Genomic DNA, 230,686 nt, shown 5'->3' on the forward strand with positions numbered 1-230,686 from the left:
GCTCCAGCGCATCAGAGCCTTCCCGCGTATCGTACGCGCCGCCCAGTTTATTTTTATTACCGCTGTGCATCAGCTGCCCGTTTACATAAGGCTCTTCATACGGCAGCCCGTAAAATGCGGCGGCAACGGGATTGCCTACATTGGTCAGGTTTTCGCTTTCTATGTAATCATTATTGGAATACCCGATGGCCGTGTTAATGGCCGCAGAAAAATTCTTTGCGTTAAAATCAAGGTTGGTGCGGAAGCTGTACCGTTCAAGACCTGAGCGCAAGGCAATGCCGGCTTGTTTCAGGTAGTTGCCGGAAGAATAGAAGCGCACGTTTTCCGTACCGCCGGAGGCGTTCAGCTCATATTCATGAAAGGGTGCGGAGGAGCGTAAAAATTTATCCCGCCAGTTGGTGTTAATGCCACGCAAGCTGTCAAGAATGGCGGCATATCTCTCCTTTACCTCCGGCGCCAGGTTGGCATTAGCCGGATTTTCAGGGGAAAAGCGCCAGCCGGGCCCCAGCGTGCGGCCGCCGGTTTCGAGGCCCACTTCCTCTTCAAACTGCAGGCGTTCTGTAGTATTCATCATGTCAAAGCGGCCGCGGGTAGGCATAGACACGCCGTGGCGGGTGTTGAAAGAAAGGCGTACGGGGCCGGTTTTCCCTCGTTTGGTGGTGATGAGTATTACGCCATTGGCGCCGCGGGCGCCGTACAGCGCGGTAGCGTTTGCATCTCTCAACACGCTTACGGAAGCAAAGTCTGCCGGGTTCATGCTCATAAATACACCGCTTTCCACGGCAATACCGTCTACTACATATAGTGGGGCTGTTACCCCTCCAATGTTAGCCTGCCCCCTGATGAGCACTTTGGCAGGCGCACCCGGCTGGCCGGTAGAGGAAGTTACCAGCAGCCCCGGCGCCAGGCCTTGCAAGGTCTGGTCAAAGGAAGCCATGGGCATGCGGTTTAGCTGGTTGCCTGAAATAATGGTGGCGGCACCGGTATATTGTTTACGGGTAGCCGTGTTGTAGCCGGTAATCACTACCTCATCCAGCAGCCTGGCGGTTGTACCCGCCGTGTCTGCCGGCGCAGTTTGTTGTGCAGTTGCGGGAATACTTATGGAGGCTGATAACCATAAGATTAGCGCATGTTTCATAGCGTAATTCATTTATGCCTCGTGTACAGAATTTGTGGCGTGACGGGATCAAGCGTACAAGGTACTGATTGTCAAGCGCTAAAGGTACTACACAAACATGTGATATACAAAGAAAGGCCGCCCTTTAACAAGAGCGGCCTTTCTACAGGATAAGATCAATTTTTTATTCAGCCCACCAAACCGGAACGTCCAGGTCAACCAGGTCAGGAGATTTGGCGTTGGTTGTAGCTTCAGAGTTCGGATAAGGAAAACGCTGGGGGAAATTCCCGCTCAGTTCTCCTACAGCAGACGGTACAAAGAAATCCGGATAGCCGGTCCTTCTCCATTCCGTCCATGCCTCAAACGTCTGGTTGCCGGTCATGGCGAAATATTTCTGCGTGATGATAGCCTTTATCTGTGCTTCAGCGCCTGCGGGCCATTGGGCAGCGGGAGCGCTGGCAATATAGCCGGCTGCTTCGGCAGACAGTCCATAAGCGGCAAAGCTGGCCTCAATACCTTTGATGAACAGATCACGGGCATTCCCTGTTAACCAGCCGCGCACGACCGCTTCTGCCTGCAGGAAGTAACTTTCTGCCGCAGAAATGAAACGTACGGGAGCGGCAGCAGAATTGTTATCAGCGCCAAGCCCGCCTACAGCCGCACTGGGGAAGGAAATGGAATAGTCAGGAATATCATCGTAAGTACCTTGCGGGATACCTACTATGGTATCTATGTCAACCCCTCCGTATGTATTGGTCACAACGGTATAGAACGCGCTGCGGCGGGGGTCCAGGTTGGCGGTGAGCGCATCTATAGCAGTTGAGCTGGCCACCAGGTTCTGGGTCCTGCCCAGGCCCAGTATTTCAGAGAACATAGGGTTCTCGTTGCCACCGTTGGTAGTGTAGTTGATCCTGGCATCTTTTTGCAGGAAAGGTTTGCCCTGCAATGCCTGAATGCCGGCCTGCGCCTTGGAGGTAGCCGCCTTGAAAAGGCGAAGGTACGCTCTCAGCTTCAGGGTATTGCCAAATCTTGTCCACTGGTCCATATCCCCGCCGAAAATCAGGTCTTCGGAAGTGGGTTTGTAAGGGTTGGCAGGGTCTATCATGCCAATGCCTTTGTCAAGCCATACAAAAATGCTGTCGTACACAGCAGCCTGCGGGTCGTAACCTACGTTCAGGCTATCGCCGCCTTTTAACGCCTCACTCAAAGGAATATCTCCAAATGCATCGGTCAGCATCTGGAAGGTGTACGCCTTCAGAATATAGGCAATGGCTGCCTGCTGGGTGTACTGGCCGGCGTTGTTGATCACGCTCTGGTAATCCTGCAGGCCGCCAGACCAGAGGATGGCCCAGGGACGGTCCATAGAAGAGGCGGACGTAAGGTACCGGTCTGTTGACTTATACTGCGAAGAGAACGGGCTCTGCGTCCAGTACTGGCCCCAGATGCCGGCCTGAATGCCGTATTGGTTGCTTAGTACGTGAGAGGTGGCGGCCTGTGCGGAAGGAAGCAGTAACCTTACGTCAGCCTCCGTGGGCTGGTTGGGGTTGTCGTTCACATCCAGGAACTTGCTGCACCCCGTGCCTAATGCCGCTATGGTAAGCGCCAGTATTGCTATTTTTAAATTCACTTTCTTCATTGTCAAATAATTTGCTTTGAACGATTAAAACGAAACCCTCAGGTTAAAGCCATAGTTTCTCAGGGAAGGCTGAGCGGTAAAGTCCAGGCCTTGCTCATTGGTAGCGCCGCCGGAGTTTACTTCAGGATCTGAGTACTGGTTTTCTTTCGGCGTCCAGATAAACAGGTTGTTACCATACAGACCGATCTGCACTTCACCGAACGGTGTTCTGCTCAGTACAGATTTAGGCAGGTGGTAAGACAAGCTGGTTTCCCTCAGCTTAACAAAAGAGCCGTCTATTACGTGTTCACCTGAAGGGATCAGGTCCGTCCAATAGCTGATCATGTTGTAGTTCCTTGTATTGGGAATGTACTTGCCGGGATTGTTAGGATCAGCCACCACCGAGTTCGGGAACGGATGAGGCTGACGGCCGTTGGCTGCAGATTCTGTAGAGATACCGGTAAAGTCCATATTGTCCTTGTTGCGGGACCAGAATTTGGAACCTTGTTTGGTATCGAACAGGGCGCTGAAGCTCCAGCCTTTGTAACTGATGTTGGTACCCAGTGAAGCCTGGTAATCAGGGTTATAAGAGCCAAGATATATAGGGCTCGGTGTCAGCAGCGGTAAGCCGTTGGTAGCCCGCACAATGGGGTTGCCCTCTGGTGTTCTCTGAATGGCAGTGGAATAGAAAGTACCGTAAGGTTTGCCTACTGCGGCAACTACGGCCATACCGCCAAAACCACCTATCACTACCTGTTCTACGCCGGGCAGGAGAGACAGCACTTCGCTGCGGTTGCGCGCATAGGTACCGAACAGCTCAACGGTAAGGCCGTAAGAAGTTCTTACAGGCGTGCCGCGGAGCGCCAGCTCAATACCTTTGTTCTGGATAGAACCTGCGTTGATCACTTTGCTGGTGAAACCGGTTACGGTGGGAATCGGGATGTTCAGGATCTGGTCTTTAGACTTGTTCTGATAGTAGGAAAAGTCTATCGTGAACCTGTTGTCAAAGAAACCCAATTCCGTACCTACTTCAAACGCCGTAGTGATCTCGGGTTTCAGGTCAGGATTGCCGATGCGGTTAGACTGGCTCAGGCCGGGAACGCCGTTGAGCGGGAAAAGGGTTTGGCCAAAGCTGCCCAAAATCTCGGTGCGGTCAAAGTAGGTGTTGAGCAGGTAAGGATCAGCGTCGTTACCTACCTGTGCCCAGCTACCGCGCAGTTTACCGTAACTCAGTACATTGGACACTTTGGAATCTTTCATCAGTTCAGTGAACACGAAAGAAGCGTTCAGGCTGGGATAGAAGAAAGAATTGTTGGCCTTGGGAAGCGTGGAAGACCAGTCGTTACGGGCAGTAGCGCCGAAGAACAGCATATTCTTGTAAGCCAGGTTCAGGTCTGCATAGATACCTACCAGGCGGCGGATGGAATAATTGTTCTTGGCCTGCACCGGACCGTTGCTGTTGCCCATGTTGTACCAACCGGGTACTACCAGGCCACCGGAGGGGTTGGTTTGTACCTCGGAAGTAGTGAAGGTGCGCTGACGGATGTTATTACCCACCATCAGGCTTGCATTGAAGTCTTTGCTGAACTCTTTGCGGCCGGTGATCATGAGGTCATGCACCACTTCGCTCAGGTTGTACTGGTCTTCTTCATACTTGCCGTTGGCGGTATGAGTGTTATCCGCCACAGTATACTCGCCTGAAGTATTGTCTGCCGGTACAAAAGAATACTTGGGATACTTGAAGTTGCGGCGGTCTGAGTAAATATCTGCCCCTACTCTTTCCACTACGTCCAGCCAGGAGGTGGGTTTATAAGTGATGGCAAAGTTACCGGTAACGCGGTCTACATCGTTCTGGTTCCTGTACTCGCGCAATTGCCAGTAAGGGTTCACGGTGTATGCGCCGTAGTAGCCATATACGGGCTGGCCGGCGGCGTTGGTATAGGTGCCCATGGCGTAGTAGGGATTGCTGAGGTCACCCATGTCCTGCAGGGGAATATCTCTGGGCGTCTGCAGCACGTTGTTGTAAACAGAACCGTCTCCCTGGCCACCCTGGATCATATCAGCCTTGATCTTGTTGTAGTTGATATTGATGCTGGTGGTGAATTTGTTGCTCAGCTCCGCAGTACCGTTAAAACGGATGCCGTACTTGTTGTACTTGTCATAGTCCCCGGGGAAAATACCGTTGGAGTTGAGGGAGTTGAGAGACAGGAAGTAGGTGGTTTTATCACCTGCGCCTGCAAGGGAGAGGTTGTTGTTGGCGGCTACCCCTGTTTCAAAGAAGTCGCGAACGTTGTTCTTGACGGCAGAGTAGGGTTTGGACAACCTTTTGCCATCAATTTCCTGGCCCCATTCCTGCATTTCACCGGTAAAAGGCGCGCCCCAGCTCCAGTTCTCTTTCGGGTCTGTGTGGTAGCCGCCGGGGCTGTTGTCAGGGTAACCCTGGCCAAATTCGTTCTGGTAAGTGGGAAGTTTCAGAATGTTTGAAAAGGTGGTAGACGAGTTGAGCGTCATTTCCATTCCTTTTTTACCTTTTTTACCGCTCTTGGTGGTGATGATGAGGGCGCCGTTAGATGCGCGGGAACCGTAAATGGCCGCAGCGTTGGGGCCTTTCATGATAGAGATGGACTCAATGTCTTCCGGGTTGATATCGTTACCCCTGTTACCAAAGTCAACAGAAGAACGGCTGTCCCCGCCGCCCATAATGTTGCTGTTGTCAATGGGTACACCGTCTACCACCAGCAGTGCCTGGTTGTTGCCGGTAATGGAAGAACCGCCGCGCAATACAATGCGGGAGGAACTACCGGGTGCAGAAGCGGTGGTGGAAATGTTCACACCGGCCACTTTACCTACCAGTCCGTTGATAGGGCTCGGGCTCTGGCCCTTGGTAAGCTCGTCATTCTTCACAGTAGGCGCCGCATAACCCAGAGAACGTTTGTCCCTGCGGATGGCATTAGCGGTTACTACTGTTTCGGTAAGGGTGGTGACATCGGCACTCAGTACCACGTTTACAGTGGCGCCGGTGATCTTTGCTTCCGTGTCTTTCATGCCAATGAATTTCACTACCAGCGCGTCTACGCCTTCCGGTACGTTCAGCGTGTAGTCACCTTCTGCATTGGTAACGGTACCTACGTTTGTTCCTTTTGCGATAATGGTAGCGCCAATAATGGGCGTACCGTCTTCAGATGCCGTAACCTTTCCTTTAACGGTTCGGCTTTGCGCCATTACCTGTCCTGAGAGGCAAATCAGGAGCAGGAAAAGCGCGGTTAGACCTTTCCTCATAAGCATGATTTAGTAGTTTAACGAAATTTTAACAGTCAAATATAGTTCACTTAAAGATTTCTTAACACATCGGGTGTTAATTTTTTTTGGAGGTGCCATAGATTTTTTTTTGTTTAATGAATAAAAAGAGATCAGATAACGTATATGGAATACGCCTGCTTTTCAGTACCGCAGCGGATGGGAAGGGTTACAAAAAGAAAAAGCAGGCGACAAGATTATCACCCGCTTATCATCAACCAAAATCTAAATCGAGACTCTTTAGAATATTTTGGACGTTGAACTGATCGTCAACAGAATATGTTTTGTTTGCTGAAACGCCCGCAGGCCGTGAGTTTATGCGGGGTGCTCCATTGCTCAATGATATAGAAATTTTGCTCCATATCATAGCATTTGTTAATGTCTTTTTCATAAGCGGCAGATTTTGGTAACTCAATCTACCTTAACGGCGTCAAATTACAATTGTCGCTTATGCTTGTTTTAACCCGGTCAGGATAAGTTTAAGGGAAATGTTTTCAAGAGATTGATCAACGTGGTATATAAATCCTCATTCCTGTAGTTATACCGGAACTCGCATTCTTTCAGGTGCAGGTAAGCTGTATTCCTGTTCAGCCCCTTGAACTTGGCCAGCCGGTGCTTGGTAAGGCCCCAGAAACCGTCTACATCATCCAGCGTGCCTTTTCCGGCGTCTGCATCATGATGCCCGTTGCCAAGATGGTAGAGGCGGTATTGCCCAAGGTCTACCACCCCGCTGAAACGGCGTATCCTTTCGGCATTGCTCACCGTTTCCAGCACGGAACGGCCCCTGGCAATAGCCTGGATCATGGAACGGCTTACGTCCGGCAGAATTTCCGTGAATACTTTTTGCTCCAGCTTGTAGATGCCGAATATTACGGGCCTTACAATACGGTCAACGTCTGTTTTGACCGCAACGGCCGTATCCTGGTCATGGGAGTGAGAAGGCTCGCGGCTCACCCAGGAGGCTGCGTTTGCAGTAGCAGGTTCAGGCTGCAATGACTCGCAGTACCTGACTATCTGCATCCTTATTTTCTTCAGGTAACTGTTGATGGTTACCCGGCTTACACCGCTGATATTAGCTATCTGCGTAGCTGTTAGATCTTCGGAGAAGAGCTTTAGTATCTCCTTAAACTTGCGCTCAGACAAATGAGCGCCCTTTAGGAACTTATTTTTCATGGACTAAAGAGGTTAGAAATGGCATGCTAAACCTCTTACTTTTTCTCCGCTATATATAGTGCTTTATTATAAGCGGCGATATGCTAATGATGAACGAGCCCCACTAGATTATTTTAGCAAAACGGCTAAAAAAAATCCGTGGCGAAAAGCCACGGACGCAAGGTTTTGCGGGGAGCATGTTTAAAAAAGTTATCATGCTCCAGTTATATTAATTTTTTTGAGCGGCAAATTTCCGGGATGAGCGAATTACTCTTCTTTATCATTCAGGCCTATCTGGTCCATTTCCAGGTCAGGCTCCTCATCCAGGGTTTTCCACAATTCTTTCTTGCGGGCTTTCTTCTGCAGGGCCTTTTCCATCCACAGCAGCATGGCGGGCAGAATAGTGAGATTGGTTACCATGGCCATTACCAGCGTAAGGGACGTGAGCCAGCCCAGCGCTTTGGTACCCTGGAACTCTGAAAAGGCAAATATCATGAAGCCGGCAAACAGGATGAGCGAGGTGTAAATAATGCTCAGGCCTGTTTCGTTGATAGTTTGCCTAACGGTGGCGGATATGTCATAATTATTCAACGGCAGCTCCTGCTTGAAATTCACGAGGAAGCGGATGGTAACGTCTATGGCTATACCCAGCGCTATGCTGAACACCAGCACGGTGGAGGGTTTGATGGCAATGTCCAGCCAGCCCATTACCCCGGCGGTTACCAGCAGGGGAATGATATTGGGCACCAGCGAAATAATGAGCATGCGCCAGGAGCGGAACAGGTACAGCATACAGAACACGATCAGCACAAAGGCCAGCAGGATGCTTTCCAGCAAACCATTGATAATGAAGCGGCTGCCTTCCAGGAAAATGATGCTGGTACCGGTGAAGGTTACTTTATACTGCGCGGTGTCAAATATTTCGTTTACATGCGGGCGCAGGGAGTCTATGAGCCGCGGCAGCTCTACAGAGCCTACATCCGCCATGTTCACGCTCATACGGGCTATCTGGCGGGTGCTGTCCATAAAGGAAGATACCAGCTTGGTGAAAGTGGAGGCGCTGTTGCCGTCTCCCCGCATGCGCAGGTAAGGCGCCAGGAAGCCGATGTCAAACTGGTTAGGCACGGCATAGTTGAGGCTGTCTCCCCCATAATAGGCCTGTTTGGCAAACTTGATGCCTTCGGCCACGGAAAGCGGCCGCGCAAAGGCGGGGCGGCTGGCAATAATGCCGCTCAGCTCATCCAGCCTGGTAAGGGTTTGCAGGTTCACTACGCCGTTCTTCTTTTTGGTGTCTATAGCAATTTCAAGCGGCATCACGCCTTTGAAATGGCGTTCAAAGAACTTCAGGTCTGTATACAGCTTGTCCTTTTTAGGGATATCGTCTACAATATACCCCACCGGCCGCAGGCGCAGCATACCTATAATGGCGGCCAGCACCATCAGCACGGTAAACAGGTATACCATGGGGCGGTATTTGAACACCAGGTTGTTGAGCATGTTCAGCACGGCGCGGAACATCTTGTTGTCAAGGTAGCTGGTATGTTTGGTTTTGGGCGGCGGCAGGTAGCTGAGCACAGCGGGCAGGAAAATGAAGGAGATCAGGAAGATGAGCATGATGTTCACGCCTGCTACCACGCCGAAGTGTTTCAGCAGCTCACTGCGGGTAAAATAGAACACCCCGAAGCCGATGGCGGCGGTCAGGTTGGTGAAAAGGGTCACAATGCCCATGCGTTGCACCATGCGCACCAGCGCTTCCATCTTTTTCCCGTGTACCGCGTACTCCGTATGATACTTGTTGAGGAAATACACACAGTTGGGAATGCCTATCACCACTATCAGCGGTGGAATAAGGCCGGTGAGCAGCGTTATTTTGTACCCGCATATCACAATAGTGCCCACAGACCATATTACCCCGATAGCCACCACTATCATGCTCATGAGCACGGCACTGAAGGAGCGGAAGAACAGGAGCAATATAAGGGCGGTGAGCACAAAGGAAATACCCAGGAACATCTTCAGCTCATCTGCCACCTTGGTGGCCATAATGGTGCGTATCATGGGCAGGCCGCTCAGCTTCACGTCAAGGTTGTGTTGCCGGCCGAAGGCTTCAGCTCTTTCGCGGATGGCCCCTACTACCTTTATTCTTCCCTTGGAGTTGAGCACGTCTTTGTTGATATGCACTGCCAGCAGGAAGGAAGAACTGTTGGTGCTGTATAATAACCCTTTGTAAAAAGGCAGGGAATAAAACACACCGGCCAGGCTGTCCAGCTCGGCCTGCGTTTGCGGCACAGGCTGGAAAAGCTGCATGGCTTTGAGCTTGCGGGTGCTGTCGTCTTTTATAAGATTAACGGCAACAGGGATGCTCAGGGTATTTTCAACGGCAGGTATCTTGCGCAGGTCATCATTCAGCCGGGCATAGTCCCTGAAAAATTCAAGCTGGAACATGCGGTCGGTTTCAATACCGATCACCATCATATTCCCGTCTTCCCCGAATTGCTGCTTGAACTGCTGGTACTCCTGCCACTTGGGATTATCCCGCGGAATAGCGCCGGTAAATTCATAAGACAGTTCTACTTTGCTGGCATACCAGGCCATTACGGCGGTGCCTGCCATCAACAAAACCAGAAGCCATAATCGGAATTTCAGAACAAAACCTGCCAGGCGCTGCCACATACGCATTATATGATTTGGTAAAGGCCATAAAGGTAACTATTCATTACGATTTATGCATAATAGATAATCGTAATTGTTACTTTTGGGAAGTATGTTTTTCCGCCTGCTCCTTTTGAGTATTTGCCTGCTGCCGGCCAGGGCCTTTTGCCAGCTTGCGCCCATCGGGCACTGGCGGGAGCATTTGCCCTGGCGGCAGGCGGTGGCCCTGGCCCCAGCGCCTGACCGGCTGTATTGCGCCACGCCCCACGGCGTGTTTGCCGTTGCTTTTTCAGACAATGCGCTTACCCGCTACAGCAAGGTGAACGGGCTGCATGACGCGGGCGTTGCCGCCATTGGCTGCCACCCGGGCAGCCAAACCCTGGTAATTGCCTACAACAACGGCAACCTTGACCTGCTGCGCAACGAGAACATTATCAACATCCCTGACTTCAAACTGTCTTCCGCGGGAAGCGATAAACGCACCCGTCACATCAGCTTTGACGGCGCTTACGCTTACCTCTGCACTCCTGTGGGCATACTGGTACTGAACCTTGACAAACAGGAAATTTCGGATACCTGGCGCATTGGCGCCATCACTGCCCTGGCGCAGAACGGCGCCTATTTTTATGCCGCCACCACAGCCGGCGTATTGCGGGCGCCGAAGCAAGGCCGCAACCTGGCAGACCCGGCCAGCTGGGAGGCAGTACCGGCCTGGGGCCACCCGCGTACCCTGCTTGCGCTCAACAACCAGCTGCTGGCCCTGCAGGGAGACACGGTGTACGCCCTGGCAGATGCCGCCCGCTCAACCTGGTTTGCAAATGGCACTCCTGTCCGGGATATCAACACATCAGGCGCTTCGCTGTTTGTACACCAGCCGGGCCGGGTATTGCAGCTTTCCGGCAGCGGCGTTTTGGAGAACACATTGCAAAGCCCTTCCCCCTCAGCGGCTGCAGTGGCCGCGCAAGCCACCTGGGTGGCAGATGCGGAAAACGGCCTGTTGCGCTTCGGGAACGGCGGCATGGTCAATTTTACGCCTAACTCACCGCACGGCATTGTAAGCGGCGAAATGGTGGTGCATAACGGCGCCCTGTGGGCAGCGGCAGGCGGCGTAACAGCGGGCTGGCAGGCCACAGGCAATACAGACGGCCTGTTCAGATTTGACAATGAGGAGTGGCAGCGGGTAACCGCCCGGCGTGATATTATCACCCTCAGCCCCGCGGGTGCAGACATGTACGCAGGCTCCTTCGGTGAAGGGCTGCTGACCGTACAGACCAATACGGTGATCAAACCAGGCGGAGACTCCCTGGTGAGCGGGCTGGCCACAGACCCGGAAGGCCGCCTCTGGGTAACTACCTTCGGCGCAGCCAATAACCTGCATATGCGCCAGCCTGATAACAACTGGCTGCATTTTTCCATTCCCATTTTTCATACAGCCAACGCCGTTAGCCAGGTGCTGGTAGATGACGGGGGGCAGAAATGGATAGTGTCTCCCCGCAACAACGGCGTGTTTGTATTCAACCACGGCGCCAGCCCGGAAGGCACGGCAGATGATACCTGGAAACTTTACCAGCCCGGAGCGGGCCGGGGTAACCTGCCCTCCCCTGATGTACGCTGCATTGCGAAAGACAGGAACGGCTACATCTGGATAGGCACGGCCAAAGGCATAGCCGTGGTGCAATGCCCCGCCACTTTCTGTGATGCCTTCTGGCCCATATTGAAGGAAGATAATTTTGCGGGTTACCTTTTCCAGAATGAACAGGTGAACACCATTGCCGTAGACGGCGCCAACCGCAAATGGGTAGGCACGCAAAATGGCGCCTGGCTGGTAGCGCCTGACGGGGATAAGATGCTGATGCATGTCAATACCGGCAACAGCCCGCTGCCTTCAGACGTGGTACACCGCATAACCGTACACCCCGCCACCGGCGAAGTATTTTTTGCCACCGCAGCCGGTTTGCTTTCCTGGCGGGGCACCGCTACAGAAGGCACTGCCACGCAGCAAAATGAAGTGCTGGTATTCCCTAACCCGGTGCCGCAAGGGTATGAAGGCACCATTGCCATCCGCGGGCTGGTGCAGAACGCCGTGGTCAAGATTACAGACACAGCGGGAAGACTGGTGTTCCAGACCCGTGCTCATGGCGGGCAGGCGGTGTGGAACGGACGGGACTATACCGGCCACCGGCCGCAAAGCGGCGTATATCTCGTATTTGCGTCTGATGACAGCGGGCGGGAAAAGATCGTTACAAAGCTGGTATTCATTCACTAGGAAATTACCCGCAAAGCGTGCATTTCTGCAACCGATAACCGACTTTTGCAGCATGCTCCACAAAACACCCGGCATAGTACTGCGTACCGTGAAGTATGGGGATACCAGCCTCATCCTGAGCATCTTCACGGAACTGTTCGGTATACAATCGTATATCGTAAACGGCGTGCGCTCTTCCAAACCCAAAGCGGCAAAAGGGAACCTGCTGCAACCCGGCAACATCCTTGACCTGGTGGTATACCATCACGAGCAAAAGAACCTGCAGCGCATTTCAGAGTTCAAGCTGGGGCATGTGTACACCTCCATGCATGTGAACATTGTAAAAAATACCGTGGCCCTCTACCTGATAGAACTATTACAGAAAACGCTCAAACAGCCTGAGCAGCAACCAGACCTGTACTACTTTACGGCAGGCGTATTCAAAGCGCTGGATGCGGAGAATACCGCCGTGGCCGCCAACCTGCCACTGTACTTTACGCTCAAACTGGCGGCCCACCTGGGTTTCCACTTCGCCGGCCACTACTCTTCCTACACACCGTACCTTGACTTGCAGCAAGGTATTTTCACTGACCTGCCGCCCCATCACACCCAATACCTCGATGAAGTTTCCAGCCAGGTTACAGACCGGCTGCAGCAAATTCAGCACCCGGCCGATCTTGAAAAAATTGAATTGAATAAAGAGAGAAGAAGAAACCTGCTATACGCTTACCTCGACTTTTACAAACTGCATATTCCCGATTTTACGGAGCTGCATTCCCCGCCCATATTGAACGAGATACTGAGTTAACTGCGCAGATAAATGTGTTATTTCCCGTAATACTTCAACGTAACAGTATTGCCGTCAAAGTCTGCATAGGAGTTGTAGTTCAGCCAGTCACCCAGGTTAATGTAGCGGCTGTTTTCACCTACTTTAAGGTCAAGCGGCAGGTGGCGGTGGCCGAAAATAAAATAATCGAAATGTTCTTTCTGTAATATCTCCCGGCAGTAAATAGCCAGCCATTCCTCTTCTTCGCCCAGGAATTTTTCCAGCTCACCGCCGGTAGCCGCGCGACTTTTACGGCTCCAGTAATTGGCCATACCAATACCCCAGCTGGGGTGGATCAGGGAAAAGAGAGAGCGGCAAACAGGGTTGCGGAATACTTTTTTCAGGAACTTGTACCCATGGTCACCGGGCCCAAGGCCGTCACCATGGCCAATATAGAATCGTTTGCCGGCAATGGTATAGACCTGCGGTTCAAAATACACGGGAATGTCCAGCTCCTCTTCAAAATACCCGTTCATCCACATATCGTGATTGCCGATGAACACCGAGATGCCGATGCCGCGGTCTCTCAGTTCCGCCAGCTTGCCCAGCAGGCGGGTATAGCCTTTCGGGATGGTATGTTTGTACTCGAACCAGAAATCAAAGAGATCACCCACCAGGAAGATGTGCTGCGCATCCTGCGCCACCTCATCCAGCCAGCGCACCACCAGCCGCTCCCGCTCCCGGCTTTTCTCCATGTTGGGAGCGCCCAGGTGGAAGTCTGATGCAAAATAAATGCGCTTGCCGGCCGGTAATAACAGTTCCATGGTATTGCTTAAATGTAAAATGCAAAAGTGATGATTTCCTTTTGCATTTTACATGTATATAGATCAATAATCTTTGCGCTTATTCGTCCAGCAGGAAAACGTATACCTCCCGCGGGCCGTGTACGCCTACCACCAGCGTTTTTTCGATGTCTGCCGTGCGGCTGGGGCCGGTAGCAAAAGAGATCATGGAAGGCAGCTGGCCCTGGTATTTTTCTTTCACCATTGCAATGGCATCTTTCAGGTCAAACACCAGCTGATGGGCATACGCTATCACGATGTGTACCGGTGCAAACACAGGCAGGGCGCGGCCGGAAGGCTGTGCGGCAGACAGTACCATGGTACCGGTGCGGGCAATAAGGCACTCGCAGTCCGTAATGGCCGCATCCAGCGTATACATGTCACCTACATTCAGGTAAGCCGGGTTGTAAGGTTCCAGTATTTTTTCCAGGGATGGCGTTTTGCAGTGTACATGCGTCCACTCCTTGTTCTCCACCAGGGCTTGCAGGTTTTCCGCCAGCTCGTCACGGCTGGAGCAGAAAATGAATTTGCCCTGCAGTTTGGAAAACTCTTCGGCAAACTTTAGCTCCAGGCCGTCATGTTTGGTCTCGAATACCGGGTTGTTGCCTTCCGCGTGCGGAAAAGGCAGCTGCACCGGCTGGCTGAGCGCGTTCCTGACTCTTTTCAGGATATTTTCTTTAGCGGGCGATACTTTCATCCTTATTCTGAAATTGCATTGGCCGGAGAAGGATTGATGATGTCTGAGGGATGTACGCCGTCAGTGGTCATGCCTTCTTTATTCAGGTGATGTTCTTTATGCGTGTCAAACGGGCGTTTGCCGATGAGGCGCTCCAGGTCGTCTTTATACAGTACTTCTTTTTTCAGCAGCTCCTGCGCCAGCAGCTTCACATGGTCCATTTTATCCGCCAGCAGGGCTTTGGTACGGTCATACGCTTTTTCTATGAGCAGGCGCACTTCCTGGTCTATCAGCTTGGAGGTTTCTTCCGAATAAGGTTTGGTGAAAGCCTGATCGCTGTTAGGATCGTAGAAAGATACGTTGCCTATTTTATCGTTCATGCCGTACACGGTTACCATGGCGTAGGCCATGCGGGTAATCACCTGCAGGTCATTTTGCGCGCCGGTAGATACTTTGCCGAACACCAGGTCTTCTACCGCACGGCCGCCAAGGGTCATGCAGATATCGTCCATCAGTTGCTCTGTGTTGTAGAGGTACTGCTCTTTGGGCAGGTATTGCGCATAGCCGAGGGCTGCCACGCCGCGCGGTACAATGGTTACTTTTACCAGCGGGTTGGCGTGCTCCAGGTACCAGCCGCAAATGGCGTGGCCGGCTTCGTGGTAGGCTATCACTTCTTTTTCTTCCGGGGAAATGATCTTGTTCTTTTTCTCCAGGCCGCCAATTACGCGGTCAATGGCGTCATTGAAGTCTTCCATTTCCACTTCCGTTTTACCCTTGCGGGCAGCGATCAGGGCCGCTTCGTTACAAACGTTGGCAATGTCTGCGCCGGCAAAACCGGGCGTCATGGAAGCCAGCTTTTTGATATCGAGGTTGGGGGATGTTTTGATGGGTTTCAGGTGTACGTCAAAGATGTGTTCCCGGCCGGCCAGGTCTGGCTTGTCAATAGAGATCTGGCGGTCAAAGCGGCCGGGGCGCAACAGGGCGCTGTCCAGCACGTCCGGCCGGTTGGTGGCGGCCAGGATGATGATACCACTGTCTGTACCGAAGCCGTCCATTTCCACCAGCAGCTGGTTGAGCGTGTTCTCCCGCTCGTCGTTGCTCATCATCACGTTCTTGCCACGGGCACGGCCAATGGCGTCAATTTCGTCAATGAAAATGATACACGGCGCTTTTTCACGGGCCTGTTTGAACAGGTCTCTCACACGGCTGGCACCCACGCCCACAAACAGTTCCACAAAGTCTGAACCGCTCATGGAGAAGAAGGGTACCTGCGCTTCGCCGGCCATGGCTTTGGCCAGCAAGGTTTTACCGGTGCCCGGAGGGCCTACCAGCAATGCGCCTTTGGGTATTTTACCACCTAATGAGGTGTATTTTTTCGGGTTCTTGAGGAAGTCTACGATTTCCATTACTTCCACCTTGGCTTCGTCCAGGCCGGCCACATCGTTGAAGGTGATGTTTACACGGGTGCCTTTGTCAAACAGGGTGGCTTTAGACTTGCCGATGTTGAAGATGCCGCCGGGCCCGCCGCTTCCGCCGGAAGGGCCGCCCATTTTACGCATCAGCAGTATCCACATACCGATCAGCAGCAGAATGGGCAGCAATATCTGCATCAGCGGGTCAAACCAGTTCTGACGGTCCTGGTAAGACACGTTCATCTGGTCTGCCAGCGGCATATCTGCCTGCGCCTTGTCAAGCTCCTTCTGGAAACTTTCTACGCTGCCAATGGTGAACTGGAAGTGGGGACCGGGGTTGGGTTGCCCGAACCTGCTTTTGGCCACAGATTCGTACTTGGGATCGTTCAACCGGTCTTTTTTGATGTAAACCTCCACCAGTCTTTTATTCACTACCACCAGTTTGTCTACGTCCCCTGTGCGCAGGTATTCCTGCTGGAATTGTTTAAAACCGGTCAGTTCTTTGGGTTTGGTGCCCAGCTCAACAAAGTTCATTGCCAGCAAGGCAATGCCTATGAAGGCATAAACCCAGTATATATTAAACTTTGGCCCTTTTTTCGGAGATTTTTCTGATCCCTTACTATAGTTGTTGCCTCCTTTTTCCATGATCGTTCGCTCCTTTACGTGAGTGTTGTCTGTTTATACAAATAATTAATACAAAACCGGGGGTTTTGTTCAGTTTTCAAGGTGTTCCATCTGCTCCGCGTCGCTCCACATTTCCTCCAGTTTGTAAAATTTGCGGGTTTCGGGGATGAAAATATGCACTACAATGTTCACATAATCAACCAATATCCACTGCTGCGCAGTAAACCCCTCATGCTTGTAGGGAGTTTCCTCCGTATGCAGTTTCACTTCCTCTTCCACAAAGTCTGCAATCGCTTTAACCTGAGTGTTGGAATTGGCCTCACAAATGATAAAGAAGTCTGCTACCGCTTCAGGGATCTTGCGCAGATCAAGGGAAACGATATTCTCCCCTTTTTTTTCCTGTATGGCCTTTATGATGGTAGTAAATATCTTGCTGTTCCTGGTGATGCGCGCCGCCGCTTTCTTCCTGCTATTAAGAATGGTCAAGGGTGCCAATAAATGCTGTTTTTGTTAAAAATAATCTTTAATCTTCAAAATTACTAAACCAGCGCCAAAATATCATCGTTGCTGTATATGTGAAGGACGAATGAAGCGGTAAAAAATTGTTAAAATGCTTTACTTTGTTCCTCAACAGATAAAACAGGCTGCGTGATAGGTAACCCATTTGAGGTGCTGGACCGTGTAGACAGCACCAATAACTATGCCATGGCCCGGGTGAATGAAGGCCCCGTGGCAGACGGTTCCACCTGGTTTGCCATGGAACAAACTGCAGGAAAAGGGCAGCGGGGCCGGCAATGGCATTCCGCTCCCGGTGAGAACATTATGTTAACAACCGTGCTACAACCCGCCCTGGCCCTCCCTCAGCAGTTTATGCTCAGCGTGGCCGTGGCCCTTGGGGCATGTGACTTCTTCTCGAAATATGCCGGGGATGAGGCGCGCATCAAGTGGAGCAATGATATTTACTGGCGTGACAGAAAGGCAGGCGGCATCCTGATAGAGAACGTTTTACGCGGTACCGTATGGCAATATGCCATAGCCGGCATCGGCATTAACATCAATACCCCCCGTTTTCCTGAAAACCTGGCCAACCCCGTATCTCTCCGGCAAATTACCGGTAAAACGTGGGACAGTGTGGCCCTGGCGCATGAGCTATGCGCCTGCCTGCAACGGCGGTACGGCCAGCTGCAGGACGGTTCTTACCAGCCCCTGCTGCAGGAATATAAAAACTGCATGATCCGCTTTAACGAACCTGCCTTGTACCGGAAAAACGGTGAAATATTCACAGGCGTGATCCGCGACGTGCTGCCGGACGGGCGGCTTTGCCTTGAGAAAGGGAACGAAATGCTGCAGCTGGGATTTGGGGAGGTGGAGTTTGTGTTTGTAAAGTAGAGCTGACAACCAGGTTTTGCGGAACCGGCAGCTGCGGGTGTATGCAAATAGTTTGGCAAAAAAGGAGGCGCTGTCAGTGAAGCAAAAACAAAAAAGCCAGTTTTGGCAACTGGCTTTTGGAGAAGTGGAACTTGTAAAGACAACCGGCTTCTCCAAAAACGCCAGTCATAGGAAACGAGTCCCTGATTTTGGTCAATAAATGGAGGTGTACAAGATGGATATTCTTTTGAAACTAACCAAATTAAAAAGTGCAACAAATGTTGCATTTCCCCGCAAACCCGCTGCAGCACTGGTGCATTGAATTTTGCAATTTCTTGTTTGAATCACGTAATGCCCGCCATCACAGCGCCCCGTAAATTTGTATGCATAAAAATCCTGTTTTATGATGCAATACAGAACATTAGGAAAATCCGGAGAAAAAGTATCGGCCATAGGCCTGGGCTGTATGGGAATGGCGTTTGCATACGGGCAGCGCAACGACGAAGAATCACAAGCTACACTGGAGCTCTCGCTCGACCTCGGTATTAATTTCTGGGATACGGCAGACATGTACGGCCAGGGCCTGAATGAAGAGCAGCTGTCTAAAGTGCTGGCCACACGGCGGAAAGACGTTTTCCTGGCCACCAAGTTCGGTTTCCGTTACCGCGAAGATAACAGCACCTATTTTGACGGCTCGCCCGCATACCTGAAAAAAGCCTGTGAAGCAAGCCTCAAGCGGCTGGGCACAGACGTGATAGACCTGTATTACGCCCACCGCGTAGATGCGGAAGTGCCCATTGAAGAAACAGTAGGCGCTATGGCAGACCTGGTAAAAGAAGGCAAAGTGCGCTACCTGGGCCTTTCAGAAGCCTCTGCCGCTTCCATCCGCAAAGCCGATGCCGTACACCCCATTGCCGCGCTGCAAAGCGAATACTCCCTGTTTGTGCGGGACATAGAAAAGGAGATACTGGGTACCTGCAGAGAGCTGAACATAGCGGTTGTACCGTACAGCCCGCTGGGAAGAGGCGCTTTAACGGGTGCGCTGAAAGATGTGAAAAACCTTGATGAAAACGACTTCCGCCGCAACCTGCCGCGGTTCCAGGAAGAAGCCTTTGCACGCAACCTCAGCATTGTGGAAGCGCTGGAGGGCAAGGCAGCCGCGCTTAACTGCACGCCGGGGCAACTGGCGCTGGCTTGGCTGCTGGCCCAGGGAGAAGACATCATTCCCATACCCGGCACCAAACGCCGGAAGTACCTGCAGGAAAATGCGGCCGCGGTAGACGTGCGGCTCAGCGCGGAAGACGTAGCCTCCATCAATGAACTGATGGCCGGGTACACCATTAGCGGAGAACGGTATTCAGAAGGCAGTATGAAGCTGGTGAACAGGTAGGCCGGCAGGCCCAATGCCACGGCAATGCTGATGAAGTGTTGCATGTTTTTTCCAGCAAAGTTGACGCAAAGCCCGCAGCTGCATTTGACATAAACGGAGATTTATTTAGCCCAAGTGCAGAATCTCCGCTTGCCGCCCCTCAAACAGACCGCTTGCAACGAACAAGTAACGAACCTTCATAGGGAGACGAACGAACAAGCAAACTTTTTTTACTCGTTCGTTACTCCTTCGTTACTTGTTCGTTACTTCTTCGTTGAAACCCCTGTAAAATAAGGGCTTTTCGGGCAAAAAAGCCCCGAAAGCCCAATGGGGCAAGGGTTTGAGTAGTTTTTATTTCGCTTTATACCCCCAATCCTGCAGCCACTTCAGCACCTTTTCCCGGTAATCTCCCTGTATCAGCACCAGCCCGTCTTTCACGCTGCCGCCGGTGCCGCATTTGGTTTTCAGCTCCTTTCCGAGTTTTTCAAGGTCATCGTTCCTGCCAATGAACCCCTCCACCACGGTAACGGTTTTACCGGCGCGTTGTTTGGTGTCCAGCTTTACTTTTAACTGCTGCTGCGCGGGAGGCAGGGTATTTTGTTCTTCGGGGGCATCATTTTCGTAGGAGAAATCGGGATTGGTAGAATACACAATGCCGCCTGACCTTTTCTTGCTCATAATTACTGGTTTTTTATTGCGCGGGAACAATTACCTGCAGGGCGCCCTGCGCTATGCGAAAATACACCGTTTTGCCGTTGGTGAGCGGCACCGCGTCTCCATCTACCTGCAGGCTGCTCAGCTCAGGGCTGCTCACTTCAATTTCCCGGCCGGTAAAATGCTCCATGTACCGGCTTTTGTGAATGCTGCCACGCAGCGAGCGGATGCTCAGGGGCAACAGGTCAAAAAAGCCCAGCGGGGGCACCAGGCATACGTCCAGCATGCCGTCAAACACGCTGGCCTGGGGCGCCAGCTTGAATTCATAGCCAAACTGGTTGCCGTTGGCCACCGTCATCAGGAAGGCCTGGCGGCCCTGCTCCTGCCCGTCTACCTTTACGCTGTAGGTGGCGGGGCGGTAACTGTAAAAGCCGCCTATTACCAGGCGGGCATAATTGATGAGGCCGCGTTTTTTGCTGTGGCGGAAACGGTCTGCTATCACGGCGTCAAAGCCTACGCCGGCGTTGCTGAGAAAAAGATGTTCATTGGCAAAACCCGCGTCCATGGGCCGTTTTTCGCCAGCGGCTACCAGCTGCAGGGCTAAACCCGCGTCTAGCGGTATTTTAAGGGCGCGCGCCAGGCCGTTGCCACTGCCCAATGGCACTATGGCCAGCGCTGTTTTGGTACCCAGCAGGCCCTGCGCCACTTCATTGATAGAGCCGTCCCCTCCTACCGCCACCACCGTGTCTACTCCGCGCCGCACCGCGTCCCGCGCCAGGTCTGCGCCATGGCCCAGGTACTGTAGGTAGGTGGTTTCCACGGAAAACCGGTCTGCCGGCAAATGGCGGCGGATGGCTTCTCCCAGCCGCTTTTCCCGGTCTGTGCCCGCTTTCCGGTTAATGATGATCAGTATTTTTCTCAAAACAGCTATTTGTGCGGGTTGATAACAGCTTTCAAACTAAGGTCCAGGCTCACGGCGTGGTGAATAATGGCGCCTACGGATACAAAGTCAACGCCGGTTTTTGCGTAGTCTTCCACGTTGGCCAGCGTAATGCCGCCGGAGGCCTCTGTTTCATAGCGGCCGTTGATCAGCGCCAGGGCGGCAGGTATTTCGTCAGGGCTGAAATTGTCCAGCATGATACGGTGTACCTGGCCCACGGCCAGTATTTCTTTGACATCTTCCAGGCTACGGGCTTCCACTTCTATCTGGAGCGGCAGGCCTTTTTCCCGGAGATAGGCCACCACGTTGTTCACGGCCGGGGTGATGCCGCCGCAGAAATCAATGTGGTTGTCTTTGAGCATGACCATATCGTACAGGCCCATGCGATGGTTTACCCCCCCGCCTATGCGCACGGCCTCTTTTTCCAGCATCCGGAAGTTGGGCGTGGTTTTGCGCGTGTCCAGCACGCGCGTATGGTAGCCTTTCAGCTTGTCTGTATACTGCCGGGTAAGCGTGGCAATGCCGCTCATGCGCTGCATGCAGTTCAGCACCAGGCGTTCCGCCATCAGCAGGGTATGCACAGCGGCTTCCACCTCAAAGGCCTGTTCCCCCGCTTTCATCAGGTCCCCATCCTTCTTTTGGGGCCTGAACTGCGTAAACATGTCAAGGTACCGGAAAATGGCCTCTGCCACCTCCATACCGGCCAAAACGCCGTCTTCCTTGATTTTCAACCGGGCGGTGCCGCGGGCAGTGGGGGGAATGGAAGCCAGGGTACTGTGGTCCCCGTTACCGATGTCTTCCGCCAGGGCGCTGCTGATAAAGGCAGTGAGTGTTGCTTGCTCTAACATGTCTTGTCTGAAAAGTTGAACGGCAAGTTACAAACAAAAAAGGCTTCCGCGATGGCGGAAGCCTTTAAGAGTACGTTGTGCTTAAGCTGAATTTCCGTTACTTATTTTCGAACCGTAATTCGTTCAGTACAAAAGTGCCTCCCTTTTTCTGCAGGAAAAAAGAAGTGCGGAAGTTGCCACCGGAGGTGGCCAGGTTACCGATGCCAAACCGGGAGCCGCCGCCGGCCTCACCCTGGTGGATCAGCTCGAAAGACTTTACCTGGTTCTTCCCGAAGAAATCCTTCAGAATGATCTCTGCCTGTGCCTTGCTGTAGGAACTGTTTTTGCCGGCGATGTTGATCTCCACGGTATTATCCAGGAATTTGCTCAAGTTACCGGCATCCCCCTGCTTGATGGCGCTCACCACGTCCTCAAACGGGCCTGCCATCAGGGTAAAAGCAGTGAACATACCACATGCCGCCAGTACCCCCAGCAAAAAGACTAGTTTTTTCATTATCCGTTTTTTAAGTCGTATTATACTTTTATCAACAATAAAAGGTGCTAAAACTGTGCCAACTTGCCGATCAGCGGGCAATATAGCATGATTGTGCTATTGGGCGGGGCCAAAGCTATTACAAATGAGTAATATATAAAAACAGGTGCCGGAGAATGATAAAAAGAAAATTTTAAATGCGGAAAGGGATGTTATTATTAATTTCACGACCCGATTCATTCTTAACGCACAACGGATTATTGTATGGAAAATAAAAGAGCGATCCTGATCATCATGGATGGCTGGGGTCAGGGCCGGGTGCCCGCCGCAGATGCCATAGCGCATGCCAATACCCCTTTTGTAGATAGCTTGTACGAACAATACCCTCATAGCTCCCTGATCACCTGTGGTGAAGATGTAGGCCTCCCGGAAGGCCAGATGGGCAATTCTGAAGTGGGCCACCTCAACATCGGCGCGGGGCGCATTGTATACCAGGAGCTGCAGCGCATCAATGTAGCCATCCGTACCGGCGAGCTGGCCGCTAACAAAGCGCTCACCGCTGCCATGGACTACGCCATACAGAACAACAAACCGCTGCACCTCATCGGCCTGGTGAGCGACGGCGGGGTACACTCCCATATTAACCACCTGAAAGCGCTCACCACCATTGCCCAGCAGCGCGGCCTGAAAAAAGTGTTCGTGCATGCGTTTACAGACGGCCGGGATACAGACCCCAAAAGCGGGCTGGCCTACCTGGAAGACCTGGAGCAGCACCTGCAGCAAACCACCGGGCAAATTGCTTCCGTTACCGGCCGCTATTACGCTATGGACCGTGACAAACGCTGGGAAAGGGTCAAACTGGCTTATGACGCCCTGGTACATGGTGTTGGCACGCCCACACAGAACCTGCTTACCGCCATCAAGGCATCTTACGCCGAGGGCATTACAGACGAGTTCATTAAACCGGTTATTGTAACAGACGCCGCGCAAAAACCCCTGGCCACCATACAGGAAGGAGACGCAGTGCTTTGCTTCAACTTCAGAACAGACCGTTGCCGGGAAATTACGGAAGTGCTGACGCAACAAGCCTTCCCTGATTACGGCATGCAGCCGCTGGCGCTGAACTATACCACTATGACGGAGTACGACAAGTCTTTCCATGGCGTACACGTCATTTTCGATAATGACAACCTGGTGATGACGCTGGGTGAAGTGCTGGAGCAGCATGGTAAAACACAGATCCGCATTGCGGAAACGGAAAAGTACCCGCACGTGTCTTTCTTTTTCTCCGGCGGCCGGGAAACACCGTTCCAGGGAGAAAAGCGCCTGCTGGTGCCTTCTCCCAAGGTAGCCACCTACGATCTGCAGCCGGAAATGAGCGCCAACGAGCTGACCGCGGCCATTATTCCCGAACTGGAACAGAGGACGGCGGACTTTATAGTGCTCAACTTTGCCAATGCAGACATGGTGGGCCACACCGGCGTATGGCCCGCGGCCATCAAAGCCGTGGAAACGGTAGACGCCTGCGTGGCAAAAGTAGTGACCACCGCCCTGCTGAACGATTACGTGATATTCCTCACGGCAGACCATGGTAACTCCGATTATATGATCAACGAGGACGGCACGCCCAACACGGCGCACACGCTCAATCCCGTGCCCTTCTTCATTATCAGCCAGGATTTCAAGGGCGCCGTGAAGAACGGGAAACTGGGAGATATAGCCCCCACCATCCTGCATTTTATGGGCCTGCCTGTTCCAAAAGAAATGACGGGCAACCTGCTGGTGTAAACGAAATCACATAACTCACTCATAATGAAGGGGATGCCGCGTGCATCCCCTTTTACATTATTTTCCCCGCACTGTAACTTTTCCCATATCCCTCCCGTTTAACGATCAAATCCGTACCCCTATGAGCAAAGCATTTTACATATTCCCGTTAATGTTATCAGCGCTGCTGATGGCAGGTGGTTGTGCAAAGGAAAAGTGCCAGCGGATTGTTACCACTAAAATCTATACCCCCATTTTCAAATCCCAGGCCGAAGTGAGGACTACCGCCGTACAGGTGCAGGCCCCGCAGGAGATCGGGAGCACCGGGAAGATCTATATCAGCGGCCGGTACATCTTTGTGAATGAGCCGGGCAAAGGCGTTCATATCATTGATAACCAGAACCCCGCTTCGCCGGCAAAAGTGTCTTTCATCAAAGTGGAAGGCAACCGTGACATGGCGGTGAAAGGGAATATTCTGTACGTAGACAGCTTCCGCGATCTCATAGCCATTGATATCACAGACCCTGCCCAGGTAAGGAGAGTGAAAACAATGGAAGACGTGCTGGGTTACTCCTGGGACGAGAACGGATATATTATCGGTTATAAATATTCCAGTCAAAGCGATACCATGGTGGTAGGCTACACCAGCAGAGACACCGCCTACACCTGCGATTGCCAGGTCGGCGGCAACCCGGTGATGTTTGCCAACGCATCCTTTTCGAGCCTGGCAGGTGAAAAGGCCAGCGCGGCATCAAACAGCAAAGGCGGCTCCATGGCCCGGTTCACCATCGCTAAAAATTACCTGTATACGGTTGATATCAGTTCATTGAAATCTTTCAACATACAAAACCCGGCAGACCCGGTGTTTAACGAACAGACAACAATAGGCTGGGGAGGGATAGAAACCGTCTTTCCTTACGGAGACAACCTCTTCATAGGCAGCCGCAATGCCATGTACATCTACAGCCTGGCCAACCCTGCCAAACCGGAGCAGAAATCTGCCGTTACCCACTTTACGGCCTGTGACCCGGTAGTGGTGGAAGGTACTACCGCCTACGTAACCATCCGCAGCGGCAACGTCTGCACAGGCACGTTGAATCAGTTACTGGTGTATGATGTAAAGGATGTAGAAAAACCCGTCAAGCTGGCTACGTATGACCTGAAGAACCCGCACGGGCTGGGAATAGACAAAGGGAAGCTCTTTGTATGTGAAGGCATATACGGCCTGCGGTTCATGAATGCGTCCAATCCCGCTAAAATATCCACCTACAAGCTGGTGGAAGGGCTGAACGCTTATGACGTAATACCGTACGACACAGAGAACCGCCTGCTGGTAAGCGCCGCAGACGGCATCTACCAGTTCAGCTACAGCTCTATGAGCCAGCCTGTACTGGTCAGCAAGATCAAGGTAACAAAACCGGGCGCCTGACGCCGTCAGCGCCCACCACATATCATTCACGGAATTTGGCCCTCAAAGCCATCAATTTTAGTGCTCTCGACAGATTTGCTCATGCATCAGATGCGCCGTTTTCACGGCGCATTATTTTTTTAGGGTTAAATTTGCGGATATGAACATACAACTCATTGCGTACGGGTGCCTGTTGCTGGTGGCGGGCTGCGGCCTGCCCCGACAAGAGCGGGCCATTGCGGAAAAAGATAACAGCTACCGGGCGCTGGGTACTTACTGCTGGGACGAAATAGCCCGGCTGAAAAGCCAGCAGCTGCGCGTAACCAAAGTAGTGCGCATGAACGGCCGGGCAGACTCGGCGGCCGTGCGTGACAGTGCCGGCCTGGAAGCCCTTTTCCGCCCCCTGATGGATGCGGACGTGAGCAAACCTTCCCTGGCAGACGCCTACGATACCGACACCATTGTAAACCAGTTTGCCGGCAACGATACCACCTTCATACTGCAATCCAGGGGGAAACAGACCAACCCCTACCAGCTTATCCTGGACGTAGACGGGCAGGGCCGTATCAAAACGGCACGGGTCACCTCCTACACCACCAACCTGGTATATGAATACCGGCAGGAGGTGTTGTATGAACGCAGCAAACAGCTGCGGGTAAACACCTATCAGAAGATCATTTTCATGAAACCGGAACACCTGGAAGTACAGGCATGGTTTCACCCGGCAAAAGAGCAAATATGACAGCAGCGGAGTTTCAGCAAATAGCACATACCCTTCCCACGCACGCCGGTATTTACAAATACTTTGGTCAGGACGGCGAGCTGCTTTACATCGGCAAAGCCAAAAGCCTGCGCAAACGGGTCAGCTCCTATTTTGTAAAGAACCACGACAGTTATAAAACACGCAAGCTGGTGGAAACCATCCACCATATCGAGTTTACCATTGTAGATTCCGAGCAGGACGCCTTTCTGCTGGAAAACTCGCTCATCAAACAGTTTCAGCCCAGGTTCAACATCAACCTGAAAGATGACAAGACCTACCCTTACATCGTCATCAAACACGAGCCCTTTCCCCGCGTGTTCCTCACCCGCCGGGTAATACGTGACGGCTCTGAATACCTGGGGCCTTTTACTTCCGTTGGGCGCGTGCGCGAAGTGCTGGAAGATGTGATCCGCTACAACATTCCGCTGCGCACCTGCAGCCTCAACCTTACAGAACAGAACATAAAAAAAGGCAAGTTCAAGGTATGCCTGGAATACCACCTGGGCAACTGCAAAGGCCCCTGCGAAGGGCTGCAAACAGAAGAAGACTACCGGGAAGGGCTGCAGCAGGTGAAAGAGATACTGCGCGGCAACCTTTCGCCCGTATTGAACATCTTCAAAGCGCGCATGCAGGAACATGCGGCCAATATGGAGTTTGAGAAGGCGGAAATTGAAAGGAAAAAAATAGAAAGCCTGCAGGCTTACCAGGCGCGTTCTACCATTGTCAGCTCACGAGTGGGCAATGTAGACGTGTTCTCCATCATCACAGACGGTAATTTTGCCTACGTAAACTACCTGCGCGTGCTCAACGGCACTATTGCAGATACCAAAACCGTTACGCTTGAAAAAAAGCTGGAAGAAAGTGACGAAGAAGTGATGAGCTATGCCATTGCCTACCTGCGTGACGCTTTCCATAGCGCAGCAAGGGAAATTGTAGTGCCGTTTGACGTGGAATACCCGGCGGAAGGCATCACGCTCACCGTACCCAAAGGCGGGGATAAAAAGAAGCTGCTTGATCTTTCCACCAAAAACGTAGAGTACTTCCGCGAAGAATTGCGCAAGAAAAAAATGCTGCTGCTGGAAGGCAAAAGCGACATGGAAAAGAAAAAAGTACTGTACCAGCTGCAGGCAGACCTGGAGCTGCAGGAACTGCCCGTGCACATCGAATGTTTTGACAACTCCAACTTCCAGGGCAGCTACCCCGTATCTGCCTGCGTGGTGTTCAAAGACGGGGTGGCTTCCAAAAAAGATTACCGTCACTTTAACATCAAAACCGTAGAAGGTATCAACGACTTTGCCTCAATGAGCGAAGTAGTGTACCGCCGCTACAACCGCCTGCTGGCGGAACAGCAGCCGCTGCCCCAGCTGGTGATCATAGACGGCGGCAAGGGGCAGCTGGGCGCTGCCATGGACAGTATTTACAAGCTGGGCCTTACCGGCAGCATGACGGTAGTGGGCCTGGCCAAAAATGAAGAAGAAATATTCTTTCCGGGAGATAAGGAAAGCATCAAACTGCCCTTCAACAGCGAAAGCCTGAAGCTCATCCGCCGTATCAGGGATGAGGTACACCGCTTCGGCATCACCTTTCACCGGCAAAAACGCAGCAAGGGCACTTTCAAGAACGAGCTGGAATCTATCAAAGGCATTGGGGAAAGTACGGCCACACAATTGCTGCAGCAATTCCGTTCGGTGAACAAGGTGAAACAACTGAGCATGGAAGAGCTGGTGAAGGAAGTAGGGCAAAGCAAGGCACAGTTGATCTGGCAGCATTTTCACCGCGGAGAAGCGGGTGCATAAACTAAAACAAGGAAGCCCGGTTTGAGAACCAGGCTCTTTTCCCCAAGTTAACCATTAAAAGACACAGATTTATTTTGAATGCCGCTGCCGGCGTATTCTTCTCGTTTATTATTACTAAAGTAATATGCAACAGGTATTTCAGTTGTTAAGTGTTTGTTATCACTAAAAAATGCCCGGTGGGCTGAAATCCTTTACCACCGGGCATTTGAAAGCATTTGTAAAATAATGTGAACGTTACTTGCACTGCACTGCGTTAACATTGCAGTAAGATTTGCCAACACACAAACTTGTTGGTATCAAACCTCCGCAAGGTGCTGCATAGACACCGCAGTATTGTTATTGCCTGTTGCTACCAGCAGGGCGCGCAGTGCCTGCAGCATGTGCCGCTGCTCATGCGCGATCAGGAAACGGAAGGTATCTCCGGCGGAGAGTTTGATCAGTTTGGTCAATGATATAGGTACGCGCAGGCGGCCGATGTCTGTTTGCCGGGCGCGCTGCAGCAGTTGCTGCAGGCGTTGTTGCTGCGCGGCAAATTCATGCAGCACCTCCTCGGCGTCTGGCTGTGGCACGGGCCGGTGGCCTTTGGGGGCGTTCATTTTCGATTTCAATGCACCATCTGGATTGGGCTGCATAAGATTGGTAAAGTAGTTGCCCAGCCAGCCGCTTTTAAACGCGGGCTTTGCGGGCAGCTTCAATTGCTCCCCTTTTTTGAGCGCCGCTTCCAGCTGCGGAAGGTAATACAGCCCGTAGCTGTTAAGATGATCGAGACATTGAACAACGCTCCAGCTGCCGGGAGCGGGTTGCCTGAGCAAGGCGGCACGGGGCTGGGGCATGATGCGGGTATGCAGTACATTGAGCAGGCTGTTTACATCTCCCTGGAGCTGCTCCAATAATGTCTGGCTGTTAAAGGTAGGCATGTGTCTGTTTTTATATCCTGTACAAAATTACACCCCGTACCGGAGGTAAATCTTTGCCTGCGCAAAGATTTGGGACGGGTGGAGGGAGTAGATTGCGAATGCATGTCAACCGGTTGCCGCATGCCCTGGCAAGAGCAGGGGCGGGCGCCTCTTAGCTATAGCCTGATGCCGCCCAGCAGCTTGCTGAAAGTAGCAGGGTCAAGGCCCAGGTAGGAGGCGAGATATTTGTGCGGGATGAGCTGCAGCACGTGCGGGCTGCGGGCCAGCAAACGCCTGAATTTCTGCTCGGCATTCAGGGTCAGCATTTCAATATGCCGTTCCATCACACCGGCCAGCGTGAGCATGGTGCTGCGCTGCACCCAGGCCAGTATCTGCGGGTATTGCTGCATCAGCCGCTGCATGTCTGCAAATGAAATACGCAGCAGGGAGCTTTGCGTCAGCGTTTCGAGGTAATAGCGGGAAGGCTGCTGCAGGAAAAAAGAATCTATGATACCGGAAAAGGAACCGGTGTAGGAAAACACCAGTGTGGCCTCCCGCTGGTTATCTGCAATGCAGAAAGCGCGCTGTACGCCGTCGAGCACAAAGTACACGTACCGCTCTGTTTCGCCGGCCGCCGTGATCACTGTTTTGCGTTTATAGCTCACGGGCTGCCAGCAGGCGGCGAGGGCTTCCCATTCTTCCCCGGGAAGGGGCATTACGGCTTCTATGGCGCGGCGAAGTGCTTCCATGCCTGCAATATATCATAAAAAAAGCTGCCCCCATACGGAGGCAGCTTTCATTATTGTTTGCAGAATTTGACTGCTTGTTGTCAGATCAATACTCCCAGAGGTCCTGTTCCTTGTTAAAGATCTTGTCTTTAATGGCCTGGCCTTCCAGCAGGCGCATTACGCCGTCTTTAATGTAGCTGTTGATCTCCCTGTTGAACGCGTTCTTTTCTTTCACCACAAAGCTGGTGAAGAAGCGCATTTCAAAAAGATCTTCCCAGGTCATGGTAGCCGCGTCATTGTTCTGGTTGTACACATCGTACTTGGCCAGCACGGGGCGCAGGTCAGGATAGTAAAGCCAGAAGAGGGGCAGCGCACCGCGGAAGGTACCGTCGTCATTCATACGGGATACCATGGGCGCTATGCCCAGTATGCGTACTTTGAGGGCGGAAGCTTCCTGGTCAAATACCCATACTTCCTTGATCTTGTATTGTTTGATAGACTCAGGGTTGAACTCGTCCCTGGTTTCCACCATTTTTTCTTCTCCGGTTACGGGGTCTACGCTACGCACGGTACGCACTTCGCCGGAAAGGCGGGTCATGATCTCGTCGTAAGAAATGAGGGTGGAAAAACGGTCGTCTACCGCGCTGAAGGCTTCCACTTCCTTGTTCTTGATAGCGTTGAGCAGAATATTGATCAGCAGCTGGTTTACCCCGCTCTCGTCTTCCACGTTGTACTGGAAGGGAAGGTTCATTTTTTCGCGCACGTCTATCACCTGCCAGATCTGTTTTTCCCAGAACTTGTCATCTTCCCGGATGTGATCATATGCAATAGGCACACGGTCACGGTTGGGCGCTCTTTCGGAAACACCATCTACACGGAGAGACGGGCGCGGGGTATCTACCGGGGAGCCTACACCATCTTGCCGCAGGGAAGGCGGCACGGAAGCAGGCGTTTGCGGCATGGCCGGAGGCGGCGTTACCGGGTTGCCGGTAGCGGGGTTGGTAACAGGCTCCTGCTGTTGTGCCGGCTGTTGCTGCGCCGGCGGATTGCTGGCGGGCGCGTTGTTTCTGCGGCGAGACTGTGCGTCTGCCACCGTGGCCGTCATCATCAGCATTAAAAATGCACCCCAACTGATTCTTTTCAATATTACTGCTCGCATAGCCCAGTAATTTTTACATTAATTGATCTTGAAATTGATGTTCTGCATAGAACGCACCCTGCCATCCGGACCTTTTACCTTGATGTTGTCAAAGTATACCTGGTCACCAGGCTTCAGGGCCCGCAAAGCGCTCTGAACACCTGCGTCTTTCGGCCAGTATTCGGAGTTGGCTTCGCCTTCTACATATTCGCGACCTCTGGGTTCAATACCCATGCGGTAACTTACTACTGCATACCGTACGCCGTCAAACAGGAAGTCTTCCAGGTCTGCACGCAAGCCGCCCTGTGCCTTGAAGTCTGCGGCTTTCATAGCAGGGCCCTTGCTGAAACCTACCTTCATTACCGGGTCAGGAATGTTCTTTACGCGGAACTCCTTGGAGTCAAGCGTTTTTACTTTCCCGTCTACTTCAGCAGATACGGATATTACCGCTTTACCGGCACTACCCACGGTTACAGCAAACTCGCCCGGCCCTCTTTTGGAGATAGACCCGCCGCCACCGCTGATGGAAGCCTGTATTTTTTCTGCCGGTACGCCCGCCGCCGTAATGGAGATGGGATTAGACAGGCCGATGTACAGCACGTTCATTTTATCAGCAGAGATGGAGGTAGCGGAAGCGCCTACTTTATAGGTTTCCGTGAAGGGGCTCTGCACCTTCTCGCCGTTCGGTTTCACCAGTTCCACAATACCTGAGATGGTATGTTCCCCGATGGCGCCTACCGGCATACGGTACGTAGCCTTGCCTGCTTCTGCCTGCACCTGCTGGCCGTTGATGATGATGGTAGGGTTTACAGTGCTGCTGTATGCTCCCATCACCACTTTGGCTTCCAGCTCCTGGCCGGCGGTAAAGTTTTTAGAGTTCAGAGATACGAACGCCTCCAGCTTGTCAAACGTAAAATCGTCTTCAGATACTTCTTTCAACAATTTATCGATGATCATAGCCTCGGAGTTCTTGATATCGTTCTGGAATTTACCCAGTATGGTAATAGCCGCAATGGAGGGTACCATGTTAAAGTGGTAAGCCGTCCAGTCTTTCTTCACCGGCCCTTTTTGCGCGGGCGTTTCAATTTTCAGGGGCAGGTTGGCCTCAAAAGCCTTCCTGTCTTTCGGATTGATCACGTCCAGCAGTTGCTGGCGCAGCTGGGTCAGCTGCTGTTCCAGCTGCGGGCCTTTTTTCTGGTTTTCCATTATACGGGTGGCCGCGTCCAGGTTATCTTTTCCTTTCAGGTCACCTTTCTCGTCCAAGCCTCCGCTTGCTTTCACAATTTCATCCTTCAATGAGTTAATATAGGTATGGGCGGCTGCAGACAAGGATTTTACCTTGTTGGCCTTATCGTTGAGGGGGCCTACCTTGGCCGCGTCTGTTGTCATCAGCTTGGCAAACTGCCGGTAGGTCACCTCATTTTTGTTATCAATGGAGGTGTTGGAGGTATTGATGGAATTATTTACGATATCAAATGCGTTCAAAATTTCGGCGGACACGTTCAATGCCAACATGGCCGTAAGCACCAGGTACATGAAGTTGATCATCTTCTGCCTGGGATCTTTTGGTAAAGCCATAGTTAATTACAAGTTTTTAATGAATGTCTCTTGTTTAGTCACTATTGCGTTACCTATCTGCCCTGCATGGCGGTCAGCATATTGCCGTACACCGTGTTCAGGTTACCAAGGTTTCTTGCCAGCAGGCTGATCTGCTCCTGTGTTTTCTTGGCATCGTCCACACTGCCGCTCATTGCCTGAGATGCGGAGAGGAGGTTGCTGTAGAAGCTGTTCATAGCCTTGAGGTGATTATTGGTATCCTGCAGCTCCAGTTCGTAGATGGCATTCAGAGAGGCCAGATTTTTGGTCATTGATTGCACCTGGTCATGGAACTGACGGGTAGATTCGGATGCGTTATTGAAAGATGATACGGCGGCGGCAGCGCTGGTGTAGGCCTGTGTTACAGAGCCGATGGCGCTGGCTGCTTCACGCGTTTTCTGCGTATAGTCTCCGGTAGCTGCCACCACATCACTGATGTCCCGCATTTTATCAACTGTTTGGCCCAGTTTTGAGAAATTGTCGCTCAAACGGGTGAGGCTGGTGGGCGTAATGTCTGCTTCCTGCAGCATTTTGTCCATGTTGGCCAGGGCCGGCGTGCCGGCAACGCCTGCTACGGGCGCGGGCGCGTGGCTGGTATCAGGTACAAAAGCGTACACGAAGAAGATCAGTGCTTCCACACTCAGACCTAGAATAAGCGCTACGTCAGCGCCAGGCCAGTGTTGCAGTTTAAACAAGGCTCCTACTATCACGACAGACGCGCCGATACATACAAAGAAGTTGAGCCATTTCGCTGTGTTAGGATTCATAGCCATAGGTTAAAATTGTTTATGGGTGATTAAAAGGTAAAAAGCTCGTTTCAGGTTTGCCATAGTAAAGTGTTTTTTCAGCTATTAATTCCTATATAATGGTTACTTACGGTTAAAATCATTTTTAGACCTGCTCAGGAACGCAATGGTACAGCGGAACCCGATGTAGGATTTTGCACTGTCCTGGTACTCATAAGAGCGCGTACCGTTCTGCAGGAAGTGGCCGATATCTTTCCAGCTGCCGCCCCTGACTGTTTTGCGCTTCATCCTGGGCGGTGCGTTGTCTGCCACGTCCATGCGCAGGTAGGGGTTCATATCGGAAGTGAAAGAATAGGCATTTTGATAGAAGATGTCTTGCGTCCATTCAGCTACGTTACCGGCCATGTTGTACAAGCCGTAGTCATTAGGCCAGTAAGCATCGGCGCGCACGGTGTAGAAACCGCCGTCTTCCGGGTAGTTACCGCGGCCGGGCTTGAAGTTGGCGAGCAGACAGCCTTTCTTGTTGCGGATGTAATAACCGCCCCAGGGGTAGGGCGCCTGTTCACGGCCGCCGCGGGCTGCGTATTCCCACTGTGCCTCAGAAGGGAGCTGGAACTTGTCTTCCGTGAATTGTTTTTTGGAGGTGCGGTAGTCTTCCCAGAACTTGCTGCGCCACTCGCAGAAAGAGCTGGCCTGGTGCCAGGTAACGCCTACCACGGGGTAGTTGTCAAACGCCGGGTGCCAGAAGTACATACGCGTCATGGGCTCGTTATAGGCGTAAGAGAAATCCCTTATCCAGCAAAGTGTATCAGGGTAAATAGCCACGTCTTTCTTTTCAATGAAAGTAGAACGCGGCTTGTCTTTATTTTCACGAAGCTTGGCTTTGTCGAAGTTGAAGGTTTCCTGGTGGTAGAGCAGCTTGCGCACGTCCACTTCCTTGCGGCCGTACAGGCGGTCTTCCGCAGAATAGATCATGGCGTCTACTTTTTCGTAGGTAGCCTTGTCTTTCCAGTTGATCTTCTGCTTCCAGTCAACATAATCCTGCCCGTCTTCATTCTTCACATGGCCCATGAGCACGTGCGCAATGGAGTCCATCACCCAGTATACGAACTGGCGATACTCATTGTTCGTGATCTCTGTAGCGTCCATGTAAAAGCCTGAAATGGAAATAGCCTTGTTCCTGGCGGTATAGGCATAGTTCACATCCTCATCACTGGGGCCCATGTGAAAGGTACCGGATGGCACGTACACCATTCCGTAAGGTACGGGAGGGGAGTATTTTGGCCGGGGACTAACGCCAATCAGCTGTCCCTGCGCATTTTTCGGGGTTTTACCACCACCGCAACTGGCCAGCAGTATCGGTAGCAGTACAACCATCAGCCCACTGCAATAATTAAGCTTCATAAGGGTGACTTTCATTAGAATACGATTTTTCTTTAACCTGCCAGATGCGTCTGCCCACGCGCAATATCCGTTTTTAGTCACACTTTTCACCTGGTTGTTTATCAGAAAGATAGCAAATGTAATAATTATTTTTAATCCGTAGTAAGTTTTCCCACAACTTTTTCAATTCCTCTCGTCAGGGCTACGTAACACATTTAAACGCTGCTTTTAACATTTTATTATGCAGTTTGGCGTAGCTTTCAAGATTTAACCATGGCTGCAAACCTTCGGGGGGCTTCTCTAAAGGCTTGCCTGTCAAGGATATAATCGTATTTAATATAAATATAATATTTATTTAGAAATATTCAATGTTAATTTTTCGCTTTAAAACCAAATATATCAAAGGGAATGCAATTTACAACAAAAATCAGATTAAATTAACTATTTCTGATATGTATTCCACAGGTTTCATACAATGATAATCTTTACAGAGATAGATCAAAGTTTTCCCCGTCTGATACCGGTTTTGCAGCAGCGGCATGCCCTCCCGGTCTCCCTCAGCCCCCAGCAGCACCTTGCCGGGCATATACAGCTTGTTCAGCTCCTGCATAATTTGCCTGTACGCGGCGCCGGAAACGGCCAGCTCTGTAGTGCCCTGTACCAGCCGCAGCATCATGGCCGCCCACACGCCAAAAGAAGTGGGATAGCGCACCACTGAACCGGAGAGGCTGGCCGTCATGCCCAGGGCCCGCTCCGCCCAGTCTTTACGGTCAAAAACAACAGACAGGTGCCAAAGGTTATGCGCCATTACCGCGTTACCGCTGGGTACCGCCCCGTCATACACCTCTTTTTTGCGTACAATAACATCTGCCTGGCCGGATGCTGTGTAATAGAAATAACGCGCAGTTTCGTCTCCAAATTGTTCCGTTACCCAATCTGTGATGGCGGCGGCTTTTTGCAGCCAGTCCAGCTCGCCGGTAACTTCCTGCAGCGCTATCAGCGCGCGGATGAGATAGGCGTAGTCATCCAGGAATGCCGGGTAGCGGGCCGTTCCCTCTTTGTACGTATGCCAGAAGGCCGGGGCTGCCCCGGGCTGCTTCATTTTTTCCCAGATGCAGGCCATGGCCTTTTCTGCCATACCAAGCCAGGCTTCTTCTCCAAAGGCGGCGTAGGCCTTGCAGCAGGCGTGTATCATCAGTGCGTTCCAGCCCAGCAGCACTTTATCATCCAGCCCTGGCCGCACGCGCCGGTTACGTGCCTCCATCAGCAGGGCGCGACATTTTTCCAGGAGAGTTTCCAGCTCTCCGGGGCCCATGCCCAGCTCCGCGGCCACCTGTTCCGGGGCTTTGGGCACCCAGAGAATGTTATGGTCTTCCCAGTTGCCATGGCGGCTCACATCGTAATATGCGCAAAAGGCGGGCGCATCATTGCCCAGCAGGTTTTCAATTTCTTCCAGCGACCATACGTAGAATTTGCCCTCCTCCCCTTCGGAGTCCGCATCCAGCGCTGCATAGAAGCCGCCTTCCGGGGAGGTCATTTCACGTTGTATAAAGGCCAGCGTTTGCACTACCGTGCGTTTGTACAACGGGTTGGCGGTCAGTTGCCAGGCTTCGCAAAGCGTATCTACCAGCAGGGCGTTATCATACAGCATTTTCTCGAAGTGAGGGGCCAGCCACTTTTCATCTGTGGAATAGCGGGCAAAACCGCCGCCCAGCTGGTCATAAATGCCGCCGTACACCATCTTGTCCAGCGAAAGCAGGGCCTGCTGCAGCGCGGCCTCATCTTTCTCCGTGCGGTAATAACGCAGCAGGTATTGTATGGTGAAAGTGGCCGGGAACTTGGGCGCACGGCCAAAACCGCCCCATTCCTTATCTGCCTGGCCCATAATGGCCAGGGTAATATCCTTGCATTGGGCAGGTGTGAACAGCTCTTCCTTCGGCAACTGCATATTTACCAGCTCCATACCAAACTGGTTGCTCTGGTGCAGGTGTTGTGTGAGGTTGGACGCCTGGCTTTCCAGTTCATCGCGCTTTGTGTTGAACGCATCTGCCACGGCCAGCAGCACGTCTTTCCACGAAGGCCGGTTAAAAGCCTTGCGGGGCGGGAAGTAAGTACCGCCGTAAAAAGGCTGCCGGTTGGGCAGCAGAAATACGTTTAGCGGCCACCCGCCGGAGCCGGCCATGGCCTGCAACGCATCCATGTAAATATGGTCTATGTCAGGCCGTTCTTCCCGGTCTATTTTGATATTGATGAAGTGTTCGTTCATGATGGCCGCCACGCTTTCATCCTCAAAGCTTTCCCTTTCCATCACATGGCACCAGTGGCAAGCGGCATAGCCGATGCTTACCAGGATGGGCTTGTCTTCCCGCAGGGCGCGCTCCAGGGCTTCTTCTCCCCAGGGGTACCAGTTTACCGGGTTATGGGCATGCTGTAAAAGGTAAGGGCTGGTTTCCTTTGCCAAATGGTTCATGGGAATGAATTACAGATTACGAATTAAAGCGTTTTCCGGCTACAGTTGTTTACCGGCGGAGACTCCGGCTCAAAAGTAAAACGAAAAAAGGGAGCATCTGACGATGCTCCCCAAAAAAGTTATAAGAGATTGAAATTATTTTTTCAGGTTCTGCAGGAACTGTTCCAACGCGGCCACCATGGAGGGGGCTTGAGGCGCCGGGGCTTTCACATCCAGCCGGAGACCGGCCTCTTCTACCGCAGCAGAAGTAGTGGGGCCAAAGGCGCCGATGTGGGTGCCGTTCTGCTTGAACTTAGGCATGTTCTCAAAAAGTGACTTAACACCGGAGGGACTGAAGAACACGATCATATCGTACTCCGTTTTTGTCAGCAGCTCTTTCACATCGTTTGAAACGGTTTTGTAGAGAGAGGCTGTGGCATACTCACACTTGTTAGCTTTCATCCACTCCTCGATGTCTTTCTTCTGGCTGTCTGAACTGGGGAAAAGGAACTTCTCGTTTTCCCGGTGTTTGTTCATTACTTCCAGCAGGCTTTTAGTGGTGCCGTCTGCCCCATAAAAAACCTTACGTTTACGATAGAGGATGAATTTCTGCAGGTACAACGCAACGGCTTCTGTAATACAGAAATACTTACAATCCTGAGACACCTTTACTTTCAGCTCTTCGCAGATGCGGAAGAAGTGGTCTACCGCGTTCCTGCTGGTAAAGATCACTGCCGTATAGGTAATGATATCTACCTTCTGTTTCCGGAAATCCTTACCCGGCACTCCCTCTACCCTGATAAAGGGACAAAAATCCAACCGCACGTTGAATTTCTTAGCCAAGTCATAATAAGGCGATTTCTCTGTCTCTGGCTTAGGTTGGGAAATTAGGATCGTTAGTTGTTTCTCCTGCAAATCTTTTTTTGGCCCGCCTTTTATCATACGTAATTTGCTCTTGTTTTAACAATAGCAGTAATCTTACGGATTACCAGTTAACCAAAGTAAAAGTACCTTTGTAATTATTAAAACCGGCACTACTTCGAATGCGCAAAGGTAAAGAAAAAAATGCAATTTGCTGAAAGAGAGATACTGGCGGATCAAAGAATATGATCTTACGTACCGGTACACAACCAGTAACACTATAAAAAATATCGAAATATAGAGGCTGGTACCGGCTATTTCAGGCGTACAGAAGGCCAGTATCACCAGGAACGGCGCCAGCATAATACCCAGCACCTTGTTGATCAGGTACAGGATAAATACATAGGCATCTATCAGCTCCTCGTTGCCGAATAGCCAGCCGCAGAAGCGCAGCACCACAAACTTTACCAGGTAAATAATGCCTACCAGCAGCATCAGGCCGGGTATCAGCATCCAGGCAATGGCGTTGGTGGGGTAATTGAGCCGGTACATGAGCAGGTACAGGTACAGCCCCATGCTGATGGCAAAAAAGAAATTGAGCAAAAAGTTGGGAAAGGGGGATTGGGACAGCTGGTCTTTCAGCTGGCGCTGGCTGAGCGTGGGATTGAAAAAGGCCCGGAAGAGGTCTGAAAAGTACTTGAGATAAGCCGTCCGGATCACACCCAGCAACAGCAATACGCCGCCCACCAGGTACACCAGCCAGTCCTGGCCGGGGTCTGCTCGTAAGGGGTTGATATCATACTCCGGCGTTTTTCCTTCTGTTTGCAGGTAGCGATTGGTTTTAGCCAGCCGCTGCAGCACGGTATCATACGGGTTCACCTTGGGCAGGGCGGCGGCAGCCAGCGAATCTGCCACGCGGCGGAGCGAATCTGCCACATGCAAAGAATCTACCGTAACTTTGTGCGTTTGCGGCCGTGGGGCAACGGTACGGGCGCGGCGGGCACTATCTGCCTGGCTGAATGCCGGCAGCGCGCTCCATATCATTAACATGAACAACAACCAGGTACGCAACGATCCAAATTTTTATATGCTGTTAACTATTCTTGTTCCAAAAATATCAACAAAACTGACATGTATTTTCGAGGTTTGCAAATTATCCCGATAATTCTTTCTTAAAACAGATCATGGCCGGCATTTATCTTCATATTCCTTTTTGCAAAAAAGCATGCCACTACTGCAACTTTCACTTCTCCACTTCCCTGCAGAACCGGGAAGAGCTGGTGGAGTGCCTGCACATAGAGGCGGAAATGCAAAAAAATTACCTGGAAGGCCTGCCTGTGCAAACCATCTATTTCGGCGGAGGCACGCCCAGCCTGCTGCCCCCGGTGGCCATCAGTTCCCTGCTGGATACGCTGCGGCGCCACTATAACGTACAACCGGATGCGGAAATTACACTGGAGGCTAACCCAGACGATCTGCAGCCGGCAACGCTGGAAGGTCTGAAAACAGCAGGCATTAACCGCCTCAGCATCGGCATCCAGTCTTTTTTTGAAGAAGACCTGCGCTGGATGAACCGGGCACATAATGCGCAGCAGGCGGAAGGTTGCATTACACAGGCACGCGCCGCAGGCTTCGACAATTTCAGCATAGACCTGATTTACGGCGGGCCTACTCTCAGTAACGAACACTGGCGGCAAAATGTGGCCAAGGCCGTGGCACTGGGCGTGCCCCACCTCTCCTGCTATGCGCTGACAGTAGAGCCGGGCACTGCGCTGGACCATTTCATACAGCACCACAAAGTACCGCCCATTGACCCTGACCGGGCGGCGCAGCATTTTGAAATGTTGATGCAGTGGCTGGAAGAAGCGGGTTACGAGCACTATGAAATATCCAATTTTGCCCTGCCTGGCAAACGCTCCAGGCACAACAGCAGCTACTGGCAGGGCAAGCCTTACCTGGGCCTGGGGCCTTCCGCCCACTCATTCAATATCAGCTCCCGGCAATGGAATGTGGCCAACAATGCGCTGTACATACAGGGCGTGCGCAAGGGCAGCCTTGCTTTCGAGAAGGAAATACTGAGCCCGCAAATGGCGCTGAATGAATATATCATGATCTCCCTGCGTACCGAAGCGGGTTGCAACCTGGAAAGGGTGGCAGAGCGGTTCGGGCCCGAAAAGAGCCGCCAGCTCCATTCCGCGGGCAAAGAGTTTATTGAGAAAGGCTGGATGAAGGAAGAAGCTGCTACACTCCGGCTTACGCGTGCGGGCAAGTTTTTTGCGGACGGCATTGCCGCCGCCATGTTCTTTTAGATCAACCCTTTTTCCACTTCCAGGAATGCCTCTTCTGTATGCAGATGCTCCCAGAGTATGGCGTATACCTTTTGCGCAATAGGCATGTAAGCGCCTATTTCTGCATTGATCTCATGTATGCACCGGCTGGCGTAGTACCCTTCTGCCACCATGTTCAATTCCAGCTGAGTGGCCTTTACGCTATACCCCTTGCCTATCATGTTGCCGAACATGCGGTTGCGGCTGTGCAAAGAGTAGCAGGTTACCAGCAGGTCTCCCAGGTATGCGCTGGCATTGTAGTTATGTGCGGTAGGTTGTTTGCCGGCGCCGGCCTGGTATTGTTCATACTTTTCCAGGAACTCCTGCATTTCGCGGAAGCAGTTGGTGATGAACACGCTCAGGAAATTGTCTCCGTATTCCAGGCCGTGCGCAATGCCCGCGCCCATGGCGTAAATGTTTTTGAGCACGGAAGCAAACTGTACGCCCATCACGTCTTTATTCACAATGGTTTGCAGGTAGCTGTTGTTGAACAGGGCGGCAATAGCTTCTGTTTCCGCAGCGTCTGTACCGGAAAAGGTGAGATAAGATAATTTTTCACTGGCCACTTCTTCTGCGTGGCAGGGGCCGGTAATGGTGAAGTACCGCTCCAGTGGCAGATTAAATACATCTGCCAGGTAATCGTTGATCAGCTGGTTGGTACCGGCTACCAGGCCTTTGATGGCAGACACCACTTTTTTTCCTTCCAGCGCGTTGGGCGGCAGCGCGTCCAGCACAGTGCGCAGGAAGGCGGAGGGTACGGCCAGTATAATGGTATCGCTGGCTTTTATTACTTCTTCCACCCGGTGGTCCATCTGCAACAGGCGGGTATCAAAATATACGGAAGTGAGGTAATGTTTGTTATGATGACGCAGCTGCATGTGGCGGATGGTCTCTTCATTCCTTATCCACCAGTGAATATGCTGGTTATTGTCTGTCAGTATTTTGGCGAGGGCCGTGGCCCAGCTGCCGCTTCCAATAATGCCGATATGATTTCCCATGCTCAACGTTTCCTTAATTTCCTGCAATGTAACAAAAAAGCAAAAGCCGGGAAAACTCCCGGCTTTTGCTTTGCTTTATTTGACAGCGGTTATTTACCGCCTTCAAAAAGTTGTGACTTGGGTACCACCTTCACTTTTTTGCCGTTCTCCAGGGTGCGGGAAACCGCAGTGTACGGGCCGCTCACCACTTCATCTCCTTCTTTCAGGCCTTTGGTGATGCGGATGTTATTATCATCCTGGATGCCGGTGCTTACTTCCACCATTTTTACCGTATTATCTTTTTGCAATACAAACACTACTTCTGTGAAATCTTTCTTTTCGTTGTCTGCAGTTGCAGATGACGGCGCGGCAGGAGTAGCGGCATTTGCTTTCTTGTCTTTAGCCCCGCCCTGCCTGGCAGTATCTGCGGGGTTGCGGGTAGTTACAGCGTTGATGGGAATGGCCAGCACCTGTTTCTCTGTACGGGTCTGTATATCCACATTGGCGCTCATACCGGGGCGGAAAGGAAAGCGGCGCCTGTTCTCCGGGTCTATGAGATCTTTATAGGATTCAGGAAGGATGCGGATGTGCACCACATAGTTGGTTACCTGCTCCGCGGAAGAGGTAGCAGCAGTAGCGGTGGCAGCGCCTTTGCTGGAGCTGGCTATCTGCGTAACCACGCCTTTGAACTTGCGGTTATTGTAAGCGTCTACTTCAATAATGGCAGAATCTCCGTATTTCACTTTGGGAATATCGTTCTCTCCCACGTCTACCTGCACTTCCATGGTATTCATATCTGCGATGCGCAGCATTTCCGTACCGGTCATTTGCGCAGTTCCCACCACGCGTTCCCCTTTTTTCACAGAGAGCAGGGACACGGTGCCGCTCATGGGCGCCGCAATAGTGGTACGGCCCAGGTTCTTGTTGGCCTCGGTAAGGTTGGCCTGCGCGCTGGCCACGGCATAGCGGCTGCTGTTGATACGTTGAACGGCGGCGTTATAATCTGCCAGGGCAGACTTGTAAGCAGCCTCTGTAGTTTCAAATTCTGAGCGGGAAATCACTTTCTGACGCAGCAGCTCGTTATTACGGTCAAATGCGGCCTTGGACTGGTCCAGCTTGGCCTTGAAGGCGTTGAGCGCTGCAGAGCTGTTGGCCAGCTCCGCTTCCTGCTGGCTAACTGAAGCGGCGGCACGGTCTCTCATGGAGCCATAAATGTCTGCGTATATCCGCGCCACTACGTCTCCCTTTTTCACAGAATCCCCTTCTTCCACAAGCAGGTCGGTAATTTCGCCAGATACGTCGGAGCTTACTTTCACCTCTATTTCAGGGAAAATTTTACCACTGGCGGAAACCACTTCAATGATGTCTTTTTTGGCAACCTTGTCTGTAGCCACTTTGGTGCCTTCATCCTGGCCGGACATTTTAGTGATTACCAGCAGCACAATAATGGCCGCAAAGCCGCCGATGATCCAGTAAAGCAGTTTCTTCTTCTTCATATACGCTAGGTATTTCTGTGTCCGGCAATCGCTACAGCGATATTTTCTGGTCGCGGTAGAACTCCAGCAATTTTACTTTAAATATATAATCATACAGGGCAGATACTCTGTCAATCTGCGCCTTGAAAAGATTTGTTTGTGTGGTGATGTACTCTACGGAATTCATGAGGCCTACTTCAAAGCGTTTGGTAGCAAAGTCGTACGCCTTCTGCGAAGCCATTTCCGTGGTGATAGCGGCGTTGTATTTCTGCAGGGCGCCTACGGCGTCTGCATGTGCGGTATACACATCCTGCCGGAGCTGCAGGCGGTTCACGTCCATGGTGAGCTTGCGGTTCTCCACTTCAATTTTGGCCCTCTCCACTTCCGAGCGCTGCCGCCAGCCGTTGAGGATGGGGATGCTGAGGCTGAGGCCGAAATTCTGACCGAAGTTATTGCTCAGCTGGTCACCAAAAGGTGTAAGCCGTGTGCCGGGCCTTTCAAAGCCGGGCTGCACCACATTATAAACGGTGCCGCCTACTTCTACGAGGCCTATCGTATCTATTTTGGGCCTTGGCGAGCCAACGGCTTCGCGGTTGGTGTTGGCATAGTTGGTACCGGCGCCGGCGTACATGCGCAGGCTGGGGTACAGGGCGCCGCGGGCGGAGGCCAGGGAGCGGTCTGCCGCTTTCACCAGCATTTCATCTGCCTTGTATTGCGGCTGGTTGGCCAGCGCGGCGCTGAACACCATTTCCGGAGAAGTTTCAAAGAGGTTGAGCATGGGTGCTTTCAGCACGTCTTCCGGAAGCTCTGTTGAAAAAGGTACGGTAAAATCCAGGTTCAGCAGGGCCTTCATTTGCAGCACGGTGGTAATGGCGCTGTTTTGCGCGGTGATGAGCGTTGAGCTGTCCCGCGCCAGTTGCGCCTCCATGTCTGCCTGGTTGCTTTCCGGCACTGAGCCCGCAGCCACCAGTTTTTTGGTATTGTCAAGCTGGGCCTGGCTGAGCGCCACCTGAGACTTCCCTATTTTCACCTGCTCATTGGCCAGTAATATTTGCAGGAACGCGTTGGCAATATTCACGCCCATATCATTGCGCGCCTTTTCCAGCTGGAAGTTCTGTGCATACAACTGGTATTTGGAAGCCTTGATGGCGTTCTGTTTGGTGAACCAGCCGAAGATGTCTGCAGAAGCGTCTATGCTGAAGCCGGAGTTGAAGAGGGATTGTGTTACGAAGGTGTTCTGCGTAGGGTCAATGGAGCGGCCGAAGCGGTAACCTCCGTTTACGCCCGCATTGACGGTGGGCAGCTGGGAGAGGCGGTTCTGCTTCAGCGTAAGCGCTGCCAGCCTTTGCTGCAGCTCGCTTTGCTTGAGGGTCAGGTTATGGGCCAGCGCATAGTCCAGGCAGCGCTGGTAGCTCCAACTGTCCTGGGCGGCTACGGGGCGCGGGTTCACACACAGCAACATTACTGAAATGGATGCAAGGGCAACGGACTTTACTTTCATATCCTGACAAAAATATATTAATTGAAATAACACCTTTCGCGCCTTCTTGATAAATGGCAAATTGTTATTAGGTGTGGCGCCGGGCCACACGAATTTAAGGCAAAACATCATATGATGAGTTTTTAACTTACGGAATTTCAAAAAAGCGCCTATTGCACTTTCCCGTCCTTGATCTGGATAATGCGGTTACCATAGGCGGCATTGGTCTCTGAATGGGTTACCTGTACAATGGTTATCCGTTCGTTCCGGTTCAGGTCTGCGAACAGCTCCATGATGGATTTGGCCTGATCTGAATGCAGGTTACCCGTAGGCTCGTCTGCAAAAATAACGGCCGGTTCTGCCACTATGGCCCTGGCAATGCCTACCAGCTGCTGCTGCCCCCCTGAAAGCTGGTTGGGGAACAGGTCTTTTTTGGCTACAATGTTAAACCTGTCAAGTATGTCAGCCACGCGGCTCTTGCGTTCCGAGCCGGGCATGTTTTTATAGAGGAGGGGTGTTTCTATATTTTCATACACGGTAAGTTCATCTATAAGATGGTATGCCTGGAACACGAAGCCGATGGCCCCCCGGTGCAACTGGGTGCGTTTCTTGTCGTTCATTTTCTGCACCAGTTCACCCTGAAAATAATAATCCCCTTCAGAGGGTTCCTCCAGCAAACCAAGTATATGCAACAGGGTAGACTTTCCTGAACCGGAAGGCCCCATAATAGACACAAACTCTCCTTCGTGGATGTGCAGGTTCACGTCTTTCAGAATTTCCTGTTTCCCGAAGCCTACCGGGTAATGTTTGGTGATGTTGCGTAACTGGATCATGATGTTATTTGAATATGTTGAAATTTACTCTGTACGTAATGATTTTACCGGGTTTGCCAGCGCCGCCCTGATGGTCTGGAAGCTGATGGTAATGGCCGCTACCAGTATGGCAATGAGGCCGGCGGCCAGGAAGGTCCAGATGTTCAGGTTGATGCTGTAAGCATAGTTGTGCAACCAGTTGCCCATTACCAGCCAGGCTATGGGCGTGGCAATGAGGATAGACAGCAGCACCAGCTTCAGGAAGTCTTTTGACACCAGCATGGTAATGCTGCCGATGCTGGCCCCCAGCACCTTGCGCACGCCTATTTCCCTGGTGCGCTGGTTAATGGCCATCATGGCAATGGCAAACAGCCCCATACAGGAAATGGCAATGGTGAGCAATGCGCCGCTTACAAATATCCGGGAAAGTTTCTTTTCGTCGTTATAGAGACGGTTGGTATTTTCATCCAGGAAGGATGCGTTGAACGCAGCGCCCGGCACGGATGCTTTCCAGGCCGCTTCTATTTTCTGCATAGAGCCTTGCAGGTTGGCAGGGTTCACCTTTACAAAAATATAAGACGGCGAGGCTTCCGGGCCGGACAGAAACAGCGTAAGGGGCGCTATTTCTTCATGCAGGGATTTGAAGTGGTAGTTTTTTACTACACCCAGCACGGTGTATTCTTCCTTGTCGCCTTCATCAAACCGGATGCGGTGGCCCACCACCTCTTTTACGCCCAGCTCCCTGGCCATGTTCTCATTGATGAGCAGCCCCAAGGAATCTGCCGCCATGGCGGGATTCATGTCTCTGCCGGCCAGCAGCTGGAGATCCAGCGTTTTCACAAAATCATAATCTATGTTCATCACGTGGGTCTGCACTTCCCGCTCGTTGTGGTCAAAGCTGAGGATGGAGGTAGACATGCTGCCGTCTTTGCCCCGGCCAACATTATTGGAAGAGGCGGTAATGGCGAGTACATCCGGATACTGTTTCAATGCAGTGCGCAGGCGCTGCAGCACCTGGTGCCCGTCATGCCCGTTACCGACAGGTATGCTCACTACTTCGTGCGTATTAATGCCCAGCGGCTTGCTGTTCAGGTAGTTCATTTGCTGCCAGGCCACAATGGTGCAGCAGATCATGATGCAGGAGATGGCAAACTGCACCACGATGAGGGAATTGCGGAGATAGTGTTTTCTGCCAGTGTTGATCTTGCCTTTCAGCACCTGCAAGGTTTTTGAGCTGGCCAGCACCAGTGCGGGATAGCCGCCGGCCAGCAAAGAAATGAGCACAAAACAGCCCACAATGCCGGCCAGTATCTCCGGCTTGAGCAGCAGGGAAAATGGCAGCTTGTTATTGAGGAAAGCGGTGAAACCGGGCATCAGAATATAAGCAAGGGCCATGCCCAACACCAGTGAAATAAAGAACAGGATCATGGCTTCCCCGCATAGCTGCATCACCAGTTGCAGCTTGGCCGCACCCAGCATTTTGCGCATGCCTACTTCTTTAGCGCGGGTAAAAGCACGCGCCATGGTGAGGTTCATAAAGTTAATGCTGGCGATGAACAGCAGGAACATGGCTATGAACAGCAGCATGTACAGCACGGGGCGCTTCATTTTACTGAGGGAAGAACGGGGGTCGAAATGCACATCGTTCATGGGTATCAGCCCCAGGCGCATATAGTCTCCCTCCAGGCCGGGTTGGGCGCCCATTTTTTTCAGCTCACCGATCCTTTTGGCGTAGTGGGCCGCCATAAAATTTTTACCTCGTTTTTCAAAGGCCAGCGGGTTGCCGCCAGGTTGCAGCTGTACAAACGTGTGCAGGCTGAAGTTCTCCCACTGGTCCTGGTCATTTTTATAAGACGGGTTGTTTTCAATGCGGAGCAGCACGTCAAAGCGGATGCTTGACTCATCAGGCACATCTTTCAGCACCGCGGCCACCCTGAAGCTTTCCCAGCTGCTACCCAGCCGCAGCAGCACGGTTTGCCCTACAACGTCTGCGTTTTTGAAGTATCTTTTGGCGGTAGTCTCCGAAATCACGGCATCGTTCAGCCCCATGGCGGTGCTGCCTGTTATGGCAGGAAAGCTGAACATTTGCAGGAAAGCGCTGTCTACGCAAAGCAGGGTAACCTCCTGCGGCAGGTCATTATTGGTGCGCATGCTGGCGCCGCCGTTCGAAAAGCGGGTTACCGCCTTCAGGCCGGGCATTTCCGCAGCCAGGGCGGGGCCCATAGGGTAAGGCATGTTGGAGCGGCCCTTCACCTTATCGTGATAAGACTCTTCCAGGTACACCTGGTACAGGTCTTTTTTGTTTTCCTGGAACTGGTCAAATGTGAACTCCCGGTATACGGTGAGGCACAGCAGCAGGGCCACTGCTATGGCTATGCTCAGCCCTGCAATATTGATGGCAGAAACCTGTCTGGACTTCCAGATGCTTCTCCAGGCTATTTTCAGATAGTTCTTTATCATGGCAAATCATTCAGATCTTAAAGATTTCACCGGGTTCATCCGGGCTGTTTTGATAGATTGATAACTGACGGTGAGCATGGCCAACGCCAGCGCCAATACGGCGGTAGCTAACAATACCCACCAGGCCACATCTACGTGATAGGCAAACCTGTTCAGCCAGCCATGCATGAAGTAGGCGGCCAGGGGCAGCGCTATGGCAATGGCAATAAGCACCAGCCGCAAAAATTCCTTGCTGAGCAAAGCCAGTATCTGCATCACCGTGGCGCCCAGCACCTTGCGGATACCTATTTCTTTGGTGCGCTGCTGGGCAGTGAAAGTGGCCAGCCCAAACAGGCCCAGGCAGGCAATGAAGATAGCCAGCAACGTAAACGCGGCGGCCAGCCTGCTGATCACCTGCTCGCTGGCGTACATGCGGGCAAAAGACTCATCCATATACTTGATGGTGAAAGGATAGTCCGGGTTGAACTGTTTGTATACCTTTTCAATGCTGGCTATAGCTTTTTCTGTTTGGCCAGGCTGTATGCGCACCATCACCAGCCAGTTGCCGGACGGTTGATAGCGGATCAGCAGCGGGCCTGTTTTCAGCTGCGCATGGTTGCTGGCAAAATCTTCCGTTACGCCCAATACCGGGCGCGGCACTTCATCTACCGTAATCAACCTGCCAACGTACGGTTTTTTGAGCTTCATCAGCTTGGCGGCGGTTTCATTGAGCACCACTCCATTTGCATCCGAAGGATGTTCAGGAGAGAACATCCTGCCTTCCAGCATCCTTATCTGCATGGTTTTTTCAAGGTCGTAACCCGTCCACAAATTATCTATCAGTATGTTCTCATCTTCATTTTTGCCGGGCCAGGAAATATTGCTGCTGTTATTGCCTACCTGGATGGGTATCTGGTCTGCCTCCGTTACAGACACAATGCCCGGCATGCCCAGCAAGGCATTTCGGAAGGCCGCATTGTTCTGCGCTATACTGCCTTCGTTCTGGAAGTATACCACCTGGTCTTTGTTCAGGCCAAGGTTCCTGTTTTTGATAAAATGGATCTGCTGGTATACAAGAATGGCGCCCACAATGAGCACGGTAGACACTGCAAACTGGAAAACCACCAGCCCCTTCCGCAGCCAAAGCGCGCTGGTACGCAGGCGCAGCATACCGCCTTTGAGCGTGGCCACAGGGTGCAGGGAAGAAAGGTAAAACGCGGGGTAACTGCCTGCCACAAAGCCGGTGAACAACGCGAGCAGCAGCAGCCCGGTTATATTGTACCAGGTAAACAAGCGCACGGTGAGCGTAACGTTCACCATTCTTTCAAAAGCGGGCGTCAGTATCCACACCAGCAGCAGTGACAGCGCTGTGGAAATAAATACCATGGCGTAAGACTCTCCCAGAAACTGCCCTATGAGAGCGCCTTTGCCGGCGCCTATGCTTTTGCGCACCCCCACCTCCCTGCTGCGCTGGGTAGCGCGGGCGGTGGAAAGGTTCATAAAATTGATGCAGGCTATGAGCAATACGAAAATGGCCACAATAATGAACAGGCGTACATATTCAATGCGCCCGCCACTTTCTTTGCCTTTCTCAAACTGGCCCTGGAGATAAATATCCTGGAAGGGGTAGAGGAATACGTCCGTTTTGGCATCTTGCTTATTGCGTTTAATGATGTCTTTTATGCGGGCATTCATTTTCCGGAGATCGGCCCTGGTGTCTGCCAGCACATATGTACGGGGGGCATTGGCGCCCCACTCCTTCAGCCACTGGTTTTCCGCTACCAGCCTTTCCATGGGCAGCAGCCATTCAAATTTAAAAGTAGAGTTGACCGGATGATCTTTGATAACGGCGCTAACCTGGTAATCTTCCTTATTGTCCAGCCTCACCACCTGCCCCAGTGCGCTGGCTTCTCCAAACAGGCTGCGTGCCAGCTTTTCCGTGAGCACAATATCATTGGGCCGTTTTAACGCGGTAGCCGAGTCTCCCGCTATGAAAGGAAAGGAAAACACCTGCAGCATATCATTGTTGGCGTACTGCCCTGTCATTTTCACATTCCTGTCTTGCACACGCAGCAGCTTGTCTGAGCTCCAGGAAAGTATGCCGGCTTTGAGAACGCCCGGTATCTCTGCCTTCAGGCGGTCTGCCAGCGGGCCGGGAGTGGCCGTTACGGTAAAAATATCATTCTCCGCCAGGTACTGATGCTCGTACACCTGGTAGATGTTTGCCAGCTTTTCATGATGACGGTTGAAGCTCCATTCATTGGCCACCCAAAGCAGAATAAACATGCAGCAGGTAAGCCCGAAGGTGAGCCCCGCAATGTTGATCACCCCGAACACCTTGTTATTCCACAAATTCCTCCATGCTATTTTTACATAGTTCTTCCACATGTTTATTCTGTTTTAAGTGATTGAACGGGGTTAGACAGCGTGGCTTTTACCGATTGGAAACATACCGTGGCCAGTGCAATGGCCACCGCAATGCCGCCCGCGGCCAGGAACATCCACCATTGCATGTCTATGCGGTACTCATGATCCTGCAGCCAGCGCCGCATCAGGTACCAGGCCAGCGGTATGGCCAGCAAAATGCCTACCAGCACCAGTCGTATAAAATCCTTGCTGAGAAGGGTTACCACACTGCCTGCAGAGGCGCCCAGCACTTTTCGGATGCCTATTTCCCTGGTACGCTGTTCCACAACATAAGCCACCAGGCCAAACAGCCCCAGGCAGGCCACAAAAATGGCTTTAACGGGGAACACGTCAAAAAAGGTGGAATCTGCGTAATATACCGTATGCTCCACAAACTGTCGGTCCCTGCTTTTCACCACCCAGTTGCCGGTTTTACGTAAACGTACAAATTGTTCCACTGCGGGATAGTCTCTCACAATGGCGGCGCCCATGGGCGGGGAAGAAGTGGCCAGCGTCATATCGCTGCCACCGTAGCGGATGTCTGAATTAATGCGGTAGGTCCTGTCTGCGAGCGGGTTCCAGCTTTCATAGCTCAGCTCGTCAAACACGTAAAGGGCAATCAGCAGGCAGCAGGCCAGGCCTACAGCCAGCCCTCCTACGTTGATGAAGGTGTACCCTTTGTTTTTCCAAAGGCTGCGCCAGGCTATTTTCAGATAGTTCTGCAGCATAGGTTACATTTTACTGATAACGATGGTCCCTTTATTGCGCATGAGGTGGCGCATGGCCACTTCGAAGTAATTTCCGAGCATAACCGGCAATTATATGGTTAGCGATACAACCCCTTTTTCCTGTAAAGGTTGATGCAGTAAAGCCCAACAATCAACACCAGCAAAGCGGGAACGGCTACGTATGGCAGCACCTGGAACAGGTCTCCGGCAGCAGGCCCTCCTTGCTCCCCGGAAATATAACCGGGGCTGAGCTGGGCGCTCACCAGTTTGTTGAGAAAGCAGGTCAATGACTTTTCCATGTTACTCTGTTTTTAGGCTGCGCACGGGGTTTACCAGCGCAGCTTTTATAGACTGGAAGCTGACAGTGAACACAGCTATCAGAATGGCCAGCAAACCGGCTGCGGCAAAGGCCCAAACCGGCAGTGGTATGCTGTAGGCAAAGTTGTCCAGCCACTGGCTCATGGCGTACCAGGCAACGGGCGTGGCAATGAGTATGGCTATCAGCACCAGCTTCAGAAAATCTATAGAAATGAGTTGTACAATATTGGTGACGGAGGCGCCCAGCACTTTGCGGATGCCTATTTCTTTTGTGCGTTGTGAAATAGAGAAGGTGGCCAGGCCGAAGAGGCCGAGGCAGGAGAGAAAAACGGCTACTCCTGCAAAGCTGATAAAGAGTTTACCGGTGCGCGCTTCGCCGGCGTACATTTTGCTGTAGCCCATTTCGAGGAACAGCGGCTCAAACGGGTAATCAGGGTTGTAGCGGGCCCACACGCGGCTGATAGCGTCTACCACATCAGCTGTGCGCACACCATCTGTTTTGATGTACAATTGGCGGCTTTCCGGCCAGGAATACATGACCAGCGGTTTGATCTTATTGTGCATAGAACCGCTGTGAAAATCTTTCACCACGCCAACGATCACGCCTTTGGTGTCATACAGTCTGAACGATTTGCCGACCGGGTTTTTCAACCCGGTGAGTTTCACCGCTGTTTCGTTCAGTATGTAGGACGCTGAATCTCCCTTGCCGGGCCGGAAATTACGGCCTTCTTTCAGGGTGAGTTTCATGATGGGTATAAAGTCAGCGTCTATGCCTATGGAATTCACATTCAGGCTCTGACCGGCTTCCTTGCCTTCCCAATCGGTATCGCTGGTGGCATTGTCTACCGATATTACATTGGCAGTACCAAACGTAACGGCGGTAACACCCGGAATACCTTTCAGCTCTTCCTTCACTGCGGCCGCATGCTCACGCATGTTGCGGAGCTGGAACAGGAAAACATTCTTTTTGTCGAAGCCGAGGGGTTTATTGTGGATGTAGCGAAGCTGGAGGCCGATTACCAGTGTGCTGCCTATCAGCACCACGGAGATCATGAACTGCACCACCACCAGCGATTTCCGGAAGTAACCGGACCTGCCGGAGGTGCTGACTTTTCCTTTCAGCGCTTTCAGGGGACTAAATGAGGTAAGCAGCAGCGCGGGATAAATGCCGGCCAGCAGCAGCATGAACAGCATGCCTGCGCCCAGGATGCCGAGCATACGGCCATCGAGCAGGTCCAGCGTCATCTGTTTGCCGGTAAGATCGTTGTAGAGCGGCAGCAGTATATACACCAGCCCTAAAGCCAATATCAGGGCAATGGTGAAAACCAGGATGGATTCGCTGAGGAACTGGCGGAACAGCTGCGGACGGTTGGCGCCCACTACCTTGCGCACGCCGATCTCCACCGCGCGCTGGCTGGCACGGGCAGTGGAAAGGTTGACGTAGTTGATGCAGGCGATCAGTAATATCACAACGGCCACCAGGAAAAATATGCGGATCACTTTGATCAGCCCTTCCCTGCCGTCTGCTTCATAAAAATGCACATCGGGCAGCGCTTGCAGCAGGTACCCCCTTCTTTCAATGCCTTCGTTGGGGCTTTTGGTCACCCAGATCTGACTCAGTTGCTTCTCAGTGGCGGCCAGGTTGGTGCCCGGCTGCAGCTGCAGGTAAGTGCGTACGTAAAAGCTGCCCCAGTCGTCGTCGGCCGACTTCCAGTAGGCATTGGCCTGGTATCTTTTAACAACCCGGTCGAATGGAAAGATGATATCGTACCGGATGCTTGAATTTTCCGGCATGTCCTGCATCACACCCGAAACGGTGAACTGGTGCTCTTTATCGAGCGTGAGCACTTTACCGACAGGCTCATCGTTCCCGAAATATTTTTTGGCAACGGATGCGGAAATAACGATGGAATTGATGCCGGTAAATGGCCTGTTACGGTCACCTTTCAGCAACGGGAAATTAAAAATAGTGAAGAGAGAAGGATCGGCATAGGCTGTCTTTTTTTCATAAAACACCTTGTCCCCGTATTGGTATCGGGAAAAATCCCAGTTGGTGGAGATACGGACGGTATGCAGAATAGCCGGTATCTCTCGGCGGGCGTGCGGAGCCACGGCGGCCTGGGTGGTTTGCCAGAACTGCATGGCGCCGCCCGATTCGAAAGTGCTGTGAACTTCGTAAATATTTTCGGCGTTGGGATGAAAAGTGTCATAGCTCAATTCATCCTGCCGCCACATGAGCAGCAGGGTGGTAACTGCCAGACCAATGGCCAGCCCGCCAATATTGATAGCAGCATACAGCTTCTGTTGTCTGAGCGTTCTCCAGGCTATTTTGATGTTACGAAGCATAAGCAGGACCGGGTTTTACACGTGAAACTGTTCCTTGATATTTTCTGTTACAACTTTACCGTCAAAGAGGTTAATGATGCGGTGGGCAAAACCGGCATCGTAGGGAGAGTGGGTCACCATGATGAGGGTGGTACCGGCATCGTTCAGTTCCTGCAGCAGCTTCATCACTTCTTCACCATTGGTAGAATCCAGGTTACCGGTAGGTTCGTCCGCCAGTATCAGCTTGGGTTTGGCCACAACGGCGCGGGCAATGGCCACACGTTGCTGCTGGCCGCCGGAAAGCTGCTGGGGGAAGTGGTTGCGGCGGTGCATGATGTTCATTCTCTCCAGCACCTCTTCCACTCTTTTTTTCCTTTCACTGGCCGGCACTTTCAGGTACAGCAGCGGCAGCTCCACGTTCTCGAACACGGTCAGCTCGTCAATGAGGTTAAAGCTCTGGAACACAAAACCAATAGCTCCTTTACGCAGCTGGGCGCGCTGGCGCTCGCTCATACGCGCTACCTCCTGGCCCCAGAAGTGGTACTCCCCGTCTGAAGGATTGTCAAGCAAGCCAAGGATGTTAAGCAGGGTAGACTTGCCGCAGCCGGAGGGGCCCATGATGGCTACAAACTCGCCATCCTGCACTTCCATATAAATACCGTTCAGCGCAGTGGTTTCCACCTCTTCGGTAGTAAAAAGCTTCTGTAAATTGACTGTTCTGATCATTGTGCTTTTTGTTTGTTGGTGATTGGATTGGTTGTTAGTTAAAATTCCAGTACTTCCTTATTACCGAAATTTTCATAGGGTGAGGTGATCACCTGCTCGCCGGCCTGCAGGCCTTCCAGCACTTCAAAATATACAGGGTTTTTGCGGCCCAGGGAAATGTTGCGTTTCACGGCCCTTGTACCGCTCTTGTCTACAACATACACCCAGTTGCCGCCGGTATCTGAAAAGAACCCGCCCACGGGCAGCAATAATGCTGACGAAGACTTCCCTAATTCTAGGCGGATAGGAGAGGATTGCCCGCGCCGGATCCCTTCAGGTGCCGCGGCTGAAAAATTCATATCTACTTCAAAGCGCCCGTTCTTTACCTCCGGGTATACTTTGGATATTACCATTTCATTGTTTTTGCCATTGAACTCAAAGTTGGCCTTCAGCCCTGCAAACACTCTTGAAATATAGTGCTCGTCTACTTCCGCCCGCATCTTGAACCCGTCAAGGTCATCTATCTGGCCAATGTTCTGGCCGGCGGAAATGCTGGTGCCCACTTCTACATTGATGGAAGACAGCTGCCCGTCTACCGGGGCGCGCACCACCAGGTTGTTGAGGTTTTCTTTCATCAGGGCCAGGTTGCGCTGCGTTCTGGCAATGGTGCCCTCCAGCTGGGAGATCTGCGTCTGGGAATTGTCTATCTGGTAGGCCTGCGATTTTACTTCTATTTCCCGCTGCCGCACCAGCTTCTCATAGTCACGCTTGGTTTTCAGGTACTCCTGTTCGGCTACCACCTTGTCTTTGAACAGCTTTGCATTACGTTCGTAAATGTCTTTGGCCTGGTCTACCTGGTAATCCAGGTCGCTCAGGGTCTTTTCCAGCGCAAACCGGTCTTGCCGCAACCGCAACCGCGTATTCTGCAGCTCGTTGATGAGGCGGTACATTTCCGTTTCGCGGTTCACAAAGTCCATCATCAGGCGCTGGTTCTCCAGCCGGAGAATGGAATCGCCCTGTTTTACCATGCTGCCGCCTTCCAGGAACTTGTTGGCCACATAGCCGCCTTCAATGGCATCCAGCCGGATGGTCTTCAGCGGGTGCACCACCGCCGTTACTACAATATATTCGTCAAAAGACCCCTGCGTTACCGTAGAGATCGTGATCTTGTCTTTTTCTACATTCAGTTTGCTCCTTTTGTCCGCAAAAATGAAGCTCCACAGGATGAGCAGTACCAGTATACCCCCTCCGCCAACGAGAAAAATGCGTTGTTTGGTCCAATATTTCTTTTTGAGTTGTCTGTCCATGATCTTAATTGCTGCCTGAGATTAACCAATCCATGTGCCAAGCCGTGCCAAAGCGCCAAATCATTCACCATGGCTCGTTTGGGGAGCATGGTCACCTGCGGCCCTGTTCCAAAGCGGACAGGCGGTGTCCGTTTCCGGACACGGCAGGCAGGTGGCGGACACCCGCTAAAATAACCGCGCAACGAAAAAAATCTTTCTTTAATATTGCTTCCGGGGCCGTTTTGGCCGTTTTTTCCCACCCCGGCAGTTAAAATGGCAGGGCAGAACGGAACAGGTTTTGCGTATTGGCTAACACAAGGAAATTAAAATACCGATGAGTACACAGCAAGGAAAAATCCTGATCGTTGATGATGATGTGGACGTATTAAGGGCGGCACGCCTGTTGTTGAAACGGCACTTTGCCCAGGTAGACTTTGAAAAGAACCCGCAAAAGATCCCTTACCTGGTCAGCAATTTTGACTATGACGTTATTCTGCTTGACATGAACTTCACCCGCGACCTCAGCAGCGGGAAGGAGGGCTTTGAGTGGCTTGACCGCATCCTGGACATTAACCCCAAAGCCACCGTGGTATTGTTTACCGCCTATGGCGATGTGGAAATGGCCGTGCGGGCTATCAAGGCCGGTGCGGTAGACTTTGTGCTGAAGCCCTGGGAAAACGACAAGCTGCTGGCCACCATGCAAACCGCCGTGCAAACCCACCAGGCCAAACAGGAGAAAAAAGCCGGCGGCGCCACCCTGCATACAGATAATGTGCTCATAGGAGACAGCCCTGCCATGCAGGAGGTGATGGAAACCGTATCTCGCGTGGCCGGAACGGACGCCAACATACTCATACTGGGAGAGAACGGTACCGGCAAAGACCTGCTGGCCCACCATATACACGCCCTCAGCCAGCGGAAAGACAAACCATTTGTGAGCGTAGACCTGGGCGCACTCAGCGAAACCCTCTTTGAAAGCGAACTGTTCGGCCATGTAAAAGGCGCATTTACCGATGCGCGTGACGACCGTGCCGGCCGCTTTGAAGAGGCCAACGGGGGCAGCATTTTCCTGGACGAGATCGGCAATATTTCCATCCCCTTCCAGGCCAAGCTCCTCACCGTACTGCAAAACCGCTCCGTTACCCGCGTGGGCTCCAACAAGGCCGTGCCGGTAGATGTGCGCCTCATTTGCGCCACCAACCGCAACATCCAGCAAATGGCGGCCCAGCAGCTCTTCCGTCAAGACCTGCTGTACCGCATCAACACCATAGAGATACAATTGCCGCCCCTGCGCAACCGCGTGGAAGACATTGTGCCCCTGGCAGAATACTTCCTGGGCATGTACCGCAAAAAATACAACCGCCCCGTGGCCTTCCTCCACGAAAGCCTCATTACCCAGCTGGAGAAATATGAGTGGCCCGGCAACATCCGCGAGCTGCAGCATGCCATTGAGCGCGCAGTAATACTCTGTCAGGGCAAAACGCTGATGCCCAAAGACGTGTTCGTAAAAACCAATAACGCCACAGAACAGATGGACACCGGCTTTAACCTGGAAGACATGGAACGGAACATGATAGCGCAGGCGCTTAAAAAATGCAACGGCAACATTACAGATGCGGCCAGGGAACTGGGCCTGAGCCGTGCTGCGCTCTACCGCCGCATGGAAAAATACAATCTCTAAGACATGAACCGCTTCAGCCTTAACATTCTACTGCGCATAGTGGTGCTGATTGCCACCATTATGGCCGGCTGCTGGCTGTGGTGGAACGGGTACCAGCTGGTAATACTGCTGATGGTGCCTTTCATAATAGTACAAGTGGTGGGCCTCTACTATTACCTGAACCGGGTGAACCGCAAGCTTACCCTGTTCCTGGAGGCCATCCGGTATGAAGACTTCTCAATCCGTTTCAGTGCAGACAACAAGCTGGGAAAGAGCTTCAGCGCGCTCAACCACCAGTTTAATGAAGTGCTGGAGGCCTTCCGCCAAACACGGGCGGAAAGGGAGGCCAACCTCAAATACATCGACACCATTATTCAGCATATCACCATTGGCGTATTATCTTTTGACGCAGACGGGAAAATTGAGCTGATCAACCCTGCTGCCTTCCGCCTGATGGGCATTTACAGGCTGCGCTACCTTGACGAGCTGAAGCATGCGCACCCTGACCTGGCGCAAACCCTGCTGCAGCTGCCTGCAGGCAGCAAATCGCTCTACGCCACGCAGAACGGGCAGCAGCTCTCCATACAGGCCACCACCGTGCGTTTACAGGGCAGGCTCATCAAGCTTATTTCCCTGCAGAACATCCATGCGGAGCTGCAGCAAAAAGAGCTGGAAGCCTGGCAAAACCTCACCAAAATACTGCGGCACGAGATCATGAACTCCGTGACGCCCATTGTGAGCCTGATAGGCACCATGCAGGATATTGTGGAGCATGACATGGCGCCCACCAGTGAACAGTCTGAAGCGGTGGGAGACCTGAAAGAAGCGCTGGAAACCATTGAGAGCCGCAGCAAGGGCATCATGAACTTTGTGAATGCCTACCGTGACTATACCACATTGCCCAAACCGCAATTCACCAACCTCAACCTCAAACAGCTGATCAATTCCGTCAGCAACCTGCTGCAGTCAGACATGCGGGCCGCCGGCATCACCTACACGGCCCACGTTTCTCCAGACAACATAGCCGTACATGCAGATGAAACACAGCTGGAGATGGTGCTGATCAACCTCATCAAAAATGCCATGGACGCGCTGGAGCACACCGAGCGGCCGCGCATACAGGTAAAAGGCTCCATGGGCAACGCACAGCAGATCATTATAGAAATTACAGACAACGGCCCCGGCATTGAGCCGGAAGCGCAGGAAAGAATATTCATCCCCTTTTTTACCACCAAGAAGAAAGGTTCCGGCATCGGGCTGAGCCTTTCCCAGCAGATCATCCAGATGCACGGCGGGCAGCTCAAGCTGGTGAGCACGCCCGAAAAGGGTACAACTTTTTACGTATTGCTTACCAGCTAAAATGGGAGTAAGTTGCTGAAACAATTCCGCGATATGCAACCAAAATACTGGGCAGTGCTGTACTTCCTGGTGCTGCTGGCAGATCTGGCTGTAATAGCTGCAGACGTTCCCTACGCCCGCTTTGCCACCAAACCCTTGCTTATGATAATGCTGGGCTTCTTTTGCTGGGCCCGCACGGGCGGCTTACACCTTCGTGCCAGGAACCTCATTTTTGCCGCCATTATTTTTTCCTGGGGCGGGGACGTATTGCTGCTTTTCCCTGAAAACTTTGTGCCCGGCCTCCTCAGCTTCCTCACGGCCCACTTGCTGTACACCGCCTTTTTCCTGCAGGCAAGGCCCCGGCCGCATATGGGCCTGCCGGAAATAGTTACCGCCGCCGGCGTGGCCGTATATGCCGTGCTGTTAGTCAGCTTCCTGGCGCCGCACCTGGGGGCGTTGAAGCCTGCGGTAATGGTATACGCCGTAGTGATCTCCCTCATGCTGCTCTCCGCCCTGCGGGCCTTTGGCTGGCAAAAGGGCGTAACGGGCCGGCTTTGCGTGGCCGGCGCCGGGTTGTTTGTACTGTCAGATTCCCTGCTGGCCATAGAAAAATTCCATACTGCCTTTGCCGGCAGCGGCATGCTGGTAATGCTCACCTACGGCCTCGCCCAGTGGATGATAGTGGAAGGCAGCGCCCGGCATATGAAAAGCGGGCGGCGCGTATAAAGAGGCGGGCGAAATAAGCCATAATTGACTAATTTTGATGTTCTATGCATCAAACAGATTTCCTGGTAGTAGGATCAGGGATTGCAGGGCTCACTTATGCATTAAAAGTGGCGGAGCAATGCCCGGATAAAAAGGTGACCATTATCACTAAAACACGCGAAGACGAAACAAATACCAAATATGCGCAGGGCGGCGTTGCCGTGGTGAATGACCTGGAAAACGACAGCTTTGAAAAGCATATTGAAGACACGCTCATTTCCGGAGACGGCCTCTGCAATGAAAAAATAGTGGAGATAGTGGTCAAGGAAGGGCCTGAAAGGGTCAGTGAACTTATTTCCTGGGGCGCCAACTTTGACAAGGCGCCGGATGGCGATTTTGCGCTGGGCAGGGAAGGCGGCCACTCCGAGTTCAGGGTGATACACCACAAAGACGTAACCGGCCGGGAAATTGAACGCGCCCTGCTGGAGGCCATCCGCCGGAAAAGCAATATAGAGCTGGTTACCCACTGCTTTGTAATAGACCTGATCACCCAGCACCACCTGGGCTACCTGGTTACCAAATCCACGCTGGACATTGAGTGTTATGGCATCTACGTGCTTAACCTCAAAACCAATAAAATTGAAAAGATACTCTCCCGCGTTACCCTGCTGGCCACCGGCGGCAACGGGCAGGTATACCGTACCACCACCAACCCGGTGATAGCCACGGGAGACGGGGTGGCCATGGTGTACCGCGCCAAGGGCCGCATCGAGAACATGGAGTTCATCCAGTTCCACCCCACCGCCCTGTACCAGCCGGGAGAAAGCCCTTCCTTCCTGATCACCGAAGCGGTGCGTGGAGACGGGGGCATTCTCCGCAACAAGAACGGGGAAGACTTCATGCACCGGTATGACGAACGCCTCTCCCTGGCCCCGCGTGATATTGTGGCCCGCGCCATAGACAGCGAAATGAAAATTACCGGTACGGAGCATGTGTACCTGGACTGCCGGCATATGGACCTCGAAAAGTTCATTCATCACTTCCCCAACATCTACGAAAAATGCCGCTCGCTGGGCATAGATGTTACAAAAGATATGATACCCGTAGCCCCGGCGGCGCACTACAGCTGCGGCGGCATTAAAACGGACGAATGGGGCCGCACTTCCATCCGCAACCTGTACGCGGCGGGAGAATGCGCCAGCACAGGCCTGCACGGCGCCAACCGCCTGGCCTCCAACTCCCTGCTGGAAGCCATGGTGTTTGCCCACCGCTGCTACCTGGATGCCGTGAAGGTGATAGAGAATACCAGCTTCAAAACCAGCATTCCTGACTGGGATACGCTGGGTACCACAGCCCCCAAGGAAATGATCCTTATTACGCAAAGCCTCAAGGAGCTGAAGCAGATCATGAGTGACTATGTGGGCATTGTACGCACCAATACAAGGCTGGAAAGGGCCATGCGCCGGCTTGACATCCTGCACCTGGAAACAGAGGCCCTTTACCGGGAAACCGCCGTTTCTCCCCAGCTGTGCGAGCTGCGCAACCTCATTACCGCCGGTTACCTGGTAGTAAAAGGCGCCACGTTCCGCAAGGAAAGCAGGGGCCTGCATTACAATACGGATTATCCATACAAATCAGAACTGGTTCAGAACATCATCCTGTAACGGTCAAAAGCGCGCGTGGTACATGTATTACATTATTCTGGCATTCTGTTACGGCATTTCCATACTCCCCCTGTGGCTGCTCTACCTCATCAGTGACGGGCTCTGCTTCCTGGTGTACAACGTGCTGGGCTACCGCCGCAAGGTGGTGCTGGACAACCTGCGGCAGGCCTTCCCCGGCAAGCCGGAGGCGGAGATCAGGCAACTGGCCAAAAAGTTCTACCGCAACCTGACGGATATGATGGTAGAAACCATCAAGCTGCTGACCATGAGCCGCCGCAGCCTGGTGAAGCGCTTTGACTGCGACCTGTCTGTGCTGCACCAGCTCTACGCACAGGGCAAAAGCTGCCAGCTGCACCTGGGCCACAACTTCAACTGGGAATGGGCCAACCTTTTCTGCATGCAGGGCGTACCCTACCCCTTCCTGGTGGTGTTTATGCCCATCACCAACAAGGCCGTGAACCGCATGTTCATTCACTTCCGCGAGAAGTTCGGCACCAAACTCATACCCGCCAACGATATGCGCAATGGTATGGCGCCATGGGTAGGAAAGCAGTACCTGCTGGCGTTGGTGGCAGACCAGAACCCCGGCAACCCGCGCCGCAGCTACTGGTTCCCTTTCCTGAACCGGATGACCGCCTTTTACAAGGGCCCCGAAATGAACGCCCGCCGCTTCAATATTCCCGTGGTATTTGCCCATATCAAAAAAGTAAAACGCGGGTATTACAAGGCAACGCTCACCCTGGCCTTTGAAGAGCCCCGCCGCGAGCCCGAAGGCAGGATCACTGAAGCGTTTGTACAATACCTCGAAAAACGTATCCTGGAGCAGCCTGAAACCTGGGTGTGGAGCCACCGGCGGTGGAAACATGAATATCATCCGCAGGAGGATGATCTGAGGCCGGGAGAGGAAGAAGTTTCATAAAAACACCAAGGGCGTACCAGATCGGTACGCCCTTGGTGCTTATACCAGCCGCGGGTTTCAAGCAGAAGGTATCTTCAGCTTCTGCCCGGGATGAATGATGTCTGGATTCTTGATCTGGTCTTTATTGGCTTCATAGATCTTCTGCCAGGTAAGGCCAGGATAGTTTTTAGCTATTTTGCTCAGGTTGTCTCCTGCTTTTACCTCATACTCCTGCTCAGCGCCTTCGGCCACTGAAATATTCAACACCAGGTCACCGGCGCGCATTTCAGGGTCCAGCTTTTCATATGTGCTCCAGAGCTGGTCTTTTACCGCGCTGGAGGGGGCCGTGCCGGTTACATACAGTACACCGTTCTGTTCCGCCACCTGCAAACCGGTAACACCGGCGCTATTAGCCTGGTTAACGAGTTCTGCGTATTTATCTTGTAATGCCATGATTTTACTTTTTTAAGGTTAATAGTGTGGAATGAAAAGCCGGGGCTATTGAAGGGTCAGTTTGTTCACCACCTTCTTCGGCTTTGATTCGTTAGCTGCCTGCATTACTTTTCTCAGGTCTGCTTTTTTGATAGTGCCGGTAAGGGTCACTTCGCCATTGGCTACGGTGGCGGTTACGCCTGAAATGCCTGCAGCCTTGAGGGAAGAGTCTACGCTGTTGCGCACCTGGTCATCAGGATTGATCACTACGGGTGCGGGCGGCGGCGGCGGAGGGGTTACCATTACATTGTTGGTTACGGACTTGATGCCTTTCACGCCTTTGGCCGCGTCTTCAGCTCCGGTTTTGGCAGCCTCATCCATCACTTCCCCGCTCAACGTGGCTACGCCGCCCTTTACTTCAGCAATGACCCCCGGTGCGGCGGTCGCCAGCTTGTCGTTCACCTCTTTCTGGAGTTTGGCATCGCTTGGTTTACAAGCATACAATAGAACACCCATCATCATAGCGAGACAGGCGAGTAAAAAGGATTGACGCTGTTTCATACGATTAAAATTTTATAGGAATTTAGCCAATTCCGGGGGAAATAGCAATAATTTTTTTGTTTAAATAATTGTTACGCAACCAGATACGGCACTTCAATAGTTTCAAAAAAACATATGTGTATAATGCACAAGATATATCTGTATTGAAGATATAGCGTTGGGGAACGCAGGCGGTGTTCAAGAGGAGAATTGTGTTTAAACACACTTTTTTAGAGGGACAGCTATAACGGGAAGGGGGGTACGATGTGAGAAAACAAAACCGCCGGAAGCATGCCTCCGGCGGTCCCCGATAGTTCTATTTCTGCAATGTTAATTCAGCACATTCTTTTCTTTCACCACTTCAATTCCTTCCTGGTCTTTCATTTTGTTGAACCCGCCATTAATATTCCGGAGGTTGTGAATGCCTTCCTGCTTCATGACAGAGCAGGCAATTACGCTGCGGTAACCGCCCTGGCAATGCACGTACAGGTTATGATGATCATCAAAGTCAGACAGCACGCCGGCGCGGTCCGTAAGGTCTCCCAGGCTCAGGTTGATGGCGTTTTTCACATGCCCGTCTGCATATTCCGCCGGTTTGCGCACGTCCACTATCACCAGGTTTTCATCATGCGGGATGTCCATGGCCAGCTCGTCAGGGTCTACGGAAATGATCATGTCTATTTTTTCACCGGCCTTTTTCCAGCCTTCAAAACCACCCTGCAGGTACCCTTCCACTTTATCAAACCCTACGCGGGCCAGCCTCACAATAGTTTCCTCCTCCTGCCCTTCCGCAGTTACCAGCACCAGCGGCCTGTCAAAATTAAGCAGGCTGCCGGCCCATTCTGCAAAACGGCCTTCCAGGCCAATGCTCATGGAACCGGGCACAAAACCTTCCGTGAAGGTGTTGGCGTTGCGGGTGTCCAGTATCATGGCGCCTTCTTTTACTTTTTCCTTGAACCCGGCTATAGACAAGGGCTTCAGGCTTCTGGCCATAACGGTTTGCATGGCGTCGTAACCTTCCTTGTTGATCTGCGCGTTAATGGGAAAATATTGCGGGGGCGCGCTGAGGCCTTCGGTTACCTGGCTGATGAACTCTTCTTTATTTTCCGCCTGCAGCGCATAGTTGGTGCTTTTTTCCTCACCAATGGTGCTGAAAGTGTTAGGCCCAAGATTTTTGCCGCAGGCAGAACCGGGGCCGTGGGCAGGGTATACGATCACATTGTCAGGCAGTGTTTTTATTTTTTCCTGCAAAGAGTCGAACAGGAGGCCTGCCAGCTCTTCTTTGCCGAGGTTGCCGCTGAAAAGGTCAGGGCGGCCCACATCTCCTACAAACAGCGTGTCTCCCGTGAAAATGGCATGCTGCCGTTTGTTTTCATCAAACAGGAGGTAACAGGTGGATTCCAGCGTATGGCCCGGCGTATGCAATGCACGCAGGGTCAGCTTACCGATCTGGAAGTCTTCCCCGTCTTTTGCAATATGCACAGGGAAAGCGGTGCTGGTTTCAGGCCCGTACACAATAGGCGCTTTTGTAGCCGCGGCAAGGTCCAGGTGGCCGGAAACAAAGTCTGCATGAAAATGGGTCTCGAAAATGTATTTAATGGTGGCATTCCGTTCCCTGGCAAGCTCCAGGTAGGGTTCAATATCGCGCAGAGGGTCTATTACTGCGGCCACACCTTCAGATTCTATGAAATATGCGGCTTCCGATAAGCATCCCGTATACAACTGCTTAATGAACATATGGTTTTTGATTTCAGACAAAAATACGAAGAAGTTGAGAAGTGACCGCTAGCGGTTGTCAGGAGGGGGTAAAAACGGCCGTTGTTACCAACCCGCCCTGGTTTCACCCTGCCTTGACCCTGTTTTGACCCTGCTTACAACTCTGTAAACAGGGTCAAGGCAGGGTGAGAACAGGGTGTAAACAGGGTCAAAACCCGGTCAAGGGGCAAAAAAAACCGCCTTCAATTGAAGGCGGTTGTCAGTATGGTGCAGGCACATGCAGTGCCTCGGATTTGAAAAAGATTTGGAGATAAATTACCCTTTATCCCACCAGCTCTTCGACGAATTTTGCTACTTCTGCAATACGCTGCTTGTTGATGGTATAATGGATGAATTTACCGTCCCGCTCGGTGATTACGATGCCGGCCCTTCTGAGGATGGCCAGGTGCTGGGATGCTACTGATTGTTCCAGACGCAATTTGACATAAATTTCCGTTACGGTCATGCGCTTATGGTCTTCCAGCAGCTTGATCATCTGCTGGCGCAACTTGTGGTTGATAGCTCTCAACACCATCGCTGCCTTCTTAACGGCAATGTAATCCAATTTGATCTGATCTTTTTCATTGTTACCTCTAGAAATAATAAGAGTATTAGAAGAGGTGGTTAATAATTGTTTTTCCATCGCAAAATAGTTTTAAAAATAAACGAAATGACAGGGATCAACGGACAGTAAAACGCGATTATTAGACAACAATCACGGATATTGATTACACAAAATTATAATATCTGTCACAATAAAAAAAATTTCTATACCTTCTTTTTTAATATATAAACCGGAATATCCCGCATTTTCCCGTAATTTGACAATTTCATGACACTCCGGCAGGCTTTTTACTGTCTTGATCAGCCGTCTCAGATTATAACGCGTTTTGATGCGTAATATGATGCAGGGAAATGCTAAAAATCTGCTAAAAAAATAAAGGATGTTAGGGCTTTCCGGGGTGGAAAAAGGCTTTGAGGTAATAAGGCGAGAAGTAGGCAACATCCTTGAAATCCTTATCAGCAAAGGCTTTTTCGGCAAGTGGGATCATGTGTTCGGCAGAGATCTGGTATGATGGAAATTCTGAATTGGTATGCTCTCCTAACAATCCCTGCCATTTCGGGGCCCCGTCACCAAAGAAGAGGGTGTTTTTTTCCGCCATCAGGCCGGCAAACAAACCGGGTTGCAGTACCATAGCCTGTGGCTCAACTATGGCCTCCAGCCTGGTGTTATACGCGGCGGTAAACACCTCCATTCGCCGGGCGTCTATCATGGGCACATAATACACCTCTTCTGCCGGGCGCAACTGCTGCATGCCGGCAGCCATCATCTGCAGGGTTGAAACGGCCAGCAGGGGCTTTTGCCAGGTGTAACAAAGGCCTTTGGCGGTGGCCACGCCTACCCGCAGGCCTGTGTAAGAGCCAGGGCCGGCGCTCACCGCCACGGCATCCAGCTGCTCGTGATGCAAGCCATGATTACGCAATAATTGCTGAATAAAAAGAGTGATGGTGGCGGCATGGTCACGCTGCTCATTATTCTGCAATGTTTCCAGCGCTTTGCCGTTTTGTGAAAGAGATACGGAGCCAATAGCGGTAGCTGTGTCTATATGTAATATCAGTGCCAATGTATGCGGTTTTTATAATTGCGCTTCATACTCCTGCTGCAGCAGCGGGCTGATGCCATAACGCTCGTTGCCGTTTTCCCTGGCTACGGCCTGCAGCACTTCGTATACGTTGCGGAGACCTATCTTTTCACTCCATTCAAAAGGGCCGTAAGGGTAGTTGGTGCCCAGCTTCATGGAGGTATCAATATCTTCACGGGATGCGGTGCCCTCTTCCGCGGTAAAGTATGCTTCGTTGATGATCATGCACACCACCCGTGGTGTTACCATGCCGGTGGCAGGTTGTATTACATCGTACTCCCAGCCCAGCTCCTGCATGATGTTTTCCAGCTGCTTGCCGGGGGCGGCGTGGGCTATTTCCAGCCGCGGCATGCTGATAAAGCCGGGCAACAGGTTGCAGCCGTAAATGTGGGGATAATGGGCCCAGGCGGCGGGCGCGGTTTTGACCAGGCAGGCCAGCACGGGCACTTCCGGTTTCATGGCATACAGCATCAGGTTCTCCGGCTGCTCGTCCAGGCTGAGATCTATGACCAGGTCTGCCGGCGAACGTTGGGGCTGCAGCTCCTGTTCCCAGTGTACTGCATGCCCGTCAAAACTGCGGCTATTGCGCAGTTCTTCCCAGCGTTGCGGATGGCCCGTTACCAGTATTTCCATAAGTTATTTGATGGCGATCATAGATATCTCCACATTCACGCCGCGCGGCAAACCGGCCACCTGCACGGTTTCGCGGGCTGGGAAATACCCGGAAAAATACTTGCCGTACACCTCGTTGATCTGCGAGAAATCATTCATGTCCGTTATGAAAATGGTGCTTTTCACCACGTCGGAAAAATCCATGCCCGCCTCCGTCAGAATGTTGCGGAGGTTTTGCATAACGCGGTGCGTTTCCACAATTACGTCATCCTGCTCCAGCTTGCCTGTTTCAGCGTTCAGGGCTATTTGCCCTGAAATGAACAGCATGCTGCCGGCCTTTACGGCCTGGTTGTACGGGCCTATGGGTTCAGGCGCATTGGTGGTATTAATGATCTGTTTTTCCATATGTGGCAAAAATAAGGTTTTAACAGCGCTCCGTCAATCCAGGATAATATTGCGCCGCATATACAAAATGCTTATATTTAGTAGTCAGTTCAACCAAAGCTCCATATCGCAAACATCATCTTCACGATTATGTATGTCAAAACCCTGAATGGTCTTTCTCTCAATGGCGCCTGGAAAATGCAGCTCATGCTGTATGGCTGCTGGATCCTTGGCTTTGCCCTTGCCTGGCTGCTGGCCGGCAATGACCTGTTACAACATCCTTCCCTGCTCCTGAGCGTTTTCCTGGCATCAGGCGTAGTCATGATCGTGTACGTGCTGGTGCGGCTGAAGGACAATTTCAGGCTGGTGCCCAAAATCAACATTTCCCTGGAAACCTTTCTGCTGGCGTTTTCCATGGCGCTGGCGCTGGTAGTGGTCAAAGACGCGCTGGCCTATCTCCTGCCCCTGCCTGCCTGGCCGGAACTGTCTTTCACATCCATCCACACCGGCTCCTTCTACGCAATCATTGTGTCTGTAATGCTGAGCGCGTTTATGGAGGAGCTGCTTTTCCGCGGCATCGTGATGGAAGCGCTCATGCAGAAATACCCGGGCGGAGTGGCCCTGCTGCAAAGCTCGCTGCTGTTCATGCTGGCCCACCCTGACCCTGCACAGATGCCCGGCGCGCTGCTGCTGGGCCTGCTGGCCGGTTTCTTTTACCTCCGCCTCCGCGACCTTTGCAGCTGCTTTCTCATACACCTGATACATAATACCGCCACGGCCGTTATTGCACTGAGCGGCGGCTCTCTGCAGTTTGCCATTACAGACCCTTACACCTACTCCGGCCTGGTGCTGGGCTGCACGCTGGCGCTGGCCGCGGGTTATTTCATGCTCCGCAGCATTACACCCGGCAGCGCCGTTAAACGCCCGGTGTTATTTGCCAAATAACAGTTTGGAAAGCTTGGCATCGTGCCCGTACACATCATCCCGGAAGTTGAGCTTGCCTTCGCTGTTCACCCAGGCGGTAAAGTAGCCGATGAACACAGGCAGCTTGTTTTTCAGCGTTACATATTTTTCTTTCCCCGCGTTCATGGCGGCGTCTATTTTGGCCTCCGTCCAGGCAGAGTCTTTCCGGAGCACCCACTGCGCCAGGCGTTTGGGCTCAGACACCCGGATACAGCCGTGGCTGAAAGAGCGGCGGGTTTCATTGAAGAGGCCTTTGGAAGGCGTATCGTGCAGGTAAATATTGTACTCGTTCGGGAACAGGAATTTCACGCGGCCCAGGGAGTTGGAACCGCCGGGCTTCTGGCGCACGATGTACGGGAAGTTGCGGCCTGTGTACTTGCTCCAGTTAATGGAACCGGGAGAGATGGCCTTTCCGCTGGCCCCTACCACTTCCATATTATGCCGCGCCAGGTATGAAGCGCCGCTGCGTTTGATGCCGGGTATCACTTCATTGCCAAGGATGCCGGGCGGTACGTTCCAGTAAGGGCTGAACACCACATATTTCATATCCCTGCTGAAAATAACCGTGCTGGCGCCGGGGGTGCCTACCACCACGTTGCAGCTCCAGGCCAGCTTGCCTTCTTCATAGGCATGCATCCTGAATTCCGGGATGTTTACCAGTATATAGTCTGTAGATACCTCCACCGGCACCCAGCGCAGGCGTTCCATGTTCAGCAGCAGCTGGTGCATGTAGTGCTGAAGCGGGCGGTTAAGGGCGGCCAGCGTCTGGGGGCGTATCACCCCGTCTGGCTTGTGGCCCATGCGGGCCTGGTAGCTTCGCAGCGCGGAGTCAAGCGCGGGGGTGTATTGCGTGGAAGAATCCTTGTCAGGCATGTCTCCCAGCAGTTGCAGGCGCTTTTTTACACCGGCTATCACGGCAGAGGAATCTCCTTTCTGGTAGGTTTTCTTCTTATCTTCCATACGCAGGGAATCCCAGGCGGGATGCTCTTTGACGGTCACAGCCATTTTCTGCAGCTCATCACGCAGCAGCTTGTACTGGCGGTTTACGGGCTCATCTTCCGAGATGCCTTTTTTAGGATTGGCAATAACAGCGTTGAGCACGCTTTCCACATCTATTTTTTTACGGGGAATGAACCACTCCAGGTCTTTTGCCGAATCGCTGGTCATACCGCCCCATACCTTGTTAGCATATACGAAAAACTGCCCGGTAAGCGTCAGCTCTGTGATGGGCACAATGGTATCGTTGCGGTTGAGGCTGTCTCCCTGCGTGGCCAGGGAATCATACAGGGCCTGTGCCCTGCTTTTGTCAAGCGAGCCTTCTTTGGTGATACCGCTTTCCTCATCACTGCGCATCATGTTCAGGAACCCGCCTGCCTGCTCCGTTACGCCATGCTCATCTATCCAGGCATAGTGGTAGCCGCGCTTTTGATAAAATTCGCGGATCAGCTCCCCATACGGCGCAAATTCCGCATGTCCGGCCAGGAAGGCGCCTACCTGGTTGCTGTCAAGCGTTTGGGCAATATATTCCTGTTTGGCGTAGTGGGTGGTATCGCGGTTAACAGCGTCAGATACGGGCTTTTTCCCGCCCTGCCGGCAGGCGGCCAGCAATACAACAAGCAATAGCGTCTGGTAGGTTCTTTTGATCATAACAGAGGTATAACAATTTTATGATGAGTATGTTGCAACAAAAGTACGCAACAATTGTGCAGGAATGAAAAAGGGAACAGCGGCCGCTGTTCCCTTCAAATATCGGTGGTGTGGTTTTTTAGAGTTTAATTTCTTCATCGTTGGCATCAAAAAAGCGGTATTCTGTGAGGTGGTAGTTGGAGTCTCCCTTGAGTTTGATCCACTTTTTGTAGGTGAAGTACCACTTCCACTGCCTTGACCGGAGCCAGCCTTTGGTGAGGTACGCGTAGAGAATGGGGTGTACGCGGATGGTGAGGCCTTTGTGCTGGTGGTTGAGCAGGTACTGGAGATTTTTTTCAATGTCTTCCACAATGAGCATGGAAGCGCCGATTTTGCCGGTGCCCTTGCAGGCGGGACAATCTTCAGCCACGGAAATGGTGATCTCCGGTTTCACACGCTGCCGCGTGATCTGCATCAGGCCAAACTTGGAGATGGGCAGTATGGTATGTTTGGCCCGGTCCTGCACCATGAATTTCTCCATGGCTTCGTACACGGTTTTTTTGTTCTCAGGCAGCTTCATATCAATAAAATCGATGATGATGATGCCCCCCAGGTCGCGCAGACGCAGCTGGCGCGCTATTTCTGCCGCCGCTTCGAGGTTGGAGGCCAGGGCGTTCTGCTCCTGGTTGTTGCTGGAGCTTTTGTAGCCGCTGTTCACGTCTATAACGTGCAGGGCTTCCGTAGCTTCAATAATGAGATACACCCCGCTGTCAAGGTTCACGGTTTTACCGAAAGAAGCCTTTACCTGGCGGGTAACGCCAAAGTGATCGAAAATGGGAGCGCCGTTGTGGTAGTAGGTCACAATGTCCTGCTTTTCCGGCGCTATTTTCTGGATATACGTTTTGGTGTCCGTATAAATATTTTTATCGTTGATCACGATGCGGTTGAAGCTCTCGTTGAGCAGGTCCCTCAGTATGCTGGTGGTTTTGGTCTGTTCACTCAGTATCTTCTGGGGGGCCTGGCCGCTGCGCAGGTTCTCCTGGATGGTTTTCCAGGTGTTCACGAGGGTGGTGAGGTCTTCATGCAGCTCCGCCGTTTTTTTCCCTTCCGCCGCTGTTCTCACAATTACGCCGAAGTTGTGAGGTTTGATGGCCTCCACTATCTTTTGCAGCCTTTTTCTTTCCTCTGAAGAATGGATCTTTTTGGAAACGGCTACAATGTTGTTGAACGGGGTGATCACAATGAAGCGGCCCGGGAGGGATATTTCGCAGCTCAGGCGGGGGCCTTTGGAGGAAATAGGTTCCTTCAGGATCTGCACCAGTATATTGGGCTTGCCGCCCAGCACTTCTGTGATCTTGCCGGTTTTAATGATCTCCGGTTCGTTCTTGAACTTGGCGAAATCGAACGTTTCCGATTTATCGCTGATAGCCTGTTGGGTAAATTTAAGAATGGAGCGGATGTAGGGGCTGAGGTCTGTATAGTGCAGAAAGGCGTCTTTCTCGAAGCCTACGTCCACAAAGGCGGCGTTAAGGCCGGGGATGAGTTTCTTCACTTTGCCCAAATAAAGGTCTCCCACTGCAAAGTTAGGGTTACCGCTTTCGTGGTGCAGCTCGACTAACTTCTTATCTTCCAGCAATGCAATTTCAACACCGGAGGGTGCGGCATTTATAATCAATTCCTTATTCAAGCGTCAAAATTTTATCCATAAATACTTCACTTTTATGCCGTCCTTTTTCTACAGGCAAAAGTACAGCATGCCCAAATGATACCGGTCTGGGAACCGGCGTTTCACACGAGAGAGGATTGCAAAGGGTTTAGTGATATATACAGGGTGAAGTCCGGATTCTTTAGGCCGATCTACGAAACAACCTGCATGACCTTAGCAATTTAACAATTAAAGCTAAAATCATGCAGGATTGCTATAAAAAATTTATCGAGTCCGCCTCCGGCTACTTATACCTGTGCAGTATAAATGGCGGGGAAACAGGAGGATTATTTCTTGCCTTTCTTATGACGGTTCTTTCTCAGTCTTTTTTTCCGTTTGTGGGTTGCGATCTTATGTCTTTTTCTTTTCTTTCCGCAAGGCATACGCTTGTATTTTTTTTAATGTTTATAATTTTATTTGACAGCAGGCCGGAGCTTACTGAATGCTTTTAATATATCCGTCTATTTCGGCGGCCAGTGACGGATCCTTGATCAGTTTCCGGCACTGCCTGAGCAGCTCAACTGCTTTGGCGTTGTTGCCCTTGCTCTGGTGGGCCACTGCCAGCAGGAACAGCGCTTTGGGCTCTTCCGGGTGGCGTTCCAACACACTTTCCATACGCTCAATGGCCTTGTCATACTGGCCGGAGGTGATGCTGAAATTGGCCAGCGTGAGCTGTGCGTCCAGGAAGTCAGGGTTCCTTTCGGCCACTTCCCGCAGGATGCCGATACCTTTCATAGGCTCACCGGTATTGCTGACCAGCAAGGCCCCTTTCTTTATCTTCAGCGTGTCATTGTTTGGTTCAAGCGCGATAGCCTTATCCAGCAATTCCAGGGCCGTGTTGGCCTGCCACACCCTAACGCCCGCGTCTTGCGTATGCGAGAGATGCTCTAAAAATAAATTGGCTGCAAAGGTGAGGCTTTTTCCGGAATTTTCCAACTTGGCGGATTCAGCGGCGTAATGGGCGGCTATGGGAAGTTCGTTCAGCCCGTCCCAGATGGTATATAACTGCTGATAGGCAGCAATCTGCTGGCTTTTTACATCACCGCGTACAACGGTATTTTCAAGACTGGTGATCTCCACCAGCTTGTCTGCAGGAACTTTCTCCTTCGCTTTCTTCAAAAGGTCAGAAAAATTGGCCGCTACAGCGCCCTGGCCCTGGGGCATAGCCCCTCCCGGCGCAGCGGCATGCTCATGCCCATGCACCTTTGGCGTAATGCGGCCAAATGCGAACAGTGCCGTTGCTACAACGACAGCCAGGCCAATAACGAGTAGTTGATTTCTTTGCACCCTAAATTATATTAGGATGCAAATCTAAGAACTTTTAAGCTTCTTTACTTCTGCAACGAACTCTTTAGATGGCTTAAACGCAGGAATGTAGTGCTCTGGGATTTCCACAGCAACATTCTTCTTGATGTTACGGCCTATTTTGGCAGCACGTTTCTTGGTGATAAAACTGCCAAACCCGCGGATGTAGATATGTTCGCCATTTGCTAACGCCTCCTTAACTTCCTTGAACATGGCTTCGAGTGTTACTAACACATCTACTTTGGGGATGCCGGTTTTTTCAGCAATGTTGTTAATCAAATCAGCTTTTCTCATAATGAAGCGGAGGATTACTTGTTTTCAAAGTTATTAAAAAAAATTTAATTGCTGAATTTTCAAGCAAATAAAATTTAATATTTTTTGTTATAGATAGCGCATTCTAAAAATACGTTTATTTGTGCTCCCGTCAAAGCCTAAATTGCTGCAATTCAGCGTGAATCAAGACTTCCGGGACACGAATATATAGAAAAACATCGACATATATAAATTATTTTAGGCAAATGACCGATACTAGGAATTTTTTTACTGACTGTATTATGACCTGGAACCGGGTCAAAAACAGCCGGACCATGCCCTGGAAGGGAGAAAAAGACCCCTATCGCATCTGGCTGTCTGAAATAATCTTACAGCAAACACGCGTAGAGCAGGGCTGGCCCTATTACGAACGTTTTATAGCCGCCTACCCCACGGTGAGCCACCTGGCCGCCGCCGCAGACGAAGAAGTGTTCCGCCTATGGCAGGGCCTCGGCTACTACGCCCGCTGCAAAAACATGCTGGCGGCAGCCCGCACCATTGCGGGCGCGCATAAAGGCCGGTTCCCGCAAACATATGAGGGTATTGCCGCACTCAAAGGTGTGGGCGCCTATACCGCCGCCGCTATCGCTTCTTTTGCCTTCAACCTGCCGCATGCGGTGCTGGACGGCAACGTATACCGCGTGCTGGCCAGGTATTTCGGCATAGATACGCCCACAGATACCACCGCCGGCAAAAAACTGTTCACGCAGCTGGCCGGCGAAGTGCTGCACCTCCAGCAGCCGGGCACGTACAACCAGGCCATTATGGACTTTGGCGCAGTAGTATGCAAGCCCCAGCAGCCCCTCTGCCAGAGCTGCCCGCTGGCCGCCCGTTGTGAGGCGTTCCTCAAAGGGCTCACAGACCTGGTACCGGTGAAATCCAAAAAGCTGGTGATCCGGAAACGTTATTTCAACTACCTGCTGTTGCGCAGGAACGGCCAGCTCTTTATCCGCAAACGCACGGAAAAAGACATCTGGGAAAACCTGCACGAGTTTGTGCTGATTGAAACGCCCGCCCCCGCTGCGGATGAAACGGTACTGCAATCTCCTCTCTTTCAACGCCTCATGGGCCGGCATGCGTATAAAATTGCCGCGCCGGCTGTGGAAATAAAGCAGCAGCTTACACACCAGACCATCCACGCCCGCTTTCTCCAGCTATCTGTTCCGGCGGGGTTCAAAACGCCGGAAGGCTACCTGCAGGTAACGGAAGCGCAACTGAAGAATTACGCCTTCCCCAAGATCATCGTGGATTACCTGCAACGTTGACGCCACGCGGAACATGGCTAAAAATTTGATGTGTTGATTGGAAAAAAACATTAACTTTAGTAAGGTTGACCGTGAGCAGAACTATATTATAATAGGACAGATTAAAACCTACAATTATGAGAGGTGTTAATAAAGTAATCCTGATTGGCAATCTTGGCAGAGACCCCGATGTTCAATTCCTGGAAGGCAATATTGCAGTGGCCAAATTCTCCCTGGCTACTACCGAAACTTTTAAAGACCGCGCCGGCAAGCTTATTTCCCAAACAGAATGGCATACCGTAGTCCTCTGGAGAGGGTTGGCTGAGCTGGCTCAAAAATACCTCCACAAAGGCAGCCTGGTATATATAGAAGGGCGCCTGCGTACCCGTAGCTGGGAAGACAAGGAAGGCAATAAAAAATTTGCTACTGAGGTGGTAGGAGATAACCTGGTAATGCTGGACAAACGGATGGACGTGAACAACGGGGACCACCCCGTACCTCACCATCACCATGCCTCCGGTACTTCCGGCGGGCACGCCGGCCAAAGCCATGGCGAAGGCTACCCCGGTATGGAAATACCGCCCATGAGCGAGCCGGCGGACGATCTTCCCTTTTAGCAACCGTTGAAGGTCACAGGTTTTACAAGAATATCCGCCCGTAACGGTACATTCTTTATATTTGCATGCGGGAAAGCGATTCAATCAGCGAACTGAATTTCTTTCCCATTATTTTTGACCAAAGCTTAAATATCTTGGTTCACCTATCGGCTGGTATTTTACCGTTCAAGAGTGTTTTGTTGCAAGAGCTGGCGTCTCCGTCGCCGAATATTGTGGTGTTTCTGCTCGTTATCTTCTTCCTCCTGCTGCTGACCTTCATTGTTTCCGGGGCGGAAGTGGCTTTTTTTTCCCTGAACTACAAAGACCTCAACGTGCTGAAAACCCGGCAGAACAATGCGGGTAAAATGATCACGCGGCTGCTGGAAAACCCCAAATCCCTGCTGGCATCCCTGCAGATCGCCAACATCCTGTTCAATATCGCCTTCATTTTCATCACCAATTACCTCATATACCAGGTGGAAAGCCTCCAGCACCTGGCGCTGGTTTCCTTTGTGGTGCGCATTGCCATCATCACCTTTGTACTGCTGTTCTTCGGACAGATACTCCCCAGGGTATGGGCTACACAGAACAACCTGCGCTTTGCCACCTACTTTGCCTGGTTTGTGCACATTATTCACGCTACCCTGGAACCTGTGAGCAACTTTTTTGTGAACCTGAGCGAAAGCGTGGAGGCCCGTCTTTTTCACCGCAACACCCGGCCCATCAATTACCAGGAAATAGATGAGGTGATTGAAATGAGCGTGGAGCCCGGCGCTTCCCAGGAAGAGAAGAACATTGTACGCGGCATCCTCAAATTCGGCAATATTGCCGTGAAACAGATCATGCGCACCCGGCTTGACGTGAACGGCCTGGAGTATGATGCCCCCTTCAGCGAAGTAGTAAAACAGGTAGCGGAGCTGCATTACTCCCGCCTGCCCGTGTATAAAAACAACCTGGATACTATTGTAGGCGTGGTGCACACCAAAGACCTGCTGCAGCACCTGGGCAAGGGCGATGCCTTTGACTGGCACGAAGTACTGCGCCAGCCCTTTTTTGTGCACGAGCACAAGCTGATAGAAGACCTGCTTAACGAGTTCCAGACGCGGCACATGCACTTTGCCGTGGTGGTAGACGAGTTTGGCGGCACCTCCGGTATTGTTACCCTGGAAGATATCATGGAAGAGGTGATAGGCGATATCAAAGACGAGTTTGACGAAGAAGAGTTCAACTACAACAAGGTAAATGACCATACCTACGTATTTGAAGGCAAAACCATGCTGAACGATGTTTGCCGCATCCTCAACATTGCCCCGGATACCTTTGAGGCCGTTAAGGGCGAAAGCGATTCCATTGGCGGGCTGATACTGGAGCTCTCCGGTAAATTCCCGGAAGAGAACAGCGTTATCACCTACGGGAACTTTGATTTTACCATACTGGAGGTCACCAAAATGCGCATCCAGAAGGTGCAGGTGACCATTAAATCTGGCGTAGAAACGGAATGAGAGCAGTAATTTTTTTAGTAGCGGCGCTGCCCCTGCTACTGGCAGCCTGCGCACAGCAGGGTTCCACCCCCAAGCCCAGGGGCTATTTCAGGATAGACCTGCCGGAAAAGAAGTACCAGACCTTCAATGAACCGGGCTACCCCTACACTTTTGAGTACCCTGTTTACGCCGGCATCGTGAAAGACACGCTTTTTTTTGACGAAAAAGCCGAAAATCCCTGGTGGATCAACATTGACTTCCCCTCCTTCAACGGAAAAATTTACCTGAGCTACAAGGAAATAGGCGCCCGCAACAGCCTTGACAAACTTATAAACGACGCCTTCAAGCTCACCTATAAGCACACCTACAAGGCAGAATCCATAGAGGAACAGGATATTCACACCCATCACCGGGTACACGGGCTGTTTTACGAGGTGGGCGGCAATGCAGCCTCGGCCAAGCAGTTTTACGCCACAGATTCAGGACGCCATTTTTTGCGCGGAGCTTTGTATTTTTACGCACCGCCCAATGCAGACTCCCTGGCGCCGCTGCACCGCTTCCTGGAGGAAGACATGTGGCACCTGGTCAAAACCCTGCAATGGAAGGCTAATTGAGAGCAAGATGATAGTGATCGATGATAAATATATCAGTGACGAAGTGGTAGAGAAAAACTTTGTATGCAACCTTACCGCCTGCAAAGGGGCCTGCTGCGTGGCCGGAGACTGCGGCGCACCGCTGGAGGAAGCAGAGCTGCCCATCCTGAAGAAAATTTACCCGAAAATAAAGCCATACCTGCGCGAAGCCGGTATTGCCGAAATAGAACAGACAGGCTTCCACACCTGGGACGATGAGCATGGGCATGTAACGCCCATTGTAAACGGCGCCATTTGCGCCTATGCTACCATAGATGACAACGGGGTTGTGGGCTGCGGTATTGAAAAGGCGTATAAAGACGGGGTGATAGATTATAAAAAACCTATCTCCTGCCACCTCTACCCCATCCGCGTCACCAAATACGAGAGCTTTGAAGCGGTGAATTACGACAAGTGGAGCATTTGCAAACCTGCCTGTAAACTGGGCAACCAGCTGCAGGTACCGGTGTACCGCTTCCTGGAGGAAGCTATCACCCGCAAGTACGGCGCGGAATTTTATGCCGCGCTGGATAAAATTGCCACCGGGCAGCACCTGGAGGAAGAGGATATTTGATACGATTTTTGTGTTTATTGATACAAAAGCTGCAAACCCGTTGAGGATCAAAACACCCGAACACTTTTTCACTATCTTTACAGGCATATGAACAAGACGGCCAGTACCTTTCTTTCCGAAAGTGAAGCAAAAGCGGCGGACCTTGGGCACCGCAATACCATCAACTTCAATATCAGCAAGTATAACGCTGCCGTGAAGAACGGCAAGCTGCAGTTTGCGGACCTCCCCACAGCCCGCGAGCGCGCCAAAAATGTGAAATGGAAAGCCATTGAGCACCTTGACAAGCACCTGGAAGATTTCGAGATGCATTTCATGAAGCGCGGCGGTAAGGTGATATGGGCGGAAAATGCGGAACAGGCGCGTGAAGAAATACTGGCCATCTGCAAGGCCAAGAACTGCAAAACCGTGGTGAAAAGCAAGTCCATGGCCACGGAAGAGATCCACCTGAATGATTACCTGCATGAGCACGGTATTGAAAGCGTGGAAACGGACCTGGGAGAGTACATTCAGCAACTGGACAATGAGCCGCCCTACCACATTGTAACGCCGGCCATGCATAAAAGCAAGGAGCAGGTGGCGCAGCTTTTTGCAGACAAGCTGGGCTCTGACCCGAAGCTCAGCCCTGAAGAAGTGACACTTGTAGCACGGGAAAAACTGCGTCAGAAATACCTGGAAGCAGAAGTGGGCATCACCGGCGCCAACTTTATTATTGCAGACATTGGCGGCATTGCCGTTACGGAAAACGAGGGGAATGCAAGGCTCAGTACCTCCTTCCCCAAAACCCATATAGCACTGGTAGGCATTGAAAAGGTGCTGCCCTCCATTACAGACCTGGCCCTTTTCTGGCCGCTGCTGGCCACCTACGGCACAGGGCAGCAGATCACCTCCTACAACACCATTTTAAGCGGCCCGCGGCAGGAAGGTGAAACAGACGGCCCTGAAGAGATGTACGTGATCTTTATAGACAACGGCCGCACCAACATCCTGAAAGATGTGGAGGCGCGGGAAAGCCTTTACTGCATCCGCTGCGGCTCCTGCCTCAACGCCTGCCCCGTATACAAGAACATTGGCGGGCATACCTACAAAACCACCTACAGCGGCCCCATTGGCGCGGTAATTACCCCACACCTGCAGGGCATTGAAAAATACATGCACCTCAGCTTTGCCTCTTCCCTCTGCGGCAACTGCACGGAGGTATGCCCCGTGCGCATCAACCTGCACGAGCTGCTGCTTCACAACCGCCACAAAGCGGTAGAAGAACATCACACTTCCGGCGGGGAAAAACTGGGCTGGTTCGGCTGGAAACAGGCCTGCCTTAGCCGGCGTATGATGAACCTGGTAGGCGGGAAAACCAAAAACATGGTTATCGGGAAACTGTTCGGGAAAGCATGGGGAGACGATGAGCGGGGCATGCCTGTTTTTGCGCCCAAGTCTTTCAACCAGCTATGGAAAGAGAGAAATAAATAATCCGTGAATAACAAGCATAAAAACAGGGCGTATCGATATCACTGATACGCCCTGTTTGTTTTCCGTTACTCCTGCTTCAGCAGCAACAGCGGCACTGTTACCTCTGCCGTAGCCCTTTTGCCGTTGGAGGCAGGCGCCCACCTGGGGCCTTCCTTGATGATCCTGATGGCGGCCTTATTGGCCACATCTCCCATAGACTCCAGTACTTTAAAGTGCCGCAGCGTACTGTCTGGCATCACGGTGAAGGTTAAACGTACCTGCCCGCTTTTATTCTCCAACAGGCCGGGTATCACCAGTTTTCTGCGGGACTCAAGGTAGTCACTATAGATTTTAATAGAAACGGCAGGGTGTGGCGCTTTAGCTTTTTCTGCAGAAGGCTGGCTGCTGATTCCCCTGATCTGGATGTTGGCAGCCCCTGTTCTGTCTTGCTTCTTTTGCGTTCCATAACCCACCACCACTACGTCTGCCAGTGCCTGGTTATTAGCCGGCAGTTTCACATTGAGCTTGTCTGCATTGCCGGCAGACACGGCCACGTTGGTTTTCTCATAACCGACGTAGGAAAAGTCCAGCTTCACATCGTTACGGGGGCTTACCCGCATGGCAAAAGTGCCGGAGGTATCTGTTACCACACCCCGGTTGGTGCCGCTCTCTATAACAGAAACACCGGGCAGGCGGCGGCCGGTTTCGGCATCTACCACCACACCGCTGATAAGGCGCTCATCGTGCTGGCTATTATAGTTGGGATAGGGATTGGGCGCGCCGGTTATCTTTCCTTCCACTTTAGATGGAGGCGCGGTCTGCATGGCGTAAGTAGTGGAATCTGCGGCGTATTTGCCTATCCTGATAGTGTCTATTTTTTCGGTGAATGCGAGCGTTGGATGTTTCAGCGCAGCTTTTTCAGGGCTGGCTTTTCCATAAACCAGCTGTTTGCTGGCATTCTTTGGCAGTCCCCGAATAAATTGTTTACGGCTGTCGAAAGCCGCCTGGCCGGGCGTTCCTTCCGTTTCCTGTGCAGGGGCCGCAGCAGGCGGTGGAGCAGGTTTTGCAGCCTGTTCCTGTCTTGTGCGGGCCGTCAGTGGGGCAGGAGCTTCTTTTGCCTGTTTGACGGAAGACGGGTTCGCCCTATCTGCCGTTTCAGGGCCTGCTGTAGCTGGCTTCTGCGCTTCTGCGGCGGCAGGCACTGTATCTGCAGCTGTTGCACCGGCAGCGGCGGTAGAATCTGCGCGCCGGGGCTCTGTTACCTGTGCAATGTCATTTACTGGCTGCAGTGGACGGTTCATGATCAGCAGGGCGCCCACGGCTATTATCAGCAGTACGGCTGCAGCGGCCAGCCATTTGTAATCAAGGCGTCGTACTACGCCGCCGCCGCCCGGTTTTTTATCTTCGCCGCTCACCCTTTTTTCCAGGCGGGATTGCAGATCTTCAAGGGCAGGCTGCTGATCAGCCGGGTGTATGGCAAAACCTTCCAGCGCTTCAGCCAGAAACGGGTCGTCCAGCGCCTGTTTTTCAAGGGCGTGCATGGTCTTATCGTCCAGCGTGCCCTCCAGGTACTGGCGGATCAGCTCCGCGGTAGGTTTAATATGTCCTTGATTATCAGCCATTAATTTTTCTCCATACAGATCTTCAGGTTTCTTTTCCCGTTCTGTATATAACTTTTTACTTTATTCATTTCATAGCCTGTAATGTCTGCCACCTCGCGGTAACTCTTTTCCTGCAGGTAAAACAGGTGTACGCTCCGCTTTTGCTCTTCCGGCAGGCCTTCCAGGCATTTTTCCATGGCCTGGAGGTTGTTTTCCAGGCTGAATCCGTTATCAGGATGATTATTTTCACCCAATTCCATAAACCCGTTCTCCTCAATAGACACCACCCGGCCTTTGGTTGCCCTGATCTTCATGAGGCAGTGGTTGCGGGCCAATACATGCAGCCAGCCGCGGAAGCTTTGCACCTCGTGCTGCTTCACTTTGTCTACCAGTTCCTCAAAGATCTGCATCACGGCATCTTTACTGGCCTCTTCATCGAAATACTTGAGGCATACGCCGTATACCAGGTTCATATATCGCTCATACAACGCGGCCAGATACGTCAGTTCTCCCGTTTCCTTGTATTTCCGGACCAACTGCGCATCATCGGCTTCCTTCATCATATGTTGCTGTAAGAATGGCATCTGCTACGGCAATAGTACAAAATTAATGGTAAAATGGTGTGGTGTTAAAGCCCTACACCGGCGAGCCGGCGATAACTGAAAAATAGCGGGGAAAAGCCCACATGCCAATGAAAAAAGGGCCGACCGGTCTGGTCAGCCCTCTATGAGATAAACGTTCTTTCTGTTAGTGACGAAAATGGCGCATCCCGGTAATCACCATGGCCATGCCGTTCTCTTTGGCATACGTGATAGAATCATTGTCACGGATGGAGCCGCCGGGTTGAATAACAGCGGTGATGCCTTCTGCTTTGGCAATACGTACGCAGTCATCAAAGGGGAAGAACGCATCTGAAGCCATTACAGCGCCCTGCAGGCTGAACTCAAACTGTTTGGCCTTTTCAATAGCATGGCGCAGTGCGTCTATGCGGGAGGTTTGGCCGCAGCCTTTGCCCACCAGCTGGCGCTCTTTCACCAATGCTATGGCGTTAGATTTCAGGTGTTTGCATACAATATTGGCAAACTCCAGGTCTGCCTTCTGGGCCTCAGTGGCAGGTTGTGCGCCAGACTCGTCCCAGGTTTTGAAGCTGCCTTCATCGTTATCCTGCACCAGCACGCCGTTCAGCACGTTCTTGAACATCTGCGGCGTTTTCAGCGGCTGTTTCTGTAACAGCAGGATGCGGTTTTTCCTGGCCTGCAGAATTTCCAGCGCGGCCGGCTCAAAGCCAGGCGCTATCAGTATTTCGAAGAAAATTTCGTTGATAGACTGGGCGGTGGCGGCATCTACGGTTTTATTGCAAACCAGTACCCCGCCAAAGGCGCTTTCTTTGTCTCCCGCCAGCGCTGCTTCCCAGGCGGCGGTCAATGTAACACGACTGGCAATGCCGCATACGTTGGTGTGTTTGATCACGGCAAAAGTGGTATCAGTAAATTCAGCAATAAGCTGTACGGCCGCATCTACGTCTACCAGGTTGTTGTAAGACAGTTCCTTACCATGCAGCTTGTCAAACATATCTTCCAGGTTACCGTAGAAAACGCCTTTCTGGTGGGGGTTTTCGCCATAACGGCAAACCTGGCCCTGCGGTACGGAAAGCTGGAAGTAGTCTTTTTCGCTGTTTTGCAGGAAGTAGCCTGCAATGGCAACATCGTAATGTGCGCACACCTCAAAGGCTTTGGCGGCAAACTGACGGCGCTGCTCCAGGGTGGTGGCTCCCTTTCCTTCTACCAGCGCCTTTTCCAGGTCTGCGTACTGGTTTTTGGAGGCTACTATCACCACATCTTTATAATTTTTACCGGCCGCGCGGATGAGGGAAACGCCGCCGATGTCAATTTTTTCTATAATAGCCTGTTCTTCAGACGTGCTTTTAACGGTTTCTTCAAAAGGGTAAAGATCAACAATCACGAGGTCTATTTCCGGTATTTCGTACTGGGCCAGCTGCTCCAGGTCCTGCTTGTTTTCCCGGCGCGCCAGAATACCGCCAAACACTTTGGGGTGAAGGGTTTTCACACGCCCGCCCAGTATGGAAGGGTATGCTGTCAAGTCTTCTACCGCCACGCATTTTACGCCTTGTTCTTCAATAAACTTTTGCGTACCGCCGGTGGAGTAGATGGTAACACCCTGCTGGCCCAATGTTTTAACGATGTTCTCCAGGTTGTCTTTATAGAAAACGGAGATCAGTGCTGATTTAATTTGCTTTTGCATGCAAGGAAATAATTAGAGATTTACAACAAAGGCTCCTTTATCCGGAACCGAAAAGCAGCGCAAAGGTAGCTTGTTACATTTACTTTTCCATTTCCGGAGCAGGAAAGCTGGACAGGAGGCATCAAAAATTATTTTTTCGTATATAAAAAAATCATCAAACTGCTCAATGTTCTGCGGTGCGTTGGCGGATAGTACCAGGTAATGAACGTTTATTTTGTGCTGTAGTGGGGTGGCGGGCAGATAGCGCCCTTTCCAGAGCAGTATACGTTTGCCGTTGCAGAGGAGTAATGAGGGTGAGAACGTGGAAGTGCTCACCGTATTGATCCCCATCTCCAGATGTGCAGGGGCGGTATACTTCTCCATATCCGCCAGCGTATCACCCCAACGCAGGGCGCGCCTGCCGCTTATGTACTCCACCAGTGTTTTCCGCGGCACATTGTATACCACCAGCTTTTGCTGCGCAGCTATGTCAATATTACGAACAGCCCTCAAGCCAACGTAGGCTAAAAATGCAGCTAATGCATACAGGCAGGCTACGCGCCGTTTGAGCAGCCACCATACGCAAACCGCTATGGTTAAAGCATAGAGGCAATACATCTGCGCAGTACCGATGTAGATACCGGCCGTAACCGCACCTGGCAGACCATCTATCCACTGCACGGCTGCGTTCATCCCGCGGATGCCCCATTGCAGCACAGGCCCGGCAAAGCCGCCCAGCCATGGAAGGGCCACCAGCAATATTTCCCCATACAGCAGAATGGTGGAAAGCGGCACTGCTACCAGGTTAGCCGGTAAAAAATAATTCGGGAACTGCCGGAAGTACAGTAAACACACAGGCCAGGTGAACACCTGCGCGGCCAATGATACGGCGGCCATCTGCCATATCTTGTCCAGCCAGCGGTTGCGCACCATCCAGCTATCATAAACAGGTTTGTAGCAGATCAAAATGCCGGCCACGGCCAGAAATGACAATTGGAAACCTGCATCCAGCAGGAAAAACGGGTTGTAGCACAGCAGCAGGAAGGCAGCTGCGGCCAGTGTGTTAAAAGTACTGGCATGCCGGTTTATCATAAACTGTCCCACGGCAATGGTAGTAAACATCACGGCAGAGCGCAGCACCGATGCCGAAGCCCCGGTAAGCAGCGCAAAAGCCCAGAGCACGGCAATCAATATCAGTGCTTTTGCAATGTTGGTGAGGCGGCGGGCCGGCAGCCAGCGCAGCAGTTGGAGCAGCGTTACATAAATGAGGCCCAGGTGCAGGCCGGAGATGGCAATGATGTGCACCACTCCTGTATTGCTGTAGGCGTGCACTATGTCTTTGTCAAGCTCGCCACGGTAGCCTATGAGCAAGGCCTGCGCCACGCCGTACTCCTCACGGTGCGGGATATGCGTTTTCAGCGTGTTGAGGCAATAGTTGCGCGCGGCAATCAGCCAGGTTTCCAGTAACTGTCCTTTGTTGCCCTCCAGCTTTTGCCAGTTGGCAGGTTGCAGAAACGCCTGGTGAAACAAATTTTGGTAGCGGCAATACCTCGCATAGTCGAAAGCGCCGGGGTTACCCATGCCCTGGATGGGCCTTACGGCGGCACGCAGCAAGAGGCTGTTGCCGTAGTGAAGCGGCGGCGCTTCCCGGAAGTACAGCAGCATGTTGCCGGTAACAGGCTGAGGGCTTTGTTTGTACACGTGTGTAACGCGGGCCTCTGCCTTCCATGAGGCTGTTTTTTTTACGGGATCTTCCAGCAGCGTAACGGCCAGTGTCAAAGTATCTTCTTTCGTATGCCCATACCAACTGGCCTGGTGCCGCACATCCTGCTGATATACCAGCCACATGCCCAGCCAGAACACCATGCCCGCTACAGCAGCTCCCCGGAGGTAACGCAAACGGTACCGCCATGTAATGCTCAACAATGCAGGGACAAGCCAGCCGGCGCAGCAAACGATCAGTAAATGCCATGGTACAATTGCCAAGTAGAGCCCGGTGACGATGCCTGCTATGAGCGGCCATATCAAACGCAGGAAGGGTGCGGATTTCCAGAGATTAACAAACATATTTACAAACAATGGTACGTCCTAAATTTAGGGATTTTCCGGCAGTGAAAAAGCAATTACCCCGCAACAAAAAAGGTGTACCGCTTTTTGCGATACACCTTCCGTTATCTTATCAGCACCGGTTATTTACTCAGGTGCATGCTTCTTTCTTTGTAAAGTGTTCTGAAGTAAGGATCACGCAGGTCTTTGATGAAGCGGATGGCCTCACCGGTAGATTTCATTTCAGGCCCCAGCGCCTTGTTTACATTCGGGAACTTGTTGAAGGAGAACACCGGTTCCTTGATGGCAAAGCCTTTCAGGTTTTTCTCGATCTTGAAGTCTGTCAGTTTGTTAGCGCCCAGCATCACTTTGGTGGCAATGTTGAGGTAAGGTACCTGGTATGCTTTTGCAATGAACGGCGTGGTGCGGGATGCGCGGGGGTTGGCTTCAATTACGAACACCTGCCCGTCTTTGATGGCGAACTGGATGTTGATGAGACCACGGATGTCCAGCGCGCGGGCAATTTTTTCAGCATAGTACTCCATGGTGGTTACTATGAGCTGGCTCAGATTGAAGGCTGGTAACACTGCGTTGCTGTCTCCGCTGTGGATGCCGGCAGGCTCAATGTGTTCCATCACGCCCATTACATGGAAGTTCTCCCCGTCAAAAATGGCGTCTATCTCTGCTTCCTGGCAGCGGTCAAGGAAGTGGTCAATCAATATCTTGTTACCCGGCAGGTGTTTCAGCAGGCTCAGTACGGATTGTTCCAGCTCTTCTTCATTGATAACGATGCGCATCCGCTGGCCACCCAATACGTAAGAGGGGCGCACCAGTACGGGGTAGCCAACTTCTTTGGCCACGTCAATGGCATCATCCGTATTAAAGGCGGTGCCGTATTTCGGGTAAGGTATTTCCAGTTCTTTCAGCAGGTCTGAGAAGCGGCCGCGGTCTTCGGCAATATCCATATTGTCAAAAGAGGTGCCGATGATCTTCACGCCTTTCTCCGTAAGCCGTTTGGCCAGTTTCAGCGCCGTTTGGCCACCCAGCTGTACAATAACGCCTTCCGGTTTTTCCAGCTCAATAATTTCCCAGAGGTGCTCCCAGAATACCGGTTCAAAGTAGAGCTTGTCTGCCATATCAAAGTCTGTAGATACGGTTTCCGGGTTGCAGTTCACCATAATGGCCTCATAGCCGCACTCCTGGATAGCTTGCAGGCCATGGGTACAGCAGTAGTCAAATTCAATGCCCTGGCCAATTCTGTTGGGGCCTGAGCCAAGCACTATTACTTTCTTTTTGCCGGTGGGAATGCTTTCGTTCTGCGTGTCGAAAGCTGAGTAGAAGTACGGGGTTTTGGCTTCGAACTCTGCGCTGCAGGTGTCTACCATTTTGTAGGTGCGGGTAATGCCTGCGGCCTTCCGTTTTTCGTACACTTCCTCTTCTTCGCAGTTACCGAAAATGAGAGACAGCTGTTTGTCTGAGAAACCCATTTCCTTGGCAGTTTTCAACATGTCAAGGGGAACGGAGGCCAGGTCATGCTCGCCCAGTTGTTTCTCCAGCGTTACAATATCATTGATCTGGTGCAGGAACCAGCGGTCTATCTGCGTGGCCTGGTGAATGGACTTAACGGACATGCCTTCCATCAGCGCGTCTTTGATGCGGAAAATACGGTCCCAGGTGGGGCGCTTCAGTTTTTCCACCAGCTGTTCACTCTTCATCAGGGACTTGCCGTAGTAGCCAAGGCCTACCGCATCGTTCTCCAGGCTTTGACAGGCTTTCTGCAGCGCTTCGGGGAAGGTGCGGCCAATGGCCATCACTTCGCCTACAGACTTCATCTGCAGGCCCAGGGTATCATCTGCTCCTTTGAATTTATCGAAGTTCCAGCGCGGCATTTTCACAATTACATAGTCCAGCGCGGGCTCAAAATAGGCGGAGGTGGTTTTGGTGATCTGGTTCTCCAGCTCGTCAAGCGTATAGCCGATGGCGAGTTTGGAAGCTATTTTGGCAATGGGGTAGCCGGTAGCTTTGGAAGCCAGGGCGGAGGAGCGGCTCACGCGGGGGTTGATCTCGATGGCGATCAGTTCTTCGTTTTCCGGGTTCAGGGCAAACTGCACATTACAGCCGCCGGCAAAATTACCCAGCTGGCGCATCATCATGATGGCCTTGTTGCGCATGTCCTGGAAAGCGGTATCGCTCAGGGTCATGGCGGGGGCCACGGTAATGGAATCTCCGGTGTGGATACCCATCGGGTCGAGGTTTTCAACGGTACAGATGATCACAACGTTGTCATTCTTGTCCCGCAGCAATTCCAGTTCATACTCCTTCCAGCCCAGTACCGCTTTTTCTACCAGCACTTCGTGTACGGGTGAAGCGGTAAGGCCACGGTCAAGCGCCTCATCCAGGTCTTCCTTGCTGTGTACAAAACCGCCGCCGGTGCCGCCCAGTGTGAAGGAGGGGCGTATAACCAGCGGGAACCCTATTTCCTGGGCAAACTCCTTACCTTCCAGCAGGGAATTGGCCGTGCGCGCGGGAGCCACCGGCACGCCCAGTTCAATCATCCACTGGCGGAACTGCTCACGGTCTTCAGCCTTGTCTATGGCCTTGATGTCTACCCCTATCAGTTTAACGTTATTCTTTTCCCAAATTCCCAGCTCATCTACTTCTTTACAAAGGTTGAGCGCCGTCTGGCCACCCATGGTAGGCAGTACGGCGTCTATCTGGTTCTCTTCCAGTATCTGCTCAATACTTTCCACTGTTAAAGGCAGCAGGTAAACCTTGTCTGCCATCATAGGGTCCGTCATGATAGTGGCCGGGTTGGAATTGATCAAAATCACTTTGATTCCTTCTTCCCGCAGCGAACGCGCCGCCTGGGAGCCGGAATAGTCAAATTCACAGGCCTGACCAATAATAATAGGACCGGAGCCGATAATGAGAACAGATTTGATGGAGGTGTCTTTGGGCATCTTTTTTTATTAGCTATTGATAATGAAAAACCATGCGATCTCTCAGCCCGCATCGAACTAAAAAATCGTGCAAAGTTACGGGAATAATTGATTTCTGGATAGAGAAATTTGGGGAAAGAAGGGGACTGCTGTATAAATATAATTTATATTCAAAATAATTCGAAAATGAAGCCGGCTATCTGGCCACCGGGAACGTTTAGCCGGCGCCGTTCACAACTTACTCAATTTCCGCAGTAGCATATACGTATACCAGCTTCCAGCCACCATTCACCTTCTGGAACTCAAAATCCTCAACGGAGGCAGAATCGTCTGTTACTAATGCTATGTCATCTTCGTTAAGCGTTTTACGCGCACGCAGCAGCTCGTATTTGTTGCCAAAATCACCGGCAACAGGCAGCTCCAGGTAGTTCTTGAAAAATGCGGGAAATTCTTCGCGACCAACGGTTTGTACGGTTGTATCCGCCAGGCTTTTTTTCACCACCAGCGGAAACTCCGTATACTGGCTCAAAGCCTGGTAGTCTTTTTTGATGATGGCAGTATGGAGTCTTTTCCAGAACGCTTCAAACTCTTTCAACGCCGGTGCAGAAGCGCGCTGAGCCTTGCCACCCAGCAACAAAAAGCACATAAACACAGCCAGTAGACAGCTCTTCATAGACTAATAGGGATAATCGTAAAACAAATATAGAATATGCTAATATATGTAATATGCCTTAAACAGTCAAGACCCTCAAGGGGATATGAGGAAAAAAATTCCCGTATTTATAAATCGTTTTCCCGATAGCGGGCGGGTAAGGGAAGGATTGCGGTTAACTTGCAGGGGATTATAATTGGAATTGCACATATCATCCTTTGACTACTGAGAACCCCCGGGTGCTGTTGCCCTGCAGGCAGCGGCACCTTTTTTTCAGGAGGCCTTGTTCCGCAGCTCCTCCCGCAGGCGGGCCATTTCCACCAGCACTTTGTTGTGGTCTTCCAGCAGTTTGTAGTATTTGTCTTTCCAGCTTTCCACATCAGACAGGTCTATACCTCCGTCTTCCACACCGCTGTGCCCCAGGAACTCTTTCTGGCCAACCTCCAGCACCTGGCATATTTTTTTTAACTGCTCCGTGCTGAACACCGCCTTCTCCAGCAGGTTGTACAGCGCGCGCCGGCTCAAGCCCATACGCTCTGCCAGCTTGGTTTTGTTCAACCCCTTTTCCTCTATCAGCTCATTCAGGCGCTGGCCATAATGAAAATCCGATGCGGGTTGCAGGGCGGGACGGCGGGGATTTGACCAATTGTAAAACTCGTCAAGACTAATGCCCAATAATGTGCAGAACTCCAGAAGAGTAGATCTTTTGATGGCTTCCTTGCGGAAATAATAATGCGCAATCTGGTTTGAGAAGTCCGCCAGCTCAGCAAAATCAAGGATCTTCATGCGCTTGTCCCGCACAATTTGTTTTAACCGTGCGCCCTCATGAATTATATTTTTGGAGACTGATTCCACTGTAAATAAATTTTGTTATACTTGTAATAATTGTCAATGAATTGTATGATGTTCACTATATCAATATAACATTTTCATTGACATTTTGCGCATTTATTCATCAATCTGACAAAATTATTCGCAAATGGAATCAAAAAAACTTTCATCCGTCAACCTCCTGTCTGACATCCACACTGAAATGATACAGTTACCGAAATCTTTCCGGGAGTCTGTATGCCAGGAGTGTGGCTGGAGTGAGGCTACCTTTTACCGGAAAACAAAAACAAAAAAGGCATTCAGCAACGCAGAAAAAGACAAGATACTGGCGGTTGGTGACAACCTGCTGAAAACCCTGCTGGCTCACAGCAACAAGTACAGGCCCCGCTAATGCACAATAGCGTAAAGAAACAGGCTACCCGGGCACATGTACCAAAACATGTTTTTATCACCCAAAAGTCAAACGCCATGCAACAATCTGACACCGCAACCTTGCACGAAGAACAACTACGGGCAGTAATTGCCGGGTTCATCCGTCAGCTACATGAAACCGGCGGCAATTCCATTTCACATGTAACCGTTACCGTACATGGCGAGTTGCAGCATTTTTCCCCTGACCGTGAAATCAACGCCATCCCGGTTACCAAAATAAGAGGCGTCAGCAGCCTCTCCTACCAGGAAATGCCCATTGAGGCGCCGCTGGCCAACCGCGTTACCATCATCACTACGGAAAACGAAGGGTGACCCTCAAAAATCAACCAGGTTAATTTTCTGAAAAGCAAAAGGGAGCCATCTCCTTTTTGCTTTTTTTGTTGACCCTGATTCATTCCCTTAAAGCCTTCCAACTAAATTTTTCTTTTAATAACTAAATTATTAGTTTTATAAGAAGAAAACGCATTCGCATGAAAATAATCGTACTCTTCGCTTTAACATTGCTCTGCGCTACTCCCCTGTATGCACAGGAAAATTTGCGGCAAGACCAGTTTGACAAGAGCCTGGTGATGGACTACATCCAGGAGCAGCAGTTTGACAAGATTATCCGGTACCTTGAGGAAACGGTGAAACCGCAGCATACCAACGGCCTGTCCCTGCTGGCTAATGCATACTTTCAGGCAGGGCAGCCTGCACAGGCGGAAAACAATTATAAACGCGTACTTGAGCTGGATTCCAACCATATTGCCGCCAACCAGCACCTGGGCATACTGGCGCGCAACCAGAAAAACCATGCGCAGTCTGTGGTGTATTTTGAAAGGCTGCTGAAGCTGCGGCCCAATAATGCGGCCTACCTCAAGCAGCTGGGCAACGCCTGTGCCAACGTGGTGGGCATGCAGGACACCGCTTTCTATTACATGAAGCAGGCGTATGCCCTTAACCCACGAGATGTAGGCGTGGTTACCTTCCTCGGCGCCGAGTACCTTGACAGAAAAGATTTTGCCATGGCAGACAGTGTGCTGAAAACCTACTATGCCGCAGACAGTTCTCAACTGACGGTAAGCACGCTGCTCATCCGTTCCGCCTACCTTCAGAAAAATTTCAGGAACGTAACGGTGTATGGAGAACACTTGCTGAGCAGGCGGACGATAGATCCCATGGCCTGCTCATTCCTGGCCGTATCTCACTACGCGCTGAAGCAATATGATAGCTGCATACGGGTACATAATGAAATGATGGCCATCATCCGGGCGGCGCCGGAAACCGTAAAATACTACGCAGCGCTGTCCTATTCGGAAAAGCGGCAGTTTGACAGCAGCAATGCGCTGCTGCAGGAATGTATAGACATGGCTAAGTCCCAAACCCTTGATAGCTATTACACAGCCATGGCGGGCAATTATGAGCAAATGAAGCAGTACAGAACGGCCATTAAACATTACGATACGGCTTATTACCTGTTCCATGACCCCATGCGCCAGTACGGCATTGCACGTATCTACGACCAATACATGCAAGACCCCGTGCGGGCAAAACGGTTTTACCAGCAGTTCGTCAAAGATGCCAAACCGGAAGGCAAAGACGAGGTAAACATTCACAATTACGCCAAGGAACGGCTGAAGAATCTGTAGACCAGGCGCGGAAATAACAAACACAAGCGGCAGCTAAAACAGGCTGCCGCTTGTGTTTTATTATACTATATTCAATTTTCTTGGTAGTAAATTCGATAATCTTCAATCTTTATTCACTAAATTTAAGCCCCGTTTACAAAAACTGTTATAAACTAAAAAAACGTTTTGGGAATCATGTCGTACCCATATCAACTCAAGAATTTTGAAGACTATCAGCAAGCCTGGCAGCACAGTGTAACTGACCCGGAGGGATTCTGGGCCAACGTAGCCGATCATTTTTACTGGCGTCGGAAATGGGACAAAGTGCTGGAGTGGGATTTTAAACAACCGGATGTTAAATGGTTCACCGGCGCAAAGCTCAACATTACAGAAAATTGTCTTGACAGGCACCTGGGCACGCTGGGCAACCAGCCGGCCATCATCTGGGAGCCGAATGATCCGGAAGAAAGACATCGTATTCTCACCTACCGCGAGCTGTACAACAAGGTGTGCCAGTTTGCAAATGTGCTGAAGAACAACGGCGTGAAGAAAGGAGACCGCGTATGTATCTATATGGGCATGATACCGGAGCTGGCTATTGCCGTGCTGGCCTGTGCCCGCATTGGGGCCATCCACTCTGTAGTATTCGGCGGTTTCAGCGCCCAGTCTATTGCAGACCGTATACAGGATGCGCAGGCCTCACTGGTAATTACCTGTGACGGGGCGTACCGCGGCGCAAAAGACATTCCTTTAAAATCCGTAATAGATGATGCGCTGATGGCCTGCCCCAGCGTACAGAAGGTAATTGTATGTACCCGTACCCGTACTCCCGTAAGCATGCTGAAAGGCCGTGACGTATGGTGGGAAGACGAGATCAAGCAGGTAGAGACCATGGGCAACCCGCCGGTACCGGCTGAGGAAATGGACGCGGAAGACATGCTCTTCATTCTTTACACTTCCGGCTCTACCGGCAAACCGAAAGGCGTGGTGCATACATGTGCCGGCTATATGGTGTACGCTAATTACACGTTTATCAATACTTTCCAGTACAAGCCCGGCCAGGTGTATTTCTGTACGGCAGACGTTGGCTGGATAACCGGGCATAGCTACATTGTGTACGGCCCGTTGAGCGCCGGCGCCACCACGCTGATGTTTGAAGGCGTACCCACCTACCCGGACGCAGGCCGGTTCTGGGACATTGTAGACAAATTCAGGGTAAACGTGCTCTACACCGCCCCCACCGCCATTCGCAGCCTTATGGGCTTTGGGCTGGGGCCGGTGAACCATAAAGACCTCAGCTCGCTCACCACTCTGGGTACCGTGGGCGAACCCATTAACGAAGAGGCCTGGCACTGGTATAAAGACCAGATCGGTAAAGGCCGCTGCCCCATTACAGATACCTGGTGGCAGACGGAAACGGGCGGCATCATGATTGCCCCCATTGCCGGCATCACGCCTGAAAAGCCCGGCTACGCCACGCTGCCGCTACCCGGTATTCAACCCGTACTGGTAGATGAGAACGGTAAAGAAATTGAAGGCAACGGCGTAAATGGCAACCTCTGCATCAAGTTTCCATGGCCGGGTATGATACGCACCACGTACGGAGATCATGAGCGCTGCCGTACCACCTACTTTGCCACCTTCGAAAACCTGTACTTCACGGGAGACGGTTGCCTGCGTGATGAAGACGGCTACTACCGCATCACCGGCCGCGTAGACGATGTGCTGAACGTGAGCGGCCACCGTATAGGTACGGCGGAAGTAGAGAACGCCATCAATATGCACGCCGGCGTGGTAGAAAGCGCTGTAGTTGGCTACCCGCATGACATCAAGGGCCAGGGCATTTATGCTTTCGTGATTTCAGAAATGCATGTGAAAGATCCGGACCTCACTAAAAAGGATATTATGCAAACCGTAGCCCGCATTATTGGCCCCATTGCCAAACCAGACAAGATCCAGTTTGTAAGCGGGCTGCCCAAAACACGTTCCGGCAAGATCATGCGCCGCATTCTGCGTAAAATTGCCGAAGGTGAACTGGACAACCTCGGGGATACCTCTACCCTGCTTGACCCGGCTGTTGTAGAAGAGATCAAGCGGGGAAAATTGTAAAATCAATAATTTTTGATACCGGTAAAAGGAACTGCACTACCATGCAGTTCCTTTTTTTGTGCTGAAGGCTGCTGTTTGTCTCGCAAAACCTTCATATGATGTAAATAATTTTCTGCGCCGCCCGGAGCCTCTTTTCTTTACATCATGGCACAAAAACTACTGCTTTGCAGCCTGCTGGCCCTGAACTGCGCTTCTGCGCAGGCACAACAGATAAAGGGCGTTGTATGCAACCACCAGCAACAACCGCTTGCGGCTGCCACAGTAGTGCTTCTGCGTACAGACAGCAGTATTGCCGCCACCGTAAGCAGCAGCTCTTCAGGGCTGTTTGTATTTGATAATATAGCCGCCGGCAATTATTTGCTGCAGACCAGCTACCTTGGCTATGCGCCATTCTGCTGTACGCCGGTAGTATCTCCTTCTGCTCAAAACATCACTATTACCCTCCAACCGCTTGCGCGGCAGCTGGAAGAAGTGAAAGTGCAGTCTCAACGGCCGCCGGCAATTGAGCGGCGCATAGACGGGCTGGTATACAACCCCGCCTCAGACGTAGTGGCGGCCGGCAGCAACGCACAAGATCTGTTGCAGCGGGTGCCTTTTATCAGTGTTAACCAGGATGGTGATGTATTTCTCCATGGTAGCAATGTGCGCGTGTTCATCAACAACAAACCTGCAGAATTTTACTCTACCAATGTTCCTGACCTGCTGCGCCAGCTCACTGCTGCAGATATTGCGCGCATTGAGGTGATCACCCACCCGTCCGCCCGCTATGATGCTGAAGGCGCGGCTGCCGTGCTGCAGATATGGCTGAAACGCAATCGCCTCCGCGGCATCACTGGCACGCTGAATGCCAACGCCCATCAGCTGGAAACAGGCTACACGTTGAAACTAAACTATCGCCTCAGTAAAATATCCGGCTCTGCCGAAGTGCTGCAAGGCTTCTATAATTCATACAACAACGAAACATCTGAACGAAGAGGACTGAATACATTTATGAACCGGCAATACACGGAAAATGCCTTCCGTGGCAGAAACAACTTTTTCACCCTGGAGGGTGGCTGGGAGCCAGACAGCACGCAGTCTCTTGACATTTTGCTGCGCCTGGGTATATTTCCGGTGAAGCGCCGACAGGAACTAGAAGCGCAACAGTTTCAGCAGGGGGATGTAAGGCGCGCCTACAGCCGCACCACCTACCGGGAGGCGCATTACAGCTACCACCTTGCCAGCCTCACATACAGCAAACACTTTAGCAACAACCGGGAATTGTCTGTTGTTGCAGGCCTTAACACCCGCCACAACCGCAGCGGATATACTATGCTGCAGGTGGAAAACACCGAGCAGAATTACCGCGAGAAAAATGAAAACGCAGGCTCCAACGCTGACATGATGCTGCAAACGGACTATACACACCCGTTTTCTACTTCACGGAAGCTTGAAGCAGGCCTCAAATACACCGCCAGCCAGGTAAATTCCGACTATGAACTGTATACGTTTGACAGTGCCGCCGGCTATAAGCATGACACTGCCCGTTCCCGGCTTTTTGATTTCCGGCAGAACGTGGCGGCCGTTTACGCCAGTTATGAACAAACCTTAGGCAAGTGGAAAGTGAGGGCGGGCCTCCGGTATGAATACACACAACTGAAGGCCGGCGGGCAAACGGCGGCTATTGCCCTGCGTCCGTACGGTACGCTGGTACCCAACCTGCTGGTATTCCGTACTATTTCTTCAAAAGTATCTGCCACGCTGGGCTACGCCAGGCGCATCAGGCGGCCCAGCCCATATCATCTTACGCCCGCAACAGATTACAGTGACTCGCTGAATATTACCGAAGGTAACCCCAACCTGGTGCCTGAGTGGCTCAATCATATAGAAGCAGGCATTTCAGCCTCTTTCGACAACAATAGCTCCTTAAACCTGTCTGCCTATTACGACTATGCGAACAACAGCATACAGAGCGTCCGCTTGATGAAAGAGCACGTTATTTACAACAGCTACGCCAATATAGCGGGCCACCGCAAAGCAGGCGCATCACTCAATCTGAACCTTAATATAGGAGCCCATTTCAAACTGAACACCAACCTTGTTTATAGCTATACGGAGTTCCGCGCGTCACATCGCTTTACCTACAACTACATGGAAACATCTGTTAACGCCACACGGCAATTCCCCAAAGGTTTTGGGACAGAAGGTAATATTCGTTACTTCACACCTTACCCGTTCCTGTACGGCTACGTGGGCAGCTGGCTAACTTTTTACCTCGGTGTAAATAAAAAATTTAACGATGGAAAATACGCGGTCAGCCTTCGTTTTCAGGATTTTTTGCACCCCTACAACGTATCTGAGGGTTTCTTTTTTGGCGATACCTACACTGAAAATATTACCCGCAGGTTTCGGAACCCTTCTGTAAGAATGGGTTTCAGCTATCGTTTCGGAAAGGCCTACAATACGGGGCCGCAGCGGAAGCGGCGGAGTGCGGAGGATTTGTGACCATCAAATGCGTATCACCACCGGGGTACCTACCTTCACCACGTCATACAGTTCGTTCACATCCGCGTTCTTCAGGCTTATGCAGCCCAGCGTCCAGTTGATGCGCTGGTCTACATAACTGTCCCGGATGCCGGAAGCGTATTCAACGCCGTGAATGCCAATGCCGCCACCAATGTCTGCCCCTTTTCGGATGAGGCCGCTATTTTGGCGCTGATGGAATTTCTGGTAAGATTCTTCGTTGGGGTAATTGAGGTGCAGGAAACGGCTCCAGCGGTTGTCGAACCGCTTGGACAAAATGCGGAAAGTACCGATGGGGGTACGGCGGTCTCCCTGCACAAACTTGTCTGAAATATCACGATTGCCAAATACCACCTTGTATATCTTGATGAGCGTTACATCCTCATACAGATACAAACGGTAGTCGCTTTTGTCTATGAGCAAAAAAACCTTGTCTGCATCAATCCGGGAAGGGTTCAGCTTTACGGTGTACAGGTCGTTGTAATTGTGCTCAAATGCCAACAGCGGCAATAACAGAATCAAACAGCAATAGCGCCACATGGTAACACAGGTGATTTTCGACTAGATAAACGGCAACGGAAACGTGAATATTGTGTTAAAAAGCAGAAAGGAGCGCAATTTAGCCGCGCTCCTTTCCAGGTATGCTGTTGAATGTTTTTAGTACCCGAATATTTCCTCCAGGCTCACCTTCTGCACATCTCCATATTTCTTCAGATCATCCAGATTTACTTTTTTCTCTGAAGCCAGAATACAGTACGAATAAGGCTTTCCGGCAATATTTTCCGCATGCAGCTTTTTCACATCGTCAAAGCTTAGCTTGTCTATGCTTTCATATACGCTTTTGCGGATGTCTTCATCCAGCCCCAGTTTTTTTGCGCTGAGGTAGCTGAAAATAATACCGTCTTGCGTAATACGTTCGGTCTCTATATCTTTTTTCATGCTGCTGCGCGCTGTCTCAAACCCTTTTTCAGATTCGGGGATAACGGTCAGCAGCTCGTTCATTCCGGCAATGGCCTCATTCATTTTATCTGCCTGGCTGCCCACGTAGGCCAGTATGGCATAGCGGTCCGTTCTTTTATTGGGCGCCGCGTAATAGGCATAGGTGGAATATGCCAGTGCTTTGGATTCCCGTATGGTCTGGAATACGATGGAGCCCATGCCTCCGCCGAAATAATTGTTGAAGAGGTTTACCACCGCCGTGGCAGACGGATCATACACGTTGCCGTTACGCACCCAGTTCACTTCCGCCTGCACCATGTCATAGTCCGCAAAGTAAACCTTATTGGCCGTTTGCTGTACTTTCTCAAACTGCTTCCCATTTGTGAGCGCTATGAACGTAGAGGGCTGACGGTGCAGTTGCCTGATGCGTGCCGTAGCGTTTTCCAGCGTTTCAGGGCCATAGTAGATCACCGTATGCTGGTAACGGGGCAAAGTATGCAGCAAATCCACCAGTTCAGCTGCCGTCAGGGCGTTCAGCTCATCGTTGCTCAACTGGTTATTAAACGGATTTTTGGCCCCGTATGTTGCATAAGAACGAAGGCCGCTCATGATCTGGCCCTTGTTCAGCTTGGCATCTGCACGGGCTTTTTGCAGCCTGTTCTTCATGCCGGCCAGCACTTCTTCATCTGCCTTGCAATTATTGACAAGGTGGTCAAACAGCTCTACCGCCTTGTCAAAGTTTTCCTGCAGGCCGGAAATAGAGATGGTGGTTTCTTCAGCGGCCACAGATACGTTGAAGCTGCAGGCAATATTGTAAAACTGTTTGCTGATCTCCTCGGAAGAATATTTGTCTGTACCCAGGTATTGCAGGTACTGTGCGGCCAGCGGCAGTTTTTTATTACCCCAGTTGCCCATATTGAAACGGTAATAAAGCCGGAACAGGCCATTATCTTTATTCTGCACGTACAGCAGGTCTGCATTGCCTACCTTACCTTTGCGGATGTCTTTATCATAGTTCAGCCACTGGGGTTTTACCGCGGTTTCAGGCATGTCTGCAACGGTTTTCAGGAAGGGAGACTGGGCGTTTCGGTTCACTTCCACGGGCGTAATAGGGGGCTTTTCTACCTTTACGATGTTCTTGTCTTCGCCCTTCCTTTTATAGAGCAGTACATAATTATTAACAAGATATTTATTCGCAAAATCCACAATGTCTTTCTTGCTCACTTTGCTCATATCATCTATGTAAGCTACATCGTACAGCCAGTTATTACCCTTGTGTTTGATGAAACCGTCCATCAGGCTGTTAGCACGGTTGCCGTTGCTTTCCAGGCCCTGCACTTCGTACAGTTTGAAGTTATTGACAATGGCCGTGATCAGGCTTTCGTCGAACTGGCCTTTACGCAGGATGTCCAGCTGCGCCAGCAGCAGGTCTTTCACTTCGTCCAGTGACTGGCCCTGCTTGGCCCTGCCGCTGAGGGCAAACACGGTATAGTCTTTCCAGGGTAACAGGCTGGCGCCGGCGCCCAGTACTTTTTGTTGTTTGTTGAGATTAAGGTCCAGCAAACCCGCCTTGCCATTAGAAAGCACCTGAGACACTACGGTGAGTATCACGGAGTTTCTGGTATCCAGTGCGCCCGGCATACGGAAGGCTATGTTCACATTCTCCGCATCGGGGCCAAATACTTCTTTCACAATGGGCGTGCTGATAGGCGCTTCCACCGGCGCCTTGTATTCTGTTACCGGCTTGGCGGCCATATAGCTGAACTGTTCGTCTATACGTTTGATCACATAATCAGGGTCAAAATCTCCGGCAAATACGATGGCCATGTTGTTGGGCACATAGTACTCGTTATAGAACTGGCGGATGGCTTTCAGCGAAGGGTTTTTCAGGTGCTCCACCGTACCGATGGTGGACTGCTGGCCGTAGTTATGCGTGGGGAAGAGGGTGGCCAGCATGGTTTCGTACATCTTGCGGCCATCATTGTCAAGCCCGCGGTTCTTTTCTTCGTACACCGCCTCCAGCTCTGTATGGAAAATGCGGAACACGGGATTTTTGAAACGCTCCGCCTGCACGGCCAGGAATTTGTCTACCGCCGTGGAGGGAATGTCTTCTTCATACACGGTTTCTTCCACCCAGGTGTGCGCATTGGTACCCTGCGCACCCATGCCGGTCATCATTTTATCGTATTCGTTGGCAATGGCATATTTTGCTGCCAGGCCGGACACGCTGTCTATTTGCCGGTAAATGGCCTTGCGCTTGTCTGCGTCTGCGGTTTGATTGTAGGTGTCATATAGCTGCTCAATATTATCCAGGTAAGGTTTTTCCCTGGCCCAGTCAAGCGAGCCGTATTGCTGCGTGCCTTTGAACAAGAGGTGTTCCAGGTAGTGAGCCAGGCCGGTATGGTCTTTCGGGTCACTGTTACTGCCGGCACGTACGCCAATAAGGGTCTGGATGCGCGGATCTTTTTTATTCACGCTCAGGATAACGGTAAGACCATTCTTGAGGGTGTAAAAGCGGGCCTGCATGGGGTCTCCGGTTACATAGCGGTAAGTATACCCGCCAGAGGTGGCTTCTTTCCAGGCATGTTTATTTTGGGCAGATGCCGGCAGCCACCCTGCCAGCAAAAGGCATAGAAACAGGTTGATTACTCTCATACAGTTGGTTTAAAATTGTGTTTCCAAATATAAATATGTCCCGGCGATATTCCGGTGGAAACCATGAAATTTTGCAACTGGAGAGGATCAGCGGCCTAAATCAGCGATATAGCAGATTGGTGGCAATAATCCGGGTGCTGGCCACGGGTATTTGCGGGGTCAGGAAGGAAGAATCTGTTTTGATATAAAGAACGTGATAATGATTGGTTACGTAAAGGTTATGATCTCCGCGGTAAGACTGGAAAAGGCTGTCTGGCATAAATACCAGGGCTTCCGTGGCCTGGGGGGCAGGCAATTTGGGGCTGCTGCCGGGGATCTCCAGGTCTGCTGCGGGTTCATTTACGCTCAGGGTGCTGGGGCTATCAGGTAATTTGATTCCGCTTGCATGCATCAACACAATTCCACTCACTACAACAAGAAAAGTTAGGATGGATCGCATACTTCTAATGATTTGTGGTACAGTTTAAATAGGATAAGAACAGCATGACTTTATTACCTGGTGTTCTGGAATTATTTACTTTTTGCTATTGTAAATGTCTGTAAATGTACGACTAGAATCCGTTAAACCGAAATCCGATTGAAAAAGGGTACTGCTCCAGCCCGTAATCGTGCAGGGGCGTAAGGGCAAAATTGCTGAACAGTTTAATGGGCCCATACCCCAGCTCGCCTGTAAGGCCAAAGCGCCATTTGTTCAGGTTAAAGTCGTCAGACCGCCGCACCTTGCCCCTTTCTTCACTGATCTGCTTGGTACGCGCTTTCAAAAGGTAACCGCCTGTTACGCCCAGGCTCAGCTCAAAAGAGCGGCCGGGCCGGGCCGGGTTGGAATTGAAGTTCAACATCAGCGGAATGGTGAGATATTGGGCCAGCAACTTGTTTTTGGAGAACTCCACAGAATCACGGATGATAGTGGTGGGGTACCCCGGCACATAAGAAATGCTGCGGGCATAACGGTAGTTATTGATCTCCAGCCCCAGGGCGTAGATCAGGTTCAGCTTATGCTTGTGCAGGTTGAGCCGCTGCATCAGCACCCAGATGTTGAAATTGATAGACTTACCGGTAATGAGCTTGAACTCAGACGGCGTAAGCGGTGCGCTGGCCATGCGGGGCGCCAGTTTGTTGAGCGCCATGCCGGAATAATCGTAGGCGGGATCAAACATATCTCCGTAAAACTGGCTGGCGGGCATGTTGTTGGCATACAGGGAATTTACCATAGCGCCGGAATAGTTGCTCCTGTCACGGAAGTTGTTGAAGCCCACGTCAAACACCAGCCATTTGGTATGGAGGTTCTTTTTGAGTTTTTCCCGTGCGTAAGCGGTATCCTGATAGGCCTTGAACACGCTCTTTCCCTCTGCATTTTTCCCTTTCACGATGATCAGGCCCTTGATCTGGATGGTGTCTATAGCTGCCTGCTGGGCAAAAGCGCCAATAGACAGGAAAACGGCCAGGAAGGTGAGTAAAAGTCTTTGCTTCATATTCTTATATGACTATGCCTGTTATTTATTTCTTTTTCTTGAAAACAGCCGGGCCACGTTGGTCACTTTGTCAAGCACCTTGCTTTCTATGCCGTTGCCGGTTACTGACATAATAAGCTCTCCGGGAGGGTTGGCCGCGGGCGGGGCGGTAGCCAGGGCCTGTTCCGGCTGTTGTTGTACTGAAGACGGGCGGTTTTGGGCCACCAGCGCTTCATTTTCGGATGCTTTTTTCTGGGCCGCGTCAAAGTTCGGGTTTGCTTTTATAGCGGGCGCTTCCTGCCTGGCGGGTTGCTCAGGGGTAATGCTGGCCAGCACCACGCGGTCTGCCTCCGGCTTAACAGGCTGCACGTTGGCGGCTACTGCGGCAGATTGCGGCGGGCGGGCGGCTTCCCGGTCTACCTGCGGCGTTTGCTGCGCCAATGTTTGGGCCGGCTTGCGGGCCGGGGCCACAGTACGGTTGGCGGAACGGGATTGCGGCGCCGCGGGCTGCACTACATCCTGACCCTTGGCAGCATCTGGTTGGTCGGCCTGTGCTATGCGGGTATCAGCGCCCGGAGCAGCGGCGGGAGGCGCTGCAGGCTCATCCCCGGCTTGCGGTGCAGGTGTTACCGCCACTACGGGCGGCTGGTTAACCGGCCCGTCAGTAGCGGGCAGCAGGAAAAAAACGGCGCCGGCTACCACAGCTGCGGCGGCAGCCCACCAATAGGCCGGGCGCATCCGGCGTACAGTGGCGGTATGACGGTACAGGGCGGCCTTGTTCTCAAAACGGACGTTCAGGTCAGGCTGCAGGCGGGTGGCCTTCCATATCTCCAGCTCCTGCTGCACAGCGGGGTGGGTGGCCGCAAATTGCTCTACGGCAGCGGCTTCTTCAACATTCAGCTCCCCGTCAATATAACTCAGCAGGAAAGGCTCGTAATTCTGCAGGTTTACGGTGCTGCTGCGGTAAAGGGAAGACTTGGCGTCAAACACCACCTCCTTTTCCGGCACCAGCCTGGTGGCCATCAGCACCTCCAGCTCTTGCCGGAGATGCGGGTGCGCATCCAGAAAGGCTTCCAATGCTGCTGTTTCAGCGGCATTCAGCTCCCCGTCTACATAACTGTAGAGAAACTCCTCGTAGTTCGATATGTGAATGTCTATTGACATAATTTACTGATTTTGAATACCTTCCGATTAAATCACATTTTCCATCTTTACCAGGTATTCCTTGAGGTGGGCCCGTGCCCTGTGCAGGTAAACCTTCACCTGGGAAGGGTTCAGCTGCATGATCTCTCCTATCTCCTCGTAACTGTACCCTTCGTAGTCTTTCAGCAGTATCAGCGACTTCTGCACGTCACTCAGCCTGTTAAGGGCCCTCTCTATCACACTGCGCGCGTTATGCACTTTTTGCTCCGAAATCCGCGCCTCTTCCTTGAATTCTTCTACCAGGCTCACCCTTTTCACCTTCCGTACATGATCTATCATATTATGGTAAGCTACCGTAAAAAGATAGCTTTTGGCCTTCTCGAAAGGCACATCAGTGCAATGTTTCCATAATATTTCAAACGCATTCTGTACCACATCCCTCGCATCCTCCGTATGTACAAGATTTTTGACAATAAACCGGAAGAGATTATCGCTATACAGATCCACGCATTTGTTGTACTCCTTTTCCGTCATCCGGCGATAGGTGTTTTGAAGTGCTAATTTCCGACATTTTAATGAAAGTCGCTGCTATTGGGCCTGCCTGTACAGGGAAACGGCAGCTGCTATCACCAGCTCATTGACAATATCTTCGAAGCACGCCTGGTACCCGGGGCAGGTCACTAAAGGTTAAACCCGCAACCAGCCGCCGGTATCACCGGAAAACCGGCGTACAGTACTATCCGTCATCATCTACCGTCTATGATAATTGTATGACGCAAACCGGCAGATAAATGTTACATGCCGGTCAAACTTTTTACAAATAGCCGGGTTGCTGACCGGGGCCATCCCAAACAGCGATACTTTTAATACCCTAACTTTGTTATATACAGCAAAATACGCCTGACATGAATCAGAATTTCGTTAAACGATTACAAGTGGAGCTGGAAGAGATCAAAGCCGCCGGCCTGTACAAAAGCGAGCGGATCATCACTTCCGGGCAGGGAGCTGAAATTGAGGTGGGAGGCAAAACCGTGATCAATCTTTGCGCCAACAACTACCTGGGCCTCTCCTCCCACCCCAAAGTGGTGGCAGCCGCCAAGGAAACCATTGATACACATGGGTATGGCATGAGCAGCGTACGCTTTATCTGCGGCACGCAAGACATACACCGGGAACTGGAAGAAAAAATATCGAAATTCCTGGGTACGGAAGATACCATTCTTTACGTAGCCGCGTTTGACGCCAACGGCGGGGTGTTTGAACCCCTCTTCGGCGAGCAGGACGCCATCATTTCCGATGCCCTCAACCATGCCTCCATTATAGACGGGGTGCGCCTTTGCAAGGCCCAGCGCTTCCGTTACGAGCACAATAACATGGCCGACCTGGAAGCGAAACTCAAAGAAGCTGCGGGCGCCCGCAGCCGCATAATTGTAACAGACGGCTCTTTCAGCATGGACGGCACCATTGCCCAACTGGACAAGATCTGCGACCTCGCAGATAAATATGATGCCATTGTGATGAGTGACGAGAGCCACTCTTCCGGCTTCCTGGGCAAAACCGGCCGGGGTACGCATGAGTACCGCGGGGTGATGGGCCGGGTAGACATTATTACCGGCACGCTGGGTAAAGCCCTGGGCGGCGCTTCCGGTGGTTTCACCAGCGGCAGCAAAGCCACAATAGACATGCTCCGCCAGCGCAGCCGCCCCTACCTGTTCTCCAACTCTGTGGCGCCCAGCATTGTAGGGGCTTCCATAGCCGTGCTGGACATGCTCAGCGAAACCACAGAGCTGCGTGACAAACTGGAATTCAACACCCGCTACTTCCGGGAAAAAATGACCGCCGCCGGCTTCGACATCAAGCCCGGAGACCATCCCATTGTACCCGTAATGCTCTATGACGCCAAGCTCAGCCAGCAGTTTGCCGACAAATTGCTGCAGGAAGGCATTTACGTGATAGGGTTCTTCTACCCCGTGGTGCCCAAGGGCCAGGCCCGCATCCGCGTGCAGCTAAGCGCCGCACACAATCAGCAGCACCTTGATAAGGCCATTGCCGCTTTCACCAAAATAGGCAAGGAGCTGGGCGTGCTGAAAACGACCGCTTCCGCATAAACGAAAAATATAATCTAAAAAGGGGCCGCTTTCCGGAGGGCTCCTTTTTTTATTGCTTACTTTTGCACATCAATATAAAATATACGCAGATGAAAACGTTAGGCCTGTTGCTGCTGACAGCCACTATCTGGTTCAGCGCCTGTACTCCCAACAATGTGAAAGAAGCTAAAGAATGGGAAAAATATTTTACCAAACACAAGCTGGAAGGCTGTTTTATGCTGTTCAACAACGGCCAGGGCACCTTCAGGGTGTACAATATAGACAGGGCCAAAGAACGTTTCCTCCCCGCCTCCACCTTCAAGATATTTAATTCACTGGTAGGCCTGCAAACCGGCATCATCAGCGATACCAACATGGTGATCCGCTGGGACAGCGTTACCCGCTCCCGGCCGGAGTGGAACCAGGACCTGGCCATGAACCAGGCTTTCCGCCTTTCTTCCGTACCTTATTTCCAGGAAGTGGCCCGCCGCATTGGCCGCGATACCATGCAGCGCTGGCTGGATTCCGTGCAGTACGGCAATCATAAGATCGGTAAAATAGACAGCTTCTGGCTTGACAACTCCCTGCAAATATCTCCCGATGAGCAACTGGGGCTGGTGAAACAGCTTTATTTCAACCAGCTGCCCTTTCAGCGCCGTGTACAGGAGCTGGTGGCCGGGCTCATGATGCAGGAGAACACCCCTAAATACAAGCTGGCCTATAAAACCGGCTGGGGCGTTGCAGGCAAAAAACAGATTGCCTGGATGGCCGGCTGGATAGAGGAGAACATGCATCCCAGCTTTTTTGTACTCAACTTTGAAACGGAAGATGCCAGCCTTGACATACCCGCCCTGCGGCAGGAGATTATGCGGGCCATTCTGACGGAAGAAGGCTTTTTTAAAGGCGAAAGATAACGCCGCCTGTTAAAAAACTGGTAAAACCTTTTGCCGCCCGCTTGTAATACGTTATAAAAAAATTATTTTTGACTGCTACCCCGGCCTGTACCGGGGTACGCCGTTTTAGCCATGTTAAGATTCCAACACACTGAATACCTCTGGGCCTTTGTGCTGCTGATTGTACTGGTACTGGCCTTTGCCTGGGTTACCTGGTGGAAACGCCGGTCTATCCGCCGTATGGGAGACCCCACTATGGTGGAGAAACTTTTCAGCGGTTACTCCCGCCGCCTGTTCACCCTGAAGTTCCTGCTGCTTTTTGTGGCTTTCTTTTTCGGGGTGATAGGCCTTGCCAACCTGCAAAAAGGCAGCCGGGTGGAAAAGATCACCCGTAAGGGCGTAGACGTGATCATTGCGCTTGACGTGAGCAAGAGCATGCTGGCCACAGACGTGAAGCCGGACCGGCTTACCCGGGCCAAGCAGGTGGTAACCCGGCTGATGGAAAAGCTGGATAATGACCGTGTAGGCCTGGTAGTATTTGCCGGCAACGCTTACCTGCAAATGCCCCTTACGGTAGACTATTCCGCCGCCCGCATGTACCTGGGCAGCATTACGCCAGACCTTATTCCCCGGCAGGGCACAGAGATCAACGAAGCCATCCGCGTGAGCGATGAAGCTTTTAACCGCAAGGAACGCAAGCATAAAGCCCTCATTATTATTTCAGACGGGGAAGACCATAACGAAGGGGCCATCTCCGAAGCCAAAAAAGCCCTGGAGAACGGGGTGGTCCTCAACACCATCGGCATAGGCTCCCCCACCGGCGCCCCGCTGCCAGACCCGGAAAGCGGCGGCATGAAAAAAGATAAAGACGGCAAAGTGGTGATCTCCAAACTCAATGAAGACGCCCTCAAATCCCTGGCCTCTACCGGTAAAGGCATGTACCTGCATCTCATGAACAATACGGACGAGGTAGTGGAGTCACTCTCTGACAAGATCCATAAAATGGAGCAGAAAGAGTTCGGCGAAAACGTATTTACGGACTATAACAGCTATTTTCAGTATTTCCTGGCTATTTGCCTACTGCTGGTATTGCTGGAGTTTTTTGTGCCTGAAGGCAGGAAAAAAACAGCAGACACAGATGCGCTGCCGGGACTTAAAACCGTTAAAGCCTCATGAAGCATCCCATTTTTCATATAGCCGCAGCTTTGCTGCTGTGTTGCACAGCCGGTGCAGCCAGCGCACAGGAAGGCACCAGCAAACTGATACGCCAGGGCAACGCCCAGTATAAAAAACAACAGTACGCCGATGCGGAAGCCAGCTACAAAAAAGCCCTGGAGCGCAATAACCGCTCCGTGGAAGGCAACTATAACCTTGGCAATTCCTTCTACGAACAAAAACGATATGATGCAGCCCGCCAGCAGTATGCCAATACAGCCAAACTGAGCCCGCGGAAAGAGATTCAGGGAGATGCCAGTTATAATATCGGCAATACTTTTATGGAAGATAAAAAGTGGCAGGAAAGCATTCAGAGCTACAAAGCTGCGCTCAAGGCCAACCCGGCAGACGAGCAGGCCCGCTATAACCTGGCCTACGCACAGGCCATGCTGAAAAAACAACAGCAAAACAGCGGCGGCGGGGAAGATAACAAGAAGAATAACAAGGATAAAAAAGACAAAAAGGACAAACAGGACCAGCAGGATAAACAAGATCAGCAAGACAAAAAAGATGGTGATCAGAAGCAGGACCAGCAGCAGAAAGACCAGGATAAACAACAACAACCGCAGCCCAAACCCAGCAAACTGACGCAGGATGAGGCCAAACGCCTGCTGCAGGCCCTGGCACAGCAGGAGAAAAAGCTGCAGGAAGACAAAATGAAAAAAGTGAAGGCTACCCCCGGCATGGTTGAAAAAGACTGGTAATCAATCTTATACAAACATAAAAAGCCGCCTGTTCAGTCATACAGGCGGCCTTTCCTAACTTTTCTTACTTTTTACTTTTTCTTACTTTCCTTCCTAACTCCTAACTAAAAACGCGTCTGTTAAACGCGCTAAAAACATGGTTTCCGTTTAAACGAAGTGTAAAATTAACACCCATTTGCTGACCCCGTTTGGACAAAGGGAAGAATAACTGGTATTATTTGAACATTGTTTCCCTGAACTCCTGCGGGGAGGAAGCTGCGTGGTGACGGAAAAACCGGCTGAAATAGGCCGGGTCTTCAAACCCCAGCTCATAACAGATCTCCTTTACGCTACGGTGGCTGAAAGCCAGTTGCCGCTTGGCCTCCAGCACCAGCCGGTCATGCACCATATCCGTTACTGTTTTGCCGATGGCATCTCTCGTAATTTCATTGAGCCGCTTGGGTGTGAGAGCAAAATGGGCCGCGTAGAACGCCGCCTGATGCTCTTTTCTGAAGTGTATTTCTACCAGGCGCCGCAACTGGATGATCCGCGCATCGTGGTTGAGAAAATCCGGGGAATTGGCCGCGTTGTGCTTCTTTTCCCTTTCTGCCAGCAGTAAAAAAGCATTGAGGTAATGTTTGATAACGCTGCTGCCGCTACTTTCAAACTGGGCGGCCAGCTCCTGCTTCATGAGCCGGATGATGAGCGCAAAACTGTCTGCCGCTGCAAGGCTTACCCGAATGGGGGCGTACTCCTGTGAGTTGTCAAACAGGGTGGTAAAATCGTACAGGGTTTCCCGGTCGTGCTTATTGGTGAAATAGAATTTTTCTGTAAAAGTGATGCTGAAACCGAAAAAGCCTTTTTGGGGCAGCTGGTGTACCTGGCCGGGCCTGAGCAGGAAAATGCAGTTATCCGTCATCTGGTAGGTCACAAAATCTACAATATGCTCCCCTTTAGCCCTGGTAAACCACAGTATCTGGAAGTCGTGGTGACGGTGGGGCAGGCCTGCCAGTTCCGTATCAAAGCTCTCTACTTCGAATACGCTGAACTGTCCTTTCAAGGGTAGTTGCTGGTAGGGTATGGTATCCACGGTTCAGTTATAAAATAAACACATATAGTCCGGTTACAAACAACCTGTTACACATAAAGCTAGGCAATAAAAAGCCAGCTTTGCTTACCGTTCATATAAAATATCAAAATCAGATAAAGAGCGAACGCGGATTTATTTCCTAATTTTGTCTTTACATCTATATAAATTTTTTCATGCAATTCTATTGCCCTTCGCTGACTGAATATAAACGCCTGGCCACTCTGGAGGTAAAAGTGGGAGACCTGACCATTGGTAACTTTAACCCGGTGCGCATTCAAACCATGACCACTACGGACACGATGGACACGGCCGGGACCGTGGCCCAGGCCATCCGGTGCATTGAGGCCGGCGCGGAGCTGGTGCGCATCACCGCGCCCAGCAAAAACGAAGCGGAGAACCTGCTGCCTATCAAGAACGAGCTGCGCCGGAGGGGCTATACCACCCCGCTGGTGGCAGACATCCACTTTACCCCCAACGCCGCGGAAGTGGCTGCCCGTATTGTTGAAAAGGTGAGGATCAATCCCGGCAACTATATTGACAAGAAGAAATTTGAATTACTGGAATATACTGATGCGGAATACAAGGAGGAGATTGACCGCATCCGCGAGCGCTTCACCCCGCTGGTTAAAATCTGCAAGGAATACGGTACCGCCATGCGCATAGGCACCAACCACGGCTCCCTGAGCGACCGTATCATGAGCCGTTATGGAGACACGCCCATGGGCATGGTGGAAAGCGCCATGGAATTTTTGAGGGTGGCGGAAGACCTGCAGTTCCGGAACATTGTGCTGAGCATGAAATCCAGCAACCCCCAGGTGATGGTGCAGGCCTACCGCCTGCTGGTAAACACCATGCAACAGGAACTGGGCCACTGCTACCCCCTGCACTTAGGCGTAACCGAAGCCGGAGACGGGGAAGACGGCCGCATCAAATCTGCCATAGGCATAGGCACCCTGCTGGAAGACGGTGTGGGTGATACCATCCGCGTATCTCTCACGGAAGACCCGGAATTTGAACTACCGGTGTGCCGCGATATTGTAAAACGATACACGCACCGCATTTCCCACCCGCCTATTCCGCCCATGCCGGAAGCAGACAAGCTGCCTTACACGCCCTTTGAATATAAACGCCGCGACACCGCGGCGCTGGACAATATTGGCGGCAAACAGGTGCCCGCTGTGGTGGCAGATTTCAGTCACCTGCCGGTGATAGGGCATCAGGACCTGCAGGCTATCGGGTACAGCTATGATGAGGCTACGGACAAGTGGAACATTGGCGACGCTGCCGCTGACTATATCTTTACCGGCAACCACCTGCTGAACTTTGCCCTTCCGGGCACCCTTAAGGTAATAGTGCAGTACCATACCTGGCTGCATGCAGAAGACAAGGAGAAGTACCATCCTTATTTTGACATAGCGGGCTATCTTGCTGCGGCAGAACAGCGCCGCACCAGCCCTGGCCTCAATTTTGTAGCCGTGAACGCAGATGAGCTGGACACACCCGGCTTTAATGCCTTCCTGGAGGCACTGGCTGCGGGCGGTCCGGTGGTACCGGTGGTGTACTCCAATTCCCCCCATGCCATGGCCGCTGTAAGAAGGACCCTGGCAGAGCTGATGCTGCGCCGCCTCACCCAGCCGGTAATACTCCGTTGCAACAGCAGCACGCAACATACTGCAGATGAAGGCCTGGTGCACTTTGCCATAGAAACCGGCGCCCTGCTGCTGGACGGCTTCGGGGATGGCCTCTGGCTGAGCGGCCCTGAAAACCCCGGCCAGCTGAACAATGTAGCCTTCGGCATTCTGCAGGCCACCCGCACCCGCATTTCCAAAACAGAATATATCTCCTGCCCTTCCTGCGGCCGTACCCTGTTTGACCTACAGGAAACCACAGCCCGCATACGCGCGGTTACCAACCACCTGAAAGGGGTCAAAATTGCCATTATGGGCTGTATTGTGAACGGCCCCGGTGAAATGGCCGACGCCGATTTCGGGTATGTAGGGAGCGGTGTGGGGAAAATTACCCTCTACCGCGGCAAAGAAGTGGTGAAAAGAGGCCTCAGCAGTGAAGTAGCCGTTACCGAGCTCATTAACCTCATCCGTGACAACGGCATGTGGGTAGATGCCAGGTAAGAACCGCCCCGGCACAACAAAGGCGCCATGGAGGCGCCTTTGTCAAAACGTAACTGGGGGGTTAACTTAACAGTGTGTACCTTAACTTTTGTGACTCGAATTGTTTTTTGGGGTTAAATGCATTTCTTAAGCATAACACAAATGTACTACCCACCAGAGGGTATATCAAGCGTAGTTTTACGCAACTTTCCGCGTGGTTTCCCTGTAAAATCAACTACCTCTTTGAACAAATGCTCCTTCTTTGGTATTATGCTTGTGAAGCATCATATAAAAGGACTATCATGAAACACTTAACTGCCGTTCTATATTGCACCCTGCTGATGGCGGCCTGTGGCCCCAATACTTCCCGCACCGGCCTTAACAGGGAAGAACAAAGGGACTCTGCCGAAAATATCACCAATGTTGAAGTAAAGCCCATACAGGGATATTTTGTAAAAAATACAGTGAAGCAGACAGACAGTGTTACTTGCTGGGTAATCAATTCCCCTCTGCAACAAGACAGCATACTGGCCCCGGCCAAAACCATGACCAATACTATAGACACACTGGATTTTGCCAATAACATCATTACGGCCGTGGTGATGCGGCCTTCGGAGCTTACGCAGGATATTCAGCTTTCCTCCAGCCTGGTTACAGAAGATGAGGTACATCTTCACTTTGCCATGCGTGCAGACACACCCAAACGCCCCTTTACCGCCGCCGCCCTCTGGATGGGGGCAGTGCCAAAAAAACCGGGCATCAAAACCGTTAAATTCTACAGCGGCGATCAGCTGATCAGGAGCGTACCGGTAACAGAATGACTTTAGCAATTTCCCCGTGCTGACGCTACTTGCGCAGACATGTAAGCGGCCAGGCGTTACCTTATGCGAAAAAGGCGTACCATGTGTGGTACGCCTTTTTCGTATATTCGATCAGGTTACATATCGTACTCCAGGTTGGGGCGAAGCCATTTTTCAGCTTCTTCCAGCGTCCAGCCTTTTCTTTGTGCATAGTCTTCCGCCTGGTCTTTTTCTATTTTGCCCAGGCCAAAGTATTTGGCCTGCGGGTTGGCAAAGTACCAGCCGCTAACACTGGCCGCCGGGTACATAGCCAGCGATTCCGTCAATGTAATGCCGGTAGATTCTGTTGCGTTCAGCAAGTCAAACAGCTTGTATTTTTCGGTATGTTCGGGGCAGGCAGGGTAGCCCGGTGCGGGGCGGATACCCAGGTATTCTTCCTTGATCAGCTGCTCATTACTAAGGTGCTCATCCGTAGCATATGCCCAAAACTCTTTGCGCACACGTTCATGGAGCAGCTCCGTGAAGGCTTCCGCAAGACGGTCTGCCAGGGCTTTCAGCATAATGCTGCTATAGTCGTCATGGTCTTTTTTGAACTTCTCCAGCCACTTTTCTATGCCTTCACCAGCGGTAACGGCAAAGCCGCCAATATAGTCCTGCTTGCCGGAAGCGGCCGGGGCAATAAAGTCTGACAGGCTGATGTTGGGCTGGCCGGGCGCCTTTTTAACCTGCTGCCGCAAAAACTCCAACGGCACCTCCGCGCCATCAGGAGCAGTAACGGTAACGGTATCAACGCCGTTAGACGAGGCGGGGAACATGCCTATTACAGCACGGGCGCGCAACCATTTTTCATCAATAATGCGCTTCAGCATTGCCTGCGCTTCATTGTAAAGGCGGGTGGCTTCTTTGCCCACCACCTCATCACTCAGTATCTGTGGAAATTTGCCGTGCAGTTCCCAGGCAATGAAGAAGGGCTGCCAGTCTATATATTGGGCAATTTCACCCAGGTCGTAATTGTCAAACACCTGTGTGCCCAGTTGTTTGGGTTTTACGGGTTGAAATTCCTCCCAGTTAACAGGCACCTTGTTTTGCCGGGCATCTGCCAGGCTGAGGTATTGTTTTACCGGCTTTTTATTCCGGAAAGCCTCATTCAGCTTTACATATTCATTTTTTACGTCTGCCAGGAAATTCTTATGCAGGGCTTTATTCAGCAGGTTACCGGTAACAGTTACACTGCGGGAAGCGTCCAGCACGTGTACCACGCCATTTTCATATTCCGGCGCAATTTTAACGGCTGTATGCGTACGGGAAGTGGTGGCGCCGCCTATCAGCAGGGGAATATCGAACTGCTGACGTTTCATTTCGCGGGCAATGTGTACCATTTCGTCAAGGCTTGGAGTAATAAGGCCACTGAGGCCTATTACATCTACTTGATGCTCGCGGGCAGCCTGCAGTATTTTTTCTGCCGGTACCATTACGCCCAGGTCAATAATGTCATAGCCGTTACAGCCCAGTACCACACCTACGATGTTCTTGCCAATATCGTGCACATCTCCCTTTACCGTGGCCAGGAGGATTTTACCGGCAGATTTTATTTCCCCGCCGTTTTGAGCTACCAGCAGTTTCTTTTCTTCCTCAATGTAGGGCGTGAGCACCGCCACGGACTTTTTCATTACCCTGGCGCTCTTAACTACCTGAGGCAGGAACATTTTGCCGCTGCCGAAAAGATCGCCCACTACATTCATCCCGGCCATGAGCGGGCCTTCTATCACCTCCAGCGGCCGCGGGTATTTCTGGCGCGCTTCTTCCGTATCTTCATCAATATAATCTGTAATACCGTTCACCAACGCGTGGCTCAGCCTTTCCTCCACGGTGCCCTTGCGCCAGGCCTCATCCTTTTCTACCGTTTTCCCTTTCGCCTTCACCGTTTCGGCAAAGTTTACCAGGCGCTCTGTGGCATCTGGCCGGCGGTTGAGAATAGCGTCTTCGCAAAGCTCGCGGAGCTGCGGTTCAATTTCGTCATAGATCTGGATCATGCCGGCATTTACAATGCCCATATCCAGCCCGGCATTAATGGCATGCAGCAGGAATACAGAGTGCATGGCCTCTCTCACCACGTCATTACCACGGAAAGAAAAAGACACGTTGCTTACCCCGCCGCTGATCTTTACCAGCGGCATGAGCTGTTTGATCTGGCGGCAGGCCTCAATGAACTCTACCGCGTAGTTGTTGTGCTCTTCTATACCGGTGGCTATGGCAAAGATGTTCGGGTCAAAAATGATATCCTGCGGCTCGTAGCCTACTTTTTCCGTCAGTATTTTATAGGCGCGGTGGCAGAAGCTCACGCGTTTCTCAAGTGTGTCTGCCTGGCCGCTTTCATCAAAGGCCATTACTACTACAGAAGCTCCGTAGCTTTGGCAGATAATGGCTTGTTCTATGAACTTCTCCTCTCCTTCCTTGAGACTGATGGAGTTTACGATACATTTCCCCTGCAGGCATTTTAACCCGGCCTCAATTACACTGAACTTGCTGGAGTCTATCATCACGGGTATGCGGGAAATGTCTGGCTCGGAAGCAAGCAGGTTCAGGAAGGTGGTCATGGCCTTTTCGCCGTCCAGCAGCGCATCGTCCATATTCACGTCAAGTACCTGTGCGCCACTCTCCACCTGCTGGCGGGCTACGGAAAGCGCTTCTTCGTACAGCCCTTCACGTATGAGCCTTGCAAACTTCTTGGACCCTGTAACGTTGGTACGTTCCCCTACGTTGATAAAGTTGGTCTCCGGCCTTACCACCAGCGGCTCAAGACCGCTCAGCCTGAGGTAAGGCTTAATGATGTTGGTAGTGTTCATGCTGTGTAACTCCTGTGGTTCTTATGCCAGTGCGGTTTCCACCACCGGCAAGGGACGCGGGGTGATGGACTTCACATGATCGGCAATGTGGCGGATGTGGTCCGGTGTGGTACCACAGCAGCCGCCAACAATGTTTACAAAACCCTCGCGGGCAAAATCTTCAAGTATGTGCGCTGTCTGGTGGGGTTGCTCATCATATTCTCCGAATGTGTTGGGCAGGCCGGCATTGGGGTAGCAGCTTACATGGCAGTTGGCTATCTGTGACAGCTCTTCAATGTAAGGCCGCATCTGGTTGCCGCCCAGCGCGCAGTTCAGGCCTATAGAGAAAGGCTTGGCGTGCATTACTGAAATATAAAAAGCTTCCAGCGTCTGGCCGCTCAGGGTTCTGCCCGAAGCGTCCGTAATAGTGCCGGATATCATAATGGGCAATTCAGGTTTGCCCGTATCGCGGAAATATTTTTTAATGGCGAAAATGGCGCCTTTGCAATTCAGCGTGTCAAAAATAGTTTCGATCAGCAGAATGTCTGCTCCCGCTTCCGTCAGGGCTTTTACCTGGTCGTAATAAGCGGCCACTACTTCATCAAAGGTAACAGAGCGGAAACCGGGGTTGTTTACATCAGGTGAAATAGACAGCGTTTTGTTGAGCGGGCCAATAGCGCCAGCCACAAACCGGGGCTTTTCAGGGTTGCGGCGGGTATAGTCATCTGCCGCCTTGCGGGCAATTTTTACGGAAGCCGTGTTCATTTCATAGGCCAGATCCTGCATGTCATAATCTGCCTGTGCAATAACCGTGCTGCTGAAAGTGTTGGTTTCAATAATATCGGCGCCGGCCTCCAGGTATTCCCGGTGAATGGCCTCAATAATATCAGGCTGGGTGATAGACAGCAGGTCACTGTTGCCTTTCACGTCTGTGTGATAGTTTTTGAAACGTTCTCCTCTGTAATCGGATTCCTGGAGTTTGTAGCGCTGGATCATGGTGCCCATAGCACCGTCAATTATCAGGATGCGCTCGCTGGCGCACTGTTGTAATGATTTCATGGCAATAACGTTTATTAGTTACGGTTTACAATGAAACCCGGGGCCGAACAATAAACAAATCTACCCGCGGGCATTTGCAAAGATAGAAAAGTCCTTATTAATAAACTAAAAGCCTTTATCTACAGAGAAGCCTGTTATTTATACCTTTGTAATTATCTTATTATCAATCCATTACAATTAATTTCAAAAAAATTCACCGAATTATTTGCGTTTAGTCTATAAATCCTATTATATTTGTAGGGTAATACAACGAGATCAAAACCAAAAACCAACCGTTTAACTTTTTATAACTATGCTTTTAAAGGAGATGCACCCGGACCCGGATAACCAGCAGCCCGCTTTTTCCTACCACCACCGCGCTGCCGCCGGATGTTATTGTATGTGCAGCTGACCTTCTTTCTCCGTCAGACATCACATATTCACTTACCGGAAAAACAAAAGAACATGAACATCAGGGATGACATTGGGCAATTGAGCCTGCGCCTGGCCAAACTGGGACTTCAGGCGGTAAATATTGAAAGTTCGCTGGCAGACGATACGTTCAGGGTGGTTTACATCAACAAGAACGCCGGCAAACGCAGCATCTCCTCAAAGGGAAAGAACAAAAAAACTTCCTCATAGCTGTAGTTGACATAATGCAACAATTGCGTATTCATAACGTGGAATAGTTACCAGAGACAGGTGTTTTCGAACACCTGTATTTTTTTCAGCACTTTCATCCGCATGCTCCCTACTTGTCAGCATAAGCGAGGCTGCATACGCTGACCATCACCCCTTCCTCCTGCTGAACAGCCCTGGCGCAGGCTTCCATGGTGGCTCCCGTGGTCAGTACATCATCTACCAGTAATACATGCTGCCCCTTCACTTCCATCGGCTTTGCCAGCGTAAAGGCATTGGCTACGTTCTCCCATCTTTCCGGGCGCGCCTGCAATGTTTGTGTGGTAACGGCCGCAGCGCGGGAAAGGGCATGCGGCAGTACAGGGCTCCCAAGCACACCTGCAATGCCTGTTGCCAGCAGCGCGGCCTGGTTGTAGCCGCGATGCCGTTGTTTCACCAGGTTAAGAGGCACTGGCACTATACGGCTGATCTGCTGCCACCAGGAGCCTTGTTGCAATTGCATGCCCAGTTGCCGGCCCAGGTAAAGTGCAATGTCTTTCCTGCCATGATACTTGAACTGGTGCACCAGCCGCTGCAGGGGCGCATGCCGGCCAAAGTAATAACCGGCGGTGGCATGCTGCAGGCGTACGCGGCCCCAGAATATTCTTTCAACGGGATTTTGATGCATGTGCTGGAAACCGGTGGCCGGCAAGCGGCTGGCGCAGCGGAGACAGAGCACTTCTTCGCTGCGGGTGAGGTCTTGTCCGCAACACTCGCAGGTGCGCGGGTACAGCAGGTGTAACAATGGATGTAGCATGTATTGTACTTTTCGTTAGAATAGCAGGCGGTACACTTCTTCCACTCTTCCAAGCGGTACCACTTCAATATTGAATTTACTGAAATCGAGCCCTTTCTTATGATATTTGGAGATAAATATTTTTTCGAAGCCCAGCTTCTCCGCCTCCGCTATACGCTGCTCTATCCGGTTCACCGCCCTTATCTCGCCACTAAGGCCCACTTCTCCGGCAAAACAGTTTTTGTGGGAAATACCTACATCTTCATAAGAAGAAAGCAACGCACAGAGCACGGCCAGGTCTATGGATGGGTCTTCCACCTTAATGCCTCCGGCAATATTGAGGAACACGTCTTTTACACCAAAGTGAAAACCACCGCGTTTTTCCAGCACGGCCAGCAGTAGTTGCAGCCGGCGAAGGTCAAAACCGGTGGCGGTACGTTGTGGTGTACCGTACACAGACTGCGTAACCAGGGCCTGCACCTCAACCAGCATAGGCCGCATGCCCTCAATGGTAGCAGCAATGGCTACGCCGCTCAACATATCATCACGCTGTGAGATCAGTATTTCAGACGGGTTGCTTACCTGGCGCAGCCCTTGTCCCGTCATTTCATAAATACCCAGCTCGGCGGTAGAACCAAAGCGGTTCTTGATGGTGCGCAGTATACGGTAGGCATAGTGCTGGTCTCCTTCAAACTGCAGCACTGTGTCTACCATATGCTCCAGCACCTTGGGGCCTGCTATGGAACCGTCTTTGGTGATGTGCCCAATGAGAAAAACCGGCGTATTGCTTTCTTTGGCGAAACGCTGCATTTCCGCAGCTGTTTCCCTGATTTGCGAAACACTCCCCGGGGCTGATTCTATCAGGGGAGATTGCAGGGTTTGAATAGAATCCACTATTACAAGTTGGGGTTCCAGCTTCCGTATTTCCTGGAAGATAGCCTGTGTAGATGTTTCCGTCAGCAAATAAAACTGGTCGTTCCGGATCTTCAGCCGGTCTGCCCGCATCTTGATCTGTTGTTCGCTTTCCTCTCCGCTGATATACAGGGTTTTAATATTCTTCAACATCAATGCGTTCTGCAAAAAAAGTGTGGACTTGCCGATGCCCGGCTCTCCACCTACCAGCACCAGCGAGCCTGCCACTATGCCGCCACCCAGCACGCGGTTCAGCTCACCGTCTGGCGTGAGCCATCGCTTTTCTTCTATGCCTTCTACCGCGTCCAGGTGTACCACTTTGGGTGCACGCGGCTGATCTGCTTTTGTACTTTTCCACTCCTGCCGGTGTAAAGGCAATTCCTTCTGAACCTTTTCTTCTACAAAAGTGTTCCATTGATTACAAGCAGGACATTTACCCGTCCATTTGGCTGATTCATATCCACAATTCTGACAAAAAAAAGCTGTTTTGATTTTACTCATGCAACAAAGTAAGACGAAAAAAAGGAGAACTGATTTTTGTTGCAGAAAAAGATGAATGTCTACTCAAAAGAAGAAAAAATCGCTGTCCGAAATCCTTTAAATGAGAAAAGAGCCAACGGAGGATTCCGCTGACTCTTTCTACTTACTAACCCATTAAATTCAGGACTAAATTACTAAATGGGATGAGAATAAAAAAGTTTATTTAAAGGATGTTAATAACTTTTAAAGTGTTAATTCCGTTGGCAGTCAGTCGGCTGGAACCCCCTATTGTAGCCTGTTTCGCCTGTAGATAATTTCTTATAAAAAGCTGTAAATTATTGATAGCTAAGGGTGGCCGGGAGAGGATTCATATATTAAAATCATATCATATTATATATATAAAGCACGTATAAAAAGAGGTCAAAAAGTGGTCGGTTCCAGTCAAAGTGTCAGTGTTAATTTTTTACTGCTGACAAAAAATATGCGTAACCGGTCGGTTTCGTTCAAAAAATGTTAAATCGGTTAAATGGTAGGGGATTTGATGATGAATAGGGGTAATTTTATGTCAACAATCTAAAACAACAATAACAGATGACTCCAGGAATTATGATCGTATCCCTCATTTTTGTGGGGATCAGTGCGCTGGTCAGCTTCAGACTGCGGAGCAAGTTTAAGGAATACAGCCAGGTGCCGCTTTCTTCCGGGCTTACAGGCAAGGAAGTAGCGGAAAAGATGCTAAAGGATAATGGTATATATGATGTAAAAGTAATATCTGCCCAGGGTTTCCTGAGTGACCACTATAACCCTACGGATAAAACCGTAAACCTGAGCCCGGACGTGTACAACGGCGCCACAGTGGCGGCAGCGGCCGTGGCGGCCCATGAATGCGGGCACGCCGTGCAGCACGCCACCAGCTACGCCTGGCTGAACTTCCGGTCTAAAATGGTGCCGGCCGTACAGATCAGCTCTTCGCTGGTACAGATAGTACTGATAGCGGGCATTTTGCTGATCAATGTGTTCCCGAACCTGTTGCTGGGCGGTATTATACTGTTTGGCGTAACTACCCTTTTTGCGGTGGTGACGCTGCCGGTGGAGTTTGACGCCTCCAAAAGGGCGCTGGCCTGGCTGGACAGTACAGGCATGACATATAAGGCGGAGCATGACAAGGCAAAGGACGCTCTTTGGTGGGCTGCCATGACCTATGTGGTGGCAGCTGTGTCCTCTATTGTTATATTATTACAATACTTAATGATATATCTGGGTGCGCGTGACCGCAACTAAAGCATTGAAAACTACTAAAAAGGCCGGGTTTCCGGCCTTTTTTATGCCCAGAAGCCTTTAAAACCGGCCGTTTAATAACCTGTTGATAACTCTTGGTCAAATTTTTTATTGAAAATCAATCAATTGCAAAGGCGCCTCCCAAAAAAGGCCTCCAAATTGATGGTTTTATTCATTTTCCATCTTAGCTTTGCACTCCCAAACAGGGCGATATTTAATTATCATTTTATTAAAGCGATGAATACTTTAAGTTTTAAAACAAAATCTGCGAACGACGCTTACGTAAAGCGCGACTGGTACATAGTGGATGCCACCAACATGACCGTGGGCAGAATGAGCGCCAGGATAGCAGCCATACTGAGAGGTAAGAACAAACCTTACTATACCCCTCATACTGACTGTGGCGACAATATCATTGTGATCAACGCCGAAAAGGTTGTTTTCACCGGCAACAAACTGAACGACAAGGAATACCTGACTTACTCCGGTTACCCCGGTGGCCAGAAAGGTGAAACCGCCAAAGACCTGCTGAAACGTCGCCCTGAAGTGGTGATTGAAAGGGCTGTTAAAGGCATGCTGCCTAAAAACCGCCTGGGCCGTGCGATGTACAAAAAACTTTTTGTTTACGCTGGTGCGGAACATCCGCATGCTGCTCAGAAACCGCAGTCTTTAACTTTCTAATCACACCTGAATAATGGAAAAACAAAAAAATACTATCGGTCGTCGTAAGGAAGCAGTTGCCCGCGTATACGTGAGCAAGGGTACCGGCACCATTCTGGTGAACGACAAGGATTATAAAACATATTTTTCGCTGATCTACCTGCAGAACCAGGTGGAGGCGCCTTTCAAGACCATTGACGCGCTGGATAAATTCGATGTAAAAGTGAATGCACAGGGTGGTGGTATCAAAGGCCAGGCAGAAGCGGTAAAACTGGGTATTGCGCGCGCACTGTGCGAGATCAACCCTGAATTCCGCCCCGCGCTGAAAGCGGCCGGCCTGCTGAAACGTGATCCCAGGGCTGTTGAACGTAAGAAACCGGGTAAAGCCAAAGCAAGAAGGAGCTTCCAGTTCTCTAAACGTTAATGATTGCAGCATTCAATTCTTGACCATCAATTTGATTAAAACAACATGGAAAATAATACTTCATTACAGCAGCAGTTACTGGAAGCCGGTGTACACTTCGGTCACCTGAAGAAAAAGTGGAACCCGAAGATGCTGCCTTATATTTTCGCAGAAAAGAAAGGTATTCACATCATAGACCTGAACAAAACCGTTGAAGGCCTGCAGGAAACAGCCGCTGCGCTGAAATCCATTGCAAAGAGCGGTAAAAAGATCATGTTCGTGGCTACCAAAAAGCAGGCGAAAGAAATTGTGGCCGATGCTGCAAAACGCGTGAACATGCCTTACGTAACGGAAAGATGGCTGGGTGGTATGCTGACCAACTTTGCCACTATCCGCAAGAGCGTGAAGAAAATGCAGAGCATTGAAAAAATGCTGGCAGACGGCACTTTCGATAACATTACCAAAAAAGAGCGCCTGACGCTCTCCCGTGATAAGGAAAAAATGGAAAAAGTGCTGGGTGGTATTTCCCAGCTGGCACGTGTTCCGGCAGCCCTGTTCATCGTAGACATCAGCCATGAGCACATTGCGCTGGCTGAAGCTAAACGCCTGGGCGTTTCCACCTTCGGTATGGTAGATACCAACTCCGACCCTACCAAAGTTGACTTTGCTATTCCCGCAAATGACGACGCCACCAAATCCATTGCCATCATTGTTAGCTATATAGCCGCAGCTATTGCTGAAGGCCTGGCTGAGAGGGCAGTAGAAAAAACCGATGAGGTGGAAGAAGAAGAAGCAGACAACAAAGTACGCAAGTTTGAACTGGACGGTGGCGATGAGCGTGGTGAAAGAGGCCGCAGGCCCGGTGGTCCCGGCGGCAGAAGCGCGGGCCCCGGCGGTCAGCGCGGTCCTGGTGGTCCCGGTGGCAACCGTGGTGGTGGTAACCGCGGCGGCGGAGCCGGCAGAAGCGGCGGTGGTAACCGTCCCGGCGGCAACCGTCCGGGTGGTGGCAGCCGTCCCGGCGGCGGTGGCGGATTCCGCCCCTCCGGTGCAGGCAAACCTGGCCCTGCCAGATAATCTGATATCATACAGTCAGAATAGTGAATCGTGAATGATACCTGTCGTTCACGATTCACATTATAATTCTTGCGTAATTACATATTAACTCTATAAACTGATTATATATCATGGCAACAATTACAGCCGCGGACGTAAATAAACTCCGTCAGCAAACCGGAGCCGGTATGATGGATTGCAGAAAGGCGCTGGTGGAAACAGATGGTGATTTTGAAAAAGCAGTAGACTACCTGCGCAAAAAAGGCCAGAAAGTAGCAGCCCTGCGTTCAGACCGTGAAACCAAAGAAGGCGTTGTGATCGCCAAAACCACAGCAGACGCAAAAGCCGGCGTAGTAGTGTTACTGAGCTGCGAAACAGACTTTGTGGCAAAAAATGAGGATTTTGTGAAGTTTGCCCAATCTATTGCGGACCTGGCCCTGGCCAACAACATCCAGACCGTTGAAGAACTCAACGCAGCCCCGCTTGACGGCGCTACCGTTGCAGACAAAGTAAACGACCAGGTAGCCAAAATCGGTGAAAAAATCACCCTGAGCAAATTTGAAAGAGTTGAAGCTGCCGCCGTAACCGCTTACATCCACGGTAACTACCGCATGGGCGTGCTGGTTGGCTTCAGCAAACCCGTTGGTGAAGAAACCGGCAAAGACATTGCCATGCAGATTGCGGCCATGAACCCGATTGCAGTAGATGCAGACGGCGTTCCCGCGGAACTGGTAGCCCGCGAGAAAGAAATTGCCATTGAGCAGATCAAAGCTGAAGGCAAACCCGCTGAAATGGCTGAGAAAATTGCCGCGGGTAAAATCAATAAATTCTTCAAAGAAAGCACCCTGCTGCAGCAGGCCTTCGTAAAAGACGGTAACAAGTCTGTTGCGGACCACCTGAAATCTGTAGACGGAGAACTGAAAGTGACTACTTTCAAGCGTGTAGCATTAGGATAAACCCGGTAAACGATACAAAAGGAGAGAACGAAAAATTCTCTCCTTTTTTTTGCATATACATTTCGAGGGGATAATATTGGGAACGGATTTGTATATTTGGCCGTCTATCCCAATAACAAATCTTACAATAATTATAGCTGACATGTTGCCAAAGTACAAAAGAATTCTGCTCAAGCTGAGTGGTGAGTCTCTGATGGGAGATAGTAATTATGGAATTGATCCGAAAGTGATAACGCAGTATGCGCAGGATATTAAAGCCGTAACCGACCTGGGAGTACAGGTGGCCGTTGTAATTGGCGGCGGTAATATTTACCGGGGAATGAATGAGGCGGAAACCGGCATTGAAAGGGCCCAGGGTGACTACATGGGCATGCTGGCCACCGTTATTAACGGTATGGCCATGCAAAGCGGCCTGGAGCGGGCCGGCATGTACACCCGGCTGCAATCAGCCATCAAGATGGAGCAGATCGCAGAACCTTACATCCGGCGCAGGGCCATCAGGCACCTTGAAAAGGGCCGGGTGGTAATATTCGGCGCCGGTACGGGCAATCCCTATTTTACAACGGATACCGCAGCTTCTCTGCGGGCCATTGAGATACAGGCAGATGTTATTCTGAAGGGTACCCGGGTAGATGGCATTTACACTGCAGATCCGGAGAAAGATCCTGCTGCCACCCGGTATGAGACCATAACCTTTGCCGAAGTATACCAGAAATCACTGAATGTGATGGATATGACCGCTTTCACGCTTTGCCAGGAAAACAAGCTGCCCATTATTGTGTTTGACATGAACAAAACGGGTAACCTGCTGCATGTGATCATGGGCAGGAACGTGGGCACGCTGGTTAAAGGTTAGATATAACCAGTAAAACCAACGATACTAAAAAGGCCGGCTATACGGGAGAACCCGTGGGCCGGCCTTTTTTGATTGCTATGCCATATCTATCAAGCATCCCCGGGGAAGACTCCGCGGCCGTGCTGTTATTTTCTATGGAGAATGAGAATAGATGACTGTTGTGCTGTTACGGAGGAAAATACTGCCGGTAATGCGTAAGCAGCCCGGCGAACATGGGTTCAGGAAACAGACTGCCTGAAGCCGCTCCCGGCCGCCCCACCGCAGCCAATGCCTCCGGCCCCCGGCCGGTGTGCGGCTGTATAAACACTCCTTCCCCATATTCGCCGGCGGCGGACTGCTCATAAAATGCCGCCGAAGAGAACCGGTAAGCTTCAGGCTGGTGACAAAGGCCGGCTGCAACGGGCGCGTCATGCATCTGCTGCAGCTTTTCTACGACGGTTTCGGCGGCGGTGACGGGCAGGGCCTCTGCATACCGCTCCCAAAACTGGAATTGCCTGTCCCGGAGAGGACTTCTGTAAGTTTCGAGTTCCCGGCGGTTAACGGCTTTTAGCCGGTGTTTGATCTGATGGGCTGTGAATTTGAGCAGCATTTGCCGGACGTTTCTTTGTTCCCAGGCAGGCTGTTGCTGCCATAGCAAGTGAAATTCACCAGGCAGGATGACAAAGCCGTATAACCAGATACGTTTATTAGCCACCATAAAAGCCAGACTGTCCAGCACAATTTGTTTATGAATGTCTTCTTCAAGGAGCCATCGTCCCTTTACACAGTGAGCAGAAAAAAATTCCATTTGCAGGTATTAAAGAAGTTGTATCTGCTCTCCTCCCTTACAGGAGCGGAACAGCGCAGTTCGTTTATTTCTGATGAAAAGTGAAGAGGCTGCCGGTGGTGGATGGCCGGCGCGCAAGTCTGTTATGCATGGAAGGAATGCCTGCCCCGTTGCCCACATTAAAGTATCCATTGCTCCAGATCAAAATCAATAAAAACCTGCAAGCACATGTAACCCCATAATCTGCAACGGGAACCGGCCACCCTTCACCGGCAAGCCTCTCACAAGTGATCGACTGTCAGTAACGATAAACGTGGTGATGGCTACCTGAAGTGCGAAGTGGTAACACCATCCGTATGTCTAGCCTCCTGAATGAGCCGTCACCCTTTTATGTAGAGCAGAAAGTCTGAGGATAAAAGTGAAGACCGGGGCGCTTCTTCGCATAAACCCAAAATTCGGCGAAAGGAGAAGAGCACCCGTGAATGAGCATCCGCCCCGGTCAAAGAAATCCGCACCTTTCGGCACTTGCGCCAGAGAATAATTCGCTTGTTTTGAGCGTTCCGGCATGTCAGGCAACGATATTGCGCTACATGCCGTACCGCAGGCAATTCCAGGTTGTATAAAGACAATGGTTCAACTGCGCAGACCTGATTAGATTCCCTATTCTCTTTCCAGGCATCAATTTCCAGGCATCAAGGCAAAGCGTTGAACGCCGATTCAACCCGGAAACATCCCACTGCTTCCCACCCCGCTCTCTCGCCCTTATCGAAACAGCTCCTGCCCGGCATTACATTGGAACATAGCAACCCCATTTCTGAAGCGTTCCACTTCAGCTCAACCACTCAAACTCAGTGCGGCTGCTTCTTCCAACGTATCTACACAGACAGCGAATTTCCAGTGAAGTCCGTCAAACCCGATGATGGAACACGGCGCCGCAAAGGGCCTGGCTCTTTGTAAAAATGTGCGGAAAGGCGCATCAATATCCGGCTCAAACCCTTTCTTGGCCTATGATCTGGAGGAAAATCCCCGATGAAGTTGGTTTCTGACAGTTGCCCTTTCAGGCAACCTGTTGATCTTTCTTTTTTCACTGGTCTGGTTTTAGATTAACATACTTTTCCTTGCAGGTAATATCAATGCAATTACCGGCAACTTACTAAAATGAACCCCTGAAATGACGCCGGTACCTTAGGTAGCCTTACCGGTTTGCACCAGCGGAGATATGGTGCGCTTGCTGAAAAAAATCCTATTCATATTCATGTTTGTGGGTTAAACAAATAGTGTTAACAGGTGCAAAATAGCTCAGCATGGTGAATTAACAATCGTTCATTTTGTTCATTCTGAAAGAGGTGTTAACACCTTCCTTAAGACTCCATCTCGTACTCAAAAGTAGCATAGTTCTCCCCATCACTCCGCACCGTAATGGCCCCCTGCATCTTTTCAATAAAATCCTTGCAGATGATCAGCGCTAAACCTGCTCCCCTGCCGGTTTCACGCAGCAGCTTGCCTGGTACCCGGTGGTTGAAAATATACGGCATATCCATAGCATGAATGCCCGTTCCCTCATTGGTAACAGTAACGAGCACACGCTCTTTACGGGTAACGGCGGTGATAGCAACGCGACTGCCCCGCCGTGAATATTTGACCGCGTTGTGAAGCAGGTTCCGGTTCACGAACTGCAGCATCTCTCGGTCCGCCTTCACCGTCAACTCCTCTTCCACTTCCATTTCCAGCAATATCCCTTTATCCCTGATATCTGCCTCCAGCGGCTCCAGCGCCTCATCCAGCAACTCTTTCACATGGTAAGTGGAAGGCACATAATCAAAGCCCGTTAACTGTGATTTGACCCATTGCAGTACCGTTTCAAACAACTGGAGGGTTTCATTGGCGGTAGATGCAATGCTGAAAGCCATGTCCCGAAAGTGCTCAGGGGGAATGTCACTTCTCCTGAAAAGGTCGGTGATGTTAATGATCTGGCTGAGCGGCAGCCGGAAATCATGTGCCAGTATGCTCAGCAGCTTGTTCTTGAAATCATCGTGGTGCTGCAGCTCCCGGTGCTTTTGCAGCAGCAGCTGGTTCACTTCCTTGTACCGTTTGTCTCTCAGCACTGCTTTCCGCTGCACCCGCAAAAAGGCCACCAGCAGACATGCCAGTAACACTACCACCACAATGAAGAACAGTATTAGCAGGTTGCGGTTGGTAATTTCCAGCTGGCCTGCGGCCAATGATTGTTGCTTCAGCGCATTGTTGAGGTGCAGGGCCCTGGTTTCTTTTTCCTGTATAAAAGATTCCATGTAGTCCAGTTCTCCCTTGGCCCGCAATTCCTGCTGCTGTCCGCCAATTTCACACATCAGGTCTGCAAAGTGAAAAGCCCGGGCAGGATCTGCTTTTTTATAGTGCCGGTACAATGAGGTTACCGGCGCCATCACCAGGCGCTTGTAACCGCCGCTGATGGCGGCTTCCAGCATTCTTTCGCGGTATACCACGGAGTCTTTCATCCCGGCGTAGGAAGCATACAGGTCAAGCTGCGCGTTGCCATATACGGCCAGGTAGGTGAGCCCCAGTGGCATGGCCGCCTGTACCAGCCCCTTAATATCTTCCATAGCCTGCTGCAATTGCCCGTTCTGCATTCTTTCATGCGCCAGGAAAAGCCCGGTGTAGGTAATCATCCGGCCGTCGTGGTAACGGGTGGCTATATCATGCGCCTTGTGCAACGCCCACCGGGCAGAGTCTTGCCGGAGGCTGTCACGCGAGAACACCAGGTAATAACTGCTCAACACGGGCACCCACAGGGAGTCCCGCAGCAGCCTGCTGCCTATGGAAACGGCTTCCTGCAGGTAAGGCACGGCGAGCTGGTTTTGGCCCTGGTAATAATAATAGGAACCAATATTGGCGAGGGCGAGGCTGATACCGGCAGAGTCTGCCAGGTTGCGGTACCGTTGCAGGCTTTCCTGGTAAAAGCGGTAGGCAAGATTATTATTGTTCTGAAAGGTAAAACAGGCCCCCAGGTTCATGTATGCATCAGCCAGTCCCTTGGGGTACTTCAGCCTTTCGCACAACAAACGGGCGGCCTCGGCGTAATGGCGGCTGCTGTCAAGGTGCTGCACCAGGTACAGGGAGCTGATGCGGTTCAGCGTATTGGCATACTGCAGGCTGTCTTGCCCGTATGCCGGCAATTCCACCTGCAGGGTGCGGATCACGTTTTGCTGGGCACCGGCCGGGAGCAGGCAGCAAAGCAGGCATATACAAAGAAGGGGACCTGTTGTCCAAAGATGGCGGGGCCGGGAGCTATTTGTCATGTTCGGATGATGTAACCAATGGTCAAAATCAGGGACAATATGCCTGCATTGCCCGTGCCGCTTTCATTCCGGGCGGCATGGCCTCAATTTGAGGGCTATTTCCCGGATATTTTGTTAATCACTTGCAAAAGATCAAAACCGTTCAAAGAATGAACAGCAGGGGTTTTAGCCTCCTCAAAATGAACAAAATGAACAGCAAACGATCAGTTGCGGTGTAGTAATTTACAGCTAATTCGTTGGAAAATGAATGCCCGCCGGTCATTCACCGGCCTGTTTTTCTCCTGTGTGTAATGTTCGTGCAGCGTCAATGACCCGGAGATGACGGTCCCCACAAACATGTTTTTTAACCAAAACCCCCTCATATGGAAAACTTGCAAGCTCAGCACTATGGCTGCCAGGAACTTGACACTACCGTTGCTAAAGACATTAACGGCGGATTCCTCGGCCTTAGTATCTCCAACGTAGATGGAAAAATCACCGTGGCCGGCCAACTGGACACCAACGCCCTGCTTTCCTCCGTACCCGGCTTACCCGGTACCGGCGGCGGCGGCAGCCTGCCCGGCCTTGGCGGCCTGAACAACTTACTGGCGCCCGTTACAAACCTGCTCAACGGGCTGTTGGGCGGTCTGCTCCGCCTGTAACAACCAGGTATTTGAAGGCGTTCCTCGCAGAACGCCTTCGTTCTTACAGCGGCTGTCTGAAAAGACAGGCGCTTTTTTATTGCCCCTGCCCCCCTTATTTTTGCGGCAAACGCTACACATACCATGAGAATTGTCACTTATAACGTCAATGGCCTCCGATCGGCCATGACAAAAGGATTTACAGACTGGCTCAGCACAGACCCCGCAGACGTGATCTGCCTGCAGGAAATAAAGGCCCACCGGGAAAACGTGGATTTCGCACAATTCGACAGGCTGGGCTACCAGCATTTCTGGTATCCCGCCCAGAAAAAAGGGTATAGCGGCGTGGCCATCCTCACCAAAATAAATCCAGACCATGTGCAATATGGCAACGGCTACATGCAAAGTGATGCCGAAGGAAGGGTGATACGGGCCGATTTCGGGGACATCACCCTTATCAATGCCTATTTCCCCTCCGGCACTACCGGAGACGAAAGACAGGCCTATAAATACCAATGGCTGGATGAATTTTACGGCTACCTCCACTTGCTCCGCGAAACAAGGCCCAACCTGGTAGTGATGGGCGATTATAATATTGCCCATAAGCCCATAGACATTCACAACCCGGTCAGCAACAAAGACTCCTCCGGTTTTCTGCCGGAAGAAAGAGCCTGGATGACCAAACTTTTCGAAAGCGGCTTTGTAGACACTTTCCGCCGCTTTCACCCGGAGCCGGACCAGTACAGCTGGTGGAGCTTCCGTGCCAATGCCCGCAATAATAACAAAGGCTGGCGCATAGATTACATCAACGTAACCAGTCCGCTGCAGAACCGCCTTGCGGACGCAAGCATCTGGCAACAGGTGAAACACTCGGACCATTGCCCGGTATACCTTCAACTGAAAGAGATATGATCATTTACAATGTTACTGTAAAAGTATCCGTAGCCATTAAGGACAGCTGGCTGGATTGGATGAAGCAGGTACATGTACCGGCCATCATGGAAACCGGCCTGTTTCACGACTACCGCATCTGCCGCCTCCTGGAGCAGGATGACACAGACGGCCCCACGTATGCCGTGCAGTACTGGACGGACACCCTGGAGAATTATTACACCTATCTGCAGGAGCATGCACCCCGCTTCCGGCAGCAGACTTTTGAAATGTTCGGAGACCAGCTGGTAGCTTTCAGAACTGTTATGCAGGTGGTTTAAACATAGAACTTATCCACAGGAAATTCACTGTTTTCAAGGGCTCGCCGCTTTGGTACAATAGTTGGTGAAGACAGGCGTTTTATGGCGAGATGTATTAAAACTCAATACAGTAGCTGCTTTCAGGAAAAAAATGAGGCGTTCAGGAACAACGGGTTTTTTAGTCCAATCAGCTATAAACGTTACCAGTAGGGTTTTTCAGCCGACAAAAAAAAGTTTTAAAAATTTGGTAATCTTGTAAAACGCGCTATATTTGCTCACATCAAACATTTTCTCACTAGTTAAATCTTAACTAACTATGAACAAAGCCGAATTGATCGACAAACTCGCCAAAGACGCGGGCGTTACCAAAACCCAAGCTAACGATGCTTTGGACTCTTTCACTAAAGCTGTTGCCGATACCCTGAAAAAAGGTGGTAAAGTAACTTTGGTAGGTTTCGGTACCTTCTCTGTTTCTAAACGTGCTGCCCGTAACGGTAGAAACCCCCAGACTGGCCAGATCATCAAGATCAAAGCTAAAAAAGTAGCTAAATTCAAAGCTGGTAAAGCCCTGTCTGACAAGCTCTAAGAGTTGGCGACCCAACTTATTTAAGCAAGGAACATTATTTGTTTCTTGCTTTTTTTATTTTTGCAGCCGGCGGGGCTCCCTTCCAGGGGCGTTTCCCGGCGGTATCATTCATCAATTAAACTATAAAAATCATGGGTAGAGGAGATATCAAAACCAAAAAAGGTAAGATCTCTAACGGATCATTCGGTAAAAGCCGTCCGGCTAAAACCAAGAAAGCTGCTGCTCCCAAGGCAGAAAAAAAGGCTTAACCAACGGCAAGCCTTTATAACGGGGAACCCGGCTGTTTGCATGCAGATAACCGGGTTCCTTTTTTTATGTCCTCAGGGCGCCAGGCGTTCTATTTTCCAGGCATTACCGGCCTGCAGGGTATACCGCAACCTGTCATGCAGCCTGCTGCTGCGGCCCTGCCAGAATTCCATTACCTCCGGCTGTACAACGTACCCGCCCCAATGCCCCGGCCGCTGCGGTGCATGCTCCAGGTGCCCGGCTTCCAGCTCACGCACTCTTGCTTCCAGCACTTCCCTGTCTGCAATCACTTCGCTCTGCGGAGAAGCTATAGCCCCTATTCTGCTGCCCGCCGGTCTTGAATTAAAGTACTCATCACTCACTGACGCAGGGGCTTTTATAACGGTTCCCTCTATACGAACCTGCCGCTCCAGCTCCCGCCAGAAAAACAGCAGGCTGGCCTGCGGGTTCTCCGCCAGCTCTTTCCCTTTCCGGCTTTCATAATTGGTAAAAAAAAGAAAACCCTGCTCATTAAAGCTCTTGAGCAGCACAATGCGGGCGGAGGGTTTACCGTCTGGCGTGCTGGTGGCCAGCGTCATGGCATTGGGCTCCTCTACCTGGCTTTTTATCACTTCCTCCCACCAACGCTCAAACTGCTGCAACGGACTGGCCGCCACCTCCCGCTCGTGAAGGGTGGCCAGCCGGTAGTCTTGCCGCAGATCTGCTATCTTTTGATTGATCATCTGTTACCTTTTTTTGCAAAATTACGTTTTTATACACCCCCGGATGCTGACCTGTATCTCTATAAGTGGTAATTTACACCTGTTTTAAATGTGGCCTCATGAAGTTATATTACGGTTTATCCGCCTTCCTGGCAATCATGCTCTTCGCCTGCCAATTTCCCGGCCAGCGGCAACACGCCGGCGGTCAGCAGGGTGACAGCGCGGCAGTAGCTGCCTCCAGACCCGCTCCTTCTGTATATTACAAGCGGCTGAAAGGCAGCCTGGCAGGTCAACCCGTAACCATGCACCTCATCAGAACGGGGCCGGCCGCATTCGATGCCTGGTATGCCTATGACAAACAAGGCATCCCCATCCAGCTGTTTCACAACGTGGAAGACAGCACACAGCTCAGCTTTACGGAATATGCTACCCCTGACCAAGATAATACCTTCAAAGGCACACTCTCCGCAGACGGCACCTATAAAGGCACCTGGTCTGGCAAAGGCGGCGCTTGTGACTTCGACCTGAGGGAAGATACGACCGGCGCCGTGCTGTTTGAAGTGTTCACCAGTTCAGACTCCGTAATGCTACTGCCCACCCACCCGAAATCTCCCCAGGGACTGGCCATGTGCAGCATGGTGTGGCCCATTGGCGGGGCAGACGAGTCATCCCTGACACTGATCAGGAAAACCCTCACGCCGGGTGGTGCCCCGGCTGAGCCGGAAAAGATCGTAAGACAGCCCATAGATACCTTTCTCCGGGATTATAAAGCCGTACGGGACGATGTAGACACCAACGAGCTGAACAAGGGCATCGGTGCTTCCTGGAACTGGGATGCGCAAACAGAAACACGGGTGGTATGGAACACCTGGCCCCTGCTGGTATTCGAGAATGCAGACTACAGCTTTACCGGCGGCGCCCATGGCAATTACGGCAGCAGCTACACCGTGCTTGACCTGGCACAGAAAAAGGTACTGCAGGTGTCAGACGTATTCAAGCCGGGTAGCCAACCCGCCCTGAGCGCCGCGCTGGAAAAGGCCTTTCGCAAAAAATATGCTGTACCGGCCAAAGAGCCCCTCAACAAACGGTACCTCTTTGAACCGCGTATTCAGCCCAACAATAATTTTTATATCACAGACAAAGGCGCCGTGTTCAACTATATGCCCTATGAAATTGCAGCCTATGCTGTAGGGCAGATCACCTTGTTTGTACCCTTTGAAGAAGTAAAAAATTATGTGAACGAAGCGTACCTGAAATAATATGAGCATTAAAGATTCACAGATACATAACCAGCGGTTCCGGGAAGTATATGACCGGCTCAATGAGCGGCAGCGCGAAGCGGTAGACAATACGGAAGGCCCGGTGATGGTAATTGCCGGCCCGGGTACGGGTAAAACGCAGATACTCGCCTCCCGCATCGGCAAAATTCTGATGGATACGGATTTTCTACCGCATAACATTCTCTGCCTCACCTATACGGACGCAGGCACCGTGGCCATGCGCAGGCGCCTCACAGACTTTATTGGCCCGGATGCCTACCGTGTCAACATCCATACGTTCCACTCCTTCTGCAACGATGTGATACAGGACAACCTTTCCCTTTTCGACAAGAATGTGCTGGACCCCATCTCAGATCTTGAAAAGATAGAACTGCTGAAGAAGCTGATAGACGGGTTTTCGAAAGATAATCCCCTCAAGCGCTACCGCGGCGATGTATACTTTGATATGCGCAACCTGGCCAACCTGTTTTCTACCATGAAACGGGAGGGCTGGACGGTACCCTTCATCCGCGAAAAAGTAGAAGCCTATGTAGCCGGCCTGCCGGAGCATGAAGACTATATCTACAAAAGGGCCAGCGGCCGGTTCAAAAAAGGAGACCTGAAGGAAGAAAAGCTGAACGCCGAACGGGAAAAAATGGCCCGCCTGCTGGCTGCCGTAGAGCAGTTTGATATTTTCCAGCAGATGATGCTCAAAGCCAACCGGTATGATTTTGACGACATGATCAATTGGGTGATCAGGGCGTTTGAAGACACCCCCAACCTGCTGCTTGATTATAAGGAGCGCTTTCAATATATACTGGTAGATGAGTACCAGGATACCAGCGGTACGCAGAACCGGCTGATAGAACTGCTCACCAGCGGGGAAGAGAAGCCGAACGTATTTGTGGTAGGAGATGACGACCAGTCTATTTACCGCTTCCAGGGCGCCAATATTGAGAACATGGAAGAGTTTGCCCGCAAGTTCACTGAAGATCTGCGGGCCGTGGTGCTTACCCAGAACTACCGTTCCGTGCAAAACGTGCTGGACATTTCCATGACGCTCATTGAAAAGAACGCCGGCTCCCGCCTGGTAGACAAGTTGCCGGGCCTCAGCAAACAGCTTACGGCCTCCAATGAAAAACTGGCCCGGCTGGATATTGCGCCGGAAATACGGCGGTTCAACACCCCGCGAGACGAGATGGCCGCCATCACTACGGAAGTGGAAGAAATTCTCCGCAAGGGCGTGCAGCCCGGCAAAGTGGCGGTGATCTATAAAGAGAACAAGTACGGGGAGGAGCTGGCGCAGTACTTCCGCCTGAAAGGCCTGCCCTTTTATTCCAAACGCAATCTTAACCTCTTCGAGATACCTTTTGCCCGCAAGGTGATCCACATTATGCGGTATATTGCCTGCGAGCTGGAAACCCCATACAGCGGAGACGACCTGCTGTTTGAGATACTCCATTACGATTTTTACAAAGTGCCGCCCATAGAGGCCGCGCGCATCAGCATACAGGTAGCGGAAAAAGGCTACAGCGAAAAAACCTCCATCCGCCAGTTTCTCCAGGAATGGAACAAAACCCGCAACCCCACGCTGTTTTCCCTGGCGCCAGACCCGGAGGCCATGCGCCTGGGCAAGCTGCTGGAAAAATGGATAGGGGACGCGCATAACGTAACCCTGCAGCAACTGTTTTCCAATATTGTGAGCGAAGGCGGCATACTCACCTACATCATGGCCTCTCCGGAAAAAATATGGCTGATGCGGGTGCTGCAGGCCCTGTTCGATTTTGTAAAAGATGAAACCCATCGCAATCCCGACCTGAACATCATTACGCTGATGGACACGGTAGACCTGATGGAAGACAACGGTCTTTCCATTCCCCTGGTACAGGTATCCGGCAACGAAAAAGGGGTTAACCTGCTCACCGCCCACGGCGCCAAGGGACTGGAATTCGAGTACGTGTTCATGGCCGGCACCAACCGCCACCTCTGGGAAAACAAAAAGAAAAATAACGCCGGCTTCACTTTCCCGGAAACGGTGTTTACCACAGCTTCCGTGTCTACAGACGAGCAGGAGCTGCGCCGCCTCTTTTATGTGGCCATTACCAGGGCTGAAAAGTACCTCTATATCAGCTACCCGGAGTTCAGGCAGGACGGCAAGCCGCTGGAGCCCAGCATGTTCATCACTGAAATACTGGAATCTCATATACTGCCGCAACAAAAAGTGGAGCTGCCGGATGAAACGCTGTTTGAATTTGAGGCGCTGCAATACGGCAAGGAGCTGGCGCCGGAAATTGAGAAGGTAGACCAGTTGTTTATAGACACCCTGCTGAACGGCTTTACCATGAACGTAACAGCGCTGAACAATTACCTCCGCTGCCCCCTCGCCTTTTATTACCAGAACCTGGTACGCGTGCCCGTTGGCCGTTCGGAAAGCACGGAATTCGGCTCTGCCGTACACTTTGCCCTGGAAAAGCTCTTCCAGAAAATGCAGGAGCGCAATGCCTTCCCTTCCAAGGACGAATTTATCAAGGATTTCAGGTACAGCATGCTCCGTAACCGGGAGTGTTTTACCAAAGAAGCCTTTGCCCGGAGAATGGAATACGGACAAGACATCCTGGACGCCTATTATGACCGGTACATCCATGAATGGAACACCGTGGTGAGCATAGAGCGCAACATCCGTAACGTAGTGGTGAACGGCGTTCCCGTTAAAGGGAAAATAGACAAGCTGGAATTTAATGGCAATGAGGTGAACGTGGTAGACTACAAAACGGGCGATTACGAAAAAACGAAGAAGACCCTCCGCAAGTTTGACGCCCCTGACGCCCGTAATCCGGACGGCGGAGACTACTGGCGGCAGGCCGTATTTTATAAAATTTTGTTAGATAACTACAAACAGAAGAACTGGCAGGTAGTTAGCACGGAATTTGATTTTGTGGAGCCGAACCGGCAGAAGCAATACTTCAAGGAAAAAACTAATATACGGCCGGAAGACATTGCCACTGTTACCCATCAGCTCACAGATACCTGGATGAAGATCCAGAACAAGGAGTTTTATACCGGCTGCGGGAAGGAAGATTGCAAATGGTGCAATTTCGTGAAAGACAACAAGCTGGAAGTGGCGCTGCATTCACTGGTGGAAGAGGGAGAAGAGGAAGAATGATCAACAAAGAGTAAGTTTGCAAATCATATAATTACAGGATAGGAAACATGAATCAGAATTTCCGGGGCTGGCTAGGCTCCCTGTTCGTTTTGGCTTTGTGCAGCGTTTTTACCCAATGTGCAAATATAGTTCCGCCCGGCGGGGGCTCCAGGGATACCCTGCCGCCCAGGCTGCTGCATGTGGCGCCTAAAGACTCATCCCTGAACTTCAATGCGCAGCGCATCGTTTTCCAGTTCAACGAATATGTGGAGCTGGACAATGTGATTGAAAAGCTCATCGTTTCCCCCACCCTGAAACGCACTCCCACCATTACGGCCAAATTGCGCACCATTACCATGGTGGTAAAAGACTCCCTGCAGCCCAATACCACCTATACTTTTAACTTCGGTGATGCCGTAAAGGACGTGAACGAGCGCAATCCTATAGAAGATTTCCAGTACGTGGTATCTACCGGCAACTATCTTGATTCCCTGCAGATCACCGGCAAACTGCTGGTGGCGGAAACCGGCAAGCCTGACAGCAACGTGGCCGTGATGCTGTACTCCAGCATGGAAGATTCTGTGGTATCCAAGGAAAAACCCCTCTACCTGGCCAAAACCCGTGGAGACGGCTCTTACCGCTTCAAGAACCTGAAACCAGGTACCTACCGAATTTTTGCCCTCAAGGAAGAAGACAAAGATTTTCAATATACTCAGCGCACGGAAATGATCGCTTTTGCAGACAGTGCACTGCACCTGGACGGTAATATGGAAGAAGTGAACATGGCCCTTTTCAAGGAGATAGACACGGTACGCCACCAGGAAGACGAAGAGCTCCCCGCAGAACCACCGGCCCCCACACCGGGCAAAAAGGCCCCCAAACCCCGGCTGCAGGTAACGGCCGGGCTCAACGGCGGGCAGCAGGAGCTGGGAGATTCCCTTACCCTCAGCTTCAACTTTCCCATCAGGAGGCTGGACTCAGCCAATATACAGCTGCTGGAAGATACACTGCGCAGACGCGTGCCCTTTACCCTGCATATGGCAGATACCACCGCCAAAACCTTCAAAATGGTGTATAACTGGAAGCCCGGCATGCCTTATGAGCTGATCCTTCCCAAAGGATTTGCAGCAGACACCTCCGGCCTGGAAACCGCCAAGGCAGACACCGTAACCTTCACCGCCAAAAGCCTGGATGATTACGGCACTATTAAAATTGCCCTTTCTGTAGGAGACAGCGCCCACCTGGTGCTGCCCAAAGACACCGGCTACCAGTTTGTAGTGCAGCTGGTGTCAAGTAAAGAGGTCAAATATTCCGGTGTGATCAACAAAGATTGGAAGTGGGAACGTGGCCTCATTCAGCCAGGGGAGTACGAGATCCGTGTGTTGGTAGACGAGAACCGGAATGGCAGGTGGGACACGGGCGTATACTATGGCACCCCCAAAAAACAGCCGGAGAAGGTATTTGCCTACAAGGAATCCATCAACATTAAAAAGAACTGGACGGTGCCCACCACGGTAAAACTATAGCCGGGGTTCCGTAATTTTGCCATATGATCTTTTCCTCCGCATTGATTGAAAATGCTGTAAACGAGTTTGCCAGGCTGCCGGGTGTTGGGAAAAAAACAGCGTTGCGGCTGGTGCTGCACCTGCTCAAGCAGGATACGGCACAGGTGGAACTATTTTCCGAAACCATTGCCCGCATGCGCCGGCAGATCAAGTTTTGCCAGCATTGCCATAACGTGTCTGATGACGATACCTGCACTATTTGCGCCAACCCTGCCCGGCAGGGGGGTATTGTATGCGTGGTGGAAAGCATCCGGGACGTGATTGCCATTGAGAACACCCAGCAGTTCAACGGTGTATACCATGTGCTGGGAGGCATAATTTCCCCCATAGACGGCATCGGGCCAGATCAGCTGAACATCCACTCCCTGGTGGAAAGAGTGCAACAGCAAGGCATTAGCGAGGTAATTATGGCGCTGAGCCCTACCATTGAGGGAGACACCACTATCTATTATCTTTCAAAAAAACTGAAAGACCTGCCGGTAAAGATCACCACCATTGCCCGCGGCATTGCCTTCGGCGGAGAACTGGAATATGCGGACGAAATGACGCTGGCCCGCTCACTTACCAACCGGTTGCCGCTGGAGAATTACCTGCAGCAAGGGAAATAATTTAGATTATCTTTATAGTATAGAGTTAGAGTCTGCTTGTCTGTATCCATGTATCCAAAAAAACCACGGTCATGTTAAAATTAATGCTGCTGTCCCTGATCTTCTCTGTATCATTCGGCAACATCTACGATTTCAAGGTAGATTCGCTGGAAGGCGGAAAGATAGATTTCTCCAAATACAAGGGAAAAAAGATCCTGATCGTCAACACTGCCTCCATGTGCGGCAATACCCCGCAGTATGCGGAACTGGAAAAACTGTACAAAAAGTACAAAAACAAGCTGGTGATAGTTGGTTTCCCCGCCAACAACTTCGGCGGGCAGGAGCCCGGCTCCAATGCTGAAATAAAAGCCTTTTGCACCAAGGAATATGCTGTCACCTTCCCCATGACCACCAAGGTGTCTGTTAAGGGAACTGACATCCACCCCGTTTACCAGTGGCTGATTGCCGAAAGCAAAAACAAACAGCTCTCTCCGGAAGAAGTGACCTGGAACTTCCAGAAATACCTGCTGGATGAAAAAGGCGAGCTGGTTGCCGTATTCAAGCCCAAAACAATGCCTTTTGCACCGGAAGTGATTGCGGCCATTGAAAAATAAAACGACATGAGCAAACATCTACTGAACAGATCCGCGGCTTTTTGCTGCGCACTACTCTTATTGTCCGCCGCCTGCCAGAAGTACAACCCTGCAGAACTGGTGAATTGTGAAAAAGCTGCTATGGACGTGCGTATGAACGGGCAATCTACCTCACTGAAAATAAAAAGCTCCACCTTGCTGCGTACGGAAAGCCGCTCGCAGAGCTTCAAGCTGCTGAGCCTGGAGGCGTACATAGACACTATGAAGGTGGTTATGAATGTTGCAGACGGCCCTTACGCTGACGCCCGGCTGGGTAATGACAGCCTGCAGCTGAAAACTTACTCCTACTCCCGCAAAGCCGGGGCAGATACCACCGGCCGCGTAATACTAGGTATTAAAGACAAATTTTATGTAACAGACAGCGCCTCCGTTACCATTACGGAAATAGATGTAGCCGCGCGCACCATTACCGGCATTTATTATATACAAACCGCCAGCCCCGTGCTGAAAGCCAACGGCGCATTTACCAAGGTGTGTTATCTGTCTATCAAATAATATGAAGTATTTTTACGCCCATGAACTTTTCAGCCATCATTGGGCAGGATGCCGCACGGCAGCAATTGCTGCAGGCCGTGGAGCACAACCGCCTCAGCCATGCCATGATCATGCTGGCGCCGGAGGGCGCCGGAGGGTTGCCCATGGGCCTGGCCTTTGCACAATACCTGGTATGTGAGAACCGCCAGCCGCAAGACTCCTGCGGCCAATGCCCCGCCTGTAAAAAAGCAGCGCAATATATCCATCCTGATATTCATTTTTCTTACCCCGTAATACCCCGCAAGCCGGGAGACAAGCCCGTCAGCACGGATTATGTGGCGGAATGGCGGGAGTTTATTGCCCAGCAGCCGTACGGCAATGCGTACGACTGGCTGCAGTTCATAGGCGCAGAGAACAAACAGGGCAATATTACGGCCCATGAATGCCAGGACATTATTCACAAGCTCAATCTCAAGAGCTTTGAAAGTCAGTATAAAATACTGCTGATGTGGATGCCCGAATACCTGGGCAACGAAGGCAACCGCCTGCTGAAGCTCATTGAAGAGCCGCCGGCCAACACCGTTTTTATACTGGTGGCAGAGAACCAGGAGCAGATACTGGCCACCATTCTTTCCCGCACCCAGCTGATCAAAATACCACCGCTTACCAAAAATGAGGTAATAGCCGCGCTGACAGAGCGCAACCAGGCTACGGAGCAGCGCGCCAGGCAAATTGCTACCATTGCCTCCGGCAACTACCGGGAGGCCCTGCAACTTTTGCAACACAATGACAATGATTATCATGAAATGTTGCGCACCTGGTTGAATTGCATTTTCATGCAAAACCGCAAGGGCCTGCAAGACTGGGTGGAACATATTTCCAGCCCCAAGGTGGGCAGGGAAAACCAGAAACAGTTTCTGCGGTACTTCATTAACGTGCTGGAGCACAGCCTGCGCCTGCAGTATATGGACAAAAGCCAGCTGGCCTTTTCTGATGAGGAAGTGGACTTTGCCGAAAAACTGCAAAAACTGGCCAACCTGGAACAAATGCAACAGCTAACCGGGGAACTGGACAATGCCTATTACCATATTGAACGCAATGCCAACGGCAAAATCCTCTTCCACGCCTTGTCTATCCGGCTGCAGCATATCTTTAAAGGGAAGCCGCTGCCTGTTTAGCTGTCAACTAATTCCCTTACCTTTGTGCCTTATTTCCCTGTACGCTCTTTGAATGCTGGAAGTAAATATGTACTTTTAGTGACCTGTGGATGCAGGGATAAACATTTTTTAATATAATAAACATATAAAATATGGCTTGTGCCGGATGTGGTACGGGTGCGGATGGGAAGCCGGCGGGATGCAAGAGTAATGGAGGCTGCAGCAGCGGAGGATGTAACAGACTGAATGTGTTTGACTGGCTGTCCAATATACCCTTGAGTGATAGTTTAGCACCATTTGACATCATAGAAGTAAGTTTCAATAACGGTAGTCGCAAAGATTTTTTCCGCAATTCAACCAAACAGGTCTTTGAAAAAGGCGAAATGGTAGCGGTGGAAGGAATCAGTGGCTTTGACGTAGGTATGGTGAACCTTACCGGGGAACTGGTAAAGTTACAGATGAAGAAACGCCGGGTGGAAGACACCCCCGAAGTGAAGAAGCTGCTGAGGCGCGCTTCCACGGAGGATATGAACCGTATGGCGGATAACAAGAACCGCGAAAAGGAAGCGCTGATAAAGGCCCGGGCCATTGCCCGCAGCCTTGGCCTGGAAATGAAGCTGGCCGAAGTGGAAATTCAGGCAGATGGCCGTAAAGCCACCTTCTTTTATACAGCTGATGACCGGGTTGACTTCCGGGAGCTGATCAAGGTATATGCCTCCGAATTCCGGGTGAAGGTGGAAATGCGCCAGATAGGCGCCCGCCAGGAAGCCGGCAAGGTAGGCGGTATTGGCAGCTGCGGCCGTGAGCTGTGCTGCGCCACCTGGTTAACCGATTTCAAGTCTGTAAACACTACGGCCGCCCGTTATCAGAACCTCTCTATTAACCAGGCGAAGCTCTCCGGGCAGTGCGGCCGCCTCAAATGCTGCCTGAACTACGAGCTGGATACCTACCTGGACGCTTTGAAAGATTTCCCTGACGATTGCGATGTAATTGAAACTGCAAGCGGCAATGCAACCTTGCAGAAACGGGATATTTTCAAGAACCTCATGTGGTACTCTTACGACAACAGCAATAAACAATACCCCCTCACCATTTCCCGGGTGAAGGAAATACGGCAGCTGAACCGTCAGGGCATCAAGCCTGAAGAGCTGAAGGCGGTAGAAGTAGTGAGTACCAAGCCCAATAAAGAGGCAGACCTTGGCTTTGCCGATGTGGTAGGCCAGATCAGCCTGCGCTCACTGGAAAAAGCTTCCCAGAAACGGAAACAGAAATCTCGCGATAAACAGAAGGAACAGCAGAAGGAGAAACAAAAAGGCGGCGCTCCCCAGCAGGGTCAAGGCCGGCCTCAAAGGGACCAGCGGCCCAGAAATGAGGCGCGCGGAGAGCAGAAGCCGGGAGAACAGAAACCGAAAGGCGAAGGCCGCCAGCGCGGCAATGAGCCCCGTGGCGAGCAAAAGCCCCGTGGCGAGCAAAAGCCCCGGCAGGAACAGAAGCCCCGCAGCGAACAGCGTGGTGAGCAAAAACCCCGTGAGCCCCGCGAGCAGAAAGGCGAAGCCCATCAGCGCAGTAATGAGCAGCGCAGTGAGCAGAAGCCCCGGCAAGAGCAAAAAACCCGCGAAGGCGGCGGAAAACCGCAGCAATCCGGCGGCCACAGCGGTCAGCATCACAAAAACCGCAACAGGCCTCCCCGCAAGCCGGACAACAAACCTGATAACAAACAATAAAAAACGTTACAGAACGTATTATATAGTAGAGACGCACCTGGTGGCGTCTCTGCTTTTATTGTCCCGTAATGATCGGATTTCCTCCCCGATATAGCACCTCCTGTGTTCTTGAAAACCGCAGCCCGGCGGAGCAACTGGTCATTTTATGGCTGGCGCTTGAAAAAACCGGCTGGAATATCAGTGAAATCAATCCTGATCGTCTCATTGCCTTCACCCACTTCAGCCTCCGTTCCTGGAACGAGCAGGTAAGTATTACGCCCGGCCCGGAAAACATCCGTCTCCACAGCGTATCTACCGGTGCCCAGATATTTGACTTTGGCCGCAACCGCCAGAACATTCGCCGCCTGCAACAGGCCATCACAGCCACAAACGCAGAATATGACCATGAACAACTGGCTGCCATTTACGCGGAACGCCAGCACCTGACGGGCAGTAAAACCGGCACGGTACACCTCACCCCGGCCCGGCAGGGCTTCCTGAGTATTTTCAAGCCTGCCAGAGGCTATTTTATTACGCCCATCCTCATTCTGCTCAACATATTGATCTACCTGTTGATAACCAACAAATGGCTGTTTGCCAGCAGTACCTGGTGGGCGGCAGATGTAGCCGTACTGGAGCAGGCCGGCGCCAATTTCAAGCCCCTAACACTTTTCGGGCAGCCCTGGCGTTTGCTCGCTGCAGGTTTTCTGCATGCCGATGTGCTACACCTCTTTTTCAACATATACGGCATCATGATAGGCGGTTCCTACCTGGAGCCGCTGCTGGGCAAATGGCGCTTTTTCGCCGTATACCTGCTTTGCCTGCTGGCGGCCAGCATGGCCAGCCTCTGGTGGTATGACATTACGCCTACCCTGGGAGCCTCCGGCGCCGTGTTTGGCCTGTTCGGTTTCATATTTGCCCTGCTGCTGCACCGCCTCATAGAACCGCATGAGCGCCGGGCGCTGCTCATCAGCATTGGCATTTATCTGGCTTTCAGCCTGTCTTCCATTTTCTTCCAAACCAACTTTGACCATGGCGCGCATATAGGCGGCCTGCTGATGGGCATGTTGCTGGGACAGTTGCTCATTAAGGGCCTGCCCTCACCCGCCACCCTCAGGAACACCCTACCGGCTACCTCACTGGCAGCGGCGCTGCTGGCCATTTTGTACTTTATGCTGCCGCGCGATGTAAACGTGTACATCAGGAAGCTGCAGCAGCTGGATGAGAACTTCATCCTGTCTTACGGCGTGTATAACTCCCGCACAGAAGCGGAAAAAGAAAAATGGCTGAAGAATTACAGCATGTATTACATGGACGAGAACCTTCGTATCATGGACGAAATAGACCGGCTCTCCCTGGGCATAGATTCCCGGAAAAGAAATGTGCTGCTGCGCAGGCTGGTGCTCACGCAAAAAAAGGTATTCGATTATAATTACCGCACCCTGGCGGAAGGCAAAAACAGTTACGACCAGCAAATACTGGAAGCCCTCAGGGAGCTGGCGGAAATGCAGAAGCAACTGGGGCAATAGTTTGCCATCGCCTTACTTCTCCTCTTCAAAATACAACTTGTAGTAATTCATGCTTCGCTCTTCATCATACCCCCGTTCTATCATTTCCCGGTTGCCGTGAATATACACATGGAAGTTTTTGTCCAGCTTGAGAATGCTTTTGAATACCCGTTGCTGTTTCTTGACGGCGTGGGTGGAAATATCAAATTCGTCCGGAACGTCCAGCCGGTACTCATCCCGGAAATGGTCACGGTAGTTGCGGAAAGCGTCTACCGCATCAGGGTGGCCCAGTACTTCCTCCGCAAATTCATCTGCCTGAAACTGTTCTTTTTCCTTGAAGTAGGCGGCAGATTTGTTGAGCAACTCAATCTGGTCTACCCGGTTCATCTCAAATTCTTCCGGCAGCTTTTTCTGTATAAACTGCTGGCAGAGGCTCACCATGGTTTCCGTCTGGTGGTAGCTGTCTTCTCTCCGCTGCACCTGCAAAAAGGCATCTTTCCAGTACACCGCTTCATTCTGCTTACTGATGCTGTCTACAATACTCACCTTGTACCCTCCTTCCTGCTCCACGTTAAACACCAGACAGCCCTTATCCAGCTTGTTGATATTGATGCCATCATCGTAATTCACCTCATAATTGTCATTGCTCAGGAAGACCTTCAGGTAGGTATCCCGGTTTTCCGACTTGAAAATACCGATAGCCTCCACCTCTTCCCCATCTACCTGGCATTTGGAAAAGTGCACAATGTACAGTTCCCCGCCTTTTATTTTGGGATGCGTGGAGTGTTTGTAAAGATGTTTGGCAATGTTGACAGACTGCTCCTGGAAATTCTCCGGGTTTTCAAAAATAAGGCTGCAATATTTGTATACCTCATTGAGGTGGATGTCTGCTTCGTGATAAAACCGGAAATACTCCGCGTTATTGGTGAAGGGCTGAATGAAGTAGCTCAGCAGCAGGGCGCCGATGGTCTCATCTTTCAGCTCCAGCGGCTGCTGGGAAAACACCAGGGGATCTTCGTTGGTGGCGTTGCCCACTTTGTGAATGGTGAGCCTTTCCAGGTCTTTGATATCTGATACGTGAATCATACGGGCTGCAAATTAGGCGCATTTGGAGTTTTCCGCTAAAAAAAATTAATTTAATACAATGAAATCCTTTTTCACCGCGCTCATTTCCCTTGCAACCTGTACCGCAGGCGCCCAGGAGCCCCTGTATACCGCCCGTGACCTCACTGCGGAAAACATGTTTTCCCAAAATATAGAGGGGCCCAACTTTGACCGGGACGGCAACCTGTACGTGGTGAATTTCCAGAAAGACGGCACTATCGGCAAAATCAATACGCAAAACGGCAGCGGGGAAGTGTTTGTGACGCTACCGGAGGGGAGCATTGCCAACAGCATCCAGTTTCACCGCAACGGCCACATGCTGCTGGCCGATTTCAAGGGCCACAACGTGCTGCAGGTAAACATGCGTACCCGGGAAATCAGCGTGTATGTGCATCATCCGTTCTTTAACCAGCCTAATGACCTCTGCATCAATAAAAAAGGGCAGCTTTTTGCCTCTGACCCCAACTGGAAAAATGGCACCGGCCAGCTCTGGCGTATAGACAAGCCCGGTAAAGCGGTGTTGCTGGCCAACCAGATGGGCACCACCAATGGTATAACCCTCAGCCCCGATGAAAGGACCTTGTATGTAAACGAAAGCGTGCAGCGCAGGATCTGGAAATTTGACCTGGATGGCCGCGGCAACATCTCCAACAAAACCCTCTTTGCGGAGTTTGCTGATTTTGGCTTTGACGGCATGAAGTGTGACAAGGCCGGCAACCTGTATGTAACCCGTTACGGCAAAGGCACCATTGTAGTGCTCTCTCCGGAAGGGGAGCAGCTCCGCGAAATACCGCTGAAGGGCAAAGCCTGCAGTAACCTGGTATTTGGAGGGGAAGACGGCAAAACGGTGTACGTTACCCTGCAAGACCGGAAGTGCATCGAAACCTTCCGGGTGGAAATACCGGGGAAAGGGTTCTGACCCATACAAAAAAGCTCCGGAACGTTCCGGAGCCCAGTTTATTTGTTGTGATGTGATTCAACTCAGGTATTCAACCCGCCGCAAACGCTGATCACTTGCCCGCTGACATAAGCGCCCATGTCTGAGGCCAGGAAGAGGCATACGTTGGCAATATCTTCAGGTGAGCCGAATTTGCCCAGGGGAATCTGGTCCAGATATGCTTTGGCGCCTTCTCCGTCTTTCAGGTAATGCGTCATGTCTGTTTCAATGAAGCCGGGCGCCACGGCGTTTACGCGGATGTTGCGGCTGCCTATTTCCTGTGCAATGGATTTGGAGAAGCCGATGATGCCTGCTTTGGAAGCGGCGTAGCTGCTTTGGCCTGCGTTGCCCTTGATACCTATAATGGAGCTCATGTTGATGATGCTGCCGCTTTTGGCTTTCATCATGGGACGCATCACCAGCTTGGTCATGTTGAACACGCTTTTCAGGTTCACATCCATCACTTCATCCCATTGCTCTTCACTGAGGCGCAGCAGCAGGTTATCTTTTGAAATACCTGCATTGTTCACGCAGATATCTACCGTACCAAACTCTTTCACCACATCATTCACCAGTGCTTCACAGTCAGCAAATACGCCGGCATTGCTTTTATAGGCTTTTGCTTTTACGCCTTTGGCCGCCAGTTTTGCCTCCAGGGCCTTTGCTTTTTCGTCTGAGCTTACATAAGTGAATGCAACATGTGCGCCCGCGTCTGCAAATTTTAAGGCTATGGCCTCACCAATTCCACGGCTGGCGCCTGTTACGATGGCTACTTTGTTGTCGAGTAATTTCATCTTCTATAAATAGGTTTTTTAGCTTTAGTTGGATGAACGAAGGTAATAGAATTTAGACCATTGTTCAGTGTTTTTCAACAAACCGGAGAATCTCCTCCAGCACGTTCCTTTCGTTGCTCAGCCGCGGCACTTTGTGCTGGCCGCCCAGCTTGCCCTTGCTTTTCAGCCATTCCGTAAACGTACCGGGCGCCATAATATGCACAATGGGGCTGCGCAGGGCAATATCCTTATGCCTTTTAGCCTCGTAGTCTGAATTGATGGCTTTGAGCGTGCCGTCAAGTACGGCCGTAAACTGCTCCAGGCTGGGTGGCGGCGTTTCAAATTCTATCAGCCACTCGTGCCCGCCGTTACCCTGCTCACTGAAATAAATGGGGGCCGCCGTATAGTCGTTTACCACGGCGCCGGTTTCTGCGCAGGCTTTGGCAATGGCTTTGTCTGTATTGTCTACTATCAGTTCCTCCCCGAAAGCGTTGATGAAAGACCGGGTGCGGCCGCTCACACGGATGCGGTAAGGCGCCAGGGACACAAACTGTACCGTATCTCCCACCAGGTACCGCCAGAGGCCGCCGTTGGTGCTGATAATGAGCGCATAGTTCTTGCCCGTTTCCACTTCATGCAGCTGCAGCGTGCGCGGAAACTCCTTGCCGTATTGTTCCATGGGCATAAACTCGTAAAAAATGCCATGGTTAAGGAATAGCAGCAACCCTTCTTCCCCTATCACGTCTTGCGCGGCAAAAAAGCCTTCAGAGGCGTTGTAGGATTCCAGGTAGTTCATGCCCGGTTTCCGGATCAGGCGCCTGAACTGTTCCCGGTAGGGCGTAAAGCTTACGCCGCCGTGCATGTACACTTCCAGGTTGGGCCAAACGTCTGCCAGGTTGTCTGTACCGGTCAGTTCGAATATACGTTTGATGAGAACGATGGTCCAGGTAGGAACACCGGCTATAGAGGTTACGTTTTCGTGGATTACGGCGTTGGCCATGCGCTCTATTTTTTCTTCCCACTCGTCCATAAGGGCAATAGAAAGATCGGGCGTGCGGATCATGTTGCCGTAAAAGGGCATGTTCTGCAGCATCACGGCGCTCAGGTCTCCATAATAACTATCGCTGTCAGGGCTCAGCTTGTTCACCTGGTGGCTGCCGCCTATTACGAGAGATTTGCCGGTGAGCACGTCTGAGTCCGGGAAGTTATTGTAGTAGAGCGAAAATACATCACGGCCGGCGCGGTAATGGTTGTCATCAAGGCTTTCTACAGAAACGGGAATGAACTTGCTTTTGTCTGCCGTGGTACCGCTTGACTTGGCAAACCATTTAATGGGCGTGTTCCAGATCACGTTCTGCTCCCCCTCCATAGTACGCTGGATGTAGGGTTTGATAGATTCATAATTATGAACGGGTACCCTTTGTTTGAACTCGTCTATCTTGAAAATATTGGAAAAACCGAACTGTTTGCCAAACTCCGTGTATTGCGCTGCACTCAGCAGGTTCTGGAACACCTGCTGCTGTACCTGCAGCGGGTATTGCATAAAGTGCTCAATGCGGCCCATACGGATTCTGGCCAATTGGGAAAGCGCTGGACTTAAAATCTTCATACCAGGTTTTAACTAGGGTTGTGATAGCTGTTATTGTTTTGCCGCTTCGTCAAGGTAATCTTTCCTGCGAAGAATAAAATTCTGGCCAAGATACACTTTTCTCACCTGTTCATCTTCCGCCAGTTCTTCCGCAGTGCCGGCTTTGAGTATTTTGCCTTCAAATAACAAATAGGCCCTGTCCGTAATGGAAAGGGTTTCCTGCACATTGTGGTCTGTGATCAGGATGCCGATGTTTCTGTACTTAAGCTTGGCTACTATGGCCTGAATATCTTCCACAGCAATGGGGTCTATACCCGCAAAAGGCTCATCCAGCAGGATGAACTTGGGGTCTACCGCCAGCGCCCTTGCTATTTCCGTTCTGCGGCGCTCCCCGCCGCTCAGCACGTCTCCCGGGCTTTTGCGTACGTGTTGCAGCCTGAATTCGCTGAGGAGCTGCTCCAGCTTGTCTTTCTGTTCGGCCTTGTTCAGTTTGGTCATTTCCAGCACGGCAGCTATATTATCTTCCACGCTGAGCTTGCGGAACACGCTGGCTTCCTGCGGCAGGTAGCCAATGCCCATCTGGGCGCGCTTGTACATGGGCAGCTTGGTGATGTTCTGCTCATTCAGGAACACCTCCCCTTCATCGGGCTTGATAAGGCCCACCACCATGTAAAACGTGGTGGTTTTGCCCGCCCCGTTGGGCCCCAGGAGGCCAACTATCTCTCCCTGCGTTACCTCTACAGACACGTGGTTCACCACTGTCCGGGCCCGGTAACGCTTTACCAGTTGCTGCGTATGTATTCTTAATGCCATAGGTTGAAACTTAGCAAAAATAATAAAATCGGTGAATGGACAACGGTTTGGGCGTTTTATATAAATATTTTAACGAATTGATCGCCATTAGATAATTAATGGGGGATATGCTATTTTTGCGAGGTTTTTTCAAACAACATCCCCACATATATGAAAGTTACGGAACATATTAGTCAGGCCAAGGATACCCTGATCTCCTTTGAGATATTGCCCCCGCTCAAAGGCAAGAGCATTGAGTCTATATATGACCACCTGGACCCGCTCATGGAGTTCAAGCCGTCATATATCAATGTGACCTATCACCGTAGCGAACATATGTTTAAAAAGCGGGCAGACGGTTCGTTTGACAAGGTGGAAATTCGCAAACGCCCCGGCACGGTGGGTATTTGCGCTGCCATTATGAACCATTATTCCATAGATGCGGTGCCGCATCTCATCTGCGGCGGCTTCAGCAAGGAGGAAACGGAAAACGCCCTTATAGACCTCAACTTTCTGGGCATAGACAACGTGCTGGTGCTGCGGGGAGACGCACCCAAAAACGAAACGTTCTTTGAAGCCCACCCCAACGGCCACCGTTATGCACTGGAGCTGCTGAACCAGGTGGTGCAAATGAACAACGGCATTTACCTGGAAGAAGACCTCCAGGGCGGTCTTAAAACAAAATTCTGTATTGGCGTGGCCGGCTACCCGGAAAAACACTTTGAGGCGCCCAACCTGCAAACAGACCTGGGCTACCTGAAACGCAAGGTAGAAGGAGGGGCAGACTACATTGTGACCCAGATGTTCTTTGATAATAAAAAGTTCTTCGACTTTGTGAACCGCTGCCGGGAGGCGGGCATTACGGTGCCCATCATTCCCGGACTGAAGCCGCTGACCACCAAAAAGCAGCTGACCGTGCTGCCCCGCACTTTCCATGTAGATATGCCTGACGAGCTGGCCGAAGAAGCCCTCAAGTGCAAAACAGACAAAGAAGTGGAGGCCGTGGGCACAGAATGGCTCATTCAGCAGTCTAAAGAGCTGAAAGCCGCGGGCGTGCCGGTATTGCACTATTACACCCTGGGCAAGCCCCATGTGATCCATAAAGTGGTAAGCACTATCATATAAAAAATCAGCCGTTGCGTGGATACGCAACGGCTCTTTTCCCTATAACTGTCACACCTTTTGTTTAAAAAACTTTGTTGTGAGAATGTATTGCTGCTAGTAAGACGCCGGCAAATGCATTTACCCCTATCGCAAAAAGGAAAAAAAAGAGACCCGCCGCCGGCGGGTCTCTTTGTATCAAAAAAGACGCTTTTAAAGTAAAGTGCTCAATAATCTTCCCGGTTAAACAGGAAGCCCAGGCTAACGCCCAGGTAGCGGTTTTTGCTTTTCGTGAACTCGTTACGGTCAACGTCCGTCATGCCCATGCTATAATTGGCCCCCAGCATAATACCATTATTAAACTCGTAGGCCAGGGTGAAATTGGCGCCTGCATCCCAGGGGTACATACGCACCACCGAAATATTGTCATCGGCCTCCTTGCTGAACTGTACAGACTTCGAGTCTCGTGTAATGCTTTGCCCGTTTTTCACAATATTATAATGATAACGGCCTTTCAGCCCGTGGGCCACATAAGGCCCCAGGCCGGCCCTTATGGAACCTGGCCCTAACACCAGTTTATACACGAAGTTAAAGGGTATTTCCAGGTAATTGAGCTGCAGCCGTGCGCCTTTGGGAATATAAAGGGCATCCAGCAGCTCCGTTTTTACCGGGGGCACCTCTTTGAAACCGGTGCCTTTGGTAATATACCTGATCACCGGCTGAAAATAAAACCCGTTTCTCAGCGGCACGTTCACCATGAGGTCAAGGTGCCAGCCATGAAAGGTTTTCATGTACCCTTCGGCGGAGCCAAAATCTCCCGGGGTTTCCCCGCTAACGTCAACATTTGAGGCAGTATATCCGGAACTCAAACCAATGCTCACCTGCGCGCTACTGTGCATCACGAATGCCAGTGCAATAAACAGCAGACCTGCTTTTTTCATAATTTCTGTTTTTCAATAGGGACCTTGCTGTGCTATAGGAGATAGTAAAGGGGTGCCCGCCTTTCTGGTCAATTCCGGTCAATTACTGCGGGATACGGATCATTTGCTAAAATGTATGCCTGTGCTCTTCTTTCGAATTTCGGCATCAAACATACGGCAAACTTTGTGTATTTGAAATACCCGGGGCCCGGTACAAAACAATTTATAAATAATTTAATAAGGGGCATACCAACTCCATAGCGCCTGACAAGCCGCTGAAAAAACAACAGGCGCCGGAAAAAGGTTCAGATTTTCATAAAAAAACGGTGACAAAGCCTGCAGGCAGGCCTCATCACCGAATTAGTCATTTGTATGTTCTGCGTACTATCTGCCGCCGAACTTGTACCCTATTGACAAGCCGAAGGAGGTGTTTTTGAAGGTGTTATCATTATCAGCACCCTCAATATTAACCAGGCCCAGGTCTGTAAACAGGCCTACGTTAAAGCCCATAGGAAATTCATAGCCTACCTGAAAGTTAGCGCCGGCGTCCAGCCTTTTAAGGTCTTTACCGTCGCCCCACTCTATGTCCCGGCTAATGTTGGTGCCAAACCAGTCTCCTTCCCATTTGCCGCCAAGCCCGTAAGCAATGTAGGGGCCAAGGCCGATGAAGAGGTTACCGGCGCCTACTTCGGGTTTGTACATGAAGTTGATGGGCAGCTGCAGGTAATGGATCCGGCTTTTAAGGTCCACGTCCCGCAGGTCGTTACCGCCCTTCCCTACGTAGAGCAGGCTGGGTTGAACATAAAACTCGTCCGCCAGCGGTATGTCTGCTGTAAAGCCGGCCCGCAAACCAGTCATCAGTTTACTGGTTTCCTTGTTGCCACTGACTTTAGTGCTAACGCTGGAAAAGCTGGGGCCCGCGGTTACTCCAAATTTCACCTGGGCAAAGGTGGCTCCGGCTATCAGCATGGCTGCAACGGATAATGCTAGTTTTTTCATGTTTTGCTTTTGTTGTTTTAGAGAGATTTATATATAGTCAGGATGAAATGATAACTGTTGAATGCGGTAAATTGTTTAGCGCGTGCCTCCAAAGAGGTAGCCTACGGAAAAACTCCATACCCGGTTCTTGCTCTTGTCGTCTGTACTGTTGTCCGAGCCGGACAGGATCTTGCCAAAACCCATGCCGTATTGTGCAGATACCAGGAAATTGCCGAACTCAACACCGGCCAGTAAGTTACCACCGTAGTCAAAACGTTTGTATTTGTCATACCCGCGGTTCTGGTCACCGTCATTGAACGGGGTGTCGTCATCCCATTTAATGTTAGACTCGCCGCTGGTTTTTACACCGGCCAGGCTGGCTTCCCATTTGTTTTTACCGGCTACGCCAAATGCGGCATACGGGCCTACGCCCAGGAAAATTTTCGTTTGCTCCCCTACGGGTATTTTACCTACAAAATTCACTGGAATTTCAATGTACTGCGGGTTGGTAGTTGTCTTGTAATAGGTGCTTCCGTCCGTATCGCCTTCACTGAGCTTGGAGCCTTTACCGGTGTAAAATACGCCGGGTTGCAGGGAAAGTACCGGTGACAGGGGGATGTCTGCAATAGCACCTACATGGAAAGAATTCAAGGAGCGGTTATTGTCAACGCCTCCGCTGTTTGTATTCGTAACGTTGGCGATATTCCAACCGCCTTTCACCCCTACTCTGACCTGTGCTATTGCGGCTACGGATAAACCGACAGCCATGCAAGTGAGAACAATCTTTTTCGTCATAACCTTGTGTTTTGGTGATGACTATGGCTTTCCAAAGAACGTGCCAAATGCCTTGTAACGGCTTGTAACGCGTTGTTTATCAGGGTTTACGGGCAGAGTCTGCCGCTTCCCTTTGCAGAAAACCATCCAGTTGCTCCACACCTAGACGTTTGGCGAGTATCTTCTTGTTTTCATCAAGCAGGTAAACAACAGGCGTTGAATACACATCATAAAACTTGCGGTAGTTGCTGGTATAGCCGGGATCCCAGGCATGTATCCAGCCGGTAAGCTTTTTATCCCTGATAAAAGCGGTCCACTCTTCCCGGGTGCCTTCTGTTTTCACGCCCAGCATGGTAACGCCCCGTTGTTTCCAGCTGGCTTTGAAGGCGGAATCCAGTTTAGGCACTTCCGTTATACAATGGCCACAGGTAGGGTCCCAGAACACCACTACGGTGTATTTGGATTTGATGTCGTACAGTGAGGTGCGGCGGGAAGCCGTATCCTGCAATACCAGCTGCGCTGCTTTCTGCCCTATGAGGTTGGGGGCAATGCTGTAGGCGCGGGAAATGATCTTCTCTTTTTGCTCCTCGTTCACCCAGTAAGCCTGGCCTGTTACGTAATATTTTTCCACCAGGTGCACAAACACAGCGTCCATGCCCATAATGGGAGATGTTTCGTAGGTCTTTGTAAGCCACCACACCACAAATTTGAAGCTCTCTTTGTCTTTTTTCGTTTTGGCAATTAGCATGTCCGCTTCTGCTATCACAGAATCAGGCTGGGGGGCCACCAGTTGTTCAAAGTAACGGGAGAGGCGGGCTTCCAGTACAGGTGTGCGCACCAGTCGGCCGTCTGCCAGGTCTACATCGTCCCAGTAATGCGCTTTATAATAACGGTAAGGATAGGTGGAATCAAGGCTGCCGTCTTCCTTTTTAGGCATGGGCGGCACTACCGGTTCACGCATGGCCTTGAATATGGCCGCCAGCAGGGTGCCGGATTTTGTGGTGATCACATTGGAGCGGTATTGCTGCAGTTTTTTACCGATGGCTTCAGAGGCGGCGCGCACGGCAGCCGTGTCTTGCGCGGTACGGGCGGCGGCCGTACGGCGTTGTACCTGCTCCATTTCACCCGCCATGGTGGCTATATACCGGTTATAAGCGGAAAACATGGCATTATCTTCCGAATTGCGGAACTCTGTTTTGCCCGCCAGGTCAGTAGTATCTGCTACTATGGAAAAGGTCTGCTGCTTGTCAAGCAGAATTTCAAAATACCGCTGTTTGCCGGGCAAAACTATCAGGTAGATGCCCCCGGGCTGCGTTTCCTTGCCTTTCAGTACGGCTACGCCCTGCTGGTCCATCCGCGCGGAATCCATTACGTACGTGGTTTTGCCCATATAGTGGCCCAGGTACACAGTACCACCGGTGTACCCTTTCAGTTGTACAGTGATGTTGTAGCCCTGGGCATGCAGGGAAAACGGGCCGCAGATGCAGCAGAGGAAGAATAGCAGTTTTTGCATAGGTGGGATAAAAGTAGCAAAAACCGTCCTACCTTTGCACCCGTGAGGAAAAAAAATGTAGTTCTGGAAAATGTGCCCGTAACGGCTTATGCAGCAGAGGGTAAGGCCCTGGCACGGGTAGACGGTAAAGTAGTTTTTATTGAAGGCGGCGTGGTGCCCGGAGATGTGGTTGACGTAAAGCTGGGAAAAAACAAAAAAGACTGGGCGGAAGGCAAGGCCATCAACATACGGAGCTTTTCCCCGGAGCGGGTAGACCCTTTCTGCCAGCATTTCGGCCTTTGCGGCGGTTGCAAATGGCAAATGCTGCCGTATGAGCTGCAGCTGCAATACAAACAGCAACAGGTAACAGATCACCTGCAACGCATAGGCCACCTGGCCCTGCCCGCCATGCCGCCCATACTGGGAGCGGAGAAAACCCGGCGGTACCGTAACAAGCTGGAGTTCACGTTTTCCAACAAGGCTTACCTGACCAATGAAGAAATACAGGCAGCAGGGGAAGAATGGCCCCGCCGCAACGCTTTGGGGTTCCATATCCCCAGGTTATTTGACAAGGTGCTGGACATCCAGACCTGCCACCTGCAGGAAGAACCGGCCAACCTGATCAAAAACACGGTGAGAGACTGGGCGGAGGCGCATCAGCTGTCTTTTTACGACATACGGCAGCAGCAGGGCTGGCTGCGCAACCTGGTACTGCGCATCTGCACTACCGGCGAGGTCATGGTGAACCTGGTGATTCACCACGAGGACAAGGAAGCGCGCGAAGGGCTGCTGAACCACCTGCTGGCCACGGTGCCTTCCATCACCACCCTGCTGTATACCATCAATCCCAAAAAGAATGATAGTATCTTTGACCTGGAGCCGAAAGTGTTTTACGGGAAAGGGTATGTGGAAGAAAAGCTGGAGGACTTTACCTTCAAGATAGGGCCGAAATCCTTTTTCCAGACCAACACCTACCAGGGCGAGGCGCTGTATAAAGTAGCCCGCGGCTTTGCCGGGCTTACCGGTCGGGAAACCGTGTATGACCTGTATTGCGGCACGGGCAGCATCGGTATCTTTGTTTCCCGCCAGGCAGGCAAAGTGGTAGGCATTGAGTTGATTCCCGAAGCTATTGAAGACGCACGGGAAAATGCGGCCATGAACAATGTAAAAAATGCGGCGTTTTTTGCAGGTGATGTGATCGATATTTGTGATGATGCCTTTTTTGCCGAACACGGTGCGCCGGACGTGATCATTACAGACCCGCCCCGCGCGGGAATGCACGAAAAGCTGACTTCCAAACTGCTGGAAGTGGCAGCGCCGCGCATTGTGTACGTATCCTGCAACCCGGCCACGCAAGCCCGTGACCTGGCGTTGCTGAACGAAAAATACAGCATTGAGAAAGTGCAGGCGGTAGACATGTTCCCGCACACCCACCATATAGAAAATGTAGTGCTGTTGCAGAGAAGATATTAGAGTAATAACGTATAAGTATACACGAAATGAGTGAATTCAGGCCCGGCAGATTCCAGATGTTGCCCCTGGTAATCAAGAATCTATTGATCATAAATGGATTGGTGTACCTGGCGCAGGTAACCCTCAAAGGTGTTTTCCGGTACGATCTGACGGACATGTTTGCCCTGCACTACTGGGGCTCGGACCTGTTCCGCCCTCACCAGCTGGTAACCCACCTGTTCATGCACGGCGGTTTTGCTCACCTTTTCTTCAATATGTTTGCGCTGTGGATGTTCGGGAGCATCCTGGAAAACCGCTGGGGGCCCAAGCGTTTCCTCATTTTTTATATGGTGTGCGGGCTGGGCGCGGCATTTTGCCACCTGGGCGTGGTAACGTATGACAATATGCAGCTGTCCGCCGCCGTGCAGAATTTCAACAACAATCCCTCATTCGACGCTTTCAACACTATCTACGACAAATACGGCCTTGGCAACTATACAATGTTTGAAGGGCCGCAGGAAATTCCCATGCAAAGTTTCCGGGATGCCTGGCGCGTGCAGCCACCGGAATCTTATGACATGGTGATCAGGGCAAAGATCTACCTGGGCAAATTTATTGAAGCCTACCGGGATGTGGCTACCGTAGGCGCCTCCGGGGCCGTTTTCGGGGTGCTGTTCGCCTTCGGGTACCTGTTCCCCAACAGCTACCTTTTCATCCTGCCCATTCCTTTCCCCATCAAGGCCAAATATTTTGTGGGCGGCTATATTCTGATGGAGCTGTACCTGGGCTTCAAAAACTCCGCCGGAGACAATGTGGCCCACTTTGCTCACCTGGGTGGCGTGTTATTTGCATACATTTTGCTGAAGATATGGAACAAACGAAATCGCAAAACGTTCTATTGAGGCAAAATGCCTAAATTTGTAACATAAACACCAGAGCCATGCAAGTAGCAGAAAAAGAGCGGATGCCCCGGCTATCTTTGGGGGAAGAGAGGAACATGGTAACCCAGCTGCTGCTCCTGAACATCACCGTATTCATCCTGCTGTTCTTTATCAAGATCATTTACCAGATGGAAAATACGGGCCTTGCAGCTTTTGAAAGGGACATCCTCACCAATACCCGTTTCCCGGCAGACCCCATGGTACTGCTCACCAAACCCTGGACGCCCCTCACGGCCATGTTTGCCCACACCGGCTTCTGGGACGTTTTCAGCAATATGGTCTGGCTTTTTTGCTTCGGTACGCTTTTACAGCAAACAGGCGGTTTCCGCCTGATAGTTCCCTTATACATCCTGGGTAGCCTTTGCGGCATGGCCTTTTATCTGGCCGGCATGAACCTGGCGCCCGTGCTGCAGCCTTCCGTGGCCGGCGGCCACGTTATTGGCGCAGGGGCAGGCGTAATGGCCATTGCCATCGGGTTAACCACCCTCGCCCCCCGCAACCGCGTGTTCCCCCTGCTGCTCAGGGGCGGCATCCCGGTTTGGGTAATTACCCTCATTTTCCTGGCGCTCCACGCGGCAGACATATATAACAGCGGCAGTTACGCCGCCACCGGCCTGTTTCTGCTGGGAGGCGCCTTTATGGGCTTTATGTTCATTGCCCAATACAAAAAAGGCCGCAATTGGGGCGCTCCCGTTAACAAGGTGATTTTCTCTGCGGGGCACATTTTCCACCCCAAAGAGCAGAAAGAAATACTCAGGGAAGAATACCTGGAGCCATCAAGGCCCTCCGCTACCCCCTATCAGAAAATAGGCACCGTTCCTGAGCACAAGCTGAACGAACTGCTTGACAAGATCAGCGCCCAGGGCATGCACAGCCTCAGCCCCGAAGAAAGAGACACCCTCCTCCGCGCCAGCAGGGAAAATGCGGAAGATTTTTAAATTCAGGGGCGGCTTGCTACCTTTGGCCATCAACATTTTTTGCCCCCAACGTGAAACTCGTTCGTGTCATCATCCGTCGTTTGTTGTTGTGGAGTAACGTATTCCTCGCAATAACGCTGCTGTTTTCATTTTTCCTGACATTTACAGACCCCGCAGTTTTCTGGCCCGCGGGTTTTGCCGGGCTGCCCTTCATTTTCCTCTGGCCCGCCTGCTTTCTTTTCATACCGCTATGGATCTTTTACCGGCGCAGGTACTGGCTGATACCGGTTCCCGCATTGCTGCTGACCTTGCCTGGCAGTGGGGCCAGCTGGGGTTTCCATGCCACTGGCGGAGCCAGGGCGCCGGGCCCGGCCTCATTTACCGTAATGACCTTCAACTGCAGCAGCATGGGCCTGCTCCACTACAAAACAGATCCTGTAAAATGCCAGCGTATATACGAAGAGCTTAAAAAGGCCAGCCCGGATGTTCTCTGCATGCAGGAATTTTTCACCAATTCAGGCACCCGTGCCCCTAATCACCTTGACAGTATCCGGCTCAAGCTGAAGTATGATCACTATTACTTTGTGAACCACTATACCAACTGGCAAAACTGGCACTACGGCACCATCATTTTTTCCCGCTTTCCGCTGATTGACACAACAGCCATAGATTTGCAGAACATATCTCCCGAAGAGAAAATGATAGCCGCCCGGCTGCTGGTACATGGTGATACGGTGCGCCTGCTCTCTGCTCACCTGGCTTCCCAGAACCTGCAGAAAAACGAATACACGGTTGTTACCGCCCCCAAGGGCCAGGCCCGCGGCGTGATGAAAAAAATGAAAGCGGCCTTCGGCCTGCGCTCCATGCAGGCACAGCTCATACGCCGCGAAATTGCCGCCACGCAGGAACCGCTGATAGTACTGGGAGATTTTAACGACGTACCGGTGTCTTACACTTACAAAACCATCCGCAGCGGTCTGCAGGACGCCTTTCTGGCCCAGGGCTCAGGATTGGGAAGAACTTTTTCGGCAGTGGCCCCGCACCTGCGGATAGATTACATCCTGGCAGGGCAACAATTCACCGTAGAAGACTTTTTTATTTACCGTCGCAAGGGGTTTGAGCATTTCCCGGTAATGGCGCGGCTGTCTTTGAAGCGGTAAGGCCGCTGGCACAAGGTTCCCCCCGCTCCCCATAATTTTATTAATTGCTTGTTTTTTAATGCGTTAAATTTATACCGGCCAAACAAACTGCCTGTTGAAATTTTTAAGACTTTTTACAAAGGGGTTCTTTTTGACCCTCAACGTGATAACTGTTCTGTTTTTCCTGCTGGCCTGCCTGGCGCCATTTATTTCGCCGGTGCGGTTCTGGCCTATCAGCTTTATCACGCTGGGATTCCCGTTCCTGCTCATTATACTCGTGCTGTTCCTCGTATTCTGGCTCATTTTTGATGCAAAATATGCGCTCATTCCCCTGGTAGCCTTGGTAGTGGGCTGGAAGTCAGTATCCGCCTTTTTTTCCTTCCGCTGGCCCACCCATTGGGAGGCCACCAGCAAGCCGGAAGGCAGTTTTAATGTGATGAGCTACAACGTGGCGCTGTTTGGCCTGTACTCCCAGAAAAACAGCAAACCCACCCGCCAGGCCATGTTTGAGCTGATACGCCGGCAGCAGCCGGATATCCTGTGTATGCAGGATTTTTATACGTCTGAAAAGCGGAACGACTTTAATAACCGGGAAGATATTTCGGAGCTGATGCGGCTTCCGCACCGTTTTTTTTCGAGCGATTTTAATCGCGATGGCAACCAGCACTGGGGCAGCATCATTTTTTCCAGGTACCCCATCCTGCAGTCAGACAAGGTGAAACTTTCCCCCGGCCCGCTGGGCGAAAGCCTTATTTATGCAGACGTGCTGCGGGGCAGCGACACCATCCGTATTGTGAACATGCACCTGGAATCTTACCGCTTCAACGCGCAGGATTACCGCTCCATTGAAAAGATCAGGAAACAGGAAGATACGGGCCTGGTGGCCGCCAAAGGCATTATGCACAAAATGCGCGACGCCTCCGCCCGACGCAGCCGGCAGGCCAATATTGTGGCAGACTTCATCCGTACCAGTCCTCACCCCGTAATTGTATGCGGTGACTTTAACGATACGCCCGCTTCCTACACCTATTTCAAGATCAGGGGCAACCTGCAGGACGTGTTCCTGAAAAAAGGCAGCGGCATTGGCAGGACCTTCTCGGGACTTTCGCCCACCCTGCGCATAGACTATATTTTTGCAGACCGCCGCTTCCATGTAAACGGCGTGAACATCATTCCTTCAGACCTGAGTGACCACTACCCGGTTATCACCAACTTGTCATTCAAATAACTGCGGATATAGCGCATTCGTAATTTGTTTTTCCCCTTTTGCACAAAAAATTCGAACTTGGAAGCATTAAAATGGCGAAATTCGCCCTGCCGAAATACGAAATAACAATATGTCAGAACAGCTGAAACTCTACAATACCATAAGCCGTCAGAAAGAAGTTTTTACACCGCTATATCCCGGTCATGTGGGCATGTACGTGTGCGGGCCCACCGTGTCCGGCGAGTCTCACCTGGGCCACGCCCGCCCCTTCATCACCTTCGATGTATTATACCGCTACCTGATGCACCTGGGCTACAAGGTGCGGTACGTCAGGAATATCACAGACGCCGGCCACTTTGAAGAAGAAGGCCGCGCCGCGGAAGACAAGATTGCCAAGGTAGCCCTGCTGGAAAAGCTGGAGCCCATGGAGCTGGTGCAGAAATATACCAACCTCTACCATTGGGCCATGGAGCAGTTCAATACGCTCAAGCCCAGCATTGAGCCCACTGCCACCGGGCATATTGTGGAACAGATAGAAATGATCAAAAAGATCATGGACGCCGGCTTTGCCTATGAGGCCAACGGCTCCGTGTATTTTGACGTAAAAAAATACTCTGAGGCCCACCACTACGGCATACTAAGCGGCCGCGTGCTGGAAGACCAGCTGGAAACTACACGGGAGCTGGAAAACCAGGACGAGAAGCGTAACAAGGTAGACTTCGCCCTCTGGAAAAAAGCGCCGCCTGAGCACCTGATGCGCTGGCCCAGTCCCTGGGGCGAAGGTTTCCCCGGCTGGCATATTGAGTGCTCTGCCATGAGCGGCAAATACCTGGGCAAACAGTTCGACATCCACGGCGGTGGCATGGACCTGCAGTTCCCCCACCACGAGTGCGAAATTGCCCAGAGCGAAATTGCCAATGGTGAGCTGATGGCCCGCTACTGGGTGCATAACAACATGATCACCATCAACGGTAAAAAAATGGGCAAGAGCTACGGCAACGTGATCCGCCTGACGGAACTTTTTGCCGGTACGCACCCCTTGCTGGAACAGGGTTACAGCCCCATGACCATCCGTTTCTTCATTTTGCAGACCCACTACCGCAGCACGCTGGACTTTTCCAATGAGGCCCTCCAGGCCGCTGAAAAAGGGCTGCAGCGCCTCTGGTACGCCTATGAAGTGCTGCAGAAACTGGAATACGCCGGCAACGGCTCTCCGCTGAATGAGGAGCTTGACAAACAGGTACAGGCCTGGTGCCGGGAGTGTGCAGCGGCCATGAATGATGACCTGGGCACCGCCAAAGTGCTCGCCAACCTGTTTGAGCTGGCGCCGGTGATCAACTCCCTCCGCGGCGGGCAGATAAAAATGCACGAACTGTCTGAAACCACCTTTGCGCTGCTGAAAGAAACCTGGCAAACGTGGCTCATTGACATACTGGGCCTGCGCCCTGAAAAACCGGCAGACAATAACCGGCTGGAAGGTGTGCTGCAATTGCTCATAGACATCCGCAAGGAGGCCAAGGGTAAAAAGGATTACGCCACTTCAGACAAGATCCGTAACCAGCTCCTGTCTATAGGCATACAATTGAAAGATGAGAAAGACGGCTCTGTTAGCTACGCTATAGAGTAGCGCCACATCATACCTTGTTTTATCAACCGCTTCATGTTTGTTCAGATCAGCAACCATGAAGCGTTTCATTTCATAATAAACCGCATCATGCCGGGTATTTTTTCAAGAAGCGTGAATGTTCCGCAACTGGCCGTACTACTGGCTTTTGCACTGGCAGCCTGCAACGGCGGCCGCAAACCGTCTAAAGAAAATGGCGGCGCCGCAACCGGAACGCCGCCGCCTGCGTTTGCAGCAGATTCAGCATATGCTGCCATTGAACGCCAGCTGGCCTTCGGCCCCCGCGTACCGGGCACGCCGGCGCAAGAAAAATGCGCGGAGTGGCTCATTGGCAACCTGCGCAGTTTGGCAGACACTGTGTATGTACAGCGAACAAAAGTGGCCGTAACCCCGCAGCAGGAAGTACCCTGCATCAATATCATTGCCTCCTTCAACCCCGCTGCATCACAGCGCCTGCTGCTGCTGGCGCATTGGGACACGCGGCCTGTAGCAGATAAAGACGCCTTTGACAAAACCAAACCGCTTGACGGGGCAGATGACGGGGCCAGCGGTGTGGCCATACTGCTGGAAACTGCCCGGCAGCTGCACGCCCGCAAACCGGGTTATGGCATAGATGTGCTGCTCACAGATGTGGAAGATTATAACAGCAACTATTGCCTGGGCACCCAATACTGGGCCCGCAACCCGCATGTGCCCGGCTACAAAGCCAACTATGGTATTTTGCTGGACATGGTTGGTGGCAGGAACGCCACTTTCTTTATGGAAGGCACGTCCCGCCAGTACGCCTATGCGCCCATGAAATTGTTCTGGGATGTAGCAAATAACGCCGGTTTCAGCAGCTTCTTCCCATATTCCGAACCGCCGGGCGGTACGTCTTACATTGAAGACGACCATACCTACGTGAACCAGATCGCAAAAATTCCCACCTTTGACGTAATTGGTATGCAGCCTAACGGCAGCCTGATGCCGCACCACCATACCACCAGCGATAACTTGTCTGTTATAGATCAGCAAACCATCAGGGCCGTTGGCCAAACCCTGCTCAACGTGCTGTATGGCCAACCTTTCAACTATTGATGTATGGCTACTCATCACACCATTTACATACCTCACCTGAGCCGCGATAAAAAGCTCGGCAAGATCATACAGGCCCCGCTGGCAGACCTGCCTGTGCGGAAAAACATTGCGCTGAAACTGATTGGTTCCATTATGAGCCAGCAGCTGTCTGTAAAAGTAGCAGAAGTGATCTACAACAGGTTTTTGCAGTTGTACGGCGGCAAAGAACCGCGCACACAGCAGGTGCTGGATACGCCGCCTGAAATCCTGCGCGGCATTGGCCTCTCCAACGCCAAAGTAACATACGTACACAACGTTGCCCGCTTTGTACAGGAAGAAAAGCTGACAGACGCCCGGCTGCACAAGCTCAGCAACGAAGAACTGATCACCTACCTTACCAGTATCAAGGGCGTGGGCCGGTGGACGGTGGAAATGTTGCTGATGTTTTACCTGGGACGGGAAGATGTATTTGCTATTGATGACTGGGGCCTGCAACAGGCCATGACCAAATTGTACAAGCTGGACGCTTCAGATAAAAAAGCCCATCGTGCAAAGCTGCTGCAATTATCAGATAAATGGGCGCCATACAGAACGCACGCCTGCCGCTACCTCTGGGCCTGGAAAGACAATGCGCCTGTTAACGGATAGTATAGGTTTGCAGCCTCGTGGTATCTGTATCCGTATCAAGCTGAATAAGCCCTACGCCTTTTGCATAATAGTTGGTGCTCAGTTCCGTAGGCGGTAAATAAGGAGGAATAGACACTTCCATCCGCACGCCTATCACGTCTTTATATACAGTGCCCAGCACCGTTTTTGAAGTTCCTTTCTGCATAATGGTATAATCCACTATCAGCTGCACGTCTCCCACAATAGGCAGGTTGATCGGGAACTGCTCCTGCCAGCCCCCACCCAGCGCCACATTATCTTTCAGGTATACTGTTCTGACCACGTTTGAAGGTACGTTGCTGACCGCCGCAATGTCTGCCACCTGCACATAAGTACCGCCTCCGCAGCGGAAGAGCGACATGCCACTGCCGGCATCGTCTTCCAGCACACGGAACTGCTCGCCGTTCACCGTACTGTCTCCCGTCACCTGCAATGTGTAATGAAACGTATCAGGTGAAGACACAGCCACCTGCTGGTAGGCAAACGAAGAACCCGTGCTGTACGGCGCATAATCGCAGGTGTTCTGTACAACAGGCTCCTCCTGGCTCTTTTCCTTTTTACAGGCCGCCAGCATGGCAACAATCATTACTACAGCAGAAAACTGGTAGAACTTCATAACACAAGTCATTCGTTCCCTGAAGTTACCAGTTATTTTTTTCAAAATGAAAGAGTACATACTACATCTAATTTCGAAAATATTTAAAGAAAAACAAGATAACTTTAAATAGCATAGTTATCTAGTGTTACTATTATTTAACCCACCTAAAAAACCCGTTATGCGAAAAATTCCACGTTTAGGCGCAGCCATGCTTATGGCTGCCCTGGCCCATTTCACGGGAGGCATGCCCGTCTCCCAGGCCCAACAGGTTAACACGGCCTCTTCCAGGAACATTACGGTAAAAGGGAAAATCAGGGACGCAAAGAACAGTCCCCTGCCCGGCGTTACCGTAAGGGTAAAAGGCACCACCAAAGGCACCGTATCTGACGAAAAGGGGGCGTTCAGCATCCCCGACGTAGACCCGCAGACGGTGCTGGTAGTACAGTTCATCGGGTACGAGACCCAGGAGTACCCGGTAAACGGCTCCACCAGTATCAGCATTTTGCTGAAAGAAACAGAAAAACAGTTGGACGAGTATGTGGTGACAGGCTACGGCACCACTAAAAAAGTGACCAAAACCGGCTCCGTTAGCACCGTCAAGGGCTCCGAAATCAAGCAGGCGCCAACAGTGAACATTTCAAACGCATTAGTAGGGCGCGTTTCGGGCCTGATGGCCATTAACAGCAGTGGAGAACCGGGGTATGACGGGTCACGCATTCTCATCAGGGGGAGAAGTACCTTCAACAACTCGGATCCCCTGGTGGTAATAGACGGTATTCCGCGAGACGGGTTCCAGCGGCTCAACCCGAACGACATTGAGAACATCTCGGTGCTGAAAGACGCCTCAGCCGCCATTTTCGGCTCCCGCGCGGCCAATGGCGTTATTCTCATCACCACCAAACGGGGGCGCACGGGCAAGCCGATGCTCAGCTACAGTTTTAACCAGGGCTTCACCCAACCCACGCGCCTTCCCAAAATGGCCGATGCGCCTACCTACGCGCGCATCGTGAACGAGATCAACGTGAACGCAGGCGACCAGCCCAGCTTTTCTGAAGAGCGCATCCAGAAATTTGCGGACGGCTCAGACCCATGGGGCCACCCTAACACAGACTGGATCGGGGAAGTGGTGAAACCCCTCTCCAGCCAGAACCGGCACGATCTTTCCCTCCGCGGCGGGTCAGACAAGTTCGTCTATTTCGTATCGCTGGGCACGCTTTTCCAGGACGGCATCTTCAAAAAAAGCGCCACCAAGTACCGCCAGCACAACATCCGCATCAACCTGGACGCAAATGTGAACAAATACCTGACGGTGAGAATGGACGTGGCAGGCCGCCTGGAAGACCGCAACTTTCCGCCACGCAGCGCAGGCTCCATTTTCCGCGCCCTGCTCCGCGGCCGCCCCACGGAAGCAGCCCGCTGGCCTAACGGGCTGCCGGGGCCCGATATTGAGTACGGAGATAATCCCGTGGTGACCAGTACCAACGAAATTGGCTACCAGCGGGACAGAACGTACGTCATCAACAGCAACCTGGGCGTGATGCTCTACATTCCCGGCGTAGACGGGCTTTTTGTAGACGCCAATTTTGCGCTTGACCAGAATTTCAACTTCCAGAAACGTTTCATCAAACCGTGGACGCTCTACACCTACCAGGGCATGGACGGCAGCGGCCAGCCCATGCTGGAAGCCTCCAAACGCGGCGTGAGCGCGCCGGAGCTGGAGCAATGGTACGGCCAGAACCAGAACATCACCCTCAACGCCAAGATCAATTACATCAAAAGTTTCGGCAAGCACAACGTTACCGGCATACTGGCCGTGGAGCAGAATACCAACAAAGGAGACAACTTCTGGGCCCGGCGCCGGTACTACATTTCCGATGCGGTAGACCAGCTGTTTGCCGGCAGCAATGAAGAAAAGGACAATACAGGCCGGGGGTTCGACTATGCACGCCTCAACTACTTCGGCCGTCTTTCCTACAACTTTGATGAAAAGTACCTGTTCGATTTTAACTGGCGGTATGACGGGTCTCAGAACTTTCCCACCGGCCGCCGCTTCGGCTTTTTCCCCGGCGTGTCTGCCGGCTGGGTGATATCACGGGAAAACTTCTGGAAACAGGCCGTGGGCGCCACCATTGACTACTTCAAGCTGCGCGGCTCTTACGGTCAGATGGGGAACGACCTCGTCAACCCCTTCCAGTACCTCAATACCTTCGGCATTGCAGACGGCGGCACCGTGTTTGGCGAAAAGCTGAACACCGGCATTTATACGCTCCGCATTCCGAACCCCAACATTACCTGGGAAGTGTCCAACAACATGGACCTGGCCATTGAAGCCAAGTTCTTCAACGGTCTCATTGGCATAGAAGCGGAATACTTCCGCACCCACCGCTACAGCATTCTCACCAAACGCTCCGCCTCTGTGCCCATCTACACGGGCCTCACCCTGCCTGATGAAAACATCGGCAAGGTGCAGAACCAGGGCGTAGACCTTAACATTTCACACAAACGCACGGCAGGCAAGTTCAGGTATGAAGTGGTGGCCAACATTTCACATGCCAGGAACGAGATAGTGTTCTGGGACGAAGTGCCCAACGTACCCGAATGGCAGCGCTCCACGGGCCGCCAGATAGGCGCCACGCTATACTATGAGGCCATGGGCATATTTAAAAGCAAGGAGGAAATTGAAAAATACCCGCATGTAGGCGGCGCCGTGCCCGGGGATGTGATTTTCCGGGATGTGAACCAGGACGGGCAGATCAATGACCTTGACAGGGTACGGGTAAACCGCTCGGAATACCCGCTCTGGAACTACGGTCTCACCCTGGGAGCGGAGTACCACAACTTCGACCTCACCATGCTTTGGCAGGCCGCTACGGGCAGCAGCCAGTACATCCGCACAGAGTCTGGCCTCATCGGCAACTTTCCCATGAAAATTGTGGAAGACCGGTGGTCTCCCCAAAACCCTGACGGGACCATGCCGCGGCCGTATGACCGCGACAAGGAATACTGGGTGAGCCGCCCCAACACCTTCTGGCTCTGGAACACCAATTACCTGCGCCTCAAAACGCTGGAGCTGGGCTACACCATTCCGCAGCCGCTGCGCAAGCGCATTGGGCTGGAAGACCTGCGCGTGTACGTGAGCGGGCAAAACCTGGTTACGTTTGACAAGGTGAAAATATTTGACCCTGAATCTCCCACCGGCAGCGGACAGTACTATCCGCAAACAAGGATCTTCAACGCCGGCCTCAATGTCACCTTCTAAAAAATATCACTATGAGAACTATCATCAATATACTGCTGTTTACCGCTATGTGTACCATGGCCTGTAATAAAGACCTGCTGGAAAAAAGGCCGCTGACGGAATATATGGAAGAAGACGTTTGGCGAGACCCGAACCTGGTGCAGGCTTACGTAAACGACCTGTACCCCAAAATGCGGCACGGGTTTAACGAAGTAATGCTGGCGTCCATGACGGATGAGGCGCGTTTCATTCATAACTACGGCACCACCACGTCAGTAACGGAAGCCATGAGCCCGGAAGACCTGGGCGCCCTTAACCTTTTCGGGGAGTGGGACAAACATTACAAGGCCATCCGCAACTGCAACATCTTTTTCGAGATGGTTGGCACATCGAAAGACCTTTCCGCGGAGCAGCGCAAGCGCCTCACCGGTGAAGTGCATTTTTTACGCGCGTACTTCTATCACATGCTGGTAAAGTACTGGGGCGGCGTGCCGCTGGTGAAGCAGATATTCAAGCTTACAGACGGGGAGGCCATGCTCATACCGCGTAACAGTTTTGAAGAATGCATACAATACATTGTAGACGAGTGTGACAGCGCCATGGCCCTGTTGCCGGAGGTGCATGACCGTGACAATAAAGGCCGCGCCACCCGCTTTGCTGCCATGGCCCTCAAGTCTCGCATACTGCTCTACGCCGCCAGCGATCTGTTCAACCAGGGCGGCAACGCCAACAACCCGGAGTGGGGCTACGTACAGGTAGACCAGGCAGCGCGCAATGCCCGCTGGCAAAAAGCCAAAACCGCGGCGCTGGAGCTGATGAACACCAGGGCCTTTGCATTGTACAAACCTTCCGCCTCGGCCATAGACAACTACACACGCGTGTTCCTTGACAAAGACAATGCAGAGATCATCTTCTGCAAATACTTTAACAGGCAGCAGCTGGGCACCAGTCATGATCTCTACAACGGCCCCAACGGTTATCACAACTGGGGAGGCAACGTACCACTGGAAAACTTCGTGGAAGGTTACCAGATGGATGACGGTACAGACTTCAGCTGGAGCAACCCGGCCATGGCCGCCAAACCTTACGAGAAGCGGGACCCGCGGTTCTACGCCACCATTCTCTACAACGGCGTAAAATGGAAACCACGCCCCAGTGACGCGGTGGGCCTAGACCCTGTAGGCGTGATACAAACCGGCAGGTACGAAAAAAGGAATGGCGCCAATATAGAAGTGATGAACGGGCTGGATAGCCGCCAGGGGCCTATTGAAAACTGGAACGGCAGCTACACCGGTTATTACCTGCGCAAGTTTATGGACATTAACCTGGACGCGCAGTTTTTCCGGGGAGACCAGGCCTGGCCTTTCTTCCGCTACGCGGAAATTCTCCTCAACTATGCGGAGGCCGCAATGGAGCTGGGGGAGGAAGGAGAAGCCCGCACGGTTATTAATGAAGTGCGCACCCGCGCCGGCATGCCCGCACTGGATGCTTCTGTTACTGGCAGCGAGCTGGAAAAGATGTACCGTTATGAACGCCGGTACGAACTGGCGTTTGAGGAACACCGCTACTTTGACGCGCGCCGCTGGCTGATTGCGGAAACCGTGTTCAGCGGTCCCGCCAAAGCCATTGAAATTTACGGCAAGCTGAACCCCGACACCCTGTTGTATACTTACAAAGTATTAACAAACGGCGTGCAGGAAAGAAAGTTCACCCGGAAGCATTACCTCCTGCCAATCATGGCGGAAGAAATTCGCAGAAACAGTAAGATGACTCCCAACCCGGGCTACTGATACTAGCCACCACCCTGCCTGCACACAAACATGTGTGTGGGCGGGGTGTATGTAAACCATACACTTCCCTCCCTCGAAAAAAAACCTGCTCCAATTTGTGTACGGCATGTGTATAAATCGTACATTCGATTCCCAGTTAACATATAATTAACGACCCAAAAGAAGAAGATAGCTTAAGAATTATTCCACCTGAAGAAAACGCACCCGTAACATTAAGGCAACCATCTGCTCATATTTACTTAATGTGCCTTTAATGTTGAATTAACGCCAGACCAGGAGCTTTGCACCAGTTTAGAGATCAGTACAAGTTAACTATTTAAAAAAACCATCATGAAACACAGTTTTGTTTTCTCACCAAAACAAATTCTTACTGTTGCTGCCATTGTTTTGGGCTGCTCCATGCAAGCCTCTGCGCAAAGCGAAGCCTTTGCCTATGCCGGAACCCGTAAAGAAAGCCCTAAAACCCATGCAGCCATTGAAGAAAAAAATGCCATGGTATTAAGAGGATGTAAAATGAACATCCTGCAGGATGCAGATGCCGCCCTCCGCTTCCTGGTGTTCATTGAGAACCCTGCCATGGACAAACTCACGCTGTACATTAAAGACAGCAATAACAACACCCTGCACAGGGAAGACCTGCAGGTTACTTCACCAAGGTTTGTTGCCCGTTATAACCTCGAGAACCTGGAAGACGGAGCCTACACGTTCGAAGTAAGGAATGGTAAAGATAAACTGGAAAGGGCCGTAGACATTAAAACACAGACGCTGGTAAACCGTGTGGTTTTACTTGACTAGACTGTGTAACTGAAGAAAACCGAAGGTGCATCCCGGCGGGTATGCACCTTTTTTTATGATGCAGACATGCGTAAAATAGACCGGGGCCGGCTGCAAATGCAACTGGCCCCGTGTCAATTTATTTCATGTGTACCGCTTACAACATGGCATCATACAACGTTTCCATCATATTGCCACGAACATTGAGGGTTGATATTTTGTTGTTGGCGCCGCCGTTGGGGCAAACCCGGTTGCTCAGATAGATGAACACCAGGTTGTACTGCGGGTCTATCCACACGCAGGTACCGGTAAAGCCGGTATGCCCGAAAGTGAGCGGAGATGCGCTTTTAGCGGGATAAGGATCTTTTCTGGGGTCTTTATCCTTTTCTTTCTCCGGCTTGTCAAAACCCAGGCCGCGGCGGCTAATGTTGCTGCCATAGGCGGAAAACAGCTGGATGGTTTCAGGCTTAATATATTGGTGCCCGTCATAGCTACCGCCGTTGGCCAGCATCTGTGCCAGCACGCCCAGGTCTGTTGCGTTGGAGAAAAGCCCTGCGTGCCCGGCTACCCCGCCAAACATGGCGGCGCCGGGGTCATGCACGTCGCCCCGTATCCATTGCACCCTGAAGTTGTTCTCGAACTCTGTAGGTACCAGCTGTGATAACGGCAGCCGGCTACGCGGTTCAAAGCCGGTAGTAACGAGGCCCAGCGGCTCATAAAAGGTTTCACGCACATAGGCGTCCAGCCGCTTGCCGGTAATGGCTTCCACTATTTTGCCCAGGAAAATAAAATCGTTGTCGCTGTAAATATACTGGCGGCCGGGAGGCAGCAGACGGCTGTCCAGTATACGGCGGAACATGGTATCTATATAGTCCGCCTTCATATACATGTTTTCAGCTACCCTCACGGTATGCAGTGAATCCTGTTCCGGCCTGTACAGCGTGGTGTCTGGCCAGCCGTTGTCATATAACGTTTCTTTGTAAAAAGGGATCCAGGCCACCAGGCCGGCCTGATGCAGCAATATGTCACGGATGCGCAGGTTCTCCTTGTCGGAGCCACGTACAAAGGGCAGGTAAGTGCCCAGCGTAGCATCCAGCTGCAGCTTGCCTTCGTCATACAGCCGCATCACGGAAATAGTGGTGGCGCAGATCTTTGTAACAGAGGCCAGGTCATATACCGAGCTGTCTGTTACCGGCTCTTGCTGGCTGTAGTCATAATAGCCGAAGCTTTTATTGTATACCTGCTTGCCATTGCGCAGTGCCAGTATCTGGCAACCGGGGGCGGCGCCCTGGTTGATCATGTTGTAAGCCAGCGCGTCCAGGCGCATCAGCACCTTCGAGCTCATGCCCACCGTTTCAGGCGCTACGGCCTCCAGCTTGGGTTTGGCCGGCAATGCAGGTGGAATAATGGCGGTAAGGCCCATGCCGAATTTGAAGTTGTTGCATACTGTAACCGGCAGTTTGCCTTTAGGCTCCAGTTTGCCAAAAATCACGTCTGCAGCGGCGCGGTGGGTGATGCTGTCGTCTTCATATGCTGCTATGACCGTAGGTGCGTCGCAAAAATAGCGGATGGCGTACGGGTTGCCGAAGGCAACGGTAACAGCAGGCATTTCTTCCTGCACCTGGTTAATAACGGCGCGCTCCGCCCTGGAAATCCCATAATTGTTAGCCGGGCGGCGGCTGTAGTTCTGTACGGCAATGATCACTGCCTGGTACTCCGCCTTCAGGCGTTTTACCATAGCCGCCACGCCCGCTTCCGTTTGCCGGGAAGAGAACACGTAGGCGTCTGCGTCAGGGCGGTATTGTTTTACCGCTTCCACAAAAGTATTGTTACCCCCGTCTACGCCTACGGCCAGCACCGCCAGCTTTTTACCGGCCGGCATGGGCAGCAGGTGATTATCGTTCTTCAACACGGTAATGGCACTTTCGGATATACGTTTCCGTAAGGGCAGCACGGCTTTGTTGAGATCTTCCGTGATATTCACCGGGTCAATGGGCTTGAGATTGGCCAGGCCCAGCTCATATTTGGCGCGCAGCACTTTCTTCACGCGCCGGTACACTTCTTCCCTGCTGATAGTGCCTTTTTTGATGGCCTGCGCAATGGCGTTAATGCTGCCCCTGGCGGTGGAAGGAAGCTCCATCAGGTCATTGCCTGCCAGCAGGCTCTGCAGAGACTCCTGCCCGTTGTTGTAATATTTTGAAATGCCTTTCATTTCCAGCGCGTCCGTCACAATGAGGCCGTCAAAGCCAAGATCTTTCTGCAGCAGATTGGTAACGGCTTTATAGGAAATGGAGGTAGGCGTGTTGGCCTTGCTGTCTATAGCGGGAACGTACAGATGGGCAATCATGATAGAGCCCACGCCAGCTTCAATGGCGCGGCGAAAGGGATACAGCTCCAGGGAGTCAAGGTCGCGGATAGACTTGTTGATGGAAGGAAGGTCGTAATGGGAATCCACGTCTGTATCCCCATGCCCCGGAAAGTGTTTGGCGCAGGCCATAATACCTGCGTCCTGCATGCCCTTGATCATGGCCACCCCCAGGCGCGCCACCTGGTATTTGTCTTCCCCGAAAGAACGGTCGTTGATCACGGGGTTGTTCGGATTGTTATTTACGTCCAGCACCGGCGCAAAGTTGTATTGAATGCCCATGCGGCGGCACTGTTCGCCAATGGCCTTGCCCACCTGGTAAATGAGCAGGCTGTCTTGCACGGCGCCCAGCATCAGGTTGCGGGGAAAGGCCATCACGCTGTCTACAAAACGCATGCCCAGGCCCCACTCCCCGTCTACCGCCACCAGCAGCGGCGTTTTGCTGATAGACTGGTAAGTGTTCACCAGGTTGGCCTGCCTCACCGGGCCGCCCTGGAAAGTAACGAGGCCGCCTACTTTGTTGTTCCTGATATCCCTGATCACGGAGGCCACGTGTTCCGCGCCCAGGTTGGAGTGCACACGTATCATGATCAGCTGCGCAATCCGCTCCTCATGGGAAAGAGAGAGGAAGACGCTATCTGCCCAGCGGTCTGCCGCCGTTTTGGGTTGTTGCTGAAGAGTGGCTGTTTTTCCTGTACGTGTAGACTTTTTTTGTTGTATGGGTTGTCCGTTAACCGGGAGCATAAAGGCCATGAGCCCTATTGCGAATAAATACTTCCTCATCATTTTATAAACATACAAAATTTACTACTGGAATAGTTTGCCTCTCAACACATTATAAACATTCAATATGTAAATAACCCTCATCGTGACTTGTCAGCAGCCTTTTTTAATTCGTCTACCAATTCCCTTTATTTATTGAATTATATTTATTATTTTCCAGTATTCTTTTACGGTATTTCATCAATCTTAATTTTAATTACCGATACATTCAATTGTTTGTTATCTTTGTACCTTCGGTTTAACACACAGGCCTCTTGCCTGTTTTACGAATCATTATCAAAGAACATGGTCAATTTGATTTTATTTGGCCCTCCCGGAAGCGGAAAGGGTACCCAGAGCGCCAACATTATTGAGAAATACGGTTTGCTCCACCTCTCTACCGGAGATCTGCTGCGGAAGGAGATTGCGGAAAGCACGCCTTTGGGCCTTGAAGCACAGAAATTCATGAACCAGGGTATACTGGTACCTGATGAAGTGGTGATAGGGATGATCAGCTCCATGCTGGATGCCAACCCCGAGGCCCGCGGCTTCATATTTGACGGGTTTCCCCGCAATACGGCCCAGGCGGAAGCGCTTGACAAGCTGCTGGCCCTGAAGAAGGCGCCTATCTCCGTAGTGCTGAGCCTGGAAGTGCCGGAAGACGAGCTGATACGCCGCCTGCTGGACCGTGGCAAAACCTCCGGCCGCCCGGATGACGCCAATGAGGCCATTGTAAAGAACCGCATTGTGGAATATCATAATAAAACCGCTCCTGTGGCCGATCACTATGCCAAATTCGGCAAGCTGAGAAGGATCAAGGGTGACGGTTCCATTGAGGCTACTTTTGAACTGCTGTCTAAAGAGCTGGATGAATTGATTGGCGAGCGGGTATAATTCCGGCAGGCATTCCAAACATATTGCAACGCAAAGATCAGGTAAGGCTAAACTTTACGATCTTTGCGTTTTGCATTTAATCCCCTTTAACGGGGCATAGCGAGATATGGAGAATTTTGTTGATTACATACGGGTATACTGCAAATCCGGCCACGGCGGCGCCGGCAGCCGCCACTTCATGCGTACCAAGTTCAAGGCCATGGCCGGGCCAGACGGCGGAGACGGCGGCCGGGGCGGGCACATCATGCTGCGCGGCAACGCGCAGCTGTGGACGCTGCTGCACCTGCGCTGGTACAAGAACGTGATTGCAGAGAACGGGGAGAACGGCAGCGGAGACAACTGCACCGGCGCCCAGGGGAAAGACATTGTAATAGAAGTGCCGCTGGGTACTATTGTACGTGACGAAGAGACGGGCGAGATAGAGGCAGAAGTGATGCAGGACGGGGAAGAGGTCATCTTTATGGCCGGCGGCCAGGGCGGCCGCGGCAACGCTTATTTTAAAAGCCCCACCAACCAGGCGCCGGAATACGCCCAGCCCGGAGAGCCCGGCCAGGAAGGCTGGAAGCTGCTGGAGCTGAAGGTATTGGCAGACGTAGGCCTGGTAGGCTTCCCCAACGCCGGTAAATCTACCCTGCTTTCTTCCATCACCGCCGCCAAACCCAAAATTGCCAACTACGCCTTTACTACGCTCACGCCCCAGCTGGGCATGGTGCAATACCGCGATGACCGGTCTTTCTGCGTAGCAGACCTGCCCGGTATCATAGAAGGCGCGCATGAAGGCAAAGGCCTTGGCCACCGCTTTCTGCGGCATATTGAACGCAACGCCGTGCTGCTGTTCGTAATTCCGGCAGACAGTGAAGACCACCGTAAGGAATTTAACATACTGGTGAACGAGCTGGAGCAATACAACCCCGAGATGCTAGACAAACAGTTCCTGATTGCCATCAGCAAAAGTGATATGCTGGACGATGAGCTGAAGGAAGCCATAGCGGAAGAGCTGCCGGAAGACGTGCCCCATGTGTTCATCAGTTCCATTACCCAGGCAGGGCTGCAGGAGCTGAAAGACCTCCTGTGGGAAACACTCAATTCCGAAGTAAATTCTGCCGAAGAAAACGAATAGATTATTATTTTTGTACGGCTGCCACCCTAGCTCAGCTGGTCAGAGCGGTTGTTTCGTAAATAACAGGTCGTCGGTTCGATCCCGATGGGTGGCTCAGGTAACCTTCGTTACTGCCCTGGTGCAGCAGCGGAGGTTATTCTTTTTTGCAGCACCTCCATCATGCCCGCCAGGTCTGCCCACACGGTGTCTTTATCATCTGCATTGTATAGCCTCTCAAAGAGGTTGCGGGTAAGCTGCCCATCCCGCTGGTTGAAATGGAACGCAATAAAATGCCGCAGCAGCTCTTTCCGTGTGCCATCGTCCCGGCCGGAAGCGTCCAGCGGGGGAACGCCCCTGTCAAAGAGGTGGCGCAGGTTTTCAAGAATGGCAATGCTGCGTTGTTTGTCTGGTCCCGGAAATATTACCTGGCCGTCTTCATATACCAGGCGTATTTCTGCAACAGGCTCATCGTTGAGCAGTGTTTTCACAGCACAGCCATAGCAGCTCCGGTATTCGCCTACCAGGTCGTTAAAGTACAGGTAGAGCCGGTTATGCTGTACATACATAGCGCCATCGTAGTGGAATATAAGGTGATACCTGCCTTCCCTCTCCGCAAACAGGTAACCGCCAGCTACCAGTTCAGGCACATCGTCATTGTCCATATGCAGGAAGGTATGCGCAGTATCTCCGTCTGCCAGGAAGTTCCTTAACCGCTGCTCCCCCTGGCCCGGTATAACCAGCACAGGGTTGGGATTTGCCACCTGGGGAAACAGGCCTGAGGCAATGGGCGGCAGTTCTACCTGCGTTTCCGGTACATCTTCCGGGAACCGGGGCCGGGGTTCCGGCCCAAAAAAATACAGCAGCGTAAAAAAAGCCAGCAAGGCCGCGGCCGTAAGCCACATTGCCTTTTTAGACAGGCGCGCCGTTACCTGTATGTTCACGTTAAAGGAATAGGAGCGGCCGCCCCTGTATGGCGGCTGGTAATAGGGCCGCTGCTGTTGCGCCTGGCCGGCTGTTGACGTGGTTGACGCGGCGGCCGAAGTGCGTTGCCAGGCCAGTCGCTGGTCATAGTTATATTTTCGCTGCGGGTTGCCCAATACTTCATAAGCCGCCAGCACCTGCCTGAACTTTTCTTCCAGTGCCTTGTTGCCCCCGGTTTTGTCCGGATGATATTGCATACAAAGTTTCCTGAACGCCGTTTTGATCTGCTGATCTGTAGCATGCTCACTTACACCCAGTATGGAATACAAACTATGCATTACAATGTAAAGTAATGCATTATTTCCGGCTTGGAGAAGAGGCGGCGGCTACAGCCGTGCGTCTGGTACTAATATTGAGACGGGAGGTTATGATCCGCTCACTGCACATTGGCACCTCCGGCTGGAGCTACAAAGACTGGAAGGGGCTGTACTATCCGGAAGACCTCAAGCCCACGGAATACCTGGGTTATTTCAGCAGGGAGTTCCGCTGCGTGGAAATCAACACCAGTTTTTACCACCTGCCCAAACCGGAAACGGTGCTGAAATGGGCAGATACCGTACCCCGCGGTTTCCGCTTCTGCCCCAAGCTCAGCCGGTACATCAGCCACTACCAGAAACTGAACGATCCGGAAGAGGCGCTGGAGCGTTTTTTCTCCGTATTTGACCCGGTAAAGAAAATGCTGGGGCCTGTGCTGGTGCAGTTGCCGGCCAACGCGCCCTTTAAGAAGGAAGTGGACGAAAATTTTTTCTCTGTATTACGCAAAAAGTACCGCGACTATGTGTTTGCGCTGGAGATCCGGCACGAAAGCTGGCTGGAGGCACAAAGTGTGGAATTATTACAACAATATGGTATCTCGCTGGTAATTGCCCAGTCTGCCATGCCGTTCCCCCACCATGAGCTGGTAACCGCCAAAGACATTTACCTCCGCTTTCACGGGCCGGGCAAGCTGTATGCTTCCAAATACCACCCTCAAACCATGAAGGGCTGGGCGCGCAAGTGCGCCAGATGGCTGCGGGAGAAACACCGGGTATGGGTATTCTTCAACAATGATTTTTACGGCTATGCAATAGACAATGCCCGGATGCTGGAAAAATATATTGAGGCGGAGATGGAAACGGACAAATAGTCCGGTACAAATTTGTGCATTTTATTGTCTTAATGTGCATTTTCAGTGTATTTCATGCATTTTGCCGGCCACTCAAAGCCCTTGCCTGTATTGCATTTGAGCATATCTTCACCATATCTCCCCATGACCTTCGCTATGGATGGAGCATAGCTGGTCCATATCAAAAGCATACATACCCCGGGGTCACAGTATGTTGACAAAATAGCTGCCCCTTCCGCGCACGAAAAAAGGTCCGTTAGAAAACGGACCTTCTACTAACTAACCCAAACAAACGTTTAATTAACGTTTTAAAAGTTTTTATGCCTGTTCGACCAGCTTGGCCTTGATTTTTGTTTCTATTTCTGTGGCTACTTCAGGATTGTCTACCAGGAGCTGCTTCACGGCATCACGGCCCTGACCCAGCTTGTTGCCTTCGTAGCTGAACCAGCTACCGCTTTTCTGAACAATGCCATATTCCACGCCCATGTCTATCAGCTCTCCTACCTTGGATACGCCCTGGCCGAAAATGATATCGAACTCTGCCTGGCGGAAGGGGGGGGCTACCTTGTTTTTTACCACTTTCACTTTTACGCGGTTGCCCACGGCTTCATCTCCGTCTTTGATCTGGCTCATACGGCGAATGTCAAGCCGGATGGATGCGTAGAATTTGAGGGCGTTACCGCCGGTGGTGGTTTCGGGGTTGCCGAACATCACGCCTATTTTTTCACGCAGCTGGTTGATGAAAATGCAGCAGCAGTTGGTTTTGGAAATGGTGGCCGTGAGCTTGCGCAGCGCCTGAGACATCAGGCGGGCCTGCAGGCCCATTTTGCTTTCGCCCATTTCTCCTTCCAGCTCGCCTTTGGGTACCAGGGCGGCCACGGAGTCTATTACCACCACGTCTACTGCGCCGGACAGGATGAGGCGGTCCGCAATTTCAAGGGCCTGCTCACCATGGTCTGGCTGGGAGATCAGCAACGAGTCTACATCTACCCCCAGGCGGCGGGCATAAGAGCTGTCAAAGGCATGCTCCGCATCTATAATGGCGCAGATACCGCCTTTCTTTTGCGCTTCTGCAATGGTATGAATAGCTATAGTGGTTTTACCGGAAGCCTCAGGCCCGTAAATTTCAATGATACGGCCCTTGGGCAAACCGCCAACGCCCAGCGCAATATCCAGGCCCAGCGATCCTGTAGAGATCACGTCCCATACATGGTCTCCCTTTTCTCCCATCATCATCACGGAACCCTTCCCGAAATCCTTGTCGATCTTGTCCATCGTGAGGCGGAGGGCTTTCAGCTTATCGGCGTTTGTTGCGGCGTTTGACATTGTAGTAAGTATTTATTGTTCAAATTTAATGGTAATGCAAGGTATAATTATTTCCTGAAACTATCCTAAAAAACTTAGCATTTTTTATTTGATGCTAATTTTTGTAGTATCCGGCGTTTTCACGTTAATTGGGGTAACACGCAATGGACAATACAAAGGTGCATGCGCATTGCGCAGGGGATGTGCGTAGTGAAAAAAAGTTCAGGAGAATTACCGTAGCTGAAGAGTGCGACGCAACGGACGCCGAAGAAAGCGCCACCGCCGGGCCCGCCCTTCTACCCCACTATCCAGTAAGCTATCAGCTGTGAAGAAATGCCTACTATAAACCCTAGGTATATTTCCGCAGGGGTATGGGCGCTCAGCACCAGTCGCGCCGTGGCGGCCACTCCGGCCAGCAGGAAAGCCAGCGCCAGGGGAACGGACACGTTCATGCCCATGCCCCACATAATGGCCAGCAGAAAGCCGATCACCCCGCCCCAACCTACGGTATGCATGCTGATCTTTACAAAACTGTTGGCCACAAAAGAGATCACAATGGCAATGAAAATACCCAGGAAAAAGGCGTTGAAAAAATCGGGGCTCACGCCTTCACGGATGAAGGTGTAGAAGGCCCAGAAGTAGAAGATAATGGTGCCTACGTAAGGAATGATGCGCTCCCGCGGGTCTCTGAGCTGCACGCTGTCTACAAACTTCAGCGTTTTGGCCAGCACTACCACCAGCAGCGGGAAAATGATGCAGGTAACCAGCACCCTGATGTACAGCACGTCATAATTGAACCGGAAGCTGCTCTGCTTGAATGCGGAAAAGTACTCCGGCAACGCGGTAACGGCTATGAGGGTGATCAGCAGAGGTATGAACAGGGGATGCAGCAAATATGAAAATACATTTGCAACGGCCCGCAGGGCAGGCGAAAAGGTAACGGGTGCTTTCTGCTCTTCCATGAAAATTCGGTGTATTATAGTTCCTTGCGTAAACGGGCAACGGGAATATTGAGCTGCTCCCGGTACTTGGCCACGGTGCGGCGCGCAATGTTATATCCTTTGTCCTGCAGCATTTTAGTCAGGTTTTCATCACTCAGCGGCTTGCGTTTGTTCTCTCCGCCGATCATGTCTGCCAGTATCTTTTTCACCTCCCGGGTAGATACCTCTTCACCGCTGTCTGTTGAAAGCGATTCCGAGAAGAAGAATTTCAGCTTGAACGTGCCGAACTCCGTTTGCACGTATTTGCTGTTGGCCACGCGGCTCACGGTGGAAATATCCAGCTGGGTGATGTCTGCAATATCTTTCAGGATCATGGGCTTCATGGTGGTCTCGTCTCCCGTCAGGAAAAACTCGTGCTGGTAGTTCATGATAGCCTCCATGGTGCTGAGCAGGGTATGCTGGCGCTGCTTGATCGCGTCTATGAACCACTTGGCGGCGTCTATTTTCTGTTTGATGAACAGCACGGCCTCTTTCTGGCGTTTGTCTTTTTTATCTCCCCGGTCATACTCCTTCAGCATTTCACGGTAACCTTCGGAAATACGCAGGTCCGGCGCGTTTTTGCTGTTGAGGGACAGCTCCAGCTTGCCGTTATTGTTAAGAATGAAAAAGTCTGGTATCACGTAACTCTCTGCCTTGTTGAGCACGCTGTAATTGCCGCCCGGCTTGGGGTTGAGCTTGATGATCTGACCAATGGCCTCCCGCAGGTCTTCATCAGAAAGGTTGAGGGAGCGCTGTATCTTTTCGTAGTGTTTTTTGGTGAACTCGTCAAAGTAGTTTTCCAGTATCTGGGTGGCGGTAACCACGCCGGGGTCTTCCTGGTTTTTCCGTTTCAGCTGCAGCAGCAGGCATTCTTTCAGGTCTGTACAGCACACGCCGGGTGGGTCAAAGGTCTGTATCAGTTTGATCAGCTGGCGGATCTCTTCTTCCGTAGTGTCTATATTCTGTGAAAAAGACAGGTCGTCTACAATAGCGCCGGTTTCGCGGCGGAGGTAGCCGTCATCGTCAATGCTGCCAATGATCTGCTCTGCAATGCGGCGCTCCCGCTCATTCAGCGTTTGCATGCCCAGCTGGCTCAGCAGGTGGTCATGAAAGGTGGTTTCTACCCGCACGGGGATGGTGCGGCTTTCGTCCTGTTCGGGATAATTATCGTCCCGCAGCTTATAGTCTGCTATCTCATCGTCTCCTTCGGAAACGTATTCTGAAATATCGATGTTGTCATATTCATTTTCGCTGCCGTCTGGCTCAAACTCTTCTTCGGCAGGGGTTTCAAACTCTTCGGTATTGTCCTTGTTAAAGTCCTCTTCCGGCCCGTCTTCACCATATTCCAGCGCAGGGTTTTCTTCCAGTTCTTCCTTGATCCTTTCTTCCAGTACGGCAGTTGGCACCTGCAGCAGTTTCATGAGCTGAATCTGCTGGGGTGATAACTTCTGTAATAGTTTCTGTTGTTGCGTTTGCTTTAACATGGCTCGTTCCTAAATTTTACCACTTTTCCTCTCCTTCCCCGTCCAGGCTGAGCTGTTCATCCGGTAACAAGCGGAACGTCCTTCTGTGGTAGGGCGTATCGCCATGCGTACGGATAGCATCCCGGTGAAAGCGGGTGGGGTAACCTTTGTTTTCTATCCACCCGTAATGCGGGAATTGCTCGTGCAGCCGGTGCATGTACTCATCCCGGTAAGTTTTTGCCAGGATGGAGGCTGCAGCTATGGACGCATACTTTCCGTCGCCCTGTATGATGCAGGTATGCGGGATGTTGCCATAGGGATGAAAACGGTTCCCATCGATGAGTATCATTTGGGGCTGTAGCGATAATCGTGCCAAAGCTTCATGCATCGCCTTGAATGAGGCTTTCAGGATATTGATCCTGTCTATTTCCTCATTGTCGATGCTGGCCACGGCAAACGCCAGCGCCTTCTTTTCAATCACCTTTCTGACCTTCATCCTGTCTGGCTCCTTCATCTGCTTCGAGTCATTGAGCAACGGATGGCGGAAGTTGCGTGGCAGTATTACCGCCGCGGCAAAAACGGGGCCTGCCAGGCACCCCCTTCCGGCTTCGTCACAACCGGCTTCCATCAAAACATCCTGGTAATATGGCAGTAACACGTTGAATGGCTTTGTTCGCGCTAAAATTACAAAAACCGGTGGAATGATGTGGGAATTGATAAAAATCATCCGCGCTCACCGGTATTTAACCCTAATTTTGCAGGGTTTATGGAAATGCAGCAAAATAAAGGGAACAGGGCCATTGTGATCTGGCTTTTCACCGGCGTGGTAATGATCATTGTACAGGTATTGCTGGGCGGTATTACCCGCCTCACCGGTTCAGGGCTGTCTATCACAGAATGGAAGCCCATACTGGGCGCCCTCCCTCCCATGAATGAAGCGGCCTGGCAGGAAGCCTTTGCCAAATACCAGGAAATTGGGCAGGCCAAAGTGATCAACAGCCATTTTACGCTGGCAGACTTCAAATGGATCTATTTCTGGGAGTGGCTGCACCGCAACTGGGCACGCCTCATCGGCATTGTGTTTGCCGTGCCGTTCATTTATTTTATTGTAAAGAAGAAGATAGACCGCAGCATGATCAACCCCATGATAGTGCTTTTCCTGCTGGGCGGCCTGCAGGGCGCTATTGGCTGGATCATGGTGCAGAGCGGCCTGAACGAAGAGAACCTCTACGTGAGCCACATCCGCCTGGCCATCCACTTTATTGCCGCCCTGGGCCTGCTGTGGTACACCCTGTGGTTTGCATTGAAGCTGAGCGTGCCCCCCCAGCATATCACGCCCGCACCCGGCGCCCGCAGGCTCTCCGCCTGGATTCTGGGCCTGCTGGTGATACAGCTCATTTACGGCGCTTTTATGGCCGGCCTGCACACAGCCCTGGCCGCCAACACCTGGCCGGATATTAACGGCATGTGGTGGCCGGAGGGCATGTTTCCCGCCGGCAAGTTCTGGGACGCCATTACCCATAACAAAATCACCATTCACTTTATTCACCGCGGCCTGGCATACGTGCTCACGCTGCTGATAGCCATCTGGTTCTTGAAAACGGCCCGCTTCCCCAGGTTGGCCGGCGTGCGCATGCTGGCGCTGCTCACCGTGCTGCTGCAGGTGTTCCTGGGCGTGCTGGTGCTGCTGAATACCCGCACCTCCATTCCGCTGGGCTTTGCGCTGGCCCATCAGTTCACAGGCATGGCCCTGCTGATGGTGATGGTATGGGGACGTTTCCTGACGCGCGCATAGCGCAGTCTGCTTTTTACACATTTAAAAAAATTTTAGTTTATTTTGAAGTGTGAAAAGAATCTGGCTACGTTTTTTTTATTCCTTCCCTGTTCAGCTCCTGTTGCTGCATTTTCGCAAATACCAGGTGTTGCTGATTTTCTGGGCCATATTGTTCAGCACTATCAACGGCGGCTTTGCCAAGCTGTTCGGGGGTGACGCGCTGTACCTGGCCCCGGAGTACATGGGGAAAGTGAATTTCTACAGCACCACGGTAATGGGTGTGGCCACCGCTATTTTCACCATGAGCTGGAATATTACCACCTTCATCCTGCACAGCGGCCGCTTCAAGTTCCTGGCCACCACCACACAGCCTTTTTTCCGCTACTGCCTCAATAACGCCGTAATTCCCGGCCTCTTTTTGCTCAACCTGCTGTGGCGCGGCTGGGAATACCAGCGCTGGCAGGAGCTGACCTCCGTACCGCAGATACTGCTGCTGGCAGAAGGTTTTATCTGCGGCTTCCTGGCAGTGATCTTTTTTTCCTTCTTCTATTTTTTCAATGCAGACAAAAACATCGGCAAACGCCTGAACCGCAAATTCGGTAACCCGCGCAATTTTCTGCGCACCGTGCTCAAGCCCAACCAGGAAAGAGACGAGAACGCGCTGCCGGTTCACAACTACTTTGCCAGCCCCTGGCGCATACGCCGCGCGCGCAATGTAGACCACTACAACAAACATTACCTGGACAATATTTTCAAGCAGCACCACTTTGCCGCCATCATCACCGTTGGCCTGGCGCTCGTTTTCCTGGTGATCATGGCGTACCTGATGGATTACAACGCCTTCAGGATACCTGCCGGCGCCAGCGTGCTCATCTTCTTTGCCTTCCTCATTGCCATTGCGGGCGCCTACGCTTACCTGCTGGAAACCTGGGCCATACCGGTGCTCATTTTCCTGATACTGGGCCTGAACTGGATGGTGAAAAACCAGTGGATAGACAACCGCAACAAAGCGTACGGGCTTGATTACCACAACAAGGATGAAAGGCCTGAATACAGCGTAAAGCACCTGCAGGAGTTTTTTACGGAAAGCCGCGCGGAGACAGATAAAAAACATACCCTGCAAATACTGGAAAAGTGGAAAGCGAAATTTCCCTCCGGCAGCAAACCGCCCATGATCATCATCAACACCAGCGGCGGCGGCAGCCGCTCCGCCACGTGGACCATGAACGTGCTGCAGCGGTATGACAGCCTGCTGCAGGGCCGCCTGCTGAAACATACCATGCTCATCACCGGCGCCTCCGGCGGTATGCTGGGTGCCACTTATTTCAGGGAGCTCTACCTGCAGCAGCAATCCGGCAGGTTGCCGGCCAAAACGCTGTACGACAGTATTTACACAGACAAAATTTCGCGGGACCTGCTCAACTCCGTATTCAGCTCCTTTGCGGTGAACGACTTCATCACCCCCTTCCGCAACTTCAACATCGGCAAAAACCACTACGCGAAAGACCGTGGTTACGCCTTTGAAATGCAGCTGAACATCAACACCGCCAATGCGCTGAACAAAACCATCAGCGCCTACCGGCAAGCAGAGGCGGAAGCCCGCATACCTATGCTCATCTGGTGCGCCACCATCAATGCAGACGGGCGCCGCCTCTTTGTTTCACCGCAGCCGGTCAGTTATTTGTGCGCGGCAGATTACCGCTACCCCACTCGCACCGTGCGGGATATAGACGGGGTGGATTTCGGACAGTTCTTTTCCAGGCAGCACGCAGATGAACTGCGCGTTACCAGCGCCATCCGCATGAGCGCCACCTTCCCCTACATATTGCCCAACGTATTCCTGCCCAGCAAACCTATTGTGGATGTGATGGACGCGGGCATCCGTGATAACTTCGGGCAGGAAACAAGCCTGCGCTTCCTGTATACCTTCCGTGACTGGATCAATGAAAACACTTCTGGTGTGATCTTCATGCAGATAAGGGATACGCGGAAAAACGACGTGAGCCCCATCAAACAGACCAAAGACCTCAGCGACCTGATGTTTGAACCGCTCTTTTCCATGCAGGCGCACTGGATGAGCATGCAGGATTTTCACCAGGACCACCTGCTGAATTACATAGAATGTTACTTCCCCAACAAATTCAACCGCCTCATTTTCCAGTACGTGCCGCAGCAGGCGGAAAAAGCAGCGGCCCTCAGCCTCCATCTTACCAGTCGTGAGAAGCTTGACATTGCCCGTGCGCTGGATAACCCCGGCAACCAGGAAACCTTCCGCCAGCTACAGAAAGCGTTAGAGTAGGAATTGCAGCAGCGGGTTAATAAAACGGTCAAACGCTTCAATATGCGGCAGGTGGCCCACGCCTTCCAGCTCTACCAGCCTGGCCTGCTTTATTTCCGCAGCCGTCTTTTTACCCAGCGCAGGATAATTGCCCAGTTGGGCCCGCACGTTTTCCGGCGCAGAAGCCTTGCCCAGCGCGGTCCTGTCCCGCTGGCCGATAATGAGCAGCACGGGGGCCTGTATGTTCCTGAACTCGTAACACACGGGTTGGGTGAAGATCATGTCATAGGTAAGCGCGGCATTCCAGGCTACGCGCGGGTAATCTGCATGCACCGTCCACCCCGCCAGCAGGCGAGCCCATTTGTCATATGCCGGCGTCCACTGCCCGGCGTAGTAATTGTTCAGCTGGTATTGTTTGATCTTGCCATAGTTCTGCGCCAGCTCGTTTTTATACCACTGGTCTACAGACTGGTAGGGCACCACTGTTTTCCAGTCTTCCAGGCCTATGGGGTTTTCCAGCACCAGCTTTTCCGTTACCTCCGGGTACATCAACGCAAACCGGGTGGCCAGCATGCCGCCCATGGAGTGTCCCAGCACGGCGGTTTTACGTATGCCCAGGGAGTCAAGCAGGGCTTTGGTGTTTTGCGCCAACAGCTGAAAACTGTATTGCAGTTGGGCGGGTTTGGAAGATTTGCCGAACCCCACCTGGTCTGGCATGATCACGCGGAAGCCTTTGGCTGCCAGCGCGGCGGCCGTACTGTCCCAATACGCGCTGCAAAAGTTTTTACCGTGCAACAACAGTACCGTTCTGCCGTTGGGGCGGGCAGGCGGCACGTCCATGAACGCCATGCGCAGGGCCTGGCCCTGGTTCTGTACAGAGAAGAATTTGACCGGGTAAGGGTAGCTGTAACCGCTGAGTTCCGCATCGTACGGCTGTACCTCCTGTGCCCTCACGGCAACAGCCATAAGCAGCAGGCAACATATTTTCCACATAACAACTTGATTATTAATACAAAACGAATGGAGCAAAGATGATGCCTAAAGAAATGTTATTTCACGGTAATTTAAGGCGCTTCCCCGCCGTTTTTCCCATAATATGCGTACCTTTGCGCCTCTTTTATCACAATTTATTTATGCAAATAAGAAACATTGCCATTATCGCACACGTAGACCACGGGAAAACCACACTGGTGGACAAGATCCTGCATTCTACGAACGTATTCAGGGCCAACCAGGAAACGGGTGAGCTGATCATGGATAACAACGACCTTGAAAAGGAACGGGGTATCACCATCCTCAGCAAAAACGTATCCGTGGTGTATAAGGATGTGAAGATCAACGTGATAGACACTCCGGGCCACGCCGACTTCGGTGGAGAGGTGGAGCGTGTGCTGAAAATGGCCGATGGCGTGATACTGCTGGTAGACGCCTTTGAAGGCCCCATGCCGCAGACCCGCTTCGTACTGCAAAAAGCGCTGCAGCTCAACCTGAAGCCGATTGTGGTGATCAACAAAGTAGATAAGCCCAACTGCCGTCCTGATGAGGTGCACGACGCTGTGTTCGAACTTTTCTTCAACCTGGACGCCACGGAAGAACAGCTGGATTTCCCTACCTTCTACGGTTCGGGCAAAAACGGCTGGTTCAATGATTCCCTGACGCCGCGCGAAGACATCGTTCCCCTGCTGGACGGTATCCTGAAACATGTACCGGAGCCGAAAATATCCGAAGGTACCCTGCAGATGCAGATCACCTCTCTGGATTACTCCACCTTCCTCGGCCGTATTGCCGTGGGTAAAGTGGTACGCGGCACGCTGGCTGAAAACCAGCCCATTTCACTGGTACAGACAGACGGCACCATCAAGAAATCACGCGTGCGCGAACTCTATGTGTTTGAGGCCCTGGGCAAAAAACGCGTGACGGAAGTACAGCCGGGAGATATCTGCGCCGTGGTAGGGCTGGAAGACTTCGGTATCGGCGATACCATTGCCGATTTCGAGAACCCTGAAGCGCTGCCGGTGATCAGCGTAGACGAACCTACCATGAACATGCTGTTCAGCATCAATAACTCTCCCTTCTTCGGTAAGGACGGCAAGTTTGTGACTTCCCGCCACCTGCGTGACCGCCTGATGAAAGAAACGGAGAAAAACCTGGCGCTGCGCGTGGTAGATACAGACTCTGCAGACAGCTTCCTGGTATACGGCCGCGGCATTCTTCACCTGGGCGTGCTGGTAGAAACCATGCGCCGCGAAGGGTACGAGCTGACAGTAGGCCAGCCGCAGGTAATTCTCAAAACCATTGACGGTAAAAAATGCGAGCCGTATGAAACCCTGGTGGTAGACGTCCCGCAGGAATTTGCCTCCAAGGTGATAGACCTGGTGACCCGCCGCAAAGGTGAGATGCTCATCATGGAAACCAAGGGTGAAATGCAGCACCTGGAATTTGAAATTCCCTCACGCGGCCTTATTGGCCTGCGTACGCAGATGCTGACCAATACAGCCGGCGAAGCCGTAATGGCCCACCGCTTTAATGACTACAAACCCTGGAAAGGCCCAATCCCCGGCCGTAACAACGGTGTGCTGATTGCCAAGGAAGGCGGCACCACAACCGGTTACTCGCTTGACAAGCTGCAAGACCGCGGCTCTTTCTTTGTAGACCCCGGAGAGGAAGTGTACAGGGGCATGATCATTGGCGAAAACAACAAGCCCGGTGACCTGGTGGTGAACCCGAACGAAGGCAAGAAACTGACAAATATGCGCGCCAGCGGTAGTGACGCAGCTACCAACATTGCGCCCAAGATATTGATGACTTTGGAAGAGTGCATGGAGTACATTCAACAGGATGAGTGTATTGAAGTGACACCGAACCATACCCGTATGCGTAAAACCATCCTGGATGAAGAAGAAAGGAAGAAGTTCCAGAAGATGATGAAGGCGGAAGAGGTGAACTGATAAGCATCAATAGCCAAACAAAAAGGATCTGAAACCGGGCAGTAAAAGCCCGGTTTTTTTATGCCTTTACATGCCCGGCAAACCCATGCCGCCCAACATGCCGCCGGCCACACTTTTCATTTCTGTTTCCCAGGCGTTCTCCGCATTCTTCAGCGCGCGGTTGAGGGCGGTAATCAACAGGTCTTCCAGCTCTTCTTTGCGTTCCGCGCTCAGCAATGAAGGGTCTACCTCCAGGCTTTGCACTTCGCGGTTACCGGTTACCACTACTTTTATGGCCCCGTTGCCGGCCTCACCGGCCACCGTAATATTTTTAAGGCGCTCTTTGCTGTCGTTCATTTTCTGCTGCGCCTCTTGCAGTTTTCCAAACAGGTCTCCGAACATAATTATCAGTTTCCGGCAAAGATATATATTTCCACAGCGCCGCCAGAATACGTATCTTGGCGGCCTATGATCACCACATCAGTATGTATTATAGGGGCCGGCCCCGGCGGTGCTACAGCGGCCCTGCAGCTGGACAGGCTGGGCGTTTCCTGCGTAGTTGTAGACAAGGCGGTTTTCCCCAGGGATAAAGTATGCGGAGACGGGCTCAGCGGCAAGGTCATTACCGCACTCGAAAAAATAGACCCCGCCGTAGCGGAGCGGCTGCGCCGGCTGGTGGAAAAAGAGAACAGCTGGGGCGTTACCTTCGTTTCTCCCGGCCGCCAGAGCATGGACGTTCCCTATAAACCCAATTACAATAAACAGGAGGATTCCCCCATCGGCTTTGTTTGCAAGCGCATTCACTTTGACAATTTTATGGTAGACGAGCTGAAGCGCAGCCCGAATGTTCGTTTGTACGAAGGCGTTAGCATAGAAAAATACACGGAAGAGGCAGACGGATATGTATTGTCCGGCAACGCCGGAGACTTTACCGTAAAAGCACAGCTGGTAATAGTGGCCAACGGCGCCCATTCCTCCTTCACCCGCGATGTGGCGGGCATACGCATGGAGCCCAAATACTACGCCGCCGGCATACGCGCCTATTACAAAGGCGTTACCGGAATGCATACAGACAGTTTTATAGAGCTGCATTTCCTGAAAAACCTGCTGCCTGGCTACCTCTGGATATTCCCCCTGCCCAACGGCGAAGCCAATGTGGGCATGGACATGCTGAGTGATGCCGTGCGTGACAGGAAAATAAATCTCAAAACACTGCTTACAGACACGCTGAAGAACGATCCCATTTTTGCGGAGCGCTTCAAACATGCGGAAATGGTGAGCAGCCTGGATGGCTACGGCCTGCCGCTGGGCTCCAAAAAAAGGCGCCTCTCCGGCAGCCGGTACATGCTGGTGGGCGATGCGGCTTTTATCATAGACCCTTTCACCGGCGAAGGCATCGGCAACGCCCTCTATTGCGGCGCCATAGCCGGCAAACAGGCGGCCACCTGCCTGAGCGCGAACGATTTTTCCGCGGAAACCCTGCTGGCATATGACGAAAGCGTATACCGCGTGCTGGGCCCGGAGCTGCGGCTCAGCTATAAATTGCAGCAGCTGGTAAAATACCCGCGGCTGTTTAACTGGCTGATGAAAATGGGGATGAGGAACAAACAACTCCGGGATGTGATCTCCAGTATGTTTTATGAAGTAGACCTCCGGAAGAAGCTCACGCGGCCTTCTTTTTACTTTAAACTGTTACTTAACCGCTGATATGAGAGTTGTATCCCTGCTGGTATGCCTGCTGTGGCTCTCCAAAGCTTATGCCCAAATGCCGCTGTACACGGAAAAAGACGGGCAACTGCGCCTCACTACCGCCGGTGCGCTGCACTTTGCCGCACTGCCGCTGAAGTGCATGCAGCACGCCTTCCCGTATAAAACAGGTATTGTGTTCTCAGACTCATCCCTGCTGCAGGCCCCGCAAGCCTATCACCCGGCCTTTTATGGCTGCTACGACTGGCATAGCAGCGTACATGGCCACTGGATGCTCGTGCGGCTGCTGAAAATGTACCCGGACCTGCCCAACGCCGGGGAGATAAGGAGAAAGCTGTCTGAAAACCTCTCGCAAGACAACATCCGCCGGGAAATGCTCATTTTCCGGAACAAGGAAAATAAGGGCTTTGAGCGTATCTACGGCTGGAGCTGGCTGATGCAGCTGCAAACGGAGCTCCTCACCTGGGACGATCCGCTGGCCAGGCAGCTGCGTAGCAATATTGCGCCGCTGGCCCGTTTGTTTAGCACCTCCTGGCGCGATTTCCTGAAAAAGATCGTTTACCCCATCCGCGTAGGAGAACACACCAACCTGGCCTTTGGCCTGCGCCTGGCATGGGACTATGGCGTTGTTACGCGGGATACCGCACTGCAATCATCCATCCGCGAAGCCGCCCTCCGCTTCTATGCCAATGACCGCAACTGCCCCGCCTCCTGGGAGCCGGGCGGTTATGACTTTTTATCTCCCTGCCTGGAAGAAGCAGACCTGATGTGGCGCATTCTGCCGGCAGACGATTATAAAACCTGGGTGAAAAACTTTTTGCCGGGGTTATTCGCGAAAGAGATCACCCTGTTCAGCCTGGCGGAAGTAAAAGACCGTACAGACGGCAAGCTGGTTCACCTGGATGGACTGAACCTCAGCCGCGCCTGGTGCCTGTACGGCATTGCACGCCATTGCGGGGAGGCCGGCAACAACATCAGGGAACTGGCTAACCGCCACCTGCACGCGGCATTGCCGCATGTGGCCAGCGGAGATTACGCGGGAGAGCACTGGCTGGCTACGTTTGCGGTGTATGCATTGACGGTGGAGTATTGATATTTGTTATTCTTATACTTGTCCCATGTACCGATTGTTAATTGCAGCCATTGGGCTGCTGATGCCCTTTACCCATAAAGCGCAGGAAAAAAAACTTACTTCAGGCCCTGCTCCGGCATGGCTGGTACGTTACCAGCCGGATCTTTCGCGGAAAATAGATGCTGCAGCCTTCAGCAGCGGCTACTACCAGCTTCTGTATGAAGAACAGCACCATGTTGAGAAAAAAACAGTTTACCGCCATATCATCCGCCAGATAGATAGTGAAGCAGGTATCCAGAACGGTTCGGAAATTAACGTGGAATATAGCCCGGAATACGAAAAACTGCAGTTCCACCAGATACAAATCAGGCGCAACGGCCAGGTCATCAACCAGCTCAATCTTTCGAAAATAAAAGCACTGCAGCTCGAACAAGACTTGTCTATGTTCATTTACAGCGGAAGGTACAATGCATGGTACAGCATGGAGGATGTACGCAAGGGCGATCAGATTGAGTATGCATATTCAATCATCGGAGAAAATCCCGTTTTTGACAACAAATACTCAAACAGCTTCTATTTTACCTCTTATGACCCGGTAGCCAATTTTTACAAAGCACTGATTGTTCCATCCTCTCGCCAGTTGCAATTCAGGTATTACAGCAATGCCCCCCGGCCGGCAGAAAAAATAATTGATGGTATGCACTTTTACGAATGGGACCTTGGCGCAAAGGTGCATATCATGAAACCAAAAGATCACATGCCAGCCTGGTACGTAGACTATCCTTACCTTGAAGTAAGCGAGTTCGAAAACTGGGCCGCCGTGGCAAAATGGGCTGCAGCCGTTAATAATATACCGTTAAACGGGCGGGAAGTGGCGGAAAAGTCATCACAGCTTAAAGCGAAAGCGGGTACTGACACTGCCAGGTACATAGAAGAAGCCATCCGTTTTGTACAGGAGGATATCCGGTATATGGGCATAGAGATCGGTGAATACTCTCACCGCCCCAACAGCCCGGAGAAAGTATGTAAGCAGCGGTTTGGCGATTGCAAGGATAAGTCGCTTTTACTGGTTGCCTTACTGCGGGCGGGCGGCGTGGGGGCAGATATGGCCTATGTAAACACCGCTTTTAACAAACATGTGGCAGGCCGTCTTCCTTCTCCTGACCGCTTTAATCATGCCATTGTAAAAGCAAGGTTCAATGACCAAAACTACTGGATAGATGCCACTGCATCTTATCAGCGTGGCCGTCTGGCCAACCGCTACAATGCACCCTTTGGGATGGCCTTGCTGGTAACAGACACTACCACCAACCTGTCAAACATTCCATTGCAAAACACCGGTCGCGTAAAAGTAACGGAAGAGTTTGTTATTCACAGCGTGAGCAACGATTCTGCATTGCTAACCGTCACCTCGGAATACACCGGCATGCAGGCAGATTATTTCAGAAGCCAGTTAGCCAATTCCAGCCTTAGTGAAATGGAAAATTCTTACAAGGACTTTTACGTCAAAAAATATGGAGATGTGGAAACGCGTGGCGCCTTAGTGATAAATGATATTAAGGAGCTGAACAAGATCATTACCGAGGAATTATATACAATACGGCAACCGTGGACCATAGACAGCTCCAGGGATATGATGCAGTCTTTTCACACGCCGGCGCATATCATTGCAGATAAAATAACATTTGTTGATAAAAGCCAGGTAACACCGGTGGCACTGGAATATCCCCAGCATGTGGAGCATATTATAAATATCGAACTACCGGAGCAATGGCAGGTAGAGCCGGCGGTACTCGATTTGAACCGGGCAGATTATCGCCTAATTGCCAAAAAACATGCTTTTATGAAAACGGTGCGGCTGGAATACATGTACGAAACAAAAAGCGATCATATTGCGGCGCAATCCCTGAACCAGTACCGGCTTGATCTGGTGGAGCTGGACAAGGTTGCCGGCATTAAATTAACATGGAAGCCAGGCATTAACGGAGTAACCGCTAAACAGGGCCGCACCGGCGTCAACTGGTTCATGGTCTGCCTCGCTATCGTCTCTGCAGCGACGTTTGGATGGCTGTGTGCATGGTATAACAAACGGTCCCTGCCAGTGCAAGACTCTATGCAGGAGCCGTGGAGAATCGATAGCTGGTTGTTGTTACTGGCCTTTGGCATCATTCTTTCACCAGTACGTATGTTATTTATCATCTGTCAGTCAGAGATTTTCCAGAACAATATTTGGTTGAACCTGGCTACTATTTTTCCATCTGGGAACATTGCTGCCATCAGACTTTTTTGGGTTATTGAAATAATCGTTAATGTATTCCTGCTTGTAGCCATCTGTTTTGCAGGAATATTGTTTTTCCGCCGAAGGGACATTTTTCCACGAGTTTTTGTTTTTTTGCTGCTTTTTAACGTTATCGGAAACTTCGCAGATTTTTTACTGATGGATGTACTTACTGGCAGCCGCAATCTTCAGGACAACGCCGGCAAACTGGTCCCCTCGCTACTCAACGCCGCCATCTGGATACCGGTGATGCGTATATCCCACCGGGTGAAGCATACATTTGTAGTACCTTACAATGAATCATAAAAGAAACGGGGCCTTAACAGCCCCGTTTCTTTTTTATTGCCCGATTGTTTCCGAATCAAATATCACCACCTTTTCCCAGAAGGTGTTGCAGTTCTTGATAAACTCCAGGTGAACAGGATGCTCCTGGTAAATATCATGCCCCGCCTCATCCTTGAAAACGGTAAGCAGGCAGTAGCTGTAACTTTTGTCTATAACAGGGCGGTCTGTATTAGCGGGTTTGCCTACGTTGAACATCAGCAGGGTTTCAATTTTCCCCAGCGAGCTAACGCCTTCTTCAAATTTCTTTACATCTGCCGCAGAAAGTCCCGGCTTCAGGTAAAAATTTACAACGTGCACGAATTTTTTGGTATCTGGCATGATGGTATTGTTTTGAACGGCCAACAAGTTAGCGGTTCCATGCTTAAAAATCAAGCCGTCTTTCATCACAAAGCTTACCTTGCCCATTACCTGTATGTCTTTCAGCGGGTCCCCGTCTACCGCCGTAAAGTCAGCCGTTTTGCCGGGAGCAATGCTGCCCAGCTGATCTTGCATGCCCAGCAGCTCCGCCGCCTTGCTGGTGGCTGATTTGATAGCTTCCATGGGAGGCATGCCGGCCTCCACCATATAGGTAAACTCCAGCCAGTTACGCCCGTGCATAAACACGCCCGCGTCTGTACCGAAGGCTATTTTAACGCCTTTCTTCCAGGCTTTTGCGAAGGTACCCTGTATTTGCGGGCCAATAGCTTCGGCCTTTGGCTTTACAATGGCGGGAAAGTAGCCGGCAATTTTGGCGGAATCCGCCACGGAGCGGCCGGCAGTGATAGTGGGTACATACCAGGTGCCGTGTTTGATGGCCAGGGCCATGCCTTCCTCATCCATCAGGGTGCCATGTTCTATAGAGTTAACGCCTGCGCGGATGGCGCGTTTAATGCCTTCTGTGCCATGGGCGTGCGCAGCTACCTTCATATTGTAATCACGCGCCGTGCTGATGACGGCCTGCAGCTCTTCATCGGTAAACTGCGGGCTGCTGCCGTCTTTGGCCACGCTCAGCACGCCGCCGGTAGCGGTGATCTTGATGAGGTCTGCTCCGTTCTTGTACGCCTGGCGCACGGCCTTGCGGCATTCATCGGGGCCGTTGGCCACGCCCGCTTCCGGGCCGGGGCTGCCCATGAGGTCTTGCCGGTACCCGTTGGTAGGGTCTGCATGCCCGCCGGTGGTGGCAATAGACTTGCCTGCGGTAAAAATGCGCGGGCCGGTGATGAGGCCTTTGTTGATGGCATTGCGTAGAGCAATGTTCACCCCGGAGCCGCCCAGGTCACGCACGGTGGTGAAACCCGTGAGCAGGGTGCGCTCCGCATAGCGTACGCTCAGGTAGGCCAGGTCTGCGGGGTTTTGAATAAACTTGTCTGTATACGCAGTTTTGCTGGTCTCCCCTTCCAGGTGCACGTGCATGTCCATCCAGCCGGGCATTACGGTTTGCTGCCGCAGGTCTATCACTTTGTCTCCCGGGCCGGGGGCGGCGTACCCCGTCTGCACGGCCAGTATCTTTTTGCCTTCAATGATCACTGACATTTGCCGGCGCGCCTTGTCAGATACACCGTCTATCAGCGTACCGCAATGCAGGATGGTTTTTTGCGCCAATGCGGGCAGCATGCTACAGGCGGCGCATAGCAACAGAATGATCTTTTTCATGATTTTGGTGATAGGGGTGGCAAATTATATATCGGCAATATGTTTTTTGACAGAAAGCAGGTTCACGGCATACACCAGCACCAGTATGGCCAGCGTAGCCAACAGCGCTGCCAGGGAAGGCCATTGCGGCACAAACATGTTGTGTTTGGCCAGCACGCCGGATACCCACCATTGCAACCCGGCCACCAGCAGCAACGCCAGCAGGCCTATCACAATGTACATGGGCACAAACTGCCGCAGCAGGTAGCCCTGCAGCTGCCCCGGAGCGGCCCCCAGCGTGATCAGCAGCCGTATTTCCTTTTTGCAGGAAGCAATCACCAGCTGGATGAACATGCTGAACACCAGCAAGGCAAAGAGCAGCAACACCAGCCCGAAAAAGCCTACCACGCTTACGATCACCTGCACAATGCCTCGTATTTTGCTATATTTTGTTTTTTCCGTGTCTGTAGAAAAGCCGTGCTTTTCCAGGTAATCTGCCAGCACGGTGCTGCTGGGGTCTTTTGTTTTGATAATGATACGGGAAGGCGCTTTGGCCGCGCCGCCGCCGTATACGCTGTTGGCCCAGTCCATAAAAGACTGCGGCACCAGCACGGTAGAAATACGGTCTGAGAAGCCGGCTATTTTGCCCATGAACTGCCCTGTTCGCATTCCCTGGCTGATTACTATGTTGGGGCTGAGGGTTTTGATGGTTTCTTCTGAAAACTGCGGAATGCTGTTGCCCAGTGCAAAACCAAAGTTGAACATATCCACAAAATCACGCGGCACAATTACGGGTATCACCATCTGGCCGGGCTGCCATTTCCACTCGTCACTTTTTACATCAATAAAACTGTCTGGCACTGCTTCAAAAAACATTTCGGTAGAAAACCCCAGCTGGTCTGCCACCATCTTTACGTTGAACTGTGCCGCTGTGATAACGCCCAGGCCCTGCACAAAGGGCTGGGCGGCAAAATCGTCCAGCTCCGCTTTGGTGAAGGTGGTAAGGTCAGGGCGGCCCATCATTTCGTTCGTGATCTTCTTGTTGATCACCAGGAAGTCTGCCCGCTCGTTCTGGTTCTTTTCGCTGTACAGCAGTTCTGAGAAATTATGATGCACCTGCAGTGCCACCAGGATCAGCAGCATGGCTATTCCCAGGCCTATGGCCGCCATCCAGAACCGGCTTTTGCCCACGCCGGTGCGGATGATCTTTTTGAGTAACTGGTAAAACTGCATGTTATAAAAGATAGCTTACGTTGTAATCAAATCGGTTGTCGTGATCAAGATCCGTGAGTATGAAGCCGGCCCTGCGGCGGTGGCACTCCTCCGCGATCAGTTGTGCGGCCTTCTCTGCGTTGGCATCATCCAGGTGGCTGAAGGGCTCGTCCATCATCAGCCACTGGAACGGCTGCATCAGGGCGCGGATGATGGCAATGCGCTGCTTTTCCCCGTATGAAAGCGTAGCGGCACTCTGCTGCAGCACATGGCTTACGCCCAGCCGGGCGGCAAACTCTTCCACCTTTTCCGGCCCGTACATGGGCTGAGACTGCATAACCCTCTTCAGCTCCACGTTTTCACGGGCAGTCAGCTGATCAAACAGCCGCAGGTCTTGAAAAATTACGCTGATCTGCGTTTGCCGCATGGCCGCCAGCTGGCCTCGGCTATATGAAGCCCACGGCTGGCCGTTCACCTGTATAGTGCCCGTATAGTCATACCGGATGTAATAGAGGTAGTGTACCAGCGTGGTTTTGCCGGTACCGGAGGGCGCCTTGATCTTCACGAACTGCCCGGGGCTGAATGTAACGTTGCGGTTCCAGATGTCCGACGCCTGCTGCATCACTTTGTCTCGCAGTGGCACGGGCACTACCGCAGATAGCGTGATCTGCATGTTTTGCTGTTCTGTTAAATGGCCGATGTGGAATGATAAATATAGAATATTCCCCCAAATAAAAAGCTGCCCCGCAAGGAGCAGCTTTTATATGGCTTGAATATCCCAGGCTTAAGGAGCAACCGGGGCTGCCACAGTGTCTGTTGCCACAGCAGCGGAATCTGCCGTTGTGTGCCAGCCAGCTTCATCTTCCTTCTTTTTGGAGACATAATAACCGTACATTTTCTGGGTGAAATTGGCCAGCTGCACCAGAGTGTTCTGTCCTTCGTTCTTGAAGTTCAGTTCCATCACCGATTTCTGTGACTTGCCGTTGAAGGGCTCTGTAGACACGATGAAATCTTTCAGCAGGCCTTTGATATCATTAGCCACACTGTCAGGCATTTTCATTTCTTCCGCAGGCACGTTGTTGAGGAGCTTTTCCACGCTCAGGTACATGCTCATCACGTTACCTTTCGCCTTGCTTTCCACACCTTCATCCAGCTTCACTTTTGATTTACCTTCTGTATAGGCCTGCATCAGCGCCGCATCGGAGCTCAACAGGATGCGCTCGTTGGTGATAGACACGGCCATTTCGCCGCCGAGGTTCTGCGCCGGCACGTACTCGTTACCTTGTTTGGTAAACATGGGCGCAATGCGGGGAGAGCTCATGATCTTTTCAAAAGCGGCCTTGTCTCCCACTTTCATGTTGAACACCCATTTTGCGCTGGGCTTGGTGGTTTTATAGGTAGAATCCCATGCGGAGGGAACGCTTTCTACAGTAAAGTCTGAACCAATGAGGGCAATTTCTCCCTTGAAGGCTTTGAGCAGATCGTCAAGCGTAATGCCGGCCTCTGCCAGGCCCATGTTGGCAAAACCGTCCATGCCTACCAGCTTGAGAATGTCTCCCAGCATACGCAGGTCAAAGTTGATCAGCATGAAGCCCAGCACGTTTTCAGAGGGATAGCTTTCCAGCATGCTCATGTTTACCTTCTCCATGGGGTATTTCTTCATGATCTCCTTTATTTCGGTGCCGGCATAGGAAGTGCTGTTCACTTTTATTTTGCCGTTCTCGAAATGCAGGGCGGCGGTCTGGAAAGCGCCGGCTGTCAGTTTTTTCACATTGGTGGTAACCAGCGCGGCCATGCCGGAAGGCGTGCCGGGGTTGAAAGCGTACAGCTGCTCGCTGCTCATCCAGAACAGCACGTCACCCTTTTCTTTCTGGATCTCTTTGAAAGACTCGATGTTGGCAACAGACTCGTCTGCCTTCAGGTGAAAGAGGCCATCCAGCACTTCCACGTTATTGGCCTTTTCTGGCGTTTTGGGCGCAGGGGCGGTAGTGTCTCCCAGCGCGGCAAAGGGATCTGATTCTTCGCCGTAGGGAAGTTTGCCGGGGTTGAGGGAGAACACGCCAATGATGGTCTCTTTGTTAAACCCGATCACGGCCTCATCGTCTTCCAGGAATTTAAAGTCTTTCCCGGCCTGTATGTCCTTTTTGGATTTCTCTTTCAGGAAGGCCTCGAACTTTGCCTCGTCTTTCAGTTTGGCAACGGCCATTACATAGCCGTTCCCTTTGTCTCCGGGCACCATGGCCACGTATACGTTGCCCTGCAGGTCTACGCCGGAATTTTCGGCTTCTTTCAGGGCCTTGGTCATTTCGTTACTGGTATCTTTCTGCTGCAGGGCCTCAAACAGCTTGTCTACAGAAAGGCCTTCGGTCACCAGTTTCTCCTGTATTTGTTTGGAGTTGATGCCCAGTACCAGGGCTGCAGATTTGGGGATGTGTTTTCCCTGCTCAGGAGTTTTGGAACAGGCTGACAACAACAACACGGCAATTCCTGATAAAAGAAGGAATGTCCTTGAAATCATTTGTTTCATAAAGAGTGTTAAATGGATTTGAAAATTACCCTCAAAAATACTAGTATTTTTGCTAATACGTTTATTTTTATTGTACTTCGGCCGGAAAGGCGCTACTACCAACTATTTGTATACCTTTGTAAATATTCTGATTTTTAACCATTTACTGAAGAACCGTTTACGCTATGTACCTGATCCTCCTGCAGTACATCAGGCCCCTGGCAGCTGTTGAGCACTACCTTGAGGCCCACAATGCTTTCCTGGAAAAACAATACAGGGAAGGCCGCTTCATCCTTTCCGGGCGCCGCAAGCCAAGAACCGGAGCTATTATACTTTGCAAAGCCGAAAGCCGTCGCGAGGTAGAAGCCATTCTCGCGGAAGACCCGTTTGACAAATTCCAGTTGGCAGTGTATGACATTATTGAATTTGAGCCCAACACTTATGAACTGGCCGATGTAAGTTCCTGAAGCCGCCTTTTTTCTTTCCTGTTCTTTTCTCCTGTTGCTCCCTTTACCCGCTGCCTGGCCGCAATCTCTACATTGCCGGAACGTACCGCTTTTTGATATGACCACCCGCCCCGTTTCTTTTCCTGTGAAATAATTTACCAGCTTTTACTATTTTTATTGACACCAGTATCAACCAACAAGCCAGGGAGGGCTATGCCACGGAATGCGTCAAGAACAAAGCCAGAGGGAGTTGCTGCGGCTTTTGGCGAAAAGCAGCGAACAGGCCTATACGATCATTTATAATGCATACAGCGGGAATATTTTCCATGCGGCCATGGCATACGCCAAAGACATGCACGTAGCCCAGGAAATAGTGCAGCTCGTTTTTATTACCCTCTGGGAAAAGCGCACTACCGCCGGCGGCATAGACAACCTGGAAAATTACCTGTTCATTCTGGCCCGTAACGCCATTTTCAACCACTTCAAAAAAACAGCCAGGGAAATAAAGGCCAAACAACATTTTTCTGCCCGCCAGCCGCAGGCCGCAGATAATACGGACCACCGCGTCAGAATGGCTCAGTATAACCGTTTGCTGGAATCTGCCATCAGCCAGCTGCCCCCGCAGCGCCGTACAGTTTATCGGCTGGCGCGGGAGCAGGGCCTTAGCCATGAAGAAATTGCCCGGCAAATGAAAATCTCTTCGCAAACCGTTAAAAAACACATGGCGCTTGCCCTCCAGTTTGTACGCACTTACCTGAACCGGCACCTGCACCCCTACGTGCTGATGCCCGCCGCCACGCTCTCTTTGTTCGCCTTCCGGTAACCCGCAAAAAAATCTTGCGCCGCGGTTACTCCCTGCTGCTCCGCCAGTTGTCTTTATCCCGGAAACTTGCCGGAACAAAACGGCAATACCTATTGCATGACAGGGGAAAGATTCAATGAATTACTGGACCGCTATAAGCATGGCCGGCTGTCTGAGCAGGAATGGGAAGAGCTGATGGCAGCGGCAGCGGAAGATACTTTTGATGCGCACATCCGCGAGGACATTATGTTACTGCTGGAAAGCCGCCGGCAGCATATTACATGGACGCCGGCTGTACAGGACGAGGTATGGCAAAAGATCAATCTGGCCCGCCAACCCGCCGCGGAAACGGCGCCCACGGCCCGGAAACGCTGGTGGCCCTACGCCGCCGCCGTGCTGTTGCTATTGGCTGCCGGAGGCGCCGCTTACCTTTTACAACGGCCGGCGCAACCGGTACAAATCGTGCAACAGCCCATCAAACCCGATGCGCAACCCGGTGGCAACAAAGCCATCCTCACCCTGCAAGATGGAACGGAGATTACGCTTGACAGTGCCTCCAACGGCCTGCTGGCGCAACAAGGCAATGCAAAAGTGTCCAAACTGGCCAACGGCCGGCTGGCCTATCTGCAAATAGAAGATAAACCCGCGGAAACCATCTATAATACCATGCGCACGCCTCGCGGCGGACAATACCAACTCGACCTGCCTGATGGTACCACGGTATGGCTGAACTCCGCATCGTCCCTGAAATTCCCGGCCGCTTTTGCGGGCGCACAACGTACGGTGGAGTTGACCGGGCAGGCCTATTTTGAAGTGGCCCCCCACAAAGCCTGGCCCTTTACGGTAAAAGTGGGCGATATGGAGGTGGAGGTGCTGGGCACTCATTTTGACATCATGGCCTACCCGGATGAAAAAAGCATTAACACCACCCTGCTGGAAGGAAAAGTAAAAGTGTTGAACAAGAGCGGCGCCGCATTGCTGCAGCCAGGTGAACAGGCCGTGCTGCAGCGCGGGTCAGGCACACTGTCTGTAATGCCTGCGCAGGTCAGCAAGGTGACTGCCTGGAAACAGGGCCTGTTCGTATTCAATAAAATGGACATTGAAAGCATCATGCGCGAGGTATCCCGCTGGTATGATGTAGACGTTGTTTACCCGGTGCCCTTCCATACCGCCGGCAAGCTGTATGGGGGCGGCATCAGCAGAAGCATGTTATTGTCAGACGTACTGCATTTCCTGGAGGAAAGCGGCATTCATCACTTTAAAATAGAAGGAAAAAAAGTAATCGTGTTACCATAAAAAAACCAGAGGTGCAGCAACACCTCCGGCCAATGCCGGTAATACCATAATTAATCGTTGCAAGACTACTAAAGCACTACCAAACTCTACAAAAGTATGTATTTAAACATTTTCCGGAAAATTCCATTGACCAATGGATTATCAACCAAACTATGCACGGTTATGAGGATGACAACCTTTCTGCTACTGGTCACCTGCCTGCATGTAAGCGCAAACAGCTACTCGCAGAAGATCTCGCTCTCTGTAAAAGACGCTCCCCTGCAAGGCGTTTTTACAGAGATCATCACGCAAACGGGCGTTTCCATTGTATATGACGAAGCGCTGCTGCAGGCGGCAGCCCCCGTTACCATTCATGTAAAAGATGCGCCCCTGCTGCAGGTGCTTGACCTTTGCCTGAAAGACCTGCCGCTCAGCTACAGCGTAGCCGGCCGAAAAATCTACATCCGGCAGGCGCCTAAAACCAGCCAGGATACCCTGTACACGCTCCGGGGGAAAGTATCTGATAAAGCGGGGCAAGCCTTACCTGGTGTCTCGGTTCGGGTACGTACCCGAAATATATTGACTACCGAAGGTACCACCAGCAAACCAGACGGTACTTTCTCCCTCCGCACACGGTTAACTGAGGGAACGCTGGTGTTCTCCTTCACCGGGTACAAAACCGAGAGCAGGGCGTTTACCCGCGGCGGGAAGTTTACAATGGTATTGCAGGATGATATTGCCGCCCTGGAAGAAGTAGTGGTGGTAGGGTACGGCACGGAAAAAAAACGGGATGTGACCGGCGCCATTGTATCTGTAAGCGCAGCATCTATGGAAGAACGCCAGCCGGTAGATGTATTTGACGCCTTGCAGGGCCAGACGCCCGGCGTAGAGATTACCTCCGGCTCCGGCGCCCCGGGTGAAAGCAGCACCATCCGCATCCGCGGCACCGCTACATTTGATGCAGGCGTAAGCCCGCTGTATATTGTAGACGGCGCCAGGGTAGACGACATCAGCCTCATCAACCCGAACGATATTGCTTCCGTGGAAATTCTGAAAGACGCCGCGTCTGCCGCCATCTACGGCTCCCGCTCCGCCAACGGCGTGGTGATCATTTCCACCAAGAGGGGTAAAGAAGGCAAACCCCGCTTTGATCTCCGCTATCTGCAGAGCTTTAAAAGCATGGCCCACAAAATACCCCAGGCCAGCGCCACAGACAGAAGGTTTCACACTCCCACCGGCGCGCAGGAAATTGACTCGCTGAACCCTGCTTATAATAGTGACAACTATTACCAGGACCTGTTGACCAGAACGGCCATCCGGCACCAGGTAGACCTCAGCGCACGCGGCGCTTCAAAAACGCTGAATTATTCCGCCAGCCTGGGCTACCTGGACGATCAGGGCATTGTAGTGAACAGCTACGCCAAGCTGATCCGCTCCCGCCTGAATTTTGATTTTCATCTCAACAATAAAGCCATATTGGGCAACCGCATTCAGCTGTCTTACAAAACCGGCAACCGCATCAACGAAGGCAGCGTGCTGCTGCAAGGCGTGCTGCGCCCCGCCAATTACCGCGTGTACCTGGATGATGGCGGGCTGGCAGGCCTCGTGCAGGCGAGGCCCAACCCGGTAGCCTGGGCCATGTACTACAAAAACAGGCTGGATGAATACCAGGCCAACATCTATAACTATTTCACCTATCTGATCACCAAACATCTCAAATACACCACAGATGTAACGGCCAATGTGATCTACAACCACAACTTTATTTTCTCTCCCCGCATTCTCAGCAATGTGAATGACAACTCCGGAACAGACCGGCGGGACATGAACATCTACCTTCAGCACCAGGGGTATTTCAACTACGCGCAAACGTTCGGCAAACATGCGGTTACCGCCGTGCTGGGTTATAGTGTGGATAAAGACACCCGGCGCTACAGCACCATTTCCGGCACCAACTTTCTCACGGAAGCCATTGAAACGTTCAATTCAGCGCAGCTGCTGAACCAGAACAATACCTTCACCTTTGCCTCCCGCAATACCTCTGTTTCCGCTTTCGGCAGGCTGGGGTACAATTTCCGCGGGCGGTACCTGCTGAACGCCAATGTGCGGGCAGACGGCTCTTCCCGCTTTGGCAGAGACAAGCGCTGGGGCGTTTTCCCCTCCGTTTCAGGCGCCTGGAGGGTGTCAGACGAATCATTTATGGGCTGGGCGCGCAAGTTCCTGGACGATGCCAAAATCCGCCTCAGCTACGGGATGACGGGTAATGACCGCATTGGCGATTATGATGCCATTCAGAGTTACCGCTTTGGCAGCTTCTTTTACAACGGCGTATCTGGCGTAGTGCCCAATTCTCTTTTCGGCAACAACACCCTTGGCTGGGAAAGCACCCGGCAGCTCAACGCCGGCATAGACATTTCGCTTTTCAGGAACCGCCTTAGCTTTGTGGCGGACTACTACAACAAAACCACCAGTGACCTGCTGTACAGCGCCCCGCTGCCAGATGAGTCCGGCTACACATCTGTGAAGGTGAACGTAGGCTCTATCCGCAACCGCGGCTTCGAGTTCGGCATCAACGGCACGCCTGTAAAAACCAAAAACTTCAACTGGAGCGTGAACTACAACATGTCTTTCAACCAGACGCATGTGTTGAAGCTCTACCAGGGTACCGGCCTTATTTCCATTGCTGGCACCACTACCTGGTCTATCCAGGAAGGGGAGAAACTGGGCAACTTCTATGGCTGGAAGTCTGAGGGTGTATACGCCTATAACGAAGCGAATGCCTACACCTCAGAGTGGGAACGCCTTACACCCATATTCAAGGATGGCTCCTTCCAGGGTTATTCACTCAATGGCGAGGCCTATACGGGCCAGGTGAAAAAAATGACCGCTTCCGGCAACACGCTCCGGGGCGGTGACATGATCTGGCAAAACACTACAAAAGATGGGGTGATAGACGATGCGGACCGGGTGGTGATCGGCAACGCACAACCCAAATTCACGGCCGGGTTTAACAATAACTTCGGGTACAAACGCTTCACACTGTCTGTCTCTTTCTACAGCAGCTGGGGCGGCCAGCTCTTTAACTATGCCCGCTACTACCTCAACAGCTACAAATCAGCCACCGTTACGCCGGAGCCTGAAGTGATCTACAACCGCTGGAGAGCCCCGGGAGATGTGACCATCTACCCGCGTTCCGGCAATTTTGCTTACAACCAGCGGGAAATATCCAGCAACTATATTGAAGACGCTTCTTTCATCCGCCTGCGCAACGCCCGCCTTACCTATAACCTGCCGCCCGCGGCATACTCCCGCATCAAGCTGAAAGGCGTAAGCGTGTACGTGTACGGTACCAACCTGCTTACCTGGACCAACTACCGCTGGTTTGACCCTGAAATAGCGCCCGGGCCGCCACTGACAATGGGTAAAGACAACGGAAGGTATCCCCGCAACAGGGAAGTGGGCATGGGGCTAAACGTAAACTTTTAAATGTGGATGTTATGCGAAAAATAATTTTGACGATACTGACAACAGCGGTGATAATGATATCCGCCTGTGAAAAATTCCTGGATCAACAGCCGCTGTCAGAACTTTCTACCGGCTTGTTCTGGCGGAATGCGGACGATGCCAAACTGGGCATGGCCGGCATGTACGATGCCATGCAACGCACCATGGTACACAATTACATAGATTGGGCAGAGCCCCGTTCAGATAACTTCAAAGCGCCGTCTAATGCAGAGTCTCAGCTGAACCTGTCTCTCAACGCGCTGGATGCCAACGCGCCGCAGGCCTCCTGGTCTGCCCTGTACGCCACTATTTCCCAGGCCAATTTTGCCCTGAAATACGTACCGCAGATACAGCAGATCAATGCGCAGGTAAGGGATAATTACCTGGCGCAGGCATACGCCATGCGGGCCTATTGCTACTTCTTTGCCATCCGTTTGTGGGGCGATGTGCCTTTGTGGCTGGAGCCTTACGAAGACCTCAAGCAAGACGCGCACCTGCCTCGCACGCCGGCCAATGACATCCTGCAAAACGTGATCATCCCTGACCTGGAAAAGGCCGCTGGTATTGTTAGTCCCGGTGCTGCCCCTTCCGTGTGGGAACTCAATTCAGGCAGCATTCTGGCCATTTTAACAGAAGTATATGCCTGGAAAAAAGACTATCCGAAAGTGCTGGAAACTTCACAACGACTCATAGCATTGAACCGGTACAGCCTCACGCCCGCGGCCAGCTGGAAAAAATTGTTTACAGACCCAGCCGGCACGCAGGAAGCCATCTGGAGCCTGCACTGGGCGTTTGCGCAAGACGGCGCGGACGGCATGGCTCACCGCTATGGCTCCAGCAACCTTTCATCCTATTATTCCATAGACAGCAATGCGCTCAAGCTGTTTGAGGCCAACCCGGCAGACATACGCCGCCATTTCACCTACGACACGATGCTGGTAAAAGCCAGCACCGGTGTGAATAAGATCGCGAAGTTCTACCCCTATGAAAACAACAAGCCCGTGTACCCCAGCACCACCACCAGCGAGCATTTTTATGCCCTTTACCGGTATGCAGACATTTTGCTGCTGCGGGCAGAGGCCTACAACGCCATCAATTCACCCGGTTACAAAACGGAGGCGGTAAAACTGCTGAACGAGATCCGGAAGAGGGCCAACGTACCGCTTTACACAGAAAACCAGTTCGCCACGCAGGAAGAGCTGGAAACCGCTATTCTCAATGAAAGGCAGGTGGAGCTGTTTGGGGAAGGGAAGCGGTGGTTTGACCTGATCCGTACAGAGCGGCTGATAACCGTGATGGACCCGGTTATCAAAGAACGCCAGCGGCAAAAGAACTTTGCACAAACCGGCTTTGGCGATCCACGCAGGGTATTGCTGCCTATTTCACGCACCGCCCTGAATGAAAATCCCAAACTGACCCAAAACCCGCCTTACTCAGAATAAAACAATAGCATCATGATCAAACCACTGCATATAACCGCTTTCCTGTTATGCCTTTGCTGCAGCTGCAACCTGGCCGGCCTTGGCCTGCAGGAAGATTACGATTTCAAGCCCAGTATTCCTGACCCGGCCGTGAAAATGACGGCCTGGGAATTTATTAACCAGCCCAGGGCAGATACGCTGTTCGTGAAGATGCTGGCCGGCATCCGGTACGCCGGCCTGGAGGAAGAATATTCCAAACCCGGCAGAACTTTCATCCTTCTTACCAATAAAGCCATCTACGAAAAATCTGCCGCCGGCGTAGAGCTGGCCACCAGCTATTTTGTAAAGAACAAAGTGAACGGCAAACCCGCCACCAGGTGGGAAGATTACCCGGTTCAGCAGGTGCGCAACCTGTTCCTCTACCATATCATGGAAGGAGAATATTCCTATCACAACATCAATACAGACACTACTGTGGTAAACACATTGCTGCCCGGCACCAACGTCAAGTTCAGGATACTGGACTACAATGATTCCAAGCTGACGTTCAATGATTTTCCCGGCACCAAAAAAGGCGTACAGGCAAGAACGTCCAATATTCGCCCGCTGAACGGAGTGATCCATGTTGTAGACCTTTACCTGGAATATTAAGCGTAAACCATGCGGCCCACGAGGGCGGTTTTGACCTTTCAAATAATAACCGTGCAAAAAATACTGATCGTATGTATCGGCATATTGCTGTGCTTTGGCCATCTGCCGGCCGGGGCACAGCAAAAAACCGTTGTGTTCTGTGGAACCGCAGAAAATGACCTGTACCCCGTGCTGGTAAGCTCCGGCTTTACCGTTAAGCTGGTAAAAGATGCGGCGGCGGCCGTTGAGGCGGCGGGAATAGGAGGCGCCATACTGATGATGGCGGAAGCGTACCCTGCCCGGCAGGTACAAGTGAACACCGCCACATTGAAACAAATACAGGAGAAAAAAATACGGTTGTACATAGAGTACCCTGCGGAATTCCCGGGCCTGGAAATTGGCGCTTCTCCCCTGCGCTCCAACCTGGAAAGGGCCGTAATAGCCGCTCCGGGGCTGGGCGAAAAACTTCCGCCCATGACCATCCTGGGCATCAATGACTGTTACGTAATGCCGGTACAGCAAGCTAACCCGCTGATGGTAATGGCCAAAGTGGCCGGCTTCAGCAAAGCGGCCTACGGCATCAACGATGTGACAACCTGGCCGCTGCTTGTAAAAAGCGGTAACGATGTAATGGTTGCCACCACCAAGCTCAGCAATTTTGCTACCGGCCGCTATGGCCCTCATGCCGCCTGGCAGGCGCTCTGGGAGTACATTGTGGGCTGGGCTACCCGGCAACCGCATATACAACTCACCCGGTGGCCGTCTACCGTTTCCCCTGCCTACGGCCCCCATGAAAAGCTGCCCGCCGGCGCGCGGGAAGCAAGCATTCGCAGGGGAGTGGAATGGTTTAGCAAAGGCCGGTTCTTCATCCACGAAAGCTGGCAGGATATGTACCTCCGCTACCAGGGCAACGGACAAAAGCCTTTTGGCCCCGGCCCGGCCCAGTCTCTCCCGGTGGGCAACGGCTCCCTGGGCATGCTGGAAGGGCATGCCTCCCACATTTATCACGATGGTTCCCAGGAGTACCGCTATTGGGTGCGTGCAGATGTGCAGGGAGAAGCAGCGTACGCGCTGGCGGCAGCCGGGCAGTTCCTGAAAAATGAAGCTGTATTGTTCCAGCAGGCCACGCGGCTGATAGATTTTATTTTCTCCGGTTCCAACCTCCGCGGCGGCCCCCGCAACAACCCGGACAGTGCCAGCTTTGGCCTCATAGGCTGGGCCGTTACCCATCCGCATATTTATTACGGAGATGACAACGCCCGCGTAATTCTGGGCGTGCTGGGCGCGGCCGCCAGCATGCGCAGCAACCGGTGGAACCGGCAAATAACAGAAGCTATTCTCGGAAATTTTTATACCACCGGAAAGAACGGCTTCCGTGGCGGGCATATTAACGACAGTGTATTGCAAAGCAAAGGGCGCTCCTTTTTTGCGCAAAGAGATCTTGTTAACCCCGCTCCCCACTACGAGTCATGGTTATGGGCCTGCTACCTGTGGATGTACCGCCAAACCGGCTACCGGCCGCTGCTGGAAAAGGCCAGAACCGCCATTCATATCACCATGAAAGGCTATCCGCATGAGTGGCGCTGGACAAACGGTATACAGCAGGAGCGGGCCCGCATGATTTTACCGCTGGCCTGGCTGGTAAGGGTGGAAGACACCCCGCAACACCGCGAGTGGCTGCACCTGGTGGTAACGCAATTGCTCAAAAACCAGGTGGAAAGCGGGGCTATACAGGAAGAACTGGGCGGCGCCGGGAAAGGCCGCTATGGCCGCACCGCCTCCAATGCCGCATATGGCCAGCATGAAGCTCCCGTTATCTTTGACAACGGAGACCCCGTGGCAGACATGCTGTACACCTGCAACTTTGCGGTTTTCAGCCTTAACGAAGCTGCCCACGCCACAGGGAATGCCGCCTACAAAAAGGCCGTTGATAAATTATCGGACTTCCTGGTAAGGATACAGGCCGTCAGCAACCGGCATAAGGATTTGGACGGAGCATGGTTCCGCGCCTTTGACTTTGACCGCTGGGAATACTGGGGCTCCAATGCAGACGTGGGCTGGGGCGTGTGGGGCACGCTGGGCGGATGGACGCAAAGCTGGATAGTAGCCACGCTGGTGCTTACTTCCAATAACCAGAGTTACTGGGACATAACAAAAGACCTGAAAATGAAAAAACATATGGACAATGTGCTGCTGCAATTTAATCACCAATAATTCATCCGTTTATGAAAAGAACAGTACTGATACTGCTGGCAGTAATGGGATCGTTGTTGTTGCCGGCATACGGTTTACAGGTAAGATTTGTGGGGCCCAATGCCGCCGGCACAGGAGATGGCTCCTCTGCCGTTAATGCGGCGGATTTTAAAAACACCGCATTCTGGAACGGGGTACAATCCCTGCTGGCAACAGACTCCGTTACCGTAAAATTTATTGCCGGCACCTATTCCCGCGCTTACACCTCAGCCCCTTTTCTTTTGCAGAACCTGGGCCATGCGCAAAACCTGCTGACGCTGGAAGGAGACCCCTCCGGTACCCTGTTTACCGCCCCCACTGGTTACCCCGCGGTGGCAGACATGATCAGTATCCTGGACTGCCAGCACATGGTCATCAAAAACTTCCGTTTCTCCGGCAATGGTGAAACGGGTTATGTAATGGCTATCCGCTCCGGCACCGGCAAAACCACCCGCAACATACGCGTGGAGAATTGCCACTGGACGGATATGCCGGGCATTGTGTACGGCGCTACCGGCTGCAGCGGCAGCGGCACTTACGATGTGACTTACGAAGACTGCACGTTCACGCGCATCGGGAAGGGCGGCGGTTCCCACATGATGTACCACGCGTATGACGCCCATCACATCAGCGTGATCAATTGCTCTTTTGAAGACTGCAAGGGAGACTACGTGCGCTTCCGTGACAACTGTGATTTCGGCATCATAAAAGGCAGCACGTTCACCCGTACTGCAGCGTACCCGGTAATGCCCTTCATCTCCCTGCCGCTCTTCAACAATGTAAACCCCGGTGATGAATTTTTTGCCACGCACTATGCGTTTACGGGCAACAGTTTTACCAATTCCAACTATGCCGTAGCCATTCACCATTACGGGTATGATCCGGCAGGTTACCGGTATTTGCTGGATGCAACGGAAGGCGCCACATTGAGCACGGGCACGCCGGCCCAGAAACAGGCCATTCTGACCACCAACTTCGGGCTAGACCCCGCCAGCATCAGGGTGGCAGGCAATACCTACACCAGCATGAGCTCTTATACCGTAGCCCTGGGCAGCATGGCGCAATACGGCGCCGTGTCTAAAGGCTGGGACAGCTTTGCAGACATCACCAACGCCATTAATACCAGCACCACACCGGCCGCATGGGAAACCGGCACCTTGTCAAACGAGCCATGGATATATGACCTGAACACCGGCACTGGTGTAATGGGTGGTGTTTACACCGCCACCGGCGGCGTGCCCACCGGCGTTATATCATCTCCCGCTACCCCCGGCTTTTTGCCGTACCCGCCCAGCGGCCTCAGCAAGGTGGCGCTGCCGGCCACAGGTGAAATATTCACGTTGCTGGGAGATTCCATCAGGATCAACTCCGGCCCTACTTTCGGACCGGCCAAGTTCTCCGCGTTTTCCATTCCCGGCACTTCGCCGGTTACCAGCCTGTTTTTCACCATCAGGTTTAATGACAGCACCAGCACCCGCATACAATGGACGCTCAGCCTCGGCAATAACAGCGCCGCCGGCTCAACACGGGTATATGGCAACAACGGCGCCCTTACTACCACCGGCACCGCGTCCAATCCTGAGGTATTCAGTGCGCTGAGCTGGAACATCAACCCGGCCTACCCTGACACCATCCGTTTCCAGTACCGGGAAAAACCTTTGGCCACCAGCACCGCCTCCTACAAAACCATCAATACAACACATTTCAGGCGGGGCGGCACTTACAATGTAGAGGTGTATTCCAACAACCTTCCCGCATCACACACCTATTCCCGCAACGGGGTGAATTACACCTTGCCGCCGCGTACGTATAATGTGTGGGCAGATGGTGTGCTGTTTACCTACCTCGGTTCCCCCAATTTCCCCGCCAACCAGCTGGCGGCCGGTACGGCGCTTGACGCTTTTATGTTCTACGGCACCAACAGCAACAGCAATCCTGTACCTACCAATACCAATGGAGATAATTCCGCCGCCATCACCCTCAGTAACATCAGGCTGAACGCTCCGCCCGAGCCGCCTTCAATGGCCGCTGTTGGCAAAGTCAGGGCAGCTAAAAAGCGGTCTGCCATCCGGCTTACGCCCAACCCTGTTACCAGCCAGCTGTATATACAGTATACCGCCCCTCGGGCGGAAGAAGCTTATATACGCGTGGTACGGGCAAATGGAGCAACAGTGCTGATAAAAAAGGAAACGCTGCTGGAAGGGTATAACCGGGTAGCGGTAGACGTGTCAGATCTTTTCCCGGGCCTCTATATACTGACCCTTGCCAGGGGAGTGGCGGAAGAATCCGCAACATTTATCAAGGCACGGTAATCAGGTTATTAAGTGCGAATAATAAACATTTGTATGAAACTGCCGGGTGTTTCCACATCCAGGCATAATTTTAACCGGGCATGTATATAAACGCCTGCGCCGGTACAAGTTGCTTCGTACCGGCTGCATATAGTCAGGCTGGGTGGATGTTATTCTTTCTCTTTGTACTTCTTTTCCGCGTCTTGTGCCTTGTCAAAGTCCAGGATGACGGAATTGATGCAGTAACGCAAGCCGGTTGGCGGCGGCCCGTCGTCGAAAACATGCCCCAAATGGGCTTTACAGCGGCCGCACTGCACTTCCGTGCGTTGCATGCCGTGAGAGTTGTCTGGCGTATAAATTACGCTGGTTTTACTGATGGGCTGGTAAAAGCTTGGCCAGCCACATCCGCTTTCAAACTTTGTGTCAGACACAAAGAGCGGGTTCCCGCATGCTGCGCAATAGTAAGTGCCTTTTTCTTTATGGTCCCAATATTTGCCTGTAAACGCCCATTCTGTGCCTTTTTCACGGGCGATGTCATAAACTTCTTTCGGTAAAACTTTTTTCCACTCTGCGTCTGTAAGGTTTACTTTACCAGTATCCGTGCGGGAGTACGCAGGATTCTTTTTTTCTTCCATGAATTTATTTTTTCCTCCGTTCTGAGAGTATGTACAATGGCTGAACAGTAATATTAACGCCAAAATTAGAAGTTTCCGTGTTTTCATACTAAGATTTGATTTTGCGTTAACTACGCTTTAACACCAAACGCAATACCTTGCTTTTTATCCCCTTGCCCGGAGACTGTTCCTAAAGGTACGAAACGGGCTACCGATTGGTTTGCGCCGCTCTTTTAATTTAACATATTTTTTTCTTCCTACCTTTACGCCAAAAGGCAGGCAAGTGGCGGATATCATCAATTTATTACCGGATAATATAGCGAACCAGATAGCAGCAGGGGAAGTAATTCAGCGGCCGGCTTCGGCAGTAAAGGAGTTGCTGGAAAATGCGGTAGACGCAGGGGCTACCGAAATCCAGCTTTTCATCAGGGATGCCGGCAAGGAGCTGGTGCAGGTTATTGACAACGGCACCGGCATGAGTGAAACAGACGCGCGCATGTGCTTTGAGCGGCATGCCACTTCCAAGATACAGTCTATAGACGATCTTTTCCACATCCGCACCATGGGCTTCCGCGGTGAGGCGCTGGCCTCCATTGCCGCCGTGGCACAGGTAGAGCTGAAAACCCGCCGCCCCCACGAAGAGGCCGGTACCTTCATTGAGATAGACAACAGCGTCATCAAACGCCAGGAGCCCTGCCAGACGGCCTTCGGCACCAGCATTGCCATGAAGAACCTCTTCTTCAACGTGCCTGCCCGCCGCAACTTTCTCAAAAGCAACGCCGCAGAAATGCGGCATATTGTAGACGAGTTCATCAGGGTAGCGCTGGCCTTCCCGCATCTCCAGTTTTCCCTCAACAGCAACGGCCAGCAAATGTTCCATCTTGAAAAAGGTTCGCTCAAGCAGCGCGTGGTGAACATCCTGGGACAGCACTACAATGCCAAGCTGGTTACGGTGAAAGAAAGTACGGACTACATGAATATTCACGGCTTTGTTGGCAAGCCGGAAACGTCCAAAAAAACACGGGGAGACCAGTTCTTTTTTGTGAATAACCGCTTCATCAAAAGCAGCTACCTCAACCATGCGGTGATGACGGCCTTTGCAGACCTGATACCTGCAGACAGCTTCCCGCTGTACGTGCTGTTCATAGACCTTGACCCTGCGCATGTAGATATTAACGTGCACCCCACCAAGCAGGAGATCAAGTTTGATGATGAAAGGATACTCTACGCCTTTGTGCAGTCTGCCATCAAACACGCGCTGGCCCAGTTCAGCGTAACACCGGCGCTTGACTTTGAGCTGGACCCGGGTATTCAGCAGCTGGATGCGCTCACCCAGCCTTTCACCGAACAGAAAAAACAACAGTCTTCCAACACATCCATCTATAAAACCTTTACGCACGCCAACCAGGCGCATGTAATAGATAACAGCAGCAACCTGCGCCACTGGAAAGAATTGTACGGTCCCGCGCTTTCACCTGATAACGGGAACACCGCCCCGGCTGAACAACCCGTATCTACCGCCTCCGTCATAGACGAACGCTGGCAGGAGGCCGCCACGGACCAGAAGGTGCCCGTACAGGTACACCAGCAGTACATTCTGTCACAGATCAAATCAGGCTTTATTCTTATAGACCAGCGGGCCGCGCATGAACGCATTTTGTACGAACGCTACCAGCGCGCGCTTTCGGAAAAGCCCATTGCCACCCAGCAGAGCCTTTTCCCCCAAACGCTGGAATTGCTGCCGGCAGATGCCATCGTTATTACCGAAATGCTGCCCGAGCTGCAGGCATTGGGGTATGACCTGGAGCCTTTTGGCCAGCAAACCTTTGTGGTACGCGGTACACCGGCAGATATACAAACGGGTAACGAGCAGGCCAGCATTGAAGGGCTGCTGGAACAGTTCAAACATTTCAGCAACGAACTGAAGCTGAACCGCAGGGAGCAGCTGGTGCGCGCCATGGCCCGCAACAATGCCATTCCCGCCGGTAAAATGCTGGGCACCAAAGAGATGCAGAATATTATAGATGAGTTGTTTGCCTGCACCACACCCAACGTTTCCCCGGGTGGGCGCTTCACCTTCATTTCCTTTAAACTGAATGACCTGGAGCGGATGTTTGAGAGGGGCGGCTGACGGTTTGCAACGTTATCCGCGCAGCACTTCCATCACCTCTTTCAACTGCCTGTAAAGCAGGCCATACGCTTTGTAATTGCGCATATAAACGGCGTGATGCGTGCTTTCAGGCTCAAATACACGCGCCGCGGCCATGGGGTTAAACTGCCAGGCATCTGTTTTTTCCAGCGCATGCCAGCCCAGCATGGCGGCCCCCAGCGCAGACGCGTCTTCTTCCTGATGCAGCAACATGGGTTTCTGGAAAATGTCTGCCAGCAATTGTATCCAGAGCGGCGAAGCTGTGAAGCCTCCGCTCACGGTCACCTCACGCACCGGTTCCACCACGCTCTCCAGCGCTTCTGCCACATTGTAGAGGCCAAAACAAATGCCCTCTATCAGTGCCCGCTGAAAGTGCGCGGCCGTGTGTTGCTGGCGGATGCCCACGTAAGCGCCGCGCGCGCCGCTGTCCCACACAGGCGCCCTTTCCCCCAGCAGGTAAGGCAGGCACAGCAGCCCCTCCGCGCCGGGCGGCACGGTAAAGGCGGTCTTGAGAAAATTATTATAGTCAGACCAGGGTAAAAAGGCTTTCGAGAACCACTGCAGCGCACCGCCGCCGTTGTTAATGGCGCCGCCGCATACATAATGCTCCGGCGTGAGCACGTAAGAGAAAAGGCGGTGTTGCTCATCTTCCGCCGGGCGCGCCGTCATCATCCTGATGGCGCCGCTGGTACCGATGGTAAGCGCGGCATGCCCCGGCTCTACAGCACCACTGCCCAGCTGCGCCAGGCAACCGTCGCTGCTGCCGGCCATGATCAGCGTGTCTGCCGGTACGCCCAGCGCCTCCGCCATGCCGGCATCCATTCCTATCAGCAGGCGGGTGGTTTCTACCGGTATAGGCAACCGGTCATCTGAAATACCGGCCGCTTCGAGTGCGGCGGGGTGCCAGTCTTGCCGGCGTATGTCAAACAGCCCCGTGGCGGAGGCCAGGGAATGGTCAATAATAAATTCATGAAAGCACCGGTAGAGGAACAGTTCCTTGATGCCGATGAAGCAGGCGGCCTGCTCAAATATTTCCGGCTGCTCATTGCGCAGCCATAAAATCTTGCACAGGGGAGACATAGGGTGAATGGGTGTGCCGGTAGCGGCATAGATCAGGGGGCCGGCAGGCGCGTTCTTCAAGGCCGCGGCGTAGGTTTCGGCGCGGTTGTCTGCCCAGGTCATCAGCGGCGTTAAAGGCTGCCCCTGGCCATCTACCGCCATCAGGCTGTGCATGGCGCAGCTCAGGGATATGGCGGAAGGCGCAGCGCCCATTTCCTGTACAGTTTTCTGAACGGTAGTGATAATGGCGGCAATGATCTGCTCAGGGTCTTGCTCGCTGTAACCGGGTTGCGGGTGATGTGTAGGGTAAGATTGCCTGTGGGCGGCGGCTATCTGGCCAACCGGCGTTACCGCCACGGTTTTGGCACTGCCCGTGCCAATGTCTACTCCGAGGATATAAGGTGAAATAGTTGTCATAGAATACATGCCGAAAGTAAAAAACACCTTTCATTTTCCCCATTTTTTTATAGATTTAAATGCTTACAGGTCAAATCTTTTAAAAAAATCCACGTTTTACATGGCATTTGAGATCAAAAAACAGGCAAAAGCATATGACGTATGCATAGTAGGCTCAGGCGCCGGCGGCGGCATGGCCGCCAAAGTGCTGTCTGAGGCCGGGCTGAAGGTGGCGCTGCTGGAAGCAGGCCCCAAGTATGACCCGGCAGACCCTGCGCAGCAAACGCAGTTGAAATGGCCTTACGAATCGCCGCGCAGAGGCGCTAGCAGCACACGTCCTTTTGGCGACTTTGACGCCGCCTACGGCGGATGGGAAATTAACGGTGAACCATATACGAAAAAGAACGGCACGCAATTCGACTGGTTCCGCTCCCGCATGGTAGGCGGCCGCACCAACCACTGGGGCCGCATCTCATTGCGCTTCGGGCCTAATGACTTCAAGCATTACAGCATAGACGGGCATGGTGATGACTGGCCAATAGGATATGACGATGTGAAACCTTTTTATGACCGGGTAGACAAAATGATAGGCGTATTCGGTTCCAAAGAAGGGATCTTCAATGAGCCTGACGGCTACTTCCTCCCTCCTCCCAAGCCCCGCCTGCATGAGCTGATGGTGAAACAGGCCGGCGCCAAACTGGGCATTCCCGTTATTCCTTCCCGCCTGTCCATTCTGACGCGTACGGTAAACAAAGACCGCGGCGCCTGCTTCTACTGCAGCCAATGCAGCCGGGGCTGCACCGTGCATGGAGACTTCTCCTCTTCTACCGTGCTCATCAAACCCGCCATGAAAAACGGTAACGTAGACCTTTACACCGGCGCCATGGTACGGGAGGTGCTCACAGACAACACCGGCAAAGCCACCGGCGTTTCTTACGTAGACAAGAATGACCTGCAGGAATACCAGCTGAACGCTCGCGTGGTAGTGCTGGCAGCCAGCGCCTGCGAATCTGCGCGGTTGCTGCTCAACTCAAAATCTTCCGTTCATAAAAACGGCCTGGCCAACTCCAGCGGCGTGGTAGGCAAATACCTGCATGACTCTACCGGCTCTTCGCGCAGCGCCTTTGTTCCTTCCCTGATGGACCGCAAGCGGTATAACGAAGACGGTGTGGGCGGCATGCACATGTACGTTCCCTGGTGGCTGGACAATAAAAAGCTGGATTTTGCCCGCGGCTATCATATTGAATTTGGCGGCGGCATGCACATGCCGTCTTACGGCTTCGGCTTCGGCATCGAGAACCTCCAGGCTAAAGATCCCGCCCGGACCGGTAAGCCTGCGGGCGGTTACGGCGCCTCACTGAAAGACGACTACCGCCGCTTTTATGGCGCTACGGTTGGATTTGCAGGCCGCGGGGAGGCCATTGCGCGGGCAGACAATTACTGCGAAATAGACCCCAACGTTGTAGACAAATTCGGCATTCCCGTACTGCGCTTCAACTACACCTGGAGCGAGCACGAGATCAAGCAGGCCAAACACATGCAGGATACTTTTGAACAGATCATTCATGAAATGGGCGGCATTCCGCTCGGCAACAAGCCCGGCCCGGAAAGTAATTACGGTCTGGAAAACCCCGGCCGCATTATTCACGAAGTAGGCACCACCCGCATGGGTGATGATCCCAAACGCTCCGTGGTGAACAAGTTCAACCAGGCGCATGATGTGAAGAACGTGTTTGTGGTAGACGGCGGGCCTTTTGTGTCTCAGGCAGACAAAAACCCTACCTGGACCATACTGGCGCTTTCCCTGCGCGCATCAGAATACATTGTGGACGAATTAAAAAAACAAAACCTCTGATTATCATGGATAGAAGAGAATCACTCAAAGCCCTGGTAATAGGCTCGCTTTCTTCCGGCGTAATACTCAGCGCCTGTGAATCAAAGCCCGGCGAAAAAGCCGTAGGGGCCGGCGTGCTCAAAGCATATGGCCGCACGCCTGACGAAGTTATGCGCGATGAGGCGCTCAACAAGGAAAAATTCTTTACCGATGCGGAAATGAAAACCATTACCGTACTGGCAGATATCATCATCCCGAAAGACGAACGTTCCGGCAGCGCCAGCGATGCCAAGGTGCCTGAATTTATTGAGTTCATCGTAAAGGACATGCCCCGCTACCAGGTGCCCATGCGCGGCGGCCTTCGCTGGCTGGACGTGCACTGCCTGAAAACGTACAATAAAACGTTTACAGAGCTTGGCGCCAAAGAGCAGCTGGCCGTAGTAGACCAGATTGCTTACCCCGGCACGGCCGCGCCGGAAATGAGCCAGGGCGTATCTTTTTTCAGCACCATGCGCAACCTCACCGCCACCGGCTTTTTCACCAGCGAAATGGGCATCAGGGACCTTGACTACCAGGGTAACAAGCCCAACGTTTGGGACGGGGTGCCGGAGGATGTATTGAAAAAATACAACCTCTCCTATGATGAGAGAACGCTGGCCATCAGCCTCAAACCGGATGACAGGGGCAAGGTGATGACCTGGGAAGATTAAACCGCTGTAACTTATATGAGCACGGGCCGTTATACGATCATAACGGCCCTTTTTTTATGCGCTTGCTAATACCCCCTATAGCCCTTTGCCTTTTGCTGCTGCTGGCTGCCAGCAATATTGTTGCCCAAAAACCGCCCGTCATCAACGGCATATTCCCTGAAACCAACCAGCTTAAATTCTCATTGGCAACCGTTACAGATTATGTCAATCCCGGCTTTGAGCTTAGTTATGAAAAACAGTATGCCAGGCGGTTTGCTACCCAGGCGGCAATAACAGTAATGTCTCGCGGGCTTAAAAACCTGCTTGACAGAGTGTTTGAGGCTCATCGCTTTTCTGGCTTCCGTATTTCACTGGAAGAAAAATTCTTTGTTCCCACCAGAGAGATCAGGCGGGCCCGCGCGTATTTTTCCGCAGAGTTGACGCATCTTTCGGTAAAAGCAGACATTAGCCGGACCAAAAGCCAGCAGCCGGAGGCCTACACATATCACCGCCGCACCTGGGCAGCTAACCTCAAATTCGGTATTGAAATACCAATAGGCTCCTCTTTTATTCTTGACTTTGCTGCCGGTACGGGGTTGAAGCACCGCACGGTGGAAAGTAATTATGAAGAGCCTGACTGGAGACCAGTGGAGTGGTTTCCCGAATTTTCAGAATACAAGCCTTTCAACGCCACCACACTCAACGTTCCCGGTACCATCAGAATTGGTTATATCTTCTAATCTCCCGCGTATGAAGCAACTGATCTTTCTCTCGCTGTTCCTCCTCCTGACTACACCGCTGGCCGCACAAAAGTTCTACGAGCATAAATACAGGAACAACTTCAACTTTTCCGTGCTCTCCCTGATGGCAGACAACCCCGGCTTTGAGTTTGGCTATGAAAGAAAATACGGCAACTGGTCTACGCTGGTAACCTATACCATATTATCAGATGCGGCGGCGCTACCGGGTTTCAGGGGCAAACCGGATACAGCCTATTTCGGGCATTACGGCGGTTACCGTGTTTCCCTTGAGCAGCGTTATTTTTTCCCGCAACAACGCGTACTGATGCCTTACCTCAGCTTGTTTGGCTCCTGGCTGAAATCCGAATACATTATCAGTGACCGCTTTGGCCCCAATCCCGGCTACCTGGATACATTTGCCGTTAACAGGGCCAATCTTGTAATAAGTCCCCGCTTCGGTATACAGATCCATCTGAACCGCCTGCTGATAGACACCGGCGTGGGGTTTGGCCTGAAATGGCGGCAGACAAGGAATACCGGCCGGCAAAACCCTGCTGACAAGCCCAGCCCTAATCTTATTTACAGTATTATTCCCATTCTTCCGCGAGACGGGAAGGAAATAGAGGGACTCAACATCAGCTTCCCGGTTAATGTAAGGTTGGCCTTCCAGTTCTGATAAAAAATCGGCCGACCAGGTTTGTACCCATGCCAGCCGATTTATACAGTTGCCTCCGTGTTATCCCTGCTGCGTGTGCTCCCTGAATATCCGGTTCAGCCAGCGGAGCATCACAAAAATAAGCGCCGCGGCAAAGCCCAGCATGGCAAAGTTCACAAGGAAATAATTCATTTTATTATCGTAGGTATCCCACATGGCGGCCAGTACGCCGGAAAGTTTGTTGCCCATGGAAGTGGCCAGGAACCAGCCGCCCATCATCAATGAGGTAAGGCGCGGCGGGCTGAGCTTTGATACCAGTGAGAGACCCATGGGGCTGAGCAGCAGCTCGCCCAGCGTAATTACCCCGTAGCAGCCTACCAGCCACCAGAGAGACGCTTTCACCTCCCCGTTGCTGCACACATAAACCGCCCCTACCATCATGAAGGTAGAGAGGGAAGAAATGAGCAGGCCCCAGGCTATTTTGGTGGGCGTGGTGGGCTCTTTGCCTTTTCTGCGCAGCCATGCAAAAAACGCCACTACCAGCGGCGTGAGCACTATCACAAAGAACGGGTTGACGGACTGGAACAGTTCGGTGTTAAAAAGGCTGACGCTTTCCCCTTCTGCCGGCATTTTTTCAGGCGCCACGTTTTTCAGGTACACGTTTTTGCCCAGCTCCCGCTGCGGCTGCCCGCTTTCGTTTTTTATCACCCTGAACTCATGGTCATACGCCACTACGGAATCCGTTACATTGGAAACCGTTTCAGCCAGGTAGAGGCCTTTGGCCGGCTTTTCAATGGCAGCCAGCATTTCACGGTCTGTATAATACTGCGCCCAGGTGGTGAGAGCTGTACCGTTCTGTTTAAAAACCGCCCAGAACATGATGGATACGGCAAAAACCGCCAGCAGTGCCTTTACCTGGTTCTTTTCCCCGCCTGCCGCCTTGCGCAGCAGGTTGGCAAAGAAATAAATGATGGGCAGGCAGGCAAAGATAAACGCGTCTGTAGAGTCTGTGCCGAAAATGTTGCCGGGTATCACCCAGCCAATGTAGCCGACTACCAGCACCGGTATGAACACCTGTGCAAAAATGGTCTTCAGCGGCATATCTCCCGGTTGCTCCGGCTTCAGCACGTCTGCGTGCCGGTAATGTTTGAGGCCGACAACAAAAATGATCACGCCCAGGAACATGCCTATGCCCGCTGCAATAAAGGCGGCGCCCCAGTTGATGCTGTTGCGCAGGTAGGCCGCAAAAAAGGTACAGATAAAGGCGCCGATGTTGATGCCCATGTAAAAGATGTTGTAACCCACGTCTTTACGGGCTTTGTACCGCGGGTCGTTATACACATTACCCAGCAGCGTGGAAATATTGGGCTTGAAAAACCCGTTCCCCACGCAGATAAGGGCCAGGGAAAGGTAAAATACGGTGAGGTGCTGCACTGCCAGCCCCATATAGCCGATGCCCATCAGGATACCGCCTATAATGATGGATTTGGTGTAGCCCAGCTTGCGGTCTGCCAGCAGGCCGCCTACGAAGGGGGTGAGGTATACAAAGGCGATGAAGGTGCCGAAAATGTCTACCGCCGCCTTCCTGTCCATGGCCCAGCCCCCGCTTTCAGCGTCTGTCAGGTATAGTTGCAATATGGCCAGCAGCAGGTAAAAACCAAATCGCTCCCACATTTCGGAAAAGAATAAAAACGGCAACGCGGCCGGGTGCTTGCGGTCAGACATGTTGTAACTTGTTTGTTTGGTGCGGCTAAAAATAACAACAAAACAGCAATGCCGCCAAATTTAATACTGGCTTAACCCGGCCAAATTATTAACTTGTATGCCTCATTAGCAGGGCGTTCTTTTCCAAACAGGCGTAAAATCGATTTAGCACACTACTACCATTCATAGAGAATATTTACAAACAACTAATATTTTTCTATTATATTGAACGAAAATTTATCAAATCATGGTTCAGGAAAACAATAACAAAGGAAACCAGATTTCTCGTAGATCATTTCTAACCACAGGCGCTACCGCAGCCGCCGGTTTTATGATCGTTCCACGTCACGTTTTAGGGGGCAAAGGCTATACAGCGCCCAGCGACAAGTTGAGAGTAGCAGGCATAGGTGTTGGAGGTAAAGGTGAAAGCGATATCAGGGAGTTTGCCAAAGGCCCGGCAGATATTGTTGTATTATGTGACGTGCACGACAGCCGTGCCGCCAATTCGGTGAAGCGATTCCCGAAAGCCAAGTATTATAAAGACTACCGTGAAATGCTGGACAAGGAGCACAAGAACATTGATGCCGTGTCCGTATCCACACCGGACCATAACCACGCTGTACAGGCCATGGCCGCCATGCAGCTGGGCAAGCACGTATATGTTCAGAAACCGCTCACGCACGACATTTACGAAGCCCGCATGCTCACCGAAGCCGCCAAAAAATACAAAGTGGTAACGCAGATGGGCAACCAGGGCGCCTCCGGAGACGGCGTACGCCAGCTGATGGAATGGTACAATGCCGGCCTCATCGGAGATGTGCATACCGTTTACTGCTGGACGAACCGCCCGGTTTGGCCGCAAGGCATTGCCTGGCCCGCCCAGAAAGCGGAAGTACCCAAAGACCTCGATTGGGACCTCTGGCTCGGCACCGCTCCTGAAAAAGACTATGTAAACAAACTGGTGCCCTTCAACTGGCGCGGCTGGTGGGATTACGGTACCGGCGCCCTGGGAGACATGGGCTGCCATATTGTGGAACCGCCTTTCCGCGTGCTGGGCCTGGGCTATCCCACGTCAGCAGAGTGCAGCGTAGGCAGCGTGTACGTAGACGAATTTCAGCGTGGTTATTTTCCTGACAGCTGCCCTCCCTCTTCTCACGTGATCCTGAACTTCAAGAACAAAAAAGGCGGAGACATCAAGATGCACTGGATGGACGGCGGCATTCAGCCTGCCCGCCCTGAAGAGCTGGGCCCCAATGAAAGAATGGGAGACCCCGATGGCAGCAACGGCGCCCTCTTTATTGGCAGCAAAGGCAAAATGATGTGCGGTACCTATGGTATGTACCCGCAACTGCTCCCTACCGCCCGTACCAAGGAAGCCAATGTGCCCAAAACCATTGCCCGCGTGCCCGAAGGCCACTACGTACAATGGGTGAACGCATGTATTGCCGGCTACGGCAAAAAAGAACTGAGCGCTCCGTTCGACATTGCGGGTCCGCTCACCGAAACCGTTCTTATGGGTAACCTGGCCATCCGCAGCTATGACCTGCGTACACCCAAAGCTGACGGCAAAGGGTTCAATTACCCCGGCCGCGCAATCCAGCTGCTGTGGGACGGCGCTAACATGAAGATCACCAACTTTGACGAAGCCAACCAGTTCGTAAAACGTACCTACCGCAACGGCTGGACGCTTGGCAAATAACTGCTGATATTTTTGGTTTAAAATAAGAAGGCCCGCCGTAATGGCGGGCCTTCGCTGCTTTATTCTGCAAGCACTTTTTAACGGAACAGTTCCTTGAAATCACGTTTGAACTCCTGCCATTCTTCATCCGCTTTTTTCAGGGACTTGTCTACGCCTTCTTTCGTTTTATCCCAGGCTTCGGCGGAGCTGTTCTTTACATCGTCCAGCTTTTTGGCCAGGTCGTCACGCACTTCCTGCAGGTCTTTGCGGGCCTGTTCGCTTTTTTTGCTGCCGTCTTTCTTCAGCTCCTCCATTTTTTCATCCAGCTCCTTCATTTTGGTCTCAATGCTGGCAGCAGCTTTGTCTTTCTGCTCTTTCAGGTAAGCCCCGGCCGTATCGGCCTTCATTTCTACGCCTTCTTTCACCTGGTCTACGCCTTCATTGATCTTTTCTGTAGCGGTATCCGCATTGGTTTGGGTGTTGCTGCCCTGGCAGGCCATGAAAAGAGCGGCCCCCGCCAGGAATAAGTACTTATGCATATGCGTCGGTTTTTAGTGAAATAATATATCAGGGCTGCACTGCTGTAAAGGTGGCCAGTACGGAATCACCTTTTTGCAGGCGCAGCATGTCTTTCTCAATGGTGTATTTGCTGGTTTCCTCCATGGCCTTTCTGAAGGCGTTCTCAATATTCAGACGCTCGCAGGCCATTTGGGTGGATATTACATTGGTGATCTGCAGGTCGCCGTTAGGCGTGGCCAGGTATTTCCCGCCAAAACCGTTGCAGCCCAGGAAGCCGCGCACCTGAGATGCGCTGTCTGTCAGCTCCATATAAATTTCCTTGTCTCCGGGCGGTATTTCCATGGTGCTGGAAGGGAACTCTTTCAGCTTCCACCTGGTGCCTTCCAGTTTCCAGGCGGGCTCCGCACTGGTCTGGGCCGCGGTAGCTGCTACCGCAGCCGTGTCTCCCCCGGAAGGTTTGCTGGTGCCCTGGCAGCCCCAGGCCATCAGGGCGGCCGCTGCCATAGCGGTAAAAACTAATTGTTTCATAGTATTGGTTTTAAGGTGCATGAATATTATACAATTCTTAAGCCATTTTAACGCCATATAAAGAATAATTGTTCTGTATAGCCGCAAATTCATGGGCGGCAGGGCCAGTATCAAAAAAATCGCTAGGTTTGGGCCACTTTTATAAAACCTGCAAATCATATGAAGAAAAATCTATTCCTGCTGCTGCTTTTACTTTCTGTAAAGCTGGTAAGGGCGGATGAGGGCATGTGGATGCCTTACCTGCTGGGCCAGCAAGTGTACGCGGATATGGTGAAGAAAGGGCTGAAGCTCTCCAAAGAGCAGCTTTACAGCATCAACAAATCCTCCATGAAAGACGCCATCATTATTTTCGGCGGTGGCTGTACCGGGGAAATTGTGAGCAACCAGGGGCTTATTTTTACCAACCACCACTGCGGCTACGGGGCTATTGCCGCCGCCAGCAGCATGGAGCATAACTATTTGAAAGACGGGTTCTATGCCCAGAGCAGGGCCCAGGAAATTCCTGCCAAAAGCCTCTCTGTACAGTTCCTCGTAAGAGTCGAAGACGTGACCGAAAAAGTGGAAGCAGCCCTTAAAGACGCTACCGCCGCAGACCGGAACGCCAAATTTCAGGCGGCCTCTGCAGAGATCATCAGGGCCGCCACGGAAGGTACCGGCTACGAAGCCCGCGTAAATGCCATGTTCAGGGGCAACCAGTACCTCATGTTCGTATATGAGCGGTATAAAGACATCCGCCTGGTAGGCACCCCGCCGGAAAGCGTGGGCAAGTTCGGCGGCGATACGGATAACTGGGAATGGCCCCGCCATACCGGCGACTTTTCCGTGTTCCGCGTGTACACCGGCAAAGACGGCAAACCGGCAGAATACGCCGCAGACAATATTCCCCTGAAACCGAAATATTTCCTGCCCGTTTCCATCAAAGGCGTCAAGGAAAATGATTATGCCATGATCTTCGGTTACCCCGGCGGTACCAACCGTTATGAAACCTCCCTGGGCGTAAAGCTGAAAATTGACGTGGAAAACCCTTCCCTCGTTAACCTGCGTGACATCCGCCTCAAATACATGTTTGAGGAAATGAAAAAAGATCCTGCCGTTAAACTGCAACTGGCTTCCTCTTACGCCGGCATTGCCAACTACTGGAAATTTTTTGACGGGGAAAGCAAACAATTGCTGAAGTACCATGTGTATGAAGACAAACAGCAACAGGAAGCCGCCTTTAAAAAATGGGCGGCCGGCAAACCTGAGTTCGAGAACGTATTCCCCCAGTATGAAAAGATCTACCAGGCCTGGTCTCCCTACGCCAAAGTACGCGTGTACCTGACAGAAGGCATACTGGGCTCTCCCCTGGCGGCGTTCGCTTCTTCCCTTGGCGCGCTGGAGAACGCCATCCTGAAAAAGGGTGACGTAAAAGCCGCAGCTGCCGCCGCTGATGCCGCACGCGCCAACTTCCTGAAAGACGAGAACAAACCCAGCGATCAGAAAATAATGGCCACCACCGCCATGATGTATTATACAGACATTCCGAAAGACCAGCACCCGGTTGGTTTCTACGAAAGCCTGAAGTCTTATGGCGACCTGCAGGATGAAAAAACTTACAGGACCTGGGCGGCGTCTGTATTTGCCAACACCATGATCTTTAATGACGCCAAGTGGAAAGCCTTCATCTCCAACCCTGACGCCACCGTTTTGCAAGATGACCCGGCTTACGCCTATTCATCTGCCTTCGTAAAAAATTATGTAGGCAAATACCTGCCGCTTTACACGCAGTTTACTGCTGAGAATAACGAGCTGGGCCGCCTTTACCTGAAAGGTGAAATGCAGCGCAGCCCCAGCCAGTTCCGCTACCCGGATGCCAACTTCACCATGCGGCTCTCTTACGGCCAGGTGAAGCCCTACAGCCCGCGTGACGCCGTGGCGTATGACTATGTAACCACCGCCAGCGGCGTGCTGGAAAAATATGTACCGGGAGACTATGAGTTTGACCTTCCTCCCGGCTATGTGGACCTGATCAAAAAGAAAGATTTCGGACAGTATGTTGACGCTAAACGGAAAGACCTGGTGGTGGGCTTCATCACCTCCAACGATATTACCGGCGGCAACTCCGGCTCTCCTGTTATCAACGGCAACGGCGAGCTGATAGGTCTTGCTTTTGACGGCAACTATGAGGCCCTGAGCCACAAGCTCCAGTTTGACAAGAACCTCAACCGCACCATCTGTGTAGACGTACGCTACGTGCTATGGTGCATTGAAAAACTGGGCGGCGCCAAACACATCATCAACGAACTGAAAATTGTGAAATAAAGACCTTTCAGTGAATGCAAAAGGGGCTGACCACTTGTGATGGTCAGCCCCTTTTTTATGCAATGCATTATGTCAGCTCCCATTAGCCACGCGCACCAGGAATTTCTCCACCGCTCTTCGTACCACCGTAGATGTTGTATCATGATTATTGACCAGCACGCTGAATATTAAGGTTTTCCCGGAGCGCGTAACAAGGTATCCGCTCAGTGCCACACAGCCGCTGAGGGTACCGGTTTTGGCGTACAGCCTGCCAGGCAGCTGCTGGTAATAATTACGCAGCGTGCCCTTTCCGCCCGTGGGGAAGAGAGGGTATAAGCGCTCTTTCGGATATGTTTTGTAAAGCTTCTGCAGTACGCTCACAAAGTCTTGCGGCGTGAACAGGTTGTAACGGGAAAGGCCTGAGCCGTCTACCCAGCTGGGTACGGTAGGCAGATCCTGGAGGCTGCTGTCAAGCATATACCGTATCACCTTCCGGGTGTCTATAGTATCCCATTTTTTTGCGGCACACATCATCAGTATCTGTTCTGCAAAGAAATTATCGCTGCGGTGCATCATGGGTTGAAACAGGGTATCTACGGGAATGCTTTTCATCAGCTGCCCGCCTGACAAAGTACCCTGGAGCAGGCCCACCGGCTTGTGCAGCGTATCTGACAACCGCAGCAGCAACTGCTCCCGGTTGCCGGTAATGAAGGGAACTTCAAAATTATGTGGTGTTGCGTCTTTGGGCCGCATGTACAGGGTGAAGTGGTTCTCCCGCTCGTCCCGGTCTGCCAATACCTCATCCGCAGACCTGTCTGGCAAAAACTGCAGGCTGGCAGACCTGGCAAAGTAGGCAGGCGTAATGCTGTATTCACGGCCCTTTATGCTGATGCGCGTAACGTTGCCGTACATGGGCCATTCATTCAGCTCCGGCTGGTAATAATCCGCATAATCGCTCCAGGCCCAGCCCGGGCCAAACCGTTTGTTCCTGATCACGGCAGGCTGGTACCAGATACGTTTGTCCGTAGCCGTTAGAAAGTCTTTTACGGGTTGATAAGTAAAATCAGGATGCAGGAAAGATGGGTCTGCCGTACCCTGGATATAAACGGCGGTATCGTTTTCCGCGTAACGCATGCCGGGAAGGGAGTCTCCCAGCAATTGCAGGCCGGTGTACAGGGTGAATATCTTGGTGTTGGAGGCCGGCATAAAAAACTTGTCTGCCTGGTATTGCAGCCAGTATTTACCGGTTGCGGGGTCCAGAATACAAATGCCGGTATGGGCATTATGGAGGCCTTTTACGTTCAGAATATCCTGGTTGGCCCATTGGCGGATGGCCTTTGGCTGGGCAGCAGCAACCGCGCAAAGCAGCAGGGCGGCCAGGGAGCATAAAAATGATCTCATAGCAGAAAGATACTGTTTTTAGAGAAAAGAAGCGGAAGGGCCGCTTCATAATAGACATATGAAAAAGGGCGCTCCGTTAGCGGAGCGCCCTTTATGTACAGCAATTATTTTCACATTAGCTGAAATATTTGGTGATGCCGGGTTTGGCATATGCATAGTTGCCGTTTGCGTCGGGCAGCACCGGGGGCGGCGCGTCAAATGCATATTTGGCGGGCTGCAGGTTAATGCCTGAACCCAGCGCTTTTTCATACCCGATAGACTGGCCGGAGTAAGTGGCCATACGCCCGATGATAGCGGAAAGCGTAGCTTCCACGCCACGTTTGGCATCCTGGTATTTGAATTGCCCTTTGGCCACGGCGTCAAACAGCTCATCGTGCTCTGCCTGGTAGGGCCGGTTTTGTTGTTTCTTGTCGAAAGTGTAGAGGGTTTTGCCTTTATGGTCTAGGATTACGCCCTTGTCACAAATGATGCGGCCTTTGGTGCCTACTATCTCTTCGTCTACACGGCTTACGGAGTCTTTCCAGTGGCGGCACTGGGAGTTCATCACCACGCCGTTTTTATAGCGGTATTCCACAAAGTGGTGATCATAGATCTCACCTGCTTCGGGGCCGGTGCGGATGGCGCGGCCACCCATGCCCACGGCCGTAACCGGGGTTTCGCCCATGAACCAGTTGCCCACGTCAATATTGTGGATGTGCTGTTCTACGATATGATCTCCGCAGAGCCAGTTGAAGTAATACCAGTTACGCATCTGGTACTCCATTTCGGTGTACTCAGGTTTGCGCGGGCGTACCCACAGTGCACCCTGGTTCCACCATACCTGTATGGAGGTGATGTCTCCGATGATGCCGTCCTGGAAGCGTTTGTACAGCTCGCGGTAAGAGGTCTGGTAGTGGCGCTGCAGGCCTACCACCACGTTGAGCTTCTTGCTCTTGGCTACTTCTGCCGCGGCCAGCACCTTTGCAATGCCGGCAGGGTCTGTAGCTACGGGCTTTTCCATAAAAATGTGCTTGCCCTGATTCACCGCCTCTTCGAAGTGGATGGGGCGGAAACCCGGAGGAGTGGCCAGTATCACCACGTCTGCCAGGGCAATGGCTTTTTTATAGGCATCAAAGCCGGTGAATTTGTTGGAATCCGGAACTTTTACGCGTTCCGGTTTATCTTTCATTTCTGCGGTGATGTTCTCGAAGCTCTTGTCCAGATTGTCGCGGAAGGCATCTGCCATGGCCACTAGCTGAACGTTTTCTTTGGTTTTCAGTGCCTGCGCCGCTGCACCGGTACCCCGGCCGCCGCATCCTATCAGCGCTACTTTAATAACGCCGGGTGCACCGGAAAAATAATTGGCTTGAGACAAGATAGGTGCTGCCAGCAGCCCTCCCGCCAGTACGGAGGATTGTTTCACAAAGTCTCTGCGACTTTGCCCGTGGAATGATTGTGATTTTTCGTTTTCCATTGATGGGTATTTTACCGGGACCATTGCTCGGAGCGTTGAGTTCCGTGGTGATATAAATGAGTAGCTTTTAGCGCTCAGAAATTACAAAAAATTTCCCGTTTCCTACCGGGACCCCACAAATTTATCTACTACTTCCGCAAAGAACTGCTCTGCCTCTGCCTTGGTGGGCTGCTTTAACGGCCGTACCAGCCGGAAACCCACAAAGGGCGCGTCTGCGTTCCACCATTTGCTCTTGGGTATCTGGGGGTCACGGTCGTTCCAAACCGGGTCAGATTCCAGCCGGGCGGCGCAACGGGCATTTTCCGCGGCATCTTCATAGTGGCCGCCCTTTACCGTGCGGGGGGTAGTGCCGGTGGGCTTGTTCCAGGGGTTGGAGGCCGCCGCTTTGGCATAGGCCTTTTCATCATACTGGTCAAGCGTCCATTCCGCCACGTTGCCCAGCATATCATACAATCCCCAGGCATTGGGCTTCAGTTCTCCCACTTTATGGTAAACGGCATCACTGTTCTCGGCCGTCCAGGCGTAGTCTTTCAGCTGGGCCGCATCGTTGCCGAAGGGGTACGCCGTTTTGGAGCCGGCGCGGCAGGCATACTCCCACTCCGCTTCCGTAGGCAGGCGGTAAAACACCCCTGTTTTGGCGTACAGCCATTTGCAATACATCAGGGCGCCGTACTGGCTCATGCTGTTGGCCGGGTAACCGCCGCTTTTGCCCATGCCCAGCGTAAGGTCTATATAAGGAGGGCTGGGCCTGGTCATACCATCTGGCAGAGGCGTCTGGTCTTTATCCTTGTCTGCGTATAAATCGTATTGGTCAAAGGTTACTTCGTAAGCGCCCATCCAGAAGGGGTCTACCTTTACTTTCTTCTGCGGGCCTTCATCTGCCTTGCGGCCTTTTTCGCCGGCGGGGCTGCCTAACATAAATTCTCCTCCCTGAACAGGTACCATTTTAATGGTTACATCCGTACCCTGTATCTTTTGCTCGTAAGCTTCAAAGGGTTCACTGGTCTGGGCGTACACGGAGCCGGTTACAAACCCTCCGAATAACAAAGCCACTGTTTTTTTTCTCATTGCTGATAACGTGCTGGAATATTAAAGCGTGTGAATTTATTAATTCTGAAGGTTGAAACCAACATATTTTTTATGAACGTCAAGAATTGGTGACAATAGTTGCAAAAAATGCGAAAAAAGGCTGATTTGCGGTTTTTTTGTCAAATCATTCGGATTTACATTGAAAAGCTATTAATTTCGGACGCTAATCATTTTTACACGATATGGAAAGAAGAACCTTCCTTCAACATGGTACGCTGGCGGGCATTTCGGCCCTCACCTTCGGCGCTGCGGCAACCGCCGGCGCCGCTGATACAAAACAGCCGGCCGCTGCCGGAAAACCCTTTAACCTGGACTATGCGCCTCATGCCGGCATGTTCAAGAACAGCGCCGGAGAGGACTTTCTTGACCAGATCCGTTTCATGCACGACCAGGGCTTCCGTTCCATAGAAGACAACGGCATGCTCAAGCGTGACAAGGCCCTGCAAAACAAGATAGGTGAGCTGCTGGCCAAGCTGAACATGCGCATGGGCGTGTTTGTGATAGACGGCGGAGACAACTGGAAGGTATCTCTCACCACCGGTAAAAAGGAGTTCCTGGACGTTTTCCTCAAAACCTGCGAAGCGTCTGTAGAACTGGCCAAACGCGTGAATGCCAAATGGGCTACCGTAGTGCCTGGCTATTTTGAGCGTAAACTGCCTATAGGCGTACAAACCGGCAACGTGATAGACGCGCTGCGCCGCGGTTCCGAAATACTGGAGAAGGGCGGCCTCACCATGGTGCTGGAGCCTTTGAGTGACAACCCGGACCTGTTCATGCGCACGTCTGACCAGACCTACATGCTCTGCCGCGCCGTAAACAGTCCGTCCTGCAAAATACTGTACGACATTTACCATATGCAGCGCAATGAAGGCCAGCTGATAGCCAACATAGACCTCTGCTGGAGCGAAATTGCCTACATACAGATAGGTGACAACCCCGGCCGTAAAGAGCCCGGCACCGGCGAGATCAATTACCGCAACGTGTTCAGACACCTGTACAACAAAGGTTACAAGGGCGTAATGGGCATGGAGCACGGCAACGCCAAACCCGGTAAAGAAGGCGAGCAGGCGCTGATACAGGCCTACCGCGACGCTGATAATTTCCTCTGATATTTCCAGAATAGAAAAGGGCTGACCACTTTTACCTGGTCAGCCCTTTTTGTTATGTTCAGGTCCTTATTTCTTTTCCAGCACGCTTTTGATCCATTCCACGCTCAGCGCCGGCCAGCTGTTCAGCACAGGGTCTTTCGGCGCCATGCCAAAGCCATGCCCGCCATGGTCATAAATATGCATGGTAGCCGGCACCTTGTTTTTCAGCAGCGCCTTATAAAATACCAGGCTGTTCTCTACCGGCACCCCTTTATCATCAGAAGAATGTATCAGCATGGTAGGCGGTGTGGCGCCGGTAACGCGTTTATCGGTTGAAAGGGAATCTTTCATTTCCGCAGAGGCGTCAGGGCCCAGCAGGTTCACGGTGCTGCCATTGTGCCGGAAGCTTTCGCTCATGCTGATAACCGGGTATACCAGTATGGCAAAGGCCGGGCGGCTGCTCCATTTTTCGGGGCCGTTGCCGGCGGGGTTGGCAGGTATGTGCATGGTGGCCAGCGTGGAAGCCAGGTGGCCGCCCGCTGAAAAGCCCAACACGCCTATCTTTTCAGGATCTATTTGCCAGGAGGCCGCTTTAGACTTCACCAGGCGCATGGCGTTGGTCACATCATTGTATTGCGCCGGGTAGCGGGAGCCGCTCTGGCTGACATCGTTAAGGCGGTAATGCAGCACTATCGCTTCAAAACCCTGCTCTGTATAAAACGCCGCAACGTCTTTCCCCTCATGCTCTATGGCCAGGTGGGTATACCCTCCGCCTGGACATATCAGTATGGCGGCGCCATTCTTTTTGTCTGCCCGGGCCTTGTAATGGTCAATATGCGGAACATCGTTCACCTTGCGGCCGCCGGCAATTTTCAGCTGCGGCTGGCCGGGGTAAAGGTCTATCCTTTCCTGTGCTGTGGCTTGTAATGAACTGATCATAAGTAATGCGGCAACAACGCTGTTTTTCATTTAATCTGTTTTTTTTCGTGGTATGCTAATGATGGGTAGCCCGGCGCTTGATCATACCGCCGCGCGTATCGTTGATATTGTGTTGCACAATAAACGCTTTTTCATCGATTTTTTCAATCTCATCCACAATCTTGTGCACTTCCAGCCGTGTTACAACGGTGTAAATAATTTCTATATCGCTGTTGATCTCCCCTCTTTTCCCGTACCCGCTTTTACCTTTGAACACGGTTACGCCTTTGCGCAGCTTCAGCGTGAGCGTTTTGCGGATCAGCTCGCTCTTGTCGGAGATCACCGTCAGCGCAATGTATTCCTCAAAGCCGGATATCACAAAATCCACCATCTTGGAAGCGCACAGGTAGGTAAGCATGGCGTACAGGGCCGTTTCCACGTTGATCAGCACCGCCGCCACCCCAAATATCAGCACGTTGAAGTACATGATCACCTCCCCTACAGACAGTACCGTTTTGCGGTTGATGAACAGGGCCAGCACTTCCGTACCGTCCAGCACGGCGCCGCCGCGGATAGACATGCCGATGCCCGCGCCCAGGAAGAAGCCGCCGAAGATGGCTATCAGCAGCTTGTCATGCGTAATAACCGGCACCTGTATGAACACCAGGCTGGCGGCCAGGCCCACAATGGCCGCAATGGTTTTGAAGGTGAAGGTTTTGGACAATTGGCGGTATGCCAGCAGAATGAACGGCAGGTTGATGACCACCAGCAGCACGGAAATAGACCAGCCGGTGAGCCGGTTTACCAGCAGGGAAATACCCGTTACGCCGCCGTCAAGAAAACCGTTGGGCAGCAGGAACGCTTTCAGCCCAACGGCCGCCAGCAGCACGCCAATAGCTATCAGAGCCGCATCCTGCGAGTTCTGAATGAGGTTTAAACGGGCAATCCGTGCGCGGCGGGTAGATGTGGCCAATTGCGGATGATGTGAGTTAGAAATCTGGATCGAACATTAACTGTGACCCGGCGGGTCAGTTAAATTTA

187 protein-coding genes, 1 tRNA gene and 1 pseudogene (1 of these 189 only partly in view) are annotated in these 230,686 nt (G+C 51.9%); 92 read left to right on the plus strand and 97 right to left on the minus strand.

Going from position 1 to position 230,686, the window contains the following annotated elements; genetic code table 11:
* The 5 genes from ABDW36_RS02330 to ABDW36_RS02350 form a co-directional block, all read right to left on the minus strand.
* Positions 1–1,138, minus strand: the beginning of a protein-coding gene (locus ABDW36_RS02330; RefSeq protein ID WP_343700269.1) for a SusC/RagA family TonB-linked outer membrane protein. The gene continues 1,703 nt to the left of window position 1, outside the view; 1,138 of the gene's 2,841 nt are visible here — the first part of the coding sequence; its start codon is at positions 1,136–1,138; its stop codon lies off the left edge, out of view.
* 163 nt (positions 1,139–1,301) lie between these two features.
* On the minus strand, positions 1,302–2,753 hold the full coding sequence (locus ABDW36_RS02335) for a SusD/RagB family nutrient-binding outer membrane lipoprotein (RefSeq protein WP_343700270.1): 1,452 nt from the start codon (positions 2,751–2,753) through the stop codon (positions 1,302–1,304).
* A gap of 24 nt (positions 2,754–2,777) precedes the next feature.
* Positions 2,778–6,011, minus strand: coding sequence for a SusC/RagA family TonB-linked outer membrane protein (locus tag ABDW36_RS02340; RefSeq protein ID WP_343700271.1), 3,234 nt, complete (start codon positions 6,009–6,011; stop codon positions 2,778–2,780).
* 486 nt (positions 6,012–6,497) lie between these two features.
* On the minus strand, positions 6,498–7,202 hold the full coding sequence (locus tag ABDW36_RS02345) for a hypothetical protein (RefSeq protein WP_343700272.1): 705 nt from the start codon (positions 7,200–7,202) through the stop codon (positions 6,498–6,500).
* Positions 7,203–7,448: 246 nt separating this feature from the next.
* Entirely contained in the window at positions 7,449–9,794 is a 2,346-nt protein-coding gene (locus ABDW36_RS02350) for an efflux RND transporter permease subunit (RefSeq protein WP_343700273.1), read from the minus strand.
* A gap of 151 nt (positions 9,795–9,945) precedes the next feature.
* Between ABDW36_RS02350 and ABDW36_RS02355 the strand changes: the two genes are divergently transcribed.
* Both ABDW36_RS02355 and recO read left to right on the plus strand, forming a co-directional pair.
* The gene (locus ABDW36_RS02355) at positions 9,946–12,099 is read left to right on the plus strand and encodes a two-component regulator propeller domain-containing protein (protein ID WP_343701698.1); all 2,154 of its coding nucleotides are present in this window, start codon (positions 9,946–9,948) and stop codon (positions 12,097–12,099) included.
* A gap of 52 nt (positions 12,100–12,151) precedes the next feature.
* Positions 12,152–12,886: a DNA repair protein RecO gene (recO, locus tag ABDW36_RS02360; RefSeq protein WP_343700274.1), complete on the plus strand. Its 735-nt coding sequence runs from the start codon at positions 12,152–12,154 to the stop codon at positions 12,884–12,886.
* A 17-nt stretch (positions 12,887–12,903) separates the two neighbouring features.
* Here recO and ABDW36_RS02365 read toward each other — a convergent pair whose 3' ends face one another.
* From ABDW36_RS02365 to rsfS, 4 genes are all read right to left on the minus strand, one after another.
* Complete coding sequence (locus tag ABDW36_RS02365; RefSeq protein ID WP_343700275.1) at positions 12,904–13,668, minus strand: UDP-2,3-diacylglucosamine diphosphatase; 765 nt, start codon at positions 13,666–13,668, stop codon at positions 12,904–12,906.
* Between the two features lie 79 nt (positions 13,669–13,747).
* Positions 13,748–14,383, minus strand: coding sequence for an LUD domain-containing protein (locus tag ABDW36_RS02370; protein ID WP_343700276.1), 636 nt, complete (start codon positions 14,381–14,383; stop codon positions 13,748–13,750).
* A 2-nt stretch (positions 14,384–14,385) separates the two neighbouring features.
* Positions 14,386–16,419, minus strand: coding sequence for an ATP-dependent zinc metalloprotease FtsH (ftsH, locus tag ABDW36_RS02375; protein WP_343700277.1), 2,034 nt, complete (start codon positions 16,417–16,419; stop codon positions 14,386–14,388).
* A gap of 69 nt (positions 16,420–16,488) precedes the next feature.
* Positions 16,489–16,884: a ribosome silencing factor gene (rsfS, locus tag ABDW36_RS02380; protein ID WP_343700278.1), complete on the minus strand. Its 396-nt coding sequence runs from the start codon at positions 16,882–16,884 to the stop codon at positions 16,489–16,491.
* Between the two features lie 162 nt (positions 16,885–17,046).
* Between rsfS and ABDW36_RS02385 the strand changes: the two genes are divergently transcribed.
* Together ABDW36_RS02385 and ABDW36_RS02390 are read left to right on the plus strand one after the other, a co-directional pair.
* The gene (locus ABDW36_RS02385) at positions 17,047–17,787 is read left to right on the plus strand and encodes a biotin--[acetyl-CoA-carboxylase] ligase (RefSeq protein WP_343700279.1); all 741 of its coding nucleotides are present in this window, start codon (positions 17,047–17,049) and stop codon (positions 17,785–17,787) included.
* Between the two features lie 382 nt (positions 17,788–18,169).
* Positions 18,170–19,156 carry an aldo/keto reductase gene (locus tag ABDW36_RS02390; RefSeq protein WP_343700280.1) on the plus strand — a complete coding sequence of 329 codons (987 nt, stop codon included), beginning with the start codon at positions 18,170–18,172 and terminating at the stop codon, positions 19,154–19,156.
* Positions 19,157–19,486: 330 nt separating this feature from the next.
* Here ABDW36_RS02390 and ABDW36_RS02395 read toward each other — a convergent pair whose 3' ends face one another.
* From ABDW36_RS02395 to ABDW36_RS02410, 4 genes are all read right to left on the minus strand, one after another.
* The gene (locus tag ABDW36_RS02395; RefSeq protein WP_343700281.1) at positions 19,487–19,813 is read right to left on the minus strand and encodes a translation initiation factor; all 327 of its coding nucleotides are present in this window, start codon (positions 19,811–19,813) and stop codon (positions 19,487–19,489) included.
* A 13-nt stretch (positions 19,814–19,826) separates the two neighbouring features.
* A complete protein-coding gene (locus ABDW36_RS02400) occupies positions 19,827–20,711 on the minus strand; it encodes a diacylglycerol kinase family protein (protein WP_343700282.1) in 885 nt (294 codons plus the stop codon).
* A gap of 5 nt (positions 20,712–20,716) precedes the next feature.
* Entirely contained in the window at positions 20,717–21,577 is an 861-nt protein-coding gene (gene nadC / locus ABDW36_RS02405; protein ID WP_343700283.1) for a carboxylating nicotinate-nucleotide diphosphorylase, read from the minus strand.
* Positions 21,578–21,674: 97 nt separating this feature from the next.
* A complete protein-coding gene (locus tag ABDW36_RS02410; RefSeq protein WP_343700284.1) occupies positions 21,675–22,070 on the minus strand; it encodes a DUF4783 domain-containing protein in 396 nt (131 codons plus the stop codon).
* 243 nt (positions 22,071–22,313) lie between these two features.
* Here ABDW36_RS02410 and gpmI point away from each other — a divergent pair, with 243 nt between their 5' ends.
* The 4 genes from gpmI (at position 22,314) to uvrC (ending at position 27,783) form a co-directional block, all read left to right on the plus strand.
* Positions 22,314–23,837 carry a 2,3-bisphosphoglycerate-independent phosphoglycerate mutase gene (gpmI, locus tag ABDW36_RS02415; RefSeq protein WP_343700285.1) on the plus strand — a complete coding sequence of 508 codons (1,524 nt, stop codon included), beginning with the start codon at positions 22,314–22,316 and terminating at the stop codon, positions 23,835–23,837.
* 121 nt (positions 23,838–23,958) lie between these two features.
* Complete coding sequence (locus ABDW36_RS02420; protein ID WP_343700286.1) at positions 23,959–25,245, plus strand: hypothetical protein; 1,287 nt, start codon at positions 23,959–23,961, stop codon at positions 25,243–25,245.
* A 139-nt stretch (positions 25,246–25,384) separates the two neighbouring features.
* Entirely contained in the window at positions 25,385–25,966 is a 582-nt protein-coding gene (locus ABDW36_RS02425) for a hypothetical protein (protein WP_343700287.1), read from the plus strand.
* Positions 25,963–27,783, plus strand: a complete 1,821-nt coding sequence (gene uvrC, locus ABDW36_RS02430; protein WP_343700288.1) for an excinuclease ABC subunit UvrC — start codon at positions 25,963–25,965, stop codon at positions 27,781–27,783. The genes ABDW36_RS02425 and uvrC overlap by 4 nt, the downstream gene beginning before the upstream one ends.
* Positions 27,784–28,079: 296 nt before the next feature.
* On the opposite strand, the gene ABDW36_RS02435 is transcribed toward uvrC, so the two are convergent.
* The 9 genes from ABDW36_RS02435 to ABDW36_RS02475 all read right to left on the minus strand — a co-directional run bounded on the left by ABDW36_RS02435 (position 28,080) and on the right by ABDW36_RS02475 (position 38,630).
* A complete protein-coding gene (locus ABDW36_RS02435; RefSeq protein WP_343700289.1) occupies positions 28,080–28,700 on the minus strand; it encodes a DinB family protein in 621 nt (206 codons plus the stop codon).
* A 155-nt stretch (positions 28,701–28,855) separates the two neighbouring features.
* Positions 28,856–29,428, minus strand: a complete 573-nt coding sequence (locus ABDW36_RS02440; protein WP_343700290.1) for a Crp/Fnr family transcriptional regulator — start codon at positions 29,426–29,428, stop codon at positions 28,856–28,858.
* A gap of 85 nt (positions 29,429–29,513) precedes the next feature.
* Positions 29,514–30,566 carry a gliding motility protein GldN gene (gene gldN, locus ABDW36_RS02445; RefSeq protein ID WP_343700291.1) on the minus strand — a complete coding sequence of 351 codons (1,053 nt, stop codon included), beginning with the start codon at positions 30,564–30,566 and terminating at the stop codon, positions 29,514–29,516.
* 18 nt (positions 30,567–30,584) lie between these two features.
* Positions 30,585–32,123: a gliding motility protein GldM gene (gene gldM / locus ABDW36_RS02450; RefSeq protein WP_343700292.1), complete on the minus strand. Its 1,539-nt coding sequence runs from the start codon at positions 32,121–32,123 to the stop codon at positions 30,585–30,587.
* Between the two features lie 53 nt (positions 32,124–32,176).
* Complete coding sequence (gldL, locus tag ABDW36_RS02455; protein ID WP_343700293.1) at positions 32,177–32,908, minus strand: gliding motility protein GldL; 732 nt, start codon at positions 32,906–32,908, stop codon at positions 32,177–32,179.
* 102 nt (positions 32,909–33,010) lie between these two features.
* Positions 33,011–34,264: an SUMF1/EgtB/PvdO family nonheme iron enzyme gene (locus ABDW36_RS02460; protein ID WP_343700294.1), complete on the minus strand. Its 1,254-nt coding sequence runs from the start codon at positions 34,262–34,264 to the stop codon at positions 33,011–33,013.
* A gap of 433 nt (positions 34,265–34,697) precedes the next feature.
* Complete coding sequence (locus ABDW36_RS02465; protein WP_343700295.1) at positions 34,698–36,740, minus strand: thioredoxin domain-containing protein; 2,043 nt, start codon at positions 36,738–36,740, stop codon at positions 34,698–34,700.
* A 135-nt stretch (positions 36,741–36,875) separates the two neighbouring features.
* The gene (locus ABDW36_RS02470; RefSeq protein ID WP_343700296.1) at positions 36,876–37,562 is read right to left on the minus strand and encodes a uroporphyrinogen-III synthase; all 687 of its coding nucleotides are present in this window, start codon (positions 37,560–37,562) and stop codon (positions 36,876–36,878) included.
* Positions 37,563–37,697: 135 nt separating this feature from the next.
* The gene (locus tag ABDW36_RS02475) at positions 37,698–38,630 is read right to left on the minus strand and encodes a DUF4271 domain-containing protein (protein ID WP_343700297.1); all 933 of its coding nucleotides are present in this window, start codon (positions 38,628–38,630) and stop codon (positions 37,698–37,700) included.
* 134 nt (positions 38,631–38,764) lie between these two features.
* Here ABDW36_RS02475 and hemW point away from each other — a divergent pair, with 134 nt between their 5' ends.
* Complete coding sequence (gene hemW / locus ABDW36_RS02480; RefSeq protein ID WP_343700298.1) at positions 38,765–39,889, plus strand: radical SAM family heme chaperone HemW; 1,125 nt, start codon at positions 38,765–38,767, stop codon at positions 39,887–39,889.
* Here the strand turns inward: hemW and ABDW36_RS02485 are convergent.
* The 11 genes from ABDW36_RS02485 to ABDW36_RS02535 form a co-directional block, all read right to left on the minus strand.
* A complete protein-coding gene (locus ABDW36_RS02485) occupies positions 39,886–40,905 on the minus strand; it encodes an NAD(P)H-dependent glycerol-3-phosphate dehydrogenase (RefSeq protein ID WP_343700299.1) in 1,020 nt (339 codons plus the stop codon). The two genes, hemW and ABDW36_RS02485, sit on opposite strands and share 4 nt — an antisense overlap.
* Positions 40,906–40,994: 89 nt before the next feature.
* A complete protein-coding gene (locus ABDW36_RS02490; protein ID WP_343700300.1) occupies positions 40,995–42,380 on the minus strand; it encodes an efflux RND transporter periplasmic adaptor subunit in 1,386 nt (461 codons plus the stop codon).
* A gap of 31 nt (positions 42,381–42,411) precedes the next feature.
* Complete coding sequence (locus ABDW36_RS02495) at positions 42,412–43,860, minus strand: TolC family protein (protein WP_343700301.1); 1,449 nt, start codon at positions 43,858–43,860, stop codon at positions 42,412–42,414.
* Between the two features lie 149 nt (positions 43,861–44,009).
* The gene (locus ABDW36_RS02500; RefSeq protein ID WP_343700302.1) at positions 44,010–44,672 is read right to left on the minus strand and encodes an ABC transporter ATP-binding protein; all 663 of its coding nucleotides are present in this window, start codon (positions 44,670–44,672) and stop codon (positions 44,010–44,012) included.
* Positions 44,673–44,696: 24 nt separating this feature from the next.
* Complete coding sequence (locus tag ABDW36_RS02505; protein ID WP_343700303.1) at positions 44,697–47,111, minus strand: ABC transporter permease; 2,415 nt, start codon at positions 47,109–47,111, stop codon at positions 44,697–44,699.
* Positions 47,112–47,117: 6 nt separating this feature from the next.
* Positions 47,118–49,478 (minus strand): ABC transporter permease, encoded by a 2,361-nt coding sequence (locus ABDW36_RS02510; RefSeq protein ID WP_343700304.1) that lies wholly within the window; start codon positions 49,476–49,478, stop codon positions 47,118–47,120.
* 2 nt (positions 49,479–49,480) lie between these two features.
* On the minus strand, positions 49,481–50,224 hold the full coding sequence (locus ABDW36_RS02515) for an FtsX-like permease family protein (protein WP_343700305.1): 744 nt from the start codon (positions 50,222–50,224) through the stop codon (positions 49,481–49,483).
* A gap of 98 nt (positions 50,225–50,322) precedes the next feature.
* Complete coding sequence (locus tag ABDW36_RS02520) at positions 50,323–50,523, minus strand: hypothetical protein (RefSeq protein ID WP_343700306.1); 201 nt, start codon at positions 50,521–50,523, stop codon at positions 50,323–50,325.
* A gap of 1 nt (position 50,524) precedes the next feature.
* Positions 50,525–52,888: an ABC transporter permease gene (locus ABDW36_RS02525; protein ID WP_343700307.1), complete on the minus strand. Its 2,364-nt coding sequence runs from the start codon at positions 52,886–52,888 to the stop codon at positions 50,525–50,527.
* A gap of 15 nt (positions 52,889–52,903) precedes the next feature.
* Positions 52,904–53,593: an ABC transporter ATP-binding protein gene (locus ABDW36_RS02530; RefSeq protein WP_343700308.1), complete on the minus strand. Its 690-nt coding sequence runs from the start codon at positions 53,591–53,593 to the stop codon at positions 52,904–52,906.
* 38 nt (positions 53,594–53,631) lie between these two features.
* A complete protein-coding gene (locus ABDW36_RS02535; protein WP_343700309.1) occupies positions 53,632–54,879 on the minus strand; it encodes an efflux RND transporter periplasmic adaptor subunit in 1,248 nt (415 codons plus the stop codon).
* Between the two features lie 313 nt (positions 54,880–55,192).
* On the opposite strand from ABDW36_RS02535, the gene ABDW36_RS02540 reads away from it, so the two are divergent.
* The 5 genes from ABDW36_RS02540 to ABDW36_RS02560 are packed head-to-tail and all read left to right on the plus strand — an operon-like array spanning position 55,193 to position 61,144.
* The gene (locus ABDW36_RS02540; protein ID WP_343700310.1) at positions 55,193–56,539 is read left to right on the plus strand and encodes a sigma-54 dependent transcriptional regulator; all 1,347 of its coding nucleotides are present in this window, start codon (positions 55,193–55,195) and stop codon (positions 56,537–56,539) included.
* 3 nt (positions 56,540–56,542) lie between these two features.
* Positions 56,543–57,877 carry an ATP-binding protein gene (locus ABDW36_RS02545; RefSeq protein ID WP_343700311.1) on the plus strand — a complete coding sequence of 445 codons (1,335 nt, stop codon included), beginning with the start codon at positions 56,543–56,545 and terminating at the stop codon, positions 57,875–57,877.
* 33 nt (positions 57,878–57,910) lie between these two features.
* Positions 57,911–58,582: a lysoplasmalogenase gene (locus tag ABDW36_RS02550; RefSeq protein ID WP_343700312.1), complete on the plus strand. Its 672-nt coding sequence runs from the start codon at positions 57,911–57,913 to the stop codon at positions 58,580–58,582.
* Between the two features lie 44 nt (positions 58,583–58,626).
* Positions 58,627–60,225: an L-aspartate oxidase gene (gene nadB / locus ABDW36_RS02555; RefSeq protein ID WP_343700313.1), complete on the plus strand. Its 1,599-nt coding sequence runs from the start codon at positions 58,627–58,629 to the stop codon at positions 60,223–60,225.
* Positions 60,226–60,247: 22 nt separating this feature from the next.
* Positions 60,248–61,144, plus strand: coding sequence for a lysophospholipid acyltransferase family protein (locus tag ABDW36_RS02560; protein WP_343700314.1), 897 nt, complete (start codon positions 60,248–60,250; stop codon positions 61,142–61,144).
* 57 nt (positions 61,145–61,201) lie between these two features.
* Here ABDW36_RS02560 and ABDW36_RS02565 read toward each other — a convergent pair whose 3' ends face one another.
* The 7 genes from ABDW36_RS02565 to ABDW36_RS02595 all read right to left on the minus strand — a co-directional run bounded on the left by ABDW36_RS02565 (position 61,202) and on the right by ABDW36_RS02595 (position 66,510).
* A complete protein-coding gene (locus ABDW36_RS02565) occupies positions 61,202–61,576 on the minus strand; it encodes a LysM peptidoglycan-binding domain-containing protein (RefSeq protein ID WP_343700315.1) in 375 nt (124 codons plus the stop codon).
* A gap of 45 nt (positions 61,577–61,621) precedes the next feature.
* Positions 61,622–62,116, minus strand: a complete 495-nt coding sequence (locus tag ABDW36_RS02570; protein ID WP_343700316.1) for a BON domain-containing protein — start codon at positions 62,114–62,116, stop codon at positions 61,622–61,624.
* Between the two features lie 309 nt (positions 62,117–62,425).
* Complete coding sequence (locus ABDW36_RS02575; protein WP_343700317.1) at positions 62,426–63,832, minus strand: rhodanese-like domain-containing protein; 1,407 nt, start codon at positions 63,830–63,832, stop codon at positions 62,426–62,428.
* 301 nt (positions 63,833–64,133) lie between these two features.
* Positions 64,134–64,493, minus strand: coding sequence for a metalloregulator ArsR/SmtB family transcription factor (locus ABDW36_RS02580; protein ID WP_074241384.1), 360 nt, complete (start codon positions 64,491–64,493; stop codon positions 64,134–64,136).
* 304 nt (positions 64,494–64,797) lie between these two features.
* Entirely contained in the window at positions 64,798–65,475 is a 678-nt protein-coding gene (tsaB, locus tag ABDW36_RS02585) for a tRNA (adenosine(37)-N6)-threonylcarbamoyltransferase complex dimerization subunit type 1 TsaB (protein ID WP_343700318.1), read from the minus strand.
* Between the two features lie 12 nt (positions 65,476–65,487).
* Positions 65,488–66,126 carry a 3-hydroxyacyl-CoA dehydrogenase family protein gene (locus ABDW36_RS02590; protein WP_343700319.1) on the minus strand — a complete coding sequence of 213 codons (639 nt, stop codon included), beginning with the start codon at positions 66,124–66,126 and terminating at the stop codon, positions 65,488–65,490.
* Between the two features lie 3 nt (positions 66,127–66,129).
* Positions 66,130–66,510: a RidA family protein gene (locus ABDW36_RS02595; RefSeq protein WP_343700320.1), complete on the minus strand. Its 381-nt coding sequence runs from the start codon at positions 66,508–66,510 to the stop codon at positions 66,130–66,132.
* Between the two features lie 129 nt (positions 66,511–66,639).
* On the opposite strand from ABDW36_RS02595, the gene ABDW36_RS02600 reads away from it, so the two are divergent.
* Positions 66,640–67,434: a CPBP family intramembrane glutamic endopeptidase gene (locus ABDW36_RS02600; protein WP_343700321.1), complete on the plus strand. Its 795-nt coding sequence runs from the start codon at positions 66,640–66,642 to the stop codon at positions 67,432–67,434.
* Here ABDW36_RS02600 and ABDW36_RS02605 read toward each other — a convergent pair.
* The 5 genes from ABDW36_RS02605 to ABDW36_RS02625 form a co-directional block, all read right to left on the minus strand.
* A complete protein-coding gene (locus ABDW36_RS02605) occupies positions 67,420–69,099 on the minus strand; it encodes a L,D-transpeptidase family protein (RefSeq protein WP_343700322.1) in 1,680 nt (559 codons plus the stop codon). The two genes, ABDW36_RS02600 and ABDW36_RS02605, sit on opposite strands and share 15 nt — an antisense overlap.
* A gap of 118 nt (positions 69,100–69,217) precedes the next feature.
* The gene (locus ABDW36_RS02610; RefSeq protein ID WP_343700323.1) at positions 69,218–70,765 is read right to left on the minus strand and encodes an Rne/Rng family ribonuclease; all 1,548 of its coding nucleotides are present in this window, start codon (positions 70,763–70,765) and stop codon (positions 69,218–69,220) included.
* Between the two features lie 305 nt (positions 70,766–71,070).
* A complete protein-coding gene (locus tag ABDW36_RS02615; protein WP_224118025.1) occupies positions 71,071–71,166 on the minus strand; it encodes an AURKAIP1/COX24 domain-containing protein in 96 nt (31 codons plus the stop codon).
* Between the two features lie 52 nt (positions 71,167–71,218).
* Positions 71,219–72,070 carry a tetratricopeptide repeat protein gene (locus ABDW36_RS02620; RefSeq protein ID WP_343700324.1) on the minus strand — a complete coding sequence of 284 codons (852 nt, stop codon included), beginning with the start codon at positions 72,068–72,070 and terminating at the stop codon, positions 71,219–71,221.
* 24 nt (positions 72,071–72,094) lie between these two features.
* Positions 72,095–72,382 (minus strand): HU family DNA-binding protein, encoded by a 288-nt coding sequence (locus ABDW36_RS02625; RefSeq protein ID WP_029464490.1) that lies wholly within the window; start codon positions 72,380–72,382, stop codon positions 72,095–72,097.
* Between the two features lie 224 nt (positions 72,383–72,606).
* Between ABDW36_RS02625 and mutY the strand changes: the two genes are divergently transcribed.
* The 6 genes from mutY to ABDW36_RS02655 all read left to right on the plus strand — a co-directional run bounded on the left by mutY (position 72,607) and on the right by ABDW36_RS02655 (position 78,394).
* Positions 72,607–73,665, plus strand: coding sequence for an A/G-specific adenine glycosylase (mutY, locus tag ABDW36_RS02630; protein WP_343700325.1), 1,059 nt, complete (start codon positions 72,607–72,609; stop codon positions 73,663–73,665).
* Positions 73,666–73,781: 116 nt separating this feature from the next.
* Positions 73,782–74,261 (plus strand): single-stranded DNA-binding protein, encoded by a 480-nt coding sequence (locus ABDW36_RS02635; protein ID WP_343700326.1) that lies wholly within the window; start codon positions 73,782–73,784, stop codon positions 74,259–74,261.
* Positions 74,262–74,437: 176 nt separating this feature from the next.
* Positions 74,438–75,742: a gliding motility-associated protein GldE gene (gldE, locus tag ABDW36_RS02640; protein WP_343700327.1), complete on the plus strand. Its 1,305-nt coding sequence runs from the start codon at positions 74,438–74,440 to the stop codon at positions 75,740–75,742.
* On the plus strand, positions 75,739–76,335 hold the full coding sequence (gene gldD, locus ABDW36_RS02645) for a gliding motility lipoprotein GldD (RefSeq protein WP_343700328.1): 597 nt from the start codon (positions 75,739–75,741) through the stop codon (positions 76,333–76,335). Before gldE ends, gldD begins: the two co-directional genes overlap by 4 nt.
* A gap of 7 nt (positions 76,336–76,342) precedes the next feature.
* Positions 76,343–76,927 carry a DUF3109 family protein gene (locus tag ABDW36_RS02650; protein ID WP_343700329.1) on the plus strand — a complete coding sequence of 195 codons (585 nt, stop codon included), beginning with the start codon at positions 76,343–76,345 and terminating at the stop codon, positions 76,925–76,927.
* A gap of 87 nt (positions 76,928–77,014) precedes the next feature.
* Positions 77,015–78,394: a LutB/LldF family L-lactate oxidation iron-sulfur protein gene (locus ABDW36_RS02655; protein ID WP_343700330.1), complete on the plus strand. Its 1,380-nt coding sequence runs from the start codon at positions 77,015–77,017 to the stop codon at positions 78,392–78,394.
* A gap of 65 nt (positions 78,395–78,459) precedes the next feature.
* Here ABDW36_RS02655 and ABDW36_RS02660 read toward each other — a convergent pair whose 3' ends face one another.
* The 7 genes from ABDW36_RS02660 to ABDW36_RS02690 all read right to left on the minus strand — a co-directional run bounded on the left by ABDW36_RS02660 (position 78,460) and on the right by ABDW36_RS02690 (position 88,707).
* Positions 78,460–79,995: a carboxypeptidase-like regulatory domain-containing protein gene (locus tag ABDW36_RS02660; protein ID WP_343700331.1), complete on the minus strand. Its 1,536-nt coding sequence runs from the start codon at positions 79,993–79,995 to the stop codon at positions 78,460–78,462.
* Entirely contained in the window at positions 79,995–80,537 is a 543-nt protein-coding gene (locus tag ABDW36_RS02665; RefSeq protein WP_343700332.1) for a sigma-70 family RNA polymerase sigma factor, read from the minus strand. Before ABDW36_RS02665 ends, ABDW36_RS02660 begins: the two co-directional genes overlap by 1 nt.
* Positions 80,538–80,721: 184 nt before the next feature.
* Positions 80,722–82,236: a bifunctional phosphoribosylaminoimidazolecarboxamide formyltransferase/IMP cyclohydrolase gene (gene purH, locus ABDW36_RS02670; RefSeq protein ID WP_343700333.1), complete on the minus strand. Its 1,515-nt coding sequence runs from the start codon at positions 82,234–82,236 to the stop codon at positions 80,722–80,724.
* A 12-nt stretch (positions 82,237–82,248) separates the two neighbouring features.
* A complete protein-coding gene (locus tag ABDW36_RS02675) occupies positions 82,249–84,282 on the minus strand; it encodes a ComEC/Rec2 family competence protein (RefSeq protein ID WP_343700334.1) in 2,034 nt (677 codons plus the stop codon).
* Between the two features lie 122 nt (positions 84,283–84,404).
* Positions 84,405–87,221: a carbamoyl-phosphate synthase large subunit gene (gene carB / locus ABDW36_RS02680; protein WP_343700335.1), complete on the minus strand. Its 2,817-nt coding sequence runs from the start codon at positions 87,219–87,221 to the stop codon at positions 84,405–84,407.
* A 217-nt stretch (positions 87,222–87,438) separates the two neighbouring features.
* Entirely contained in the window at positions 87,439–87,873 is a 435-nt protein-coding gene (locus ABDW36_RS02685; RefSeq protein ID WP_343700336.1) for a hypothetical protein, read from the minus strand.
* 252 nt (positions 87,874–88,125) lie between these two features.
* On the minus strand, positions 88,126–88,707 hold the full coding sequence (locus tag ABDW36_RS02690) for a helix-turn-helix transcriptional regulator (protein WP_343700337.1): 582 nt from the start codon (positions 88,705–88,707) through the stop codon (positions 88,126–88,128).
* Between the two features lie 124 nt (positions 88,708–88,831).
* Here ABDW36_RS02690 and ABDW36_RS02695 point away from each other — a divergent pair, with 124 nt between their 5' ends.
* The 5 genes from ABDW36_RS02695 (at position 88,832) to ABDW36_RS02715 (ending at position 95,315) form a co-directional block, all read left to right on the plus strand.
* Positions 88,832–89,074: a hypothetical protein gene (locus tag ABDW36_RS02695; RefSeq protein ID WP_343700338.1), complete on the plus strand. Its 243-nt coding sequence runs from the start codon at positions 88,832–88,834 to the stop codon at positions 89,072–89,074.
* Between the two features lie 77 nt (positions 89,075–89,151).
* Positions 89,152–89,427: a hypothetical protein gene (locus ABDW36_RS02700; protein ID WP_343700339.1), complete on the plus strand. Its 276-nt coding sequence runs from the start codon at positions 89,152–89,154 to the stop codon at positions 89,425–89,427.
* Positions 89,428–89,585: 158 nt separating this feature from the next.
* On the plus strand, positions 89,586–90,743 hold the full coding sequence (locus ABDW36_RS02705) for a tetratricopeptide repeat protein (protein WP_343700340.1): 1,158 nt from the start codon (positions 89,586–89,588) through the stop codon (positions 90,741–90,743).
* A gap of 174 nt (positions 90,744–90,917) precedes the next feature.
* The gene (acs, locus tag ABDW36_RS02710) at positions 90,918–92,831 is read left to right on the plus strand and encodes an acetate--CoA ligase (protein ID WP_343700341.1); all 1,914 of its coding nucleotides are present in this window, start codon (positions 90,918–90,920) and stop codon (positions 92,829–92,831) included.
* Between the two features lie 144 nt (positions 92,832–92,975).
* Positions 92,976–95,315: an outer membrane beta-barrel protein gene (locus ABDW36_RS02715; RefSeq protein WP_343700342.1), complete on the plus strand. Its 2,340-nt coding sequence runs from the start codon at positions 92,976–92,978 to the stop codon at positions 95,313–95,315.
* Between the two features lie 3 nt (positions 95,316–95,318).
* Here ABDW36_RS02715 and ABDW36_RS02720 read toward each other — a convergent pair whose 3' ends face one another.
* The 6 genes from ABDW36_RS02720 to ABDW36_RS02745 form a co-directional block, all read right to left on the minus strand.
* Positions 95,319–95,855 carry a L,D-transpeptidase gene (locus ABDW36_RS02720; protein ID WP_343700343.1) on the minus strand — a complete coding sequence of 179 codons (537 nt, stop codon included), beginning with the start codon at positions 95,853–95,855 and terminating at the stop codon, positions 95,319–95,321.
* Positions 95,856–95,990: 135 nt separating this feature from the next.
* Positions 95,991–98,927, minus strand: coding sequence for an insulinase family protein (locus tag ABDW36_RS02725; protein WP_343700344.1), 2,937 nt, complete (start codon positions 98,925–98,927; stop codon positions 95,991–95,993).
* A 100-nt stretch (positions 98,928–99,027) separates the two neighbouring features.
* Positions 99,028–99,366 (minus strand): hypothetical protein, encoded by a 339-nt coding sequence (locus ABDW36_RS02730; RefSeq protein WP_343700345.1) that lies wholly within the window; start codon positions 99,364–99,366, stop codon positions 99,028–99,030.
* Positions 99,367–99,478: 112 nt separating this feature from the next.
* Positions 99,479–100,399: an outer membrane beta-barrel protein gene (locus ABDW36_RS02735; protein WP_343700346.1), complete on the minus strand. Its 921-nt coding sequence runs from the start codon at positions 100,397–100,399 to the stop codon at positions 99,479–99,481.
* A 21-nt stretch (positions 100,400–100,420) separates the two neighbouring features.
* On the minus strand, positions 100,421–101,542 hold the full coding sequence (locus ABDW36_RS02740) for a hypothetical protein (RefSeq protein WP_343700347.1): 1,122 nt from the start codon (positions 101,540–101,542) through the stop codon (positions 100,421–100,423).
* Between the two features lie 27 nt (positions 101,543–101,569).
* A complete protein-coding gene (locus tag ABDW36_RS02745) occupies positions 101,570–102,055 on the minus strand; it encodes an RNA polymerase sigma factor (RefSeq protein WP_343700348.1) in 486 nt (161 codons plus the stop codon).
* A gap of 371 nt (positions 102,056–102,426) precedes the next feature.
* On the opposite strand from ABDW36_RS02745, the gene kbl reads away from it, so the two are divergent.
* The 4 genes from kbl (at position 102,427) to ABDW36_RS02765 (ending at position 106,420) form a co-directional block, all read left to right on the plus strand.
* The gene (kbl, locus tag ABDW36_RS02750; RefSeq protein ID WP_343700349.1) at positions 102,427–103,629 is read left to right on the plus strand and encodes a glycine C-acetyltransferase; all 1,203 of its coding nucleotides are present in this window, start codon (positions 102,427–102,429) and stop codon (positions 103,627–103,629) included.
* Between the two features lie 89 nt (positions 103,630–103,718).
* The gene (gene blaOXA / locus ABDW36_RS02755; protein ID WP_343700350.1) at positions 103,719–104,522 is read left to right on the plus strand and encodes a class D beta-lactamase; all 804 of its coding nucleotides are present in this window, start codon (positions 103,719–103,721) and stop codon (positions 104,520–104,522) included.
* Between the two features lie 111 nt (positions 104,523–104,633).
* Positions 104,634–105,677 (plus strand): VWA domain-containing protein, encoded by a 1,044-nt coding sequence (locus ABDW36_RS02760; RefSeq protein ID WP_343700351.1) that lies wholly within the window; start codon positions 104,634–104,636, stop codon positions 105,675–105,677.
* The gene (locus ABDW36_RS02765) at positions 105,674–106,420 is read left to right on the plus strand and encodes a tetratricopeptide repeat protein (protein ID WP_343700352.1); all 747 of its coding nucleotides are present in this window, start codon (positions 105,674–105,676) and stop codon (positions 106,418–106,420) included. The genes ABDW36_RS02760 and ABDW36_RS02765 overlap by 4 nt, the downstream gene beginning before the upstream one ends.
* Before the next feature lie 214 nt (positions 106,421–106,634).
* On the opposite strand, the gene ABDW36_RS02770 is transcribed toward ABDW36_RS02765, so the two are convergent.
* The gene (locus ABDW36_RS02770) at positions 106,635–107,489 is read right to left on the minus strand and encodes a helix-turn-helix domain-containing protein (protein WP_343700353.1); all 855 of its coding nucleotides are present in this window, start codon (positions 107,487–107,489) and stop codon (positions 106,635–106,637) included.
* Between the two features lie 173 nt (positions 107,490–107,662).
* Here ABDW36_RS02770 and ispG point away from each other — a divergent pair, with 173 nt between their 5' ends.
* Together ispG and ABDW36_RS02780 are read left to right on the plus strand one after the other, a co-directional pair.
* A complete protein-coding gene (gene ispG / locus ABDW36_RS02775; protein ID WP_343700354.1) occupies positions 107,663–109,618 on the plus strand; it encodes a (E)-4-hydroxy-3-methylbut-2-enyl-diphosphate synthase in 1,956 nt (651 codons plus the stop codon).
* 281 nt (positions 109,619–109,899) lie between these two features.
* Positions 109,900–110,418 carry a hypothetical protein gene (locus tag ABDW36_RS02780; protein WP_343700355.1) on the plus strand — a complete coding sequence of 173 codons (519 nt, stop codon included), beginning with the start codon at positions 109,900–109,902 and terminating at the stop codon, positions 110,416–110,418.
* 116 nt (positions 110,419–110,534) lie between these two features.
* Here ABDW36_RS02780 and metH read toward each other — a convergent pair.
* Positions 110,535–114,281: pseudogene (metH, locus tag ABDW36_RS02785) on the minus strand (methionine synthase).
* Positions 114,282–114,725: 444 nt separating this feature from the next.
* On the opposite strand from metH, the gene ABDW36_RS02790 reads away from it, so the two are divergent.
* Positions 114,726–114,902 (plus strand): hypothetical protein, encoded by a 177-nt coding sequence (locus ABDW36_RS02790; protein WP_343700356.1) that lies wholly within the window; start codon positions 114,726–114,728, stop codon positions 114,900–114,902.
* A gap of 109 nt (positions 114,903–115,011) precedes the next feature.
* Here the strand turns inward: ABDW36_RS02790 and ABDW36_RS02795 are convergent, their stop codons facing one another.
* Complete coding sequence (locus ABDW36_RS02795; protein ID WP_343700357.1) at positions 115,012–115,695, minus strand: ComF family protein; 684 nt, start codon at positions 115,693–115,695, stop codon at positions 115,012–115,014.
* 15 nt (positions 115,696–115,710) lie between these two features.
* On the minus strand, positions 115,711–117,087 hold the full coding sequence (gene radA / locus ABDW36_RS02800; RefSeq protein ID WP_343700358.1) for a DNA repair protein RadA: 1,377 nt from the start codon (positions 117,085–117,087) through the stop codon (positions 115,711–115,713).
* Between the two features lie 570 nt (positions 117,088–117,657).
* Between radA and ABDW36_RS02805 the strand changes: the two genes are divergently transcribed.
* The 6 genes from ABDW36_RS02805 to pyrH all read left to right on the plus strand — a co-directional run bounded on the left by ABDW36_RS02805 (position 117,658) and on the right by pyrH (position 122,272).
* A complete protein-coding gene (locus ABDW36_RS02805) occupies positions 117,658–118,347 on the plus strand; it encodes a zinc metallopeptidase (protein ID WP_343700359.1) in 690 nt (229 codons plus the stop codon).
* 234 nt (positions 118,348–118,581) lie between these two features.
* Positions 118,582–119,025 (plus strand): 50S ribosomal protein L13, encoded by a 444-nt coding sequence (gene rplM / locus ABDW36_RS02810; RefSeq protein WP_343700360.1) that lies wholly within the window; start codon positions 118,582–118,584, stop codon positions 119,023–119,025.
* 13 nt (positions 119,026–119,038) lie between these two features.
* Positions 119,039–119,428 (plus strand): 30S ribosomal protein S9, encoded by a 390-nt coding sequence (gene rpsI / locus ABDW36_RS02815; protein WP_343700361.1) that lies wholly within the window; start codon positions 119,039–119,041, stop codon positions 119,426–119,428.
* Positions 119,429–119,473: 45 nt separating this feature from the next.
* On the plus strand, positions 119,474–120,481 hold the full coding sequence (gene rpsB, locus ABDW36_RS02820; protein ID WP_343700362.1) for a 30S ribosomal protein S2: 1,008 nt from the start codon (positions 119,474–119,476) through the stop codon (positions 120,479–120,481).
* Between the two features lie 110 nt (positions 120,482–120,591).
* The gene (tsf, locus tag ABDW36_RS02825; RefSeq protein WP_343700363.1) at positions 120,592–121,416 is read left to right on the plus strand and encodes a translation elongation factor Ts; all 825 of its coding nucleotides are present in this window, start codon (positions 120,592–120,594) and stop codon (positions 121,414–121,416) included.
* A 142-nt stretch (positions 121,417–121,558) separates the two neighbouring features.
* Complete coding sequence (pyrH, locus tag ABDW36_RS02830; RefSeq protein WP_119077860.1) at positions 121,559–122,272, plus strand: UMP kinase; 714 nt, start codon at positions 121,559–121,561, stop codon at positions 122,270–122,272.
* A 166-nt stretch (positions 122,273–122,438) separates the two neighbouring features.
* Here the strand turns inward: pyrH and ABDW36_RS02835 are convergent, their stop codons facing one another.
* Both ABDW36_RS02835 and ABDW36_RS02840 read right to left on the minus strand, forming a co-directional pair.
* Positions 122,439–123,059, minus strand: coding sequence for a hypothetical protein (locus tag ABDW36_RS02835; protein ID WP_343700364.1), 621 nt, complete (start codon positions 123,057–123,059; stop codon positions 122,439–122,441).
* Positions 123,060–124,399: 1,340 nt separating this feature from the next.
* Entirely contained in the window at positions 124,400–126,235 is a 1,836-nt protein-coding gene (locus ABDW36_RS02840; protein WP_343700365.1) for a tetratricopeptide repeat-containing sensor histidine kinase, read from the minus strand.
* 461 nt (positions 126,236–126,696) lie between these two features.
* Between ABDW36_RS02840 and ABDW36_RS02845 the strand changes: the two genes are divergently transcribed.
* The 5 genes from ABDW36_RS02845 to ABDW36_RS02865 all read left to right on the plus strand — a co-directional run bounded on the left by ABDW36_RS02845 (position 126,697) and on the right by ABDW36_RS02865 (position 128,978).
* Entirely contained in the window at positions 126,697–126,975 is a 279-nt protein-coding gene (locus tag ABDW36_RS02845) for a hypothetical protein (protein WP_343700366.1), read from the plus strand.
* A 123-nt stretch (positions 126,976–127,098) separates the two neighbouring features.
* Complete coding sequence (locus ABDW36_RS02850; protein WP_343700367.1) at positions 127,099–127,866, plus strand: exodeoxyribonuclease III; 768 nt, start codon at positions 127,099–127,101, stop codon at positions 127,864–127,866.
* On the plus strand, positions 127,863–128,165 hold the full coding sequence (locus ABDW36_RS02855) for a DUF4286 family protein (RefSeq protein WP_343700368.1): 303 nt from the start codon (positions 127,863–127,865) through the stop codon (positions 128,163–128,165). Before ABDW36_RS02850 ends, ABDW36_RS02855 begins: the two co-directional genes overlap by 4 nt.
* Positions 128,166–128,460: 295 nt before the next feature.
* The gene (locus ABDW36_RS02860) at positions 128,461–128,730 is read left to right on the plus strand and encodes an HU family DNA-binding protein (RefSeq protein WP_074241463.1); all 270 of its coding nucleotides are present in this window, start codon (positions 128,461–128,463) and stop codon (positions 128,728–128,730) included.
* Positions 128,731–128,861: 131 nt separating this feature from the next.
* Positions 128,862–128,978 carry a 30S ribosomal protein THX gene (locus ABDW36_RS02865; RefSeq protein ID WP_123846266.1) on the plus strand — a complete coding sequence of 39 codons (117 nt, stop codon included), beginning with the start codon at positions 128,862–128,864 and terminating at the stop codon, positions 128,976–128,978.
* 72 nt (positions 128,979–129,050) lie between these two features.
* On the opposite strand, the gene pdxH is transcribed toward ABDW36_RS02865, so the two are convergent.
* Complete coding sequence (pdxH, locus tag ABDW36_RS02870) at positions 129,051–129,698, minus strand: pyridoxamine 5'-phosphate oxidase (RefSeq protein ID WP_343700369.1); 648 nt, start codon at positions 129,696–129,698, stop codon at positions 129,051–129,053.
* Positions 129,699–129,796: 98 nt separating this feature from the next.
* Here pdxH and ABDW36_RS02875 point away from each other — a divergent pair, with 98 nt between their 5' ends.
* The 9 genes from ABDW36_RS02875 to ABDW36_RS02915 all read left to right on the plus strand — a co-directional run bounded on the left by ABDW36_RS02875 (position 129,797) and on the right by ABDW36_RS02915 (position 141,746).
* Positions 129,797–130,936, plus strand: a complete 1,140-nt coding sequence (locus ABDW36_RS02875) for a DUF3298 domain-containing protein (RefSeq protein WP_343700370.1) — start codon at positions 129,797–129,799, stop codon at positions 130,934–130,936.
* Between the two features lies 1 nt (position 130,937).
* Positions 130,938–134,099, plus strand: a complete 3,162-nt coding sequence (locus tag ABDW36_RS02880) for an ATP-dependent DNA helicase (protein WP_343700371.1) — start codon at positions 130,938–130,940, stop codon at positions 134,097–134,099.
* 47 nt (positions 134,100–134,146) lie between these two features.
* Positions 134,147–135,604: an Ig-like domain-containing domain gene (locus ABDW36_RS02885; RefSeq protein ID WP_343700372.1), complete on the plus strand. Its 1,458-nt coding sequence runs from the start codon at positions 134,147–134,149 to the stop codon at positions 135,602–135,604.
* A 23-nt stretch (positions 135,605–135,627) separates the two neighbouring features.
* Positions 135,628–136,251: a recombination mediator RecR gene (recR, locus tag ABDW36_RS02890; RefSeq protein WP_343700373.1), complete on the plus strand. Its 624-nt coding sequence runs from the start codon at positions 135,628–135,630 to the stop codon at positions 136,249–136,251.
* Between the two features lie 71 nt (positions 136,252–136,322).
* Positions 136,323–136,844 carry a glutathione peroxidase gene (locus ABDW36_RS02895; protein WP_343700374.1) on the plus strand — a complete coding sequence of 174 codons (522 nt, stop codon included), beginning with the start codon at positions 136,323–136,325 and terminating at the stop codon, positions 136,842–136,844.
* A 6-nt stretch (positions 136,845–136,850) separates the two neighbouring features.
* Positions 136,851–137,378, plus strand: a complete 528-nt coding sequence (locus ABDW36_RS02900) for a hypothetical protein (protein WP_343700375.1) — start codon at positions 136,851–136,853, stop codon at positions 137,376–137,378.
* A gap of 20 nt (positions 137,379–137,398) precedes the next feature.
* Positions 137,399–138,535, plus strand: coding sequence for a hypothetical protein (locus ABDW36_RS02905; RefSeq protein WP_343700376.1), 1,137 nt, complete (start codon positions 137,399–137,401; stop codon positions 138,533–138,535).
* 254 nt (positions 138,536–138,789) lie between these two features.
* On the plus strand, positions 138,790–140,238 hold the full coding sequence (gene ricT / locus ABDW36_RS02910) for a regulatory iron-sulfur-containing complex subunit RicT (protein ID WP_343700377.1): 1,449 nt from the start codon (positions 138,790–138,792) through the stop codon (positions 140,236–140,238).
* A 68-nt stretch (positions 140,239–140,306) separates the two neighbouring features.
* Positions 140,307–141,746, plus strand: a complete 1,440-nt coding sequence (locus ABDW36_RS02915; protein ID WP_343700378.1) for a rhomboid family intramembrane serine protease — start codon at positions 140,307–140,309, stop codon at positions 141,744–141,746.
* A 12-nt stretch (positions 141,747–141,758) separates the two neighbouring features.
* Here the strand turns inward: ABDW36_RS02915 and ABDW36_RS02920 are convergent, their stop codons facing one another.
* Complete coding sequence (locus ABDW36_RS02920; RefSeq protein WP_343700379.1) at positions 141,759–142,811, minus strand: nucleoid-associated protein; 1,053 nt, start codon at positions 142,809–142,811, stop codon at positions 141,759–141,761.
* Between the two features lie 58 nt (positions 142,812–142,869).
* On the opposite strand from ABDW36_RS02920, the gene ABDW36_RS02925 reads away from it, so the two are divergent.
* Complete coding sequence (locus ABDW36_RS02925) at positions 142,870–143,748, plus strand: SMP-30/gluconolactonase/LRE family protein (protein ID WP_343700380.1); 879 nt, start codon at positions 142,870–142,872, stop codon at positions 143,746–143,748.
* Between the two features lie 62 nt (positions 143,749–143,810).
* On the opposite strand, the gene fabG is transcribed toward ABDW36_RS02925, so the two are convergent.
* The 3 genes from fabG to lptB form a co-directional block, all read right to left on the minus strand.
* The gene (fabG, locus tag ABDW36_RS02930; protein WP_343700381.1) at positions 143,811–144,560 is read right to left on the minus strand and encodes a 3-oxoacyl-[acyl-carrier-protein] reductase; all 750 of its coding nucleotides are present in this window, start codon (positions 144,558–144,560) and stop codon (positions 143,811–143,813) included.
* Positions 144,561–144,624: 64 nt separating this feature from the next.
* Positions 144,625–146,118, minus strand: a complete 1,494-nt coding sequence (locus tag ABDW36_RS02935; RefSeq protein ID WP_343700382.1) for a GH3 auxin-responsive promoter family protein — start codon at positions 146,116–146,118, stop codon at positions 144,625–144,627.
* Between the two features lie 60 nt (positions 146,119–146,178).
* Complete coding sequence (lptB, locus tag ABDW36_RS02940) at positions 146,179–146,940, minus strand: LPS export ABC transporter ATP-binding protein (RefSeq protein WP_343700383.1); 762 nt, start codon at positions 146,938–146,940, stop codon at positions 146,179–146,181.
* Between the two features lie 150 nt (positions 146,941–147,090).
* Between lptB and metF the strand changes: the two genes are divergently transcribed.
* Positions 147,091–148,044: a methylenetetrahydrofolate reductase [NAD(P)H] gene (gene metF / locus ABDW36_RS02945; protein WP_343700384.1), complete on the plus strand. Its 954-nt coding sequence runs from the start codon at positions 147,091–147,093 to the stop codon at positions 148,042–148,044.
* Positions 148,045–148,247: 203 nt separating this feature from the next.
* Here the strand turns inward: metF and ABDW36_RS02950 are convergent, their stop codons facing one another.
* From ABDW36_RS02950 to ABDW36_RS02965, 4 genes are all read right to left on the minus strand, one after another.
* A complete protein-coding gene (locus ABDW36_RS02950; protein WP_343700385.1) occupies positions 148,248–148,961 on the minus strand; it encodes an outer membrane beta-barrel protein in 714 nt (237 codons plus the stop codon).
* Between the two features lie 363 nt (positions 148,962–149,324).
* Positions 149,325–149,939: a porin family protein gene (locus ABDW36_RS02955; RefSeq protein WP_343700386.1), complete on the minus strand. Its 615-nt coding sequence runs from the start codon at positions 149,937–149,939 to the stop codon at positions 149,325–149,327.
* Positions 149,940–150,014: 75 nt separating this feature from the next.
* On the minus strand, positions 150,015–150,686 hold the full coding sequence (locus ABDW36_RS02960) for a porin family protein (RefSeq protein ID WP_343700387.1): 672 nt from the start codon (positions 150,684–150,686) through the stop codon (positions 150,015–150,017).
* A 106-nt stretch (positions 150,687–150,792) separates the two neighbouring features.
* Positions 150,793–152,205: a redoxin domain-containing protein gene (locus ABDW36_RS02965; protein WP_343700388.1), complete on the minus strand. Its 1,413-nt coding sequence runs from the start codon at positions 152,203–152,205 to the stop codon at positions 150,793–150,795.
* Between the two features lie 42 nt (positions 152,206–152,247).
* Between ABDW36_RS02965 and rlmD the strand changes: the two genes are divergently transcribed.
* The 8 genes from rlmD (at position 152,248) to ABDW36_RS03005 (ending at position 161,168) form a co-directional block, all read left to right on the plus strand.
* On the plus strand, positions 152,248–153,657 hold the full coding sequence (gene rlmD, locus ABDW36_RS02970; protein WP_343700389.1) for a 23S rRNA (uracil(1939)-C(5))-methyltransferase RlmD: 1,410 nt from the start codon (positions 152,248–152,250) through the stop codon (positions 153,655–153,657).
* An 83-nt stretch (positions 153,658–153,740) separates the two neighbouring features.
* Positions 153,741–154,538 (plus strand): rhomboid family intramembrane serine protease, encoded by a 798-nt coding sequence (locus ABDW36_RS02975; protein ID WP_343700390.1) that lies wholly within the window; start codon positions 153,741–153,743, stop codon positions 154,536–154,538.
* 38 nt (positions 154,539–154,576) lie between these two features.
* On the plus strand, positions 154,577–155,515 hold the full coding sequence (locus tag ABDW36_RS02980) for a rhomboid family intramembrane serine protease (RefSeq protein ID WP_343700391.1): 939 nt from the start codon (positions 154,577–154,579) through the stop codon (positions 155,513–155,515).
* Between the two features lie 50 nt (positions 155,516–155,565).
* On the plus strand, positions 155,566–156,654 hold the full coding sequence (locus tag ABDW36_RS02985; protein ID WP_343700392.1) for an endonuclease/exonuclease/phosphatase family protein: 1,089 nt from the start codon (positions 155,566–155,568) through the stop codon (positions 156,652–156,654).
* Between the two features lie 142 nt (positions 156,655–156,796).
* Positions 156,797–157,861, plus strand: a complete 1,065-nt coding sequence (locus ABDW36_RS02990; protein ID WP_343700393.1) for an endonuclease/exonuclease/phosphatase family protein — start codon at positions 156,797–156,799, stop codon at positions 157,859–157,861.
* A 109-nt stretch (positions 157,862–157,970) separates the two neighbouring features.
* Complete coding sequence (gene cysS / locus ABDW36_RS02995) at positions 157,971–159,467, plus strand: cysteine--tRNA ligase (RefSeq protein WP_343700394.1); 1,497 nt, start codon at positions 157,971–157,973, stop codon at positions 159,465–159,467.
* 87 nt (positions 159,468–159,554) lie between these two features.
* The gene (locus ABDW36_RS03000) at positions 159,555–160,541 is read left to right on the plus strand and encodes a M28 family peptidase (protein WP_343700395.1); all 987 of its coding nucleotides are present in this window, start codon (positions 159,555–159,557) and stop codon (positions 160,539–160,541) included.
* A 3-nt stretch (positions 160,542–160,544) separates the two neighbouring features.
* A complete protein-coding gene (locus ABDW36_RS03005; protein ID WP_343700396.1) occupies positions 160,545–161,168 on the plus strand; it encodes a DNA-3-methyladenine glycosylase 2 family protein in 624 nt (207 codons plus the stop codon).
* Here ABDW36_RS03005 and ABDW36_RS03010 read toward each other — a convergent pair.
* Positions 161,158–161,802 (minus strand): hypothetical protein, encoded by a 645-nt coding sequence (locus ABDW36_RS03010; protein ID WP_343700397.1) that lies wholly within the window; start codon positions 161,800–161,802, stop codon positions 161,158–161,160. The genes ABDW36_RS03005 and ABDW36_RS03010 overlap by 11 nt on opposite strands.
* A gap of 160 nt (positions 161,803–161,962) precedes the next feature.
* Here ABDW36_RS03010 and ABDW36_RS03015 point away from each other — a divergent pair, with 160 nt between their 5' ends.
* The 3 genes from ABDW36_RS03015 (at position 161,963) to ABDW36_RS03025 (ending at position 167,607) form a co-directional block, all read left to right on the plus strand.
* Positions 161,963–165,043 carry a TonB-dependent receptor gene (locus ABDW36_RS03015; protein ID WP_343700398.1) on the plus strand — a complete coding sequence of 1,027 codons (3,081 nt, stop codon included), beginning with the start codon at positions 161,963–161,965 and terminating at the stop codon, positions 165,041–165,043.
* An 11-nt stretch (positions 165,044–165,054) separates the two neighbouring features.
* Positions 165,055–166,812, plus strand: a complete 1,758-nt coding sequence (locus ABDW36_RS03020; protein ID WP_343700399.1) for a RagB/SusD family nutrient uptake outer membrane protein — start codon at positions 165,055–165,057, stop codon at positions 166,810–166,812.
* Positions 166,813–167,142: 330 nt separating this feature from the next.
* Positions 167,143–167,607 carry a hypothetical protein gene (locus tag ABDW36_RS03025; RefSeq protein WP_343700400.1) on the plus strand — a complete coding sequence of 155 codons (465 nt, stop codon included), beginning with the start codon at positions 167,143–167,145 and terminating at the stop codon, positions 167,605–167,607.
* 136 nt (positions 167,608–167,743) lie between these two features.
* On the opposite strand, the gene ABDW36_RS03030 is transcribed toward ABDW36_RS03025, so the two are convergent.
* A complete protein-coding gene (locus ABDW36_RS03030) occupies positions 167,744–170,734 on the minus strand; it encodes a glycoside hydrolase family 3 N-terminal domain-containing protein (RefSeq protein ID WP_343700401.1) in 2,991 nt (996 codons plus the stop codon).
* Positions 170,735–171,019: 285 nt separating this feature from the next.
* Between ABDW36_RS03030 and ABDW36_RS03035 the strand changes: the two genes are divergently transcribed.
* The 3 genes from ABDW36_RS03035 (at position 171,020) to ABDW36_RS03045 (ending at position 172,821) form a co-directional block, all read left to right on the plus strand.
* Positions 171,020–171,607, plus strand: a complete 588-nt coding sequence (locus tag ABDW36_RS03035; protein ID WP_343700402.1) for an adenylate kinase — start codon at positions 171,020–171,022, stop codon at positions 171,605–171,607.
* Positions 171,608–171,713: 106 nt separating this feature from the next.
* Positions 171,714–172,727, plus strand: a complete 1,014-nt coding sequence (obgE, locus tag ABDW36_RS03040) for a GTPase ObgE (protein ID WP_343700403.1) — start codon at positions 171,714–171,716, stop codon at positions 172,725–172,727.
* A gap of 20 nt (positions 172,728–172,747) precedes the next feature.
* Positions 172,748–172,821: transfer RNA gene (locus ABDW36_RS03045), tRNA-Thr, on the plus strand.
* Positions 172,822–172,834: 13 nt separating this feature from the next.
* Here the strand turns inward: ABDW36_RS03045 and ABDW36_RS03050 are convergent.
* Positions 172,835–173,965: a J domain-containing protein gene (locus ABDW36_RS03050; RefSeq protein ID WP_343700404.1), complete on the minus strand. Its 1,131-nt coding sequence runs from the start codon at positions 173,963–173,965 to the stop codon at positions 172,835–172,837.
* An 89-nt stretch (positions 173,966–174,054) separates the two neighbouring features.
* Here ABDW36_RS03050 and ABDW36_RS03055 point away from each other — a divergent pair, with 89 nt between their 5' ends.
* A complete protein-coding gene (locus ABDW36_RS03055) occupies positions 174,055–174,813 on the plus strand; it encodes a DUF72 domain-containing protein (protein ID WP_343700405.1) in 759 nt (252 codons plus the stop codon).
* Positions 174,814–175,110: 297 nt separating this feature from the next.
* Here ABDW36_RS03055 and recA read toward each other — a convergent pair whose 3' ends face one another.
* The 4 genes from recA to ABDW36_RS03075 form a co-directional block, all read right to left on the minus strand.
* Entirely contained in the window at positions 175,111–176,118 is a 1,008-nt protein-coding gene (gene recA / locus ABDW36_RS03060) for a recombinase RecA (RefSeq protein ID WP_343700406.1), read from the minus strand.
* 275 nt (positions 176,119–176,393) lie between these two features.
* Positions 176,394–177,059 (minus strand): hypothetical protein, encoded by a 666-nt coding sequence (locus ABDW36_RS03065; RefSeq protein WP_343700407.1) that lies wholly within the window; start codon positions 177,057–177,059, stop codon positions 176,394–176,396.
* Between the two features lie 14 nt (positions 177,060–177,073).
* Entirely contained in the window at positions 177,074–178,561 is a 1,488-nt protein-coding gene (gene rpoN / locus ABDW36_RS03070; protein ID WP_343700408.1) for an RNA polymerase factor sigma-54, read from the minus strand.
* A 16-nt stretch (positions 178,562–178,577) separates the two neighbouring features.
* On the minus strand, positions 178,578–179,198 hold the full coding sequence (locus ABDW36_RS03075) for a ribonuclease HII (RefSeq protein ID WP_343700409.1): 621 nt from the start codon (positions 179,196–179,198) through the stop codon (positions 178,578–178,580).
* 108 nt (positions 179,199–179,306) lie between these two features.
* Between ABDW36_RS03075 and ABDW36_RS03080 the strand changes: the two genes are divergently transcribed.
* Both ABDW36_RS03080 and ABDW36_RS03085 read left to right on the plus strand, forming a co-directional pair.
* On the plus strand, positions 179,307–180,335 hold the full coding sequence (locus ABDW36_RS03080) for a COX15/CtaA family protein (RefSeq protein ID WP_343700410.1): 1,029 nt from the start codon (positions 179,307–179,309) through the stop codon (positions 180,333–180,335).
* Positions 180,336–180,384: 49 nt separating this feature from the next.
* Positions 180,385–182,613 carry a patatin-like phospholipase family protein gene (locus ABDW36_RS03085; protein ID WP_343700411.1) on the plus strand — a complete coding sequence of 743 codons (2,229 nt, stop codon included), beginning with the start codon at positions 180,385–180,387 and terminating at the stop codon, positions 182,611–182,613.
* Here ABDW36_RS03085 and ABDW36_RS03090 read toward each other — a convergent pair.
* Positions 182,605–183,585, minus strand: coding sequence for an alpha/beta hydrolase (locus ABDW36_RS03090; RefSeq protein ID WP_343700412.1), 981 nt, complete (start codon positions 183,583–183,585; stop codon positions 182,605–182,607). The two genes, ABDW36_RS03085 and ABDW36_RS03090, sit on opposite strands and share 9 nt — an antisense overlap.
* Before the next feature lie 140 nt (positions 183,586–183,725).
* Between ABDW36_RS03090 and typA the strand changes: the two genes are divergently transcribed.
* Positions 183,726–185,540 (plus strand): translational GTPase TypA, encoded by a 1,815-nt coding sequence (gene typA / locus ABDW36_RS03095; protein WP_343700413.1) that lies wholly within the window; start codon positions 183,726–183,728, stop codon positions 185,538–185,540.
* Positions 185,541–185,606: 66 nt separating this feature from the next.
* Here the strand turns inward: typA and ABDW36_RS03100 are convergent, their stop codons facing one another.
* Positions 185,607–185,921 carry a YbaB/EbfC family nucleoid-associated protein gene (locus tag ABDW36_RS03100; protein ID WP_343700414.1) on the minus strand — a complete coding sequence of 105 codons (315 nt, stop codon included), beginning with the start codon at positions 185,919–185,921 and terminating at the stop codon, positions 185,607–185,609.
* Between the two features lie 66 nt (positions 185,922–185,987).
* Between ABDW36_RS03100 and ABDW36_RS03105 the strand changes: the two genes are divergently transcribed.
* Together ABDW36_RS03105 and ABDW36_RS03110 are read left to right on the plus strand one after the other, a co-directional pair.
* Positions 185,988–187,226 (plus strand): NAD(P)/FAD-dependent oxidoreductase, encoded by a 1,239-nt coding sequence (locus ABDW36_RS03105; protein WP_343700415.1) that lies wholly within the window; start codon positions 185,988–185,990, stop codon positions 187,224–187,226.
* Between the two features lies 1 nt (position 187,227).
* A complete protein-coding gene (locus ABDW36_RS03110) occupies positions 187,228–188,319 on the plus strand; it encodes a DUF2891 domain-containing protein (RefSeq protein ID WP_343700416.1) in 1,092 nt (363 codons plus the stop codon).
* A gap of 100 nt (positions 188,320–188,419) precedes the next feature.
* Here the strand turns inward: ABDW36_RS03110 and ABDW36_RS03115 are convergent, their stop codons facing one another.
* Positions 188,420–188,560: a hypothetical protein gene (locus tag ABDW36_RS03115; protein WP_343701706.1), complete on the minus strand. Its 141-nt coding sequence runs from the start codon at positions 188,558–188,560 to the stop codon at positions 188,420–188,422.
* Positions 188,561–188,590: 30 nt separating this feature from the next.
* Here ABDW36_RS03115 and ABDW36_RS03120 point away from each other — a divergent pair, with 30 nt between their 5' ends.
* The gene (locus ABDW36_RS03120) at positions 188,591–190,882 is read left to right on the plus strand and encodes a DUF3857 domain-containing protein (protein ID WP_343701699.1); all 2,292 of its coding nucleotides are present in this window, start codon (positions 188,591–188,593) and stop codon (positions 190,880–190,882) included.
* Positions 190,883–190,915: 33 nt separating this feature from the next.
* On the opposite strand, the gene ABDW36_RS03125 is transcribed toward ABDW36_RS03120, so the two are convergent.
* From ABDW36_RS03125 to ABDW36_RS03140, 4 genes are all read right to left on the minus strand, one after another.
* Positions 190,916–192,553: an amidohydrolase family protein gene (locus ABDW36_RS03125; protein ID WP_343700417.1), complete on the minus strand. Its 1,638-nt coding sequence runs from the start codon at positions 192,551–192,553 to the stop codon at positions 190,916–190,918.
* A 24-nt stretch (positions 192,554–192,577) separates the two neighbouring features.
* Complete coding sequence (locus ABDW36_RS03130) at positions 192,578–193,765, minus strand: FtsX-like permease family protein (RefSeq protein WP_343700418.1); 1,188 nt, start codon at positions 193,763–193,765, stop codon at positions 192,578–192,580.
* A 1-nt stretch (position 193,766) separates the two neighbouring features.
* Positions 193,767–194,417: an ATP-binding cassette domain-containing protein gene (locus ABDW36_RS03135; RefSeq protein ID WP_343700419.1), complete on the minus strand. Its 651-nt coding sequence runs from the start codon at positions 194,415–194,417 to the stop codon at positions 193,767–193,769.
* A gap of 111 nt (positions 194,418–194,528) precedes the next feature.
* Positions 194,529–196,271, minus strand: coding sequence for a DUF4836 family protein (locus tag ABDW36_RS03140; protein WP_343700420.1), 1,743 nt, complete (start codon positions 196,269–196,271; stop codon positions 194,529–194,531).
* Between the two features lie 164 nt (positions 196,272–196,435).
* On the opposite strand from ABDW36_RS03140, the gene ABDW36_RS03145 reads away from it, so the two are divergent.
* From ABDW36_RS03145 to ABDW36_RS03180, 8 genes are all read left to right on the plus strand, one after another.
* A complete protein-coding gene (locus ABDW36_RS03145; RefSeq protein WP_343700421.1) occupies positions 196,436–196,717 on the plus strand; it encodes a YciI family protein in 282 nt (93 codons plus the stop codon).
* Between the two features lie 202 nt (positions 196,718–196,919).
* Positions 196,920–197,519: an RNA polymerase sigma-70 factor gene (locus ABDW36_RS03150; RefSeq protein WP_343700422.1), complete on the plus strand. Its 600-nt coding sequence runs from the start codon at positions 196,920–196,922 to the stop codon at positions 197,517–197,519.
* Positions 197,520–197,615: 96 nt separating this feature from the next.
* Positions 197,616–198,794, plus strand: coding sequence for a FecR domain-containing protein (locus ABDW36_RS03155; protein WP_343700423.1), 1,179 nt, complete (start codon positions 197,616–197,618; stop codon positions 198,792–198,794).
* Between the two features lie 162 nt (positions 198,795–198,956).
* On the plus strand, positions 198,957–202,259 hold the full coding sequence (locus tag ABDW36_RS03160) for a TonB-dependent receptor (protein WP_343700424.1): 3,303 nt from the start codon (positions 198,957–198,959) through the stop codon (positions 202,257–202,259).
* Positions 202,260–202,270: 11 nt separating this feature from the next.
* Complete coding sequence (locus ABDW36_RS03165; protein ID WP_343700425.1) at positions 202,271–203,719, plus strand: RagB/SusD family nutrient uptake outer membrane protein; 1,449 nt, start codon at positions 202,271–202,273, stop codon at positions 203,717–203,719.
* Positions 203,720–203,731: 12 nt separating this feature from the next.
* Entirely contained in the window at positions 203,732–204,349 is a 618-nt protein-coding gene (locus ABDW36_RS03170; protein ID WP_343700426.1) for a fasciclin domain-containing protein, read from the plus strand.
* A gap of 51 nt (positions 204,350–204,400) precedes the next feature.
* Positions 204,401–206,542: a hypothetical protein gene (locus ABDW36_RS03175; RefSeq protein WP_343700427.1), complete on the plus strand. Its 2,142-nt coding sequence runs from the start codon at positions 204,401–204,403 to the stop codon at positions 206,540–206,542.
* A gap of 11 nt (positions 206,543–206,553) precedes the next feature.
* On the plus strand, positions 206,554–208,872 hold the full coding sequence (locus ABDW36_RS03180) for a T9SS type A sorting domain-containing protein (protein WP_343700428.1): 2,319 nt from the start codon (positions 206,554–206,556) through the stop codon (positions 208,870–208,872).
* Positions 208,873–209,021: 149 nt separating this feature from the next.
* Here the strand turns inward: ABDW36_RS03180 and msrB are convergent, their stop codons facing one another.
* A complete protein-coding gene (gene msrB, locus ABDW36_RS03185; protein ID WP_317126364.1) occupies positions 209,022–209,486 on the minus strand; it encodes a peptide-methionine (R)-S-oxide reductase MsrB in 465 nt (154 codons plus the stop codon).
* 262 nt (positions 209,487–209,748) lie between these two features.
* On the opposite strand from msrB, the gene mutL reads away from it, so the two are divergent.
* Positions 209,749–211,596 (plus strand): DNA mismatch repair endonuclease MutL, encoded by a 1,848-nt coding sequence (mutL, locus tag ABDW36_RS03190; RefSeq protein WP_343700429.1) that lies wholly within the window; start codon positions 209,749–209,751, stop codon positions 211,594–211,596.
* A gap of 12 nt (positions 211,597–211,608) precedes the next feature.
* On the opposite strand, the gene ABDW36_RS03195 is transcribed toward mutL, so the two are convergent.
* Entirely contained in the window at positions 211,609–213,090 is a 1,482-nt protein-coding gene (locus ABDW36_RS03195) for a gluconokinase (protein ID WP_343700430.1), read from the minus strand.
* A gap of 100 nt (positions 213,091–213,190) precedes the next feature.
* Between ABDW36_RS03195 and ABDW36_RS03200 the strand changes: the two genes are divergently transcribed.
* From ABDW36_RS03200 to ABDW36_RS03215, 4 genes are read left to right on the plus strand one after another with little or no spacing between them, the layout of a single operon-like run.
* The gene (locus ABDW36_RS03200) at positions 213,191–214,924 is read left to right on the plus strand and encodes a GMC family oxidoreductase (RefSeq protein WP_343700431.1); all 1,734 of its coding nucleotides are present in this window, start codon (positions 213,191–213,193) and stop codon (positions 214,922–214,924) included.
* Positions 214,925–214,929: 5 nt separating this feature from the next.
* On the plus strand, positions 214,930–215,613 hold the full coding sequence (locus ABDW36_RS03205) for a gluconate 2-dehydrogenase subunit 3 family protein (RefSeq protein WP_343700432.1): 684 nt from the start codon (positions 214,930–214,932) through the stop codon (positions 215,611–215,613).
* A gap of 56 nt (positions 215,614–215,669) precedes the next feature.
* Positions 215,670–216,332, plus strand: coding sequence for a hypothetical protein (locus ABDW36_RS03210; RefSeq protein WP_343700433.1), 663 nt, complete (start codon positions 215,670–215,672; stop codon positions 216,330–216,332).
* Between the two features lie 10 nt (positions 216,333–216,342).
* Entirely contained in the window at positions 216,343–217,008 is a 666-nt protein-coding gene (locus tag ABDW36_RS03215; protein WP_343700434.1) for a hypothetical protein, read from the plus strand.
* Positions 217,009–217,068: 60 nt separating this feature from the next.
* Here the strand turns inward: ABDW36_RS03215 and ABDW36_RS03220 are convergent, their stop codons facing one another.
* Positions 217,069–218,712, minus strand: coding sequence for a peptide MFS transporter (locus ABDW36_RS03220; RefSeq protein ID WP_343700435.1), 1,644 nt, complete (start codon positions 218,710–218,712; stop codon positions 217,069–217,071).
* Between the two features lie 226 nt (positions 218,713–218,938).
* On the opposite strand from ABDW36_RS03220, the gene ABDW36_RS03225 reads away from it, so the two are divergent.
* On the plus strand, positions 218,939–220,390 hold the full coding sequence (locus ABDW36_RS03225; RefSeq protein WP_343700436.1) for a Gfo/Idh/MocA family oxidoreductase: 1,452 nt from the start codon (positions 218,939–218,941) through the stop codon (positions 220,388–220,390).
* A 77-nt stretch (positions 220,391–220,467) separates the two neighbouring features.
* Here ABDW36_RS03225 and ABDW36_RS03230 read toward each other — a convergent pair whose 3' ends face one another.
* Together ABDW36_RS03230 and ABDW36_RS03235 are read right to left on the minus strand one after the other, a co-directional pair.
* Positions 220,468–220,908 (minus strand): hypothetical protein, encoded by a 441-nt coding sequence (locus ABDW36_RS03230; RefSeq protein ID WP_343700437.1) that lies wholly within the window; start codon positions 220,906–220,908, stop codon positions 220,468–220,470.
* A gap of 28 nt (positions 220,909–220,936) precedes the next feature.
* On the minus strand, positions 220,937–221,416 hold the full coding sequence (locus tag ABDW36_RS03235) for an META domain-containing protein (RefSeq protein WP_343700438.1): 480 nt from the start codon (positions 221,414–221,416) through the stop codon (positions 220,937–220,939).
* 159 nt (positions 221,417–221,575) lie between these two features.
* Between ABDW36_RS03235 and ABDW36_RS03240 the strand changes: the two genes are divergently transcribed.
* Positions 221,576–223,717, plus strand: a complete 2,142-nt coding sequence (locus tag ABDW36_RS03240) for a S46 family peptidase (RefSeq protein ID WP_343700439.1) — start codon at positions 221,576–221,578, stop codon at positions 223,715–223,717.
* A gap of 72 nt (positions 223,718–223,789) precedes the next feature.
* Here ABDW36_RS03240 and ABDW36_RS03245 read toward each other — a convergent pair whose 3' ends face one another.
* The 3 genes from ABDW36_RS03245 to ABDW36_RS03255 all read right to left on the minus strand — a co-directional run bounded on the left by ABDW36_RS03245 (position 223,790) and on the right by ABDW36_RS03255 (position 227,618).
* Entirely contained in the window at positions 223,790–225,097 is a 1,308-nt protein-coding gene (locus ABDW36_RS03245) for a D-alanyl-D-alanine carboxypeptidase (RefSeq protein ID WP_343700440.1), read from the minus strand.
* A 115-nt stretch (positions 225,098–225,212) separates the two neighbouring features.
* Positions 225,213–226,550: a Gfo/Idh/MocA family oxidoreductase gene (locus ABDW36_RS03250; RefSeq protein ID WP_343700441.1), complete on the minus strand. Its 1,338-nt coding sequence runs from the start codon at positions 226,548–226,550 to the stop codon at positions 225,213–225,215.
* 102 nt (positions 226,551–226,652) lie between these two features.
* Complete coding sequence (locus ABDW36_RS03255; RefSeq protein ID WP_343700442.1) at positions 226,653–227,618, minus strand: SUMF1/EgtB/PvdO family nonheme iron enzyme; 966 nt, start codon at positions 227,616–227,618, stop codon at positions 226,653–226,655.
* A 203-nt stretch (positions 227,619–227,821) separates the two neighbouring features.
* Here ABDW36_RS03255 and ABDW36_RS03260 point away from each other — a divergent pair, with 203 nt between their 5' ends.
* Positions 227,822–228,748 carry a TIM barrel protein gene (locus tag ABDW36_RS03260; protein ID WP_343700443.1) on the plus strand — a complete coding sequence of 309 codons (927 nt, stop codon included), beginning with the start codon at positions 227,822–227,824 and terminating at the stop codon, positions 228,746–228,748.
* Positions 228,749–228,814: 66 nt separating this feature from the next.
* On the opposite strand, the gene ABDW36_RS03265 is transcribed toward ABDW36_RS03260, so the two are convergent.
* Together ABDW36_RS03265 and ABDW36_RS03270 are read right to left on the minus strand one after the other, a co-directional pair.
* Positions 228,815–229,696: an alpha/beta hydrolase gene (locus ABDW36_RS03265; RefSeq protein WP_343700444.1), complete on the minus strand. Its 882-nt coding sequence runs from the start codon at positions 229,694–229,696 to the stop codon at positions 228,815–228,817.
* A 25-nt stretch (positions 229,697–229,721) separates the two neighbouring features.
* Positions 229,722–230,618 (minus strand): YitT family protein, encoded by an 897-nt coding sequence (locus ABDW36_RS03270; protein ID WP_343700445.1) that lies wholly within the window; start codon positions 230,616–230,618, stop codon positions 229,722–229,724.
* Positions 230,619–230,686 lie beyond the last annotated feature (68 nt).

Source organism: Chitinophaga sp., from assembly GCF_039596455.1.
Classification (GTDB): Bacteria; Bacteroidota; Bacteroidia; order Chitinophagales; family Chitinophagaceae; genus Chitinophaga.

Coding starts and splice junctions, on each gene's coding strand:
- ABDW36_RS02335 (WP_343700270.1), bottom strand. CDS start 2,753: ATGAAGAAAGTGAATTTAAAAATAGCAATACTGGCGCTTACCATAGCG.
- ABDW36_RS02340 (WP_343700271.1), bottom strand. CDS start 6,011: ATGAGGAAAGGTCTAACCGCGCTTTTCCTGCTCCTGATTTGCCTCTCA.
- ABDW36_RS02345 (WP_343700272.1), bottom strand. CDS start 7,202: ATGAAAAATAAGTTCCTAAAGGGCGCTCATTTGTCTGAGCGCAAGTTT.
- ABDW36_RS02350 (WP_343700273.1), bottom strand. CDS start 9,794: ATGGCAGGCACCGCCGTAATGGCCTGGTATGCCAGCAAAGTAGAACTG.
- ABDW36_RS02355 (WP_343701698.1), top strand. CDS start 9,946: ATGTTTTTCCGCCTGCTCCTTTTGAGTATTTGCCTGCTGCCGGCCAGG.
- recO (WP_343700274.1), top strand. CDS start 12,152: ATGCTCCACAAAACACCCGGCATAGTACTGCGTACCGTGAAGTATGGG.
- ABDW36_RS02365 (WP_343700275.1), bottom strand. CDS start 13,668: ATGGAACTGTTATTACCGGCCGGCAAGCGCATTTATTTTGCATCAGAC.
- ABDW36_RS02370 (WP_343700276.1), bottom strand. CDS start 14,383: ATGAAAGTATCGCCCGCTAAAGAAAATATCCTGAAAAGAGTCAGGAAC.
- ftsH (WP_343700277.1), bottom strand. CDS start 16,419: ATGGAAAAAGGAGGCAACAACTATAGTAAGGGATCAGAAAAATCTCCG.
- ABDW36_RS02390 (WP_343700280.1), top strand. CDS start 18,170: ATGATGCAATACAGAACATTAGGAAAATCCGGAGAAAAAGTATCGGCC.
- ABDW36_RS02395 (WP_343700281.1), bottom strand. CDS start 19,813: ATGAGCAAGAAAAGGTCAGGCGGCATTGTGTATTCTACCAATCCCGAT.
- nadC (WP_343700283.1), bottom strand. CDS start 21,577: ATGTTAGAGCAAGCAACACTCACTGCCTTTATCAGCAGCGCCCTGGCG.
- ABDW36_RS02410 (WP_343700284.1), bottom strand. CDS start 22,070: ATGAAAAAACTAGTCTTTTTGCTGGGGGTACTGGCGGCATGTGGTATG.
- gpmI (WP_343700285.1), top strand. CDS start 22,314: ATGGAAAATAAAAGAGCGATCCTGATCATCATGGATGGCTGGGGTCAG.
- ABDW36_RS02420 (WP_343700286.1), top strand. CDS start 23,959: ATGAGCAAAGCATTTTACATATTCCCGTTAATGTTATCAGCGCTGCTG.
- ABDW36_RS02425 (WP_343700287.1), top strand. CDS start 25,385: ATGAACATACAACTCATTGCGTACGGGTGCCTGTTGCTGGTGGCGGGC.
- uvrC (WP_343700288.1), top strand. CDS start 25,963: ATGACAGCAGCGGAGTTTCAGCAAATAGCACATACCCTTCCCACGCAC.
- ABDW36_RS02435 (WP_343700289.1), bottom strand. CDS start 28,700: ATGCCTACCTTTAACAGCCAGACATTATTGGAGCAGCTCCAGGGAGAT.
- ABDW36_RS02440 (WP_343700290.1), bottom strand. CDS start 29,428: ATGGAAGCACTTCGCCGCGCCATAGAAGCCGTAATGCCCCTTCCCGGG.
- gldN (WP_343700291.1), bottom strand. CDS start 30,566: ATGCGAGCAGTAATATTGAAAAGAATCAGTTGGGGTGCATTTTTAATG.
- gldM (WP_343700292.1), bottom strand. CDS start 32,123: ATGGCTTTACCAAAAGATCCCAGGCAGAAGATGATCAACTTCATGTAC.
- gldL (WP_343700293.1), bottom strand. CDS start 32,908: ATGAATCCTAACACAGCGAAATGGCTCAACTTCTTTGTATGTATCGGC.
- ABDW36_RS02460 (WP_343700294.1), bottom strand. CDS start 34,264: ATGGTTGTACTGCTACCGATACTGCTGGCCAGTTGCGGTGGTGGTAAA.
- ABDW36_RS02465 (WP_343700295.1), bottom strand. CDS start 36,740: ATGAACCATTTGGCAAAGGAAACCAGCCCTTACCTTTTACAGCATGCC.
- ABDW36_RS02475 (WP_343700297.1), bottom strand. CDS start 38,630: ATGTTAATGATATGGAGCGCGCTGCCGGCATTCAGCCAGGCAGATAGT.
- hemW (WP_343700298.1), top strand. CDS start 38,765: ATGGCCGGCATTTATCTTCATATTCCTTTTTGCAAAAAAGCATGCCAC.
- ABDW36_RS02485 (WP_343700299.1), bottom strand. CDS start 40,905: ATGGGAAATCATATCGGCATTATTGGAAGCGGCAGCTGGGCCACGGCC.
- ABDW36_RS02490 (WP_343700300.1), bottom strand. CDS start 42,380: ATGAAGAAGAAGAAACTGCTTTACTGGATCATCGGCGGCTTTGCGGCC.
- ABDW36_RS02495 (WP_343700301.1), bottom strand. CDS start 43,860: ATGAAAGTAAAGTCCGTTGCCCTTGCATCCATTTCAGTAATGTTGCTG.
- ABDW36_RS02500 (WP_343700302.1), bottom strand. CDS start 44,672: ATGATCCAGTTACGCAACATCACCAAACATTACCCGGTAGGCTTCGGG.
- ABDW36_RS02505 (WP_343700303.1), bottom strand. CDS start 47,111: ATGATAAAGAACTATCTGAAAATAGCCTGGAGAAGCATCTGGAAGTCC.
- ABDW36_RS02510 (WP_343700304.1), bottom strand. CDS start 49,478: ATGTGGAAGAACTATGTAAAAATAGCATGGAGGAATTTGTGGAATAAC.
- ABDW36_RS02515 (WP_343700305.1), bottom strand. CDS start 50,224: ATGCTGCAGAACTATCTGAAAATAGCCTGGCGCAGCCTTTGGAAAAAC.
- ABDW36_RS02520 (WP_343700306.1), bottom strand. CDS start 50,523: ATGGAAAAGTCATTGACCTGCTTTCTCAACAAACTGGTGAGCGCCCAG.
- ABDW36_RS02525 (WP_343700307.1), bottom strand. CDS start 52,888: ATGCTTCGTAACATCAAAATAGCCTGGAGAACGCTCAGACAACAGAAG.
- ABDW36_RS02530 (WP_343700308.1), bottom strand. CDS start 53,593: ATGATCAGAACAGTCAATTTACAGAAGCTTTTTACTACCGAAGAGGTG.
- ABDW36_RS02535 (WP_343700309.1), bottom strand. CDS start 54,879: ATGGACAGACAACTCAAAAAGAAATATTGGACCAAACAACGCATTTTT.
- ABDW36_RS02540 (WP_343700310.1), top strand. CDS start 55,193: ATGAGTACACAGCAAGGAAAAATCCTGATCGTTGATGATGATGTGGAC.
- ABDW36_RS02545 (WP_343700311.1), top strand. CDS start 56,543: ATGAACCGCTTCAGCCTTAACATTCTACTGCGCATAGTGGTGCTGATT.
- ABDW36_RS02550 (WP_343700312.1), top strand. CDS start 57,911: ATGCAACCAAAATACTGGGCAGTGCTGTACTTCCTGGTGCTGCTGGCA.
- nadB (WP_343700313.1), top strand. CDS start 58,627: ATGCATCAAACAGATTTCCTGGTAGTAGGATCAGGGATTGCAGGGCTC.
- ABDW36_RS02560 (WP_343700314.1), top strand. CDS start 60,248: ATGTATTACATTATTCTGGCATTCTGTTACGGCATTTCCATACTCCCC.
- ABDW36_RS02565 (WP_343700315.1), bottom strand. CDS start 61,576: ATGGCATTACAAGATAAATACGCAGAACTCGTTAACCAGGCTAATAGC.
- ABDW36_RS02570 (WP_343700316.1), bottom strand. CDS start 62,116: ATGAAACAGCGTCAATCCTTTTTACTCGCCTGTCTCGCTATGATGATG.
- ABDW36_RS02575 (WP_343700317.1), bottom strand. CDS start 63,832: ATGTTCATTAAGCAGTTGTATACGGGATGCTTATCGGAAGCCGCATAT.
- ABDW36_RS02580 (WP_074241384.1), bottom strand. CDS start 64,493: ATGGAAAAACAATTATTAACCACCTCTTCTAATACTCTTATTATTTCT.
- ABDW36_RS02590 (WP_343700319.1), bottom strand. CDS start 66,126: ATGGAAATACTGGTAACGGGCCATCCGCAACGCTGGGAAGAACTGCGC.
- ABDW36_RS02595 (WP_343700320.1), bottom strand. CDS start 66,510: ATGGAAAAACAGATCATTAATACCACCAATGCGCCTGAACCCATAGGC.
- ABDW36_RS02600 (WP_343700321.1), top strand. CDS start 66,640: ATGTATGTCAAAACCCTGAATGGTCTTTCTCTCAATGGCGCCTGGAAA.
- ABDW36_RS02605 (WP_343700322.1), bottom strand. CDS start 69,099: ATGATCAAAAGAACCTACCAGACGCTATTGCTTGTTGTATTGCTGGCC.
- ABDW36_RS02615 (WP_224118025.1), bottom strand. CDS start 71,166: ATGCCTTGCGGAAAGAAAAGAAAAAGACATAAGATCGCAACCCACAAA.
- ABDW36_RS02625 (WP_029464490.1), bottom strand. CDS start 72,382: ATGAGAAAAGCTGATTTGATTAACAACATTGCTGAAAAAACCGGCATC.
- mutY (WP_343700325.1), top strand. CDS start 72,607: ATGACCGATACTAGGAATTTTTTTACTGACTGTATTATGACCTGGAAC.
- ABDW36_RS02635 (WP_343700326.1), top strand. CDS start 73,782: ATGAGAGGTGTTAATAAAGTAATCCTGATTGGCAATCTTGGCAGAGAC.
- gldD (WP_343700328.1), top strand. CDS start 75,739: ATGAGAGCAGTAATTTTTTTAGTAGCGGCGCTGCCCCTGCTACTGGCA.
- ABDW36_RS02650 (WP_343700329.1), top strand. CDS start 76,343: ATGATAGTGATCGATGATAAATATATCAGTGACGAAGTGGTAGAGAAA.
- ABDW36_RS02655 (WP_343700330.1), top strand. CDS start 77,015: ATGAACAAGACGGCCAGTACCTTTCTTTCCGAAAGTGAAGCAAAAGCG.
- ABDW36_RS02660 (WP_343700331.1), bottom strand. CDS start 79,995: ATGGCTGATAATCAAGGACATATTAAACCTACCGCGGAGCTGATCCGC.
- ABDW36_RS02665 (WP_343700332.1), bottom strand. CDS start 80,537: ATGATGAAGGAAGCCGATGATGCGCAGTTGGTCCGGAAATACAAGGAA.
- purH (WP_343700333.1), bottom strand. CDS start 82,236: ATGCAAAAGCAAATTAAATCAGCACTGATCTCCGTTTTCTATAAAGAC.
- ABDW36_RS02675 (WP_343700334.1), bottom strand. CDS start 84,282: ATGTTTGTTAATCTCTGGAAATCCGCACCCTTCCTGCGTTTGATATGG.
- carB (WP_343700335.1), bottom strand. CDS start 87,221: ATGCCCAAAGACACCTCCATCAAATCTGTTCTCATTATCGGCTCCGGT.
- ABDW36_RS02685 (WP_343700336.1), bottom strand. CDS start 87,873: ATGAAGAGCTGTCTACTGGCTGTGTTTATGTGCTTTTTGTTGCTGGGT.
- ABDW36_RS02695 (WP_343700338.1), top strand. CDS start 88,832: ATGGAATCAAAAAAACTTTCATCCGTCAACCTCCTGTCTGACATCCAC.
- ABDW36_RS02700 (WP_343700339.1), top strand. CDS start 89,152: ATGCAACAATCTGACACCGCAACCTTGCACGAAGAACAACTACGGGCA.
- ABDW36_RS02705 (WP_343700340.1), top strand. CDS start 89,586: ATGAAAATAATCGTACTCTTCGCTTTAACATTGCTCTGCGCTACTCCC.
- acs (WP_343700341.1), top strand. CDS start 90,918: ATGTCGTACCCATATCAACTCAAGAATTTTGAAGACTATCAGCAAGCC.
- ABDW36_RS02715 (WP_343700342.1), top strand. CDS start 92,976: ATGGCACAAAAACTACTGCTTTGCAGCCTGCTGGCCCTGAACTGCGCT.
- ABDW36_RS02725 (WP_343700344.1), bottom strand. CDS start 98,927: ATGAGAGTAATCAACCTGTTTCTATGCCTTTTGCTGGCAGGGTGGCTG.
- ABDW36_RS02730 (WP_343700345.1), bottom strand. CDS start 99,366: ATGCGATCCATCCTAACTTTTCTTGTTGTAGTGAGTGGAATTGTGTTG.
- ABDW36_RS02735 (WP_343700346.1), bottom strand. CDS start 100,399: ATGAAGCAAAGACTTTTACTCACCTTCCTGGCCGTTTTCCTGTCTATT.
- ABDW36_RS02740 (WP_343700347.1), bottom strand. CDS start 101,542: ATGTCAATAGACATTCACATATCGAACTACGAGGAGTTTCTCTACAGT.
- ABDW36_RS02745 (WP_343700348.1), bottom strand. CDS start 102,055: ATGACGGAAAAGGAGTACAACAAATGCGTGGATCTGTATAGCGATAAT.
- kbl (WP_343700349.1), top strand. CDS start 102,427: ATGAATCAGAATTTCGTTAAACGATTACAAGTGGAGCTGGAAGAGATC.
- blaOXA (WP_343700350.1), top strand. CDS start 103,719: ATGAAAACGTTAGGCCTGTTGCTGCTGACAGCCACTATCTGGTTCAGC.
- ABDW36_RS02760 (WP_343700351.1), top strand. CDS start 104,634: ATGTTAAGATTCCAACACACTGAATACCTCTGGGCCTTTGTGCTGCTG.
- ABDW36_RS02765 (WP_343700352.1), top strand. CDS start 105,674: ATGAAGCATCCCATTTTTCATATAGCCGCAGCTTTGCTGCTGTGTTGC.
- ispG (WP_343700354.1), top strand. CDS start 107,663: ATGCAATTCTATTGCCCTTCGCTGACTGAATATAAACGCCTGGCCACT.
- ABDW36_RS02780 (WP_343700355.1), top strand. CDS start 109,900: ATGAAACACTTAACTGCCGTTCTATATTGCACCCTGCTGATGGCGGCC.
- ABDW36_RS02790 (WP_343700356.1), top strand. CDS start 114,726: ATGAACATCAGGGATGACATTGGGCAATTGAGCCTGCGCCTGGCCAAA.
- ABDW36_RS02795 (WP_343700357.1), bottom strand. CDS start 115,695: ATGCTACATCCATTGTTACACCTGCTGTACCCGCGCACCTGCGAGTGT.
- radA (WP_343700358.1), bottom strand. CDS start 117,087: ATGAGTAAAATCAAAACAGCTTTTTTTTGTCAGAATTGTGGATATGAA.
- ABDW36_RS02805 (WP_343700359.1), top strand. CDS start 117,658: ATGACTCCAGGAATTATGATCGTATCCCTCATTTTTGTGGGGATCAGT.
- rplM (WP_343700360.1), top strand. CDS start 118,582: ATGAATACTTTAAGTTTTAAAACAAAATCTGCGAACGACGCTTACGTA.
- rpsI (WP_343700361.1), top strand. CDS start 119,039: ATGGAAAAACAAAAAAATACTATCGGTCGTCGTAAGGAAGCAGTTGCC.
- rpsB (WP_343700362.1), top strand. CDS start 119,474: ATGGAAAATAATACTTCATTACAGCAGCAGTTACTGGAAGCCGGTGTA.
- tsf (WP_343700363.1), top strand. CDS start 120,592: ATGGCAACAATTACAGCCGCGGACGTAAATAAACTCCGTCAGCAAACC.
- pyrH (WP_119077860.1), top strand. CDS start 121,559: ATGTTGCCAAAGTACAAAAGAATTCTGCTCAAGCTGAGTGGTGAGTCT.
- ABDW36_RS02835 (WP_343700364.1), bottom strand. CDS start 123,059: ATGGAATTTTTTTCTGCTCACTGTGTAAAGGGACGATGGCTCCTTGAA.
- ABDW36_RS02845 (WP_343700366.1), top strand. CDS start 126,697: ATGGAAAACTTGCAAGCTCAGCACTATGGCTGCCAGGAACTTGACACT.
- ABDW36_RS02850 (WP_343700367.1), top strand. CDS start 127,099: ATGAGAATTGTCACTTATAACGTCAATGGCCTCCGATCGGCCATGACA.
- ABDW36_RS02855 (WP_343700368.1), top strand. CDS start 127,863: ATGATCATTTACAATGTTACTGTAAAAGTATCCGTAGCCATTAAGGAC.
- ABDW36_RS02860 (WP_074241463.1), top strand. CDS start 128,461: ATGAACAAAGCCGAATTGATCGACAAACTCGCCAAAGACGCGGGCGTT.
- ABDW36_RS02865 (WP_123846266.1), top strand. CDS start 128,862: ATGGGTAGAGGAGATATCAAAACCAAAAAAGGTAAGATCTCTAACGGA.
- pdxH (WP_343700369.1), bottom strand. CDS start 129,698: ATGATCAATCAAAAGATAGCAGATCTGCGGCAAGACTACCGGCTGGCC.
- ABDW36_RS02875 (WP_343700370.1), top strand. CDS start 129,797: ATGAAGTTATATTACGGTTTATCCGCCTTCCTGGCAATCATGCTCTTC.
- ABDW36_RS02880 (WP_343700371.1), top strand. CDS start 130,938: ATGAGCATTAAAGATTCACAGATACATAACCAGCGGTTCCGGGAAGTA.
- ABDW36_RS02885 (WP_343700372.1), top strand. CDS start 134,147: ATGAATCAGAATTTCCGGGGCTGGCTAGGCTCCCTGTTCGTTTTGGCT.
- recR (WP_343700373.1), top strand. CDS start 135,628: ATGATCTTTTCCTCCGCATTGATTGAAAATGCTGTAAACGAGTTTGCC.
- ABDW36_RS02895 (WP_343700374.1), top strand. CDS start 136,323: ATGTTAAAATTAATGCTGCTGTCCCTGATCTTCTCTGTATCATTCGGC.
- ABDW36_RS02900 (WP_343700375.1), top strand. CDS start 136,851: ATGAGCAAACATCTACTGAACAGATCCGCGGCTTTTTGCTGCGCACTA.
- ABDW36_RS02905 (WP_343700376.1), top strand. CDS start 137,399: ATGAACTTTTCAGCCATCATTGGGCAGGATGCCGCACGGCAGCAATTG.
- ABDW36_RS02915 (WP_343700378.1), top strand. CDS start 140,307: ATGATCGGATTTCCTCCCCGATATAGCACCTCCTGTGTTCTTGAAAAC.
- ABDW36_RS02920 (WP_343700379.1), bottom strand. CDS start 142,811: ATGATTCACGTATCAGATATCAAAGACCTGGAAAGGCTCACCATTCAC.
- ABDW36_RS02925 (WP_343700380.1), top strand. CDS start 142,870: ATGAAATCCTTTTTCACCGCGCTCATTTCCCTTGCAACCTGTACCGCA.
- fabG (WP_343700381.1), bottom strand. CDS start 144,560: ATGAAATTACTCGACAACAAAGTAGCCATCGTAACAGGCGCCAGCCGT.
- lptB (WP_343700383.1), bottom strand. CDS start 146,940: ATGGCATTAAGAATACATACGCAGCAACTGGTAAAGCGTTACCGGGCC.
- metF (WP_343700384.1), top strand. CDS start 147,091: ATGAAAGTTACGGAACATATTAGTCAGGCCAAGGATACCCTGATCTCC.
- ABDW36_RS02950 (WP_343700385.1), bottom strand. CDS start 148,961: ATGAAAAAAGCAGGTCTGCTGTTTATTGCACTGGCATTCGTGATGCAC.
- ABDW36_RS02955 (WP_343700386.1), bottom strand. CDS start 149,939: ATGAAAAAACTAGCATTATCCGTTGCAGCCATGCTGATAGCCGGAGCC.
- ABDW36_RS02960 (WP_343700387.1), bottom strand. CDS start 150,686: ATGGCTGTCGGTTTATCCGTAGCCGCAATAGCACAGGTCAGAGTAGGG.
- ABDW36_RS02965 (WP_343700388.1), bottom strand. CDS start 152,205: ATGCAAAAACTGCTATTCTTCCTCTGCTGCATCTGCGGCCCGTTTTCC.
- ABDW36_RS02980 (WP_343700391.1), top strand. CDS start 154,577: ATGCAAGTAGCAGAAAAAGAGCGGATGCCCCGGCTATCTTTGGGGGAA.
- cysS (WP_343700394.1), top strand. CDS start 157,971: ATGTCAGAACAGCTGAAACTCTACAATACCATAAGCCGTCAGAAAGAA.
- ABDW36_RS03000 (WP_343700395.1), top strand. CDS start 159,555: ATGCCGGGTATTTTTTCAAGAAGCGTGAATGTTCCGCAACTGGCCGTA.
- ABDW36_RS03005 (WP_343700396.1), top strand. CDS start 160,545: ATGGCTACTCATCACACCATTTACATACCTCACCTGAGCCGCGATAAA.
- ABDW36_RS03010 (WP_343700397.1), bottom strand. CDS start 161,802: ATGAAGTTCTACCAGTTTTCTGCTGTAGTAATGATTGTTGCCATGCTG.
- ABDW36_RS03015 (WP_343700398.1), top strand. CDS start 161,963: ATGCGAAAAATTCCACGTTTAGGCGCAGCCATGCTTATGGCTGCCCTG.
- ABDW36_RS03020 (WP_343700399.1), top strand. CDS start 165,055: ATGAGAACTATCATCAATATACTGCTGTTTACCGCTATGTGTACCATG.
- ABDW36_RS03025 (WP_343700400.1), top strand. CDS start 167,143: ATGAAACACAGTTTTGTTTTCTCACCAAAACAAATTCTTACTGTTGCT.
- ABDW36_RS03030 (WP_343700401.1), bottom strand. CDS start 170,734: ATGAGGAAGTATTTATTCGCAATAGGGCTCATGGCCTTTATGCTCCCG.
- ABDW36_RS03035 (WP_343700402.1), top strand. CDS start 171,020: ATGGTCAATTTGATTTTATTTGGCCCTCCCGGAAGCGGAAAGGGTACC.
- obgE (WP_343700403.1), top strand. CDS start 171,714: ATGGAGAATTTTGTTGATTACATACGGGTATACTGCAAATCCGGCCAC.
- ABDW36_RS03050 (WP_343700404.1), bottom strand. CDS start 173,965: ATGCATAGTTTGTATTCCATACTGGGTGTAAGTGAGCATGCTACAGAT.
- ABDW36_RS03055 (WP_343700405.1), top strand. CDS start 174,055: ATGATCCGCTCACTGCACATTGGCACCTCCGGCTGGAGCTACAAAGAC.
- recA (WP_343700406.1), bottom strand. CDS start 176,118: ATGTCAAACGCCGCAACAAACGCCGATAAGCTGAAAGCCCTCCGCCTC.
- ABDW36_RS03065 (WP_343700407.1), bottom strand. CDS start 177,059: ATGGAAGAGCAGAAAGCACCCGTTACCTTTTCGCCTGCCCTGCGGGCC.
- rpoN (WP_343700408.1), bottom strand. CDS start 178,561: ATGTTAAAGCAAACGCAACAACAGAAACTATTACAGAAGTTATCACCC.
- ABDW36_RS03080 (WP_343700410.1), top strand. CDS start 179,307: ATGGAAATGCAGCAAAATAAAGGGAACAGGGCCATTGTGATCTGGCTT.
- ABDW36_RS03090 (WP_343700412.1), bottom strand. CDS start 183,585: ATGTGGAAAATATGTTGCCTGCTGCTTATGGCTGTTGCCGTGAGGGCA.
- typA (WP_343700413.1), top strand. CDS start 183,726: ATGCAAATAAGAAACATTGCCATTATCGCACACGTAGACCACGGGAAA.
- ABDW36_RS03100 (WP_343700414.1), bottom strand. CDS start 185,921: ATGTTCGGAGACCTGTTTGGAAAACTGCAAGAGGCGCAGCAGAAAATG.
- ABDW36_RS03105 (WP_343700415.1), top strand. CDS start 185,988: ATGATCACCACATCAGTATGTATTATAGGGGCCGGCCCCGGCGGTGCT.
- ABDW36_RS03110 (WP_343700416.1), top strand. CDS start 187,228: ATGAGAGTTGTATCCCTGCTGGTATGCCTGCTGTGGCTCTCCAAAGCT.
- ABDW36_RS03115 (WP_343701706.1), bottom strand. CDS start 188,560: ATGGCGGTAAACTGTTTTTTTCTCAACATGGTGCTGTTCTTCATACAG.
- ABDW36_RS03125 (WP_343700417.1), bottom strand. CDS start 192,553: ATGAAAAAGATCATTCTGTTGCTATGCGCCGCCTGTAGCATGCTGCCC.
- ABDW36_RS03130 (WP_343700418.1), bottom strand. CDS start 193,765: ATGCAGTTTTACCAGTTACTCAAAAAGATCATCCGCACCGGCGTGGGC.
- ABDW36_RS03135 (WP_343700419.1), bottom strand. CDS start 194,417: ATGCAGATCACGCTATCTGCGGTAGTGCCCGTGCCACTGCGAGACAAA.
- ABDW36_RS03140 (WP_343700420.1), bottom strand. CDS start 196,271: ATGAAACAAATGATTTCAAGGACATTCCTTCTTTTATCAGGAATTGCC.
- ABDW36_RS03145 (WP_343700421.1), top strand. CDS start 196,436: ATGTACCTGATCCTCCTGCAGTACATCAGGCCCCTGGCAGCTGTTGAG.
- ABDW36_RS03150 (WP_343700422.1), top strand. CDS start 196,920: ATGCGTCAAGAACAAAGCCAGAGGGAGTTGCTGCGGCTTTTGGCGAAA.
- ABDW36_RS03155 (WP_343700423.1), top strand. CDS start 197,616: ATGACAGGGGAAAGATTCAATGAATTACTGGACCGCTATAAGCATGGC.
- ABDW36_RS03160 (WP_343700424.1), top strand. CDS start 198,957: ATGAGGATGACAACCTTTCTGCTACTGGTCACCTGCCTGCATGTAAGC.
- ABDW36_RS03165 (WP_343700425.1), top strand. CDS start 202,271: ATGCGAAAAATAATTTTGACGATACTGACAACAGCGGTGATAATGATA.
- ABDW36_RS03170 (WP_343700426.1), top strand. CDS start 203,732: ATGATCAAACCACTGCATATAACCGCTTTCCTGTTATGCCTTTGCTGC.
- ABDW36_RS03180 (WP_343700428.1), top strand. CDS start 206,554: ATGAAAAGAACAGTACTGATACTGCTGGCAGTAATGGGATCGTTGTTG.
- msrB (WP_317126364.1), bottom strand. CDS start 209,486: ATGGAAGAAAAAAAGAATCCTGCGTACTCCCGCACGGATACTGGTAAA.
- ABDW36_RS03195 (WP_343700430.1), bottom strand. CDS start 213,090: ATGACAACTATTTCACCTTATATCCTCGGAGTAGACATTGGCACGGGC.
- ABDW36_RS03200 (WP_343700431.1), top strand. CDS start 213,191: ATGGCATTTGAGATCAAAAAACAGGCAAAAGCATATGACGTATGCATA.
- ABDW36_RS03205 (WP_343700432.1), top strand. CDS start 214,930: ATGGATAGAAGAGAATCACTCAAAGCCCTGGTAATAGGCTCGCTTTCT.
- ABDW36_RS03210 (WP_343700433.1), top strand. CDS start 215,670: ATGCGCTTGCTAATACCCCCTATAGCCCTTTGCCTTTTGCTGCTGCTG.
- ABDW36_RS03215 (WP_343700434.1), top strand. CDS start 216,343: ATGAAGCAACTGATCTTTCTCTCGCTGTTCCTCCTCCTGACTACACCG.
- ABDW36_RS03220 (WP_343700435.1), bottom strand. CDS start 218,712: ATGTCTGACCGCAAGCACCCGGCCGCGTTGCCGTTTTTATTCTTTTCC.
- ABDW36_RS03225 (WP_343700436.1), top strand. CDS start 218,939: ATGGTTCAGGAAAACAATAACAAAGGAAACCAGATTTCTCGTAGATCA.
- ABDW36_RS03230 (WP_343700437.1), bottom strand. CDS start 220,908: ATGCATAAGTACTTATTCCTGGCGGGGGCCGCTCTTTTCATGGCCTGC.
- ABDW36_RS03235 (WP_343700438.1), bottom strand. CDS start 221,416: ATGAAACAATTAGTTTTTACCGCTATGGCAGCGGCCGCCCTGATGGCC.
- ABDW36_RS03240 (WP_343700439.1), top strand. CDS start 221,576: ATGAAGAAAAATCTATTCCTGCTGCTGCTTTTACTTTCTGTAAAGCTG.
- ABDW36_RS03245 (WP_343700440.1), bottom strand. CDS start 225,097: ATGAGATCATTTTTATGCTCCCTGGCCGCCCTGCTGCTTTGCGCGGTT.
- ABDW36_RS03250 (WP_343700441.1), bottom strand. CDS start 226,550: ATGGAAAACGAAAAATCACAATCATTCCACGGGCAAAGTCGCAGAGAC.
- ABDW36_RS03255 (WP_343700442.1), bottom strand. CDS start 227,618: ATGAGAAAAAAAACAGTGGCTTTGTTATTCGGAGGGTTTGTAACCGGC.
- ABDW36_RS03260 (WP_343700443.1), top strand. CDS start 227,822: ATGGAAAGAAGAACCTTCCTTCAACATGGTACGCTGGCGGGCATTTCG.
- ABDW36_RS03265 (WP_343700444.1), bottom strand. CDS start 229,696: ATGAAAAACAGCGTTGTTGCCGCATTACTTATGATCAGTTCATTACAA.